Consider the following 230,686-nt stretch of genomic DNA (forward strand, 5'->3'; position numbering starts at 1 on the left):
TTGATCATTCGCGGATGTGAAGTACCAAAAAAATTTTGGCACTGACATTCATCGACACACTGTTGAGTTCTCAAAGAACACGCACACACCATCACTTCAACCAGGTTGAAAGCTCCGGGGCAAGGGTTACAATCTTAGCTTGTTCGCTCCAGGGAAGCAAGTTCCCGCTGAGCGTCATTGTCTCCGACTTCGTCCAACCGCGTTTCCCCGGCCTGTCGGTCGGGGTTGGTGTCCGTGTCGCTCTGACTTGGACAAAGTTACGCGAATGAAAACTGAGCGTCAAACGTGCAGGTCGCAGATGTTCGACAGGTTAAATCCGCTGGTAGCCCGCCCGGAGGCGGGCCACCAGCGGCCACAGGAGCCCCGCTAGACAACTGTGACCCCACACACGTCAGTTTGGAAGGATTCTCACGCCGGCGAAGTTGCGCTTTCCGCGCCGGACGACCAACCAGCTGCCGTGAAGCAGATCGGATGCGGTGGGCTCCCAGTCGTCGGCCGACACCTTCTGGTTGTTCACCGAAGCACCGCCCTCTTTCACGGCGCGTCGAGCAGCTCCCTTGCTCTCACACAAACCGCTCGTCACGAGCAGATCGATGATCGTGCGCGGCTCCCCCGGCGCCAATTCGCTGACCGATGCTTCTTTCAGCGCCGCGGCTAGCGTCGACTCGTCGAGTTCCGCCAGCTCCGCCTTGCCGAACAACGCCTGACTGGCGAGCTCGACAGCACGGGTGTTGTGTTCCCCGTGAACCAAGGTCGTCATCTCCGCGGCAAGTCGCTTCTGCGCTTCTCGCGCATGCGGCCGCTCCGCTGTTGCAGTCTCCAGCTCCGCGAGTTCGTCCGCAGTCAGGAAGGTGAACCAGCGCAGGTACTTGATCACGTCGGCGTCGCCAGTGTTCACGAAGTACTGGTACCAGGCGTACGGGCTGGTCATCTCGGGGTCGAGCCACAAACTTCCGCCACCGGTCGACTTTCCGAACTTTTTGCCATCGGCCGAGGTCACCAGCGGAACCGTCATTGCATGAACGCTCTCACCGTCGACACGACGGTTGAGTTCGACGCCGGCAATGATGTTGCCCCACTGATCGGACCCGCCGACCTGCAGAGTGCAGCCGAGGTCGCGTCGCAGGTGCAGGTAGTCGTTGGCCTGGAGCAGCATGTAGCTGAACTCGGTGTACGACATCCCGTCCGACTCGAGACGACGCTTCACGGTGTCACGCGCAAGCATGACGTTCACGGAGAAGTGTTTGCCGACATCACGCAGGAAGTCGATGGTCGACATCTTGCCGGTCCAGTTCATGTTGTTCTCGATGACCGCGCTCGTCGGCGAATCGTCGAAATCCACGAATCGTTCGAGCTGACCACGGATGCGACCTGCCCAGTCCGCGACGGTATCGGCGGAATTCATCGTCCGTTCCCCGACGTCACGGGGGTCTCCGATCAGGCCCGTTGCACCGCCGGCAAGAACGATCGGGCGGTTGCCGGCGCGCTGAAACCGCTTGAGCGCGAGGAGCGGAACCAGGTGACCTGCGTGCAGGCTCGGTCCGGTCGGGTCGAAGCCCGCATACAACGTGACCGGTCCGGCCTCGAGATCTTTACGCAAAGCGTCGAGATCGGTTGATTGGGCGATCAGCCCGCGCCAGGTCAGTTCGTCGAGAATATTCTCAGTCACGGACTCGATCATCCCATCTTCACGAAATGACCGGCGCTCGCGGGCTTCGGCGATACGCGGACACCGCTCGCGAGTCCGGAATCCACAGGCGCCACGGAACCTCCGCCGCGGTACTGACCCCCACCCGCGGTCCACTGACCCATTCCTTCGACTCCCCCAATTCGAGCCGAATCCGAGAGGCAGGGTTGAACACGTCTGTTCCGTTGTCCGCCAACGTGATTGCGACAGAAGCACCGAGATTACCCGGCCCTCTGGCCCATTGGTGAGATGGTCGATCCGGCGATCTCCGAGCAGACACCACATCGTGACCGGCCTCGATTTCGGCCGCTCGGAGCAGAACACCACCCGCGACACCATCCGGGCCGTACGAGATGTTCATACAAAAGTGCATTCCATAGCTGCGGTAGACGTAGAGACGCCCCGCCCGCCCGAACATCACGCTGTTCCGCGGCGTTCTCCCCCGATACGAATGTGCTGCCGGATCCGGCCAGGGCCCGTCCTTCTCCCCTCCGTACGCCTCGACCTCGACGATCCTCAGCGAGATGTCGTCGACGGTCAGGGTCGAGCCGAGAATTGTCAGGCCCGCTTCCAACGGGTTCTCCACATTTTCCAAGGTCTCGATGCTCACCCTTCGATTGTGCCCACGCCGTTGACTCATCGGTCGGCCGAGTCGCATAATTCAACAAGTGATGAATTATTGAAACGAGGCGAACCGTGACCACAACGCCGGCAATAGATATCCGCGGACTACGAGTCATTCGCGGCAAGCACGAAGTTCTTCACTCGCTTGACCTGCAGGTATCAGCAGGATCGATCACCGGACTGCTCGGCCCGTCCGGCTGCGGCAAGACAACCCTGATGCGCGCGATTGTCGGAACACAGATCGTCGAAAGTGGTGAGGTCAGAGTGCTGGGCGACCTCGCCGGTTCCGTTGCTCTTCGCCGCCGGGTCGGATATGTCACCCAATCCCCCAGCGTGTACGGCGACCTGACGGTCACTCGAAACGTCCAATACTTCGGCGCTCTGTACGGCAAGTCCGGCGCCGACGTCGCAGCGGCGGTCGACGCCGTCGGATTGAGCCGATACGCCGACCAGACCGCCGCCGATCTGTCTGGTGGTCAACGCGGGCGAGTCTCGCTGGCTTGCGCGTTGGTGGCGTCACCTGATGTGTTGATCCTCGACGAACCGACCGTCGGCCTCGATCCGGTGCTTCGCGTCGAATTGTGGGAACGATTCGCTGACCTTGCTCGCAGCGGAACCACCCTGTTGGTCTCGAGCCACGTCATGGATGAGGCCGACCACTGCGCTGAGCTGATCCTGATGCGAGACGGGCACCTCCTCGCTCAACTCACACCCGATGAATTGCGCGCCAAAACCAGATGTGAACGGCTCGAGGACGCCTTTCTCGAGCTGATTCGGACTTCACCCGTCGGAGGTGAAATATCATGAGCATCAGGATCTTCGGCGCTACGACCGTACGCATTCTGCTTCAGCTCCGCCAGGACCATCGCACGGTGGCCATGATCTTGTTGGTCCCGTCGTTGTTGATGATTTTGCTGTATTTCCTCTACCAAGACGTCCCGACGCCACCCGGCCAGGTTTCGCTCTTCCAACGAGTGGCGATCACGATGTTGGGAATCTTGCCGTTTGTCGTCATGTTCCTGGTCACATCCATCGCCATGCAGCGCGAACGCAGTTCAGGAACCCTCGAACGCCTGCTCACCACACCGATGGGCAAACTCGACCTTCTCGCCGGATACGGGGCGGCATTTTCGCTCTCCGCCGCCGCTCAGGCAGCCCTCGCGTGCGCGGTTGCTTTCGGATTCCTCGGACTCACCATCGCCGGCAGTCTTGCCTGGGTCATCGTCATTGCAGTTCTCGGCGCAATACTGGGCGTTGCGCTAGGCCTGTTGGCCAGCGCATTCGCGAAGACCGAGTTCCAAGCGGTGCAGTTCATGCCGGTAGTTGTGGTTCCACAGCTCTTCCTCTGCGGACTCCTGGTACCGCGCGACCAATTGCCGACCTGGCTCGAATGGATCAGCAACGTCCTCCCCTTGAGCTACGCCGTCGACGCACTTCAGCAAGTGTCAATGCGTGCCGACGCGACGGGTCAGATGTGGCGTGATCTCGCCGTCATGGCGGGCTTCGCCGCCGCCGCGCTATCGCTGGCCGCGGCCACACTCGATCGCCGCACTCCATGACCGACAAGGACACGAGTCCGGTACCGATTCGTTCGGGGCGACGACCGGGCAAGTCGGAGACTCGCGCGCAGATCCTCGATTCGGCGCGACGGGCGTTCTCCCAGAACGGTTTTCGACGAACAACCGTTCGGTCGATAGCTGCGGCCGCTGACGTCGATCCGGCTATGATTCATCATCATTTCGGAAGCAAGGAGCAGTTGTTCACCGCTGCGATCGCGCTACCGATCGATCCAGTCCAGGTATTGGGACCTGTTCACTCCTCTCCGACCGAAAATCTCGGCGAAAATCTACTCAGAGCAGTAATCGGGCTGTGGGAATCAGAACACCAGCCGGCGATTCTGGCGGCTTTTCGATCAGCCATTTCCGGCGACGGATCGCAGTTGATCCAGAGCTTTCTGCTCGATGTCGTATTGCGCGACATCATTCCGCGGGTGGACACACCACCTGGTACCGGCTTGATCAGAGCGGAATTGGTGGCCTCTCAGATGGCCGGACTGCTTGTCACGCGATATGTGCTCGGACTCGAACCGCTCGCATCATTGAGCGTTGACGCTTTGGTACCGCTGGTGGCTCCGAACCTCCAGCGGTACCTGACCGGTGAATTACCGATCTAGCCTTCAGCCCGCGCGAGCAACTTCTCGTGCTCGTCGTCCGCTACATCGCGTGCCTCGTCGATCAACAGAACGGGAATGCCGTTCTCGATCGGGTAGGCACGACGCAGGCGCGGGTTGTAGAGCAACTCGTCCCCGACCAGCAACAGCGGGCCTTTGTCCTGGGGGCAGGCCAAAATGCTGAGCAACGTCGAATCAATAGCCACGTGAGTCCTCTCGAACCGATCAAACAGAATGTCCTCAGGCTACCGTGCTCCGGTGCTCACCCTCGTCGGCATCAACTGCGCGGCAATTGCCTTGGTCAGCCGCTTGTACGACTGCGACTCGGAATCGAGGAACCAGGTCCGTGGCCCCGGCGCCGGCAATCCGGCCGCAGCCAACGCAGTGGAGCTCGGACGGTACGACGAACCCACCGGGATCTCGTCAACCACCTGCACGATATCCGGACGAGCGTCGAAAGCGATGCGCGAGAGGGCCTCTGCAAGCTCGGCAGAACGGAACTGCCGCCCCGGACGCCAAGTCACGGCAGCGACCGCCAGCTGATGCGGCGCGTCACCGACTCCGTATGCGACGGCAAGATCCACCCGCGCCACACTCGACAACGCGTCGACGATCGGCTGGGTGAACACGGGACCGCGGAGCGTGGAAATGACCGTGTTCTTGTGGTCGATCAGCCAGTAGTCGCCGTCGGCGTCCCGGCGGAAGAGATTTTCGGTGGGAATCCACGAATCGCCGGCTTGGAAGAGACCTCGCATGGCTCCGCCCGAGAGATCGGCGGTGAATCCCGCGCGCCCGAGCAGCAATCCGACCTCGTCTTCGGCGCACTCACGGACAAATCCGTTTCCGTTCTCGAGGAGCCGACCACTCAGCGGGTCGTATGCCGCCAACCGCACCTGCGCGCTACCCGGCAGCGGGCGCCCCTTGGAACCAACTTTGGAGCCTGCAACATTGGCAAGAATCACGTCGCCTTCGGTCGACGCATAGAACTCGAGTACCTGCGCGGGGTCGAACGCCTCCGTTGTCCGCTTCCACAGACCATGGGGCATGCCCGAACCGATGAACAGGCGGACCGGATGACTACCGTCGATGAGAAGAAGATCCTCGTCGAGTATCTCGCGCATCATCGACCACGTGTAACTCACGACCGTCACGCCGTAGCGGTGGATTTCCTCGACGAACCTCGCGGGGTTCAGTCCACGTGAGAGCGCAATGCGTGAGCCACCGGCCATGGCACCACCGATGGTCGCGAGCAGACTCGACGAATGATGGAGTGGTGCAAGGCAGTACACGGTGTCACCGCGATCGAGATCTGCCGCCGTGGCCGTGCCGAAGGCCGACAGTGCCCACCGGTAGTTGGTGATCTGCTTGGCCTCGAGCACACCGCCGGATTCCGCAAAGATGATGAAGGCGAGTTCGCGGGCGACACCGGGATCCGGTCGGTACCACCCGGGCAGATTGACCTTCGTCGGATCGATTTGTTCGAGATCGATCACGTCGTGTGACGGATCCACCTCGAGGCCACGGGCATCGCCGCCGCCGAGCACCAGTACCGGCCGACCGGTAACCACTGCAGCATCGACGTTTTCCGGATCGGTGATGATCCGATCGACCGACCCCAGCTTGACCGCCGCCGTGATGTCGGAGCCTGGCGGAAGCATGACCGCGACGGCACCAAGTCGCGACAGGGCCGCGATGGCCGCGAGTGCGCTGGGGCGGGTCTCCATCAGGACACCGACATGCGCTGCCGGACGCACTCCCACGGAGATCAATCCACGCACGACATTGTCGATACGCGCGTTGACCGCTTCATAGGTGTGCACGCGATTGTCGAAGAGGAAGCACTCGCCGTTCGGCGCCTTTCGACGCTGCTCCGCCAGCAACTGGCTCAGCGAGATCTTGGTGTGCGGCTGAATCTGGTTGAGTCGAGCCAGACGTGGCAACGCTCGTGCCGCTTCTCCCGACAATTCGAAAGTGCCGCGCAACGCACCGGCGGCAAGGTCACTGATTCCCTTGGTGACTCCTGCACCTACTTCAGCGACCGAGGCGACGGTGTGGATGATCCGATTGCTGATCGACACACCGGTCTGGTCTTCGAGGTCGGCGCCGTAGACCATGTTCGCGATACGGTCCGGGAGGGGTCCACCCGTCTCGGTCCACTGCACGAATTCACCGGTGGTCGGCCAGGTGTGATTGGCCGCGGTGGAACCGACAACCAAACCGAAATGACCTGCACGCAAGGTAGATTCGTAGACCTTCGCCCGCGGAGCGGCTTGACTGATGCCTCGAACCGCTTGCGGCTGGCCGATGTCGTCGACCTCGCCGACGAATGCCAGGATGGGGCAGGTGATCTCGGCGAGCGAGACCAATTGATCCTTGATGACGAACCCACCGGTCATCATTCGGTTGTGCACGATGAACTGCTTGAGCAGTTCGGCTACCGCGGGCCCCGACCACGCGACCCAACCCTCGGTCGCGAGGAAGCGTCGTTGCTGCTCCCGCGGAAGCAACGCCTCACGGTCGTGCAGTTGAAGCAGAAAGTCGACGCGCATCTTCAGCGTCTTCACGGGATCGAGCAACTGGAACCCGGTACGGGCCATCCACCCGGTGACCGCCAGGCGATTGAAGACGTGATCGGCGAGGAAATCTGCACCCTTGGTTGCCAATCCCGCCGGGATGCCGAAGGGTAGCGCGGCGAGTGTGTCGACCGGACTGCCGAAGGTGATGACGCTGGCGATGTTTCGACTACGCCGATACGCGGCAGCCTGATAGGCGAACATGCCACCCTGCGAATAACCGGAGATGTGAACATCTTTTCCGGTGTGACGGTGGATGTGATCGACGATGTCGCTGAGAGCGATGATGTGATCGGCGAGATTACGATCCCAACCGCCCTCTTCCGAGTCGGGCGAACCGAAATCGACGACCCAGGGATCAAGGCCCATCTCGTGCAGAATTCCCACAGCGCCCTGGTCACGGGTCACGTCGTACACGTTCGCCGACATCATCATCGGCGGGATCAGCAAGATCGGTGCGCCGACGGTTTCCGGGTCACTGTCCGGGAAGTAGCGCCGTAGCCGATACATCGCTGCGCGTTCGACGATCTCGAACGGCGAAGTGGTCGCATCCGTTTCCAGCCCACCCAACCGGACGACCTCGAGGCCGTTTTGTGCTGTCGCAACCACCCGACGAATCGGGCCCAGCACAGACTTGGAATTCAATCCCACCATTTCACTCCCAAGTTACTCACCATGTGACGTCAGTCTCATTTTTCCCGCGCGCGACAAGCCTACTGACGACGAATACGCGTACGCGGTCAGGGAGCAAATTCTGCTACCTGACCGCGTACGACCGAAGGACTACTGCCGAAAAGAGAGCGACAACACTCGTGACCGCGAGGTCACAGGGTCCATTCCCGCAGTGACTGCGCCACTGCTTTGACTCCGTCCAGCTGCTCGGCAACCCGCACCCCCGCGGTGCCGCCTCGCGCGTTGCGCGAAGCGATGGAACCCTCGACTGTCAGCACCTCACGAACAGCGGGTGTCAGCGCGCTGTCGACGCCGGCCAGTTCCTCGTCCGTGAGATCTTCGAGTCCGACGCCTCGCGCTTCGGCGACACGCACACACGCTCCAGCAGCCTCGTGTGCAACCCGGAACGGCACGCCCTGACGCACCATCCACTCCGCGATGTCGGTGGCCAACGTGAACCCTGCCGGAGCAAGTTCCGCCATGCGTTCGGTGTGGAACTCGAGCGTCTGCACCAGACCGGTGATGGCCGGGAGCAGCATCTCGAGCTGCGCAACCGAGTCGAAAACCGGTTCCTTGTCCTCTTGCAGATCGCGGTTGTACGCCAGCGGCTGAGCCTTGAGCGTCGCCAACAATCCGGTCAGGTTGCCGATCAAACGACCCGACTTACCGCGCGTCAGTTCCGAGACATCCGGATTCTTCTTCTGCGGCATGATCGACGATCCCGTCGACCACGCGTCGGCAAGCGTGATGTAGCCGAATTCCGGTGTGCTCCAGATGATGATCTCTTCCGCCATGCGTGAGAGATCGACACCGATCATCGCAAGCACGAACGCTGCCTCGGCCGCAAAATCACGCGAAGCGGTTGCGTCGATCGAGTTCTCGGCCGAGCTGTCGAACTTCAATTCCGCTGCAATGGCTTCGGGGTCGAGACCGAGCGAGGAACCGGCCAGTGCACCGGAACCGTACGGGGACACCGCAGCTCGCACGTCGAAGTCGCGAAGGCGCTGCACGTCCCGCAACAGTGGATGTGCGTGAGCGAGCAGGTGATGCGCCAACAGGACCGGCTGAGCCGCCTGCAGGTGCGTCTTGCCCGGCATCACGGCATCCGGATGCGCCCCGGCCTGAGTCGCCAAAGCATCGACCACGTCGAGAACTCCGGTGGAGATGCGGCGGACCGCATCCCGAAGCCACATGCGGAACAGCGTGGCCACCTGGTCGTTTCGTGAACGTCCAGCACGCAGGCGTCCACCGACCTCAGGCCCGACACGCTCGATCAGACCACGCTCGAGTGCGCCGTGTACGTCCTCGTCCGAATCACTGGGCCCGAAGGCGCCACTGGCGACATCTGCCGCCAGACGGTCGAGACCGTCGAGCATTGTCACGAGATCGGCTTCGCTGAGCAGACCGGCCTTGTTCAGCACACGCGCATGCGCCTGCGACGCCCGCACGTCGTACGGAGCGAGGACCCAGTCGAAGTGAGTCGACTTGCTCAGCGCCGCCATGGCAGCGGCCGGTCCGGACTCGAACCGCCCGCCCCACAGCGCACCTTCGTTGGTGCCGTGTTTTTGAGCGTCTCCGTCACCGCGAGCCGTCATGGCTCAGAGTCCCAGATCGCGCTTCGCGGCGACCTTCGACGACAGACCGTGGATCTCGACGAAGCCCTTCGATGCGGACTGGTCGAAGCTGTCGCCCTCGTCGTACGTCGCGAGGTTGAAGTCGTAGAGCGACTCCGGGCTGCGACGACCGTTGACGGTGATGGCTCCACCGTGCAGGAAGAGACGGATGTCGCCGGTAACGCGTTCCTGCGTCTTGTTGACGAACGTGTCCAGTGCGTCCTTGAGGGGCGAGAACCAGAGGCCGTCGTAGACCAGCTCGGACCAACGCTGCTCCATCTGACGCTTGTAGCGACCGAGTTCGCGTTCGAGGGTGACGTGCTCGAGTTCCTGGTGTGCGGTGATGAGAACCATCGCGCCGGGAGCTTCGTAGATCTCACGGCTCTTGATGCCCACGAGACGGTCCTCGACGACGTCGAGACGGCCGACGCCCTGAGCGCCTGCGCGCTTGTTCAGTTCCTGAATGGCTTCGAGAACCGACACCGGGCGGCCGTCGATGGCGACCGGGCGGCCCTTGTCGAAGCTGATGATGAGCTCGTCTGGTGCGTTCCAGTTGACCGTCGGGTCCTGGGTGTAGTCGTAGACGTCCTTCGTCGGCGCGTTCCACAGATCCTCGAGGAATCCGGTCTCGACGGCGCGGCCCCAGACGTTCTGGTCGATCGAGAACGGCGACTTCTTGGAGACGTTGATCGGGATGTTGTTCTCTTCGGCGAAGGCGATGGCCTTCTCGCGGGTCCAGGCGTAGTCGCGGACCGGTGCGATGACCTGCAGGTCGGGTGCGAGGGCGCCGAATCCGACCTCGAAGCGAACCTGGTCGTTGCCCTTACCGGTGCAACCGTGCGAGACGATGGTGCCGCCGTGCGAGCGTGCAGCTTCGACGATGTGCTTGACGATCAGCGGACGGCTGATGGCCGAGACGAGCGGGTAGCGGTCCATGTACAGGGCGTTGGCCGCGATGGTCGGCAGGCAGTATTCGTCCGCGAACTCGTCGCGGGCGTCGACGACAACGGATTCGACTGCGCCGCAGTCGATCGCGCGCTGACGCACGACCTCCATGTCCTCGCCACCCTGCCCCAGATCGATGGCGACGGCGACAACTTCAGCGCCCGTCTCCTTACCGATCCAACTGATGGCAACAGAAGTGTCCAGCCCGCCCGAGTAGGCGAGTACGACGCGATCGGCCATGGTTTTTGTGCTCCTTCGGTTGAAAATCTCTATCAAAGAATAAGGGGTCAGGCGAGCGATTCGATCATGGCCGCGAGTTCCGCTCCGGAAAGCGGTTCCCGGGCCACCACGAAGATGGTGTCATCTCCGGCGATCGTGCCCACGATGTCCGGCATCGAGGACCGATCCAGTGCGCTCGCGAGGTAGTGCGCGGCTCCCGGCGGTGTCCGGAGGATCGCCATGTTGCCGCTGAAATCGGTGGAGACCAACAACTCACCCAACAGCCGTGAGAGGCGGTCGGTACCGCCGGCCACACCGCGTACCGGGTTCCCGTCCTCCGGCACCACGTAAACACCGGCGCCGCCGTCGGCGGCACGCAGTTTCACCGCTCCCAGCTCTTCGAGGTCACGCGAGAGCGTCGCCTGCGTTGCTTCGATGCCCTCGGCACCGAGCAAGGCCGCCAGCTCCGTCTGACTTCGGACAGGGTGAGCCGCCAGCAGCGCGATGATGCGCGACTGGCGACCGGCCCGAGTGGGAGCGACGCTCACGCCGGGTCCAGTTGGGTTCGCTGTTCCAGCAGCCACACGAGCAATGCCTTCTGGGCGTGCAGACGGTTCTCCGCCTCGTCCCAGACAACACTCTGCGGCCCGTCGAGAACCTCGTCGGTGACTTCTTCGCCGCGATGCGCGGGCAGGCAGTGCAGGACGACGGCCTTCGGATCTGCCTTTGCGAGCAGCTCCTTGTTGATCTGGAACGGACGGAAAGGTCCGACCCGATCGAGTCCGTCGTTCTCCTGACCCATCGAGGTCCAGGTGTCGGTGACCAACGCGTCGGCGCCGACGACGCCGGCCTGTGGGTCCTGCGTCAGGGTGATGGTCGCGCCGGTTTCCTCGGCGCGTTTGCGTGCTGCTGCCACGACCCAGTCCGCCGGTTCGAAGCCGGCGGGGCTTGCGATGGTGACGTCTATGCCTGCGGTCACTCCGCCGAGCATCAGCGAGTGAGCCATGTTGTTGGCGCCGTCGCCCAGGTAGGTCAGCTTCAGCCCCTTGAGCTCACCCTTCTGTTCGATCAGCGTTTGCAGATCGGCCAGAACCTGACAGGGATGAAATTCGTCGGACAATGCATTGACGATGGGAATCGTTGCGCCCGTAGCCATTTGCTCCAGGCGCTTCTGGCCGAACGTGCGCCACACGACGGCGTCGACGTAGCGGGAGAGAACGCGTCCGGTGTCCGCCAAGGTCTCTTCACGACCGAGTTGAGTGCTGCGCCCGTCGACGACGACAGCGTGACCGCCCATCTGTGCGATGCCCATCTCGAACGAGAAACGTGTACGCGTCGAGTTCTTCTCGAAGATGACACCGACTCCGCGGGGACCCTCGAGCGGACGCCGAGCGAACGGGTCCTTCTTGAGAATCGCTGCGAGTTCGAGAACTTCGGCCTGCTGCGCAGGAGTCAGATCGTCGTCCCTGAGAAAGTGTTTCACCACGGTAGTCACTTCTCCCCCGGCTGGTCAGCCGATAGTGCACTGTCGAAGATGGCAGGTAGTGCTGCCACGAAGGTTTCGGCCTGCTCGTCCGTGAGGATGAGCGGCGGCGCCAACCGGATCACTCCGGGTTGCGCTGCATTCACAAGGTACCCGGCTTCGCGCGCTGCGTTTTCCACTGCCGGCGCGACGTCCTCGGTCAGCACGACACCCAGCAACAGTCCTGATCCCCGTACGTAGTCGACCAACGGATGGCCCAGATCTTCGATGCCCGCCGAGATCGATTTGCCCAAGCTGTCGGCGCGTGAGATCAGGTCTTCCGCTGCAATGGTTTTCAGCACGGCAAGCGCCGCCGCAGCGCACACCGGATTGCCACCGAACGTCGTACCGTGCTTGCCCGGTCCGAACAACTCTGCCGTTGCCCCGGTCGCGATGCAGGCGCCGATCGGCATTCCGCCGCCGAGTCCCTTCGCAAGAGTGATGACGTCCGGCACGATGCCGACTGCCTGATGTGCGTAGAACCAGCCGGTCCGGCCGATGCCGGTCTGCACTTCGTCGAGTACGAGCAGCGCACCACGTTCGGCGGTGATCCGCCGAGCCTCGACGAGGTATCCCTCGGGTGGCACCACGACGCCGCCCTCACCCATGATCGGTTCGAGGAACACAGCGGCGGTGTCGGAATCGACGGCCTGCTCGAGTGCCTCGACGTCGCCGTACGGCACGAACTCGACACCGGCGGGCATCGGTTCGAACGGCGCCCGCTTGGCCGGCTGACCCGTCAGAGCGAGTGCCCCCATCGTGCGACCGTGGAAGGAGCCTTCGGCTGCGATGATCTTCTTCCGGCCGGTGGCGCGAGCGAGCTTGAAGGCAGCCTCGTTCGCCTCGGTACCGGAGTTGCAGAAGAACGCGCGCCCGGTGACGTTGCCGAGATGAGCGAGCAGCTGCTCCGCCAACTCGACGACCGGCTCGCTGGCGTACAGGTTGGACACGTGGCCGAGTGTCGACAGCTGAGTAGTCACGGCTTCGACGACGGCCGGATGTCCGTGTCCGAGAATGTTGACGGCGATTCCGGCCAGGAAGTCGACGTACTGCTTGCCGTCGGCGTCGGTGAGTACGGCGCCGTCACCGCGGACGAGAGCAACCCGGGGTACGCCGTAATTGTTCATCAGCGAAGCGGACCACCGCTGCTGCAGATCGATCGTGCTCATGAGATAGCTCCCTGCTGGGGACCGGCGACCGAGGAACCCGGCACGACCATCGTGCCGATTCCTTCACCGGTGAAAAGTTCGAGTAGGACTGAATGTTCGAGCCGACCGTCGATCACGTGCGCCGACGGCACACCTCCGCGCACCGCGCGAAGGCAGGCCTCCATCTTGGGCACCATGCCGGCATCGAGACTCGGCAACAACTGAGCAAGGGCGTCGGTGTCGATCTCGGTGGCCAGCGAGGCTCGGTCCGGCCAATCGGTGTACAGGCCCTCGACGTCGGTGAGGACAACGAGCTTCTCGGCACCGATCGCCTCGGCCAGTGCGGCAGCAGCGGTATCGGCGTTGATGTTGTGGACGACACCGTCGGCGTCGGGTGCGATGGTCGAGACCACCGGAATACGTCCTGCTGCAATGAGATCGAGTACCGCGTCCGGGTTCACGGTAGTGACGTCTCCGACCAGGCCGATGTCGGTCTGCTCTCCCTCGACCGCAACAGTGCGTCGAGTAGCGGTGAACAAGTGCGCATCCTCACCGGAGATACCGACCGCGTAGGGACCGTGCGCGTTGATCAGCCCGACGAGTTCACGGCCCACCTGACCGAAGAGCACCATCCGGACGACGTCCATCACCTCGGGCGTCGTGACCCGGAAACCACCGCGGAACTCACCCTTCATGCCAAGGCGTGCCAGCATCGCGTTGATCTGCGGGCCGCCGCCGTGCACGACGACGGGGTGGATGCCGACAGTCCGCAGGAACGCCATGTCCGCGGCGAAGGCGGTCTTGAGTGTCTCGTCGATCATGGCGTTTCCGCCGTACTTGACCACGACCACCTTGTCTCGGAATCGCTGCAGCCACGGCAGCGCGTCGGCGAGGACATGCGCCTTCTGATGCTCGCTGATCACGGGATACGTCTCGGTCATGACGAGTACGCCGAGTTCTCTTCGACGTACGCGTGCGAGAGGTCCGTGGTGCGAATGCTCACGGACTCGTTGCCGATTCCCAGGTCGATGTCGAGTTCGATGTCGATCCCGCTCAGGTCCACCTCACGCGCTCCCGGAGCGCCGACGCCGTCGATGCAGACGGGACTCCCGTTGAAGGACACACTGATTCGATCGGGATCGAGCTCGATGGGAGCGATACCCACTGCGGCGAGAACGCGACCCCAATTGGGATCGGAACCGAAAAGCGCTGTCTTGACCAGGCTGTCGCGGGCGATGGTCCGGGCGCCGATCAACGCATCGGACTCGGACGCTGCGCCGCGAACCGTCACCTTGACCCGCTTGGTGACGCCCTCGGCGTCTGCCATCAACTGATCCGCGAGATCATCACACACGGCCAGCACTGCGGCGTTCAGTTCGTCCTGCGTCGGCGTGACACCGCTGGCGCCGGAGGCCAACAGGAGCACTGTGTCGTTGGTGGACGTGGCGCCGTCGACGTCGAGGCGATCGAAGCTCAGGTGGGTGGCGGCGCGCAGAGCGGTATCGAGCTGCTCGGCCGTTGCGACAGCATCGGTCGTGACGACGCACAGCATCGTGGCCAGCGCAGGCGCGAGCATGCCTGCGCCCTTGGCCATTCCGCCGACGTTCCATTTGTTCGCGTGGTGCAGCGACGCCTGCTTCGGCACGGTATCGGTGGTCATGATCGCGTATGCCGCGTCGGTGCCGCCGGAGATTCCGCCAGCGAGTTCGTGCACTACCTCGGTGACACCGGGGATCAGCTTGTCCATGGGCAAGCGGTCACCGATAAGTCCGGTCGAACAGACAGCGACCTCGATCGCGCCCGTCTCGGTGCCCCAATTACTCAGTGCCGAAGCAACTTCCTCGGCAGTCTTGTGTGCATCCTGGAATCCACCCGCGCCCGTGCAGGCGTTCGCGCCGCCCGAGTTGAGCACCACCGCGCGCAGCTTGCCCGTCGTCAGGACCTGCTGAGACCAGAGCACCGGAGCTGCCTTGACCTTGTTCAGGGTGAAGACGCCGGCAGCGGCCAGATCGGGTCCCTCGTTGAGCACCAATGCGAGGTCCGACTTGCCACTCTTCTTGATACCGGCAGCAATTCCGGCACCGCGGAATCCGGCAGGTGCGGTGACGCCCTGCGTGCGGAGCAGACGTCCCTCGGCGACGTGAACCACGTCTGCAACGGTCGCGTCAGGCTCGGTTGCGTTGTCGATCTGCTGCGGATTGTCGGTGCTCACGGAGCTACTCCCACGGTAGAGAGACCTGCGGTCTCGGGTAGGCCAAGGGCGAGATTCATCGATTGCACCGCGCCACCGGCGGTGCCCTTGGTGAGATTGTCGATTGCCGAGATGACAACGAGCTGACCGGCGTCGGCGTCGACGGTGACCCCGATCTGCACGGCGTTGGATCCGATCACAGCGCCGGTCTGCGGGAAGATGCCGGCAGGCAGCACATGAATGAACGGCTCGTCGTTGTATGCCTTTTCGTAGATTTCGCGTGCCTGCTCTTCGGTGGCCGTGGTGGCTGCCGTGCAGGTCGCGAGGATGCCGCGCGGCATGGGCGCGAGCACCGGAGTGAAGGAGACACTGATGTCCTTGCCGCCTGCGGCCGAGAGATTCTGAATGATCTCAGGGGTGTGGCGATGGACGCCGCCGACGCCGTACGCACGGACGGAGCCCATGACCTCGGAACCCAGCAGATCAGCCTTCGGTGCCCGGCCGGCGCCCGAAGTGCCACTGACCGCAACCACGTTCACGTGTGAGTCCACGATCCCCGCGGCAACGGCGGGGGCCAGTGCGAGGCTCGCTGCCGTCGGGTAGCAGCCCGGAACGGCGATGCGGGTTGCGCCTACCAATTTCTCACGGGCACCGGGCAATTCAGGAAGACCGTAGGGCCAGGTGCCGGCATGAGCGCTCTTGTAGTACTTCTCCCAGGCTGCGGAATCCTGCAGCCGGAAGTCCGCGCCGCAGTCGATGATGACCGTCGACTCGGGCAGCAACTTAGCGTACTGAGCCGAATTTCCGTGTGGGAGACCGAGGAAGACGACGTCGTGACCCGAGAGGATCTCGACAGTGGTCTCTTCGAGTACCCGCGAAGAGAGTGGAAGCAAGTGCGGATGATGCTCACCGAGCGTCGAACCGGCGTTGCCACCGGCGGTCAGCGAACCGATCACCAGACTGCCGTCGGCGTAGGACGGGTGCCCGAGGAGCAGACGCAGAACCTCACCACCGGCGTACCCACTGGCGCCGGCAACGGCGACTCTGATCGGCTTGCGTGCGTTCTCGGTCGTACCACCTTCAGTCATGTCACACAGTATGCATCATTGTGCATCGGAATGCATAATTACTTACCCATGGATCGTCGAATCTCCTCGAGCTTGGCCTTTGCGGCCTTCTGGCGCTCGTCCCACTGCTCGTCGACGGACTTTCCGGCAGGACTCTCGTGTGCCAATTCGGCCGAACCTATGGAAGTACCGAAGCGCCCCTCTATCTTCTCCCGAACACGGTCGAAAGTGGGGACTCCCCCTTCGGTGTAGTCGGGTTCGGGAATTCTCGGGTCGGTCGCAAGTACCGCCGGGACGTCGATGATCTCGTCGACCTCCACAACGGTGTCGGGCAGTTCGACTTCTTCGGCGTCCGTGATCGTGTTGTCGTCCTCTACACGGTGCGGCTCGAGGCTCGCGGCAGCGGTGTCCACCACGGAAAGAAGGACCGACAAGCTCGGACGACGCTCGACCACTGCGCGGACGACCGCGAGGAAGTCCTTGTCGTCGAGTGCACTGGCGGCCTCGACTACCTGGTGCACGGACCCATCGTGCTCGGACCCATCATGTTCGGGCCCATCATTTCGTGACACTGTCAGTCCCTTCTCGAAAACGCCGACGGACAATTCCGATCCTTCCACGACCGTCCGTCGAAGGGGTCAGCGTGACGCGAGATACGCGGCAAATGCTTCCTCGCTCGAATATTCGGGGACGTATCCGAACTGTTCCTTGAGCCGCCGATTGTCGAGAACCGGTCGGTACTGGAGAAATCCGACGCGCTCCGGACCGTGTTCCGTTACGCCCAATCGCCGTCCGACGCGTAGAACGCCTCGCAACAACCATGCAGGAAGCGTCACCGTGCTCTTGCCCATCCGGGAAGCCAACTCGTCGACGGTCAACGAGCCGTCGCCCGCGACATTGAAGATGCCCACTTGGTTTCCGGTCACGGCCTCCGCAAAAGCGCCCGCGACATCGGTGTGCCAGACGAAGACGAAGGGGCTGTCGCTCCCGGCAACCTTGAGCAGCTTGCGGCGATCGAACAACGCGGTGATCTGATTGTCGACGCTCTCACCCAAGATCGTGCCGATCCGGAAGACAACCTGTTCCAACTCCGGGTGTTCGACGCGATATTCGGCGAGCATCTCTTCGACCAGGCGTTTGTGGCGACTGTATGTGAATTCGTCGTTGCCTCGGACAGGTACGTCCTCGGTGATCCACGGTGGGCTGTCGGAGTGGTAGCCGTACGCCGCTCCGGACGAAGACACGACGATCCGTCCAACCCCGTGTTCGACGCAGGCCGCGAGCACGTTTCGTGTCCCGTCGACGTCGACGCGGTACTCCTGCTCTGCTGTCGTGTTCTTGCCGGGATTCACGATGGACGCAAGGTGGATCACGACGTTCGGTCGGTACTGACCGAACACCCGCCCCAATTCTGTGGGGTCGCAGACGTCCGCCCTGACGCGGCGGATGCGATCGTCCGGCGTGTCCTTGACCGTGAGGTCGACACAGACGACGGTGATGCCCTGCGCGATCAGTGCGTCGATGACAGCGGTACCCAGGAACCCGTTTCCGCCCGTGACGAGTGCGACGGTCATGCCGGTACCGCCTTTCGGGCGCGTCGCTTGGACCAGATCGTCGCCAGAGCCAACCCGGCGATGATGTCCCAGATCCCCCACCAGCCGGCCACGACGGCCATGCCACCGAGACCGTCGAAGAACGTGAACACCAGGCCAAGCCCCAGCCCCGCATTGCGGATGCCGACCTCGAAAGAGACGGCGCGACGGCTGTATTCGTTCAACCCGGTGACGGCGCCGCAGAAGTATCCCAGTGCGAGGGCAACCGTGTCGTGCAGGAAGACCGCGAGCAGTACCACCCCGATGTAGTCGACGAAGTACGACGCATTCCCCGACACCCCCGCGACGATGAAGATCAACAACGCCACCAACGAACCGTTTTTCACCCAAGGCTGCGCTTTCGCGGCGATCTCCGGAAACCTTCGTGCCGCCCAGATGCCGAGAACGAACGGCACACCGATGATCAGGGCGATTTGCGCGACCATCTCGAGCGCATTCAGGTTCACGGACTGCAACAGAGCGTCGGTCTCCGGGCGTCGGCTCCCCCAGAACGCAAGATTGAGCGGCATGAGGAAGATCGCGAGGACGTTCGACACCGCCGTCATGGACACCGAGAGTGCGACGTCGCCGCCCGCCCGGTGAGTCAGGACGTTCGAGATGTTCCCTGGCGGGCAGCACGCCACCAGGATCATGCCGAGTGCTACCGACGGAGCCGGCGAGAGAATCAGCGTCAGGAGAAAAGTCACTGCCGGCAACAGCAGGAACTGCGCAGCAATACCCACCGCCATCGCCTTGGGTTTGGTGAGGGCACGACGAAAGTCGTCGACCGAGGTGTCGAGGGCGATCCCCAGCATGATCGTGGCCAGCACCACGTTGAGGATCATCAACGATCCCGGGTTGAAGTTGAGCACCACGTCGTCGATCGGCATCACTGTCCTCCCTTCGTCAGAGCGGCATCAAGCAGTCCGATGTGTCGCTTGATCGCCGATCGGTAGGCGTCCTTGTTCACGTAGTAGGCCATTCGTCCCAACTTCAGGTACTTGTATCCCCCGGACAGATCGGGAGGAGGACCGGCCGCCGCCGCCGAGAATTCCCGCGCCGCGGCGGGGGCTTCGGTACGTGCGGTGATCAGTTTGGCCACCAACTCGGCCTGCTCGAAACGGCCCTGCCACCCGAGACCGGATGCTTCGACCATGCCGAGAACAAAGAGATTGTCGTGGCGGCGACTCGCGACGTTGAGGAACAGGTCCGGGGCAGCGCCCGACCAGTCCAAGTCCTCGCGCGCGATGAAGGGATAGTCGAGGTGATACCCCGTGGCGCAGAGAACGAGGTCGTAGTCGGCAGACGATCCGTCGACAAACCGCACCGTCTTCCCCTCGAACCGGTCGACGTCGGCGCGCACGTGCACATCACCGTGCCCGATGTGGTGCAGGATCAACGAGTTCACGACCGGATGCGATTCGTAGATCTTGTAGTCCGGTGCCGGAAATCCGAACCGCACCGGATCACCCGTGAACTGCTTGAGTACCAAGGTGTCGACGCGTTGTTTGATCCACGGCGGCAATGGCTTTCCCTGATTCAAGGTGTCCGAGGGTCGGCCGAACAGATACTTGGGGACGAAGTAGTAGCCTCGCCGAACGCTCAGGTCGACGCACTCGGCCTGGTGGACGGCATCGACGGCGATGTCGCATCCACTGTTGCCCGCCCCGATGACCAGTACCTTCTTCCCGCGGAAGATCTCGGCGCTGCGGTACTGGCTCGTGTGCATCAACGTGCCGGTGAAGTCGCCCCGGAAAGTCGGCATGTTCGGCTTCGACAGCGTTCCGTTCGCGATGATCACGCCTCGATACCGCGCGACTGTTGTCTCACCGCTGCGACTGCGCGTGGTGACCTGCCACAGCGAATCGACCGGCGAGACGTCGACGACGGTAGTGCCGAAGGCAAAGTGCCTGCGAAGATCGTGAGTATCGGCGTAGTCGCGGAAATAATCGGCAAGTTCCACGTGGCTCGGGTAGTCGGCCACCGAATCCGCCATCGGGAACTCGGCGAATGCGGTGGTGCCCTTCGAAGAGATGAGGTGCGCCGACTCGTAGACGGTGCTGTGCGGGTTGTCGATGTCCCAGAGCCCACCGACGTTGTCGTGGCTCTCGAAGCCGTCGAACGCTATCCCGGCCCGATCGAGGTTTCGCGCGCCGGCCAATCCAGACGGGCCCGCTCCGATCAGCGCGTACTTCTCCTCTGTGATCATCCGTCGAGCGTCGCAGATAGTCCGAATCTTGCAGAAATATGCCGGATAATGACGTTATGAGCGCACCAGATACCGGCAACGGTCGCGGGATAGATGAAATCGATCTGAGGATAATCAATGCGCTCCAGCTCGCACCGCGATCGAAGTGGCTTTCGTTGGCCGGACCACTCGAACTCGACGCCGCGACTCTCGCCCGTCGTTGGAATCGACTCTCCGAATCGTCGTTGGCCTGGGTCACGGTCACTCCAGGGCCACAGGTGCTGGGCAGCATCGTCACAGCGATCATCGAAATCGATTGCTCACCTGCTCTTCTCGACACCGTCGCGGCACGGCTGACTCGCTCGGCCCACGCCGTGACCATCGAAGCATCAACGGGCAGAGCAGATCTGCTCGTCACAGCCGGTACCGCGGATCTGGCGTCGATGTCGCGCTTCATCTCGGAAGACGTCGCAACGATCGACGGTGTACTGGCGACACGAACCTCGATCATCACACGCTGGTTCACCGAAGGTGGGCGATGGAGACTCAATGCGCTGGCACCGTCCGAGAAGGGTGTGCTGACCACCAGCGAAAACCGTCCTGCCGTGCGCGCTCGGCCGACCGGGATATCCGAACAGGATCGCAAGGTTCTGACGAAGCTCGCTTACGACGGGCGCACTCCCATGAAGGAGTTGGCCGACGCGATCGGTGTCAGTCCCGCTGCGTGCAAACGCCAGATCGACCGGCTCACGTCTTCGGGGTTGGTGGCGCTGCGGTGTGAATTCGCGCGGCCGCTGGCCGGCCTTCCCGTGCTCGCCACTTTGTGGTGCCGCGTCGAACCCGAGCTTCTCGATACGGCGGGACGAGTGCTGAGTCGGGCGTCGGAAGTTCGAAACTGCTTCGCTGTAGTCGGCCCCGACAACCTGGTGGTTCAGTTGTGGCTGCATTCTCCTGCAGAACTCGATGCATTCGAAACTCGTCTGCGCAAGGAGATTCCGGGTCTTTGCGTCACGGAACGATCCATCGTGCTGTATCTGCGCAAACTGCTCGGCCACGTGCTCGACCAGCAAGGGCGACGGTCGGACACCGTTGCGCCAGATGTGTGGCTTTCCGATTCACCTCAGTCGAAAAGCCGATAACACGACAGAGCCCACGACCACCTGGGATGGACGTGGGCTCTGTGATCAGTTGAGGAAATCAGCCGCGCATCTGCGCACCGACGGCCTTGGAAGCCGCCTCCACTGCCGCATCACGCGCGGCACTGGCCTCGTCCTCGGTCAGCGTCCGGTCGACACCACGGAATCGCAACGCGAACGCGAGCGACTTGCGGCCTTCACCGACCTGCTCGCCCTCGAAGACGTCGAAGAGGCGAATGTCTTCGAGAAGTTCGCCGCCGCCGGAACGCAGAGCTTCCTGCACCTTGGCTGCCGGAATATCGCGATCGACAACAACTGCCACGTCCTGGAGCACTGCGGGGAAGGGCGAAATGCGCGGAGCGGGCAGGTTCTCGACCAATGGCAAAGCGTCGAGATCGATTTCCAGTGCGCAGGTGCGCGCGGGCAGTCCCGCGCGCTCGAGAACAGCCGGATGCAGTTCGCCCGCATGACCGACTACGTTGCCGTCAACGACAACCTCGGCGCAACGGCCGGGATGCCACGGCAGGTACTGCGCCGCACGCAGTTCCACCTCGACGCCTGCTGCAGCTGCAATGACCCGCACTGCTGCAAAAGTGTCCGAAGCCTCGGCCTGACGGCCAGGGCCCCAGGGGCCGCTCGGCTCACGCAAACCACTCAACACTGCAGCGATGTGCACGGGCTGAGCCGGCAACGACGCGATCAGGTTCGCGATCTGCTCGTCCGTCGGACGACGATCCACCGGCAATGCATCCACCGGCTTGGTGTCGGGGCCCGGCAGGACGACCTGCGCGATGCCGTACAGCGACAGATCACGCTGACCGCGAGAAGCGTTGCGAGCCAGGATCTCCAGCAGACCCGGGAGCAGCGTGGTCGCCAACTCCGGACGATCGGCTTCGAGCGGGTTGAGGACCTTGCTGGTGTTGCGGCGCGGATCATCCGCGTCGAGGCCCCAGACGTCGAAGACGTTCGTCGGCAGGAAGACCGGAGGAAGGACCTCGACGTAACCGGCGTGAGCCACGGCCTTCGAGACCGTGCGCTTTCGCCGCTGCGACGGAGTCAACCCACGTCCGGCCGGAGCGGCGGGAAGCACAGACGGGATCTGCTCGAGACCTTCGAGGCGAAGAACTTCCTCGACGAGGTCCGCAGGCTGCACCAGGTCCGGACGCCACGACGGCGGCGTCGCGACCAACTGGCCGTGTCCTTCTTCGCTGACGCCGACCTCGACGTTGCAGCCAACCTGGGTGAGGCGGCGAGCTGCGGTGCCGTTGGGGTACGTGACTCCGGCGACACGGTCGGGCAGGTCGATATCCATGCGAATGGCAGCGCGAGGGGCAACATCGCCCACGTCGGTCAGGACCGGTTCGATCCGTCCGCCGGCAATCTCGACCAGCAGAGCGGCTGCGCGGTCGACGGCCGCGAGCGGAATTGCCGGATCGACGACGCGCTCGAAACGCTTGCTCGCCTCACTCGGCAGCTTGTGCCGGCGCGCCGTCTTGAAGACTGCGAGCGGATCCCAAGTAGCTCCTTCGAGGAGGATGTCCGTCGTTGCCGTTCCCACCTCGGTGGTTGCGCCGCCCATGACGGCAGCCAGCGAGATGACTCCGGAATCGTCGGCGATGACAACGTCTTCGGGATCGAGCGTGCGTTCGACGTCGTCGAGCGTCGTCAGCTTCTCCCCCGCCTTGGCGCGACGGACCACCAGGTCGCCCTGCACCGAGGTCGCATCGAACGCGTGCAGAGGCTGACCGAGTTCGAGCATCACGTAGTTGGTGACGTCGACGGCCGGCGAGATCGGGCGAACACCCGAGAGCAGAAGTCGACGCTGCAGCCACCACGGGCTCACTGCCTGCGGATCGATACCCGTGATCTTCCGCATCACGAAACGCGAAGCCTTGGACTCCGGTTCGAGGCGCACCGGCCAGGCTTCACCCTCAGCCGGGTGCGCGGGAACCGAAGCGGGATCGGCGTATTCGAGATCGAAGCCGCACGCGAGCTCTCGCGTGAGACCGCGGACCGAGAAGCAGTAGCCACGGTCCGGGGTGATGTTCAGTTCGATGATCGTGTCACCGAGACCGAGCAACTCGTTGCCGTCCGCGCCGGGTTCGGCGGTACCAGGCTCGAGCACCAAGATGCCCGAATGGTCTTTGCCGATACCGAGTTCCGAGACGGAGCAGATCATGCCGTCGGACACCTGGCCGTACGTCTTGCGAGTGGCGATTTCGAATCCGCCGGGCAGCACCGCGCCGGGCAACGCAACGACGACGAGGTCACCCTCGTTGAAATTGCGCGCGCCACAGACGATGCCGCGAGGCTCGGGTTCGCCGACCTCGACCTGGCAGAAGCGGATCGGCTTCTTGAACTCGGTCAGTTCGGTGATGGAGACGACCTTACCGACGACCAACGGGCCGTCGATCGCCTCGAGTGTGTCGAGTTCCTCGACTTCGAGTCCCACCCGGACGAACCCGGCGTCCAGCTCTTCCGGGGTCACCTCCCAGTTGGGAGTTGCCCGCTGCAGGATCTCGGTCAGCCAGGATTGCGCTACTCGCACGTCTGCTCAGCTCTCTCGTTTGTCGATAAGTCTTTGTGAAGGTTCCGCGGACCGGATCGGTCAGCCTGCGACACCGAAGGGCAGCGTGAAACGCACGTCACCTTCGACGATGTCGCGCATGTCCGGGATACCGTTGCGGAACTGCAGGGTCCGCTCGAGGCCCATGCCGAATGCGAAACCCGAGTACTCGTCGGGATCGATACCGCTGGCGCGCAGAACGTTCGGGTTGACCATGCCGCAGCCGCCCCACTCGACCCAGCCTGCGCCGCCCTTCTTGTTCGCGAACCAGACGTCGACCTCGGCCGACGGTTCCGTGAACGGGAAGTAATTGGGGCGCATACGGGTACGCGTCTCGGGGCCGAAAAGGGCACGAGCGAACGCGTCGAGAGTCCCGCGCAGGTTGGCCATGGTCAGGCCCTTGTCGACGGCCAGGCCCTCGACCTGCGAGAAGACAGGCGTGTGCGTCGCATCGAGTTCGTCGGTGCGGAACGTGCGGCCCGGGCACACCACGTAGATCGGTACCTCACGCGAGAGCATCGTGCGGACCTGCACCGGCGAGGTGTGGGTACGCAGCACCTGGCGAGAGTTCTCGGGTGCCAGGTGGAAGGTGTCCTGCATCGTGCGGGCAGGGTGATCCGGCAAGAAGTTGAGCGCGTCGAAGTTGAAGTGCTCGGTCTCCACCTCCGGACCCTCGGCAACTTCCCAACCCATCGCGACGAATACGTCGGCGACCTGCTCGGAAATCAGGCTGATCGGGTGACGCGCCCCGACGGGGTGGCGATCGGAGGGCAGAGTGACGTCGATTGCCTCGGCAACCAACACCGCGGCGTCACGCTCGGCGAGGAGGACCTCACGACGAGCGTCGTACGCGTTGTTGATCCGAGTGCGGAAGATGTTGACGCGCTTACCGGCGTCCGCCTTTTCCTTGCCCGGAAGGCTGCCGAGTCCCCGGCGAGCGAGGGCGATCGGGGACTTGTCCCCCAGGTGCTCCACCTTGACGTGCGCCAGCGCATCCAGGTCAGCGGCGTCCGCCAGCGCCTTCTCGGCGTTCTCAGCCGCAGCGGTCAACGCCTCTTCGGTGAGTACACTCGCGTCGACCTCCGGCGGTGTCGCGCCCTCATTTTTGGCCACGGCTGTGACGCTCCTGTCGCTTCTCGGTTTACTTCTCGTACTGCGTGCTTCTTGTACTGCTTACTTCTTGTACTGCGAGCGAGCATTCGAACTCGCTCGAGCATTGTCTCTGCTCTTGTATTGTCTCAGGCTTCCGCAAATGGGATTCCGTGAGGTCTTCGCGTGCGTTTTCAGCCGTGATCGGTGGCGCGATTTTGCACCCGCGCGCTTGCGTACAGGCAAATTGCCGCCGCTGTCGCGAGGTTCAAGCTTTCGGCGCGGCCATGGATCGGAATCCTGACCCGATGATCAGCCTGCGCGGCGATCGCCGGATCGAGACCGTGCGCTTCGTTACCGAACAGCCAGGCCGTCGGCTTGCTCAGCAACTCGTCGGCCTCGTCGAGATCGACCTCGCCGTCAGCTGCAGTCGCGAGAATCTGAATGCCGGCTGCGCGAATCTGATCGATCACCGACACTGTGTCTCGATCGCGGACGACTGGCAGGTGAAACAGGCTGCCCGCCGACGAACGAACGACCTTGCCGTTATGCGGATCGACGCTGTCGCCGGCGAGGATTGCCGCGTCGGCACCCACTGCGTCTGCGATGCGAATGACGGTGCCCGCGTTACCTGGTTCGTTGACCTCGACCGGCACTGCGAGCAGGCGGGTCTCCTGATGGACGGCTGCGCTCAGCGGTACATCCAGTAGATCGCTGACGGCAACGAGTCCGGGCGGCGTGACGGTATCGCTGAGAGCTTTGATGGCTCGATCGGTCACAAGAGCAACACGAACTCCAGCGGTCAGCGCCCGATCGATGACGTGCTGATAGCGCTCGGCTGCGTCCTCGGTGTAGAAGAGGTCGTGCACCGGGCGGGCCTCGCCATTCGAGAGTGCACCGTTCAACAGTTCGGTGACCGAGTTCTCGCCCTCGACGAGGAAACGTCCTGCTTTGCGTCGTTCTGCTGTGCGCAGGAGCTTGACAGCAGAAACGACCCGCGGAGTCCGCTCGGTGAGCGGGTCCACGGGCCGTTGCTGTGATGCGTGAATCAGGCTGCTTCTCCGGCAGGAGCGTTCACGTCAGCCGGCAGAGCGGCCTTCGCGAGTGCGACCAGGCCGGCAAAGGCCTCGGCATCGGAGACAGCGAGCTCGGCCAGGATCTTGCGGTCGACGTCGACCTCTGCCAGACGCAGGCCCTGGATGAGGCGGTTGTACGTGATGTCGTTTGCACGAGCTGCAGCGTTGATACGCGTGATCCACAGCTTGCGGAACTCGCCCTTGCGCGCACGACGGTCGCGGTACGCGTAGGTGAGCGAGTGGAGCTGCTGCTCCTTGGCCTTGGTGTACAGACGCGAACGCTGTCCACGGTAGCCGCTGGATGCAGCAAGAATTGAACGACGCTTCTTCTGGGCGTTGACCGCCCTCTTTACGCGTGCCACTTGAAAAATCCTGTCAATCTAGGGGCTGAAAGTACGGCCCCGGGTGGTCAGTAAGGGGGCGACTCAGATGCCGAGCATGCGCTTGATGCGCGGAGCGTCGTCAGGGCTGACAACAGCGACACCGTCGAGACGACGGGTAACCCTGCTGGACTTGTGCTCGAGAAGGTGGCGACGGCCGGCCTTCTGGCGCATGAGCTTTCCGCTGCCGGACACCTTGAATCGCTTCGAGGCGCCGCTGTGGCTCTTCATCTTGGGCATGGAGTCCTCAGTTCTTGTTACGTGGTGGATCTTGGGAAATCGACTAGCTGGCCGGAGCCTCAGGAGCGGCATCGCCGGTCGCCGGTGCTTCCGGAGCTGCTTCACTGGAAGCCGGTGCGGCCGGAGCCGGACGCGGAGCAGCCTGAGCCACTGGCGCCTGAGCGCTCTCCTGCGCCTTGACACGAGTCTTGGCGCCCTTGTGCGGTGCCAGGACCATCGTCATGTTTCGGCCGTCCTGCTTTGCCGAGGTTTCGACGAATCCGAGATCTGCGACGTCTGCTCCCAGACGCTGCAGAAGGCGGTAGCCGAGTTCGGGGCGTGACTGCTCACGTCCGCGGAACATGATCGTGACCTTGACCTTGGAACCGGCTTCGAGGAAGCGAACGACGTTGCGCTTCTTGGTCTCGTAGTCGTGGTCGTCGATCTTGGGTCGGAGCTTCTGCTCCTTGATGACCGTCAGCTGCTGGTTCTTACGTGACTCACGTGCCTTCTGTGCAGCCTCGTACTTGAACTTGCCGTAGTCCATGATCTTGCAGACCGGTGGACGGGCGTCAGGAGCTACCTCGACCAGGTCGAGGTCGGCCTCAAGGGCCAAGCGGAGTGCATCTTCAACACGCACGATGCCTACCTGTTCGCCGCCAGGTCCGACCAAACGAACCTCGGGAACGCGGATACGATCGTTGATGCGGGTCTCAGTGCTGATGGGGCCTCCTAGGTTGAACGGTGCGGTCTTCATGACCGCACGCAGCCCGTACCGCCCGCACCCCAACAAAAAAGCCCCGCTGTGATGATTGCTCATCCGCGGGGCCCGATGTCGACCGATCACATAAGATCCAGCTCACGCCGAAACCTATCTCCTCGACTGAGCGAGGAACCTGACGAAGAATGATCTCCGATAACAGGTGACCGGAACCACTGAACTGCAGTTTCACCTGCCGCGCAGAGGTGGGAGTCGGACTCCACTTGCTGCCCCCGAACAAGTCGGAGGCGGTCGTTGCAACAAGAGTAACAGGTCGCCACGGATGAAAGAAATCGGTGCCGCTCCCAGTACTGCCGGGAGAGGCCCGATTCAACACCGTCACGGCCTGATGGAATCCTTACATCCATGAGTGAGAACTTCGAGGCAGAACAGAACACCGACGGCGCGAACCCCGACGTCCGCGAACTCTCCGAAGTTCCCGCGGTCGAGGTCATCAGCCGCGCTGCAGTGATGCTGATGAGTTCGGCTGCCGAAAAACTCGGCCTCTCCGACGCCGATCCGTCTTCCAGCCCCTACCTGGACCTCGACGAAGCGCGTCGAGTCATCACGGCACTTGCCGGACTCGTGACTGCGTCGGTCGAATACCTCGGCCCTCATGCCGGACCCATCCGTGAAGGCCTCCAAGCCCTGCAGCGCGCATTCCGTGAGGCCTCCTCGCACCCGGACGAGCCAGGAAAGGGACCGGGCGAGAAGTTCACCGGTCCGGTCTACTGAATTGGCAACCGCCAACAAGACTCAACCGACGCCCGAGGACGTCGACGCATTCATTTCACGCGTCGACGACCGCAAACGCGCCGACGCCGTGGAGCTGATCTCCCTGCTGTCGGCCGCAACCGGCGAGCCTGCTGTCATGTGGGGCTCGAGCATCATCGGATTCGGGGCACGGCACTACCGATATGCGAGTGGCCACGAAGGTGACACCCCACTGATCGGGTTCTCCCCCAGGGCCACCGCGCTCACGTTGTACTTGTCGCTGAACTTCGACGACTACACCGACACGCTCGCTCGCCTCGGCAAGCACAAAATCGGCAAGGGCTGCCTGTACGTCAAACGGCTGAGCGACGTCGATATGACGACCCTGACCGAACTGATCACGGATTCCGTTGCCGCAGCCCGCAACATGATCGACTGAGTCACTCACCTACGGGGAGAAACAGGCCGAGCGTCTTCGGGCGGTTGCCCGAAGACGGTCGAATCGCGTGGTGTGAAGTGATCGTTCGTCAGCGTGGCCCGACGCATTCGATCGAGTCGAAACCACCGCACCGCGTCGCGCTGGCGACACCAGCCGATAAGAAACCACCGCCCACGGTCCTGCGCCAGAATGTGCGGCTCAACTGCCCGCACCGTCTCCGCACCGTCCCCATCCACGTAGTGCAACGACACGACGCGACTCTGCTCGAGACCCTGCTCGACGGCCTGCCGGTTCGCGCGCGAATCCGTCAGAGCCCCGCCGTCACCGCGAATCCACACGCGGCCACCGAGCTCCGCGACCTTGCGACGACTCTCCTCGTCCATCACATCGAGCAGTTTCGCCAGCGCTGCTCGCCCATCCGGCGCAAACGGAGCATCACCCATCGCCGTCAAGGCCAACGCGATCGAAACTGCTTGCGGAACAGTGAAATTCACCGGCGGTAGCGTAGCGCGACCTACGAGTCGGTAACCACCCCCGGGGCCTGAGCGCGCTTCGATCGCCGCACCCGACATCATCAGCGTCTCGATATCCCTCTTGATCGTCCGGGTGGTGACACCGAATTCCTCGGACAATCGGGAGCACGTAGTCCCTCGATCGCCCTGTCGCCGAAGTTCCTCGACGAGAGCATGCAATCTCGCAGCTCGATTCACGTTCACCAGTGTCTCAGATTCCGATACCAAACGGTGACATAATTGGTGACACTCTGTTGTCACCAACCCGGGTGCACTGTGAGTACATGAAAACTCACATCGTTCTTGTTCCCGGATTCTGGCTCGGTTCATGGGCTTGGGATGCAGTACTCCCACACCTCGAACGTTCCGACACCCGCGTGACCAGCCTGACGCTGCCCGGGCTCGACGCAGTAGACACAGATCGATCAGCGGTCACCTTCGACGCTCACGTCCGTGCAGTCGTCGACGCCGTATCGGACTCCGACGAGCGCACGGTCTTGGTCGTACACAGCGGCGCCGGCCCGGTGGGGTACGCCGTCACCGATCGCATCCCGGATCGCGTCGCTCGGATCGTCTACGTCGACTCGGGCCCCATGCCCGACGGCGCGGCGCTGCGACCGGATCTGGCCGCTGACGTCGTCGAGATACCGCTGCCGACGTGGGCAGAACTTGAAGCAGACGGCAGCAGCCTCGAAGGACTCGACGAGAAGGCTCTCGAGGCGTTTCGCGCCGACGCCGTCCCCGAACCGGCCGGGCCGGCGCGTGAGCCGATTGTCCTGACGAACGAAAAGCGCTACCAGGTGCCGTCAACCGTCGTTTGCAGCACGTTCCCGTCCGCGGTGATTGCCCAGATGGCCGACGGAGGTCATCCGATGGCCGCCGAACTGGCGAAACTCCCCGTGACGTACGTCGACCTCCCGACCGGCCATTGGCCGATGTGGTCGCGCCCCGAAGACGTCGCCCAGGTGATCCTCGAGGCCGCCGCTTCCTGATCGACAAAGCAGTGATGCCGGATCGGATTCCGACCCGGCATCACTGACCGACTTCTACTTGCTCACCTTCTACTAGCTCACGGAAGCAGCTTTCTTCCGTGGCGCCGCCTTCTTTGCGGCAACTGCCTTCGTTGCACGCTTCTTGGTGATCGGCTTGGCCTTGACCGGCGCGTGCTGTGCGGTGAGAACCTCACTGAGGAACTTGCCCGTGTAGCTCTCGGGGACCGCGGCAACGTCCTCCGGGGTACCTTGCGCCACAACGGTTCCGCCGCCGGATCCACCTTCGGGCCCCATGTCGACGACCCAGTCCGACGTCTTGATCACGTCGAGGTTGTGCTCGATCACGATCACGCTGTTGCCCTTGTCCACCAGACCGTTGATCACGATCAGGAGCTTGCGGATGTCCTCGAAATGCAGACCCGTGGTGGGCTCGTCGAGGATGTACACCGTGCGACCGGTGGACCGCTTCTGCAATTCGGCGGCGAGCTTGACGCGCTGCGCTTCACCACCGGACAGAGTCGGAGCCGGCTGACCCAGTCGGACATAGCCCAGGCCGACGTCGACCAGCGTCTTGAGGTACCGGTGAATTGAGGTGACCGGCTGGAAGAACTCGGCTGCTTCCTCGATAGGCATGTCGAGTACCTCGGCGATCGACTTGCCCTTGTAGTGGACCTCGAGCGTTTCGCGGTTGTACCGGGCGCCGTGGCATACCTCGCAGGGCACGTACACGTCCGGCAGGAAATTCATCTCGATCTTCAGCGTTCCGTCGCCGGAGCACGCCTCGCAGCGTCCGCCCTTGACGTTGAACGAGAATCGGCCGGGCTGGTAACCGCGGACTTTCGCTTCCGTGGTGGCCGCGAACAGGGTTCGGATCTTGTCGAACACGCCGGTGTACGTCGCCGCGTTCGATCGTGGAGTCCGGCCGATCGGAGACTGATCGACCTGCACGAGCTTGTCCAGCTGATCGAGACCGTTGATTCGTGTGTGACGCCCAGGTACCTGGCGTGCACCGTTGAGTTTGTTCGCCATGACGGTCGCGAGGATGTCGTTGACCAACGTCGACTTGCCCGAACCGGAGACACCGGTGACAGCAGTGAGAACACCCAGCGGGAAACTCACGTCGATGCCGTCGAGATTGTGCTCGCGAGCTCCGACGACCGTGACCTGGCGTTTGCGGTCCACCGGTCGACGAATGGCCGGAACCTCGATGAAGCTACGACCTGACAGGTAGGCGCCGGTCAGAGATTCTTCACACGTCAGCAGTTCTTCGTATGGCCCGCTGTGGACGACCTTGCCGCCGTGCTCGCCGGCGTACGGTCCGATGTCGACTACCCAGTCGGATGTACGGATCGTGTCTTCGTCGTGCTCGACGACGATCAGCGTGTTGCCGAGGTCGCGCAAGCGCGTCAGGGTTTCGATCAGTCGTCGATTGTCACGCTGATGCAGGCCGATGGACGGCTCGTCGAGTACATACAGCACGCCGACGAGTCCGGAACCGATCTGCGTTGCCAAGCGGATTCGCTGGGCCTCGCCACCGGACAACGTGCCAGCGGCACGCGAGAGGGAAAGGTATTCCAAGCCGACGTCGAGCAGGAACCCGAGTCGTGCCTGAACTTCCTTGAGGACCTGACCCGCAATCGCCTCTTCGCGCGAACCGAGAGTGAGGCTGTTCAAGAAGTCCGCGCAATCGGAGATCGACAGTTCACAGACCTCGGCGATGGACTTACTGCCGAAGTCTCCCGCCGCGATAGTTACCGACAGGATTTCCGGGCGCAGGCGAGCACCACCACACGCCGGGCACGGCGTGTCGCGCATGTACCCGTCGTACCGTTCCTTCATCTGATCCGATTCGGTCTGCTCGAGCCGGCGATGCAGGAACGGCATCACACCTTCGAACTCCGCGTAGTAAGAACGGGTACGGCCGTACCGATTCTTGTACCGGACGTGAACCTGCTCCTCGCTGCCTTCGAGGATTGCTTTACGGGCCTTCGCCGGCAACTTGTTCCACGGCGTCTTCATGTCGAAACCGAGGATGTCGCCGAGGCCGGAGAGCAACCGTCCGAAGTACTCCGAACTCTGGCCCATCGACCACGGCGCGATTGCTCCGTCTTCGAGACTCAGGTCGGGATCGGGAACCACCAGATCCGGGTCGACCTCCTTGCGGATACCGAGGCCGGTGCATTCCGGGCAGGCGCCGTAGGGCGAGTTGAAGGAGAACGAGCGCGGTTCGAGATCGTCGATCGCGAGTGCGTGGCCATTCGGGCAGGCCAGCTTCTCGGAGAAACGACGCTCACGATCAGGTGCATTTTCTTCACGGTCGACGAAGTCGAGGACCACGATGCCTTCAGCCAAGCGAAGTGCGGTCTCGACCGAGTCGGTCAGGCGCTGCTTCGAACTCGCCTTGACCTGCAATCGGTCGACCACTACTTCGATGTCGTGCTTTTCCTGCTTCTTGAGCTTCGGCGGATCCGCCAGCGAATGGACGACACCGTCGACGCGCACTCGCGAGTAGCCCTGGGTGTTGAGCTGATCGAAGAGATCGACGAACTCGCCCTTACGAGTACGGACCACTGGTGCGAGGACCTGGAACTTGATGCCCTCCTCCATCTCGAGCACCTGGTCGACGATCTGCTGGGGCGTCTGACGTGCGATCTTCTCACCACACACCGGGCAGTGCGCCGAACCTGCGCGGGCATAGAGAAGTCGGAGGTAGTCGTAGACCTCGGTAATGGTGCCCACCGTCGAACGGGGGTTGCGGTTGGTCGACTTCTGGTCGATCGACACCGCAGGAGACAATCCCTCGATGAAGTCCACATCCGGCTTGTCCATCTGACCGAGGAACTGACGCGCGTATGCCGAGAGCGACTCGACGTAGCGGCGCTGACCTTCGGCGAAGATCGTGTCGAACGCGAGGCTGGACTTGCCGGAGCCGGACAACCCGGTGAAGACGATCAGGCTGTCTCGCGGGAGGTCGAGATCGACTCCTCGCAGATTGTGCTCACGCGCACCCCGCACGATCAGGCGATCCGCCACACCAATTCCCTTCATTGTCAATCGTCCGGGGCCGTCCCCCCGGAGAAGTCTCGAGTGGCCTCGCAAACGCGAGTCCTCGAGCGATCGTCATCGTAGGCCGAGCCACCGACACGTTTTTCTCACCAGGCGAGCCCATCGCTCTACCTGCCCCTATTCGAAGGTAGCCTGCGTTTCATGACGAATCAGCCCATCGTGATCGACGACTCCTACACCGGTCAGCTCTCCCCCGATTCTGCCCCTCAGCGGCGCACGGTCGAAGGCGCCGTCATCACGAAGATGTCGGTCGGCCCCATGGACAACAACACTTACCTCGTCGTCTGTTCCACGACCAGGAAATCTCTCCTGATCGATGCGGCCAACGAAGCCGAGAAGATCATCGCGCTCATCGCACAGGAAGCACCTGTTTTCGATTCCATCGTCACCACCCACCAGCACGGCGATCACTGGTTGGCCCTCGAAGACGTTCACGCCGCAACCAAGGTGCCGACCGCCGCGCACCCCCTCGACGCAGAGGTCCTTCCCGTCACCCCGGACGTACTCCTCGAAGACGGCGACAAGGTGACCGTTGGCAACTTGAGCCTCGACGTCATTCACCTGTCCGGCCACACGCCCGGCTCCATCGCGCTGGCTCTCACCGAACCGAGCGGACAGGTTCACCTCTTCACCGGCGACTCACTCTTCCCCGGCGGAGTAGGCAAGACCGCCGACCCCGAGAAGTTCACTTCTCTGCTCGACGACGTGGAAAACAGGCTGTTCGGAAGGTACGACGACGCGACCGTCGTCTACCCCGGGCATGGCAAGGACACGACGCTCGGCGCCGAGCGCCCGCACCTGGCGGAGTGGCGCGAACGCGGTTGGTGACGTTTCACCTGTTCCGTACTGGACCCAGCTAACCGACTTGGCTGTCGACCTGTTCACCGTTGACTCGAAGTCGTGGAAGCCAGGTCGACAGAGTCCCTTCCGTGAAGTCGTCACGACTGAATATGTAGTAGTCACCGTTCGGATAGACCGGGACACGCCACTCCGCAAGCTCCTTCGCAGCAGCGTGTGCCTCCGCGTCGAAGGTGTAGCCCGGATGCTGCCAATCCAGAACGACGAAGTTGGGATCGTCGTTCCAATCGGTGACAAAACAGCGCAGCGCTTCGGCGTTGATCGCATCCACGCGAGCGGCCCACGCCCCTGGAGTCGCAGCTGGCGCCGCACCCGAATCGAAGTCCGCGGACGGCGTCGGCTCAGCGATATCTTCGTGGCAACCACTCCATGGTGGTTGATCGGTGTGCATTGTGTGACACCTTCGAACACGCCGTATGCGGATACGCGGTAACGGATACTTCAGAACGGTGTGTCCGGATCAGTGGAGAAGTCATCGTCGCAGTACAGCGCGCTTCGGCGACCAGGAATCCGGCGACCGGGCCAGGCGTGCCGGGATCGCCGAACCGGACCAATTCCTTGTGAGATCGCTAGGGTGGAAAACGAACCTACATCGGGAGGCTTGAAACATGCTGGTACGTCGAATTGCTCGTCCACTGCTTTCCACGATCTTCATCGCCGGGGGAATCGATGCTTTGCGCAACCCTGCTCAGCGAGCAGCCAAAGCGTCACCGCTGATCGACAAATCCGTCGAGACGCTGCCAGGAGCAGTGACGCAGAAGGTGCCTGCTGATCCGGAAACACTCGTCAAGATCAACGCCGCCGTCCAGATCGGCGGCGGTGCGCTGCTGGCCACCGGCAAGGCGCCGCGGCTCGCGTCGTTGGTGCTCGCGGGGAGCCTGGTACCGACCACGCTTGCCGGTCACGACTTCTGGAACGAAACCGATCCGTCACTGCGAGCGATGCAGCGCACAAACTTCATCAAGAACGTCAGTTTGCTCGGCGGACTGATGATCGCCTCCGTCGACACCGAGGGCAAGCCGTCGCTCGGCTGGCGCGGCCGTCGCGCCGCGAAGAAGGCCCAGGCGTCTATCGCCGCAGCACTTCCTTTGGTCGCATCGCAGACCGATCACACGAGCGATCGCGTCGAGCATGCTCTGTCGGTGGCGTCCGAACGCGGTTCCGAGCTTGCCGAAACCGCGAAGGCACACGGCACGGATTGGCTCGAACTTGCGAAGGAGCGCAGCTCCGAGTTTGCGGAGATCGCGAGCAAGCGAGCCGCGGAATTCGGAGAGGTCGCCAAGGAACGCGGCCCGGACATCCTCGAAGTCGCGCAGAAGCGCGGCTCCGAACTGGCCGAGACCGCACGCGAGCGCAGCGCCGAACTGGCAGAGCTGGCGAGCAAGCGCAGCTCTGAGTTCGCCGAACTCGCCCTCGAGAAGAGCAACGAGTGGGCCGAAACGGCGTCGGAGCAGACCGAGGTGCTGGGTAAGCGTGCCCGAAAGCGCGCCGAGAAGGCGCTCGAAAAGGCTCGCGCCAAGAAGGACGAATTGACGCACTGAGTGCACCGAAAACACGGTCAGGCCACCTTCGGGTGGCCTGACCTGTATCTATGCGGCAGTTCATCTGGGGGAACTAGACTGTCTTGGCGCTTTTGCAGCGCGTGAATTTCTCATCAAGCCTAGGAGATCCTTTGCCCGACGCGGACCCGTCACTGAACGAGCAAGAGCTCGAGCAGCAGTACGTGACGATGTTGTACTCCCGTCTCGACGATCTTCGAAAGTATGCCCAAACTCGCTTGAGCACGGTGCTCCTCGAGACCGGCGGAACCCCGCAAGCACGCAGTGAACGCGAATCCTTCAATGCCATGTACACCGAGGATCTCGCCAAGTACGACGCAGCCGAGAACGGAATGTGTTTCGGACGCATCGACTTCGACGACGAGCGACGCTACGTCGGCCGACTCGGAATTCTGGACACCGACAACGACTACGAAACGCTACTGCTCGACTGGCGAGCTCCGATGGCACGCCCGTTCTATCTGGCGACGCCCGCGGCACCTGAGGGCGTCAAGCGACGACGCCATATCCGCAGTCGGAGCCGAACAGTCACCGGAATCAACGACGAATACCTGGACCTCGACGCTGCCCGAGCCGCCGGCGTGGTGACCGAAGCCGGTGGCGTCGCCGGTGAGAGCGCACTCCTGGACGCTCTGAACGCAGCGCGTACGGGTCAGATGAACGACATCGTCGAGACCATTCAGAGTGAGCAGGATGCCATCATCCGCTCCGAGCACAAAAGCGTTCTGGTGGTCCAGGGCGGTCCGGGTACCGGCAAAACCGCAGTCGCCCTTCACCGTGCCGCCTTCTTGCTCTACACCTACCGCCAGCAACTGGCCAAAGCCGGTGTTCTCATCATCGGGCCGAACGCGACGTTCCTCGACTACATCAGCCAGGTCCTTCCTTCACTCGGTGAGACCGGAGTTCTACTCTCGACGATCGGGGACCTGTACCCCGGAGTGCGTGCGACTCGTACGGATTCCCTCGCCGCCGGTGAGATCAAGGGTTCCCTCGCGATCCTCGACGTACTCAAGAACGCCGTCCGGGATCGGCAGGAAGTTCCGTCGAAGCCGATAACCCTTCGATTCGACACGTACGACTTGAAACTGGATCGCAAGACTGTCACGAAGGCGCGCGGGCGCGCTCGGTCGTCGCGTCGCCCACACAACCTGGCGCGCCCGATCTTCGTGGCAGCAGTCATCGAGGCGTTGGCACTGCAGATGGCCGAACTCATCGGCGGAAACCTCGTCGACGGTGGGTCACTCCTCAGTCGGGACGACATCGCCGACATTCGCGACGAGATGCGTGAGGACCCTGACATCATGTCCGCCATCGGAAAGCTGTGGCCCGAATTGTCGCCGCAGCAAATCCTCGCGGAACTGTGGACGTCGCCGGCGAGGTTGGCCAAGGCAGCGCCGCAACTCGACGACGCCCAACGCGACGAGCTTCTGCAGAGCGTCGGACCGGGTTTCAGTGCGGCCGATGCTCCCCTGCTCGACGAACTGGCCGAGATTCTCGGCGTCGACGACGCCGCCGAACGCGAACGCGCACAACGTGAATGGCGCGCGCAGATCGCCGACGCCCAGGGCGCCCTCGACATCCTCACCGGGTCTGCACCACAGGATCTCGAAGACGAGATGGATCCCGAGATCTTGATGGCGTACGACTTGATCGACGCCAGCCAACTCGCCCAACGCCACGATCAGGGCCAGCGCCAGACCACGGCAGAACGCGCTGCCGGCGACCGAACCTGGACCTACGGTCACGTGATCGTCGACGAAGCCCAAGAGCTCTCCGAAATGGCGTGGCGAATGCTGATGCGACGCATACCGAATCGCTGGATGACGTTGGTCGGCGATACAGCTCAGACCGGTGATCCCGCGGGAACTTCGTCCTGGCAGAAGATTCTCGAGCCTTACGTCGCCAAGCGCTGGAAGCTCACCGAACTGACCGTCAACTACCGAACTCCCTCGGAGATCATGGATGTCGCGCACCGTGTGCTCGAAGAGATCGACCCGGAGCAATCCGTGCCCCGGTCGGTACGCGACAGCGGATTCGCGCCGTGGGCGCTCAAGACCACGGCCGAAGAATTGGAATCGACCGTGCGCCGTTGCATCGAGTCCGAGTCGCATCCCGGTATCACCGCAGTGATCGCCGGTTCCGAGGTCGTTGCCGATCTGGCGGGCATTGCGAGTGACACCGTAAGCGTCCTGTCCGTCAAGGACGTCAAGGGACTCGAGTTCGACACAGTGTTGATCGTCGAACCTGCCGACATTCTCGACGAGTCACCACGCGGAATGAACGACCTCTACGTCGCATTGACCCGCGCTACCCAGAGGCTCGGCATCATTCACGTCGAGTCGCTCCCCTCGGTTCTCGACGGCGTCGAAGCAGCAGAGTTGGCCTTCGATTCGTGAGCATCACGGAGTAGGTTCGTGCGTGACACCACGAATGGTGGTGTCACTCCAATTTGTGTCGACGACTGAAGGAATGACCCCTCGTGCTTGGCCTGCCCGCAAGTTCCGCCGCACCCATCCGCAAGATCGCTCGCGTGGTGATCGGCGTCGGGATGCTTGCGGCGGTGACAGCCGGTTGCTCAGAGGATGATTCGAGTTCGACGGCTACTGCAGGCAGCGACGACATCGCTGCTGTTGCTGCCGCACCGACCGAAAAACCGGTAGACGAGGCAGAAAGGCTGCGGGCGGCGCTTGCGTCTACCGGGGTCACGTCCGCCTTTTCCGACGACATGTTGCAGGCGCTCGGTGACGGCGTCTGCCAGCAGCTCGCGGCCGGAACGGATCGAGCGATGATCATCGCGAATCTGCGGGCGGTATCGCTGAACGGAGCAAGCGAACCAATGGTCACCTCCGGAAACGGCTCGGCCGCATCGACAACACCCCCCAGCGCCGATCAGCTGGCTGAAGTGTTCGTCGATGCGGCCGAGGCCGACTACTGCCGGTAGTTCAGCGAACGGTGTGCACGATCAGGACATCGGACGTCGCCTTGCGAGCGGCATCGGAAGGCACCGATCCGAGTAGACGCCCGGTCAACGTGTTCAATCCGCGATTTCCGACGACCAGCAAGTCGCCCTTCACCTCGTCGAGCAAAGCGAGAAGCGATTCGACGGGAGCGCCGACGACGGCGCGCTCGACAACATCCTTTGCCCCCTGGGCATGTGCGCGCTCACGAGCGGTGCGAAGGATCTCGTAGGTCGGAGCGGAACCGGTGACCTGGTAGGCCTCGTTACCCAACGCATCAGCGGCAGCGCTCACGTCCTTGGGATCAGCCGGGTAGTACGCACACGCGATGACGAGCTGAGCGTCCGAGCCACTGGCAATGGCGGCAGCTCTGTCGACTGCCTTCAGTGACGACTCGGAGCCATCGGTTCCTACGACAACGGTCCGGTAGGCACTCATTCATTCCTCCATGGTTACGGGACGGACGGTACGGCCGGCACCGGGCGCAACGCTGTTGCGCCCGCTCGACAACCGCTGCGCTGACATTAGCGGGATTGTGCCGCGGATAGTGTTATTTGCAGTACACGCCACAAGCCCACAGTGAATGTGATTCTTCGTCACAGACACATTTGTTCGGTGGTGACCACTCAGCGAAGTTTGCCAAAGCGGGGCCCGAACAGCGCCGCCGGAAATACTTCCTGCTCGACCAGGGCGGTACGCCACGGCGTCGCCAATTCCAGCAACCGCTTGGCACCCTCCTCACCCAGCGCATCCCACGGAGCCAAAGCGAGGTCGTCCGTCAGGTCTTCGACGACGTCACGCAAGTCCTGCCCGTCCTCGGTCAGCGCACCGGACGAACGATCCAGCAGTTCGCGGTCCTTCAAACTCTCGACGGCCTCGTCCCACTGTTCCTGCGACCATCCACGGCGAGTCTGCGCGAATTTGCGCTGAAACCCGATTCCCGTCGCGGTGTGCGTGATCAACGCGTCCAGGCCGTTCAATCCCGCGGTCTGAAGGGCCGCAATGTGGCCGTCACCGCGATACTCACGCAGCAGTGTCAGCGCGTGCCAGAAACGCAGGTGCGGTTCGGCCGGCCAGTCGAGCGACGCCCAACCCGCGTACAGAGGGCGGCCGTCCACTCCGGGGATGTTCTGAGCCGCGATCGACACGAGTTCGGCGGCCTCGGCCATGTCTGCCGATCCTGTCACGTCCGCACCGAACAGGCGGACGTACGCCGCGTCGACTGCCCGATACCGCGCGGCGACAACCTCTGTGGCCCTTGCCAATTCCCAGGCACGTGGGATGACACTGGCGATCAATTCAGGATTGAAGTTGAAGAAGGTGGCCGTGACGACAGTCGCGGGTGGAGCGCCGAGCGGAGCTGATCGCCCGGCAAAGTACACCATTCGGCCAGGCTCCAACCCGACGCCGACAAGTTCCTTCTCTGTCTCCGGGACGAAGTACGCCAAGGAATGGAGAAGTTCGAGAGTCCGCGCGGTCTTGCCTGCAGTCTGTGCATCCATACCTGAAACCGTAGCGGTCGAAAGCACGAACGCACGCGAGGCGACCTACTTGAGACCCGCGGCGTCCATTCCTCGAAGCTCCTTCTTCAAATCCGAGATTTCGTCTCGCAATCGCCCAGCCAACTCGAACTGAAGGTCACGTGCAGCGTTCATCATCTGATCGGTGAGTTCCTTGACCAGATCTGCCAATTCGGCCCGAGGCATCGATTTGGTGTCGCGCCCCTCGTACACACCCGCACTGACCGCACGACCGGCCTCACCCTGCGCACGCCGACCACGCGTCGCATTGCGACCCGAACCACCGACGTCCACGGACGCCGCAGTGTCCTCTGCCTCCTCGTACACCTGATCGAGAATGTCCGCGATCTTCTTGCGTAGAGGTTGTGGGTCGACGCCCATCTTCTCGTTGTAGGCGACCTGCTTCTCGCGTCGTCGCTCGGTTTCCTCGATGGCCTGCGCCATGGAAGCGGTGATCTTGTCCGCATACATGTGCACTTGACCGGATACATTTCGAGCCGCTCGGCCGATCGTCTGAATGAGGCTGGTGGAGCTACGTAGGAAACCTTCTTTGTCGGCATCGAGAATCGCGACCAGCGACACCTCGGGAAGGTCGAGTCCCTCACGCAGGAGGTTGATGCCGACCAGCACGTCGTACTCCCCCAGGCGGAGCTGACGGAGCAACTCGACTCGCCGGAGCGTATCGATATCCGAGTGCAGGTAGCGGACGCGAATACCGAGTTCGAGCAGGTAATCGGTCAGATCTTCCGACATCTTCTTGGTCAACGTCGTGACCAGCACACGCTCGTCACGTTCCGCTCGCTCGCGGATTTCGTGAACGAGATCGTCGATCTGTCCCTTGGTGGGTTTGACGATGACCTCGGGATCGATCAATCCGGTCGGGCGGATCACCTGCTCGACGAACTCACCGCCGGACTGACCCAACTCGTACTTACCTGGTGTCGCCGACAAGTAGACGGTCTGACCGATCCGCTGACTGAATTCTTCCCAAGTCAGAGGGCGGTTGTCTGTTGCCGACGGTAGCCGGAATCCGAACTCGACCAGGTTTCGCTTGCGCGACATATCGCCCTCGTACATGGCGCCGATCTGAGGAACCGTCACGTGCGACTCGTCGATGACCAGAAGGAAATCTTCCGGGAAGTAGTCGATCAAGGTTGCGGGGGCAGTTCCAGGGCCACGGCCGTCGATGTGGCGCGAGTAGTTCTCGATGCCGGAGCAGAATCCGACCTGTTTGATCATCTCGAGGTCGTATTGCGTACGCATGCGCAGACGCTGAGCCTCGAGGAGCTTGCCCTTGCCTTCGAGTTCGGCGAGTCGCTCTTCGAGTTCCGCCTCGATGTCCTTGGCGGCACGCTCCATGCGTTCAGGGCCGGCGACGTAGTGCGTCGCCGGGAAGATACGAACCGTGTCGACCTGGCGAACGATGTCACCAGTCAGTGGATGGAGGTAGTACAGTGCCTCGATCTCGTCACCGAAGAATTCGATGCGGACCGCCAGCTCTTCGTACGACGGAATGATCTCGACCGTGTCGCCGCGCACGCGGAACGAACCTCGCGTGAACGCCATGTCGTTGCGGTTGTACTGAACGTCGACGAGCAGACGCAGGAACGCATCCCGCGGTACCTCCACACCGACGTCCAGCTGAATCGAGCGATCGAGGTACGACTGCGGTGTACCGAGGCCGTAGATGCACGACACCGAGGCCACCACGACCACGTCCCGTCGTGACAGAAGGCTGGACGTCGCCGAGTGGCGCAGCCGCTCGACATCGTCGTTGACGGACGAATCCTTCTCGATGTAGGTGTCCGTCTGGGCGATGTACGCCTCGGGTTGGTAGTAGTCGTAGTACGAGACGAAGTACTCGACCGCGTTGTTGGGTAGCATTTCCCGAAGCTCGTTCGCGAGCTGAGCCGCCAAAGTCTTGTTCGGAGCCATCACCAGAGCTGGGCGCTGCAGCTTCTCGATCAACCACGCAGTCGTGGCCGACTTACCGGTACCGGTCGCACCGAGGAGGACTACGTCCTTCTCCCCCTCGTTGATCCGTTTCTCCAGCTCGGCGATAGCTGCCGGCTGATCGCCTGCCGGTTCGTACGGGCTGACGACCTCGAAGCGCGCGTCTGAGCGCTCGATGTCACCAACCGGCCGAAACTCGGAATGCGCGACCACGGGATGTTCGGAAGCAAACGCCATGAAACCAGGGTAAGCGCACCTACCGACACAATGCCCGCTCGTCCGCGTTCAGCCGAAAATGCAGTTCGGCGGTAGGTTCTTCGACCATGAGCGAGGAACGTCCCCACATTCACCGGCCGAAGGTCGAAACCTTCGACATCGCAGCTCGCACCAACGTCGATCCCAAGGGCTTCGTTCGCCCGGTCGAGCACTACCGCGAAGAACCGTGGGGGCTGTACATGGCGCGCCACGCCGACCATCCCCGGTTTCACTACCTGGAGTCCTGGATCATTCCCGAACTCGGAATTCGGGCGTCGATCCTGCACTTCACCCCGGAACACATCCGAGACTGGGATTTCTATGTCGACATCGGCGACTTCATCCGCGGCGACCAGGTCTGGACGTCCGAGGACCACTACCTCGACCTGATCGTGCAGACCGGACGCAGCGTCGAATTGCTCGACGTCGACGAATTGCTCGAGGCGAACACCGCCGGGATTCTCGACCCGAAGACGTCAGAGCGTGCGATGCTGAACGCGGCCCGCGCTATCGAGGGCATCGCCGCCCACGGTCACGATCTCGACGCCTGGCTCACCTCGGTGGGCATGCCGGTCACGTGGCGCTGAGTGGTTAGAGGGACCAGCCTGATTTCTCGGCCCACTCCCATGCCCGGTGGAAAGCGACGTCGAACCACGGCGTCTTGACTCCCAGGTAGGCATCGATCGCAGCGGCGTAGTCGTCGATGCCGGCGGCACTCTCGGCTGCCTTGACCTTGAGTTCGGCATATTCGGCACGCGCCGCTGCGTCGGCGCGAAGCCAGTCACGGAAGAGGATCGCGAACTGCTGACCCGGCCAACCATCCACCCGAATGTGGATGTTCGCGCGGCGCCCTGGATCGGCGCTTCCGTGAATTCGCTTCGCCCACACCGCCGGATCGGTCTCGCCACCGAGGTACGACGGTTTCGGGTCGTCGGCGACGATGTGCTCGATCCGGGGGAACCCGGCAGCGGCCAGATCTTCCGCGAGGTCGTCGGCAACGCCGAGGTGCTCGACAGTGATCTGAATGTCGATCACGTCCTTGGCATCGAGACCAGGCACTGCGGTCGATCCGATGTGATCGATACGGCGCGCACGGTCACCGGACGCCAACGACAACCGGCCGATGATTCGTTCGGCCTGCGCCGGCCACGACGGGTCGGCTGGAGTCAGCTCGGGCAGTGCGCGCACTACCGTGCCCTCGCGGAGGTTCTTCTCGAAGGGAACAAGTCGATTCGCCCACAAGTCGCGGACCACGTCGTCGAGTGAACCCGGCTCTCCGCTGTTGTCGAGCCACACGTCGGCAACAGCACGACGCTGATCGTCATTTGCCTGCGCTGCGATGCGCGCACGAGCGTCGGATTCAGGCATGCCGCGCGAGCCCACCAAGCGCCGAACTCGTTCCTCCTCGTCGACGTAAACGATGACGACCAGATTGAATGCCGGCGCCATCGAACCCTCGACCAACAGCGGAATATCTTGAACGAGCACTGCATCCGACGGCGCAGACGAAATCTGCTCCATCGTCCGCGCACCGATCAGTGGGTGGAGGATGCCGTTGAGAGTTCCGCGTGACGTGTCGTCGGCAAACGCCAACGACGCCAGCGCGGGTCGGTTGAGGCTGCCGTCCTCGGACAGAATCCCGTCGCCGAATGCATCGACCAGAGCGGCAAGTCCCGGAGTACCGGGCTCGACCACTTCTCGGGCGATCAGGTCGGCGTCGACGATGACGGCTCCCAGTTCGCTGAGGATTTTCGACACTGTCGACTTACCGGCTCCGATGCCTCCAGTGAGGCCAACTCTCAACACACTCGACAGTCTCTCATCTCCGCGCCCGAGAGATTCAGACACGCCTACTGATCGAACACGCCGGGGCGTTCGAGGCTCAAATACCACAATTTCGGTGACCGTGCGGTTATGTTCTAGCGAACGCACCTGTACCTGCACCTTCTCGAGAAAGTGGACGCCATGCGAGCAGATCGCGACCATCACGGTCAGCACCGCCTCGGAATGCCGAACGGCGTGCACTGCATAGAGTTTCCCGAAGTTGCTTTTGCCCTGGCAGAGCACCGTCGTACGTGGTTCACGATGCTCGTGAGCCAAGGCCGACACAGCTTCGCGTCGATGCGTAAGCGCACAGCCGAAGCGACCGCCACCTACTGGGTGCCTGCTCCCGCAAACTGAGTTCTCTTCACGAAGTACAAAATGACCGGCAACCCTTCGGTGCCGGTCATTTTTGTGTTCACTCACTGAATTGATTCTTCGCTCGCAAGTGACACCTGGCAGAGAAAAGAACCCCGCCCCTGCACGTGCAGGGGCGGGGTTCTTCACAGATCTCGCCTGATCAGATCAAGCGGTAATCCTTATGCGTTGCCCGACAGCTTCTCGCGAAGTGCGGCGAGCTGTGCATCGCTGGCAAGCGATCCGCCAGCGGACTCGGCCGGAGCGGAGCCGGCAGCAGCCGGAGCCTCGGCGTCGTCTGCAGCAGCCGTCTCCGAGGAGTAGCCGGCAGCAGCGGTGGCAGCCTCAGCGGCCTCGTCTGCAGCGGTCTTCTCCATCTGAGCGGTGTGCATCTTGTGGCGACGCTCAGCCTCGGCGTAGCGGTTCTCCCACTCTTCACGCTGCTTGTCGAAGCCCTCGAGCCATTCGTTGGTCTCGGGATCGAAGCCCTCGGGGAAGATGTAGTTGCCCTGCTCGTCGTACGAGTCGGCCATGCCGTACTTGGACGGATCGAACTCGGCGTTGTAATCCTCGTTGGCCTGCTTCAGCGACAGCGAGATACGACGACGCTCGAGGTCGATGTCGATGACCTTGACGAGTGCATCGTCGCCGACGCCGACAACCTGGTCCGGAACCTCGACGTGGCGCTCAGCGAGCTCCGAGATGTGAACGAGGCCTTCGATTCCCTCTTCGACGCGCACGAATGCACCGAACGGAACCAGCTTCGTGACCTTGCCGGGCACGATCTGGCCGATGGCGTGCGTGCGGGCGAACTGACGCCACGGATCTTCCTGCGTTGCCTTGAGCGACAGGGAGACGCGCTCGCGGTCCAGGTCGACGTCGAGAACCTCGACGGTGACCTCGGTGCCGACCTCGACAACCTCGGACGGGTGATCGATGTGCTTCCAAGACAGCTCGGAAACGTGAACCAGACCGTCTACGCCGCCCAGGTCCACGAATGCACCGAAGTTGACGATGGAGGACACGACGCCCTTGCGGACCTGGCCCTTCTGGAGCTGGTGCAGGAATTCGCTGCGAACCTCGGACTGAGTCTGCTCGAGCCATGCGCGGCGCGACAGGACCACGTTGTTGCGGTTCTTGTCGAGCTCGATGATCTTGGCCTCGATCTCCTTGCCGACGTACGGCTGGAGGTCGCGGACGCGACGCATTTCGACGAGCGAAGCGGGGAGGAAGCCACGAAGACCGATGTCAAGGATGAGGCCGCCCTTGACGACCTCGATGACGGTGCCCTTGACGGCCTCGTCCTTCTCCTTGAGCTCCTCGATGGTGCCCCAGGCACGCTCGTACTGAGCGCGCTTCTTCGACAGGATCAGTCGACCTTCTTTGTCCTCCTTGGTGAGGACGAGAGCCTCGACCGCATCTCCCACGGAGACGACCTCATTGGGGTCGACGTCGTGCTTGATGGAGAGCTCACGAGAAGGGATGACGCCTTCGGTCTTGTAACCGATGTCGAGCAGAACCTCGTCGCGGTCGACCTTGACGATGGTTCCTTCGACGATGTCGCCATCGTTGAAGTACTTGATCGTGGCATCGATGGCGGCGAGGAAGTCCTCGGCGGAGCCAATGTCGTTAATGGCAACCTGCGGCGAGGTGACGGTTGTGGAGGGCATATGTTGAATTGCTCCGGACGAGTTGTGGTCGGTTGATGGATTTTGTCGGACGAGATGCGCAACTGTGGCGTACAAATGTTGGAAGTACTTTGTGAAGTACTAGATCGAAGTACCCAGCTGCATCAATAACGAACAACCGAATACCGGATCACATTCCACACCGCGGAAGCGCACCGCGAGCTCCCTCGGTCCGACTGATTCCGAGACCTTGGTAAAGATCTCGTATAGACAATCGGTCGGATGACAGACACTCGCGTGAGTAAGACTACGCGTCGGCTATCTTGCCGGGCAAACCCGGGTACCCTGCGCCCGCATCACCCGTTCTACTGTGTTGTTCATGTCTGACGAGCGCCATGCCGCTGCCAATTCCATTCTCGGTACCAGCGGCGTCGGCCGAGTCCGTGTCGATTCGAGTTCCAGCGACCGCGCCAGCCGTGCGTGGTGGGACGCCGACGCCGACGATTACCACCGAACCCACGGCGAGTTTCTGGGCGTGAACAGCGCGGAAGGTGAATTCGTCTGGTGCCCCGAAGGGCTGCACGAGGGCGATCACCACTTGCTCGGCGACATAGTCGACAAAGACATATTGGAAGTGGGTTGCGGCTCGGCGCCGTGTGCCCGATGGCTCGCCGGACATGGTGCTCGGGCCGTCGGTCTCGACATCTCGATGGGGATGCTCGCCCGCGGGCAGGAAGCGATGAATGCCGGCGGACCGGCAGTCCCGTTGATTCAGGCAAGTGCGGAACTCCTGCCGTTTGCCGACGGGAGTTTCGACATCGTTTGTTCTGCGTTCGGCGCCGTCCCGTTCGTTGCCGATTCGCAACGAGTGATGAACGAAGTCGCCCGGGTTCTGCGTCCCGGCGGATCGTGGGTCTTTGCCGTCAACCATCCAATTCGATGGATCTTCCCCGACGATCCCGGGCCGAAGGGCTTGACCGCGACCCTCCCCTACTTCGACCGCACCCCGTATGTCGAGGTCGATGACAACGGAGTCCCCACCTACGTCGAGCATCACCGCACCATCGGCGACCGGGTTCGTGAGATCGTCGCGGCCGGACTTCAGGTGCGCGACATCATCGAGCCCGAATGGCCGGAGTGGTTGGACCGCGAATGGGGACAGTGGAGTCCCCTGCGCGGCCAACTCTTTCCGGGCACTGCAATTTTCAGCGCCGTCAAACCCTGACGGCTACAGCAGCTTCGACAGGAAAGCCTTGGTCCGGTCGTGCTGAGGATTGGCCAGGAGTTCCCGCGGCTCGCCTGCCTCGACCACAACTCCCCCGTCCATGAAGACCAACTGGTCGGCGACCTCGCGGGCGAAACCCATCTCGTGGGTGACGACCACCATCGTCATGCCTTCTTTGGCCAACTGCTTCATCACGGTGAGAACTTCACCGACCAGTTCGGGGTCGAGCGCGGACGTCGGCTCGTCGAACAGCATGAGCTTCGGGTCCATCGCGAGAGCGCGGGCGATGGCAACTCTTTGCTGCTGACCACCCGACAACTGGGCCGGGTAGGCGTTGGCTTTGGCGCTCAACCCGACCTGATCGAGGAGGTCCTTCGCTCGTTCGACAGCCTTCTTCTTACTGACGCGCTTCACCTGCGTCGGCGCTTCGATGATGTTCTCGAGAGCGGTGCGGTGCGGGAACAGATTGAAGTGCTGAAACACCATCCCGATGTCGCGGCGTTGTTTGGCCGCTGCTCGCGGGTGAAGTTCGTACAGTTTTCCGTTCTTCTCCGAGTAGCCCACCAGGTCGCCGTCGACGTACAGTCGGCCGGCGTTGACCTGCTCGAGGTGATTGATGCAGCGCAAGAACGTCGACTTGCCCGACCCGGACGGCCCGACGAGACACAGGACCTGACCGGGGTCGATTTCGAGCGAAATCCCTTTCAGGACCTCCAATGCGCCGAAGTTCTTACAAACTCGGTCTGCTTTCACCATGGGGGTCATTTGCGTTCTCCTCCGGGGGTATCCGGAAGCGTTTCCACTACCGTAGCTTTTCCTTGCGCGTCGGCCAGTGCCTGAAGTTGGCGTGTGGTCAGTGCTCGGGTTGCGCCCTTCGAATAGTGACGCTCGACGTAGTACTGCCCGATCATGAGCAGACTCGTGATTGCGAGGTACCACGTCGCCGCCACCATCAACAGGGGAATCGGCTCGAAGTTGGCGCCCGAGATATCGCGCGCTCGACCGTACAACTCGAAGCTGTAAGGGACCGCCGTCACGAGCGAGGTGGTCTTGAGCATGCTGATGACCTCGTTACCGGTCGGCGGAATGATGACGCGCATCGCCTGCGGTAGAACGGTTCGTCGCATCGTCTGACTCCACGTCATACCCAATGCAACAGATGCTTCGGTCTGGCCCTCGTTGACCGAACTCACGCCGGCGCGGACGATCTCGGCCATGTAGGCGGCCTCGTTCAATGCCAAACCGATCACGGCAAACAGAAACGCTGCCTGCAAGTCCTGGAGATTGATGTGCGCAAACTGATGTACGAAGGGAATACCGAGATCGATGCTCTTGTAAATCGACGGGAACAGGCCCCAGAAGACCAACTGCACGTAGACAGGTGTTCCTCGAAAGATCCACAGATAGCCCCAAGCCGCGGCGCGAAGCACCGGGTTGGGAGAGAGTCGCATGACTGCCAGAATCACACCGAGGACGATCGCGATCACCATTGCCAGCACCGTCAGCTGGATCGTTGTCCACGCACCAGCGGAGATGCGTTTGTCGAACAGATACTGACCGTAAGTCCCCCATGCAAAGGCCTCGTTGGTCGCCGCGCCGTAAACGAACAGTCCGAAGAGGACCACGACGACGACCGCGGCAATCCAACGACCAGGTCTGCGTAGTGGAATCGCCTTGATCGGCACCGGATCGCCGGTCTCAGTTGTTGTCATGTTCATCAGCTTTCCGCGCCGTTGATCTTGGATACTTCGATGACGCCGGCCTCGACACTCCAGGTCTGCGCGATCTGTTGATAGACACCGTTGTCGATCAGGTACTGCATTGCCTGCTGCAGGGCGGGACCGAGGGCGGAGCCCTTCACGATCGGCCAGCCGTAAGGCGCCGAATCGAAGGGTTCTCCCGCAGCTTCCATCCGGCCCTTGCTCCGTTTGATCGCATAGCCGGTCACTGGTGAATCAGCGGACAGCGCGTCGACTCGACCGAGAATGAGCGCGTTGGCCGCGTCGTCCTGGCTGTCGTACTTGATCTTGTCGATCGGGGGTTTGCCCTCGGCCACGCAGGCCTCGCTCTTGGCCGGCACCTCGTCGATGTCCTCGGTGGTCGTGGTCTGCACCGCCACCCGAAGCCCGCACGCATTGTTCGGATCGACTGGCTTGTCCGGCCGCTGGGCCCACTGGATACCCGCGCTGTAGTACGTGACAAAGTCGACCGTCTTCTCGCGCTCCTTGGAGTCGGTGAACGAAGACATGCCGAGGTCGTAGCTTCCCGACTGAATAGCGGGGATGATCTTGTCGAAGTCGGCTTGGTTGAAGACAGCTTCGACCCCGAGCACGGCGGCAACGGCATTCATCAGGTCGACGTCGAAACCGACGATGTTGCCGTCCGCGTCCTTGAATTCGTTTGGCGCGTAAGGAATGTTGACCCCGACCTGCAGTTTGCCCGAATCCGTGACCTTGGACGGCAGAAGTGCGGCGATCTCGGGCACCTTCTGGACATCAAGTGGCGGCCCTTCCGGAACGAGACCCTCGTTGTTGGTGACACATCCGCCGCACAATGCGACGATCAAGCCCACCAACAGGACTCGCACCACGTTGGCGCGGATACGCCCGCCACTGCTCGAGCCATAACTCACGCCACGTGGCCTTGGTGCCCGTGCGTTTTCATCGACCACGACTCTGCTCTCCACTCGTCGATCGCCGCACTTGCAACGTCCATCCGAAATTCAGTCGAACGGTAGGTTACGGCAGGAGTTCCACCGTCGCCGACTTCGCAAGATTCCGGCCTGTCGTACAAGAATCAGCGACGCAGAGTGTGTGCGTACACGACTTCGGAAAATTCGCTGGTCGATGCCAAACCGCCGAGGTCGGCGGTCGCGATGCCCGACGCGATGGTCGTACGAACCGCGTCTGAAATGCGGCGTGCCGCCGCAGACAACAACCGATCTCCGCGCGCATCACCGAGCCAGTCGAGCATCATCGCACTCGAGAGGAACAGTGCCGTCGGGTTCGCCCGGTTCTTCCCGGCGATGTCGGGTGCTGCACCGTGCGCAGCCTGAGCCATGACCTGCGTCTCGGAAGCGTTGATCGACGGCGCGGTTCCGAGTGAACCGGACAGCTCGCCCGCCAGATCCGACAAAATGTCGCCGAACATGTTTTCGGTCACCACGACGTCGAAGTCTCCGCCGCGTCGAACGAGGTGCGCCGCCATCGCGTCGACGTGCTCGTCGTCGACGACTACGTGTGGGTACTCCGCAGCGACGGTTCGGCAGGCGTCACGGAACAGGCCGGTGGTCAGTGTGAGGACGTTGGCTTTGTGGACGATCGTGACGTGATTGCGCCGTCGCGACGCCAACGCGAAGGCAGTGCGTGCGATCCGTTCACACGCAGCGCGGGTGAACACACCGACGGCCAGCGCGATGTCGGGCGTCGGCATGAACTCGCCGCTGCCGACTGCCATGTTCCGATCCGCGTACAACCCCTCGGTGTTCTCGCGGACGATCACCAGATCCATGTCGGGGACCATTGCCTTGACACCGGGGAACGCCGCTGCCGGCCGAATGTTCGCGAACAGCTCGAACTTCTTCCGGATGACGCCGCCGGGTGTGAGTTGTCCGCGAAACCTCTCCGGATAGGACGCACTGTCGTGGGGTCCGAGAATCCAACCCTGCAGCTGCCCCAACCCATCGATGGTCTCGTCGGGAATCGGCGTGCCGTGGCTGTCTATGGCCGTACTCCCGAGCGGAAGCTCGACCCACTCGACGGGCGGAGCATGAACCGCTGACAACGCCGCATCCACGATCTGCCGTGTCGCCGGGACGATTTCGTGGCCGATTCCGTCGCCGTGCATGAGCCCCAGCCGCATGGCCGAAGTACCGATTGCGCTCGCACCTGTCATCAGGCAATCATTGCTCACCATGGTCCAGTCGGTGGAATTGCTCCTCGATCCAGTGAGTGAGTCGGCAGTGCGAGCACAATGGCAGCTACTCGCCGACGCCGGTTTACCGAGTCAGGCCTCTCATCACAGCCCGTCCAACCGTCCGCACATCACGCTGTTCGTCGCCCGTGAGATCCCCGCGGAGATCGACGAACTGTTGAAGCGGCGCTTCTCGGCCCTGGACTTCGAGGTCCGACTCGGTGGCTACGTCGTGTTCGGCGGCAAGCAGATGGTCTTGGCGCGCTCGGTCATTCCTTCGCGCGCACTCCTTCACCTGCACCGAGAAATAGCCGAGTCAACAGTTGGCTCGACGGCACTTCCCGCCCACGTCGAGCCCGGCGCGTGGACGCCTCATGTAACGCTCGCCCGACGCGTCGAACCTGCACGTCTGGGTGAAGCCATCGCCCTGCTGGGCACCGACGTGATTCAAGGGCGCTGCGGCGCGATCAGGCGCTGGGACGGCGAACAGAAGACGGAATGGTTACTGACGCCGCCGCTGTGACAGAGCGGGTTGCACGTCGGGTCACCAGGATTCCCGCGATCACCGCGAGTGCACCAACCGGCTGATTCCAGCCAACGCTTTCGTTCAAGACTATTGCGCCGAGAGCGACGCCCACCACTGGACTGAGATAAGTGACGGTGGACGCCGCAGTCGGCCCCCACTCCTGAACGACATTGGTGTTCCAGATGAATGCGAGCCCGGTCCCCAGTGCGCCCAGAGCGATCATCGACAGGACAATTGCCGGCGTCAGGTGCATCGGTGTATTCGCGATGACCGGTGAGGCCAGAACCATCACGAAAGCTCCGATACTGATCTGTAATAGCGCGACTGTGCGGGTGTCGACGCCGAGAGGAAGCACGAAACGTCTGAGGTAGACAAACGAAATCCCGTACGATGCAGTCGCTCCCAGGCAAGCGACCTGAGAACTGACACTTCCGCCGACGCCGAGATTCCACGGCGCCAATACGATCAGCACCCCACCGAATCCGAGAAGCAACCCCAGCGATTTGTATCGCGTCAGCGTCTCCCCCGGCAGAAAGGCAAGGGAGACAGCCATAGTCATCAGTGGTGTGGTGGCGTTGTAGATGCTCGCGAGTCCCGAGGACATGTTTTGCTCCGCCCAACTGAACAGCAGCCACGGCACGATGCATTGTGTCGCTGCGAGAAAAGCCATGTGTTTCCAGACGCGAAAGTCCCTCGGTAGGCCGATCCGGCTGACCGCTGACACGAGAACCAGCGCGAGCGCACCGAAGACCAAGCGCCACAGAACTACCTGCGTGAAGGACAGACCTTCGAGCCCGATCTTCATGAAGAGGAAACTGGCTCCCCACACCACCGCAGCTGCGGTGTATTGAAAGGCCAGACTTGCCCTCAAAGGGTGAAGTCTCCGTGCGGACTGACGTCGTGACGAGTGTCGGGCGTTCGGCCGGCAAGAGCTAGTACGTTCAGGACCAGTAGGACCAAGACGCTGACGACGATGATTGCCATGTGTCCAGCCTGACGGAATGTCCCACGTGGCAGTAGTGGCAGAAAAGCCAGACTTGGACGATTTTCTGCCACTTTCCTGTTTTTCTGTCACACTCGAAAGATGCTCGCGAAAGTGGTGGTCCCACTGATGCCGATGACCGAGGCGTTCGAACTCGGCGTGGCATGTGAAGTCTTCGGCTTCGACCGATCCGACGACGGCCTCCCCACGTACGACTTCTCTCTGATCGCCGCAGTTCCGGGTCCGATCCGAACGCGGTTCGGGTACAACATCGATGTTCCGTACAACCTCGATTCTCTCGACGACGCCGATCTCATCGTCGTGTCCGCCGGCGGAACCTACGACGCCGGCGACGCGTACATGTGCTCACCGAGTCCCGACTCGAGTGTCGATCCCCTGTTGGTCAAACTCAACGAGGCCGTAGCCCGGGGCGCCAAGGTGGCGAGTCTGTGCACCGGAGCGTTTGTCCTCGGGGCGGCTGGACTACTGGACGGAAGGCGATGCACGACGCATTGGCGGCATGCAGAGAGGCTTGCCCAGACGTATCCGGAAGCCAAGGTCGATCCGGACGTGTTGTACGTGGACGAAGATCCGGTGTTCACCAGCGCAGGCACCGCGGCAGGAATTGACCTGTGCCTGCACATCGTCCGAAAAGAACAGGGTTCTCGCGTTGCCAATGGCATCGCGAGAAGGATGGTGGTGCCGCCCCATCGTGACGGTGGGCAAGCCCAGTACGTTGCCACTCCCCTCGCCTCGACGCCGAGTGCAACCCTTGCCCCGCTCCTCGACTGGATGACGGAGAACCTCGCCCTCGACCTCACTGTGGGCATGGTCGCAGCCCGCGCGAACATGTCCGCGCGCACGTTCGCGCGCCGTTTCCAAGCGGAAACGGGAACAACCCCCGCCCGCTGGCTCAGCGATCAGCGAGTACTGGCCGCCCAACATCTCCTCGAGAATTCCGACCTCTCCGTCGACGTCATCGCAGAACGCGTCGGATTCGGCGGCGGTGCCGTGCTTCGCCAGCACTTCATTCGTCTGCGTTGCACCACGCCGCAGGCCTACCGCCGGACGTTTCGGGCGACCGAGAACGCAAGCTGAAATCGGCTCAGGGAAGAATCAGCGGTTCCGGGGCGTTGCACACACCAACAGCCCGCACAATGGAAAGGACCCCTGTGGCCACCCAGACACTCACCCAGCAGAACTTCGACGAAACGATCAACGGCAGCGACGTCGTCCTCGTGGACTTCTGGGCCTCCTGGTGCGGCCCGTGCCGCCAGTTCGCACCGACGTTCGAAGCCTCTTCGGAGAAGCATGCCGACGTCGTTCACGCCAAGGTCGACACCGAGGCCGAGCAGGGAATCGCAGCGGCCGCCAACATCCGCTCCATCCCCACGATCATGGCCTTCCGCGAAGGCGTACTCGTGTTCAACCAGGCCGGCGCGCTTCCCGCCGCTCAGCTCGAGGAGCTCGTCACTCAGGTCAAGGCACTCGACATGGACGAGGTCCGCAAGCAGATCGCAGAGCAGACCGCATCTGCTGAATAGCGTGAAAAGGCTGGGCCGGAATCGAAGTCGATTCCGGCCCAGCCTTTTTCGTTGCTCCCTAGTGAGCCGCGCTGTCCCAGCTTCGACCGGTTCCCACCGAAACATCCAGAGGTACCGACAGCTCGATGGCTGTGGCCATCTTGTCCTTGACCAGCGCGGTGACCTCCTCCAACTCGGAGGCAACCACTTCGAGCACCAATTCGTCGTGCACCTGCAACAGCATGCGCGACTTCAATCCGGCGTCGGCGAGAGCCTTCTGCACGTTGATCATCGCCACCTTGATGATGTCGGCCGCAGTGCCCTGGATCGGCGCATTGAGGGCAGCACGTTCGGCAACCTCACGACGCTGACGGTTGTCGCTGTTGAGGTCCGGCAGGTAGCGACGACGACCGTAGAGCGTCGAGGTGTAGCCGTCCTTACGTGCCTGCTCGACCACCGCGTGGAGGTAATCCCGCACGCCGCCGAAACGAGCGAAGTACGCATCCATCTGCTGCTTCGCTTCTTCGGTCGAAATCTTCAGCTGCGACGCCAATCCGTAGGCACTGAGCCCGTAGGCCAGACCGTACGACATCGCCTTGACCCGGCGACGCAGTTCAGGAGTCACCTCTTCGATCGGTACACCGAATGCACGCGAGCCGACAAAACTGTGCAGGTCCTCACCGGTGTTGAATGCCTCGATCAGCCCCTCGTCGCCTGACACGTGCGCCATGATGCGCATTTCGATCTGGCTGTAGTCGGCAGTGAGCAGAACGTCGAACCCCTGCCCGACTACGAATCCGTCGCGAATCTCGCGCCCCGCGTCGTTTCGCACCGGGATGTTCTGCAAGTTCGGATCGGTCGACGACAGGCGTCCGGTCGCGGCAACCGTCTGATTGAACGTCGTGTGAATGCGTCCGTCTTCGGCTACGGCCTTGAGAAGACCGTCGACGGTCACCTTCATACGCGTCGCATCACGATGCGCGAGAAGGTGTTCGAGGAACGGGTGTCCTGTCTTGTCGAACAGACCCTGCAACGCCTCGGCGTCGGTGGTGTAGCCCGTCTTCGTCTTCTTCGTCTTGGGCATGTCGAGTTCTTCGAACAAGACCACCTGCAGTTGCTTCGGCGAACCCAGGTTGATCTGCTTGTCGATCACCTCGTAGGCGGAGTTTGCGGCGTCGGCGACCTGGGAGGCGAAACGGCTCTGAAGATCGTGCAGATGCGCGCTGTCGACGGCGATGCCGGTGGCCTCGATCTGAGCGAGCTCGATCGTCAACGGCAGTTCCATGTCGGAGAGGAGCGACTTGGACTCGATCGACTCCAACTCGGTGTCGAGTGCAGCTGCCAAGTCGAGAACGGCCTGAGCGCTGAGCATCGCGGTCTCGGCCGCTTCGGCATCGAGCTGCTCGGTGTCGTCGAGCAGTGAAAGCTGTTCCTGGCCGGATGTTTCGGCGCGCAGTTCACGCTTGAGGTAGCGGAGCGAGAGGTCGTCGAGATTGAAGCTGCGCTGGCCCGGCCGGACGAGGTACGCGGCCAGAGCAGTGTCGCTGGTCAGTCCCCCGAGCGTCCAACCACGCCCACGCAGAGCATGGATCGCCCACTTGGCTTCGTGCAGCGCCTTCGGCTGCGATGCGTCGGCGAGCCAATCACCGAGAGCTGCTTCGTCTTCCGGTGTTGCCGTCGACGCCGCGATGTATGCACATTCACCGTCGGAGGCCGCGATCGCGAGTGCAGTGACGTCGCCGGCGAACGGAGTTCTGGTTCCGAGCACCGTCACGCCGTGACGCTCACCGGTTCGTGCGTGGGCGTCGAGCCACGCGGCAACCGCACCCGGGGCGAGTGCGTCGCCGCTGACCTCGAACCCTTCCTCTGCTTCGGGCTCGGACGACGACAGGGTCGCGAACAGTCGATCGCGGAGAACCTTGAACTCGAGATCGTCGAACAACGCATGAATCTTCTCGCGGTCCCACGGGGCCAACACCAACTGCTCGGGCGTGTACGGCAAGGGAACGTCGCGAACCATTTCGGTGAGCTGACGATTGAGCAGGACGTTCGCGAGGTTCTCCCGCAGTGAGTCGCCCACCTTGCCGCGGACCTTGTCCACGTTGTCTACCAGTCCCTGCAGGTCGCCGTACTCACGGATCCACTTGGTGGCGGTCTTCTCGCCGACGCCGGGGATGCCGGGGAGGTTGTCACTCGGGTCGCCGCGCAGTGCAGCAAAATCGGGATACTGCGCCGGGCTGAGGCTGTACTTCTCCTCTACGGCCGTCGGCGTGAATCGGGTGAGCTCCGAGACACCCTTCTTCGGGTAGAGCACAGTGACGTTGTCGGTCACCAGTTGCAGCGAGTCACGGTCACCGGTCACGACGAGAACCCGGTATCCGAGTGCCTCCGCCTGCGTGGTCAAGGTGGCGATCACGTCGTCGGCTTCGAAACCTTCCTCGGCCATGACCGGGATGCCCAGCGCGCCGAGAACGTCCTTGGTGATGTCGATCTGGCCCTTGAATTCGTCCGGAGCCTTCGCGCGCTGCGCCTTGTATTCGGGGAACAGGTCGGCGCGAAACGTCTGACGCGACACGTCGAAGGCCGCGGCCAGGTGGGTGGGCTGCTCGTCACGAAGAAGGTTGATCAACATCGACGTGAAGCCGTACACCGCGTTGGTGGCCTGCCCACTGTGTGTCTTGAAGTTCTCTGCAGGCAGCGCGTAGAAGGCGCGAAACGCCAACGAATGCCCGTCGAGAAGCATCAGAAGAGGGCGATCGTCCGCCTTGCCGGTGGTGCCGGCTGGAGCGGTGGACGTGCTGGACCGAGTTGTGGTTGCGGGGCTCACGGTTCATCAGTCTAGGGATCGCGACCGACATCGACGCCTTCGCCGTTGTTTACGCAGGAACAGACACAAGAATCGGACAATTGATGCAGCCTTCGGTCTTCGATACGGAACCGAAACATCCCGGAAATCTCAGAACCCCATCTGAAGCGAACGGAGCCGTTAGAGTCCGGAAATCGCAGCAACGAAACAATCCCTGTGCTGCGCGGCACCTTTGTCCAGACGCGCTATTCCCGACCCGCTCGGAGGACGTACGTGGCCCCACCCGTAGTGAAACGGCAGACCCTCGCGACACTCAGCCGACTACTGGCCTTTGCATTACTGACGTTCTTCGCATTACTCAGCCTGGCCGGAATTGCTTCGGCTCAGGAACCGACCACTTCCCCTACACCGCCGACCCCGACCGCATCCGCAACACCGACAGCACCGGTTCCCGACAACGCTGTCCCCGTCAGCGGCAATCTCAACAACGGCGGCACACGCCTCGAGGGCGTCACCGTCCGTGCGCTCGATTCTTCCGGCACGGAAGTCGCCACCGGAGAATCGGCATCGAACGGCCGTTGGGAACTGGCCGTGGCACCGGGCACCTACACCTTCGAGATCGTTGCCGACACACTTCCCGACGGGGTCAGTGTGCAAGCCGCTGTCGAACGCGAGGTGGTGGCCGGCCGCGCGAACACCGTGATCTTCTCGTTCGGTGAGGTACGTACCGCCTCGAATGTCAGCTTCGGCGAGAAGCTGATCCGCACGACGGTCGACGGTCTGCGGTTCGGCCTCGTGATCGCGATCGCCGGTGTGGGTTTGAGCCTGATCTACGGCACCACTGGCCTGACCAACTTCGCTCACGGCGAGATGGTGACGTTGGGAGCCGTTGCTGCCTGGGTGATCAACACGTCCTTCGGCGTTCCGCTGATTCCCGCCACGATCCTCGCGATCTTCGTCGGCATCGGCATCGGCCTGCTGACCAACGGAACCGTCTGGAAACCACTGCGTAAGCGCAAGACCGGGTTGATCGCGCAATTGGTGGTCTCGATCGGTCTCGCGATTTCATTGCGCTACTTGATCCTGATCTTCTTCTCCGACCGCGCCGAACCGTTCGACGACTACCAGGGCCAGGTCGAGAAGAACTGGGGCCCGATCGCACTGACCGACGCCAACGCGATAGTCATGATCGTCAGTCTGGTCGTCCTGGTCGGCGTCGCACTGCTTCTGCAGAAGACTCGCATCGGAAAGGCCATGCGTGCCGTCTCCGACAATCGTGACCTCGCCGCTTCGTCCGGTATCAACGTCGAGCGCGTGATCATGTTCGTCTGGGGTCTCGGCGGCGGACTGGCCGCCCTCGGCGGTGTGCTGTTCGGTATCTCCGAACTCGGAGGACGCGTCCAGTGGGAAATGGGATTCAAACTGTTGCTGCTCATGTTCGCCGGAATCACCCTCGGTGGTCTGGGAACCGCGTACGGGGCGCTACTCGGCTGCGTCATCGTCGGACTTCTGGTCCAACTCTCGACGCTCATCATCAACCCAGACCTCAAATACATCGGCGGACTTCTCGTCTTGATCGTGATCCTCGTGGTTCGCCCCCAGGGCATCCTCGGATCCAGACAAAGGATCGGGTGACGAACATGGACATCATGGGAGCTTTCCAGGTTTCCTTCGCCCAGCTGATCGGGCCGTCGGCAATCTTCTACGCACTGTTGGCAATCGGGTTGAACCTGCACTTCGGCTACGCCGGACTGCTCAATTTCGGTCAGATCGGTTTTGCCCTTCTCGGCGGCTACGGCGTCGGCATCATGACCGTGACCTACGACCAGCCGCTCTGGCTCGGCATCCTCGTCGGACTCACCGCAGCCGGGCTCCTCGCGCTCGTGCTCGGTATCCCGACGCTGCGTCTGCGCGCCGACTATCTCGCCATCGTGACCATCGCCGCTTCGGAGATCTTGCGTCTGATCTTCCGCTCGACCGCGTCGGATTCGGTGACCGGTTCCACTAATGGCCTGTTCGGTTTCGCAGACCCGTTCACCGCACTGAGCCCTTTCGACTCGGCCAAGCAGTACTCATTTCTCGGCGTGAAGTTCTACGGAGACGACCTCTGGTCGATGGTCGTGGGGTGGACGCTGGTCTTGATCTTGTGCGGATTTGTCTACCTGTTGACGCACAGTCCGTGGGGGCGCGTCCTCAAGGCGGTTCGCGAAGACGAGGACGCAGCGCGATCGTTGGGCAAGAACGTCTTCGTGTACAAGATGCAGGCGCTGGTTCTCGGCGGCGTGATCGGTGGTCTGGCCGGGGTGTTCAACGCTTTGCAGACCAAGTCCATCAACCCGGACTTCTACTCGACCGCGCAGACGTTCTTCGCGTTCGGCGCACTGATTCTGGGCGGGGCGGCAACGGTATTCGGCCCGGTGGTCGGCGCAATGTTGTTCTGGTTCCTCCTCGCCATCCCTGATGCCTTGCTGCGTCAGGCGATCTCCGGCGAGAATCCGCTGCTCTCGCTGACCGAACAACAGGTCGGGGCCACCAGGTACGTCCTGCTCGGATTGATGATTGCTCTCCTGATGGTCTTCAGACCGCAGGGAATACTGGGTAACAAGCGGGAGGTGCAACTCAATGCTTGACGCCGATACCAGAGCACAGATCTTTGCCGACGTTCCTCACCTTCCCGGATCGGCGAAACCCGACCCGGTGTTGGTCGCTGACAACGTCTCGCGGACGTTCGGCGGTCTCAAGGCCGTCGACGTCGATCACCTCGAGATTCAACGAGGGTGCATCACGGGTCTGATCGGTCCAAACGGTGCCGGAAAAACGACGCTCTTCAACCTCCTTACCGGATTCGACCGGCCGGACACCGGTACGTGGTCGATGGACGGTCAATCGCTGGGCCGCATGTATCCCCACCAGGTAGCCAGGAAAGGAGTGGTACGGACGTTCCAGTTGACCAAGGCGCTCTCCAAACTCACCGTGCTGGACAACGTACGTCTTGGTGCCACCGGCCAACGTGGTGAACGCATTTTTGCATCTCTCGTCCCGTGGATCTGGAAAGGCCAGGAACGCGAGATCACCGAACGCGCCAACGAACTCCTCGCACGATTCAAACTCGACACCAAGGCAGACGACCTCGCCGGTTCACTCTCCGGTGGGCAGCGCAAACTGCTCGAAATGGCTCGCGCACTCATGACCTCGCCCTCGGTGGTGATGCTCGACGAACCGATGGCGGGGGTCAATCCTGCTCTGACGCAAAGCCTGCTCGGACACATCAAGTCATTGCGCGACGACGGAATGACCGTCGTGTTCGTCGAGCACGACATGGACGTGATCCGAGACATCAGCGATTGGGTGGTGGTCATGGCGCAGGGCAGCGTCATCGCCGAATCCACCCCGGACGAACTCTCGTCCAACACAGCCGTCGTCGACGCATATCTGGGCAGCCACCATGACCAGGCCCTCGAGTTCGACGACAACGGAAATCCGGTGGGCGAGACGGCCGTTCTGGCCGCCGCCCTGGCTGAAGCCGAGGTCGAAACCCTCGAGTCGGGCGGGGACCTGTCGGAACCCGACGTCGACAACCTTCCGGCCGATCTCGCCGCGACGCTGGAATCGAGTCCCGAGGAACCGCGCGGAAGGCACGAGAAGCCATGAGCGAGAACCACGCACGTTCACTCACGCCTGCAGAGTTCGCCGCGACGGCCGAGGAACATCAGCGACTGTCGGCAGGTGCCCTGCTCCGCGCCGACAGCCTCGTCGCGGGCTACATTCCCGGCGTCAACATCCTGCGTGAATGCAACTTCTTCCTGAAGGAAGGGGAAATCGTCGGGATCATCGGACCGAACGGCGCAGGCAAATCGACACTCCTGAAATCACTGTTCGGACTGATACCGGTACGCGAAGGGTCGGTCACCCTACGCGAGGACAACATCACGTCTGCGCCCGCTCACGTCCTCGTTCAGAAGGGAGTCGGGTACGTCCCTCAAACGCAGAACGTCTTTCAGACTCTGACCATCGAAGAAAACCTCGAAATGGGCATTTATCTGCGTCCCAAGGCATTCGCGGAACGATTCGCCTTCGTGAGTGAACTATTCCCTCTTCTGAGTGAACGACGAAAGGTGAAGGCCGGCGCACTCTCGGGTGGCGAACGCCAGATGGTCGCGATGGGCCGGGCCCTGATGATGGATCCGTCGGTGCTGCTGCTCGACGAACCGTCCGCGGGCCTGTCCCCCATGTTCCAGGACGAGGTGTTCATCCGCTGCAAGAAGATCAATGCTGCCGGTGTCTCGGTCATCATGGTCGAGCAGAACGCGCGCCGCTGCCTTCAGATCTGCGACCGCGGTTACGTACTCGATCAGGGTAAGAACGCGTACACCGACACCGGCGCCAATCTGATGAACGACCCCAAAGTGATCGAGCTGTACTTGGGAACGCTTGCCGGAAGCAAAGAGAAGTAGGACAGACACGAGAATGGGCCAGGGTCGCGAGACCCTGGCCCATTCTCCTTGGCTGCTTACTTGCCCACCACCACGAATCCTTCTGTGGTCAGGGTGTTCTCAGGGCCGAACTTGAGCTTTCCGTACGAACCGATGGACGGCTCCCCCGAATCGTTGAAGTCCAACTCACCGGTGATGCCGTCGTAGTCGATGTCGGTTCCCGCCTTCACCAACGGCAGGCACTCGACGTAGGACGTGCACTTGGTGCCGCCTTCGGTGACGCTGTTGATGTTGGCCGCGATGTCGGTACCGGCCGTCGACTTCGCCTGCTCGGCAGCGAGCGCTGAGATCACCACCGCGTCGTATGACTCTCCGGCGTAGTTGAAGTCGATCAGAGAGGGGTTCACAGCCTTCAGACGATCCTGGAAGGCAGCTCCGACGTCCGTCAGGGGCGTCGTTCCCTGCATGGTGTCGAGCAACGGCTTCGCCACGGATTCGCCGAGAGCGTTGCCCATGTTGCCGTCGACGCCGTACATCGCCATTCCGTCCGACGGGCCGATGCCCACTTCGTGCATGCGCGTGATGATCTTCGCCGACTCTTCGAAGCCCACCAGTGCCACTGCATCCGGATTGAAGTTCTTGACTTGATCGACTTCGGAGTTGAACGACTGCGCGTTCGGGTCGTAGATGATCTTCTCGATCTGATCGGAGGGGACACCCGAATCGATCAGATTCTTTTCGATGTTGTCCGCCAGACCCGTCCCGTACGGGTCGTTGAGGGCCATGATCGCTACGCGCTGACCACCGTCGTCCGAAATGAGCTGTGCGACGGCCTGAGCCTGCAGTACGTCCGTCGGAGCGGTGCGGAAGTACATGCCCTTGTCGGGGTAGCAGACGAATTGGTCCGAGGTGTTGGCAGGCGAGAACATCACGACGCCTGCGCTGGCGATCTTGTCGATCACCTTGAGCGAAACCGAAGACGACGCGGCGCCGACGATGACCTGAGTGCCTGCAGCCAATTCGCGGTCGACGGTGGTGTTGGCGGTGTCCGTTGTGGTGTCACCCGAATCGCCGGGAATCAGCTGGACCGGTTGGCCGAGAACGCCTCCGGCTGCATTGACGTCGTTGACTCCCAGCTGGGTGCCCGCGACCATCGGCGGCCCGAGGAACGACAAGCTGCCTGTATCGGGAAGAAGCGTGCCGATGCGCAGCGCTTCCGTGGACGGGGTGGCGCCGGCCTTGGCCTGCTCCGGGGTGCAATCAGTCGTGACGGATGTCGTCGCGGCAGAAGCGCCGGACGTAGAGCCACTCGAAGACGAGTCATCCGACTTGTCCGAGCTACAGCCTGCAAGTGCCAGTGATGCCGCGCCGAGAACTGCAGCAGTACGCACAAGTGTTCGTCTAGCCATCCCACGCTCCTAAGATCAGCCGGTGCTCGCGCCACCCGAACTGGCGCTCGCTGTGGGATCAGACGCTAGACCTTGGAACCGTTTCGCGATCCTTCAAGAAAGCCCTGTGACCTGACTGTTATCTGAAGGCGCACAGTGTTTACACGGCTGTAGCGCTGCGCGACGTTTCGACGGTCGACGCAGCCACTCAGTGCAGCCGGATAACCCGGACACTTTGCTCAAGCGTCCGGTTCACCGCCCAGAGTTTCCAGTACGACCTGTGCGACCGCCTTCATCGTGGAGCGCCGATCCATCGCGGCGCGCTGAATCCACTTGAACGCCTCAGGTTCGGTGAGCGCTTGGCGAACCATCAGAACACTCTTGGCTCGCTCGATCAGCTTGCGTGCTTCGAGCCGGTCGGAAAGATCAGCGACCTCACGCTCGAGCGCCGTCACCTCGCGGAAACGACTGACCGCCAATTCGACAGCGGGAACGAGGTCACTGATCGAGAACGGCTTGACCAAGTAAGCCATGGCGCCGGCATCGCGTGCGCGCTCGACCAACTCGCGCTGACTGAACGCTGTGAGAATGACAACAGGAGCGATCCGCTTGGCGGCAATCTCCGAAGCGGCGTCGATGCCGTCTCTCCTGGGCATCTTCACGTCCATGATGACCAGATCAGGCTTGAGCGACTCGGCCAACTCCACCGCGACCTGCCCGTCACCCGCCTCACCGACGACGTCATAGCCCTCTTCGCGGAGCATCTCGACCAGATCCATGCGGATCAACGCTTCGTCTTCAGCGACGACAACACGACGGGGTGCGAGCTGATTGCCTTGCGGCTGCGGCGAATTCATGGCCACCATCCTCCTCCATCGAACCGCCCCGACACGAGACGCGAACGATTAGAGGGTACCGGTGTTTGACATTGAAATCGCATCTTCTAATGTAGTCATCGCAACAAGCCCTCGTATCCCAATTGGCAGAGGAAACGGATTCAAAACCCGTCCAGTGTGAGTTCGAGTCTCACCGAGGGCACAACGAACCGCCTGGTAACAGGAGGTTCTTTGCATTTCTAGACTGTTCGCAACGCTACCGCGCTAACCGCCGGCGAAGTGCGCTGAGCCAGGTCACCCGCGTCAGGCAATTCGAATTATGGAGACACTGCAGAAAATCGCGAAGCTCAATGATCAGATTGAGGCGGTACCCAGCTTCAAAGGTGAGCTGCCAGGGTGGACCACCCATACGAGCACCATACTGTGCCTTATCCTCGGTGCCGAACACACGATCGTGCTTCAGTACAACAGGATTTCCTACTCCCCTGATTTTGCTCCAGCCTCATACTTCTATCCGCAACACGTTCAACTCCGGAGTGGAACGTGGTGCCTCTGAATCGCACCGGAGTTTCCGGAGACTTTGATGTACCCGAGTTTTCCGGAGTTCGTTTGTCTTACTTCAGGCATTGATGCACCCGAGAGGTCCACAAGGCCCCGACGCTATCCACCCGAGTTCCGCCGAAAAGTCCTCGACCTGTTGAAGTCAGGCCGCACCGTCGCCGAGGTCGCCGCAGGTCTCGATGTCACCGAGCAGACGACCTACAGCTGGCCCAATCAGGAGCTCATCGATACCGGACAGAAGCCGGGGCTGAGCTCGATCGAGAGCGCCGAACTCGCCGCCGCCCGTCGTCGTATCGCTGAGTTGGAGACCGAACTCGCCATCGCCAAACGCTCCACCGAGTTACTGAAGTCGGTAGTGCTCCCAAAAGGCGGTTCGAAGCGATCGAAGTGATGGCTAAGGAAGGACTACGCGTCCAGACCTCGTGTCGGATTCTGGAGGTGTCAGAGGACGGCTTCTACGAATAGCGCAATCGCCCACCCTCGGAAGGGTCATTTCGACATGCCTGGCTGACCCAGCTGATCACCGAGGTACACGTGGCATCAAACGGAACCTGCGGTGCCCGCCGGGTCCACGCCGAACTCACCCTTGGTCACGGTATTGCCGTGGGACACGGCTGCATCGAGATGTTGATGAGAGCTGCTGGTGTGAAGGGACTAGCGTGCGCGTCCCAAGCATCAGACTCCGACCGCGAACGATCTCGTGGACCGCAAGTTCACTCGCGACGAGTCGAATAAGCTGTGGGTCACGGATATCACGGAACTTCCCACGCGTGAAGGCAAGGTTTACTACGCCGTTGTCCTGGATACGTTTTCGGGGTGAGTCGTCGGGTGGTCTATCGACAGCTCGCAAACAGCGACATTGGTGCCAAACGCTCTGGGAATGGCCATATTGAATCGAGGCCCGACACCCGGCACACTCATTCACTCGGGCCACGGAGTGCAGTTTACGTCCTGGGCATTCACCCGCCGGGAGCAAGACTCGGTCCTGGCCCCGTCGATGGGATCGATCGGCGATTGCTATGACAACGCCGTGATCGAATCTTTCTGGGGCAGAATGCAAACCGAACTCTTGAATCGGAAGCGATGGAAAACGAGGATCGAACTGGCCAACGCCATGTTCGAGTACCTCGAGATCTTCCACAATCGCCAACGTCGGCACAGTGTGCTCGGGATGCTGACACCGATCGAGTTCGAGAACGTACACTTCACACGTCAACCCGCAGTCTGAAGTCAAATAGGACGACTCCACGAAACTCGGGGCACATCAAAGTCTCCGGAAACTCCGGTGCGAATCAATATGGGGCGGAAGTGACTCGACAGCCTCCAAGTCATCATCACCGATTAACTCTGCATCCCGAACGCCACGCCAGTCCCGACGCAATTCATACGGAACACTCTGCTCTGCAATGCTTTCCGATCTCGTCTCGCCTTCCAGCATTGCTGTCAACAAGTCTTCGAAGGGCTTCGTTCGGACACTTCCGCCGAGTCCGCAGTCTTGGCAAACCCAAGCCCACAAAGCCAACACATCCTTGATAGTCGCAAGCCACACGCTGCTGGGCGGCGCCGGCAGTGCATACCCAGCAACTCCTTCCTGTCCACCGATTGACTGAAACGGCAATGAACAACCGCAACGACGGATGAAGGCCAGTGCGAAGGCGACCGAGCGAAAATCGGCGACCGACAGCGGGCAGCCAAGCGACTACCTATGAGGCGTACAGGACATTTATGGCACTAGCTCGCAGACCGACCTCGCTACCACGACCCGCTCGACCGCGCCAGAGCTGCGATACGTCCAATCTGCCGGATCGAGAGTGAGGAGTTCGCTAAGTTCCGGGATCTAGACACTGCAGACTCGAAGATCTTTCTCCGGCGCACCCCCAATGCGCTCGCCGAGGCGTATCGAGGCCGTGAAGTTCGCCGTGCACAGTTTTCACCGCGGCCGCGGCATCCTCAGCAAACCTCACGGTCCCAATGAGCCAGACTGAACTCAGGTCCAAGGTGAGATTTCCGTTTGAGATCAGCTCGACATTTAAATCACCGAGCTGACCAACCATATCAAGAATGCAGCCGTCGACCGCGGAGCACACATCGGGGACATTCCCCGGCTAGGCGAACTATGGCGACAAGGTGTGTCACCCGCGCTAGCTAGATAAACGGGTCTCGACGAGACGCTGTGTGTCCGGGTCGTATACGAAGTCGACGATCGCACCGGAGGTGATGAGGGCGACCGCTTGGTCGATCACTTTTCGAGGCACGACAAACCACTCCGACGGATCATAATTGCGCCCCTTCTGGTCTACCTGCGTCAGACTGAGCCGCACCTCGGCAAAGACTCGATGCAGCAGGCTCTCCAGGAATGAGGCCCGCATGTTGTATACGCGATATGTTGCCACGACCTCGACCGGCGACATGAGATAGGTCGGCGACTCGTCCGCGTTTTTGATCCGCTTCTGGACCGAGCCGCGGGAGAACCCGATCTTGTGCAGATCGGCGATACCCGAAATCTGAGGGTCATCGCTCTGAGAACGAAGCACGTATATGTATCCGCTGACCTCATCATCTGTGAGGATCTCGGGCTCTCGCAGAGGCTTGACAATCTGCCCGTCTTCATCGCCGAGTCTGATCGCGAGCGACTGACGGTACATCCGCGATTCAGTGCCGTTATCAAAGATGCAGCGCAGCCGCTCACGCTTGTTCTCACGAACTGTCGACTTCTTGTACTCGGTCTCACCGACCTCGGCGATGAACAGCATCACCCCGTTTAGGACGAAAATAGCGCCAGGCTCGATACTCTTCATTCCCGGGTATGGCATCAGCTCGCTCGTCCCGCTGCGAAGCTCCGCGTGCTTCTGTTTGAACAGTGGCTCAAACTCCGCGAAGCCTCTAGCAGGCTTGCGTCTCGCAACGCCCTCGGTCTCAAAACGCTGGCGGCGGGCAGGAAGGCTAGATACATCCAGGATGCCGGTCTCGTCGCCCAGCGGGCCAAGGAGGTCGTCGTCGAGGAGATCGTCGATCGAGCTGGGCGCGGCAGGCATGTCGAGCAACCCAAATTCGTCCAGCGGCTTCAGGGCTTCGTTTTTCCTCTCGTCGGCAAGGATGCCGTCAAGGCGCGCTCCAAGCTTGCGCTCGGAGATCTCCCGAGTTGTCGAGCTGGGTAATCGACCGTGGGCTCGTCGGAACTCCACGACCTCTAGGAACGCCCGTTCAAGCCGATCGCTGGAGGTGAACTTCTGCGGCTTCCCCGGGAGGTCCAGCAGTCCGTCGACGTCAGAGTCGAGCAGTTGCTGAAACGCATCCGCGACTCCACTTTCCGTCGTTGCGTCATCATCCTCGGTCATCAGACGTTCTCGTTCTCACTCACTTGTGTTTCAGCAATGCGCTGCTGCTTGAGTCGTTGGAGGAAGAGCAGAGCCCCGGCGTAGCGTTTCTCGGTGGGATCTTCGGAACGCACGTTCGGTCGCCGTCCGTTGACCTTCACCCAGTTCTGAATCTTCGGAAACAGTGCAAGCGCCTCTTCTTCGCTGATATCAATCCGGGTGGCGGTGATCGCGTCGGAGATGATCTTCAGTACTGGTGATGTTACCGACTTCGACATCACCTCGAACGCCCGTTGGAAGGGATTTATCGTGTCGATCAGATTGATGTTCACGTCGTCGATGTTGACGAATGTATCGGCCATTTTGATGAACCTCTTATCGCCGACTTCGCGAACCTCGCCGTTCTTGATCACCGAATCCACCACGACCTGCTGCCGAATCTCCTCGACCTGCTCGTCATCGAGGTCAGGGTAGCGTTCGCGAATAATCTTCGGAATCAACACCTTGTTCGTCGTCTCCGGATTGACGCCGCCGGCCGCGGCCTTGGCGAACGTCTCGTCCTGCAAGATGTTGGCCTTTAGATCATTCAGGTCGGTTTCGACGATCTGTTTGACCCGCTCACTCGACGGCTCCCTGAATCCCTTGATCTTAATCGTCCCTGGCTCCGGGGAATCGTCGTTGCCGCGTTTGGCTTTAAAATTGAAGTTCGGCGCCAACACCTGCTCCATTAGCAACGACGCAGTGATCGCCTTAAGCATATTATTCACCGATACCGTCACCTCGCCTCGCTCGGCATCCGGTTCGGCTAAGAGGTTGGTGAACTGGGCATGCGTCTTGCCTGGACTATCGCGGGTGACACGGCCGGTTATCTGAATAATCTCGGTCAACGATGCCCGATAGCCGACGGTCAGGGCGTGCTCGGCGAACGGCCAGTCGAATCCTTCCTTGGCCATCCCCAGCGCAATAATAATGTCCACGGCACCGCGCTCTCTGGCCCCGACGGTCGACAAATAGTGCAGGGTATCGGAGCGCGCCTTTTGGTCGGAGTCGTCGACCAGGTCCGCCACCCGCAGCACTTGCCCAGTGTCCGTGCGACGAATGCGGATGATCCCGGTATCGGGCTCGGTATCGATCACGTCGCCGATGGTGTCGATGATGAACCCGACTTCCTCCATTTTGTCCTTGGTCGATTCTCCCGAGTTCACGTTCGGGATATGCACGATCGTCTTCTTGTCCAGATCCAGCACCTCGCCGATCGCATCGGTGTAGCGGCCATGATAAAAATGATGACCGATCCCGAGTGACTTCAGATACTGGTAGCCATTGAGCTGGTCGTAGTAGTTGAACGTCACCGGCGTGAACTGTGCCTCGTCCGCGGCCGAGAGTACCGGCACCGAGTCCCCGCGGAAGTATGACCCAGTCATAGCCACTATGTGAGCATCCGAGCCGGCCATCACCTCCTTCAGCAACGCACCCAACCGGCTGGCCTCCGTATCGGCCGACACATGGTGAAACTCGTCGATCGCCAGCACGGTTCCGTTGAACGCGTCGGGGGTAAGACGCTCAAACGCAAACCTCAGCGTCGCATGCGTGCATACCAAGATCGCATCGGCAGTGCGCAGGAAGTCGATAAAGGCATCGACCTTGCCCGCCGATGACCCCGGCGTGCACAGATTGCGCTCCGGCTTGACCTCCCAGTCCGCAAAGAAGCCATGCGAGGTTAGCTTCGCCGAGGAGAACGAGGCCCCGATCGAACGTTCAGGCACCGCGACGATCACCTTCTTGCGGCCCTGGTTATACAACTTATCGAGACCCACGAACATCAGCGCCCGGGACTTGCCCGACGCTGGCGGAGCCTTGATCAGTAAATGCTGCATGTCCCGCTTGGAGAACACCCGCTGCTGCATCTCCCGCATGCCCAATGCATCAGTGTTCACCGACGCCCCGGTCTGGGCGTAGGTCACATCGACGACGTTCACGGTGCTACTCACCTCTTACTCCCCTTCGCCGTCTCGGCCGCCCGCTCCTCGGCCGTCATCGCCTCATACATAGCGAAAAGGTCCGACAATCGCTCCTCATCTGTTTCGTAGCCGCGTTTGGAGTAGATCGAGTCCACCAACACGTCGACCCCCGCGTGCACAGCCCGCAGATCATCAGGCATCCTGTCAGGATCATAGAGTTCGGCCAACGTCTTCTCGCAGTGATACTCACGAACATCCAGAACCCGTATCGCCGCCACGGTCAACTGCTCTTTCATTGCCTCGGACAGCGACGGAATCGGGAAGTTGTTATAGACAATCGTGTTCGAGTATCGATAGTCGGTCTTCAGCTTGCCGCCGACAGCTCGCGCCCACACCATATGCATCCGCGATGTCAGCAAAGCGAACAACCACGGCTCCGAGCCATACACCGCAAAGGCCGCGTCAGAGACAACCGTGTCCGGCCCGAGATAACCCATCGGGATGTACTCACGCCGCTCCGACGACACCCTCGGAACGATTATCGAATCCGTGGGCTTGTAGCTGATTTGGACGAAACGATGGGGCACGGCTGCGTATGCAGCGGTACTCGAAGCCTTACTGCCCGCCCTCTCCAAAGATACGCGGTCAAGTCTCGCCATGATAGAAGGGATTGACCGAGCCGCTGGCGCAGCACTCTCACTAATCCATAGGCAGTACCGTTGCCCATCGTTAATAAGCTCCGAAGATCCCATATATCGCTTCACAAACTGATAGCTGCGAGGGTCCGCCTCGACCATTTGGTTAAGCTCAGGTTCCGATAGAATTAGGCCGCCTCCATCTCTCGGCATCGAGCCGAAAACCATTGCAGGACGAGGCAAACCAAGCGGAGAATTGCGACGCTCGATAAATACGTCAGGCCCATCAGCCAGATATCCGTTGACGTTCTTCGCAGCGATTCGAAGGTCGTCGGTGTATATGTACTTCGGTCCCGGACGTACGACGCGCAGGCCGATTACGGAAACAGTGACGCCTGCATTGCGTCTGGCGTTGTTTTCCCACTTGAATGAGGTGTAGGCGAAGCTGATCTCGATTCCTCTGTCGAAGATCATCGGGAACATAAGTCCGACATGTTCGCCTTGCGCAACTGAGTTGGTCGTGACAAAGGCGAGCTCGGCGGCTGTCCCTTCGATGTAACCCGCGCCTTTCACAAACCACAGTCCGATGTAGTCGAGGTTTTTCGAATAGAGACGATCACCGAAGACATGTTTGTAGTCGTCCTTCTGATCCTTTGTCTGAGTCTTCGCTCCAGCGTAGGGCGGATTACTGATCAGGTAGATCTCCGAGCGGCCGTCGTTGGGACAAACCGCTTTCCAGTCGATACGTGCAGCGTTGCCCGAGTGAATCTGACCGGTTTCTTTGAGCGGGATTAGCGGGATCTCGACCCCGAACTTCTCCTTGAATTCACGGTTCATCTGATGTTTGGCGATCCATAGTGAGAGGATCGCAACCTCGACTGCGAAGTCGTCGAGCTCGATGCCGTAGAAACTCTCGATGTTCACCTTTGATACCGCGTACAGGACCTGGTACTTGGGACTCAGTTCTGCAAGTCGTTCAAGGATCGCGTGTTCCAGTCGACGCAGTTCCTTATAGGCGATGACCAGAAAGTTACCCGAACCGCAGGCTGGGTCGAATACCTTGATCTCAGCGATCCGCTCAAGCAGTTTCTGCAGCTTGGTGACACTACTGAAACCACCGTCGAACTCTGCTTTGAGACCGTCGAGGACCAGTGGCTCGATCGTCTTGAGGATATTTGGCACCGACGTGTAATGCTGTCCAAGATCTGCCCGTTTTCCGGGGGTGACGATCGCCTGGAACATCGACCCGAAAATGTCAGGATTGATCTCACTCCAGTCCAGCGACCCCAGATTCAACAGCAGCCCGCGGGCATGCTTGGTGAACTCCGGCGCGACATGTTGCTCCGAGACCTCGAACAGCCGGCCGTTCACATACGGGAACGCCGACAGGTAGCTCGCTTTCTCCTCGGGCCCCTCGGTGTCAAGTGCGTTGAATAGGTCGGTCAGGAAATCGGCGACGTCGGAGCCGTCCGACTGAGTGTGCGACCCCACAGCCGTGGTGAACTGGCCGTCGCCGAAGATCCCCGTATCTTCGGCGAAGAAGCAAAACAGCAGCCGAGTAAAGAACACATTCAGCGCGTGCCGACCATGAGGACGGTCAATAAGGTTGGGGTTCGCCGTCAACAGCTCATCGAACAGCTTGCCCATCCGCTCGGCAGCCTTGACGTCGGCATGCGCCTCGGATGTGTACTGCGCCTTCTCCATCCCCGCCCAGGGAAGGAAGTAGGTGAAGTGCTTGCTGATGTCCTGTATCGGGATCATCAGGTTCTCGCCGGTCTTCATGTCCACCGCGACGAGCTCGTCGTAGTCGGTGACAATCACGAACCTCGGGTTATACCGAATCACAGATGGTGAGGTCCGCAGTTCCTCGATGTCGGCGAGGGGCTCTCGATCGGTCTCCCGGAAGTAAACGACGTTCTTCTGTGCCACCTCGTGGTCGGGATCGGAGGCGACGTTGAGCGACCCGTTACTGAGGCGCGTGACGTTACCCTTGGGCTTGCCGTAGGCAAGGAGCAAATCGAAGATGAAATCACGGTCGTACAACTCGCGCTTTCCGACCAGCGCAACCCGCTCTTCGATCGCCTTCAAATTGAGTCTCGCCATCGCACCTCGCTCGCTCGTCCGCCCTGACTGACTTCCATCCTAGTAAGCATCCTGAAATGCGATCGCCGCCAGTAGGCGTTCCCAGACCTGTACACGGGCGCTGACGGATCAACCTGCCCCACCTCGTGGGTATCACTTGGTGTGTCCCGTCACGTGACCTACCCCCGTCATGAGGGTGGTGCGAGCAAAGGATAGTTGAGATTCGATCAGCGAAAGGCAACCCAAGCGCGGAGTGTCGCCTGCACCCGTGTGGTAGATCTGGATTCCGCCGAAGATTGCCTCGGCCGTTTCTGCGGCGGCCACCCTTGCCGAGCACCAACCACCTCAGACCGATTCGACTAGAAGGCGAAGTACTCATGTTAAAGCAGATGATGATTGGACAGCCCGGATCCGGGCGAGGCCCGGTTACCAATGTCGACGGCATCATCGAGTTGGTGCGCGCTGGGGCTTCGAAGTTCGATTCCGCTATCGCATATGTAACCGACAGCGGTGTCGATGCGTTGATCGAGGCGATAGGCACAGGGAGGGTAGAGCTCGAGTGGACGCAGTTGGCTAAGCGGTTCTTGGTAAGCATCGATTGGTACCGCTCGGACCCTACCGCCTTACAGCGACTTGCTTCGCTGCCAAACTGTTCAGTCCGGGTCCACGACGGTGAACGGGTCGTTAACAGGAGTGGTTGCGTTCCGTTTGTTCCTTGGCATCCGAAATGGTTCTCAGTCCAAGGGAATGCCACGAGAGGCATTCTTGTCGGTTCGGGAAACCTGTCGCGGAACGGGATCAAGTACGGCCACGAAGCAGGGTGCCTGCAGATCATAAAGAATCCGTCGAGCAGAGCTGAAAAGAGTGCTGATGCGGCGATTCACGACGGACAGCGGTGGTTCGATAAAATGTGGAAGCAGGCCACGCCACTGGACGACATCGCTGTGAAGTATCACAACCTCTATGCCGCCCTACCTAAAGTACGCCTGCCTCGAAATGACGACATTTCTGCAGAATCCGAGCGGGTCGGAAAAAGTCGCGCACTTGACATGGACAAGCTTGCAGCACTGACATCTGGGACAAATTTGTGGATTGAAAGTGGTCGCCTCACTCAAAATCGCGGGCCTGGGCGAGAGGGCAACCAACTCATGATGTCAGCCTTTACCCGAGTATACTTCGGTTTCCGCGCGGCTGAGGTCCCCCAAAACACCGCGATCGGATCGGTCACGATCGAGAATTCGACCGATCGTCGAACCACCTCGAGCGCTCCCATCAGATTTAGCGACAACTCCATGGACGTAATCACTTTGCCGGTTCCAGAATCCCCCTGGCCGTCCTCTTACGGTGATCAAGTCCTTCACTTTGAGAAGATTAGCCGCGGAAAAGAACTGCACTTCGTCCTCACAGTGCACGCCGAGCCGAATGCAAGTACTTGGCTCAAAAAGTGGGAGAATCAAGACACAAGTTACACAATGACAAGCGGTCGAAGGTGGGGAGTCTTTGGATAAGCGGCAATTTCTGGGAATTTTCCGCCTGGGGTCGCGGGGTTTCGGTGCTCATGAGAATGACAGCACGAAGACTACGACCATGCCTACCACCTCCGGTGGCGTGGGACCGGGATCCCCGACCCGAGTTCGACTCGTCCTTCCCCTCTCCGCTGGAGCGACGACGTGCGGCACAAACGAATTTAGCCTCCATTAGCCCACGGGGTGATGCCGTGGTCCACCTCAGACCGCGGCAAGCAGGTTGACCATTAACTACCTGAAACAGATTGATGCCCAGTTATTGGCCTTGAGGAATCAGCACAGTTCACAGCCAGCGTCGCCGCGTTGCACAGCGCCGCAAACCCGTCCAGTGTGAGTTCGAGTCTCACCGAGGGCACCACCTGCCGCAGCTGGCCGCACCGCAAGGTTTCGGCATTCGGCTGTACCCCAGATCGACCGCCGTTAGATTCGATCCATGAACGGTCACCGGCTGATTGCTCTGCTCGGAGCCATATCTGTTTTCGCGCTGCTCCCCGGATGTCAGACTGACGACCAATCCGACACTGCCGGCGAATCCAACACTGCCGGCGAATCTTCCACCCAGACCGTCCTCGATGCTGCAACACAGACAGGCACCCTTCAGGTCGGCACTCCCCCGATCGATGCCCCACCAACCGAGATCTCCACGCTTGCTCCGTTCCCGAACGACAGGGAGATCCCTTCACCGAATCCGCGCGTCGACGTGACCGAGATCGACGTGACCGAGATCGACGTGACCGATCACGACGGTTTCACCCGAATCACCTACCGATTCGACGGAAATGGATCAGTGTTCTGGAAAACCGAATATGTCAGCGAAGCAATCCGAGCGGGTGACAGCACAGTCGTGGACGTCGGAAGTCGATCGATACTTCAAGTCGACCTGATGGGAGTCCAATCGGATTCGTCGCTCAACTCCGTATCTCACGAGGGCGAAAACATCACGCGCATAGACAGTGCAGCCAGGAACAGTGCGATCCTGCAGTCGTTTGTCGGCACGGTCGACATCCGTCCGGCATACACCGTATCGACATCCGATTCACCGTCCCAGTTGACGATCGACATCCCCAAGGCAGACAGCTGACTGTCGAATACCCAATTGCGCGCTCAGCTCAGCCATTCCAGCGCAGCGGTGCTCGACGCGGTAATTCGGTTATCGCGGGGCGGATGAATACTCCGTCTCGAAACCGAGGTCTCACAATCGATCCGAGGCGATTGCGGGGTCCGGTTCAACACGACTGTCATGATTCTCACTGCATGCCCGAACTTCCGCTGCTCGAACTGCTGCTGCCAGTGTTTGTTCCAGCAGGACTGCCACCGTCATGGGGCCGACGCCACCCGGCACCGGTGTGATCGCACCGGCATGTGGGAGCGCAGCGGCGTACTCCACATCTCCGACGTTGCCCTCGTTGTACCCCGCATCGATCACCACTGCCCCAGGCTTGATCCACGTCCCTTTGATCAGTTCCGGAACACCGACGGCCGCGATGACGACGTCTGCCGAGGCGACGTGTGCGGCCAGGTCGACGGTGCGCGAATGGCAGTATGTCACCGTTGCGCCTCGACGCAGGAGGAGCATTCCCATAGGCAATCCGAGTATCGGGCTTCGGCCGACCACGACGGCATGCTTTCCGGAGAGTTCGACGCCTGTGGCGTCGAGGAGGCGCAGGATGCCACTCGGTGTACATGATTCGAATCCCCCACCGGTCAACGCCATTGCCGCGAACGCTGCCGAGGTAACGCCGTCAACGTCTTTGTCGGCCGAGACGGCATCGAACGCGGCCCGTTCGTCGATGTGGCCTGGCACCGGGTGTTGCAACAGTATGCCGTCGATCGAAGGGTCCGCCGACAACGCTCTCAGCACGTCGACCAGTTCTTCGGTGGTTGTACTCACCGGGAGTTCGACCGTCCGCGACGTCATTCCGACGGCGACAGATCGTTTGGCCTTCATCTGTACATACGCCTTCGAGGCCGGGTCCGCTCCCACGATGACGGCGGCCAGGCAAGGAACGTGCCCCGCCTCATCACGAAACTGCCTGGTGCGCACTGACAGGTCCGCGAGCGCAGCATCGGCAATTGCGCGTCCGTCGATTATTCGAGCGGCCACGTTCTGGCTGGGCAGATTTTCGGTAGACAGATTTTCGGTGGGCCGATTCTCGATAGACATGGATCCCCTTCACACAAGATGTGTGAAGCACCCAGGCGGTCGATGCCTCGCGATGTGCACTCCCCGGTGGTAATTCCCACCCGCGCCAGTCGTGCGTGGTCAGCGTACCGCGCGTTTGTCTCACTGCCACGAAACGCATCCAGAACGCCGCTCTCAAAACGAGACAAATCGACATAACCTATCAATAGGTAACGATCTGACCTGCAGTTATTCCATCCTAAGCAATTAGATGGCACGATGGGGGCAACCGCACGGGCACCAAGCATTGGAGGCACCGATGGACAACGGCAAGATAAACCTGACCTATGACGGTCGGGTGTCACTGAGCTTCCAACTGGCAATTCCGCACGCACCGGACAAGGTCTGGAAAGTGATAACGGAACGCGAGTACCTCGACGCCTGGTTCCCGGCGGACGTCGATTTCAACCTCACTCCCGGCGCGGATCTGCTGTTCAAGGTGACCCCGGAACAAGTCGAGCGATTCGGACTGCCAGCAGATCACGTGACGCGCGGGACGGTCATCAGTGTCCACCCGCACCGAATTCTCGAATTCCTCTGGGACGCAGATACTCTGCATTGGGAACTGGCACCGGACGGCACCGGCGGTTGCTGGCTGACCCTCACCCACACGATGGAAGACGAAGAGTCCGCGTACGCCCACGCTGCCGGCTGGCACGCGGGCTTGGAAGTTGTTGCGGCCCAACTCGATGGACGCGAAGTCGACTGGTCTCCGTGGGACCGCGCCGACGAACTCTCACCGCAATATCGCAAGTCTGCTTGATTCTGGGCCCGAGTTCAGTCTCGGGCCCGCATCTCATTCCCCTTTGCGCGGGAAATGCCTGATCATTCCTTCTTGGACCACCGTCGCCAACAGCAGTCCTTCCACCGAGAAGTACCGTCCGGTTGCCAGACCGCGCGAACCTGCGGCGACCGGCGATTCGGTGGCGTACAGAACCCAGTCGGTGAACCGGAACGGGCGATGGAACCAGATCGAATGATTGACCGTCGCCGCGACGATACGATCATGACCCCAGGACAAACCATGAGTGGTCAGAATCGAATCGAGCACGGTGGTGTCGGACGAATATGCCAGCGTCGCAGCGTGAATGAGCGAATCGTCCGGCAGATCACCGTCGGGGCGCATCCATACCCGATTGTGGTTGAGTTTCTCGCCGGTGCCCTTGAGGATCCACGCCGGATCGTTGGCGTACCGCATGTCGATCGGCTTGAGCGCCGCACTGAAATGCGGCAGTTTCTCCTCGTACCCCACCAGATGATCGCCGATGGGAGGCAACGACTCCGGAAGTGGAACATCCGGGATCTCGACAGCATGGTCGAGCCCCTTGCCGGAGTCCTGGAACGCCGCGAGCATCACGAACAATTCGTTCTCACCCTGATAGGCAGTCACCTGACGGTTGGCGAACGCCCGCCCGTCGCGATGACGATCCACCCGATACTCGATGGGCGCCTTGACATCTCCGCCGCGAATGAAATGGGCATTCACCGCATGGATGGGGCGATCACCGTCGACGGTCCGCCCGGCGGCCATCAGTGCCTGAGACACCAACTGACCGCCGAACGTCCGCGAGCCTACCTGTTTCGGGTGGTATCCACGGAACGCGTCTTCACCGATCTGCTCCAGATCCAACAGACCGAGGAGAGTACCGAGGTCGGTGGACGCGTTCGCGTGGGTCACTCAGTGGTCCTCTTCGCCGATACGGTGGACGTGAATGAGGTTGGTGGAACCGACAGTTCCCGGAGGGGATCCGGCAACGATGACCACGAGGTCGCCCTTGACGTACCGCCCGAGGGAGAGCAACGCACTGTCCACCTGACGCACCATCTCGTCGGTGGTGGCCACCGCATCGACCAGGAACGTCTCAGTTCCCCACGTCAGCGTCAGCTGACTGCGCACCGCGGGCAGCGGTGTGAAGGCGAGCAACGGCAGCGGCGTGTGCAGACGAGCCAGTCGACGCACCGTGTCACCGGACTGAGTGAACGCAACCAAGGCCTTGGCGTCGAGACGTTCGCCGATGTCGCGTGCTGCGTACGAGATGACACCGCGCTTGGTGCGCGGGACGTGGGTCAACGGTGGGACACGGGTTGATTCGTTCTCGACGGCCTCGACGATGCGGGCCATGGTGCGAACGGTTTCCATGACGTACTTGCCCACCGAAGTCTCGCCCGAGAGCATGACTGCGTCGGCGCCGTCGAGAACGGCGTTGGCGACATCGGATGCCTCTGCGCGAGTGGGACGTGAGTTCTCGATCATCGACTCGAGCATCTGCGTCGCGACGATGACCGGCTTCGCGTTCTCACGAGCAATCTGGATTGCGCGCTTCTGAACGAGCGGGACCTGCTCGAGCGGCAACTCGACACCGAGGTCACCGCGGGCGACCATGACGGCATCGAACGCGAGCACGATGGCTTCGAGATTGTCGATGGCCTCGGGCTTCTCGAGCTTCGCGATGACGGGAACGCGGCGCCCGACTCGATCCATGATGGCGTGAACCAATTCGACGTCCGCCGGTGAGCGAACGAAGGAGAGTGCAATGAAGTCGACACCCAGCTTGAGAGCGAACTCGAGGTCGGCGATGTCCTTGCCCGACAGGGCTGGAACGGAGACGTTCATACCGGGCAGTGAGAGGCCCTTGTTGTTGCTGACCGGACCGCCTTCGGTGACCCGACAGACGACGTCGTTGCCGTCGATGGACGTGACGACCAGGCCGACCTTTCCGTCGTCGACCAGCAGTCGATCGCCGGCCTTGGCGTCGCGCGCCAATTCCTTGTACGTGGTCCCGACGCGATCGTGCGTTCCCTCGACGTCGTCGACGGTGATACGAACCTCTTCACCGTTGGCCCAGGTGGTCCGCTCGTCCTTGAATCGGCCGAGGCGAATCTTGGGCCCCTGAAGGTCGGCGAGAACACCGACGGCCTTTCCGGTGGCGTCCGACGCGGCGCGGACGCGAATGTAGTTTTCTTCGTGATCGGCATGCTCGCCGTGGCTGAAGTTGAGGCGCGCCACGTCCATGCCGCTCTCCACGAGCTCACGGATGCGGTCGCCAGAAGCTGTCGCAGGTCCAAGTGTGCATACAATTTTTGTCCGTCGGTTCACGGCTCGAGCCTAGTCGCTACCCCACCGCACTTCTATCCGGCATTTGCGACCTGCACTTTCTGTACTTACTCGATTCAGTTGGTCAGCTCACGAACAGCGGAAATGCCTTTGGATGAACCGGAGCCGGAAGCGCCGACTCGCCTGTGAGAAACACGTCGACGGCACGTGCGGCCGACCGTCCCTCGGCAATCGCCCAAACGACCAGCGACGCCCCGCGATGCGCGTCGCCGCAGACGAATACGCCGGGTGTCCGGGTCTGCCACCCGACATCACACTCGATTCTGCCGAGTGGATCGGTGCCGACATCAAGGTCGGTGAGCAGCGGGGCGGTTTCGACGCCGTCGAAACCCAGAGCGAGCAGGACCATCTCGCACACCAGATCCGTCGTGTCGCCGGTCTCCACCAGGGTCCGTTGTCCGTCCTTCGCTCGTGACACGGCTACCGGAACCATCCGGATTGCGCGGACCGCACCCCCACCGTCGTCGAGAAATTCCTGCGCCGCCCATCGGAATCGTTTGTCACTGCCCTCCTCGTCCGCCGGCGAGGTGCGCAGGACCCGCGGCCACAACGGCCATGGGTCGCGATCTCGATCGCGGCGTGCCGGAGGTGGGACGTGGCAATCCAATTCCGTCACCGAGAGCGCACCCTGGCGATGCACCGTGCCGAGGCAGTCGGCGGCCGTGTCGCCGCCACCGATGATCACGACGTTCTTACCTCGCGCCGAGATGCTCGACGCACCGTCACCCTCGCATTCGCGGTTGGCCGCACGCAGGTACGTCATCGCACGATGGATTCCGCGAAGACTACGACCCGGTACGTCGGTGTCTCTGGCACGATCAGCCCCGACCGCCAGGACTACCGCCTCGAATTCCGTCGAGAGGTCGTGCGCGCTCACGTTCACTCCGACGGCGCAGTCGGTGACGAACCTGGTCCCCTCGGCGGTCAGTTGGTCCAGCCGCCGGTTGATGAGGGCCTTGGGCAACTTGAATTCCGGAATTCCGTAGCGAAGCAGTCCCCCGATCCGATCGCTCCGCTCGAACACCGTGACACTGTGTCCGGCTCGTGTCAGTTGTTGAGCTGCGGCCAGTCCCGCCGGTCCCGAACCGACAACCGCAACACAGTTTCCGCTGTGAACTACCGGTGCCTGCGGCCCCAACCAACCCGACTCCCAGGCGTTGTCGACGATTGCCTGTTCGATGCGCTTGATGGTGACACCCCCCGACGTGTGCTCGCCGTCGAGTGCGAGAACGCACGCCGTTTCGCACGGTGCGGGGCACAGATGTCCGGTGAACTCGGGGAAATTGTTGGTGGAATGCAGATTCTCCGAGGCTTCGGACCACCGTCCACGCCGAACCAGGTCGTTCCATTCCGGAATGAGATTGCCGAGCGGACACCCCACATCGGCCGAATGGCAGTACGGCACAGCGCAGTCCATGCAACGCGAGGCCTGTGCAGATACGTCTCGATTTCGCACGACGGGATCCAGCGACTCGTCTACCGACGCCCAGTCGCCGACACGCACATCGGGCGGTCTGGTCGGTGCGTCGGATCGTTTCACGTTGAGGAACCCGCGTGGGTCAGGCATGAGCCGGCTCCACCAGTTGGTTCTCTTCCACGACCTTCTGATAATCGACAGGCAAGACTTTGGTGAATCTCGGACTCTGTCCACCCCAGTCGTCGAGTAGTTTCGCCGCCACCGGCGAACCGGTAGCGGCCAAATGCGCGCCGAGAATGTCGACCAGCTGACGACAGTCTTCCGCCGAGGGCTGCTCCAGAACGACCATGTCGCGGTTGACCTTTTCTGCCTTCACGTCGAGTACGAAGGCAAGTCCGCCGGACATTCCCGCAGCAAGGTTCCTACCGGTTGGGCCGATGATGACGATGCGACCCCCGGTCATGTACTCGCACGCATGGTCGCCGACGCCTTCCACCACAGCGACCGCACCCGAGTTGCGCACCGCGAATCGTTCCCCGACACGCCCCCGGGCATAGAGCGCACCGCTCGTAGCGCCGTACAGCAGCGTATTGCCGGCAATCACCTGCTCCTCGGCCACGAAGGGTGCGTCCTCACTCGGCCGAAGCGCGATTCGTCCACCCGAGAGCCCCTTTCCCACGTAATCGTTTGCATCGCCGACGACGACCAGCGAGATGCCCGGTGGCAGGAACGCACCGAGTGACTGGCCTGCCGTTCCACGGAGCATGACGTCGATGGTGCCTTGAGGTAGCCCGACGGCGCCGTAGCGTCTGGTCACCTCAGCGCCCAGCCTCGTTCCCACCGCTCGATCCGTATTGTGTACTGGCAGTTCGATATGCACGGGTCGAGCGTCCTCGAGGGAGTTCGCAGCCAACTTGATCAGGGTGCGTTCGAGTTCGCTCGAAGTAGGTACATACGGTTGGTAGGCCGCGCCGGCCGGCGCGGCCGGAACGTCGAAGAGTGGTGAGAGGTCCAACGTGCGACTCTTCCAATGTGCCACCGCCGGAGACATTTCCAATACGTCTGCGTGCCCCAGAGCATCGTCGATACTTCGAAACCCCAGTTCTGCCAACAGCCGTCGTACGTCGTCGGCGATGAAGCGAAAGAAGTTCTCGACGTACTCGGGTCGGCCGGTGAATCGCTCGCGCAGTTCGGGATTCTGCGTCGCTACTCCGACAGGGCAGGTGTCGAGGTGACATACCCGCATCATGACGCACCCGGCCGCGATGAGTGGCGCCGTGGAAAACCCGTACTCCTGCGCTCCCAGCAACGCGGCGACGACGACGTCCCGCGCCGTGCGCAAACCCCCGTCACACTGGACGACGATCCGATCGCGTAACCCGTTGAGCACCAGGGTCTGCTGAGTTTCGGCCAGCCCGATCTCCCACGGCGTACCCGCGTGGTGGATGGACGAGAGTGCCGCAGCACCCGTCCCGCCGTCGTGACCGGAGATCAGCACCACGTCGGCGTGCGCTTTGGCCACACCTGCCGCAACAGTCCCGACTCCGGCTGCGCTGACCAACTTCACGTGTATCCGCGCGCGATCGTTCGCGCATTTGAGGTCGTAGATCAATTGGGCGAGATCCTCGATCGAATAGATGTCGTGGTGCGGGGGCGGGGAAATGAGCCCGACTCCAGGTGTCGAGTACCGGGTTTCCGCGATCCACGGGTACACCTTGGACCCCGGAAGCTGCCCTCCTTCACCGGGCTTGGCACCTTGGGCCATCTTGATCTGAATGTCGGTGGCATTGACCAGGTAATCGCTGGTCACCCCGAAGCGCCCACTCGCGACCTGCTTGACTGCGCTTCGACGCTTGTCGTCACGCAACCGCTCCGGCGACTCTCCGCCCTCACCGGTGTTGGAACGCCCGCCGAGAGCATTCATCGCAACCGCCATCGTCTCGTGCGCCTCCGCAGAGAGGGAACCGTAGCTCATCGCACCGGTGTTGAATCGAGCGAGAATCAACTCGACGGGTTCGACCTGATCGAGCGGAATCGGCGGACGAACCTCACACCGAAATCGAATCAATCCCCGAAGTGTTCCGCCCTGCGCGCTCAGTCGATCGACTTCATCGCTGTAGCGACGAAACATCTCACTTCGCCCGGTCCGGGTCGCATGCTGAAGGAAGAACACGGATTCGGGTGTGAACACATGCAATTCACCATCGCGGCGATACCGGTATTGTCCGCTGTCGGTCAACTGACGATTGTCGAACTGACGATGCTGCACTGCGGACGACGAGAACGCAGCCGTGTGGCGCATCAGAACTTCGCGCGCGACTTCGGTGATACCGATCCCGCCGATCCGGCTTCGTGTGTTGCAGAAGTATTCGTCGACCAATTCTCGGCCCAAGCCCACTGCCTCGAATACCTGTGCGCCCGTGTAGGAGTGAACCGTAGCGATTCCCATCTTCGACATCACTTTGAGCACGCCGAAATTTGTTGCTCTCAGGTAGTTGTCCGACGCAGTCTTCGGATCTATCCCGGGAAGTTCGTCCTGCTCGCTGAGGGCTTGGACAGATTCGAGAGCAAGATACGGGTGGACAGCCGCCGCACCGTAGCCGATCAGCAGCGCGATGTGATGAACTTCGCGCGCGTCACCCGAGTCGACGACAAGGGAAACCTTGGTCCGCAGGCCATGACGAACCAGATCGTGGTGCACGGCTGATACTGCGAGCAATGACGGAATGGGAGCCTGCTCAGGGCCTGATCCACGGTCGGAGATCACCAGAATCTCGATACCGGCTGCGGCGGCTGTTCGGGCGGACTCACGAAGCCTCTCGACGCCTTCGGTGAGACTGCCCCTCGGATCGAAACCTCCCCGTAGGACAGCGCTTCTCGGAGTTCTTGCGCCGCATAGTTCGGCGACCTTCGCCATCTTCACCGGTCCGATCACCGGTTTATCGAGAACAATCCTTCGGCACGACAGCGCCGACGCTTCGAACAAGTTCTGCTCAGCGCCGAGGGTGACACCAAGCGTTGTGACGACTTCCTCGCGAATCGCGTCCAAAGGCGGGTTGGTCACCTGAGCAAAGAGCTGAATAAAGTAGTCGTACAACAGCTTCGGCCGATCCGAAAGAACGGCGAGAGGCGTGTCGACACCCATCGATCCCAACGGCTCCGATCCTGAGCTTGCCATCGGGACAAGAATGTCCCGCAGGTCCTCGGCGTGGTATCCGAAGAGCAACTGCCGTTGCAACAGCGGAGCCGGATCGCCTCGGGCAGGCGCAGTCTCGGGGATTTCCTCGAGGTCGACCAATCCCCCGTCGACCCAGTCCCGGTAGGGGGCTGTGCTCGCGAGTTCGGACTTGATCTCCGCATCGGAAACGATCCGATGGCGAGCGGTGTCCACGAGAAACATGCGTCCCGGTTCGAGGCGCCCCTTCTCCAACACCTCGGACGTGGGAGCGTCGAACACACCGCTCTCACTGGCCAACACGATACGGTCGTTCTTCATCCGCCACCATCGCCCTGGGCGAAGACCGTTGCGATCCAACACGGCCCCGACAACAATGCCGTCGCTGAACGTCACGGACGCCGGACCGTCCCACGGTTCCATCAGACAACCGTGAAATTGGTAGAAGGCCTTTATCTCGTCGGGCATCGAAGAATCGTTCTCCCAGGCTCCGGGAATCATCATCGCGATGGCGTGTTGCACACTGCGGCCCCCGAGCGTCAAAAGCTCCAGTACTTCGTCGAACGACGAAGAGTCGGATCCTCCCGGGGTGCAGATCGGAAACAGGCGATCGATGTCCCCACCTAAAAGTGTGCTCCGCAGCATCGGCTCGCGAGCGCGCATCCAATTCCTGTTTCCCACAATCGTATTGATCTCGCCGTTGTGGGCGATGCAGCGATACGGCTGAGCGAGTGGCCACGACGGAAATGTGTTCGTGGAGTATCGACTGTGCACTACTGCCAACGCAGTTCGCATTCGGTCGTCGCGTAGGTCGGTGAAGTAACCGGGTAACTGCGTCGGCGTCAGCATGCCCTTGTACACGATGGTTCGGGCGGACAACGAGGGGAAATACACTGCAGTGTCGGCACAGTGAATCCGCTCGGCTTGTCTCCTGAGGGCAAAGACTCGTCGGTCCAAGGCAATTCCGCCCACACTACGATCTCGTGACTCGGCGCACGTCACAAAACACTGACTGATGTACGGAGCGCACTGCGCGGCAACGGTTCCGACGCAGTCTCGGTCGACCGGCACCTCTCGCCACCCGATAATCTGCAGTCCTTCTGCCGCTGCGTACCGGTGTATCCGAACTACCGCGCGCCGACGTGCTTCCTGATCCACCGGGAGAAAGCAGTTTCCGGCCGCGTAGGTGTTCTCACCCATCGCGTTGGGTGGTGGAAGCTCGAACTCGGTCACCGCGTCGAAGAACTCCGTCGGCAGCTGAATCAGAATGCCCGCGCCGTCTCCGCTGTTGGATTCGCGCCCAACTGCGCCGCGATGGGAGAGATTGCCCAGGACCGCGAGCGCATCGTCGACAACGGAATGCAGGTGGCGTCCAGAGGTGTCTGCTACCACGGCTACACCACACGAATCGGTTTCCTGATCGGGGTCGTACAGGCCTCGAGGTTCAGGTATTCGAGAAAACGGCACTCGGCGACCTCCACGCGGACATGCAGCCGACGAGCGCTAGTTTATCAGCCCATAACCGCAGGTCGCGAGAGCAAAACGGTGACCCCCTGATAACGAGGCATCAGGGGGTCACACTTGCCGACGATCGTTTCGATCAGCTACGCAAAGGGCGGTTGTACTGATCGCGCACACTGCCGGTCAACATCATGATTCCGTCGATGAGCGGCCAGATGCCACCGATTCCACAGGTCAACCAAGTGACCGCGATCTGTGCGACAGCCATGCCGGGCTGGTTGAGATAAAAACGTCCTGCACCGAATCCGCCGAGCAGAATGCCCAGCAATCCGGCAGTCGTCTTCGACTTGTCCGAGTACGGTTCACCGGTCATCGGGTCACGTCCGTATGGTGCGGACGGGTCGACCAGGCCGTAGCCAGGCTGAGGATAACCCTGAGCTTGTGGATACCCCTGAGGCTGACCGTAACCCGGCTGTGAGTATCCCGGCTGGGGGTAGCCCTGCGGCGGAGCCGCGTAGGGATTCGGAGTCTGATCTGCCGGTGCACCGTAGACGGGACCGTCCGTCGGGGTTTGGGTCGGGCTCGAGTAGTCCGGCGCCGGATAGTCGGTCGCCGGATAGTTCTGGGCGGCGTAACTTTCCTGCGACGTGTACGGCGCTGTCGGCTGATTCGGGGTGGAATCAGAATCGGCAGCGGGAAACGCTGTGGTCGATTCGGTTCCGGTCGGCGGCGGGTAGATGGGGTGGTTTCCCCACCCCGGACCGTTTCCGACTCCCGAATACGTGTCCCAGCCTGGACCGGTGCCGGTGGTCTCCGTCGACGGCGTCTTTTCGGTGGGTGCCGAGGTTTCCGTCAACGACGCATCCGCCGTCGCGTCGTAGTCGAACGGCGACCCGAACTGCGGTGGAACCGGCGGCTGTGATCCAGACGAGTCCCCCGACTCGGAAGGTTCCGGATTCTTGTTCAAGTTAGGCAACGTACTTTCCTTCGATTCGACGACGGTACGTAATAGCTTTTGTTATCGGACTTCGAGAAGGTTCGACCTTCTCGAGGCCAGTCCCCCACACATGTTTCCTCGGTTCGCGCTCGCGACTCATCCTCGCAATGGCCGGCGAGCACCGTCCCGCGCATTGCCCGAAAGTATCACGATGCCGTCGACGAACGCCCAGATCCAGATTCCGATCGCAAATGGAATTCCGATGAGGAACGCCGACATGAACAGCGCGAAGAACATGCCGAGCAGTTGGCACAATCCGATGCCGACACTTCCGATATAGAGGCGCCCGACTCCACAGATTCCGAAGAAGCCCAGCAAGATCTGCAACAGTCCAGCGGTGGCCTTCGACTTGTCGGAATACGGTTCCCCGGTTACCGGGTGCCGACCGTACGGGGCGTAGGGATCTCCGAACCCGTACATCGATGGAGGCGGCAATGGCTGCTGATATCCGTACGGATTGGGCGCGCCGTAGACCGGTCCCTGATCCTCGGGGAATCCCCCCTGCGAATAGGGACCTGTCACGGCTTGTCTTTCTTCGACAGCTTCACCGCGTCCGACGACTCATCCGACGCTGCCGTGGAGGCGCTTGCCTCACTGGAAGCGGATTCAGCAGCATCGGATTCAGAATCTTCAGCGTCGGCGACTTTCGCGTCGGCCTTCGCCGAATCAGTTTCGGTAACTGGCGCCGCGACTCCTGCTTCGCCGGCAGCTACCGCAGCGACGTAGTCCTTCGACTTCAAATCAGCCGGATCCTCACGACCCTTCTTCGCCAGGAAGAAGTAAGCCAGTGCGGCGAAGAACACGATCCCCGAAGTGAATGTGTTGACGCGAATGCCGGCGATCTCGTAGGCGAAATCGTCGCGCATCAGTTCGACGACGAACCGGCCCAGGCAATAGCCCGCGACGTACAGAGCAAACAGACGTCCGTGGCCGATCTTGAATCGGCGGTCGACGAGGACCAGCAGGATCACGATCAGGACGTTCCACACAGCTTCGTAGAGGAACGTCGGGTGAACGACCCGAATGACTTCTCCGTTGGAGACACCTGCCAGTTGATCGAGCTGGCCGGAAGAGTTCACACGCTCGAAGATCTCGAGGCCCCATGGGACGGTGGTCTCGCGACCGTACAACTCCTGGTTGAAGTAGTTGCCGATACGACCGATGGCCTGCGCGAGCAAGATTCCGGGCGCAATCGCGTCTCCGAGGGCGGACACCGGAATACCGCGTCGACGGCAGCCGATCCACGCACCGATACCGCCGAGGAACACTGCTCCCCAGATTCCGAGGCCTCCCTGCCACACCTTGAGTGCGTCGAGTGGCTGACCGTTCTCGCCGAAATAGGCGGGCCAGTCGGTCAAAACGTGGTAGAGCCTGCCACCGATCAGACCGAAGGGAACGGCCCAGATCGCGATGTCGAGAACGGTCCCCTTCTCGCCGCCGCGGGCGACCCAACGACGATCTCCCCACACGATCGCGACGATGATGCCGAGGATGATGAAGAGCGCGTAGGCGCGAAGCGCCACCGGTCCGACGTACCAGACGCCTTGGGGCGGGCTGGGGATATAGGCCAGCAGGTCCACAGTTGAGGTCACGACGCCACGGTAGCCGAGCGGACGCCCTCGGCGAGTTCTTCGGTGAGCGAGCGAACGGCTCCCAGGCCGTTCTCGACCGCGGAGACCAGAGCCGAGCCGACGATGACGGCATCGGCGTATGCCGCGATTTCGGCAGCCTGTGCGCCGGAGCGAACTCCCAATCCGACGCCGACGGGAATGTCGGAATGCGCGCGGATCCGTGCGGTCAGTTCCGGAGCCATCGAAGACACAGCGTCGCGAGCGCCGGTGACACCCATTGTCGAGGCCGCGTAGATGAATCCACTACTCGCATCGAGTGTCATCGCGAGCCGTTCTTCCGTCGAGGACGGGGCGACAAGGAAGATCCGGTCGAGGTGGTGCTCCTCGGATGCTTCCATCCAGGCGCCGGCTTCTTCCGGAATGAGGTTGGGGGTGATGAGTCCGAGCCCGCCGGCGGAAGCGAGGTCTCGTGCGAACTTGTCGACGCCGTACTGCAGTACCGGGTTCCAGTACGTCATCACGACGGCCTTGCCGCCGACCGAACTGATCTGCTCGATCACGGTGAAGATGTCGCGAAGGCGAACGCCGTTGGTGAGTGCGGTTTCGGCTGCACGCTGGATGGTCGGACCGTCCATGACCGGATCGGAATACGCGACACCGACTTCGATGATGTCGCAGCCACCGTCGACCATCGCCTTGAACACGTCGATCGATTCGGGAACGGTCGGATAACCGGCAGGCAGGTAACCGACGAGGGCGGCACGCTTGTCAGCCTTGCAGGCGGCAAAGGTGGGTGCGAGGCGTGATGGTCGTTCGCTCACTTGTCCGAGCCTTCCGTGTTGTCGTTCTCGTCTGCTGCATCATCCGGAGCGGCTGCCTGACCTGAGGCGCCGTCGAAAAGACCGAACCAGCTTGCGGCGGTGTCCATGTCCTTGTCACCGCGACCGGAGAGATTGACGACTATGATCGCGCCCTCACCGAGTTCTTTGCCCAGTCGGAGTGCGCCGGCGACGGCGTGGGCCGATTCGATGGCCGGGATGATGCCCTCGCGGCGCGAGAGCAGCAGCAGCGCATCCATGGCTTCACTGTCGGTGACGGGTTCGTAGGTCGCACGCCCGATATCGCTCAGGTAAGCGTGCTCGGGTCCGACGCCCGGGTAATCCAAACCAGCAGAAATCGAGTGCGATTCGATGGTCTGACCGTCTTCGTCCTGAAGCAGGTAGGAGTAGGCACCCTGGAATGCACCCGGTGTGCCACCGGCGAACGTTGCTGCATGCCTTCCGGTTTCGACACCGTCGCCGGCCGCTTCGTAGCCGACCAGACGGACTGACAGATCGTCGATGAACGGGTGGAAGATACCGATCGCATTGGAGCCGCCGCCTACGCAAGCTGTTACCGCATCGGGCAGTCGGCCCGTCAACGCCTGCACCTGCGCGCGAGTTTCGAGGCCGACTACGCGCTGGAAATCGCGCACGATGGTCGGGAACGGGTGCGGGCCTGCCGCGGTACCGAAGCAGTAATAGGTGTTGTCCGCGTGGGAAACCCAGTCGCGCAAGGCTTCGTTGATCGCGTCCTTGAGCGTGCGCGAACCGGTCTCGACCGAAACGACCTCCGCGCCGAGAAGTCGCATGCGCGCGACGTTGAGTGCTTGCCGTTCGGTGTCGACAGCACCCATGTAGATGACGCACTCGAGACCGAGCAGTGCACAGGCGGTGGCCGATGCCACACCGTGCTGGCCCGCTCCGGTCTCGGCGATGATGCGGGTCTTGCCCATACGCTTTGCCAGCAGAACCTGACCGAGAACGTTGTTGATCTTGTGAGAACCGGTGTGGTTCAGATCTTCACGCTTGAGAAGGATGCGCGCACCGCCGGCGAACTCGCTCATTCGCGTTGCCTCGAAAATCGGCGACGGACGTCCGGTGTAATCGCGCTGCAAGCGATCGAGTTCGTTCAAGAACGTGTCGTCCGCGCGAGCCTTTTCGTACTCCGCAGTGACTTCCTCGATAACCGCCATGAGAGCTTCCGGCACATGCCGTCCGCCGTAGACGCCGAAATGGCCTCCGGCGTCGGGATCGTGGGAGCGCTCGGTGAGTCCCGCGCTGGCCGGCGGCAGATTGCCGCCCTTGAATATTGCACCGGAGCCTGGTTCCTGAGTACGTGAAGTCACCCCACCAGTCTGCCCCAACGGTGTCGCTGGTCACCGCCCGGGTGCATCAAAGCACGCCGGGCGGGTGAAGCGATTTATCGAGACGGTTTGGGGCAGGACGGGTGCGCACCTGCATTGACCAGATCTGCGACGGCCTTGCGAGGGTCGCCGCTGGTCACGAGGCCTTCACCGACGAGCACTGCGTCGGCGCCCGCCCCGGCGTACGCCAACAGATCGGCAGTTCCGCGAACACCGGACTCGGCAATCTTGATCGTCTCGGTCGGAAGACCGGGAGCGATGCGACCGAAGGTGTTCTTGTCCACCTCGAGAGTCTTGAGATTGCGGGCGTTCACACCGATCACCTTGGCGCCGGCTTCGAGCGCGCGGTTGGCTTCTTCCTCCGTGTGCACCTCGACGAGGGCAGTCATTCCCAGAGATTCGGTGCGATCGATCAACGAGGCGAGCGCCTGCTGCTCGAGTGCCGCGACGATCAGCAAGATGACGTCGGCGCCGTGAGCGCGAGCCTCGTGAATCTGGTACGGCCCCACGATGAAGTCCTTGCGGAGCACCGGAATGGTGACCGCTTTACGGACTGCGTCCAGGTCGGCCAACGAGCCGTGAAAACGGCGCTCTTCGGTGAGAACACTGATGATGCGTGCGCCACCGGCTTGGTACGCCGCGGCAAGCTCAGCGGGATCGGCAATGTCGGCCAACGCACCCTTTGACGGGCTCGCTCGCTTGACCTCGGCGATGACGCCGATGCTCGATTCCAGAAGTGCTGCTGCAGCATCGAGTGCAGGCGGTGCAGCGGCCGCAGCAGCCTTGACTGCAGCGAAGTCGAGTACGGCTTCGCGGGCGGCGACATCAGCGCGCACCCCGTCGAGAATCGAGTCGAGTACGGTCATCGTGGCCCGAATCCTTTCTGGGCAAGAGCCCGATGTGAGATACGTCATCAGGGTGGTCTCAGCCTAGTGGGACGAAATTTTGCTACTCCGTCGGGGTACCCACGCAGGTGAGGGTTCAGTCTTACTCAGTGGGACGACCCCGGTTTCGCGCCGTTGTCTCCCCCAACTCCGTCGTCCCCGTCAGTCGCTGTCGGGTCCTCTCCGGCGTCGAGCGCATCCCACAACATCCGTTGTGTCACAGGCTCGTCCGATGCGGGTTTGTCTCCCTGACCGAGCTTGGCTGCGGCCTCGCGGCGCGCGGCAGGGTTGTCGTATTTCGACGACAACCCGCCTCGCACTGGAGGTTTGCGCATCAGAAGTACCGCCGCGCCGAGCGCCGCCACCGCTCCGACCAACGCAAGCAAGGCAGGCAATACCGAAACAGTCGTCGAGAGATCTTCCGGGTGACCGGACAACTCGGCCAAGTCCACCGCTCGGTCCGCAGAGGCTCCGGACACCAACAACTGCACTGCCGGAACCGCTACCGCGATGGCGACGAGGGCAACCAACAGTCCGACTACCCGAAGTGCCCAACCTCGCACCGCAAACGACGCCGCGATCGCCGCCAGAAGCGCGAGCGCGAGCGGAGTCATCGCCGCCGCCCAGGTGCTGCCGTCGAGATCCGTCGTCCTCTCCAGCGTCTTGCCGTCGCTCGAGGTCAGATGAACCCACGTCATTCGTGAGCTGCCCCACAGAGCTGCTGCCGACAACGCCAGCAGAAGCGTTCTCGGCACGGCGGTGCCACGAGAAACGCTTGTAGGCTCCGCTGCACTCGACTCGTTCTCACTCACTGATCGTCACCTCCGATGGTGCGCAGGGTGTGCGCCGACGCAATCGCGCTCAGCACTGCCATCGCCTTGTTGCGGGCCTCGGTGTCCTCGTAGACCGGATCCGAGTCGGCGACGACGCCGGCGCCCGCCTGGACGTATCCGATCCCGTCCTTGATCAATGCCGTTCGGATCGCGATCGCGGTGTCGGCGTCGCCGGCGAAGTCGAGGTAGCCGACGATGCCGCCGTAGATACCGCGCCTGGTCGGTTCCAGTTCTTCGATCAGCTGCATCGCTCGGACCTTGGGTGCCCCCGAGAGGGTTCCAGCGGGGAAGCATGCGGTGACGGCGTCGAGAGCGTGCTTTCCCTCGGCCAGATGTCCGGTGACCGTCGATACGAGATGCATCACGTGGCTGTACCGCTCGATGTGCCGGTAGTCGTGCACCTTCACCGTGCCCGGGCGACAGACACGACCCAGATCGTTTCGCCCCAGATCGACGAGCATGAGGTGCTCGGAGTTTTCCTTCTCGTCGGCGAGGAGGTCCTTCTCGAGCAGGATGTCGTCCTCCTCTGTGGCACCGCGCCATCTGGTTCCAGCGATCGGGTGTGTTGTCGCGACGCCCTCGGCGACGGTGACCAGTGCTTCCGGGCTCGAACCGACGATCGAAAACGCCGTCTCTCCATCACCGTTCGGCACGTTGAGCAGATACATGTACGGGCTGGGGTTCGACGCTCGCAGCATCCGGTACACGTCGATCGGTGCTGCAGTGCAATCGATCTCGAATCGCTGCGAGAGAACTACCTGGAATGCCTCGCCCGCTTCGATGTCGCCGATCAACTTGTCGACATCGACACCGAAGCTCTCGGTGGTGCGCTGACGACGGTAGTTCGGAGTCGCTTTCGAAAATGTCGACACCGTCGATTTCGCCGGCGCCGCGAGAGCACGAGTCATCGCGTCCAACCTGGCGACTGCGTCGTCGTACGCCGTGTCGACGCGCTCGTCCGTGCCGTCCCAGTTGACGGCATTGGCGATGAGGGTGATCGCCCCTTCGTGGTGATCGACTGCGGCGATGTCGGCGGCAAGCAGCATGACCATTTCGGGGATCTGCAGGTCGTCGACCGCGGAGTCACCCAATCTCTCGAGGCGCCGCACCGCGTCGTAGCCGAGGAATCCGACCATTCCGCCGGTCAGCGGGGGCAGGTCGGGCAGCCGCTCCGAACGAAGCAGCTCGAGGGTGGCACCGAGCGCGTCGATCGGGTCGCCGCCGGCCGGAGCGCCGGCCGGAACGTTGCCGTACCAGGCCGCCTCTCCGTCCACGACGGTCAGTGCAGCCGGACTTCCGACGCCGATGAACGACCACCGCGACCACGAACGACCGTTCTCGGCCGACTCGAGCAAGAAGGTGCCGGGACGATTGCCGGCCAACTTCTCGTACGCCGAGAGCGGAGTTTCGGAGTCCGCCAACACTTTCCGAGTGACCGGAACGACCCGGTGCTCAGCTGCGAGGGCACGGAACTGCTCCCGGGTGGTGGTGGAATCGGACGCGTCACCGACGATCGCGGTGTCGGACGACCGTGCGGACATGGAGGTGGGCTCGCCGTGCATGCCTCCATCATCCCAGGCTCCCCCACACGGTCGTCGTGCGCGGGTAACCTCGGCCGAATGAAACCAGGCCAACTCGCTCCCGATTTCTCACTGCCCGACCAGGACGGGACTCCGCGCTCGCTGACGAGCCTGCTCGAGAACGGACCCCTGGTCCTCTTCTTCTACCCGGCAGCCTCGACGCCGGTGTGCACCGCCGAGGCGTGCCACTTCCGTGACCTCGGCAGCGAATTCGCCGCGGTGGGCGCTTCGCGAGCGGGCATCAGCACCGATACGGTCGAAGCTCAGTCCACCTTTGCCACCGCACAATCCTTCGACTACCCCCTACTCGCCGACACCGACGGCAAGGTAGCCGAACAGTTCGGCGTCAAGCGCGGACTCCTGGGCAAGTTGGCTCCGGTCAAACGCTCGACCTTCGTGATCGACACCGACCGCACCGTCCTCAAAGTCATCTCGAGTGAACTACGCGCCAACACCCACGGCGACCAGGCGCTCGAGTTCCTTCGCAATCGAAGCTGACCCACCTGGGCGACCTGATTCTCTGCGCGATTTGAAATCTCTAGGCGACCTGAATCGAGCGCTTCGCAAGCCCCATCCAGAATCCGTCGATCACCTGGGTGGGCACCTGTTCCGGATCGGATGACGCACCGAGCGTGACGAACAACGGGGCGAAGTGCTCGATGGTCGGATGCGCGTACGGCATCCCGGGAGCTTGAGCGCGGAAGTCGATCAAGGAATCGACGTCACCGGCAGCGAACCTCTCCCCTGCCCACGCGTCGAATTCCGCCGACCATCCCGGGGCCTGCGCCTCCGGTGACGGATCGCGCAGGAACGGTAGCCCGTGCGTGGTGAATCCGGATCCCACGATCAGTACACCTTGCTCACGGAGTGGCCGTAGGCGCTGTCCGAGATGGAGCAAACGCTCGGGATCGAGGGTGGGCAGCGAAATTTGCAGTACCGGGATGTCTGCGTCCGGGTACATCACCGTGAGCGGCACGTAGGCACCGTGATCCAGGCCTCGATTCGGCTGCTGAACCACGCGTTCGTTGTCCGGCATCAACGCGGCAACCTGGGCGGCGAGTTCCGGAGCGCCGGGAGAGTTGTACTTCGCGCGGTAGAACCTCTCGGGAAAACCACCGAAGTCGTAGATGAGCGGGGTGCCCGTGGTCGTCGATCCGATCGTCAGCGGTGCTGATTCCCAGTGCGCCGATACGACGAGGATTGCCGTCGGCCGCGGAAGGTCGCCGGCCCACGCCCCCAACTGGTCGACCCACAACGCGCTGTCCACCAGCGGCGGAGCACCGTGGCTGAGATACAGCGCAGGCATGGTTGTGGTGGACATACGGACTCCTCGGGATAGACATTCGTCGCAAGTTGAAGATTCAACCTAATATAGAACTCAACACTTGCGTCCCGCAACTATTCCCCGCAGGATTCTTCTGGACATGCGTCTGAGACGCTGTACACAAGCACGCTCCGTGCACGAAGAATGCTCGACCCGAAGGAGAAGTCACCGATGAGTGAACCGACCGCGCAGCCCGACGCGCAGTCTCAGACGAAGTGGCTCACAGCCGAGCAGCAAGAAGCATGGCTGACACTGATCGCTCTCGTGACACGGTTGCCTGCCGCACTCGACACTCAACTACAACGCGATTCGGCACTCACACACTTCGAATACTTCGTACTCGCGGCACTCTCGGACGCCCCCGACCACAAGCTCCAGTTGTCGGTACTGGCCCAGCGCGCGAACGCGTCCCTGTCCCGCCTCTCGCACGTGATCACGAAGATGGAGAAGGCCGGCTGGGTGAAACGGGAAGTCATTCGTGGCAGCCGCGGCTCCAACGCAGTGCTCACCGATGAGGGAATGGCAAAGGTGGTCGCGGCCGCACCGCCGCACGTCGCCTCAGTTCAAGGTCTCCTCTTCGAGGGCCTCGACGATCGCCAGGTCGCCCAGCTTTCGTCGTTGGGTACAGCAATGCTCACCCAACTGGACAAGGGAATCGCCGCCGGACTCGGCAAGGCCTGACCACATCCCCGAGACGAGCGACTGATGATCAAGACGGCAGCTTCGCGAGGTCGAGTGCAGCCAAGTGACTGAACAGCATGCTCGCTCCGATCGGGTTTCCACCGCCGGGGTACGTAGTCCCGCTGGCCGCTGCCATCGTGTTCCCCGCCGCGTACAACCCGGCAATCGCCGTACCGTCGGCTTTGAGCACCCTCCCGGTCGCGTCGGTCCGTAGACCACCTTTGGTCCCGAGGTCGGAGATGCCGAAAGCGGCAGCGTGAAACGGCCCTTGATCGATCGGTACGAGCGGCGAAGCCCCCTCGGAGAAGGCGCGGTCGTACGCAGTGTCTCCTCGACCGAAGTCCGTGTCGACGCCAGTCGCCGCAAACGCGTTGAATCGCTTCACGGTCTCCACCAGTTCCGCTGCGGGAACATCAATCTGGGCAGCGAGGTCTTCGAGTGTCTGTGCACTCTTCCACAACCCCGCAGCCACATACTGCTCCGTCTGGGCCATGGGTACGTTGGGTGCCTTCACCGGCGGCACTGCGCCTTCTCTGTTGTCGTAGATCATCCAGTACGGCGTGGTTACTTTCCCTGCCCGCATGTGTTCGATGACGGCGCGACCCAAGCGGTCGTACGGCGCTGATTCGTTGACGAATCGACGACCGTCGTCGTCCACGAAGATTCCGCCGGTGAACCACAGCGCAAACGCGGAGCGCCCATCTGGATGGGTGAGTCCCGGCGACCACCAGGCCTCGCCCATCAGGTCGGTGTCGGCACCCGCGGCGACCGCAGCCTGGTGCGCCTTCCCGAGGTTGCCGGGGCAGCCCATCGTGTCGAGAGCGGATCCGGGGACACCGAATTCGGCACGCATGGTCTCGTTCTGCTCGAATCCACCGGCGGCGAGGATCACTCCTCTGCGTGCCTGAATGGTTCGACGCCGACCATCTCGGTCGACGACGGCTCCGACCACCACCCCGTCCTCGACAACCAGTTCCTCGAGAGTGGTCTTCAGGTGCATGGTGGCGTTCGGGAGTTCCGCAAGAGCCAACAGGAATCGACCGATCAACGACTGGCCGCCGACGAGGTACTTCGGCAACTCCTCCCCCAGCCGTTCCGTCGCCAGCGGCGGACGAAGCGAATCACGAAGGGCACCCAGCTTGTTCGCGTTCATCGGCTTGGGAACAATGTGCCGTCCACTCGCTCGAGCCTTGGGCTCTTCACCGAAGTAGTCGGGCCACGGCAGTATCTGAAACTCGAAGTTCGAGTCCTCTTCGAGGTAGTCGATCAACCCGGCGCCACCTCGAACGTAGGCTTCCTGAACGTCGGCGGGCGTACGATCACCCACCACTGATCGGTAGTACTCCAGCGCATCCTCGATGGTGTCGTCGTCCCCGCCCCGACGAAGAACGGCGTTGCACGGGAACCACATTCCGCCGCCGCCCGAGTACGCCGTTGTTCCGCCGTACTTGTCGGTTGCTTCGATCGCAATGACGTCGAGGCCTTCGCGGGCTGCCGTGTACGCGCCGGTGAGTCCGCCGCCTGATCCCACAGCGAGTACGTCGCACGTCTCGTCCCACTTCGTCATCGTCAGCCTCTCTGATTCTGGGCACAGTTTCCGAACATGTTCTAGAAATCGTTCTAACACATGGACTTAGCGATCGCGGGGGTTCGAAATTCTGTCCCACCGAGCGGGAGCGAGACATGACGCCGAGCGGGAGCGAGAACGAGAACGAGCAGCGATAGCGCACACTTTGCTCGCACGGGTCCGATCCCGTAGTGTCTGGACACATGTCTGGTAAGACCAAGTTCGAGTCCACTCGTCGACGGCTCACACAGCAGCAAGCCGAAACCGTCGATCGATTGACCGCGGCAGCGATCACGGTCCTGCGCGACAAAGGGTTTGCGGATCTGACCGTGCGGATGGTGGCAGCGGAAGCCGGTGTCGCCGCGGCTACGGCGTACACCTATTTCTCGTCCAAGAGTCACCTTGTGGCAGAACTGTTCTGGCGCCGACTCGACGCGGTACCGCACGAGCCCTCCCCCGAGGCGGAACGAGAAGCGCAGGTCTGCTCGGTCCTTCGAAGCGTCGCACTCCTCGTTTCCGACGAACCGGAGCTGGCCGCGGCCGTGACCACGGCGATGATGGGCAACGATCCCGACGTCGAACACCTTCGGGGACGTATCGGCAAGAACATCCGCGAGCGGCTCATCGAGGCGCTGGGGCCGTCATACGATCCCGACGTACTCGAAGCACTCGAAATCTCCTGGTCCGGAGCGCTTGTCCGAGCCGGCATGGGTTACGAGTCCTATTCGCAGATCGCAGACCGGCTCGAAGTCACTGCCAGGCTGATCATGGCGGGCCGCGACAACCTTCACTAGATGGGGGTCATGGCACTCACCAGCCATGTGCCGTCGACTCGATCGAGTGTCACCTCGACTCGGCTCGACGTCGACGCTGGTGCCGGCCGCGCGATACTCGTCGTGATCTGATCGACGAACAGGAGCAATTCCGCTCGGTCTGCAGCAGCGGAGAGCACTCCGACATCGACTACTCGCGCTTTCGTGCTGATTCCCTGCTCCTTCGACTGTGGGGCAACTGTTTTCGATCCGAATTCGGTGAAACTGTCCTGAAACGATCCGCCGGCGCCTTCGGCCGCTCGTGCGAGATCGCCGTCGACGGTATCGCTGTTGTAGCTCAAGAGCTTCTCGACGAGCGTGGGCGCCACACCGATCACCTCGGCACGTGCGGTTTCAGCGTCCCCCGAACGGTGGTGACTCCAGATCGCAGTGCCGCCGACTCCCATCAAGACCAACGCTGCAAGCGCTATGACCATGCGCTTCACGGCACGAACTCCACACTCGACATCAGTACCCGCCCGTCGACGTCCTCGACACCGACGCGCAGACGGTAGGTGCGCGCCGAAGACTCTCCCGCTGAATTGCCGACCTGAGCAGATGCCGCGATCAGCACCACCCCCGATTTACCGGATTCCGATGCCAAGGCTGCGGTGTCGACACGCCCGTCGGAATCGACGGCAAAATCACGGATGGACGCGACGAACGCAGATTCGCCGGACTTCAGTTCGTCGGCAAAGGTTCCCGTACTCAGCGACTGCAGTGTCTCGAGGTCCTCGTCGACTGTGGCGGAGTGAACGTCGATCAGAGCGAGGGCTCCTGCGACCGCACCGTCGACGTAGTCTTGACGCTGGGACTCTCGCGCGCGGTCCGATCGAACTGCCAGAGCACCGAAGACGACAACGACGCTCAGAGCCGCGAGTGCAATCCAGACCAGGGCAGTGAGTACACCGCGCTTCCCTCCGACCGGATCCAGCACCTCACCTCTCAGCGATTCGTCGGCGTCAGCAACTGTTGCCACGGCTCACCCTCCCCCGGGCCGGAGTCAGCCGGAGCCAACTCCGTGTGTTGATAGTCGACTCCGTCAGGCCCGGTGTACAACTCGCCGGGCGCATTGGTCCCCGACGGCACGTACGCTTCGGGGCTCCGGCAGATCTCCGGGCTCGGTGCTCGTTTGCCCGGTACCTCCATGCAGGGAATGTTCCGTGATCCACGAACGGCGAAGACCGAGTTCTGTGGCACTTTGCAGTACAGATCAGCCGGGGTGTCCGGCACACTCGTCTGGGTCGGGTCCCGTCGCTGATCGGCCGGAAGGTAACCGGTCGAGCACGCCGCAGGGTCCTGCGCTTGGAGATGGAAGTTGACGTTCGCGGCGCCGTCCACCTGCCCGCGTTGGACGACGGTTTCCTGTGCCGCGACCAGTGGCGGCAAGATGACGAGCACCTGCTCCAACCCGGCGTTGTACGTCAAAGCCACCTGAGCGGTGCTGGTGAAATTGGCAAGCAGCACAGGCAAAGTGGGTTTGAGGCCTTGAAACAGCAGGTCGGCTTCAGTCGCGAAGCCCGGTCCGGTCTCGAGGATATTGCGCACGGACCCGTCGGCGACCTCCAACTGTCCACTGAGTTGAGCGACACTGGACGCCCACTGGCGAATCTGATCGCCCGTCACCACCTGTGTCTGCAGGAGCGGATCCAACTGCTGTACGAGCGTCGTGGCCGGGGTTGTGGCAGCAGACATCTGATCGACGAACGAAGTGGTCGAATCCAGCAGACGAGCCAGATCCTCTCCCCTGCCTCCGAAAGCTGCCGCGGACTCGTCGATCACCGATCGCAACTTGTCCTGCGGTACCGATGCGAGCATCGCCTGCGCCTGATCGAGGACCGGTCCGATCTCGGTCGGGATCGTGACAGCGTCGGGGCCGATCACGTCTCCGTCGGCCAGAAACGGTCCGTCCGCGGTTCTCGGTTGCATGTCGACGTATTGCTCGCCGATGGCCGACACACTTCGCACCGCTACTGCGAGCCCGCTGGAGGGAACGGGAACCGCACTCTCCAAAGATAATTCGGCGCGTACCACTCCCGGAGACAGACGCACCGATCTGACCTGACCGATGGTGTCGCCGCGATAGGTCACGTTCGCGTTCCGATACAGGCCACCGGCGTCCGGCAGTTCGACTGTCACCGAATAGCGCCCGATTCCGAGCATGGTCGGAACTCTCAGGTACGAGATAGCCGCTGCGCTCATGCCTATCACCGCCAGGATCGCGAAGATCGTCAATTGCCTTCGCACCAACTTCGTGAGAATCATCGTCCACCTCCCTGGGCGGGCTGCGCTGTGCCAAGTGGGCCGGGCTGCCCTGTGCCGAGTGGGGCGGTCAAAGGATCGACCAGTACTCCGTTCTCCACCGGAGTTTGCGGCGCCCCGAACGGCGTACCGAAGCCGAGACCCGACTGGAGGCGATTACTCGTGAGGTCGATCAGCGCCCACAAATTGGTGTAATCGCCGCGCATTCCGTCGTCGATGGTCGTCTGGGGGAAGGGGAAGGTACTCAGGTTGCCCAAATTGTTGATCAGGTCCGGTCCTGTTTCGACCACCTTCTGCAGCGTCAATTCCAAGGCGCTCAAATTGGCTTTCAAATCGTCGCGGGTCCGGTCGACCAGATCGGTCCCGACGTCCCCGAACCTGCCGACCGCATCGAGGGCGGTGGTCAGGTCGACGCGTTGGGCGCTGAGTTCCGCCAAGGCCGGATCAAGGGTCTCCAACGCCTCACCGAGAACGTCTCGCTGAGCCGTGATCTCGCCGGCGAAGACGTCGAGATTCTCCATGGTCGTGACCATCGCATCACGTTGGCGGTCGAGTGTTTCGGTCACGGTATCCATCTGACTCAGCAGGTCGCGCGCCGCATCCGTCCGTCCGCCGAGCGCCGTGTTCAGCTCCGTGGTGATGCTGTGAATCTGAGCGAGCCCGCCGCCGTTGAGGACCAATGACAGTGCCGTCAACGCTTCCTCGGTGGTGGGATAGACGCCGGCCGACGCGAGGGGGATCACCGATCCCTCCGACAACCGCCCTTCCGGCGCAACATCGGTAGGCGGCGCAAGCGCGACGTGTTTGGACCCGAGCAGGCTGGTTTGGCCGATCGTGGCAGTCGCATTGGCGGGCAGGGACACCGAACCGTCGAGTGCAACCGTCACCCGTGCGTGCCAGTTGTCGGTCTCGATCGCACTGATACTTCCGACCGTCACGTCGTTGACCATGACCGGAGAGTTGGGACTTATCGACGTGACGTCCGGCATCTCGATCACGACTGCGAAACTCCCCTCACCGCGCCCAGCCGCGCCTGGCAGCGAAACCGAATTCAGCCCGCTCCATTGGCAACCCGCCAGAACCAGCACGGTGCTCGCCCCCACACAGACTGTCACCCACCTCCGGGTAGTCATCGGGGTTCCGTCGACGGCATGAGCAGTCCGGCCAGGTCAGGCGCCGGGGGCATGATCGGAAAGCTCAAGGCGCCAGTCGGTTCCAGATCAGGCTCGCTGTACACCAGTTGGTCCGGAAGAGCCCCGAGCGCCCGGGTCGGATTGATGCTCAGGTCCGGGTAGTTCGCCTTGATCGTGTTGAGCAACGGGCCGAGGTATTCGATGCACAAATCCGCGCCCTTCTTCGAGGTGTCGTTGGCCAGGCCGGCGATTCCGCCGCAGATCAAGTCGATCGGGTTGCCGACGTTCTGGAATGCGGGCACACCCACCATCGCTCCTTGGGCCGGCCGGTAGACGTTGTAGTAGTTCGACAACGCTGTCGGAGCCAGATGCAGTACCTTCTCGAGACCTGCGCGCTTGTCGACCAATACCTGGGACACGTCGGCCAACTTCGCGATCTGCTCCGTCAAGCCGGTTCGGTTCTGTTCGACGAACCGCTGTACGTCGACGACGGCGGCGTCCAGATCGGCGAGAGCCGGAGCCAATTGCGTCCGGCTCTCGGCGAGCACACTCGAGACATTTGCCAGTCGTCCTTGGAACTGAACGATCTGTTCGTCGCTTGCGGCGAGTGCGGTCGTGAAGGTCTGCAGGCCGCGGATGGTGCCGAACAGATCGGCTCCGCCTTCGTCGAGTGTGCTCATAGCCTCCGAGAGTTCGGTCACCGAGCGCCCCAGCGCTTCCCCGTTGCCAGCCAGTGCGGATCCGGCACCGTCGAGGAAGTTGGCGGCGGGACCGCGATCGTCCCCGACGGGGCCCAAAGCGTCGGCAGCCCGGCCCAGCTGTTCCTTGATCTGGTCCCACTCGACCGGGACGGCCGTTCTGTCGAGTGGGATCTCCGCACCGTCATTCAGTGCGTCGGCGCCGTCCGTCACCGCCGGCGTCAACTGCACGAAGCGGGCCGAGACCAGCGACTGGGCAACGATCACCGCTTTCGCGTCCTCGGCGACGGGAACCTCGCGCGCCAATTTCAGTTCGACGCGCATTCGATCTCCCTGTGGGGCGATCGCGGTGACGCGGCCGACGTCGACTCCCACGACACGAACGTCGTCACCGACATACAGACCGGTCGTCGAGGTGAAGTAGGCCGTCACGTTGTAGTAGCGCAGATGTTGCACCGCAAGGTATCCCGACACGACGACGATCGCCGCACCGATGACGCTTCCACCAACGACGGCGATTCGGCGCCAGTTCACCGGTTTGCGAACTCGTAAGGCACCCATCATCGAACCTCCGGAATCGGTAGCGGCGCAGGTGGTAGCCCGAACATCGCGTTGATCAACGGTTGGGTGTATTGCGCCGGCACCAGGTTCTGGACGTAGGCGTAGTAGAAGGGGCCGCTGGCCACGGTGTCACCGAGCGTGCCCACGTACGTACCGAGACCGTCGATTCCCTGAGAAAGGTTGTCCTTGTTGTTCTGCAGAATTCCGACAACCGTGTCGAGTTTGCCGAGGACCGGCTGCAATTGCGCCTCGTTGTCGTGGACGAGTCCGCTCAGCTGGGTCGACAACGCCGAGATGTTCGTGATCACTTCCCCCAGCGCCGCCTGTCGCCGATCCAGTTCTCCCAACAAGGCGTTGCCGTCGACGAGTAGCGCGTTGACCTGTGGTCCACGCTCGGCCAGCGTCCCGGCGACGTCGTTTGCATCGGACAGCAAGGTGCGCAACATGTCGTCGCGTCTATTGACGCTGTCGGAGATCCGTGCGACACCGTCCAGCGCCGGCCTCAGGTTCGGCGCACTGTCGGACATCACCTGCCCCACTGCGTCGAGCGATTCGGAGAGTTGGTCGAGATCGATGTCCTCGACCGTCGTGGTGAGGTCACCGAGCACGTCGGGCAGCGAGTACGCCGATCTTGTTCGCTCGACCGGGATCTCGCCGCCGACCGCGATCCTTCCCGGACCGTCCAGATCGAGCGATACCGCTCGCTTGCCGAGCAACGACATCGTGGTGACGGCCGCCGATGTGCTTTCTCCCAAACCGATCGAGCCTTCCAGTGTGAAATCCACGCGCGCGAGTCCGTGCTCGACCTCGATCCGATCCACCGTTCCGATCTTCACTCCGGCGGCGTTGACTTCGTCTCCCGGCGCGAGACCGCTGGCGTCGGCGAACACCGCGCTGTACCCGACACCCGATTTCAGGAACTGCAGATTCTGATACTGGAGCGATGCCAATACGACGGCGGCCGTGACGACCAATCCCACGACCCCCACGCGTACGGCCTGGCTCTGTGCCATCTCTCTCATCGTGGTGCGCACCTTCCGGTCGTCTGATCCACCAGGTCGACAGTGAGCGGCGTACCGTCGGCACCGTCGACCTTCAGTGCGATTCCGCACAGATAGAAGTTGAAGAACGACCCGTACGAGCCGACTCGGATCAGCTGCTTGTAGTTCGAGGGCATGGACGCGAGAATCCGATCGAGCTCACTTTGTTGCTCGATCAGCGGATTCAGGCTTGCGTCCAGCTTCGACAGGTTTCCCGCGATGTCCGGGCGAACTCCGGCGAGGAGATCGGCGAAGGTGCCTGATGCGGCGTTCACACTCTCGACGGCAGTCCCGATCATCTCCCGGTCCCCCGCGAGCCCGCTGACCAGCTGTTGTAGGTGATCGAGAGTGTCACTGAACTGACCACCGCGGCTGCGCAATTCGCTGAGCACACCGTCGAGGTTGCCGATCACTCGACCGATCAGTTGGTCGCGGTCTGCGAGAGTGTTCGTAATCGATCCGGTGTGCGCCAGCACCGATGCCACAGTTCCGGACTGGCCTTGAAACACCTCGAGCAAGGACATCGACAACGCGTTGACCTGCTCCGGGTCCAGGGCTTGAAACAGCGGCTTGAAACCACCGAGTAGCGCATCGAGGTCGAGTGCCGGTGCGGTGCGATCGACAGGGATGCTCTCGCCCTCCGGTTGCGGTTCCGCGATCCCCGGATCGTCGAGCAATTCGAGGTATCGATTACCCACCAGATCCTGATATCGAACAGCGGCTCTGGTCGATACGGTCACGGTGTCACCCGTATCCACACTGAAACTCACGTGGGCACGGTGATTCCCACCGAATTCGACGGAGCCGACAGAACCGACCGGCACACCGGCGATGCGCACCTTGTCGCCGGCTCTGAGCCCGGAGGCGTTGACGAACTCCGCCGAGTACGACCTCGCCTCGCCACCTCGCATCTGGCCGAACACGAGGATCAGCCCGGCGTTGACGAGGATCATCACCAGAACAAAAATTCCGAACTTGACGGTGTACCCACGAACTTTCATCGGATCTCCGTCCCGAACAGGTAGCTCATCAGATCCGGAACCGTGTTCATCGGTTGCCCACCATTCGGCTGACGCTCGGGCGCAAACGGATTCACCCCGGTATCGGTCACCAGGTACGGCGCATTGATGTTCGGGTCGCGCAGTGGAAGGCCCATACACTGCGGGCCACCGGTTGCCGCGACCTTCGGGAGGTCGTCGGGATATCGGTACGGTTCGGTTCCGGCGATCAGACCGATCGACATCTTGATTCCTGGTTGTCCGTTGTAGGCGCCGTCGCCGATCTTCTTGCTCTCCTGAAGTCCGTGGAACATGCAGGGAATCACCGGGGAGTATTCCTCGAGCAGTGCGGTGGTCGGCCGCAGTAACGACAGAACGGTGTCGATACCGTCGGCGTTTTCTCCCAGTACGTCTTCTCCGGTGCGGGCGACCCCGATCACGTTGAGCAAGAGGAGATCAAGATTCTGCTGCTCGTCGAGAACAGTGGTTCCCGTAGTCGTGAGCGAGTCGAGGGTGTCCATCAAGTCGAGAACAGCGTCGCGGTAGGTCTGCGTGACGGCTGGCAGGTCAGTCAACACGTGATCGAGAGCCTCACGTGCAGTGTTGAATTCGAGCAAGGAGGAATCTGCTTGTTCGAGTGCGACCCCGAGCCGTTCGCCGCGTCCTTGCAGAGCAGTCGAGAGGGCACCCAATGTCGAATCGAGTTTGCCCGGGTCCACCGTCCGGAGCACGGCGGTGAGTTTCTCGAACACCGTGTTCAGCTCGACAGTAACCCGGGATGCGTCGATCGTCGCCCCGGCGGCAAGTCGCGCGCTGCTCGGCTGCTCCGGCGAGGACAGGCTGACGAACTTCGCGCCGAAGGCCGTGTTCGACGTGATCGCCACATCCACGTTTGACGGAATCGATTCGAGCGCTTCGGGATCGATCGACAACGACAGTTGTGCGGTGGCGTCGTCAGTCGGCGTGATGGACTCCACCGAGCCCACGGTCACCCCGGCCATCTTCACCCGCGCGCCCGGATCCATCACGAGCCCCACGCGCTCCGCGATCACCGTGATCGGGACGCGAGCGACAAACACCTGGTTGAAAGACGCGACCGACAAAGCGATGACCCCGACGATCGCCGCAGCCAAGCCCAGAGCAGCCAACTTGTAGCCGTATCTGTGCACGCAGTCCCCCTAACCGGACAGATTGAAGTTGCCGGAACCGCCGTAGAGCGCGAGTGAGACGAGCAGGGTCACCGCCACGACGCAGATCAGCGAGAGCCGAACCCCGCGGCCCACTGCAGTTCCCACGCCCGACGGTCCCCCGGACGCGTTGTATCCGTAGTACGTGTGGATCAGCATCACCAGTAGTGCCATCACGAGCACTTGAACGAAGGACCATGCGACGTCGACCGGATCGAGGAACGTCGTGAAGTAGTGGTCGTAAAGACCGGAGGACTGACCGAACAGCACGACCGTGGTGAATCGTCCGGCCAGAAAAGATCCTACGAGCGCCAATGAGTACAGCGGCAAGATCGCGATCATCCCTGCGGTGACGCGGGTGCTGACGACGTACGGGACCGAACTGATCGCCATCGATTCGAGGGCGTCGATTTCCTCACTGATGCGCATGGCACCGATCTGCGCGGTCGAACCTGCGCCGATCGTGGCCGACAGGCCGATTCCCGCGATGACCGGCGCAGCGATACGAACATTGATGAAGGCGGAGAAGAATCCGGTGAGCGCTTCGACTCCGATATTTCCCAGTGAGCTGAAACCTTGGATCGCAATGGTGCCGCCCGAGGCGAGAGTCAAAAATCCTACGACCGCAACCGTGCCGCCGATCACTGCCAAAGCTCCGGTGCCCATGCTGATCTCGGCTACCAGCCTCAACACTTCTTTCGGGTGTTTGCGAATTGCCCACGGGATGTGAGCGATGGCGCGCGCGAAGAAGACAGCTTGTCGCCCGACGTCGTCGATCGAGCGTGACGTTCGAGCCACCCGCGCCCGCGTGCGTCCGAACTTGCCGATTTGTGCCAGCGAATCCGACAGCGTCACCTCGATCACCCCGCCGTCAATCGGATGCCGACCGCGGTGACGATGGTGTTGACGACGAACAACGCCATGAATGCGTACACCACCGTTTCGTTGACGGCCTCCCCCACGCCTTTCGGCCCACCCCGTACCGACAGTCCGCGATAGCAGGCCACCAATCCCGCCAGCATCCCGAACAGTGCAGCTTTGACCATCGACAACGCCACCTCGGGCAGGCCGGTCAGCAACGTGATTCCCTCGACGAAGGCGCCAGGGTTCACGCCCTGGAGAAACACCGAGAAGGCGTAACCGCCGGCGATGCCGATGACGCAGACGAGTCCGTTGAGCAGCAAAGCCACCACGGTCGACGCGACCACCCGAGGAATCACCAGCCGAGTGATCGGATCGATCCCGAGCACCTCCATGGCGTCGATCTCTTCACGAATCGTTCTCGATCCCAGATCGGCGGCGATGGCAGTCGCGCCCGCACCTGCCACGATCAGCACCGTCACCACCGGACCGACCTGAGTCACGGCGCCGAGCGCGGCCCCGGCGCCGCTGAGGTCGGCGGCACCGATCTCACGGAGCAGGATGTTGAGCGTGAAACTCACCAGGACCGTGAACGGCACGGCCACCAATACGGTCGGCACGATCGACACCCGGGCGATCATCCAACTCTGCTCGAGAAACTCCTGCACCTGAAAGCGGGTGCGGAACAAGCCCACTGCGACATCGGCGCCCATCCGGTAGAACTGGCCGAGTTCGCGCATCGGGCCCGCAAGTGCAACTCTTCCGCTGTACACGTCAATGCCCCGAAGGACATGACGTGGAGTTGCCGTAGTCGACCTTGAATTCCTTGATCCCGTTGAGCCAACCGGACGAGAGCCTGCTCGGATCGCCGAGCTTGCTGATGTCGGGCATGTGATCGGCGATCTTGCCGAAGATCAGATCGACCTCCATTCTGGCCAGGTTGGCGCCGACGCAGTAGTGCGGCCCGGTTCCTCCGAACGCGAGGTGCGGGTTCGGGTCTCGGGTGATGTCGAAGACGTCGGGGTTCCCGAAGACGGTTTCGTCGAAGTTCGCCGAGCCGTAGAGCAGTACGACGCGCTGCCCCTTCGCAATCGCAGTGCCGGCAATCTGTGTGTCCACCACTGCTGTTCGTTGCATCGACGTCAGTGGCGAAGCCCAGCGGATGATCTCGTCCGCGGCGGTGCGCGGACGCTCGCGCTTGTACAGTTCCCACTGATCCGGATGCTCGAGAAATGCCATCATGCCGAGTGTCGTTGCGTTTCGCGTCGTTTCGTTGCCCGCGACAGCCAACATGATGACGAAGAAACCGAACTGTTCCGGGGTGAGTTTCTGCCCGTCGATGTCGGCATGCACCAAGCGCGAGATGATGTCGTCGAGCGGTTCCTCCCGTCTCGCCTCAGCCAGTTGATAGGCGTAGCCCAATATCTGCGCCGACGCCATCCGAGACTCGCCGGCGAGTGACTCGTCGTCGTATCCCGTCATCTGATTCGACCATTCGTACAGCTGACGGCGCCCGTCCTGCGGTACACCGATCAGCTCCGAGATCGCCTGCATGGGTAACTCGCTGGCGACCTGGCTGACAAAATCACCGCTACCTTCCGCCACGGCAGCCGACGCTATGTCTTCTGCCCGCGCTTCCAACCCGGCCCGCATCGCTTCCACCGACCGCGGAGTGAACAAGCGTGCCACCAACTTGCGCAGCTGTGTGTGCTCAGGGGCGTCCTTGTTGATGAGGACGTGTTTTGTCGCCTCCAACTCCTCCGCCGAGATGTTGTCTTCATGCCGCGGAATGCAGCCGTTGACGTTGCTCGAGAACTCCTCGCTGCGCAACGAGACGTCGCGGACGTCTGCGTGGCGGGAGACAACCCAACAACCACCGTCGTGAAATCCGCCGGTACCCGGTTCCTGGGCGTTCCACCAGACCGGAGCGCATCGTCGTAGTTCGGCGAACTCGGCAAGCGGGACGCGCTCGCCGTACAGATGTGGGTCGGTCACGTCGAACCCGTCGGGAAGGTCGATCTCAGGCATTGCAGATGCTCCTTTACGGATGGGTGCCGGGTGCCGGGTGTTGCGTGTGAGCGCTAGTCGATCCGGTGGACCGGGTCGCTGTTCTGTGAGAACTCCTTGGCCCAGCGGTAGTCCGGCTTGCCGCTCGGCGCTCGAACGACCTCGTCGGCGATCCAGAAGGAACGCGGAATCTTGTAGCCGGCGAGGTGACTGCGGGCGTGCTTCTCGATGGATTCGAAATCCGGTTCCACACCGTCGCGGATGCGAAGCACTGCCGCCACCCGATTGCCCCACCGCTCGTCCGGAACACCGATCACTGTCGCGTCGTAGATGTCGGGATGGGCCTTCACCACGGCTTCGACTTCTTCCACGAAGACCTTCTCGCCGCCGGTGTTGACCACCATGTTTCCCCGTCCGAGGAGGGTGACCGAGCCGTCGTCCTCGATCCGCGCCCGGTCTCCGGTCACCACTGCCCGTGCGCCGTTCACCTCGCGGAATATCTCGGCCGACTTCACCGGATCCTTGTAGTAGCCGAGTGGAACGTTTCCGAGTTTCGCCAGCCATCCTTCGGCGCCCGAGCCCGGCTCCAACACACGGTTGTCGTCGTCGACGACGACCGTGAATCTGTTGGCACCCACTTTGGGTCCGCCACGCTGCTCGAGCCCTTTGGTTGCGAATCCGATTCCGCCGAAGCCTGTTTCGGACGATCCAACCGAATCGGAGATCATCAGATTCGGAAAGACGTCGAAGAACGCATCTTTGACCGATCCGGAGAAGAGCGCAGCGCCAGAGGCGAGCACAGCCAGGCTCGACCCATCCGGTTGCAATTCGTGATGGGCTTCGACCAGTGGACGGCCCATGGCGTCGCCGGTGATGACCATGACCTGCGGCCGATACTCGGCGACGACTTTCCAGACCTGTGCCGCATCGAACTTCGGTTCGAAGATGACGGTGTTTCCGGAGAACAGAGCGTTGAACGTCGGCATCAGTGCCGAGGTGTGGATCAGCGGTGGAAGCATGCACCACCGCATCGGTTCGGCTGCCGCGGCGCCACCGCGCGACTGCTGGTACTCGTCGGCGATCGGCTCACCCGAATAGAAGTCGTAACCGCCGGCCAATACGCGCCAGATGTCTTCCTGCCGCCAGACGACGCCTTTCGGTCGTCCGGTTGTTCCGCCGGTGTAGAGAACGTAGACGTCATCGCCGGAACGCTCGGGAAATGCATGTTCACCTGTGCGAAGCGAGGATTGGTTGCCGAGCGCATCCTCGTACGCCACTGCCCCCGGAATCGACGGTTCGTTCCCGAGAGCGAGTTCGTCCGCCGCCTCGATCACGTACTTGACCCGCGGCGTGGCCACCAAGGCCTCGGCGACCCGCTCAGCGAAACCACGATGGAAAACCAACGCCGTGAGATCCGCGTTCTCGTACAGATAAACCAATTCGTCGCTCGTGTAGCGGTAGTTCACCGTGATGGGAACGCCGCGGATCTTGAAGGCCGCGAGGACAGCAACCATCGCCTCGATCGAGTTGTGCAGCTGAATACCGATGTGCGAACCGACACCCAACCCGACGGACTGGAAGTAATGCGCCAATCGGTTGGCCCGCTCGTCGAGCTCACGGTATGTCACCTCCTCGCCGGAAACGATCAGCGCGAGGCGATCGGGCATCACATCGACGGAATGCTCGAACAGGTCTGCAAACGTGTACGCCATAGGTTGAGTCCTTCGGGTTCGGCCGGTCAGACGACGAAGAGAGGCAAGGGGATTCCGCGATCTTCGAATACGAATGCCGCGCCGGTACTGACCTTCGTGATGGCGACTTCGACGCATTCCGGAGCGGGAGCTTCGGTGATGTCGACGGCCAGAAGAAGCCCCGCGGCATCTTCGGCCACCACTCTCACGGTGAAGTGCGGATTCACGCCGCGGACCAAAGCTTGGAGAGGATCGAGGTGCTCGCTGCCGAGCAAGGTCGGCCAACCGCCGTCGCGGTCGACAAGAGCTTCTCGCGAGATCCGCAGCTCCAGAGCACCGCCGTCCTGTCGAATCTCGCTCTCCACATACTGCTTCGGATTCAGCAAGGGATGCACGGACAGGACCAATGCCAACGATTCCAGCGTCGAAGGAAGCCCGAGCGCATCTCGAATACGCTGTGCCGCAACTCCCGCGATTCCGGTCAATTGCTTTCGCGTGATCTCGCGAGCCTTGTCTTCGTCGGCACGGCGGCGAACCGCTGCCAGAAAGCCCAACGCCAACAGATGATGCTGCACGCAGATCTCCTCTGCGATACGAACCAAGGCTGATCGCGAGAAGTCGGAAAACCTCAGGTCGGACAACAACGGACCCGAGTAGTCCGCCCTACCGTCCCCACCGTGATCGATCGGGCTCAGCTCGACCGTCACCGCGGCGGTGCTTCCGATCTGCTCGGTGTGCGCGGTCATCACGGGAGGCGTGTGCGACGGGTCGATGGACACGGTCCAGGCGCAGTGCGGATGTCGGTCGGCGGGCCTGCGCGGTGGTCGGTGAATCGGCCGGATCTGGGCGCGCGGGTTGGTCGCGATAGCCGTTGCATCGAAAGTCGGATCCTCGATGTCGTGACACATCGAGGTCACGAACTCATCGCCCAACGGCTCGACGTCCATGAGTGCTCCGCAATGGTCGAGCCAGAATTCACCGTGCAGCGGATCGTCGACCCGGTATCGGAAGTCCATGAACTGTGGAGGAGCGCCGATGTCGAGTTGTAATCCTTTGAAGATCGTCACGACGTCGTCGCCCTCGTATCCGAGAGCCTTCTGCATGCGGCGGGTGTACCAGGGGCTGGCCGACTCCCACTCCTCGACGGCCACCTGTGCCATACCCTCGCGTCCGAATTCGACGATCAGATGCGCCATGCCCGAGCGATCGATCAGCTGCCCGCACAGGAGCAACTCGGGCACCAGCACGGCAAGGTCGCGCTGCGAGAGTGCCTCGAAGGAATCGCGCACCGACATCGGACTCACCACAGCGAAACCGGCGCGGTGCCCACCGGATACCAGCCCGGTAGCGGGTCGCCCGAGATCGATCGCTGGATCCGGCCCTGCATCCCCTTCGAGAGAGCGTTGTTGCCGATCATCTCCATGAACAGTGCCGACACGTTCCCGAAGTCGAAGAAGTCACGCTGCCACGACCATTGGAAATCCCCGCCGTAGCGGAACCAACTACCACCGATACCGTAGACGGAGTAGTTGCTACCGTCCTCACGCTTGGCATCGGAAATCTGCTTCCACAAGCCGATCACGTTTCCGCTACGGTCGTCGATCACAAAGTCTTGATACGGATACTCCCAGCCTTCGAGGCCCTTCATCTCGAGACCGAGCGCGACTTCGCGAATCTCCTCGCGCCCCACCGCCATGAAATCCTGCTTGGGGCCGTAGTTCCACCCGTACGTGGCGTCCTCGGTATACATGTCCGCCAACGGTTTCCAATCGCCGGCGGCTTCGGCCTTTTTGTTCGCCTCGATCCAGCGTTGGACCATCTCGTCGAGCTCTGCGCGGTCGAAACCCGTCATCTGAACTTCCTCCCTCGAGCACATGAATTCGCTGCAATCAATCGACAATTCTCAGGGCGCCGGTCGGGCAGTACCTGACCGCCATCTCGGCTTCACCGCGGAGCGACTCGGGTGGGTCCGAGTCCAGAAGACTGACCTTCCCCCGCTTCGGGACGACAAAGATCTCCGGTGCCTCCAGCTCACACGCCGCATGGCCTTGGCACAGGTCGAGGTCGACTTCGACGTGCATGATCACCCCTCACGCCCGGGACGTGTTCGGCGCCGGTACCTCACCGCGCACGGCTGCTGCAACTGGACGACCATCTTGCTGTGGTCGTTTCGGTAGGATTCCGACGGCTGCGCCATCTCGAACTCGAAGTCCCGCAGCAGGATCGAGAAGATCGCTTTGAGCTGCATCTGGGCGAACGCAGCGCCGACGCAGCGATGCCGGCCGGCTCCGAACGGAATCCACGTCCAGCGGTTGACGATGTCCTCTTGATTCGGGTCGATGTACCTCCCGGGATCGAAGGTGTCCGGCCGGGGAAAGTCCTCGGCGATTCGATTGGAGATCGCGGGTGTCGCGGCGACAAGATGGCCCTCTCGGATCTCGAAGCCGCCCACTTCGAAATCTCCACGTGCCACCCGCAACAGGATGATCAACGGCGGATGCAGTCGAAGGGTTTCCTTGACCACAGCCTCGAGAACCGGAATCTGGCGCAGGGCATGAAAACTGATGTCGGCGCCGTCGGAGTACAGATTGTCGAGTTCGTCGACGACGTCCGTCATGGTGTCGGGATGCCGCAACATCTCGATCAGCGACCACGCTGCCGTGCCGGAAGTCGTATGGTGGCCGGCGAACATCATCGAGATGAAGATTCCGGTGATCTCGTCGGCACTGAACCGGAGGTCGCCGTTCTCGTCCTTGACCGAGACCAACACGTCCAACATGTCGCGGTCATCCTTGCCATGCGGAGGATTCGCGATGCGCCCGTTCATGATGTCCTGTACCAGAGCGACCAACGCCAACCGGGCCTCGTCGCGGCGGCGGAAACTCTCGATCGGCGCGTACGGATCCACGAAAGCCAATGCATCCGTTCCCTGTTCGAGCTCGTGATACAGCTTGGCGAAGCTATCATCCAGTTCGTCGCGGAACTTCTTGCCGATCAGGCACGCCGACGAGGTATAGATGGTCAGCTCGGCGAAGAAGTCGAGCAGATCGATCTCGCCTTCGTCTCCCCACTGCGCGACCATCGCCTCGACTTCGCGGCCGATCGTGGCGGCGTGCCCGCGCATCTGTTCGCCGCGCAGAGCCGAGTTGTGCAGCATCTCTTTACGCCGCTCCGGGCTGGCGTCGAAGACGACGCCTTCACCGAATATCGGCTTCATGAAGGGGTAAGCCGCTTGTTGGTCGAGATCCTCGTCGGTGGAGCGGAAGAAGAACTCGTTTGCCTCGGCTCCGGACAGCAAGATCACTGTGCGGTCGGCAAGTTGAAAGGCGCCGACGTCACCACATTCCTCACGCACCCGGCGCATGAGCGCTATCGGGTCGGTTCGCAGTTCCTCGAGATGCCCGTGCGGGAGATCCCCGCCGGACACCCGCGGCGGCTCTGGCAGTGTTCGCGACGTCTCTTGCACTCCGTGCGTCATGTCGTCTCCTGTGAGTTCGCAGTGGGAAGTTTGTCCAGTGGCGCCTCGGGCTGAACTTCGACGAGCACGATGTGTGCTCCTCGCGGCGCCGACACAACGGCGACGATGGCATTGGCGATGTCCGAGGCGCGCAGAAAGTAACCATGGCGGGCGAACCCCCACTTGCTCCACGATTCCCCGACCGGTCCGATGATCTCCGGCGTCGTGTCCATCCCCATGCCGGTCAGTGTCGGCCCGGGTCGCACGATCGACGCGCGAATGCCTGTTCCCTCGAGCTCCATTCGCATCTGACGCCCCATTGCCTCGAGCCCGGCCTTCGCTGCGTCGTACGCACCCATGAGTGGACGCTGGCGCTCGGCACAATCCGAGCCGATCAGTACGAAGTCACCGCGCTGTCGTTGCCTCATACCGGGGAGAACACGATGCGCCAATCGCTGCGCACCGACGAGGTGAACTTGGATCTGCCGTAGAAACGCCTCAGGATTCATCTCGTCCGCAGCCCCGAATTCGAGGTCTCCGGCACCGGAGACGACGATTTCCGCGGGGCCGTGGACTGCCTCTGCGGCCGAGACGAACCCGTCGACCGAATCACCGTCCGTGACGTCGAGGAAGTGGGCGAACGCTTCACCACCGTTGCTGCGGATCTTCTCGGCGATGGCTTCGCATTCGGCGACTCGACGCGCACCGAGTGCAACCGGATGCCCGAGTTCGGCCAGGGCATACGCGGTGGCTGTGCCGATTCCCGACGACGCACCACTGATCAGTGCCGGCCGGCGAACAGGATTGGGTTCGAAACGAGGCATCAGCGCACCTGCACTTTCACCGGCAGGGCCGCAAAGCCCCGGACATTTGTCGAATGAACACGCTCGATTCCGGACTCGACGACTTCGTAGTCGCTGACCCGACGCCCGAACTCCGCCAGGGCGATCTTGGCTTCGAGCTTGGCAAGGTGGGCACCGAGGCAGAAGTGCACGCCACCACCGAAACTCGCGAGTTTGCCCGACGAACTCCGGCCGATCTGGAAGCTGTCGGCATCGTCGAAGACGTCGGCGTCTCGGTTGGCCGATCCGATCAGGAGCAGGACCTTCTCCCCCGCCGGAATCGTGCGCCCGTGGTATTCGAGGTCGACAACCGAAGTCCGAGCCACGATCTGACTCGACGTGTCGTAGCGAAGAGTCTCTTCCACCCATTCCGAGGCTCGTTCGGGATCGTCGAGGACCGGTGCGATCTGCTCCCGGTGGTGCGAACCCCAGTACAGAGCGTTTCCGAGAAGCTTGGTCGTGGTCTCGTTTCCGGCCACGACCATCAGAAACATGAATCCGAGGATCTCCTGGTCCGAAAGCTTGTCTCCGTCGATCTCGGCGTCGAGCAAGGCCGAGGTCAGATCGTCCGTCCGCGATCGGCGACGCTGCGCGATCATCTCCTTGTAGTAGCCCATCAAACTGATCGAAGCCTCCACCGCAGGTTGCGGCACGTCGAGAACACCCGCCTCTCGATGCACCACCAGATCCGCCTTGCGCCGCAGTTCGGCTCGGTCGGGTTCGGGGACACCCATGAGTTCGGAGATGACGTCCATCGGCAGCTTTCCCGCCACCTCCGTAATCCAGTCGAACTCCCCCGCGCCCAGCGCGGGTATCAGATGTTGCTTCGTCAGTTCGAGTATCCGGCCGTCGAGCTCCGCAACACGCCGCGGTGTGAATCCGCGAGAAACCAACTGGCGCAACCGCATATGGCGGGGATCATCCATAGCGAGAAACGACATCACATAATGCGCGTGTGGACCGTAGGCTGCGGGGTCGAGTGATACTCCGTTTGCGCTCGACAGACGCTTGTTGTCCTTGAATCCGTCGACCACGTCCGCATATCGCGACAATGCCCAAAATCCCACGTCCGGATTGTGATACAGGGGTGATTCTTCGCGCAGACGCTTGTACGTCGGATACGGATCGTCGTGAAAGTGGTAGTCGTACGGATTGAAGACCACCGGATCGATCAAAGCTTCTGTCATGATTTCTCCAGGATCAGTAGAGCTGAGGCCTCGAGGCGTCCAGCGATTTGCGCGTAGGTTCCGTAGCCGATCCCTGCCCGCAGAAGCGCCCCGGCATAAAGCATTTCGAGCGCTTCCAACACTTCGGGTTCGCCATTCGGATCCAACGCCGAGGCGAGTCGTTGATGGATCTCGAGCCCGATCCGGCCGCGAAGATGTTCCACTTCAGGGTCGGATCCGAGCAGTGCATTGGTCACGGCGGCCGATACCTCCGGTTCGTCCGCGAGAAGCAGCGCGATATTTCGAAGTACAGACAGCACGTGCGCGGTGCGATCCAACCCTGAGCCATCAGGCGCCGACGAGTTCTGAAGTCTTCGCCAGAAAACCTCTGCGACGAGATGCTCCTTGGACGCGAAATACGTGTAGGCGGTCGCAGTTCCTACACCCGCTTCGGCCGCAACCGAACGGACAGTCAGCCCGGAAAACTCTTGTTTGCGTAGAACTTTCACTGTTGCTTCGGCAAGCCTGGCCACAGTTTCCGCCTGTTTGCCCGTGAGGCGCCTGCGAGTGGATTCGTAGACAATCGATCCCCCGCCACTTGAATCGCCCCGTTTGCTGGACACGTGTCTGGACGTTACTACAGCGTCCTGTCCAGGGCAACGAAATGGGGAAACTTGGAGAATTCACCACGAACAGGCAGCAGCGACGCGAAAAGTTCTACTACAGACCGATCTTCATCCCGGCACCAGCGTCCACGCGCAGTTGCTGGCCGGTGACGAATCGCGACTCGTCCGAGGACAGGTACACGACTGCATGCGAGATGTCCGCGGGTTCGACCCACGGGATCGGCATCGCCTGCATGAACGGGAACGTCACAGCCGCATCCTCGGCGGTCGGATTCTCGAGGTCGGGACGGAACGTCCGGTACATCGGCATGCTCTGCAACATGTCGGTGTTCACATTGGTCGGATGAATCGCGTTGACGCGAATGGAACTCGGCCCGAGGGTCAGCGCCAACGAACTGGTGTAGGCCTGAATCAGCTTCTTGGCCAGGCCGTATCCGTCGCCACCCGGACCCTGGAGCGCCTGTTGCCCGTTGAATCCGGTCTGCGGCACCAGACCGGCAACAGAGCCGATCGCGATGATCGAACCCCCTTCGCCGAGGTATTCCATCGACGCGTGCACTGTATTGATGACACCGAGAAAGTTCACATCGAAGGCGTCGACGAAACCGGCGGTCGACACGTGTTTGCCCAGCGGACAGATACCGGCGTTCGCCACGACGACATGCAATCCGCCCAACTGCCCTACCGCCTCGGCAAGTGCTGTTTCGAGTCCGGCGCGATCACGGACGTCGACACGCGCCGTCACCACCTGCTGCCCGGCCTCTTTCACCAGGCGAGCGGTTTCCTCCAGATCGGCTGGACTGGCGAGCGGGTATTCGTTGCTGGCGATGTCTGCGCACAGATCGAAGGCGATGATGTGCGCGCCCTCCTCCGCGAGACGGACGGCGTGACTGCGCCCCTGACCTCGAGCAGCGCCGGTCACCAACACCACTTTTCCGTCAACTCTGTTCATTTCGACCTCTCTCCTGTGGATGTGAAGACGTGGTTGTGAATGTGCGGTGAACCGTAGCGGCGCCGCACCGGACACGAGGCGCTTTTCGTCGAAGCAGATCCGAGACCCTCTCGAGACCGCTGGGCTCTCGAAATCTCTTATGCCCCAAAAACCATTGCCTCAACCACAAGTGTGAACTAGAGTCCAGACACATGTCCAGAAAGAGAGGGTTTGCGCTATGACGCTTCGACCCGCAGACAGTTCTGCACTTCTCGTCGACGGAAAACTGGTTCCCGGATCCGGCGGGACCTTCGAAGTTTTCAACCCGGCGACCGAGGAACTGATCGGCCGTGCGGCCGAAGGCACCGCCGCGGACATGGACGCGGCCATCGCCGCTGCGCGCCGTGCGTTCGACGACACCGAATGGGCACGCGATCACGGGTTTCGCGCTCGCTGCCTGCGCCAACTGTGCGATGCACTCCAGTCCCACATCGAGGAGTTGCGTGAGATCACCGTCGCCGAGGTCGGCGCACCGGTCATGCTGACGAGCGGTCCGCAACTCGAAGGCCCGATCGAAGATCTTCGCTACTGGGCCGATCTGATCGAAACCTATTCGTGGGAACAAGATCTCGGGCACGCGTCACCCATGGGGATTCCGACCCATCGCCGACTGCTCAAGGAAGCCGTCGGCGTCGTCGGCGCAATCACACCGTGGAACTTTCCGCACCAGATCAATTTCGCCAAGCTCGGTCCCGCCCTCGCAGCCGGCAACACCATCGTTCTCAAACCCGCGCCGGACACGCCCTGGTGCGCCGCGCTGGTCGCCAAGGTGATTGCAGAAGAAACCGAGATCCCGGCCGGCGTAGTCAACGTCGTGACGTCGACGGATCACTCCCTAGGCGCGCAGCTGTGCAGCGATCCGCGCGTCGATCTCGTGTCCTTCACCGGTTCCACCGCCACCGGACGCACAGTGATGGCCACGGCCGCGCAAACTCTCAAGAAGGTCTTCCTCGAACTCGGGGGTAAGTCCGCATTCATCGTCCTCGACGATGCGGACATCAAGGGTGCATGCTCGGTTGCCGCGTTCTCCGTCTGCGTTCATGCCGGTCAGGGATGCGCGCTCAGTACCAGACTTCTGGTGCCGCGCGCTCGGTACGACGATGCTCTGGCCGCGGCATCTGCCGCGATGGCGGGTATCCGAGCCGGCGACCCCAGCGCGCGCGGAACGGTGTGTGGCCCGGTCATCTCGGCGCGCCAGCGCGCCAGGGTGGAGAGCTACCTCGCCCTCGCGGTCGAAGAGGGCGGCACGATCGTGACGGGTGGGGGCCGTCCCGACGATCGCGAGAGGGGTTTCTTCGTCGAGCCCACTCTCATTGCGGGGCTGGACAACTCGTCTCGCGTAGCGCAGGAGGAGATTTTCGGGCCCGTCCTCGTGATCCTTCCGTACGACAACGACGACGACGCTATCCGGATTGCCAACGATTCCCCATACGGCCTGTCCGGGTCGGTGTGGGGCACCGATCCCGATCGCGTCGCGCACGTCGTTGCCGGTGTCAGAACCGGAACGCTGAGCGTCAACGGCGGCGTCTGGTATTCGGCCGACGCACCGTTCGGCGGCTACAAACAATCCGGGATCGGCCGCGAAATGGGCCTCGCCGGTTTCGAGGAATACCTCGAAACCAAGCTCGTCGCTTCACCTTCCTGACATTCCACACCCTCACCCCACACCCTCACCACAGAATGATCACCACGAAAGTAGGTCGACATGGGACGTTTCGACGGTCGCACCGCGATAGTCACCGGAGCAGCGCAGGGTATCGGAGAGGCGTATGCCCGCGCTCTGGCCGCGGAGGGGGCCAACGTGGTCGTGGCGGACCTCAATCGCGAACTCGGTGAAGCTGTCGCCAAGCAGATCACGGCGGACGGTGGAAGTGCCGTGTTCAAGGACGTCGACGTCGCCGACGGGGAGTCGACTGCGGCACTTGCCGACTTCACGATCGAGCAGTTCGGCAGCATCGAGCATCTGGTGAACAACGCTGCCATCTACGGCGGAATGAAGATCGATTCCCTGTTGACGGTGGACTGGGACTACTACCGAAAGTTCATGAGCGTCAACATGGACGGCGCATTGCACGTGTGCCGGGCGGTAGTACCTCACATGCGAGCGAAGGGCGGTTCGATCGTCAACCAGTCCTCCACAGCAGCCTGGCTGTACTCGAATTACTACGGACTCGCGAAAGCCGGTGTCAACAGCCTGACACAACAACTCGCGACCGAACTCGGCTGGTCGAACATCCGGATCAACGCCATCGCTCCCGGCCCTATCGACACGGAGGCGACTCGAACCGTCACCCCCGGCAACATCGTCAAGGACATGGTGAAACGAATCCCGTTGCAGCGCATGGGAACACCGGACGATCTCGTCGGCATGTGCCTGTTCCTCCTCTCCGACGACGCAGGCTGGGTGACCGGGCAGATCTTCAACGTCGACGGAGGCCAGGTGTACCGGTCATGACGCAATCGGCGCCGAAAGCCAGCGCTTCGAAAACCAGACTGGGATACATCGGCCTAGGCAACATGGGCGCGCCGATGGCGCAGCGCCTCCTGGACTGGCCGGGCGGACTGGTGGTGTGTGATGCCCGCGCAGAAGCGCTCGAACCGTTCACCGCTGCGGGCGCGAGCGCAGCATCGACGCCCGCCGACGTTGCAGCGCAGGCGAGCATCATCTCCGTCACGGTGCTCGACGACGCGCAGGTACGCGAGGTTGTGTGCGGGCCGCACGGGATTCTGTCGACCGCACAGCCAGGCACTGTCGTCGCGATTCACTCCACTATCTCGGACACCACGGCGGTGGAACTCGCTGACATCTGTCAACAGCGTGGTGTTCTGCTGGTCGACGCGCCGATCAGTGGCGGTGCCGGCGGCGCAGCGCAGGGCAGGCTGGCAGTGATGATCGGCGGCTCCGACGAGGCGTTCGAAGCCGTCCGCGAGCCCTTCGGATCCTGGGCCGAGCTGGTGGTTCACGCCGGTGACGTCGGCGCGGGAACGCGAATGAAGCTCGCACGCAACCTTCTTCACTTCGTCTCGTTCACCGCCACGACCGAGGCCGCGCGACTCGCCGAAGCAGCAGGACTCGATCTCCGCACGCTCGGAAAGGTCGTCAGGCACACCGATGCGATCACCGGTGGCGCGGGCGCGATCATGCTCCGCGACACCACCGCACCGGTCTCGGAGGACGACCCGTGGTTCTCGATACTGCGGCATGTTCGCAATCTCGGGGAGAAGGACTTGGCCTTGGCCATCGACCTCGGTGATCGGCTGAATCTCGACCTGCCGCTCGCGCACCTTGCGCTCGCCGGACTCGGTGCCGGTCTGGGCGTCGGGAATGACAGCGAAGTCAGGCCGGCCGAACCTTCAACGGCATCTACTACTCGGGAGCACGCATGACCGACATCACTCACATGACCGATGCCGGTGGAACCGACGAAAGCCGCATCTCCGAGGCCCGTGCTCGTGGCGTCGCGAAGATGAACGAGGTGTACGGCTGGGAGCTTCCCGCCGACGTTCCCGGCGACTTCTTCGCGGTCACCGCCGACCACCTCTTTGCCGACATCTGGACGCGACCGGGACTGTCGGTACGTGATCGACGACTACTCCTGATCGGTGCCATCACCGCCCAGGGGCAGAACGATGTGGCGAAGATCCAGATCAACGCTGCTCTCCACAACGAGGAGTTGACCGAGCAGCAGTTCGAAGAGGCCGCAATCTTCCTGTGCCACTACGTCGGCTGGCCGCTGGCCACCGGGCTCAACAATGCGCTGATCGCCGTGAAGGCCGACAGACGTAAAGCCGCGCGCGCCAAGGAGAAGGCCGCGGCCGATTCCGCGAAAACGGACACCGACTGACTTTCGGTCGAGATACTGCCATCAGGGCATCGATCACACCCACCGATTCCCCCACCAATCAACCAGAAGAGCGAAGGATCCGAATCCATGGCCGAGGCCAGCTCAATCCGTCCGCAGTCCTCCGCAAACATCGAGCAGTGGCACTTCGAGGCTGACGTCGTCGTCGCCGGCTACGGCATTGCCGGAGTGAGTGCTTCGATCGAGGCCGCGCGAGCGGGCGCCGACGTGTTGGTGCTCGAGCGCACGAGCGGCTGGGGCGGCGCTGCGGCGCTGGCAGGCGGATTCATCTATCTGGGCGGCGGGACCCCGTTGCAGCAGGCACTCGGGTTCGAGGACTCCCCCGCCAACATGAAATCGTTCATGATGGCCGCACTCGGTCCCGGCGCCGACGAGGAGAAGATCACCGACTACTGCGAAGGCAGCGTCGAGCACTACAACTGGCTCGTCGACAACGGTGTGCCGTTCAAGGAGAGTTTCTACGGCCAACCCGGCTGGGAAACACCCTTCGACGACGGACTCATGTATTCCGGCGGCGAGAACTCGGCACCGTTCAACACGATCGCGACACCGGCCCCTCGCGGGCACGTTCCACAGATGAGCGGCAAGCGCACCGGGGAGAAGGGCGGTGGTTTCATGTTGATGAAGCCACTGATCGAGACGGCCGAAAGCCTCGGCGTACGAGCAGAATACGACATGCGAGTCCAGCGCCTGGTCGTCGACGGAGATCGAGTGGTCGGCATCATCGCCAAGCAGTACGGCAAGGAAGTGGCAGTTCGAGCACGCACGGGTGTCGTTCTGGCGACGGGAAGCTTCGCCTACAACGAAGCGATGATCCAGTCGTACGCCCCACGGCTGATCGGGCGCCCCGGTGCGGCTATCGAAGAGCACGACGGAAAGTCCATCCAGATGGCGCAGGCTCTCGGGGCCGACCTCGCGCACATGGACGCCACCGAGGTCGCATTCTTCGGCGACCCCCAGTTGATGATCCGCGGCATTCTCGTCAACGGACGCGGCCAGCGCTACGTCAACGAGGACACGTACCCGGGAAGAATCGGCCAGGAGACGCTGCTGCGCAACGAGAATCAGGCCTACCTGATCATCGACGAAGCTTCCTACGAAGAGGGCTGCGCCGCCGACAGTTCCACACCGTTCTTCAGATTCCAGCCCAAGTGGGTGGCCGAGACCGTCGAGGAACTCGAATCCGACATGGGTCTGCCGGAAGGCACCCTCCAGTCGACCGTCGAGGTCTACAACCGCCACGCCGCCCGTGGTGAGGACCCGGTACTGGGAAAGAAGAAGGAGTGGGTCAAGCCGATCGGCTCACCCGTCGCTGCGCTCGATCTTCGCAATTTCACCGCCGGATTCACGCTCGGCGGCCTGCGCACGTCGATCAACTCGGAGGTCATCCACGTCTCCGGCGAACCGATCCCGGGTTTGTTTGCCGCTGGACGCTGCACCGCCGGCGTCTGCGCTGGAGGGTACGCCTCCGGAACGTCCCTCGGTGACGGCAGCTTCTACGGGCGACGCGCCGGAGTCAGCGCTGCCAAGGGCTGAGCGTCTCTTCTCAGATGTCAGCGTCCTCGCTGCGACGTTCGAGGAACAACGTGTCACGCCACCGCCCACCCAGTTGAGCGATACGCGAGCGAGTGCCGACGACTCGGAATCCGACGGCCTGGTGCAAGGCGACGCTTGCCCGGTTCTCCGGGAAAATCGACGACTGCACTGTCCATATCTCACTGGCGTCGGCGGCTTGCACCTGTCGGCGAAGCAGCAGCTTGCCCACGCCGCGCCCGCGAGCGCCGCTACCGATGTAGATGGAGTTCTCGGCGACCCCGCGGTAGCAATCACGCGAGGACACCGGGCTGAGGCTCGCCCAGCCTTCGACGCGGCCGTCGATCTCGGCCACCCATCGATGATCGGGTAACCATTGCGCGTCGAGCTTCTCGGCGGATGGCACCGAGGTGGTGAACGTCGCGGTTCCGGTGTCGATTCCTTCGCGGTAGATCGAGCGGACGGCATCCCAGTCGCCGGATTCCATGCGGCGCACCACCACGTCATCGGGAAGAACTCCCAGTGTGTCTTCGACCGGACCACGAGCAGCCACGACGGCGGCCGCTGCCATCAGATCGGAGTATGCCGTTCCGGCAACACTGACAACCGAAGTGCCTTCACGCACCGAAGCCTCGACAAAACCGACCTCGATCAAGGCCTCGAGGTGGGCACTCAACGCCGACGGCTCGAGTGATGCGGCGTGTGCAATCGTGTCGACGTCGATCGGACCGCCGGCAGCAAGTCGGAGCACTCGCAGCCGCGTCGGATCACCCAGGCACGCAAACCTGCGCGCAAGTACGTCGGTGTCGAGGGGAGCGAGTGTTTCTGAACTCATGAGGCGACTATAACGCCGCTGACCTGCAGTTCGGTCGGCTAGGTTCGGCAAGAGCGTCCCGGAGTGAGAAACAACTCAGCCACCGACCCCAGGGTTCGCCGGCTAACGCGCACCGATCGACGCGGCAATCATCGACCACGAGTTGTGAAGATCGTCCTGCCAGTAACCCCAAGAGTGAGTGCCAGTTGCCCGGAAATCATAGGTGGCCGGGATGCCCAAGGAGTCGAGCCGCTCGGCCAAACGCTGGGTGCACTGGTTCGTCCCGGCCTCGATGACTCCACCCACGATCACCTGGTTCGCCAGAACGCCGAGGTCGCCGTTGACCATCGGTCCGCCCAGATTCTCGTGTGGGCCGGGCAGGCCCGATCCATTGCTGATGTAGAGGTCGACCCCCCGCAATCTCTCGGCGTTGACCACAGGATCGTTGGCTACCCAGCCCGGACCGCCGGGAGGACCCCACATGTTGTCCACGTTGCCGCCGCGGAATCCGACCACGAATCTCACGTAGTCCTGACCGGGTTGAGTACTCGTCTCGGCACACCCGCTGAAAGCACCGACGGCACGGTAAACGGATGGCGCCGCCTCGGCCAGGCTCAGAACCGAGGTACCTGCCATCGACAATCCGGCAACGGCATTCGTACCCGTAGTCCCGAGCGTGGCATCGACGATCGGTGGCAACTCCTGGGTGAGAAATGTGGTCCACTTGTTCAGTCCGAGAACAGGATCGGGCTTCTCCCAGTCGGTGTAGTAGCTGTAGGCACCGCCGATCGGGTTGACGACGTTGACGTTCTTGTCGCCGAAGAAGTCGACGACGTCTGTCCGTGTCTGCCACGTCGCCGTGTCCTCGCCTCCGCCGGCGCCATTGAGTAGATAGAGGGTCGGCCGGGGCGCACTCGTGTCTGCCGGCCGAATCACCTCGAGCGGAATCACCTTGTCCATCGCAGCCGAGTAGACGTACATAGTCAGCTGACGGGCGTTGATCTCCTCGACGTGATCGAGAGCTGAACCGCCTGAAGGGGATGTCGGGGCCGGGTCAGCCGAGGCCAATGCTGCTTCGCCGAACAGTCCCGTCCACGCGACGAGTGCGACGACAAGCATTGCCCGAGTACGTCCGATTCTTCTCATTGCCGCTCCTCGTGCTCGATTGCGGTGCCCGGCAACAGCTCGGTGGCGCTCGCTTCGCGGGCGTGCGGCTTGGTGGCTTGAAGTTGTCATGCCCGTTCGGAGTATCCGGAAAACATCGAGAGCACCCGGGCGAGCTCCGGTCCGATGACCGCCATGGCCGGAGGTTCGATCATCTCGTTGTGTTCGCAGCGCACGGGCACCTCCACGATCCGGCCCGTCACGAGTGGGCTCCATTCCTGCGGCGACCTGTCGCGCGGAATTGTGTCGTCTTCTCCGGATGCCAGGAAGATCAGCAGATCTCCTTCGTAGACCTGGGGAACGAACTGGTGCGTGATTCTCTGTGAAGTCTCGTACCCTCGGGCAATCCGTTCGAGGTCCCGACCGTCGACTCCCGTCTCGGGCCCGAGCCTCCGGGCCAACACGGCCGCCGCCTCGTCGAAGGTCAGATCTCGGTCGGTCTGGGGTTCGAGGCCGAGTCCTCGCAGTAGGTCTCGGACGTCGAGTTCGGCTGACGCAGGGGCATCGCCGTTGTCGGGGTAGCTGTCCATCATCGCCAGTGTGGCGACGTCGCGGCCGGACGATTGCAATTCGACGGCCATGGCGTGCGCGATGACTCCGCCGAGGGACCAACCGAGCAAGTCGTACGGCCCGTCCGGCGAAACGGCCTCCACCTCTTCGACGTAGCGATGGGCTAACTGTTCGATCGACTGATAGTCACCGTCGTCGCTGAGAGCGGGGAGCTGAAGTCCGTACACGGGTCTGTCCTCGGGCAGATACCGCACCAAGCCGGCATACCCCCAGGACAGGCCGATACCGGGGTGCACACAGAACAGCGGTCGCCCAGTCCCTTCCGTCCGCAGTGGAACAACCACGGCGAGAAGCTCTTCCATACCGGCGTCGGCTGTCGGCATGTCGAGGCGTCGAGCGATTCCAGCGGGTGTCGGGTCGAGGAACATCCACTGAAGCGGGATTCTCCGTTGGAAACGAGAGTGCAGTGCGCTGACGATTCGGGTGGCCACCAGGGAGGACCCGCCCAGGTCGAAGAAGCTGTCGGTAGTGCTCACCCGGTCGACACCCAGAACCTCGACGAACGAGTCGACCACGGCACGCTCGGTGTCGGTGACCGGCTCGCGGAACTCGGCTGCAGCCGAACCGAATTCGGGTTCCGGTAAGGCCTTTCGGTCGAGCTTGCCCACCGGTGTCATCGGAATCCGCTCGAGAAGCACCACTGCCGACGGAACCATGTGCGAGGGTAGTCGGTCGGCTGCGTACGCCCGTATCTCGTCGGTGCCGGTGGCGTCGGCAGCTGACGCACGCACGTACGACACCAGGACCGTTTCACCCGACGGTCCCGTGTGGCCGACAGTCGCGGCGAAGTCCACCGACGGATGGCGTGAGAGAACTGCATCGATTTCCCCGAGTTCGATCCGAAAACCACGGACCTTGACCTGGAAGTCGCTGCGCCCGATGTATTCGAGCGTGTGATGCACTCCATCGCCGGAGCCAACGATTTTGGCACTGTCACCGCCGGATTCACGCCAACGCACGACATCTCCGGTGCGGTACATCCGGCGCCCCGGCGATCCGTACAAGCAAGCGACAAATCGTTCCGACGTGAGCGACGCCCGATTATGGTACCCACGTGCCATACCTGGGCCGATGATGTACAACTCCCCCGGCACGCCCACCGGGACGGGCTGCAAACGCTCGTCCAGCACCAGGAAGCCGAAACCCACTGCCGGCGAGCCGATGTTCACTCCCGCACCGGGTTTCATCGAATCGCTGACACTCGCCTGCACGGTGGTTTCAGTCGGGCCGTAGCCGTTGTGCAGCCTCCGACCCGGCGCCCATTGCGCGACGACCTCCGGCGGGCAGGCCTCGCCCACCAGATCGAGAACACGGAGCGCCTCGAAACCGTTGTCACCCAACGCCGCCAGCGCCGTCGGTGTAATGGTGGCATGAGTGACCTGCTCGCGCCGGAAAACATCGGCCAATTCGGCGCCACCGTACACAGCAGGCGGAACGATCACGACTTGCGCCGAGGCGCTGAATGCCATCGTCAACTCGAAGATGGAAGCGTCGAAACTCGGCGATGCCAACTGAGAGACATGAGAGTCGTGAGTGACCTCGAACCTCTCACGAGTTTCGGCCGTGAAGCTCGCCAAACCTCGATGAGTAATGTTCACTCCCTTGGGTTTCCCGGTAGATCCCGAGGTGTAGATCAGGTAGGCCGGATGATCGAGGTTCAGTTCACCGGTTCGATCGTCATCGGTGATCGGTTCCGGCGACAGCGCGGCTACCCGCCGGGCGAAGTGTGGGTCGTCGAGTTCCAGCCAGGGAACAACGTCGGGTAGGTGAGTTCGGCTGGTCTGAACAGTCAAACCGAGCGAGGCTCGGCAATCGGCGAGCATGTATTCGACGCGCTCGCGCGGATAGGCCGGATCGACAGGCACAAAAGCCGCTCCGGCTTTGGTCACCGACCAGATCGCCACCACCGATTCGATCGAGCGAGGCATTCCCAGTGCCACGAAGGTCTCCGGGCCCACACCGCGACCGCACAATTCCCGGGCAACACGATTCGACCACTCGTCCAGGTCGCGATAACTGAGCTGCCGGTTCTCGAGCGACAGGGCCACCGAGTCAGGATCGATCGCCACGGCGTCCGCCAACAACTCAGGCCACAATTTCGGAGGTACTTCGGGGAGCCCATGCGCCGGCGTCAACTCGCGACGTTCGAGATCGCCGAGTAGGTCGATGTCACCGATCGGTACCTGCGGATTCCGGGTCACGGCCTCGAGCACACGAACGAACATGTCGGCAAAACCGCCGACCGTACCGGGGTCGAAGAGATCAGTGGCAAAGTCGACGGCTCCGCTCATCCCTCCCGGTTCACCGCGATCGTCGTACTCCTCGGCCAGAAGGAATTCCAGGTCTACCTTCACTACCTCGAGTTCAGGGTCGATCCCACGGACTTCCAGTCCCGGTAGCTTCAGAATCGGTCGTTTGTTGTTCTGGAATTCCAGCGACACCGAGGAAATCGGTGCATAGGCGCTCGACCGTTTCGGCCCGACCGCGTCCACTACCCGCTCGAAGGGCACGTCGGAATGAGCGAACGCGGCGAGGTCGACTTCGCGGCAATGCTCAACCAACTCCCGGAACGATCGAGCCGGATCCACCTGTGTGCGCAGTGCGAGCGTGCCGACGAACATGCCGACCAGATCATCGAGGGCACGATCTCCCCGGCCGGCGATCGGCGTGCCGATCACGATGTCGTCGGTGCTGCCCAAACGTGCCAGCAAGAGCGCGAGCGCTGCATGCACAGTCATGAATGCAGTGGACTCGTGCTGCCGCGACACGTTCAGAATACGGCGGTGAAGATCACTGCTGATCGAGAAGTGAATCCGCGAGCCGTGAAAACTCTGTTGCGTCGGCCGGTCTCGATCGAGCGGAAGTTCCAAGAGGTCGGGAGCACCTGACAATGCACGTCGCCAGTAAGCCAACTGCTCACTGATCACCGACCCGGGGTCGTCGACTGAGCCCAGAATCTCCCGTTGCCAGAGCGCGAAGTCGGCGTACTGGACTGGAAGCGGCGTCCACTGGGGATCCCCGCCGTACGCGTGGGCCTCGTATGCAATCATCACGTCTCGGGTCAACGGAGACATCGAGAAGCCGTCAGCCGAGATGTGGTGCACCACTACGGCAAGCACGTGTTCGCGCTCATCGATGGTGAACAACGCTGCCCGCAGGGGAATTCGTGCGGCGACGTCGAAACCGGCCGAGACCATCCGGGCAAGCTCGTCACGGAGATGATGTTCGTCGGTCACCGATGTCTCGGTCAGTTGCGGCAGCTCGGCGCTCTCGGTGGGCAGGATGTGCTGGACCGGTCCGTCACCGTGGACCGGGAACATCGTTCGCAGCGATTCGTGGCGGGCGATGACATCGGACATCGCCGATCTCAAGGCCGGTTTGTCGAGTTCACCGCTCAACCGCACCACGAGCGGAATGTTGTATGCAGGAGAACTGGTGTCGAGTTGATTGACGAACCACATCCGCTGCTGAGCAAACGACAAGGGGATGTTGTCGGGTCGGGGGCGCGGTCCCAGTCGCTCCGACCCTTCGGCAACCGACTGGCCGATCACCGTAGCCAACTCGGCCACCGTCGGCGTCTCGAACAGATCCCGCACGCCTACGGTAGCTCCGAGCACCGCCCGTAGCCTCGCCGCGACCGAAGTGGCGCTCAGAGAATTTCCACCGAGCTCGAAGAAACTGATGTCGGTACCGACTCGTTCGAGGCCGAGCACCTCGCCGAACACGTCCGACACTGCCTGTTCGACCGGGCCGACCGGGGGACGGAAATCCCCTGTGGTCGTCTCGATTTCGGGTCTTGGCAACGCCGAACGGTCGACTTTTCCGACAGCGGTCAACGGAATGTTCTCCAGCACCGTGAGAACGGCAGGCACCATGTGCGAAGGCAAGCGCCGGGCCACGGCGCGACTCAGGATCCTGGTGTCCAGTCGACCCGCCGTGGGCACGACGTACGACACGAGTCGGGTGTCTCCGGTGGGGGCGGAATCGGCAACCGTAACGGCAAAACCGACGTTGGGCTCCGACATGAGCACACTGTCGATCTCACCGAGTTCGACACGGAAGCCTCGAACCTTGACCTGGAAGTCGCTTCGCCCGACGTACTCGACACACATGTCCGCCGTCCATCGCACGATGTCGCCGGTGCGGTACATCCGCGTTCCTGGGTCAGCCGGGTTGGCAACAAAGCGATCTGCCGTCAACCCCGCCCTTCGGTGATATCCCCGTGCCACGCCTGGTCCGGCCAGGTACAGCTCGCCGGGGACCCCGACGGGAACCGCTTGAAGTCGAGTGTCGAGCACCAGTTCGCTGACGCCCCTGACGGGTCCACCGATGGTGATTGGTTCTCCGGCGGTCATCGGCGGGCTGACGTTGGACATGATCGTTGCTTCGGTCGGTCCGTACGCGTTGTACAAGCGGCGGCCAGGTGCCCAGCGAGCGACGAGGTCGGGCGGGCACGCCTCGCCCCCGAATACGACTTCCGAAAGTTGTTCCAGCCCAGCCGGGTCCACCGATGCCAATGCCGCTGTGGTGACGAACGCGTGCGTGACGGCGTGCTCTGCCAGAAGTTGCGCCAGGTCCTCGCCCCCGTAGATCCCGGGTGGAGCGATAACCATCGTCGCCCCGGCTCCGAAAGCCTGCAGATATTCGAAGAGCGACCCGTCGAAACTCGGAGTGGAGAAGTGCAGCGTGTGTGATTGTGGAGTTGCGCCGTAGCGTTCGAGCTGGTCTCGGGCGAAGTTGTCGAGCCCTCGCTGCGTGACCACGACGCCCTTGGGCACGCCGGTCGACCCCGAGGTGTAGACCACGTAGGCAGCTGAATCCAACCCGATCGGACGGAGTCGGTCGTTGTCGGTCAACGGGCTCCCCGAGAATCCCTCGCACTTCTTAGTGAAATGCGGATCGTCGATAATCAGCCACTCCGCGATATCGGGCAATCGATCTCGGCCCGCGGTGGTGGTCAATCCGAAGCTGACCTTCGAATCGATCAGCATGTGATTGATCCGCTCGTCCGGATAGTCGGGATCGATCGGCACGAACGCAGCGCCTGTCTTGGCGACGGCAAGTATCGACACCACGGACGCGAGAGAACGTGGGACACCGACCGCTACATAGTCCTCGGTTCCCAGGCCGTGCGAGACGAGCATGCGAGCAATGCGATTGGAAAGGATGTCCAGCTCACCGTAGGTCATGCTGCCGTCCGCCGATTCCACGGCCGGTGCGTTCGGATCACGCTGGGCTGCCTCGTCGAAGATCTCCGGGAAGACGCGCGACGACCCGCCGGCCGTGCCACGGACTGGCACCAATTCAGTATGTTCGGAGGCTGCGAGCACCGACACCACAGCCAAGGGACGATTCGGCTGGGTACACGCTTCGAGTACGCGCCGCAGTCGTCCGGCGATCTCTTCGATGTCGGCGGCACCGAAAACCTCGGGTATGTACTCGAATTTCAGGCGGAGCCTGGTGTCGACCGATGCTACGAGGCTGAGCGGGTAGTGGGCAGCGTCCTTGGCTTCGACATCGGTGATCCGGACCCCCGCAATATCGGCATCGGACGAAAGCCCCTGACGGTCAACGGGATACGATTCGAAGACAGTCAACGTGTCGAATCCGATCTCCGGCCCCGCGCCTACGTGGATCTCGGAAAGCCCGAGACAGTGGTGATCCGACAGCTCTGCTTGCTCGGCCTGGATCCGCGCGAGGAGTGTGCCGATACTTTCACTCGGGCGCAGCGTGATTCGGACCGGAATTGTGTTGATGAACAGCCCGACCATGGTTTCGATCCCGGTCAGCTCGGGAGGTCGACCCGACACCGTCGCTCCGAACACCACATCGTCTCTCCCGGTCAGTGCAGCAAGGACGATCCCCCACGATGCCTGAACAATCGTGTTGATCGTCAGCCCGAGTTCACGCGCCATTCCGCGAAGTGAGGTTGTGAATTCCTCGTCCAGATCGAACACCCACTCGGCCGCCATGGTGGAGAGTCGACGCGATCGAACCGCTGGAGCCAACAGCGTCGGTCCTTCGACTCCGCTCAGCGTCCTCGCCCACACAGCTCGGGAAGCTTGCTGATCGCGGCGGCTCATCCAGGTCAGATAGTCGCGATACGCGCGCGCGTGAGGCAAGGCCGCCACTTGACCGTCGGCGGCATAGAGCGTCGCCAATTCCCGGATCAGCAGGGGCATGGACCAGCCGTCCAGAAGGATGTGATGATTGGTGAGCACGAGCGTGAACTTTTCGGGGGCGAGAGCGATCAGGGTGAATCGGATCAACGGCGCCCGTGCCATGTCGAACGGGCGCGCTCGGTCCTCGGCCAGCGCTCGATCAATTTCCTGATCTGGTGCACCCGTGAGGTCGATTTCCTGCCACGGCGCTGCCACGTTGCTTCGGACCACCTGGACGGCACGGCCGTCGGCGCTGTGAAGGAAGGCGGTACGCAGGTTCTCATGCCGGCCGAGCAGCGCGTCGGCGGCGCGGCGCAGGCGCTCCGAATCGACTGCGCCGGCTAGATCGAGAGCCACTTGTACGAGGTATGCGTCGACAGATCGTTCGGCCAATTCGGCGTGGAACAACAACCCCGCTTGCAGTGGAGAGAGTGGCCAGACATCGCTCAGGTCGGGACACCGACTTTCGAGGTCGTCGATCGCCTCCTGTCTAAGATCGACCAGATCGAAGTCCGAGGGTGTGAATCCGCCGCCGCCCGCCGCGAACTCTGCGAGCCCGGCCAGTGCGTCGAGCCACCACTGCCCCAGTTGCCGAACGTCGTCCGCACCCAGAATGTCCGGTGGGAACGTCCAGCCGGCAACGAGCTGCGGACCGTCCTCGGTATCGCTGTCGACCGTCATCACGTTGACCTCGAGGACGCTGGCGAGTGGGAGATCGACGGCCGCAACCGTCCGCAGGTCCTCGTCACGGATCGGTACCCATCCCACTGAAGCGTCGGCGTAGGTTCCACCGACGCGTCCGAGGTAGTTGAAGCTGATCTGAGGCACCGGAAGTTGCGAAAGAGTGTGTGCCGTTTCGCGGTTCAGATAGCGCAGCAACCCGAAGCCGATGCCGCGGTCCGGCACCGCCCGGAGTTGTTCCTTGACAGTCTTGGCAGCGACGCCGGCAGCCGGGCCGCCGGCGAAGGCGTCACCCGGATCCACTCCGCTCAGATCGATCCGCACCGGGAAGATCGTCGTGAACCATCCCACCGTGCGAGCAAGATCTGCCCCGGGAACCACCTGTTCCTCGCGTCCGTGCCCCTCGAGACTGATCAATGTCTCCGGATTGTCGATGCCGCGGTCCATGCGCCAGCGGACCATCGCAAGTGCCAAAGCCGTCAACAATCCGTCCTCGACGCTCCCGTGAATCGCCTGCGGAACTGTCGTCGACACGGCCTCGGTCAATCCCGTGGGAACTCGTACTTCGATGTCAATGGTGGCCGAGGCGGTGTCCCTCTTCGTCAGGGCGTGCACACCCAGAGTCGGATCGGGACCCTCGAGCACCTCTCGCCAATAGTCGATCTCAGCCACCCGATCGGGCTCGCACGCGGCGTCGACGAGGCCATGTGCCCATCGACGCATCGAGGTTCCGACCGGAGCAAGTGACGGGTCGACGCCTGACTGCACCTGCGCACAGGCAAGTGCAAGATCGGGGATCAGGATTCGCCAGGAAACACCGTCCGTCACCAGATGGTGCGCTACCAGTAGCAACCGTTTCCGGCTCTGCCGGTCCTTTTGAATCTGCCCGTCGGTGTCGAGCAGGACTGCCTGCACCATCACACCTGCCTCCGGGTCGAGCCGCCCCAGAGCTGCGTCGAGTTCTGTCGAGACCGTCTCCGCGGCAGAACCCCCGAGGCTCACGTGGCGTACGACGGTCTCCGCTCGCACCGTACCTACAGGCGCAACGTCCATCCGCCGAGCGGATTCAGGATGATGCGTCGCCCGGATGCCCGCGCGGAGGATGTCGTGGTGGTCCAGCACAGCCTGCATGGCCAGTGTCAGCGTGACCTCGTCGAGCGTGGCAGGAACCGAGAGCAGAACAGATTGGGAGTACCGGCGAAAATCTCCACCACGGTCAAGCATCCATTCGACGATCGGCGTCAATTCGATCTCACCGACGCCGCCGCCAGGTAATTCGTCGACGACGACACGGTTGCCAGCCGTTCCGGCCGTCTCGGACAGCGCCGCAACAGTTTTGCGTTCGAACACCTCGCGCGGTGTGATCAGAACTCCGGCAGACCTGGCGCGCGTCACCAACTGGATGGACATGATCGAGTCACCGCCGAGAGTGAAGAACGAATCGTCGACCCCCACCTCCTCGAGTCCCAGAACTTCGGCGAACAGACTCGCAAGGATGTTTTCCGTCGCGGACGCGGGGCCACGACTTACGGTTGCCTGTCGCCCGAAGTCAGGTTCAGGCAATGCATTCCGGTCGAGCTTTCCGTTCACCGTCAGCGGCAAACCCTCGAGAACCGTCACGACAGCGGGGACCATGTGGGGCGCCAACCTCTGTGAGACATACTCGAGCACCGCCGCCGGAGAGATAGTGGCACCGGACTCCGGCACCACGTAGCCCACCAACCGGTCTCTGCGGGCTACCACCGCCGACTGAGACACGCCCACTCCGGAGAGCAGTGCAGCCTCCACCTCGCCGAGTTCGATTCGGTACCCCTTCACCTGCACCTGCAGATCGTTTCGTCCGAGGTACTCCAGCTGCCCGCTGTCGTTCCAGCGCCCCAGGTCACCGGATCGATACATACGCGCACCACTGACCGCGAGGTCGGGAATGAACCGCGCGGACGTCAGACCGAACCGGCCGAGGTATCCGCGTGAAACCTGATCACCGGAGACATACAGTTCACCCACCACACCGGGCGGCACCGGGTGCAACCGCTGATCCAACACATACACACGCAATCCGGGTAACGCCCGACCAATCACCGAGGCCGATCGTTGACGCACCAGCACACGATCGAGCGGTAAATGGCTGACGTGCACAGTGGTCTCCGTGATGCCGTACATGTTGACCAGATCTGGTGACGAAGTCCCGCGACGGGCGTACCAGCGCGTCAACTGTCCGAAGTCGAGCGCTTCTCCGCCGAAGATCACGTAGCGCAATGACAGGGCCGCACCCCCGGTAAGCCGGTCGGCTTCCGCCAATTGATAGAAGGCAGTGGGAGTTTGATTGAGCACCGTGACACGTTCGTGCCGTAGCAATTCGAGGAATGCCTCTGGTGAACGGGCCGTGAAGTAGTCGACCAGTACCAGTCGGCCACCGTGTGCGAGTGCGCCCCACATTTCCCAGACCGAGAAGTCGAATGCCTCCGAATGGAACATCGTCCACACATCGCCGCTGCCGAAGCCGAAGAGCGCTCTGGTGTTTGCCAGCAACGTCACTACGCTGCGGTGAGAAACCTGCACCCCCTTCGGGCGCCCGGTGGACCCCGAGGTGTAGATCACGTAGGCCACCGATTCGGGTCGGAGCGGTAGCAGCCGATCTCGGTCGGTCACCGCAAGCGGAGAAAACCTGTGCAGCGCATCGAGAATCACCGGGTCGTCTACCGCAATCACTGGAATCTCGCTGTCTGCGATTGCGTCACTGTCTCGTATGTAGTCGCCGTCGGCCCGGGTGGTCAACACACACTTCGGCCGGGCGTCACGCAGCACGAAGTCCACCCGGTTTACCGGAGAAGTCGAGTCCACCGGTACGTATCCGCCACCCGCCTTCACCACCGCCAGCAATGCCACCATCAGGTCGATCGAGCGGGCCATCGCGACTGCCACCAAGGTTTCCGGCCCCACCCCCTGCGCCACCAACAGTCGAGCAAGGCGGTTTGCTCGCTCGTCGAGTTCGCGGTACGTAACCGACAATCCGCCGCAGCGCACCGCCACGGCATCACCGGACGTCAGCGCCGTGCGATCGAAGAGATCCGACAACGAATCCTCGTCTGTTCCGGCGCCGGAGGGCGTGGGCGCAACCAGCAACCCGCTGAAATCGCCGGCCAGAATCATGTCGATATCACCGACGACCACCGACTGGTTCTCGGTCACGGCGCCGATCACTCTTTCGAAGCGCGCCGCGATGCGCGCCACCGACATTCGATCGAAAATATCTGTTGCATAACGGAAACCGGCGCTGATACCAGCGGGCTCACCGTGCTCGTCGACGTGCTCCATCACACTCAGTTGCAGATCGAATTTCGCAACCGCGAGATCGACGTCGAGCGAGCGAACCGTCAGTTCCGGCAAGTCGAAGCGCAGTCCCGTATCGGTCTGGAATTCGAGGAGTACCTGAAACAGAGGTGAATGCTCGGTGGAACGGTCGGGCGAGAGGTAATCCACCAACCTCTCGAAGGGGATGTCTGCATGGTCCAGAGCACCGAGATCCGTTGACCGCACCGCGGCCAACACCTCGGCAAAGGTTGCTCCGGATGAGACAGGTGTGCGAAGGACGAGCGTGTTGACGAACATCCCGACCACATCGTCGAACACCGATGCACCGCGACCTGCGACCGGAGTCCCGATCACTACGTCGTCCGCTGTAGTGAGCCGTGCCAGCAATACCGCCAGAGCCGCATGCATCACCATGAACAGAGACGAACCGTTCTGGTGTGCGAGTTCGTTCAAAGCTCGATGGATCTCGGGCGAGAAGTCCATCGAAACCACCGCGCCCTCGGCAGACCGTTTCGAGGTTCGTGGTCTATCGAGAGGGAGCGGCAAGACGTCCGGAATACCCGACAGCTTCGCTGTCCAATAATCGAATTCGGCGGAGGGCGAAGTTTCCGGACCAACGTCTGCGTCGACGATCTCACGCTGCCAGAGGGTGTAGTCGGCGTACTGAATCGGCAGCGGCACCCAGTCCGGGCTCCGACCTTGCGTGCGCGCGGTATATGCACTCATCAGGTCGCGTGCCAGTGGTGCCATCGAGAAGCCGTCTGCGGCGATGTGGTGAACAACGATCGCGAGTACATGCTGCTCCGGTCCGGTTCGGAGTAACCTCACGTGCAGCGGGAACTCTTCGGACACATCGAATCCGATGTCGAAGAACGCGTGCAAGTCCGTGAAAAGCCCCTCGCCGGGAATCGGCACGGGATGGATTCGAGGAGCAGCGACCGCGGGTTCGGCGATCACCTGGTAGGGCCCGTCTGCGGACGCAGGAAAGATCGTTCGAAGAGATTCGTGCCGTTCCACCACATCACCCAGCGCGGCTTGGAGCGCACCCGAATCCAGGAACCCGTCCAGTTGTAGTGCGACGGGGATGTTGTAGAGCGGAGACGACGTGTCGAACTGGTTGACGAACCACATCCGCGATTGCGCGAACGACAGCGGAATACGTTCTGGCCGTGCCCTACTCGTGATGGGCACACGAGTAGCTTCCTCGAGTCCAGGCTCGCCCGGCGCGGAGTCGATTGGATCTATCGAGGCCGCCAGGTCCGCGACCACGGGGGCGTCGAACAGTGCATTGACCCCCATATTGGTGTGCAATGCGGCGTTGATGCGGGCGATGACTCGAGTGGCGCTGAGGGAATCCCCGCCGAGTTCGAAGAAACTGTCGTCGGCACCCACCTGGTCGAGACCGAGAACGTCGGCAACAGCACGGGCGATTCCGATTTCGGCAGGAGTGGCGGGAGTCCGAAACGCAGCGCTCGCAAAATCAGTGTCCGGGAGGGCTTTACGGTCCAACTTCCCATGCACCGTCACCGGAAACTCCCCCAACACCACCACCACCGACGGCACCATGAACCCCGGAAGAGACCTCCGCACCCCCTCCAACACCACCACCTCATCGACCACCACCCCAACCTCACCCACCACAAACCCCACCAAAAAATCCCCACCCACACCCGACCGCAACACCACCACCGCACCAGCCACCCCCACCTGAGCAGCCAACACCGCCTCCACCTCACCCAACTCCACCCGCTGCCCCCGCACCTTCACCTGAAAATCCGTGCGCCCCACAAACTCCAACACCCCACCACACCCCCACCGCACCACATCACCCGTCCGATACACCCGAGCACCCACCACCCCCGACACCGGATCCGCCACAAACCGACCCACCGTCAAATCCACACGACCCTCATACCCCCGAGCCACCTGCACCCCACCCACATACAACTCCCCCACCACACCCACCGGAACCGGCCGCAACCGCGAATCCAACACCAACACACGCGTATTCCACACCGGCCGACCAATCGGAACACCCACCCCCACAACACCCTCCACCACATGAAACGTCACATCCACCGACGCCTCCGTCGGCCCGTACAAATTCACCAACTCCGCACCACACACCCCCGCAAACCGCCCCGCCAACACCGACGACAACCCCTCACCCGACACAAACACCCGACGCAAACCCGAACACCCCACCCCCAACTCCCCCACGCTCAACTCCCCCACGAACACCTCCAACATCGACGGCACAAAATGCACCACCGACACCCCCCACCGCTCGATCACACCCACCAAATACACCGGATCACGATGCCCACCCGGATCCGCCACCACCAACCGCGCACCCACCATCAACGGCCAAAACAACTCCCACACCGACACATCGAACGACACCGGCGTCTTCTGCAACACCACATCCCCCACACCCAACGGAAACTCCCCCTGCATCCACAACAACCGATTCACCACCCCCGCATGCGACACCACCACCCCCTTCGGACGACCCGTCGACCCCGACGTGAACATCACATACACCGCATGCTCAGGCAACAACACCCCCAACCGATCCCCCACCCCCACCGGACCACCCGAAAACCCCGAAACATCAACACAACCCACATCAACAAACCCCACCCCCACCGGCAAACACCCACCATCACCAACCCGCGACAACACCACCACCGGATCCACCACACCCACCACAAACCCCACCCGCTCCACCGGCGCACCCACATCCACCGGAACGAACACCCCACCAGCCCGCACCACCGCAAACACCGCCACCAACAACTCCACCGACCGCGACAACGCCACACACACCCGCGACTCCGGACCCACCCCCAACGAAATCAACAACCGCGCAAAACGATTCACCCGAACATCGAACTCACCCCACGACAACACCACCCCACCACACACCAACCCCCCACCACCCACACCAGCAAACCGCCCATCCAACACATCCACCAACGTCAAACCCCCCACCACAACCCCCACACCATCCCAACCACCCACCACCAACCCACGCTCGGGCGCGCCCAAAATTTCCGTATCCCCTACTGGCACTGTTGGATCCGACACGACCGACCGGAGGAGGCGGACGAAACGCTCGCCGAACTCGGCGACTGTGGTGCGCTCGAAGATATCGGAGGCATAGGCGAAGGCGGCATCGAAACCCATGGGGACGCCGTCTTTGCCACGCTGCTCGGAGAGCGACAGTTGCAAGTCGAATTTGGCGACACCGACGTCGACTGGAACAACATCGACATCCAGTCCGGGTAGTTCGAGGTGGGGATCTGCGGTGTTCTGGAATTCCAACAGAACCTGGAAGAGCGGTGAGCGAGATGACGAACGCTCCGGCGCAACTGCATCGACGACTCGCTCGAACGGCACCTCGGCTTGTCCGAACGCTGCCAGATCGACTTCGCGAGTTCGTGTAAGGATCTCCTCGAAAGTCGCGGCGGTGTCAACGGTGATTCGCAGGACGACCGTGTTGACGAACATCCCGACCAGATCGTCGAGGACTTGCTCGGCGCGCCCTCCTACCGGAGTCCCGATCGCTATGTCCGGCGAGGCGCTCAGCCGTGCCAACAGAACCGCCAGCACTGCGTGCATCACCATGAACGGTGTCGTGTTGTGATTCCGAGCGAGTTCGAGGAGTTCACTGTGCACGTCTGCGGGCACCGAGAATCGGACCGATTCACCGCGCATGGATCGTTCCGCCGGTCTCGGTCGATCCAGCGGAAGGTCGATCACGTCAGGTAGACCGGCCAGGGTGGACGTCCAGTAGTCCAACTGCTTCGCCTCGAGCGTGTCCGGATCGTCGTTACTGCCGAGCAGTTCGATCAGCCATTGGCTGTAGTCGGCGTACTGCACATGCAAAGGCGACCAGTCCGGTGCCCGTTTCGCAGCCCGCGCCGCGTAGGCGCGGGTCAGGTCGCGGGCCAGCGGCTCGAGGGATGCTCCGTCCGCCGAAATATGGTGAACCACCAGCGCAAGGACATGATCGTCCGGCGTGACCCGAAAAAGGGAGCCGCGCAGGGGCACGTTCGCGCTCACGTCGAACCCCTCGCGAGCGAGACCGGCGATGCGCCTGTCCAAGGCTTCCTCGTCCACGGATACTTCCCACGCGATCTTCGACGTCACGCGTTCCGAAGGCACTACTACCTGATGGGGGCCGTCGACCGACGCCGGGTAGACGGTACGGAGCGATTCATGCCGATCGACAACATCTCCCACCGCGCGCTGCATCGCAGCGACATCCAAGGCACCTGACAGTCGGACCACCATCGGAATGTTGTAGGCCGGGGACGACGTGTCGAACTGATTGACGAACCACAGGCGTCGTTGTGCCACAGACACCGGAATCTTGTCCCTGTACGAATGTGCCTGCAGGATTGGACGCTTCGAACGCGTGCGATCAACGCGGGATGACGTCGCATCCCGCACGTGACGGGCCAATGATTCGATAGTCGGTGCTTCGAACAAAGTCCGCACCCCGAAATCGATTTCTTCAGCGGCATTTACGCGAGCGATCAGCTTCGTGGCAATCAGTGAGTTCCCGCCCAGATCGAAGAAGTCGTCACCCGCACCCACCGTCTCGACGCCTAGAACATCGGCAAAAATCTCGGCGAGCACTAGTTCCTCAGCGCCCTCGGGCGGTCGAAAGTCGTCCGACCGAGCATCGAGCCGAGGTGCAGGTAAGGCAGCGCGATCGACCTTTCCCGCCGGAGTTACCGGCAACTCGTCGAGTAGAACAAATGCCGCAGGAACCATGTACGACGGAACACGGCTCGCGACGTACCGCGTCAGCTCGGCCGTCGAGAGCGCACTTCCGCCGGCAGGCACGACGTACGTGGTGATCATCGCTGTCCCGGAGGGAGCCGCACGCGCCACGGTGACTGCATTCTCGACCTGCGGACACGACCGCACGACGCTGTCGATTTCCCCGAGTTCGATACGAAATCCGCGAACTTTCACCTGGAAGTCACTACGACCGACGTACTCGAGTCCACGGCCACGGCGCCACCGCACCAAATCCCCCGTTCGATACATCCGCTGCCCGGGGAGGCCGAAGGGGTCTGCCACGAATCGTTCTGCGGTCAACGCATACTTCCGGTGATATCCACGTGCGAGCGCGTCTCCCGAGATGTACAGTTCGCCCACAACACCGTCGGGGACGGGGTGCAATCGCTGATCGAGCACGATCTCCTCGAAGCCGCGGAGCGGACCGCCCACTGTGATGTTCTCCGACGACACCATCGGCTCGCCGATGTTCGACATGACGGTGGTCTCGGTCGGCCCGTACGCATTGCACAGCCGTCGGCCGGGAGCCCACCGCTGCACGAGATCCGGCGGACAGGCCTCACCACCGACCACCACGTCGCCGAAGTCCGAAAGGCCCTCGGGAGAAACTGTTCCGAGCGCCGCAGTAGTGACAAAACCATGCGTGACACGCTGGGATTCGAGGAAGTGAGACAGCTCGTCACCGCCGTAGATCGTGCTCGGTGCAATCACCATGGTCGCTCCGGCACCGAAAGCCAGCAGGTATTCGAAAATCGAGGCGTCGAAACTCGGTGTCGAGAAGTGCAACGTTCGCGCATCCTGGGTCGCACCGAACCGCGAACGCTGTTCGGCAGCAAGCGCTTCCAGTCCACGATGCGAGACCGTCACCCCCTTGGGGAGTCCGGTGGATCCGGACGTGTAGATCACGTATGCAGGACTGTCGGGCCGGATCGGGTGCACCCGATCGACATCGGAGATGGAGCGCACGGACAACCGTCCAAGTCGGCCACGGAACTCAGCGTCGTCGATTGCTATCCAGGAAATCGAATCCGGCAAACGATGAAGTTCGGAAACGACCGTGAGCCCCAGTACGGCGCCGGAATCGGTCAGCATGAAGCGAACACGTTCACCCGGATAGGTCGGATCCACCGGCACGAATGCCGCGCCGGCTTTGGTCACCGCCAACATCGCGACAACCGATTCGATCGAACGCGTCAAACCCAGCGCCACACTGTTTTCCGGACCGATGCCGCGGTCGATCAAGACTCGGGCCAACTTCGACGAACGCTCGTCGAGTTCTCGATACGTCAACTCGGCATCGAGATACGACAGGGCCACGCCGTCGGGGTGTGTGCGCGCCGCACCGTCGAACAAATCGGCCAGGGTGCGATGCGAAGCGCGCGGGTCACCGCGGACAGGCCGTATCGCGGATCGCTCGTCGTCGGACAAGATATCGATGTCGCCGACCATGATTGCCGGATCCGCTGTGACGGATTCCAGGACGCACGCGAGCCGCAAACCGAGGCCGCGTACCGTCTCGGCGTCGAATAGATCGGTGGCAAACGCGAGCCTCACCGAGATTCCGGACGGCGTACCCACCTCGTCGAAAGTCTCGACTGCAGACACTCCGAGATCGAAGCGGCCGATGTCGCGAGGGTGCTCGTCAGCGCCGGCGACGGACTCGAACATCACCTGTACAACCGGCGCATAGGCGGGTACATCCTCCACGTGCAATGGCTGAACCAACTGCTCGAGCCGTATCCCACTGTGCGGCAGCGCATTACTTCGGACCTCGACGACACTGCCCAAGAGTGCCGTGAACGGCGTCTCCAGATCGATGCGACTCCGGATGGCGACGATGCTCGCGTCGGATCCCGCGGGCGTACCGATCACAACATCCGAAGCACCGGACAACCGGCTCACCAGGAGAGCAAAGCTCGCATGTAAGACCGCACGAGTGTCCGTCCCGAGATCACTCGCCATCGCCGTGATCCGCGCGTGGGTGTCGGTGGCGATCAGGACCTCAACCTGTGCACTGTCCAGCGATTGCGTTGCAGGCCTGGGTCGATCGAAGGGAAGTTGCAAAAGTTCGGGCGCCCCGGCGAGCTCATGTCTCCAATACTCGAGGTGCCGGACTTCGCGTTGTCGTCGCTCGCCCTCTCGGGCCGTCGGGCCGTGAATGTCTGCGAGTTCGGCACCGGAATCAGACGCGATCAACTCTTCCAGCAAGCCGACAAAGTTCCGGTGGTGCTCGCGTAAACCCGCCTCCTCGTATCGGATCGGGTTTGCCCGGAAGTCGACACGCAGCCTGTCGCCGCTCGGATACACGTTGACCAGAAGGTCTTCCACCGGCCCGGAGGTGACGATGTGATACTCCCCAACCACCTCGCCCAACTGCACCTCCTGGCGAAACAGCATGACGTTGACCATGGGCCCGGCATATGAGTCTTCGCCTTCCAGACCGCTCGTCACGCCTGCGTCCCGACGGATGTCGTCGAGGCTGCAGCGCTGGTGCCGCAATGCACCCATGAGCTCATGTTGGACCTGGGCGAACAGTTCACCGACGGTGTCGACCGCTGCGACACGGATGAGCAGTGGCGTGACGTTCACCATCATGCCGCCCGAGTCCCGCAGCACCGCCGTAGTCCGTCCGGACATCGGAACATGAATCTGGACAGTCTCTTTCGCCGTCATCCGCGCGAGGTACAACGCGAGCGCAGCGATGACCGGTGCAGCGTGGTTCTCGGATTCGTAGAGAAGGGCACAACTTCGGTCCGACATCAGTGTGCTTTCGAGTCGGCTCTCGGTTTGCGCGGGCCCAGAAGCCTCCGCCAGGCTGGATCCGGCGAGGGTGGTATTGCGCTCAGCCCAGTACTCCCGGTCGGCGGCAAATCGATCCGACATTCTGTACCGCTCGTCGATGTCGTACAGCGTGCGCAGCGTCGCGGCACGACTCGGCTGCGAGTCCTTTCTCGCCGCCGAGGCCGAGTACCGATGCGCAATGCGGTTCATCATGGTCATGGCACCGAAACCGTCGAGCGCAACATGATGGATGCGGCTGTACCACAGATAGTGCGCGTCGCCCACGCGCAGCACAGCGGTCGCGACGATTCCGTCGACTGCCAGGTCGAGCTGCGTCCGGCAATCTCGGCGCATCCACCCGAGGGCATCCTCGATCGGATCGGGGGACCCACGGAGGTCGACAAGACGGACGGTGATCTCAGATGTCTCGTCCACGTACTGCATCGGTTGACCGTCGATCTCGATCACTTTGAGCAAAGGAGATTGAAACTCGTATGCCACCGCTCGCGTTTCGCGATCCAGCAGTTCGACGTCGAGTTCGCCGCGCAGCTCCACGTAGTGCGCTATCAGAATCGGGACTTCGGGATCGAATTGCTGAGCGAACCAGGTTGCCCGTTGGGCGGCCGAGAGCGGAAAGAGCGTCTCATCAGAAGGGTCGGTCCGACTTACCTCGAAGGGTTTCACAGCGCCCCGCCCCGCATGATCTCCGCGGCCGCCGAGTGCGTAGCCGCGTCCGAATCAACAGCGCGAAAGCAAGAGGCTGATCGCGCCTCTCAAGCAGTCGTACCCAGAATCGGCAAGCGCATGCACCGCCCCACCAGTCGATGTCACGTACGTATCGCTCATGTTTCGCGTGCCCGATATGTACTAAAAGTGTGAATGCGTCTCGTCACCTCGGTAATGTCCCACTCCGAGAAGACACATCCCCCGAGGGGAGCAGGCGCATGGACATCACCACCATTACCGACGTGATACGCCGACCACCGGATCGCCCAGGGGACGTGTGGCGTCCCGGCGACGCCTGGCTCGCGGGAGGAACGTGGCTGTTCTCAGCAGAACAACCCGACACGCGTCGACTGGTCGACCTCACCGCGCTCGGTTGGACACCACTGGAGGTCGGCCCGATTCATTTCGGTGTCGGAGCTACGTGCACCGTTGCCGAACTGTATGCGTTTGTCCCGCCGGACAATTGGCGTGCGAGTCCACTTATTCGCGTCAGCTGCGAGTACTTCCTCTCGTCTTTCAAGGTGTGGAATTCGGCAACCGTAGGCGGCAACATCTGTATGTCGCTTCCGGCCGGACCGATGATCACCCTGGCAGTTGCACTCGAGGCTTCGTTCACACTATGGGCTACCGACGGAACAGTGAGGACCGTCGACGCGTGCGACTTCGTGACCGGTGACCACCAGAATGTCCTGGAGCCGGGCGAAGTCCTTCGGAGCATCGAGTTCCCGGTGCACGCACTCACCAAACGGCACGCCCACCGCCGCTTCAGTCTCACGCACCTCGGCCGTTCGACGATCTTCATGATCGCGACGCAGACTCCTGGCGCCGACGACTTTCACCTCACCATCACCGCCGGCACCACCCATCCGATCCGGCTGACGTTCGACACCATGCCGGATGAGCACTCTCTGCGACGAGCCGTCGACTCCATTTCGGCCGACATTTGGTTCGACGATCCCAACGGAACCCCAGACCACCGCCTCCACCTCGCCCGCCACTACGCCGACGAGCTCCGAAACGAACTCACGGGGAGCCAGTCATGAGCTACACGGTGAACGACCGGCAGTTCCACGAGGAGCCGTTCCCGGGACAGTGTCTCCGGACGTTTCTTCGGCACCTCGGACACCACGGGGTGAAGAAGGGGTGCGACGGCGGGGACTGCGGGGCGTGCACAGTGTGGCTCGACGGAACACCGATACACAGCTGCATCACGCCCGCCTTTCGCGCCGACGGTCGCGCGGTAACCACGATCGAGGGACTCGGCACGCCCGAAGATCTCCATCCGATTCAGCAGCAGTTCCGGGATGCACCCGGCTTTCAGTGTGGGTTCTGCACCGCCGGGATGATCATGACCTCGGCGGCGCTCACCGACGCGCAGAAAGAAGACTTGCCGCGAGCGCTCAAGGGAAACCTGTGCCGCTGCACCGGTTACCGATCCATCGAAGACGCGGTCAACGGTGTCGGTGCTGTCGAAGTTGCCCTCCCGGGACAGGCCGTCGGAACCAGCGTCGGGGCGCCGGCGGCCACCGACCTGGTGACCGGCCGAGCCGAATACACTATGGACACCGCGATCGACGGCATGCTGCACCTGAAAGTGCTGCACTCGCCTCACGCACATGCCCGCATCACCTCCATCGACACCACCGAGGCGCTCGCCGTCCCCGGTGTCCATCGCGTCTACACCTGGAAAGACGTGCCGCGCAAGCTCTTCACCACGGCAATACATACCGACCACCTTGTCGATCCGGACGACACCTACATTCTCGACAACGTCGTGCGGTTCGTGGGTCAGCGTGTAGTGGCCGTCCTCGCCGACTCCGTCGTCGCTGCGGAAGAAGGCCGTCGGAAGGTGAAGGTCGATTACGAGATCCTGCCTTCCGTGTTCGATCCGGAAGAGGCCATGGCCGACGGCGCTCCAGCCCTGCACGGATCCGACGATCCCTTTGTTCGAGATCCCGAGCACAACATCCTGCTCGAACTTCACGGTCATGTGGGCGACGTCGAGGCAGGGTTCGCCGAGGCCGACGTCATCCACGAAGGCACCTACTTCTCGCCGCGGGTTCAGCACGCGCACCTCGAGACGCACGGTTCGATCTCCTGGATGGAAGACGGACGCCTTCACGTTCGCACAAGTTCGCAGTCCCCCTCCATCGCCAAGGTCAAACTCGCCCATCTCTTCGACCTCCGCCCGGATCAGCTACGCGTGTTCTGCAAACGCGTGGGCGGCGGGTTCGGAGGAAAACAGGAAGTGATCAGCGAGGATCTGGTGGCGCTCGCCACCCTCGACACCGGTCGTCCAGTCTGCCTCGAGTTCACCCGAGAAGAAGAGTTCACCACCGCGTCGCCGCGTCATCCGATGAAGCTCACGATCAAGCTCGGTGCCAAGTCGGACGGAACCCTCACAGCCTTTCAGTATCGCAACGTATCGAACACCGGTGCGTACGGAAACCACGGTGGAGAGACACTCTTTGCCGGCGGCGCGGCAGTATCGCTCTACCGCTGCGCCAACAAGAAGTTCGATGCGTATTCCGTGTACACCAATAACGTCCCGAGCGGCGCTCTGCGTGGGTACGGGATGACGCAACCGGCCTTTGCCGTGGAATCGGCCATGACCGAATTGGCCGTCGCGCTGAACATGGATCCGCTCGAACTGCGTCGACGCAATATCGTCCGACCGGGCGATTCGCTGATCGCACTCGAAGACGGCCCAGACGACGTGATCTTCACCGAAGACGGACTGGGGCAATGCATCGATCTGATCGACACCGCGTTGAAGCGGCAACAGGTTCCCTCGCCCGGAGACGATTGGCTGATCGGCACCGGTACCGCCAGTTCACTACATGAGACCGCGCCACCCACCGAGCACATTTCCGAGGCTTGGCTCACCCTCGGCGAAGACTGTGTATACGAACTTGCCATCGGCACAGTCGAATTCGGTGAGGGTACTTCTACGGCCCACGTGCAGATCGCCGCGAATCAGCTGGGCACAACTCCGTCGCGTGTACGAATCATTCAGTCGGACACCGACCGAACCGGTTTCGACACAGGCGCTTTCGCCAGCGCCGGCCTGTTTGTCGCTGGGAACGCGGTACTTCGCGCGTCGAATGCGCTCCGCGATCGCCTACTTGCCTTCACCGCGCACCACACCGGCGTGTCGATTGACCAGTGCTCGATGGACGACGACAAGATCGTCTGCGGTAGTACTCGATTAACACTGCAAGAGATACTCGAGGCCGCGCGCCCGCGCGGGATCCGATTCACCGAGGCGCGGAAGGCATACGGATCTCCGCGCAGCGTGGTGTCCAACACTCATGGCTTCCGGATTGCCGTCCATCGCATCACCGGCGAGATCCGCATTCTCTACAGCGTCCAAGCCACCGACGCTGGGGTGATCATCAATCCGGCGCAGGTGCGGGGACAGATCGAAGGTGGCGTCGCCCAGGGCATCGGCTTCGCACTCACCGAGAACTTCCACGTAGACGCAAACGGCGCGATGATGAACCCGAATCTACGTAACTACCGGATCCCGACATATGCAGATATCCCACGCACGGAGGTGATCCTCGTCGAGTCATCAGACTCCGTCGGTCCTCTCCGCTCCAAGGGCATGGCGGAGTGCTGCATCAATCCGGTTGCCCCTGCATTGGCGAACGCACTGCAGGATGCAACCGGGTCACGATTCCGGACGCTACCGCTCACCCCGGAACGCATCTACACAGGCCTGAACCGATGACCGCGCACACGTCGGCGGACAGCGCCGCGACGGTCATCATCGGCCAGCGAGTGCGTGCCGGACTGGAGAAAGAATTCGAGGTATGGCAGAAAGATCTCAACCGGGCGGCCGCAGATTATGCAGGCTTCCTCGGGGCAGAAATCGCTGCTCCGACGCCCACCCAACCTGATTGGGTGATCGTGTACCGATTCGACTCCATCGCTCATGTTCAAGCGTGGATCAACAGCGCGACGAGGCAGAACTACCTCGACAGCGGGCGTCAGTACTTCGACGGCCCGGCCACGCAGCAGGTAGTGAGCGGTGGGATCAGGCCTCCGGACCCACTGCTGACCGTCGTAGTGACGCACCGAGTCGGTGACGACAGCATCGACGAGTTCCTTGCCTGGCAGGATCGCCTTCGGGAGGTGGAGAGTGCTTTCGACGGATTCCGCGGCACCGAACTGTTTCGCCCCGTCGACGGTGTGCAGGATGAATGGACCCTGCTGTATCGCTTCGACAATGCTGCCCACCTCGATACGTGGCTGACTTCCCCTGAGCGACAACAACTCCTCGCCGAGGGCCGCAAGTTTCACGACTTCGAACTGCGAACCGTGGACAATTCGTTCGGCAGTTGGTTTGCCTTCGACGAGAACGGAAACGAGGCCCCTCCACCTTCGGAGACAAAAACCTCGATCGCGGTCTGGGTCGGTCTCTACCCGACTGTCGTCTTGCTTACTTTGGCGCTGTCACCGCTGAAGCTGCCACTCTGGCTCGGATTGTTGATCGGCAATCTGCTGTCGAGCTTCATCATGAGTTTCTTCACGATGCCGTACTACGTGAATCGACTCCTGCGCCGTTGGCTGCGTCCGCCTCCGGGGATTCCTGTCGCAAAAACCAACGCACAAGGGGTGGCAATCGTCGCCGCTGTGACCTTGTTCTGGGTTGTCGTCTTCTACCTCGTGACTACTCAGTTCTGGTCGCTGCCCTGAACGCTCCGGAACACGAAATGCCAGCGCATGTAACGGGGCATGATTCTTCCCCGGTGCATACGCTGGCATTTTCAGTTATGTCCGTTCACGCGGCCGTTGGTGGGCTGTTCCCGCCGATCGGCTGTTGATACGGGTCGATCGACATCGGTGGATAGAACACTGTTTTTCGGTCGGGCCCGATTTCCACCCGCCATTCGGTGTGGTGCATCGTCCGATGATGATGACCGCACAACAAGATCAGATTGTCGAGATCCGTTGGGCCACCATCACCCCAGTGAACAATATGATGGGCATCGCACCACCCCGACGTAGTTCCGCACCCCGGAAACGCACACCCGCCATCACGAACCGCCAACGCCCGCCGCTGCGGCACCGTCGCCGTTCTCGCTTCCTTACCGCAGTCGAGCGGAACACCATTCTCATCCAACAAAATTCGCGTGACCGTGCAATCGCAGGCCAACATCCGGGCAGTGTCGATACTGATCGGGCCCACCCAATCCGCCCACGCGAACCCCAGTTCCTGAGTCGACGGCAACATATCCTTCAAGGCTTTGAGGTCGGTCATGTCTTTCGCCGACGCAGTCACCGTGATGTGCGGTTTCACCCCGCCCTCGATCGGACCCAACCCCGCCCGCTCGTACCGCCGCAGTAGTTCGCAGAACCCGTCCGCCCGCCGTAGCGCCGGCGTACGGGTGTCCTTGACGCCGTCCTTCTCCGGCGTCGGCGCAGACAGGCTCGACAACAACGTGATCGGCGGGCCCCGTTCACAGCATCCAGATCACCCTTCACCGACACGCGCCCGTACAACCCTTTCGAGGCATAGAACTCGTTACGTTCGGAATCCTCGCCGACCGGAACCCCGTCCTCACGCTTGCCGTACTGCTTCTCGATCCGCCGGATCGCCGCCCGCACCGCATCACAATCGGCAATGTTCTTCGACGCCAGGCCAAGCAGGATCCCGCGAGCCTTGTCCACATCCGCCACGGTCATGTTCTTCGGCGGATGCTGACAAAACGACGCCACCTGCCGCGCCTTCAACGCATCCACGTCACCACGATGAAACGCATCCGCGACAACAGGTTCGAGCATCAACAACCGCGCCAACCCGACCAACAGACTGCACTCACCGATCTCCAAATTCGTCGAACCATGCAACCACAGCGCGATCGCCCGAAAACCCTTCCCGACCACAGTCTCACGGGAAAACATCTCCACGATCAGCAACACCATCCGCGACTGCAACTCGTGCCGGACACGCACCAGATCCAGAACCTCACTCTTGAGGCCCTCACCATCCAGCTGCCACGCTCCCCGACTGTCCATACCGAAAGTTTAATCGAACACACTTTCGATAACCAGAGACAAACCGGACAACTTCGAGAACAGGAAGGCTCGAGACACGTTGATATGAAACTACTTTCAGCAACTCTCAAAACCGGATCATCGGCCGCTGAGCGGCAGAACTCCCCCGCCGACGGGATAGGGCGGCAGCGTTCCCACAAGCGTCGGTGTCAATGTGGTCGCAGACGGATCGGCACGACCGAGAGTGAATTTCCGAACTTCGGCACCCGTTCCGTTGCTGCCGCTGACGAGGAGATCCGCGCCGGTAGTCGTGCTCGTCGTGGCCACTCCCACACCCGACTCTGGAGCGGTGAACGGGTCGAAAGCTGCAACCTCCCGAAATGCCACGTCCGTCGAATGGTGATCTGGACTCTCGAGGTACATCTCGGGTGCACCGTCGAGCCTGGATCCACTCGAGAAGACGCGGATTGATCCTTCTCCTCCGAGCATGCCTGCCACTATCGACTTTGCGCCGCCCTCGGCGCCGGCCACCCAACCCGTCGACAGAGACACCCCGTCGCGGTAGCCCTGATCGAATGCCAAGAACTGCGACGTCATTACAGGACCAGCCGTATGACCTGCGTGGTCATCGGAGCCGCCCTGCGCAGCCGCCGTCGGTTCGTACAGGTCGTAGCGGAACGTCTTGATCAACGGCTCCTCGCCCGCACCCGGTGCGGTCACGATGCTCGCTCGACCGGAGTGACTGTCAACCATTCCGGTTGCGAACGTGACTCCGCTACTCGATCCCGGGTACGGCGAGAACGAACCGAATTCTGCGGGTGCGGACCTCTTGTCCGCCGGAAGGTCGGTGGAGTAAATCTTGACCTGCGACTCCATCCCTGGGCCCGAGGCAACGATGATGTTGTCCGCCAGTGCGTTTCCGTCGATATCGACGCCGCCGATGTTCACTCCGCCACGAAAACCCACATCGAAGGGGGCAAATCTTGCCAACTCGTCGGTGAACGGCACGCCGCCGACTGCGTTGTACGCCACCACTTCCGGAGCCGAGCCTGCACCTGTTCCAGCGACCAGATCAAGCACCATGTCTCCGTTCACGTCCGCCATCGCAACACTCGGGGTGCCTTCGAACGACGGGAAGGGCGTCACAGCAGTGATCAGTTTGTCGCCGTTGGCATCGAATATCTGCACCTTGGCGGGCACGCCGGCCGAACCAGGTATCGCGACGGCATATGTCGATACCTCGGGAATCACGTTGACAGTCGCCATCAAACCGTTGTCCTCGTGATTGAGTCGGTGGCAGTGAATCACAAAGGTTCCGGTGTACTCGGTGAACTTCGTCCGCAACGTCACCGATGCTGGTTCCAGCGCATTCTCGTTCTCGTCCGTCACCGGCGCCGGCACGTTCACGTTGTCGATTCCCCAGGGCTGAACGCCCGTCGTGGTACCTGCGACGGGATCCACAACTTCCGTTACCTGGAAGTCGTTGACGTGAATATGCATCGGGTGTTCGTCGTTGTTGAGGTTCGTGATCTTCCATTCCTCAACGGAATTCAGTCGCGGTTGAATCAGCGGAATGTTGGGGAACGTGTTGTCGGCGAATTCGTAGGTGAAGGCCTTCGGATCGCTGTTGCTGGCCTTCTCGTTTCCGAACCCACCGGACACTGTGAGATTGCGGGTCACGTCGGGCGTCATCGCTGCGGTATCCACGAACGAGGTGTAGGTATCGAGCTTCTGTCCGAACTCGAAGGGAGTCGTCTTTCCTTCACCCTCGTCTGGCGTCGCACGGATCAACTGCTGAGTCGGGAACGTGAAGAATCCGTCCGCGTAACTGATCACCGACGGGTCGACGGTGACGGTTCCGAGTTCGGCGGGCGGATTGTCGGTACCGTTGTTGGTGTAGAGAATGCCTGGATTGCTCACCGGCTTCGCACCTTCGAGCGGTGGCATCTCCAGCACCAGATCGCCGGACTCCGGCATCGTCACTGCGATTGCGTATCGCGAGGCCGGCGGAATCACCAGCCTGGTTCCGTCCCCGTCCACGGGTGGCCTGACCTCGTCGAACGGGTTTCCGTCCTGCCCTACGATGGCGAACTTCGGATGGGCGCCGGTTGCGGTTTCCGTCAACGTGACCGGCATGTAGGCAAAGTCGCTGATGTTGGCAAGCACCCAGATCTCGGTCTGCCCCGGCCTCAGTTTCAGCGACGGCTGGAACTGACCGTTCACGGTGTACTGCACATCGCGTTGGTTGTCCGGCAGTGAAGGATCGGCCGGTACAGTCGTCGATTCACCCACGAAGCTCTGCAGATTGCCTGGAACGAATTGATTCTGTCCACGATGATTGGCCGGGGACAACGGTCCGGTGTACCAGTTGGTGAAATACTGCGCGCCCTCGGTGGTGTCCGAGAAATTCACCGGAGCAAGGCTCGGACGGTACGTCCCGTCGGCTAGTTCCGTACCGGCGGGTGGCGTCAACGTACTGACGAATTGGGGCCAGTTCGCGTCGTTGAGCTGTCGGCCCTTTCCTTTGCGGTCGAATACGAAGTTGTACTGCAATGCCATATCGCGAATCGGAACGTCGTTTGCCGTCACGACAGGCAGATTGCCGTCCGGCCGGCCGATTTCCAGTAGCCCGGCCAGGCCCATGTACGTCTGCTGGGCGGTGAGGGTGTGCCGGTGACTGTGATACCAGTACAGACCGTTCGGCATCGTCCCCGGAATCGCGTAGTCGTACACGTTTCCCTGGCCGGCTGGAATGTTGAGCAACACGTTGTCCGCATTGCCGTCCGGACTCACGTGCACTCCGTGCGTGTGCAGATTCAGCGGAGCCGACGTCAGCGCCGGCGGATAGATCGGCACGCCCCCGCCCGCAGGTGTGAATGCCGGATCGTAGAAGTCCTGGATCGTGAGATCCTGCAAATCGTTGTCGTAATGAATGATCAATCGCTCTCCGGGATTGACGCGGAGAGTCGGCGCCGGATAGACGTCACTCGCCGAGGTCGATCCGTCCGACGCCGTACCGCGGATGACCTCGTACCCGAAGAGCAGAAAATTCGACACGGGCGCCGAAGCGGTATCGAGCGGAATCACTCCCTGATGAGCGGACAAGCGCACCTCGAGAACACCATCTCGGCTACTCAGTTTCACCGGCTCCCGGTAGTCGACGGCGGTTCCGTCCGAGCCGTAGTTCGCGCCCACCTCGGGCGCCGATTCAGCGGACGTACACGCGGCCAACGCCATCGTCATGGACACCACTACTGCTGCGGCTAACGACTTTCCTCGCAGTGCGATCACTGGTTTCCCCGTTCCATGGTGGCGTGAGATACGTCCGATCAGCGCTCATCAGCCTATCGAGAAAACATCGGCTGAACAGTACATTCACGACAAATTGCCCACCTAGTGCCCGCTCGAGCGCTTCACCTTGCAAGCAGTCTCAGCAAACCGATCAGAAATCGAGAAGCACAGCCACGGGACCCGCAATTACGTTGAAACACATGAACACACCACAGAAGTCCACTTCCGACCACACGTCGTCAATCCACGCATCAGCAGGGAGCGCCCAGATGACCACCGCGCAATCCGTGATCCTCGACGTACCCGACCTCGTCGCAGCCGAAGCCTTCTACAACGCTCTCGGCGTCGGAGATCGAATCCAGCTACGCGAATCGAACGAACCGACAACAGGGTTTCGTGGGTACACCCTTTCGCTCGTCGTCTCCCAACCGAACATCGTCGACGCCTTCGTCGGCGCAGCACTCGCAGCAGGTGCCACCGCCTTGAAGCCTGTGAAGAAATCCCTCTGGGGATACGGCGGAGTCGTCCAGGCTCCAGACGGTTCGATCTGGAAGATCGCCACGTCGTCGAAGAAGAACGACGGGCCGGCCACCCGCACGATCGACAGCCTCGTGCTGCTGCTCGGCGCCGAAGACGTCAAGGCCAGCAAGCAGTTCTACCTCGACCGCGGACTCGAGGTGTCCAAGAGCTTCGGTCGCAAGTACGTCGAATTCACCAGTGCAGCAAACAATGTGACACTCGCACTGTATGGTCGCCGCGCTTTGGCAAAGGATGCCGGGGTTGCTCCGGAAGGCACCGGATCACACCGTCTGACCGTTGCCGGCGCGTCTGAAACCTTCACAGACCCAGACGGTTTCGCCTGGGAAGCCGCCTGCGCTTGACATCAAGCACAGATCACCGGGAAGGCGGCCGGTATCAGACTTCGGAGTTGGCCGCGTCATGCGCCGGGTACGCATGCACCAAGGCAGTAGCGAGTTTGGGCACCGCGTGAGTGAGCGAATGCTCGGCGCTGTGTGCAATCGCATGAGCTTCGGCAAGTGTTGCCCGGGGATCGATGTCGAGTTCTGCATCGGCATGCAGTCGGTGTCCGATCCACCGCATCTTCAGATCACGAACACCGAGGACTCCAGGTTCGTGCATCAATGCATGCTCTGCGTCGTCCACCAACTCAGGTTCGACGCCGTCCATCAACCTCCGGAAGACGTCTCGCGCTGCAGTCCTGAGCACCGCCACGATGGCAACGGTGATGACAAGGCCGATGATCGGATCTGCCAACGGGAAACCCAGCGCAACTCCCCCCGCCCCCAGAAGGACTGCGAGCGAAGTGAATCCGTCGGTCCGAGCATGCAATCCATCGGCCACCAGGGCCGCTGAACCGATTTGCCTGCCGACCCTGATCCGATACAACGCCACCAATTCGTTTCCGATGAAACCGATCAAACCTGCCGCCGCTACCCAACCGAGGTGCTCGATCTCGACCGGGTTGATCAATCGCCTCACCGCCTCGACACCGGCGATCACTGCCGACAGTGCGATCATGGCGAGCACGAACAGTCCGGCCAAATCCTCCGCACGCCCGAAACCATAGGTATAGCGCCTGGTCGCAGCGCGCCGACCGAGCGCGAAGGCAATCCAGAGTGGGACTGCCGTGAGCGCGTCGGAGAAGTTGTGAATGGTGTCCGCCAGCAGCGCCACCGAACCCGAGATCGCCACGATCGCGACCTGAGCAACTGCGGTGACTCCGAGCGCAACAAGACTGATCTTGACCGCCCGGATGCCGATTACGCTCGATTCCAATGCGTCGTCGACACTGTCGGCAGCGTCGTGACTGTGCGGCGAGAACACTTCGCGGACTGCCGATCGAAATCCCTTCGGCCCGTGGACATGGCGGTGGCCGTGGCCGTGGCCGTGGGACGTCTTGGGTTCGTGCGTCACGACGCACCTTCTTCTTGATCGGTCCGATCGACGTTCGCCGAGCGCTCCGGGTGTATCTCCCGAAGTTCACCTTCACTACGGTGATGCCCCGGCAATCCGGGTCCGGCATGCTCCGCATTGAAGACCGCGTCCGTAACCAGTTGGCGCACATGGTCGTTCTCCAGGCGATAGAACACCGTCGTACCATCGCGGCGCGTTCGTACCAACCTTGCCATGCGCAATTTCGCCAGGTGCTGCGACACCGAGGGCGCCGGCTTGCCGACGCGTTCCGCCAGTTCGTTCACCGAGCACTCGCGGTCTACCAATGCCCACAAAACCTGCACACGGGTTGCGTCGGCCAGCATGCGGAACACCTCGACGACGAGGTCGACTTGATCATCGGGAAGCTTACGGCGACAAACACCACTATCTGCGTTCATACGTAGATAGTAGATCATGCTGGACGCCGAAGATGACCTCTCGTCGATTCACCAGTTGTGCAAAGCTTGGCGGCAGAGCCCTTCGCCACTCGCAGACCGGGAGACAACGATGAGTACCGACGATTGGAACGCAGGAATCATTGCGGAATTTCGGGAGAACGAGGGCAAGGTAGGTGGCCCCTTCGAAGGTGCGCCCATGGTGTTGGTCCACCACACAGGACGCAAATCCGGACGCGATTTCGTGAGTCCCATGATGTATCTGGCAGACGAGCAGGATCCGAAGACCATCTACGTTTTTGCATCCAAGGCCGGTGCCCCGACCAATCCCGACTGGTACTACAACCTCGTTGCCACCGACCAGGCAGAGGTCGAGATCGGCACCGAAACATACCCGGTCTCCGTCAGCGAAGTAACCGGCGAGAAGCGTGACCGCATCTACGACGAGCAGGCCAGTCGATACCCGGGATTTGCCGAATACGCGGAGAAGACCGCTGGGATCCGCACAATCCCGGTGGTAGCCCTGACTCGCGCGTAAATCCTGGTAGCACCTCCCAGTCGTTTCCATTCGGAAACGGCTGGGATCGTTTGTACGGAATCAGGTCGCTGAAGAGGCTTTGACCTCACCCTTCGCATGCCGTCCGAGCAGCACGTATCCTACCCAGGATCCGACAACCACTGTCGCCGCGAGCGCCTGTACAAGGCCTTCGATACTCGCCGGATAGAACACGCCGGTGATGTAGTGCGAGATGAATCCGGTGGACGGCAACTCCGCGATCCCGGCCATCCGGCGGGCCCAGTTCTCGAGATTGGTCAGCGGGCAGTCGTATCCGACCGCTATCGAACCGACTCCCCAGACGACTGCAAGAAGGTGGAAACCGATGGTACGACGCCACTTCCACGCCACGAACCCACCCAGCACCACATAGAGGACAAACCCGAAGTGAACGAACACCGTTACTACTTCGATGAGCCGATACACCATCGTCGTCTCCGCTCGTGGCGCGGAAGTCCCGCAACAACCAGACTAATCCGATGTTAGTCCTCGTAGAGGTGATCTACCCGGTGTATGCAGCGGTCGTGCGAGCAGCGGCGGCTGCAGCCGCATCCGGGTCGTCGCCCGATGCGATCGCAGCTTCGGCCCACAGTTCACTGCTTCCCGCGATGAATGCCTTGGCCTCGTCGCTCGCCGACCACTCGGGTGTCTCGAGTGGCGTCGCGATCCCCAGTTCCACGTGTCGAGCCAGCCCGAGCAGTCCCATGTCCCACCCGACACCGACGGCACCTGGACCGTACTCGGCCCACCGATCCGGCTCCACGTCCGCGGCATGTTCGAAATCGAACAGAATTGCACGACGGCGCTCCTTGGTTCGGGAAAACTTCAGCTCAGTCGCTGCTGTAGATGTACCGCTACCTCTTCTCCAGCGGCGCTCTTGCCGATCGCCTTGCACAGCGCCACGCGCAGCGGAAGCCAGTGCGGTCCGTCGCCGGAGGGCATCAGCGTCGCCTCGAAGGGATGCTCACCATCGAGGGTTCCGAGCACCTTCACAGCGCGTCTGGTTCCCAGAATTTCCGCCGAGCCGGGCACGGTCAAGAACGTTGCGAACGCACCGTCTTTCTCGATGGGAGCGGTGAACGAGTAATCGAGCGGTTGTGGAGTCTTGTCAGTGGCCATCTCGCGTCACTGCTCAGCAGCGAGCAGGACGTCGGTGTCGAAACACGTGTGAGTGCCGGTGTGGCACGCGGCGCCCTCCTGATCAACGATCAGCAAGACGGAATCGCCGTCACAGTCGAGGCGCACCTCGTGCACGTACTGGGTGTGCCCCGACGTCTCACCCTTGACCCAGTACTGCTGCCGCGAGCGCGAATAGTACGTCCCCTTACGGGTTTCCAGTGTTCGCGCGAGCGCTTCGTCGTCCATCCACGCGACCATCAGCACATCACCGGTCGACTTCTCCTGCGCAACCGCGCTGAACAGTCCGGCGTCGTTTCGCTTCAGCTTCGCCGCGATTGCGGGATCAAGACTCATAGGACGTTTATACCTTCCACCTGTGACTTCCGTGGAATTCCCCTGCACGGCCGCCCTAGAATGGAAGTTCCTTCGCTTCTCGCTCTGGAAGAAGATCCGACATGAACCATCAGCATCATGACGGTCCGCACCCGGAGTACATCTGCCATCTCGCGAACCCGAGTACCGATCGCGTCCGAACCCGCCACGTCGTTCTCGGCATCGGCCCAGGTGCTACCAGCAAGAATGTACTCAGCTACGCACTGACGCTTGCCGCCAAGGAGGATTCAGCCCTCCACGTCGTTCACTGCATCACGTCAGAGGACCTACCTGTCGAAACCGACTCACCAGAATTCGAAACGCGTCTGCACGACGAGATGGTGTCGCAACGCGAGCAGACAACCTCGGCACTTGCCTCGCACGCCGACACCTGGACGTACGACTGCACCTATGGAGACCCGGCCGGTGTCATTCTCGCAACCGCGGACAAATACGACGCATTTACCATCGTGATCGGATCTCCGCGAAAAGGCGCTGCCTCCGCGGTGAGCCGACTGATGCACATCTCGGTCACTTCCCGACTGAACCGGCAGAACCGTTATCCCGTGATATCGGTTCCGACCGGAGTCAGCTCGGCAAGATAGCCGAACGCGGGACAAGCCCGCCTAGATGATCGAATAGTCCTCGAGCGGAAAGCGTTTCGCTTCGACGAACGCATTCCGTGTAGACGTGGGCCGCAGAATCGCAGCCTCGCCGTGCTGATTGAAGTAATAGCTTCGTGCAGTCTGGCAACTACCGCCGTAGAAGACGGAGTCCGCCAGGTTCTCGGTCATCCGGTCGAGAAACTCGGCGTTGGCAGTTTCGGTGACCTCGAATGTTTCCGCGCCGCGCCGTTTCACCTCGCCGAACAGTCGATCCATGTGCTGCATCTGGGATTCGATCGTCGTGAAGTAGGACAACCCGCTGTACGAGTACGGACTGGCGAGCGTGAGGAAATTGGGGAAATACGGAACCGCGACCCCTTCGTAGGCCTGGAAACGGTTGTCGCGCCACCACTTACCGAGGTTTCGTCCCTCGCGGCCGATAACCTCGATGGCTGGAAAATTCACATCCCAGAGGTTGAATCCCGTTGCCAGCACCAAGGTGTCGATCTCGGTCTTGCGACCGTCGGCGGTGACGATTCCGTCGGCAGCGATGTGGTCGATCGGCGTCGTTTCGAGATGCACGTTGTCCTTGGTGAACGTACGGAAGTAGCTGTTGGAAAATGTGGGACGCTTGCACCCGAAGTCGTAGTCCGGTGTGAGTTGTTTGCGAAGGCTGGCGGCGCTGACCTGGGACCGCAGAAACGCACGTGATGCGGCCGCCGCACCCTTGTTCAACAGTTTGACCTGCTTGTAGTGCAGGACCGCGCTGACCATGATCATTTCTAGGATCGACGAACTGACAGCGCGCGCGATTCGCTGGGTGAGCGGAATACGCGAGAACAGCTTCTGCACTGCATTCGGAATGGGGACGTCGATCTTGGGAACCACCCAGATCGGGGTGCGTTGGTAGACGGTCAACTCTGCGGCCTGACGCGCCACCTCGGGGATCAACTGCACAGCGGTGGCGCCGGTTCCGATGATTGCGGTCTTGGTGCCGGACAGATCGTAGGAATCGTCCCAGGCCGTGGTGTGGATGATCTTGCCGGCGAAGTCGCCGATACCGGAGATGTCGGGCCGATGCGGTTGCGAGAGGAAACCCGTCGCAGTCAGGAGGTACTTGGCAGTGATGTCCGGCGCGCCTTCGACGGATACGACCCAGTGCGAGGAATCCTCGTCCCAGCGGGCTCCATTGACCACGGCACCGAACGTCATGTGCTTCCGCAGATCGTACTTGTCCGCGACGTGATCGGCGTACTTCTTCAGTTCCGCGCCCGGCGCGAAGAGCCTGGACCAGTTCGGATTGGGCTCGAACGAATACGAGTAGGTGACCGACGCGATGTCGACAGCCAGACCGGGATAGCGGTTGACGTGCCAGGTTCCACCCAGATCGTCCTCGCGCTCGAGGATCGCCAGGTTGTTCAGGCCAAGCCGCTTGAGTTGAATGGCCGCACCCATTCCGCCGAAGCCCGCCCCCACTACTACTGCGTCGTACTGCACTGCCATCGGAGAATCCCTCTCGTGAACTGCACATCAGAAAAACTGCACATCAGAAACTGACACGTCATTCCGTTATTGAGAACGGTATCATTCCTGATGTGACGAAGGCCATGACCAGAGCGGAACGAAAAAAGGCGGAATTGCGCCGCGAGATCATCGACGCATCATTCGAGTGCTTCGCCCAGCGCGGCTATCACGCAACCGGAATTGCCGACATCGCAACAACTCTCGGAATCGGCCACGGGACCTTCTACCGGTACTTCGAGAACAAGCGCGACATCATCGATCACGTCATCGACGACCTCGTCGCAAAGATCATCAGCGCACTGGCCACCGAGAATGCTCCCGACGCCGCCAGCACACTGGACGAGTACCGCGCCCAAGTGGGACGGATCGCCGAGGCGCTCCCCCGCATCTTCTTCGACGACCCCCGCATCCCGCGGGTTCTGCTGTTCGAGACGACGGGCGTCGACGCCGATCTGACGGGCCGGATGCTCGATCTACTCGACCAGTCGGCATCGTTGACCGCGGCGTACCTGCACCACGGAGTCGAATGCGGCTATCTACGCGCCGACCTCGATGTCGACAACACTGCCCACGCCGTCAACGGCATGATGCTGGCAAGTGCGATTCAAGGATTGCGAGCCGGTTCGTCCGTCGACTGCACGGCGTTGAACCAAGCCATCAGCCGCCTCATGTTCGACGGAATCCGCGCCGAGAACGCCTAGCGAACGACGATTCCCTCGGCACGCATCGCATCCTTGACCTCCGGGATGCTCAGATCGCCGAAGTGGAAGACACTTGCTGCGAGAACTGCGTCTGCGCCCGCTTCGACTGCAGGGGCAAAGTGCTCGACCAGGCCGGCACCGCCACTGGCGATCACCGGTACGTGGACTGCCGCCCGGACAGCGCGGATCATCAGAAGGTCGAAGCCCGCTTTGGTGCCGTCGGCATCCATCGAGTTGAGCAGGATCTCCCCCACTCCCAACTCTGCACCACGCTCGGCCCACTCGACAGCGTCGATCCCGGTGCCGCGCTTGCCCCCGTGCGTCGTGACCTCCCACCCCGACGGTGTGTCCGGCTGCCCCTGGGGAACGGTGCGGGCATCGACCGAGAGGACGATGCACTGCGAGCCGAAACGCTCACTCAGTTCCTTCAGCAGTTCCGGGCGCGCAATCGCCGCGGTGTTGACGCTGACCTTGTCGGCACCGGCACGCAGCAGACGATCGACATCCGCGACCGTGCGCACTCCACCGCCGACGGTCAGAGGAATGAAAACCTGCTCGGCAGTGCGACTTACGACGTCGAGCATCGTGCCGCGATCCGACGTGGAGGCGGTCACGTCCAGGAAGGTCAGTTCGTCGGCGCCCTGAGCGTCGTACGCTGCCGCGAGTTCCACCGGATCTCCGGCGTCGCGAAGATTCTCGAAATTGACACCCTTGACCACTCGCCCGGCGTCGACGTCGAGGCACGGAATCACACGAACTGCGAGGGTCATGACTGTGGTCCTCCTGAGGACGAAGCGCGCGGATCACCGAGCGCGTTGAGGATATCGAGAATCTCACCGTGGATGCCCGGAGCGGCAGCGAGCACCGACTCCGATTCTACGGTCCACGGGCGGCCGGCCAGGTCGGTGACCACCCCGCCCGCACCGCGAACGAGCGCGACCCCGGCCGCGTTGTCCCACGCGTTGCGGCCGTAGACGATCGCACCGCCCAGGATGCCGGCCGCGGTGAAGGCCAGATCGACTCCGGTTGAACCGTGTATCCGGATCCGCGAGGACACCTTGCTGATCTCGGCGAGGAGGTCGAGACGGAAACTGCCGGGGATCCGCCCTCGACTGTTGACGTTGAGCGCACCCAAGCCGACGATCGACGACGCCAGATCGGTTGGCTCCAGCGGCGGTACGGCGATTCCATTGACCAACAACGGACCGCCGGCGCGAGTCGCGTACGTGTGACCGATCAATGGAAGCCATGTCAATCCGAGCACCGGAACACCGTCGTCGAGAAGCGCCAACAACGTTCCGGCAGTGGGCAATCCGGCCGAGTAGTTGAAAGTACCGTCAACGGGGTCGAGAACCCAGACGAGCCCGGAACCGACGTCGGGACCGCCGAATTCCTCGCCGTGCACCTCGATGCCGGTCTGCTCGAACAACTCCGCGGTCAACCGCTTCTCGAGCGCAAGATCGACCTCGGTGGCAAAATCACCCCAGCCCTTGCGGACCGCACTCGGGGCGCCGACACCGGAGACGAACTGATCGTGGACGCCGTCGAGAAGCCGACCCGCAATCGCGAGAAGTTCGTCGAGGTCACGCGTCGGAGTCATCTGGAAAATCTATCCGGAAACTGCTGCCAGTGCTTCGGGGAGAGTGAAGCGACCGGCATACAATGCCTTGCCCACGATCGCGCCCTCGACACCCTGATCAACCAGGCTGGAAATGGCGAGTAGATCCTCGATGGTCGACACACCACCGGAGGCGACGACGTGCGCGTCGGTGACCGCGCAGACCTGGCTGAGAAGTTCGAGATTGGGACCGGTGAGTGTGCCGTCCTTGGAGACGTCGGTGACGACGTAACGAGTGCAGCCGTCACGGTCCAGACGCGCGAGGGTCTCCCACAGATCGCCGCCGTCGGTGACCCAGCCGCGACCACGGGTGCGGTACTGACCGTCGACGAGACGAACATCGAGGCCGACAGCGATCTTGTCGCCGTACTTGGCCAATGCACGCGCACACCACTCGGGATCTTCGATAGCGGCAGTACCGAGATTCACGCGAGCACAGCCGGTGGCCAGTGCGGCTTCCAGGGAAGCGTCGTCGCGGATTCCACCGGACAGTTCCACCTTGACCGTCAGGTCGCCGATGACGCCGGCCAACAGTTCACTGTTGGACCCACGCCCGAAAGCAGCGTCGAGGTCGACAAGATGCACCCATTCGGCACCGTCGTTCTGCCACGCAAGAGCAGCGTCGCGGGGCGACCCGTAACCGGTCTCACTTCCCGCCTCTCCTTGCACGAGGCGAACAGCTTCACCGTTGACGACATCTACAGCAGGCAAAAGGACCAGGCTCACGTGCGGTAACCCTAGTAGGTCAGGACCTCGAACCGTCTTCCGGGTCACCGAACGCTTTTCGGGTCATCCGCTTGGATACGACGCCCATTGCCGCAATCGCAGCGACGACCCCCACGAGACCGATCACGAGGCCGACGCCCGGCGATGGTTTGAGAACAACGATGACGACGGTTGCGACCGCCAGCGCAGCCACAGCGGCGCCGAGCGAGAACAACGCCAGACGGGCGAGGGAGAAATCGTCACCGCGGTTCGGTCCGGATCCCCCGGTCACAAACTCTGCACCCAGTTGCTCAGCAACTCGGCGCCTGCGTCACCGGATTTCTCGGGGTGGAACTGCGTTGCCGACAACGCACCGTTCTCGACGGCAGCGAGAAACTTTCCGCCGTGATCGGCCCATGTCAGCTTCGGGGGTGCAATGTGCTCGGACGGCGCGAGCTCCCAACTCTGCACACCGTAGGAGTGGACGAAGTAGAAGCGGGTATCGGCGTCTATGCCCTTGAACAGGGTGCTGGACTCCGGCGCCTCCACGGTGTTCCAGCCCATGTGCGGCAAAACCTCTGCTTGCAGCCTCTCGACGGTGCCGGGCCATTCGCCACAGCCCTCCGCCTCGACACCGAATTCGACTCCCCGGTCGAACAGAATCTGCATGCCGACGCAGATGCCCAGCACCGGTCGGCCACCGGCCAGGCGTCTGCCGATGATTCGGTCACCCTGCACTGCACGCAGACCTTCCATGCAGGCCGCGAACGCGCCGACGCCGGGCACCACGAGACCGTCGGCCGCCAGTGCAACCTTCATGTCGTTGGTCACCTCCACCTGCGCCCCGGTGCGCGCCAGTGCGCGAGTAGCCGAATGCAGGTTGCCGGAGCCGTAATCGAGTACAGCAATCGTGGAAGCGCTCATGCCCCAACTCTATCGGGCAACCCTGCTGCCGATCACTTTGCCGCCCGCGGCCAGTGCCGGGAGCAGAGCGACAACGACCGCGGAGACCGCGAAGACCCACGCATAGCCGGCAGTCGTGGCCACGAATCCCAACGCCAGTGCACCGATTCCGGTGCCGGCGTCGTAGCCGATGTTCCAGATCGCGCTGGCGGATCCGAGTTGCCTCGGGCCGGCAGCCTGAAACGCCATGACCAAGGACTCGTTCTGCACCGCCCCGAACCCCAGCCCGAAAAGGACCGCCGCGCAGAACAAGACCGGCGTCGACCCGCCGTCGACGTTGATCGCGAACAGCACCAATCCGATCGTCGACGACGCCAATGCCGGCGCGAGTGTCCGACCACTGCCGAGACGATCGGCGATCAGTCCCGCCGAGTACCGGCCGACCAACATCGACCCACTGGCGGTCGCCAACACCACTCCAGCAACGGCCGCACGCTCCGAGATTGCGATCGGCAGTAGAGACGACAATCCGCCGAACGAGGCGGACACACACGCCAGAGCGAGCACCGGAACCAAGACGGCGAACACACTCAGTCGAACGGATTCCCCGGTCGGCTGGGCGAAGATCTTCGGCAACCCGGCAATGGCCACCAGCGCGAGCGCCGGGATCAGCGCACCGAGGACGAACACCGGTGTCGCCGACCACCGTTCCATGATCGCAAGCCCCAGCGGAAGCCCCGCCATTTGTGACGCTGCGATCGCGATTCCCTGAGCACCGGTGGCACGGCCCAGAATTCGTTTGGGCGCCAACTCCGCCACCAGTGCACTGCCGGCCACCGTCAGCATGCCGAAACCGATACCACGCACCGCGGAAACCGCCAGGACAGGGCCGGCGTCGGCCGAGATCAACAGCACCAACGACGGTGGGCCGAGGAGCAGACACCCGACCGCCAGCACGCGCCGGTAGCCCTGCGTCCGCAACAACCGAGGCACGAGCAGTTGCGTCAAGACCGTGGCCGCCATGAAGACACCGGTCACCGATCCGGCAAGCGCATCCGATCCGCCGGACTGCGCAACCAGCAACGGCACCACCGGCAACAGCAACGACCAGCCACCGAAAGCTGCTGCCGCCATGATCAGGACACCGATCATGCCCGGTGTGCGAAGCAACCCCGGCGATGGAGCAGGATCTTGCGTCTCAGATACAGTCACTTTTCGCGTCTCAGACACAGTCACTTTTCGCGTCACAGACGCAGTGCGCCCGCTACCGCCGCCAGAACCGCCAACGCCAGAAGGATTCCCGACGCAAGCTTGTTGACCTTGAACATCGAGTAGGCGCCGCCCACGGCAATACCCGCGCCGATGAACAGTAAGTAGGTGAAGAGGACGCTCACAGTGTGCCCTTCGTCGACGGCACGCCGCTCACGCGCGGATCCGGCTCGACCGCCTCACGCAGAGCTCGCGCAACGGCCTTGTACTCCGCCTCGGTGATGTGGTGCTGATCGCGGCCGTACAGAACCCGAACGTGCAGTGCGATACGTGCATTCAATGCGATCGACTCGAACACGTGGCGGTTGATCACCGCGTGATACGGAACGCCCGGGTACCCGCCGATGACGGAATGCACCATGTAGTCGGGCTCACCGGTGTGCACGCAGTACGGGCGACCGGAGACGTCGACCGACGCGTGCGCCAGCGTTTCGTCCATCGGGATGAAGGCGTCACCGAAACGACGGATGCCCTTCTTGTCGCCGAGAGCCTGGCCGAGTGCCTGGCCGAAAACGATCGCGGTGTCCTCGACGGTGTGGTGAGCGTCGATCTCGACGTCGCCCTTCGCCTTGACGTCGAGATCGAAGCTGGCGTGAGTACCCAAGGCATTGAGCATGTGGTCGAAGAACGGAACGCCGGTGGAGACGTCGACGATGCCGGTCCCGTCCAGATTCAGTTCGACGACGATGCTTGATTCCCGAGTTGTTCGTTCGATCCGCGCGATGCGATCGCTCATGCCGTCTCTCCTGAATTCGTGTCGACCAGCTGGGTGCCTGCGATTTCGTCACTGGCCTTGATGAACGCGTCGTTCTCGGCTTCGAGTCCCACGGTGGCCCGCAGATATCCGGGGATGCCGATGTCGCGGATGAGAACCCCGCGGTCGAGGTATTCCTTCCACGCCTGTGCACTGTCGGTGAACTGACCGAACAAGATGAAGTTCGCGTCACTGGGAATCACTCGGAAACCGGTGTCCGCCAGCGCCTTCGACACTCGATCGCGCTCGGCGGACAAGGCGTGCACACTGCCGAGGGTCTCGTCGGCGTGACGCAGGGCGGCACGTGCCGCCGCTTGCGTGACCACCGAGAGGTGATACGGCAAGCGCACCAACAACAGTGCGTCGATGAACGCGGGAGCGGCGGCGAGGTAGCCGAGTCGGCCACCGGCAAACGCGAAAGCCTTGCTCATGGTGCGGGTCACAACCAGCTTGGCCGGGAACTCGTCGATCAGCGTCATCGCGCTGGGGGCAGCGGAGAACTCCGCGTACGCCTCGTCGACGATCACGATGCCCGGCGCCACGTCGAGGATGCGTCGCAGTTCCGCAATGCCGACGCTGTGTCCGGTCGGGTTGTTGGGGCTGGTCACGAACACGACGTCGGGTCGGCGTTCCGCAATCACGGTGACGGCAGCATCCACGTCGAGTGCGAAGTCGTCCCGACGGAAGACCTCGACCCACTCGGTATCGGTACCGTCGGCGATGATCGGGTGCATCGAGTACGAAGGCACAAAACCCATCGCGCTACGTCCCGGACCTGCGAACGCCTGAAGAAGTTGCTGCAGAATCTCGTTCGATCCGTTTGCCGCCCACAGATTGTCGACGGTGACCGGTACACCTGTCTGCTTCGCCAGGTACGCCGCCAGATCCGTCCGCAACGCGACAGCGTCACGGTCGGGGTAGCGGTGCAGTTCCTTTGCGGCTTCGCGCACGGATTCGGCCACATCGTCGATGAGCGCCTGGGTCGGCGGATGCGGGTTCTCGTTCGTGTTGAGCTGAACCGGAACCGTCAACTGCGGTGCGCCGTACGCCGACTTTCCACGCAGGTTCTCGCGAATCGGAAGGGCGTCGACCGAAATCGACTCTCCAGGAGCACTACTCATCGCAGAGCCTCGAATCGCAGACGCACAGCCTCGCCGTGAGCCGGCAGGTCCTCCGCATTGGCCAGCGTGATGACGTGTCCGGCAACGTCTTTCAGTGCAGACTCGGAGTAGTCGATCACGTGGATTCCACGAAGGAACGTCTGCACACTCAGACCGGAGGAGTGGCGTGCACACCCGGCCGTCGGCAGAACGTGGTTGGAGCCGGCGCAGTAGTCGCCGAGACTGACCGGCGCCCACGGGCCGACGAACACGGCACCAGCGCTGGTGACCTGAGCTGCCACCCCCGTTGCATCCTCGGTCTGGATCTCGAGGTGCTCTGCCGCATACGCATTGACGACGCGCAGACCAGCGGAAACATCAGAAACGAGCACCGTGCCCGACTGGCTGCCGGTCAGTGCCGTGGTGACGCGCTCGCGATGCTTGGTGATCTCGAGCTGCGCAGCCAGAGCCTTGTCGACCGCGTCGGCCAAGTCGACGCTGGTCGTGACAAGAACGCTGGCGGCCATCACGTCGTGCTCGGCCTGGCTGATGAGGTCGGCGGCAACGTGGACCGGGTCAGCGGTGTGGTCGGCGAGGATCGCGATCTCGGTGGGGCCGGCCTCTGCGTCGATGCCGACCAGTCCGCGGCACAGACGCTTGGCGGCAGTGACGTAGATGTTGCCGGGACCGGTGATGAGGTCGACCGGGACAAGCTCGGTTCCATCGGTGTCGGTTCCGCCGTAGGTAAGGAGGGCGACGCCCTGTCCGCCGCCGACGGCCCACACCTCGTCGACGCCGAGCATGGCTGCTGCGGCAAGGATGGTCGGGTGCGGCAATCCGCCGAAGTCGGCTTGGGGCGGCGAGGCGACAACAAGTGATCCGACGCCGGCCGTCTGAGCCGGCACGACGTTCATGACAACGCTGGACGGGTACACGGCATTGCCGCCGGGCACGTACAGCCCGACGCGCTCGACCGGAACCCAACGCTCGGTGACCGTGCCACCCGGAACGACCTCGGTGACGGTGTCCTTGCGACGCTGGTCGGCGTGCACCTTGCGGGTGCGCTCGATCGCAACCTCGAGGGCTTCCTTGACTGCGGGGTCGAGTTCACGAAGTGCGCGCTCGAGCTCGGCCGCGGGTACACGAACCGAAGCCGGACGAACGCCGTCGAACTTCTCGCCGAATTCGAGGGCGGCTTCTGCCCCGCGATCACGGACGGCTTCGACCATCGGGCGAACCTGATGCAGTACCGCGTCCACATCCACTCCACCTCGGGGAAGCGCGGCGCGAAGTTCGGCCGTGGATGGGGTACGACCACGCAGGTCGGTGCGGGCAAGCATGAGAGTTCCTCTCGTACGCAAACGGGGTGCCTGTGCAAGCGGCAGCAAACCGGTCCGGCATCACAGGCCCTGAACAGCGCGCCTGAAACACAGAACTGATGTCAATTATCCAGGATAGGCGCACCCCGTTTTTCACCGGTCCACCTGCAACGCTCACTGCAGGTCCGGCGCCCGCCGCCGGGCAAGTTCGATCAGCTCGTCCCTTCGAGGTGTTGCCACCGAGATTTCACGGCCGTCATGCAGACGAAAGCGGACCCCGTCGCCGGGAGATGCGAGAATTACCCGCAAACCTGGGCCGGTCATTCGATAACCGATTCCGGAGCCCATCCCGATATGTACTGCAGTGGCAGACACAACTTCGTCCCACCGAAATACCTGACGCAGCCCCGGAGACAGCGCGATCGACACTCGTTCGACGTCTGTGGTGATGATCATGCGCACCTTCCACATGTACGCGGCCAACCCGAAGGACAGGACCGCGGACAACACGGCGCCGACGTAGCCCGCCGAGTCGCGATCCACGATTGCCGCGAACCCGCAGACAATTACCAGGACAATTCCGAGGACGACGCACAATGCGACCGCCGACCGCCGCAGTAGTGGGCTCAGGGGAATGGACTCGTGAAATTCGCGCACAGCACCCCCGCCTCGATCGCCGACAACCCCACCCCGAGGAATGACACCGGGAACACGACCATCCCATTACTCGCGCTTTTATAACAAACACGTCACGCACAGCTAGGGTCCAAAGTCGTGACAGACAGTGACGTGGCCACGACCGCACCTCCGGCCTTGCCGACCCCTCAGCGATCCAGCGGACCGAACCGAGCACGGATCGTTGCGATTGTCGCATCGATCCTCGGCATAGTTTTGTGCGGATCAGTGCCGTTCCTGCCGATCGAGCAGGACACCGCCGCCGTCAACTGGCCGCAGGCCGGGTCGACGACAAGCGTCGAGGCGCCATTGGTCTCGTACACACCGTTGCGCATGGAGGCATCGATTCCGTGCGCGTCGATCAGTGAGTTGGCCGCCACCGGCGGAACGCTCGTCTCGACTGCTCCCCCGGGTGCCGCCGATGCGCGCCGCTTCGGATTTGTTGCCACCGTCTCCCCCGAATCCTCCGACGCTCCCGCTCGGGTCGACGTTGTCCTACGCGATCGAGTGTTGCTCTCGACACCCGTCGCTGATCTGCCGAGTGGATGCGCACTCACGCTCGCCGCCGAGCCGACCCGAACCACCTTCAGTGCCACCGGTTCCGAACCGCGCGTCATCGAGGGCGACAGCCGGCCACAGGTAGTCGGCGTCTTCAGCGACCTCGATTCGGCGGCAGCCGGTTTGAACGTCTCGATCGAGGCGGACTCTCGCTTCACGTCGAGCCCGTCGGTGATCAAGACTCTCGCCATGATTCTCGGGGCACTCACGGCTCTCGTGTCCCTCTTCGCGCTGCACCGCCTCGACAACCGCGACGGCCGGGGCACACGCAAATTTCTGCCCGCCCGATGGTGGAAGTTCACCGTCCTCGACGGCGTCGTCGTCGGAACGCTGGTGCTGTGGCACTTCATCGGCGCTACCACCACCGACGACGGCTACCAGTTCACGATGGCAAGAGCCTCCGAGCAATCGGGCTACATGTCCAACTACTTCCGGTGGTTCGCGGTCCCCGAAACCCCGTTCGGAACGCCGTATTACAACATCCTCGGACTCCTGGCCCACGTCAGCACCGCAAGCCCCTGGGTCCGTCTGCCTGCTCTGTTGGCAGGCATCATCACCTGGCTCGTCATCAGCCGGGAGGTTGCGCCTCGGCTGGGCGCCGCCATTCGCGGAAATCGACTCGCCCTCTGGACCGGCGCGCTTGTCTTCCTCGCATTCTGGCTTCCGTTCAACAACGGACTGCGCCCCGAACCGATCGTTGCCCTCGGCGTGCTGCTGACCTGGTGCTCGATCGAACGCGCCGTCGCGACGAGACGACTTCTGCCGGTCGCAGTCGCGATCCTGATCGCCGGATTCACCTTGACTGCCGGCCCTTCCGGCCTCATCTGCTTTGCCGCACTCATCGCCGGAATACGCCCGATCATGCGCATCATCATCGAACGTGCGCGCACCACCGGTTACGTCGCGGCTGTCGGGCCACTGCTAGCTGCCGGACTCTCGATTCTCATCCCCGCGTTCGGCGATCAAAGTCTGGCCGCCGTCATCGAGATGCAACGCGTCCACTCGATCTCACCGAATCAGCCCTGGTTCGACGAGTACCTCCGCTATCAGTACCTCTTCAACATCTCCGTCGACGGTTCCCTGACTCGCAGATTCGGTGTGTTCGTCATGGTTCTGTGCCTTGGCGTCTGCACCGCGATGATGCTGCGCAAGGGGGGCCGGATTCCCGGTTTGGCCGCCGGCCCGTCACGCCGCGTCGTCGGGCTGACGATCGGCGCACTGCCACTGCTGATGTTCTCGCCGACCAAGTGGACGCACCACTTCGGAATCTTTGCCGGACTCACCGCCGTTCTGGCGATGATGACGGCCGTCGCCGTAGGAACAAAACTCCTGCGCTCGCCGCGCAATCGGGCCCTCTTCGCGGCGGCCGTCCTGTTCCTCCTCGCGGTGGCATTCACCGGCAGCAACAGCTACTACTACGTGTCCAGCTACAGCGTTCCGTGGTGGGACAAGCCTGTGTCCATCAGCGGACTCGGCGCGAGCACCGTCCTCCTCGGGCTGACGGTGCTGATGCTCGGCGTCGCCGCGTGGTACTTCTTCCGTGAGCCGTACACCGCGGGGAAGGAACCGTCCGCGAAGCACGCTCGACTGCTTGCCATCTCGCCACTGACGGTTGCCGCAGGTGCCATGGTCCTCTTCGAGGTGCTGTCCATGGCCAAGGGCGCGATCACCCAGTACCCGGCCTATTCGGTGGGCCGTGCAAACGTCGACGCCGTTCTCGGCCAACACTGCGGACTCGCCAACGACGTTCTGCTCGAGACCGATCCGAACGCCTCGATGCTGACGCCCCTCTCGGGCAGCGTCGCCACAGGACTGTCCGCCGGTGGGGCTACGGGATTCGATCCGAACGGCGTCGCCTCCGACCTTCGAGCAGACAAGGAAGCCACGGCTACCGGCGGCGCGAACACCGTCGACACCTCCGAGGACACCGCCGGCAACTCGGCCGGAACCGGCGGTGGCGCCGGACAGACCGGAGTCAACGGCAGTTCGGTCGCGTTGCCGTTCGGTCTCGACCCGGCGACAACACCCGTCATGGGTAGTTACGGTCAGCCCTCCCCCGGCACTCTGACCAGTGACTGGTACCAACTCCCCGACGTGGGCGAGAACGCCACGCGTGGCGACATCATCTCGATTGCCGCGGCTGGTCGTGTTCGGTCCGTCGACAAGGACGGAATCGTCACCTACGGCCAGAACGTCGAGGTCGAGTACGGCACAGCGCGTGGCGTCGACGATGCCGAAACAGACGCTGTCGAAACACTCGGAAAGATCGCGCCCCTCGACATCGGCCCGGCGCCGTCATGGCGGAACCTGCGTGTGCCGTTGGACCAGATTCCCGTCGAAGCCAACAGCATTCGACTGGTCGTCAGCGACTACGACAGCAAGCCCGACCAATGGGTGGCCGTCACCCCGCCGCGGGTTCCGAAGACCCAGAAGCTCAACGACGTCGTCGGTTCACAGGCGCCCGTCATGCTGGATTGGGCTGTCGGACTGGCATTCCCATGCCAACGCCCCTTCGATCATCGGGTCGGTATCGCCGAGGTCCCCGAGTATCGGATCCTTCCCGACCATTCCGGTGCGCTCGTGACCAGTGCCTGGCAGGACCACTACGGTGGTGGACCGTTGGGGTGGATCGATCTGCTCCTGACCGCGCAGACCATTCCGTCGTATCTCGACAACGACTGGGCTCGCGACTGGGGTTCGATCGAGAAGTACACACCGATCGATCCGAGTGCAGTACCTGCCCAGGTCGACGAAACGACCGTTCAGCGCTCCGGGACGTGGAACCCGGGATCGATGACCATGGTTTTCTGAGCGGAATTTCTGAGCGGCTGGGTCACTGAGTGACACGGTCCAGCCGCGGGCGGATCGGACGAAACGCCTGCGACTGGACACTTGTATGACTTAGTCTCCCAGGCATGGGAGCCCTGTCACGGTCTATCGCGCCTGCGCTGATGGCACTGACGTGCCTGTTCGGGGTGCTGGCCCTTCCCGCTCACGCCTCGGCTGAGGTACCGGATGACTTCCTCTGGGGCGTTGCCACCTCCGGGTTCCAATCGGAAGGTTCGTCGCCGGACAGCAACTGGTCTCGATACTCCGATTCCGGACGAACCCACGACAAGATCGGTGACTCGGTCGACTTCCGTCATCGCTACGCCGAGGACATCGACCGGGCGGCCGATCTGGGATCGAAGGTTTTCCGATTCGGCGTCGAGTGGGCGCGAGTTCAGCCCGCCGCCGGGAGCTGGAACGAGACCGAATTCGCCTACTACGACGACGTGGTAGCTCACATCCGCGCGCGGGGCATGACTCCGATGATCACACTCGACCACTGGGTGTATCCGGGATGGGTTGTCGATCAAGGCGGCTGGACAAATCCGAAGACGGAAGCCGATTGGCTGGTCAACGCAGAGAAGGTAGTCGAGCGGTACTCCGGAGTCGGGGCGCTCTGGATCACGATCAACGAGCCGACTGTGTACGTTCAGCGCGAATTGACCTACGGCGGAATCGCACTCACCCAGGCGCCGTCGATGTTCGACTCATTGGTCCGAGTCCACCGGGCGATCTACGACCGCATCCATGTTCTCGATCCCGGTGCCCGCGTAAGCAGTAATTTCTCCTTCATTCCCGGCGTGTCCGAGGCGATCGATTCGGTATTCACGGATCGAGTGCGCGACAAGCTCGACTTTCTCGGCATCGACTACTACTACGGTGTGGCCCTGAACAATCCGACTGCCGCGTACGCCGCACTCGACGAGTTCTACAACGTCACGCCGCAGCCCGAAGGCCTGTACGACGCATTGATGCGGTACTCGGGCAAGTATCCGGAACTCCCCCTCTACATCGTCGAGAACGGCATGCCCACCGACAACGGAGCGCCGCGCGCCGACGGATACACACGCGCGAATCACTTACGCGATCACATCTATTGGATGGAACGCGCCCGAGAAGACGGTGCCGACGTGATCGGCTACAACTACTGGTCCATCACCGACAACTACGAATGGGGTTCGTACCGACCTCGATTCGGCCTCTACACGGTCGATGTTCTCGGCGATCCCACTGCGGCGCGAATCCCGACCGACGGCGTCGACGCCTACCGCCGGATCATTCACGAGAACGGCGTCGGGGCCGACTACGTGCCCGTCATGGCCCCGGCTTTCTGCTCGCTCGTCGATCCTCCCCGCAGCTGTACGGCTACTCGATGACGGCCGTTTTCCGATGTTCCTCCACTCCTCGTCGTTAGGATGTCCCATGCGAACACTGCGAAATATCGCCGGAACTGCCGCTGCCACGGCTGCCCTGATCCTGGTTGCCGGAGGCGCTGCGACAGCAGCCCCCAACCCGGCCGATTCACCCCGCGAGGCGCAGGCGCGTGCCTACATCGACGCCCTCGTCTCCCATGACGTTTCCGATGTCCATTTCGCCCCGGATGCGACGCGCGTCGAAGCCGGACTCAAGACGGGTTTCTCCGGACCACAGATGTCCGCCGACCTCGAAAACGGTATTCAATACCGCGTTATCCAGGGCGTCCGAGACCTCGAGATGTCGGAAGCCGGGGACATCGTCTCGACCACCTACCTGCTGGACGCGGGAATCGGCGGCACTCGCCTCATGACCGTGGAGATTCGTGAAACCTTCGAAGTCCATGACGGTCTCATCCACGACGTCGTCGCCGACATCATCCCTGTGTCTGTGTCGTGACGCGCGCCCGATAGCTACTGGGCGGTGCACCCGAGACTCGGGTGCACATCGCCGCGAATGCAGCCGGCGTCGAGTATCCGAGTTCAGACGCAACGGCCGTCACACTGGCCCCGGCAGAAAGTTTCGGAAGCGCGTGAAGAATGCAGGCACGCTGCATCCACGACGACGCGCTCATCCCCGTTTCCGAGATCAGCAAGCGGTGCAGTGTCCGTTCACTGACGTGGAGTCGGTCAGCCCACCGCGTGGGCGAGTCATGGATCGACGGGGCTGCGAGATACTGCGCGCACAACGCCCGCAATCCCGGGTGCCGAGGCAGCGGGAGTTCCACAGGTAGGGGCGCAAGATCGCGAAGTTCGTGCAGGATCAGCTGAAATACCGCGGCGCTGCGTCCGTGTGCGGGGAAGTCGTCCTCCACATTCAGCTCGACATCCACGTCGACTGCAGCGACAAGTAACTCACGCAGGAGCGACGATACTGCGACGACTCGGCACCTGACCGGGAACCACGGCGCTGCGGACGGTTCGATGTAGAGGCTTCGCGTGCTGACGCCGTCCATTGTCACGGCATGAGCGACACCGGCGGGAATCATGACCGCATTGGACGGCAGAACCGTCCACTCACCGTCATCGGTTTCGACGTTCATCGCACCGTTCACAGCGAAGAGAAACTGGGCTCGTCGATGTTCGTGGGCGGCCAGCACGTGACCGGGTGGGTAGTCGGTTCCGATTGCGAGAACACCGCGGGGCGAGTGATCGACGTCGTTGATCGAGATGTTGCGCACCGGAGGAACCTACCGAGTCTGTGTCCGATTCACAATGGAACGTGGCGAACCTTCGAATGTGCGCCAACGGAGAAATCGCTACCGTTCATCAAGTGCTTCACTACTCCCTCATCCTGCTCGCTTTCGGCGCCTTGACCGGAGTCACCACCGTTCTGTTCGGATTCGGTGGCGGGTTCGTCACTGTCCCAGTCGTTTACGCTGCATCGACGCTGCGGCCGGACGTCATCGATCCGATGCATGTCGCCGTAGCATCCTCGGCGGCCGTGATGGTGGTCAATTCACTCGGTGCCACAGTCGCATTCAGGAAGTCAGGACGGCTTCGGACGGAGTACATCAGACCTCTGATCGGTCCCGTCGCACTCGGAGCCGGGCTCGGAGCGGTTGCGGCGGGCCACGTAGACGACGGCGTCGTCCGGATTCTGTTTGCGCTCTACCTGCTGGTGACAATCCTGGACAGTCTTCTGCGACAAGGGTTTCTGACACCATCTGAACCTCGCGAACATCTTGACCGTCACGGCGTCCGCGCTGTCGGGATAGGCATCGGTGCCGTCGCAAGTTTCCTCGGAGTCGGCGGGAGCGTCATGACGGTTCCGATGATGCGACGCCGCGGAGTTCCGATGGCCGACGCCGCCGCGAGCGCCAACCCGTTGAGCTTGCCTGTCGCCGTCGTCGCGACTGCGGTGTATGCGGTCTCATCAGGGCACAGTTCAGCCTCGGATCTGTCGGCGGGCAGAGTCGGCGCTGTCGACCTTCTGGCCGTCTGTGCACTACTCGCCGGTTCCCTACCGGCGATCGCGCTGAGCCGACGAATCGTCGGTGCCATACCGGACCGAGTCCATGCCGCCGCCTACATCGCTCTACTCGGCGTCGTCACGGCAGTGATGGTGATTGCTTAGCGAACGGCGTATCGCAGATAGATGACGCCGCCGTCGAAGGTTTTCTCCTCGAGCAGTTGCAGATCAAGCTGGCTTTCCGGGAGAGCTCGCAATCCGCCACCGATATTGACCGGACACAGGAACAGTCTGACTTCATCGACCAAACCCGCCGCGAAAGCACTAACCGCAACCGTCGGTCCACCGATCGAGATATCTTGTACCGCTTCACTCTCGAGCAAACGGATGGAGTCTTCATCGAAGCTCGGGACAATCCTGGTACGTGCGGTCGACACCTCGTTCAGCGTCGTGGAGTACACGATCTTGTCGATTCCACGCCAGATCTGAGCGAACTCGGCGGTCGCCGCCTCGATTCCGGCAAACTCGTCCGGAGCCGAAGGTCCTCCTGCCACCGAAGAACGCTCGAGATCCTCGGATGCCATTGTTTCCCAGGGAATCATCGTCTCGTACATCCGGCGCCCGAGCAGGTACGTGCCGACTCCCCTCTCTAGCTCGTTGACGAACGCGTGGACCTGCGCGTCGGGAACCGCCCAGTCGAAGTTCCCCTGCTCATCGGCCACATACCCGTCGATCGAGCAGATCGCCGAGTAGATCAGGCTCACCATCGGTCCACGTGCAGCACGTTGTCGACCGGTTCACGGGCGGCGGGTTTGAACGTCTCGCCGGTGAAGTACGCCGTCGGGATGAGCGCAGCCTGATGGAATCCGGCCGGAATGCCCAGCAGCTCGGCAACTTCCGCTTCACGCTGCAAATGCAATGTCGTCCACGCCGTACCGAGCCCACGTGCCCGCGCGGCCAGCGCGTAACTCCACGCAGCCGGGAGTAGCGAACCCCACAGGCCGGCTTGGTTCCCCTCCGGCAGCGTCTTGCCCGCCTTGATACACGGAATGAGAAGGACCGGCACCTCACCCATGTGCTCACCGAGCCACGCGACGCTGGTGCCCACGCGTTGTTGAATCGGCGCGCGATCGGGATCATCGGCGAAGAGTTTTGCCGCCGAACCGTGAGAGGCAAGGTACTCGTCGGTGACTTCCTTGTAGATCTGCCCGACTGCTGCACGCAGTGCCGGATCGGTCACCACCATCCACTGCCAGCCCTGGCGATTCGAACCGGAGGGCGCTTGCAGGGCGATCTGGAGGCATTCCTTCACCAGGTCCAACGGCACGGGACGGGTCAGATCCAGACGCTTTCGAACGGTCCGCGTTGTGGTCAGCAATTCGTCGGGTGTCAGGTCGAGTACGGGATACGACGTCATCTCCCGATCATTGCACTGTCGCGAGCAGTGAGCAGGACTGTCCGTCTACACTTTTCTGATCCCGTGCGTGCTCGTTGTCGGGAGTATTTCCCGATCAAAGGACTTTCGACATGAGTTGGCACGTCTGGTTGGCGTTCTTCGGAGCAAGTTGGGTGATCAGCCTGTCGCCGGGGGCCGGCGCCATTGCGTCGATGTCGTCGGGACTTGCCTACGGCTTGCGACGCGGATACTGGAACATCTTCGGGCTGCAGTTGGGATTGTTGCTGCAGATCGGAATTGTCGCGGCGGGGGTCGGTGCAATTCTCGCCAGTTCGACCGTGGCCTTTTCCTTGATCAAGTGGTTCGGTGTCGCATACCTCGTCTACCTGGGGATCAGGCAGTGGCGATCGGCGCCCACCGAGGTGGAGACCGACGAGGCAGCCGCGAGCAGCTCCGGTCCGATGATGATGCTTCGCGGATTTCTCGTGAACGCGAGCAATCCGAAGGCCGTCGTTTTCATGCTCGCAGTGCTCCCGCAGTTCCTGGACCCGTCGGCGCCGCTGCTGCCGCAGTATCTGATCATCGCCGCCACGATGTGCGCAGTCGACGTGATCGTGATGACCGGATACACCGGCCTGGCCGCCCGGGTGCTCACCTTGATGCGCTCCCCCAAACAGCAGCGAACCACCAATCGAGTGTTCGCCGGTCTGTTCTTCGGAGCCGCCGGCTTCCTCTCGAGCATCGGGCGTGCAGCGGCTTGATCGGTCACACGGCTCGAGAGATCACAGGCCCGCAATCAAGTTGACGACGGACGCCACGATCACCGAACCGAACAGGTACGACAGCAATGCGTGGCCGAGTGCCATCGCGCGCATGTCCGACGACTTCAAGTTGGTGTCGGAAATCGCGAAGCTCATCCCGACCGTGTACGCCACGTAGGCGAAATCGCTGTACCTCGGCGGTTCTTCCTGATTGAAATCGATTCCGCCGTCGGGGCCGGAGTAGTACAGCCGTGCATATCCGAGGGCGAAGAGCGTGTGGACCGCCAGCCACGAGATCACGACGCTGCCGACTGCAACCGATGCCGCCACTACTTGGTAGTGATGTCCGTCGGGTGCCGCCAGGAGCAGGAACGCGATACCGACCAGGCTCGCGACGGCGGCACCGAGAATCAGCAGGTGCGCGACGTTTCGGGCCGGCTCTTCGCGCGTTGCGTGGCTTGCGGTGAGCGTCGCGTCGAAGGGCCAGACCAGAATCCACGTCCACACCGTGAACACCATCGCCGCCACATCCCAGCCGATCAGAAACGCGAATCGGGGATAGCCGACCAACGCCGTGACGACACCGGCGGCCACACCGAGCAGCAGACCCGTCGACACTCTCAGCGCCGGCCCGGCACCCAGGGCGCTCCGTGGAACCGGGTTGATCGGAAGGTCGTGCGGTCGATCGTTCACGGGCTCAGTCAACCACTGTTAGAAGTGAGACGGTGGTTACGTGACACGGCGACTCAGGCGTTGCACGCACCGACTATCGGCTTGCCGTTGAATCTGTCCAGCACGTACTGCAATCCGACGCCGAAATCCGCTACGGCCGGCGCGAGGTGGTTGTTGCCGCTCCCCGGATTCACCGCAGGCAAGGTGTCGGTGAACAACGTCGCCTCGGCCCCGCGCGCGCACCAGTCCTGAACCAGGCGCCGGGTTTGCTCGTACGGGATGAAATCGTCGTTGAGCGCTCCGTTGACCAGAATCGGCGAGGCCGGGGTTCGCCGCCCGATGCGTTGTTCCTCGATCACCTGTTGGATCTCCGGTACCGATTCCACCACGTCGGCGAGTGGTCGTCCGTCTGTGGTCCACGACGCCGTCGACTGCTTCCCGTACTTGGTTCGGGAATCGATGAGGCATTGCCCGGCGACGTCGGCGAGCACGGACCGGCCGTAGTCGTTGAGTCGAGATTCGATCGGCTCTCGGGCGGCGGGATAGCGGTCGAGGACGCCGTTGATCGTGTAACCGATCGCGGCCATCAGGCCGGTACCGTCGATATGACGCAGAACGCTTGCCAAGTCTGCCGGGGGCGCGCTCGCGTAACTCCCGACCAGATTCAACTCAGGCGCGTATTCGGGTGCCAGTTCGGTTGCAGCGGCAGTGGCGCCGCCGCCCTGCGAGTGGCCCCACAGCGCTATCGGATCGTCCTCTCCTGCCCGCGCGAGGGCTCGGGCAGCGCGTGCACCGTCCAACATCGCATGGGCTTCCTCGGCGCGATTGACGTAGGTATGAACGCCGGGTGTTCCGAGTCCGATGTAGTCGGTGACGAATACACGAACGCCCTGGGTGAGGAAAGCGAAAGCAAAAGCTGACTCGTAGTTGACACCGACACTGTCCACACCGGCACCGTAGTTCGACGGATTCCCGGGTTCCGCCAGGCGGAGCTGACCGGCAGTGGGAAACATCCTCGACGGCGCGCACTGATCACCTTGGCCCTGCGTACCCGGACCGATCACCACCGTCGGGCGGGGGCCCGCTCCTGACCACGGGGCAGCCGGCTCCAGGTACGAGCCCGACACAGCAACCTTGGATCCGTGGGTGTCGGTACTCGAATACAGGATCCGGGTCCCCACACCAGGCACTCCGCCGACGGCACCGGCCAGAGCCAGCGGTTCCGTCCGAATCACCGAACCCGGATCACCGACGTCGCCCGGAATCGCATCGTAGAAATCGTTCACAGGTTCGGCGTTCGACATCGGTGTGAACAGCAGCGAGGTCGGCAACAGCGCCGATACCGCAACGGCCGTAACCTTCAGTGCCGCGAGGACAACCTTCCGGGTGCTCATGGAAATCCAACGTATAGGCCTCAGTCGACGCGCGGACCGGTTTCGATCTGCGGGACTTCAATCGATCGATACCAACTGTCACGCGAGCGGGCCATGCCGCTGGCCCCCCGATCCCCTGGTTTCACGGCCAGAACCTGATGAATCGTAAGCCTGTGCGGCTCCTCGAAACCCAGAGCACTGGCAGCGAGATACAGCAACCAGGTACGCACCCGGGGAGCACCGACCTGTAAGACCGATGCGTCCCAGTTCTCACGAAGGTTCTGCACCCATGCGCGCAGTGTCAGTGCGTAATGCTCGCGCAACGCTTCGCTGTCACGCGTCTCGAAACCCGAAAGTTCCAGCGCATCAATGGTTTTACTCAACGGAAGGATCTCACCGTCCGGGAAGATGTACCTGTCGATGAAGCTGGGACCGTCATCGACGTTGTCCGACAACGACTTCACCGCGGCGATGGCATGATTGAGCAGACGACCCTGCGGCACGAGCAGGTCGTAGAGTTTTGCCGTGTACACCGGCAAATTGACCAGGCCCACGTGCTCGGACATGCCGATGCTCGAAATCGCGTCGTAAGGGCCGTCGTCGACGTCGCGGTAGTCCTGCACCCGAATCTCGATGCGATCGGTCAAACCCGCGTCGGCAACTCGCCCCTTGGCGTATTCGACCTGCTCGTTGCTCAGCGAGACTCCGACGACGTCGACGCCGTAGTTCTGGGCGGCGTGTAATGCCATCGATCCCCAACCGCAGCCGACGTCGAGCAGTCGCATTCCCGGCTTCAGATCGAGCTTGCGGCAAATCAAGTCCAGCTTCGCGTACTGAGCAGCTTCGAGGGATTCGACACCTTCCGGCCAGTATCCGCACGAATAAACCATGCTCGGCCCGAGGAACAGTTCGTAGAAGCGATTCCCGACGTCGTAGTGATGGGAGACAGTCGCCGAATCGCGTGATCTACTGTGCCGCTTGCCTCGCTTACTACGCATCTCGATCGCCGGGGGTGACGGTGGTGGACCCACCGCTCCCAAGCCGGCGAAAGTACCGGCGGCGCGAACAATCGAGCGCAGCGGCAACGTCGACAAACGATTCTCACCGAGCCGCGTGACCAGTTCCGGAACGTCGAGGAGCGCGAAGATATCGCCGTCTACGTCCAGATCGCCGGAAACGTACGCCCTCGCCAGCCCTAATTCGTTGGGAGAGTAGAGGACCCGCCGTAGGGCACGCCGATTCCGGAAGTGAACCTGCGCAGCGGCGTCCGGTGGCCCTGCCTCCGAACCGTCCCAACATCGCACGCGAACCGGAAGCGGAACCCCGATCACTTCCTCGAACACCGTCAAAATCTTGGCCGCGGCACCAGTCACTGATCAACCCTCCGACAAAAGATGGTTAGCCGATGACAGAAAACTTACGCCCGATTCGCGAATCTTTCGCGCCATTTGTCCGAGTTTTGGACAGTGTTCATCGCGGTTTCAGTATTCATCGCCGAGTTCAGGGCTCCACCATTCCGGCGAGGAATTCCACCAGCAGTCTCTTCGTGACCTCACGTGGCAGCGATTCCACTGCCGCGAGGACGGCCGCCATGTCCAAGGGAGAATCGGAAGAGCCCCGAGGATCCAGCCCCGCCGACGTCAACGCTGCCGCGACGGCGTCACTGGGCAACGCAAGAACATCGGCGACGGTGACATCGCCACGTTCGAATGCTCCGGCCAACTCTGCCAGGGCCGGCGGCGCCTCGGCTGCCGCCGAGCCGCGAACGTCGTCGGCACCGAGGACGAGTGCGCTGGTCAACTCGCCGAGCACAGATTCCGTCACCGGGGTGACGGTGAGGTGGGTTGTTCGAGGCAACGTCGTCCCGTCAGGTTGCGTCGACGCCGGCTGCCCTTGAAGGACGAAGCCGCGAGCACCGACAGCGCTCACCCAGCGATGCGGATCCACTCGCCGTTCGAGCGGCACGGAATCGTCGGTAGCGACCGCGAACAGTGGTCCCACCGGCGAGCCCACGACGCGAAGACCCTCGATTGCCTCGACCGTGCCGATCAGTGCACGAGTGGCCCGCTGCGCCCGGGACACCAATTCGGCGTACCCGGATTGCCCGAGGACTTGCGAAATCGCCCAAGCACCGGCAAGAGCAGCAACGGATTTGGAACCGAGAAGCGTGGGATTGACCACCGGGTACCCCGGCCAGTCCGTGAGTCCGAAATACTGCTTGCGATGCAGATCTCGCCCTCGGTGCAGCAGGACCGAAACGCCTTTGGGTGAGTATCCGTACTTGTGGAAGTCGACGGACATGCTGGTGACCCCGGGCACCCGGAAATCCCAGGGTGGCAGATCACCCCACCACGGCAACGCAAGCCCACCGATGCAGGCGTCGACATGCAGTGGAATCGAATGTGCACGAGCAACTTCCGCGACATCGGCGATCGGGTCGAGCGCCGCGAACGGGTAGCTGGGCGCGGAGACGACGATCAAGACCGTGTCTTTCCGAACTGCCGTCGCAATATCTTGTGCGCCGACGCGCCCCGACGTGGGATCTACTGGTACCAGGATCAGTTCCAGTCCGAGCAGGTGAGCTGCCTTGTGGAAAGCGGCATGCGCGGTGGTCGGAAGAACCAGCGAACCCTCACCCGGCGGGAGCCCACGGAAGTCGCGAGCTGCCTTGACGGCCAACACACAACTCTCCGTTCCGCCGCTGGTGACATTGCCGACGACTACGCCTCCGGCGTCTGTATCTGCGGCTGGGTCTGAAGCTCCATGGAGGAACTCGCGTGCGAACGCAACCAACTCACGCTCCATCACCGCGGTGGACGGGAACACCGTCGGGTCGAGACCGTTGACCGGCTGAACCAATCGAGCTGCGTCCGCTGCCAACTCGTCGAGCGCTGCGAGGCCGCTGTCGTACACGTACGACAGAACCCGGCCTCCGTGCGTCGGAGCGTCCTGCTCGCGAAGCGAACGCAACCGACTCAAGACGTCGGCCGCCCTCTTCTCGAGGTTTGCGCTCTCGACGATCTTGCCCTGAAGTTCCTCGGCCCGAGTGGAACTCATCGTTCACCTTTCGTTCTCGTGAGTGGATTCTTGTTCGGTGCGGTAATTCCGCAATACGACCAGGCTGATCGCAACCAGGATCGCCGGCACGACCGAGAAGCCGAGGGCAATTCCGGTCAGCGCCGATTCCGGTTGCACGACAGTCTCGCCCGCAGTTTTCGAGACGAAGCCGGTCACCGCGAGTACACCCAAGAACACCGCGGGTCCCAGGGCAAGGCCTGCGGTTTCCGCGGCGGTCCAGATACCACTGAGCGAACCACCGCGTTGGCGCCCACCGATTCGCGCGTCGTCCTCGATGACGTCCGGAAGCATCGCCAGCGGGAACACCTGCATGCCGGCGTAGCCGACGCCGGCAAGCGCGACGGCACCGTAGATCCACGAACCCGCGTCGACAGCCGCAAGCGTCAACAACGCCGTGGCGACGACGAACAGAACCGAAGACACCACGTAACCGCGAAGCTTTCCGTACCGATGCGAGAACCGGTACCACAGCGGCATGACGACGAGAGCTGGTCCGACGAGTGCAACGAACAGACCGGTGAGCGCACCTTCGTTGCCCATCACATAGGTCGCCAGATATTGCGCACCCGCCAACATCACAGCGGTGGCAAGAGCTTGGAGCACGAAGACGCTGACCAGCAATCGGAACGCGCGGGTACGTCGTATCGCGTCGAACCCGTCCCGGTACTGCGTGAGCAACGAGCCGACCGGCGCGTCCGCGTGAGTCACCGTGTGGCGCGCGGCTCCGCGAACTGCCCAGATCATTGCCCCGCACATCAGCGCCGACACCCCGATCGCCATGACCAGATAACCGCGTGCTCCGCCCCCGCCAGCGTCGCGGAGCTCGGGTCCACCGGCGCCGATGACCAGAATTGTCAGGGCCAACACCGCAATTCGAACCGATACCAACCGAGTGCGCTCGTGGTAATCGCCGGTCAACTCGGTCGGCAACGCGATATACGGCACCTGAAAGAGGCTGTAGGCACTCGCCGCGAGCAGGAAGAAGACGAGCACCCACATCGCCCCGACTCCTGGGCCGGCCGACACCGGGGCCGAGAACGTGAGAATGAAGAGCAACGGCAGTCCCAGAGCGCCTGCGAGCATGAGTGGCACTCGCGTACCAGTTCGATGAGAGCTTCGGTCGCTGATCGACCCGATCAGCGGATCGATCAGGACGTCGGCGATTTTCGGGACAATGACCACAAGCGACGCGAGCGCCGCGGCAACGCCGAGCGTGTCGGTCAGGTAGTACGCCAGTACCAGACCTGGCAGAACACCGAATCCACCCGTACCGACACTTCCCGCTGCGTATCCGGCCACCACACCACGCGAAAGCCTGTCAGGCGATCTACCTTCACGAAGACGTACCAATTTGTCTGTAGTCACCGTCCACACACTAATGTCACGACTCCGTACCGCGAGGGCAAAAGAATCCCGATGACCAGAAGTCGCTCACTCGGACGGGCCTGGCATGCCAGACTGTGACCCGATTCGCACACGAAACGAAGGTCTGAAGACGATGGTTGACCCACTGCGAGAGATCTGGCCTCCATACGGAGTCACGATCACGTGTGGGCCCATCACCTTGCTCCCTGTGCGCGACGATCATTTCCCCGAACTCACTGCGCTGGTCCGAGCCGGCATTCACCCTGCCGAACAGATGCCGTTTCTCGTCCCCTGGACGGTGGGCACTCCCGACGAAGTGTCGCGAAGATTCATCCAATACCACTGGTCGGTCCGCGGAGCGATGACCATGACCGACTGGAAATTCGAAACAGCCATTGTCGTCGACGGAGAAATCGTCGGCTGCCAGGCGTTCGCCGCGACGGACTTTCCCAAAAGTCGTACCGGTGAAACCGGCTCGTGGATCGGACGCGGGTTCCAAGGCCGGGGTGTCGGCACTCTCGCCCGACAGGCAATCTGCGCATTCGCATTCGACTCTTTGGGCGCACGAAGCGTCGTGTCGTCGGCATTCACGGACAACCCCGCCTCGATCACGGTGTCCACCAAAGTCGGGTACCGCGCAGACGGCACAGTAGAGGAGTTGGCTGCCGACGGTCGCATGACCGTGCGTCGTCTCTTCACCCTCAGCCGCGAAGATTTTGTCGCACCGCCGTATCCCGTCGAAGTGACCGGCGTGCGCGCGTTCAAGACGATGCTCGGCATCGACTGAGCGAGCTCCCCGTGCACAGTGACAACCGAAAGAGCAGCGACAACCGAAAGACCAGCGACAACCGGTAGAACAGACACATGGAACCCTCCGACATGATGGCCGCAGTCACCTCGTCCATGCGCGACCGTACCGGGCGCACCCTCGAAGAATGGGTTGAGGCCGTACGGACGTCCGGGGTCGACCCGCTCGATCAGAACGAAGTGCGCAAGTGGCTGAAAGCAGAGCACGGTGTACCGCAGAACTCGCAGTGGGCAATTGCATTCGAGACTGCCGAACAGTCCGGATGGGTGGAGCCGACCGTCGAGCAATACATCGACCAGCAGTACAGCGGCCCGAAGGCAGCACTGCGGCCGATCTTCGATGCAGCCCGACGTCTGATCGAAGAACTCGGAACCGATGTTCGGGTCGAAGGCCGCGGAACCTACACACCCTTCGTTCGCGCTCGCCAATTCGCCGCCATCGCAGCGGCCACCAAGGCCCGAGTCGACCTCGGACTACGTTTTGTCGAGGCCCCCGAATCCGAACTTCTTGTGCCGGCCAAGGCTCCCGGGCAGTCGACCCACAAGATCGGGCCCACCAGCACCGCAGACGTGAACGACGAAGTCGGATCGCTGACAGCGATCGCGTATCAACAGAACGGCCGGTAGGTCACCCACTCACCGCCACGCAAACGCACCTGCAGGCTGCACGAAAGTCCCTGTCCTCCTTGTCGGAGAACAGGGACTTTCTTCACCGCGGGGGAAGGTCGCTGCGACGTGTCAGCTCAGGCCGAAGAGAGCGCCGATGATGGTCCGAGCAGCCTCGAAGAGCGCGTCGACGGACGGAACACCGATTTCAGAGCTGATGGAAAAAAGGGAACCCAACATACGATCCTCCGGAGATAGTTTCTGAATGGCTTACTGCCACAAGGGAAATGCTACCGATTCCACTTGCGGAACTGAAGCAAGGGGACCACGGGAGTGACAATTCCGGACCAAAGTCCCGGCCCGTTAGATCTACTGCACCCCAGTATGATTGCGATCCTTCGAATCCGAATCGACACCTTCGAGATAGCCGACGAGAACTTGGGCGACCTCCGCCAACACCTCAGTGCTCGACATTTCCGAGTGGGAGCAGTCGACCAGGTACGCCCGCAACGGCCCCACCAGTTCGGACCACCTTTCGACCAGGTGACGATGTTCAGGCAGATCATGCTGCGCCACAAACAGTTCCACTGACCCGAAATAGTGCCGCGGCGTGTGGTCCCGAACGATTCGCGACAGTTTTTCCACCCGACCCACTACGGATTCGAGTACCGTATCGGAAAGGAAATCCATACCGGTCTGCCTTCGGATCTCTGTCGCAACGTCTGTGAAAGTCAGTGCTGCAGTTTCAGTTTCAACCTCGGATAGCCCGATCTGCGCGAATAGTTCGGAAGGTTTCGGAGCCGCTTGTACCGATGGCATCATCTCCGGTAACAGCGCGTCGAGCATGACAACCGAACCGACCAGATCGCCGGCCTCCTCGAGTTGGCTCGCCATCTCGAGCGCGATCGTTCCGCCGGCAGACCAACCGAGTAGATGGTATTCACCCGACGGCTGCACCGTCCGTACGGCATCGACGTACCCCGACGCCAACTCCGCCACCGTGCCTGGCAATTCACCTGCTCCCGTTGCCTGGATGCCGTACACCCGTCGACCCCGCAGCTGACCGACGAGTCCGGCGTAGCACCAGGCAATTCCGCTGACCGGATGCACACAGAACAACGGCGGCCGTTGGTCATCGGGGTCGCCGCCGAGCATGACGACCGTGTCCAGCGGATCCGAACGAAGCGAATCACCCTCGAAGACATCGGCATGAACGAGATCCATCCGAGAGGCAAGCTCCGCCACAGTTCGGTCGGTGAAAATCCATTGAACCGGGAATTCCCTGTTCAGGCCCTCACGCAAGCGCGTAGCCACTCGAACTGCACCCATCGATGTCCCGCCGAGCTCGAAGAAGTCGTCGTAGCGGCCGACCGATATCGCGCCGGTCACGCCCTCGAATGCCTGTGCCACGTGACGTTCGGTATCCGAGATGGGTCGATCCACACTCGACCCTGGCTGCGGTGAAGGAGCAGGAAGTGCCGCTGCGTCTATCTTCCCCGAAGCGAGCAACGGTACCTCGCCCACTATCGTCACCGACGAAGGCAGCAGGTGCTTCGGCAGCAGGCCGAAGACGAACCCGCGAAGCTCCGATTCCGTCGCCGAACCGTTTTCCGCCAACGTCACATACGAACGGAGCTCAGCGGCTCCGTGCCCGTCGTCACAGACAACGGTTACCGAGAAGGCCACTGCTCCATGGCTTGACAGAGCCGCGTCGACCTCCGCCGGTTCCACGCGGACACCCCGCACCTTCACCTGCGCGTCGTTGCGACCCAGGTACTCGAGCGCTCGGTCGTGACGCCTACGACGCACGAGGTCACCCGTGCGATACATCCGAGTCCCCACCGCATGAGGATTGGCAACAAAGCGCTCGGACGTCAGAGCCGGGGAAGCGACGTACCCCCGTGCCACATTCTCACCGGCGAGGAACAGTTCTCCCGCAACGCCATCCGGAACCGGTCGGAGCCCCTGATCGAGAACAAATGCTGTCGTACCAGGGACTGGAGTGCCGACAGTGACGTCCGCGTCAGTGATCCGTGCGGAAATCGATGCCGCGATCGTTGATTCGGTCGGTCCGTATCCGTTGACGATGCGATGTCGGGGTGACCACGCCGACGCAAGGCGCGCAGAGAGCGGCTCCCCCATCGATTCGACGATCAACGGTTGCACTGCATCCGGATCGACTGTCGCCAGGACCGTCGGCGTCACGATCAGATGTGTTACGTCGGCGGCTATCAGCAGATTCGTGAGTTCTTCTCCCCCGTAGACGAAGTCGGGAGTCAGAATCAGCGTTCCACACCCTGCAGCCGCGAGAAGGATCTCGATCACCGACGCGTCGAAGGTCGACGACGCCAATTGCAGGACTCGGGGTCCACACTCGAGCTCGGCGATCTCGGCGTGTGCGGTGCAGACGTTCATGATTCCGCGGTGTGAAACCTCCACGCCCTTGGGTCTTCCCGTGGAACCCGACGTGTAGATGACGTAGGCGAGGTTGTCGGGGTGAGCCGGCGTTGCCGATACCTCGGCAGCGCCACCAGCAGTGCGGGATTCGTCCATCGCCACCCACTCGACGCACTCGGGCAAACTCTCGGATGCACCTCCCGCTGTCAAACCGACAACCGAACCGCATTCCTCGACCATCGTCTGCCGGCGCGCTGTCGGCAGCGCCGGATCGAGCGACAGCCACGCTGCGCCTGCACGCGCTACTGCCCACAACGCAACGATCCACAGATGCCCGCGCCCGAGCGCAACGGCCACCACGTCGTCGGGTCCGATTCCTCGGACCACCAACTCGCGTGTCCAGTGCGACGACTCCTCGTGCAGGTCGCGGTAAGTCCAGCGTCTGCCGTTCTCTTCCAGCGCGACGCCGTCGGGCGCCTGACGCAGAGCGCGTTCGAAAATGTCGGCAATCGTCAGAGGTTCGACGTGGCGAGGATTCGCAGCAGTCAGCGCCGAGCGTTCGAGTCCGGACAGCAGTTCGATCTCCCCGATCACAATCTCGGGTTCCGCGGTCACTGATTCGGCGATACGTCTCACCCGCTGCATGAACAGTTCCGCGGTCGACTCGCGGAACTTCTCCGTCGCATACAGCAATCGAATAGTCAGACTGTCACCGGTGTCGACCAGGTCCCACGTCAAGTCGTAACCGGTCGACGCCCCTGAATTGTCGATGTCGAAGACGGTAATGCCGTCGATCTGCGGCAACTCCAGCGCTCGCCGGTACGCCAGCATGACCGTGAACAGCGGATGCTCGTTCATCCTGCGCGGCGGATCGACCTTCGCAACGACGTCGTCGAACGAGACGTCCGCGTTCGCCATTGCTTCCAGATCGACACGGCGAACCTCGTCCAGAACAGCAGCGAAGCGATCGGTGGAGTTGATCCTCGTGCGCAATGCAACAGTACCCACCATCATTCCGGCGACGCTCAGCAGCGCCGGATCGTTCCGCAGACTCACAGCTGCTCCCACCACGACGTCGTCCGTGACGCACTCGCGAGCGAGCAGCACGGCAATCACGCTGTGGACGACCATGAATACCGTGACGCCATGCGAACGAGCCAACGCCGACAACGCGTCGTAGGTGGCGCCGTCGAGGACTTCCGTCACCATCTCCTCGGATCGTGAAGACACGGGACTCCGGGGGTTGTCGACGGGTAGAGCCAACACATCCTCGACGCCACAAAGTGCGTCTGACCAATAGTCGAGTTGCCGGTGAGCCATGCTGAGAGAATCCTCGGGGTCACCCAAGCTCTCTCTCGCCCAGAAACTGTAGTCGCCGTAGCTGATCTCCCCCGACGAGCGATCCCAGGGAAGACCTGCCGACCTGGCCTCGAAGGCTGCCACGAAATCGGTCAGGATCGGGCCCATCGACGCTCCGTCGATCGCGATGTGGTGAACAACGATGACCAGGACCGTCAGTCCTGCAGAGTCGACTCCTGCCTTTTCGGTGAACACACGCACACGGAACGGAACATCTCGTTCGAGATCGAACGGCACAGTCGCGAACGCCGAAGCGCTCGCACGGATATCGCCGACGTATTCCGCAGTGAGATCGAATGCAACAGAGTCCATTTCAAGTTGTTCCGGACCGAATTCACCCGGAACACAGACAGTTCGCAATACGGCATGGTGATCGACGACGTCGCCGAGCGCGCTGCTCAAGACCGAACGATCGACGTCGTATGCCAGGACCGCTGCAAACGTCAGGTTGTACGCAGTCGATTCCGGCTGAAGCTGATTGATCAGCCAGAGTCTTTGTTGCGAGGGCGCCAGCGGGGCCGGCTTGCCGGGATCACGTCGAGTCAGTTCGCGGCGTTTGCCATCGGACGCGCTCGCCGACAGCCACTGAGACATCGCTCGCGGCGACGGATTGTCGAAGACGGTGCGAACAGGCACATCTCGCGCGAAGATCGAGGCGAGTCGACCTGCCACCGCTGCCGCGGCCAACGAATCACCACCTGATTCGAACAGGTTGTGCAGAGCGCCGAAACTTCCGGACACGTGTTCCGACATGACAGCGGTGACGAGTTCCTCCGAAACCGTCACTGCTACATCGGGCGCCTGGCTCTCGAACACATGGCGCCGCAACGCATCTGCGTCCAGTTTTCCGTTCGTCGTGAGCGGGATCGACTCCAATACGACCACGCGGCCTGGCATCAGATACGCAGGCAACATCGCGGCCAACTCGATTGTCAGCTGATCCGCCTCCACACCATCGCCGACCGCACATGCAACCGCAATGTCGTCGACGAGGACAACCGCCGCAGCCTCGACGCCCGTGCACCGACGCAGAGCTGATTCGATTTCGGCGGGCTCGACGCGGATTCCTCGCACGCTCATCTGACGGTCGGAACGTCCGACGAATCCGAGCGTGTCATCCGTGCGGCGATGAACCAGATCACCGGTCCGATAACGGCGGTGCCCACCGGGTGCTGCGATGAACGACGTGGCGGTGCCGGCAGGATCTCCGGCATAGCCCATCGCAAGCCCGGGCCCGCTGACGTACAACTCACCGATCCCGGCCCACGGCACCGGACGCAGTCGCGTATCAAGCACCTCTGCACCGATTCCGGCGAGCGGGACTCCGATGGTGACCCGATGATCCACTTCGGCGACAGTGGTGACCACCGTGCATTCCGTCGGTCCGTACGCATTGAGCATTCGCGCGCGGCGACTCCACGCACGCGCGGTGGAAGGTGAGAGCACATCGCCACCGACTGCCACCACCTCGAGCGAATCGAACCGCTCCGGAGCCATCGTGTCGAGTACGGCTGGAGTGGACAACATGTGAGTGACGCCGCGTTCTGCGACGAATTCTTCGAGTGCCCTTCCGCCGAAAGCCTCCCGAGGAGCGACCGCCAAGGTAGCCCCGGCGCCGATCGCCAACATCATCTCGAGGATTGCTGCATCGAACGTCGGTTTGTAACCGTGCAGCACAACCGAGTCCGAAGTCACGCCGTACTTGCGGACAGCATCGTCGGTCAGCAGGCCCAGTCCTCGGTGGGTGACTGCAACGCCTTTCGGTTCACCGGTCGACCCGGACGTGTGAACAACGTACGCGACTGAATCCGGATACTGCCGACCGGGAACAGGGCTGCGATCGGAGAGGACGGTGCGCAGCTGCTTCAGACGTGCCGGCGGCAGGTCGGGGTCGATCGGTACGAATGCCGCGCCCGTCTTCGAGATCGCCAACATTCGGACCAGGTACGCGATAGTCCGTACCGCCGGAATCTCGTACACGGCACCCGGTCCAGCTCCCCGAGCCACCAGTTCCCAGGCTTGGGCATCCGAGGCAGAGTCGAGTTCGGCATACGTCACCGTGCGGTGTCCGTCGTCGAGAGCAATGTTGTTCGGGAATCGCGCCGCGGTGGCGGCGAAGATCTCGGTCAGCGTGCGGGACGAATCGACCTCGGCAGCAGTCCAACTGGGCGCCGCGCCCACCGCGAGATCCGAAACGAGTACTGGCACATCCTCGGCAATCGAGGTGAGCACTCTCGACAGCTGTCGGGTAACCGCGTCGGCGCTCGAAGGATCGAAAACGCTCGCGGCATAGATGAGCGCTCCGGTCAATGAACCGTCGACAGCGGGTGCGAGCGAGACATGCATGGGGAACTTCGTTGTCGCGGTCTCGATTTCGCGAGCCTCGATCGTGAGACCGGAAACCTCCACGGCAGGGATCGCGAAGTTCTGCAGACCCAGCGCAATCTGGGGAGTTCGTCCACCGAGCAGCTCACCAACCAATTCGGCAGGAACAGAGCTGTTTTCGAACGCTGCCACATCAGCATCGAAAGCTGCACCCAACAGAAGATCGATCGGCACGTCCCCGTCGATCCGAAGGCGAAGAGGCACCGTATCCACGAACATGCCGACCACGCCGTCGAGCTGAGGCGCCCGCCGTCCGTCGACAGCTGTGGCGATCACGACGTCGGGATTTCCACTCAGCTTGGCAAGCACCACCGACAACGCCGCATGAACCACCGCGAACAGCGAGACCTTCAATCGGTCGGCTCGCGCCTGCAGTGCCGAGGTGATGACGGCTGGTATCACGAAGTTCACTCGCTGCGCTAAGGTATCCGGCCCGCCATCGGAGTGATCCACCGTCAGCGGAGACACAGATGTCACACCGTCGAGCGTTCGGCGCCAGAACTGCTCGACGCCAGGGGAAACGTCACGTGCTGCCTCCCACGCGGCAAAATCCCCGTACTGGATCGGCAACGGAGACCATTGCGAATCCAGTCCAGCTCGTCGCTTGCCGTACGCGGTCAGCAGGTCGCCGACCACCGTTCGCATCGACACCCCGTCGACTGCGATGTGATGAAAGCTCACTGCCAGAACGTGCCTGACCGGTGACACCTGGAGCAGCATCCAGCGCACCGGCAGGTCTGCCGCTACATCGAAACCGCGCGAGCCGAACTCTCGCAGCAGCACCTCGACCTCGATGTCGGCGACCAGCCGAGTTTCCATTGTCACGGAGGTCGGAGGATCCACGACCTGAACCGGTGGAGTGCCCGGATACCGGGTTCTGAGGACATCATGACGACCGACAAGATCCGTCGCGGCCTGACGCAGCGCGGACACGTCGAGTTCACCGTCGATCTCGATGCAGATCGGCAGGTTGTACGCACCGCTCGCCGTGTTCCGCTGATTCAGTACCCACATCGCACGCTGGTTTCGTGACAGGGGTGCGGGCGTGGGATCGCGGCGCGGTTCCAGTCGGACAAGATCGGTCACCGAGTCGTTCTGCTCGAGCGAATCGAGCCGGGCTGCCAACGCCGCAACTGTTGGATGCTCGAATACGGTCCTGAGCGGAACAACCAGCCCCAGAGAACTACTCAGGAGCGAGGTAACCTCCGCGGCCGACAGCGAGTTGCCCCCGAGCGAGAAGAAGTCTGCGTCGCGGTCGTCCTCATTCCCACCGAGGACGGAACCAAAAGCTCCGGCTACAAGACGTTCGGTGGCGGTGGCCGGTCCCTCTGCACGGGAAGCATCCAGTGTCGGCGACGGGAGACGGGCGAAGTCGACCTTGCCGTTCCGCATCGGAAGCTCGCCCTCGATGTCGACGATGACATGCGGAACCATGTACGTCGGAAGGACTTCTGAGACGGCAGCGCGAAGTTGACCAGTGTCAACTCTTTCGGCACCTGAACTTCTCACGTAGGCGACCAACAGAGGACTTCCACCTTCGGCCGACCGAACCCCGACGACACAGAAGTCGACGTTCGCGACAGACTGAATGACTGCCTCGATCTCACCCGGTTCGATCCGGACACCGTTGACCTTCACCTGCACGTCGGTTCGCCCGAGATAATGCAGGCGATACGTATTTCCCTCGGATTTGGGGCTTTCCGGCTTCCACATCACCAGATCGCCCGTCCGGTACATCCGGGCGCCTGAACCGGTTGCCACGAATCGTTCCGCAGTTCGGGCCGGTTGGCCGGCGTAACCGCGAGCGAGCATTCGACCTGAGAGATACAGTTCGCCGACGACTCCCGGCGGCACCGGTTCGAGTCGATCATCGAGTACGACGGCGTCGACCCCGGCCAGTGGATACCCGATCGATCCGTCGTGAGTGTCACCCGACAGTTGTTCGATCGACAGTGGTTCGGTAGCAAGCGAATACATCGTCGACTCGGCAGGTCCGTATCCGTTGATGACTCGGCGTCCGGCTTGCCAGCGCTTCGCCAACGCGCCGCCGAGTCGCTCGCCCCCGAACATCACCGTGGAAAGGTCCGGCAGCGAAGGATCGCCGATCGAGGCGACGACAGTAGGTGTGGCGCACAGATGAGTAATTCGCTCGCGCCTCAGTGCTGATGCGAGTCCCGAGCCGAACAGTTCTTCGTTCTTCGCCAGAACGAGCGTGGCCCCGGACGCACTCGCGATGAGCACCTCGAGCAACGTCATGTCGAATCCTGGCGCTCCGCGATGGAATACGCGAGAACCTGGCCCAGCCGAGAATCGACCGGGCAGGTCTTCGGCGATCACACCGAGCCCGCCGTTGGTCACGACCACAGCCTTGGGGGTTCCGGTCGTTCCTGACGTGAAAACTACGTAGGCCGCCAGGTTCTCGGAATATTCGCGCACCGAGTCGGTGACTTTCTCACCACCAGCGTCTTCAGCACCAGCGTCTTCACCACCAGCGTTGCGGCCGCCGATCGCTCCGATGCCCAGTGTTTCGAGGACATCGCATACTCGCGCCTGCGGCTGTTCCGGGTCCGTCAATGCCGGAGCTGCACCGACCTTCGCGATTGCCCACAGTTGCACGATCGACGCAATCGACCGATCTGCAGTCCAAGCAGCGACCTGGTCGACTCCAACTCCCCGGGAGCGCAACTCGTCGGCTGCGACATCCGACTGGGCATCGAGTTCCCGGTAAGTCAGTGTGTTGCCCTCACCCTCGACCGCCACAGCGTCCGGGGAGGATTCGACGCCGAAGCGCAGCATGGAGGCAAGTGTCGTACCGGAAAGTCGAGATCGATCAGGCCGGTCGACCGCGCCGTGTGCGGGGACGAGAAGAGCTCGTTCCGCACTGTCCAACAGGTCGATTTGCCCTACGGCGACATTCGGGTCGACAGACACTTGATTCAGGAAGCGCTCGAACCGGCCCGCAAAGCTCGATACCGTCAGATCATCGAATAGATCAGCGTTGTAGACGAATTCGAGACCGAGTCCGCCCCCGACCCCCTCGTCCGTGACGTTGACCTGCAGATCGAAATTTGCGTGCCTGACTTCAGGAGCAATCTGTGTGATGTCCAGCCCTGGTATCGACCACGCGGCGGTCTCAGCAGTTCGGAACGAGAGCGCCACCTGGAACAACGGATGTCGCGAACGCGATCGCGGTGGGTCGATCAGATCGACCAGCGATTCGAAGGGCATCTCTGCGTGCGCGAACGCCGCTACGTCACGCTGACGAACCTGCTCGACCAACCGGCCGAACGAGTTCGACGGATCGACTTCGGTTCGAAGAACAATCGTGCCGGCAAACATGCCGACCAGCTCGTCGAGTTCAGGTGTGACGCGTCCGGACACAACAGTGCCGACAGCTACGTCATCGCTACCGTTGTACCTCGCCAACAGCGCCGCGAGAGCGGCGTGTACAACCATGAACATGGTCGCGTTGTTCGATCGTGCGAGTGTCTGAAGGCCCGTTCGTACCGAACCTGAGATCTCCACCCGACAGCTCGACGCACGGGCGAACGTCGAACGTGGACGATCGAGGGGAAGCGTCACCTGCTCGGGAAGTCCTTCGAGAGCCTGCATCCAGTAGCTGCGTACCGTCTCGGGAATCCCCGATTCCCTTTGCCATGCACTGTAATCGGAGTATTCGAGCGCGAGCGGCGACCACTGCGGAGCGTGCTGCGCCGAGCGGGCGATGTACGCCGCAGTGAAGTCGCGGACCAACAATTCGAGTGATCGAGCGTCGGCGGCAATGTGATGGACGACGACAGCCAGGATGTGCTCGACAGGTGAAACCTGGAGAAGTGCCGCACGTACGGGCGGATCAACGGTGACATCGAAGCCCGAACCCACCAGTTCTGCTACACAATTCTCGGCGTCGCCGCCGTCGAGTGCCTCGAGCTGAAAGGCCGGAAGCGCATCCTCGGCGTCGAGCACCGTCTGAACCGGGCCGCCGCCGACAACCGGGTACACGGTCCGCAGAGTGCGATGGCGATTGATCACGTCACGAATTGCCAGTTCGGCCGCAACCACGTCCAGCTCGCCTGCCAAGCGCAGCACGATCGGGATGTTGTATCCGGCGGAGTCTGTATCCAACTGATTCAGAATCCACATTCGATGCTGGGAAGCTGACAGGTGCACTTCCGTGTTGTCCGAACGAGGCCCCAAGGACACGTCAGACGCGTGCTCCGCGCCGGTTCGCCCTACACCTATCCGCGCAGCAGCGATGTCTGCGAGCTGATCGACGGATGGGTGCTCGAACACATCGCGGACGTCGAGGTTACAGCCCAGGGCGGAGTTCAGACGCGACGAAAGACGAGTGGCGATCAAGGAATTGGCGCCTTGATCGAAGAGGTTCCGGACCGGATCGACATGCGGAACTTCCATCAAATCGCTCAGAATAGCTGCGACTGTCTGCTCGAAGAAGTCTCGCGACTGCCGAGTCGGCTGCGTGAGAGACACCGGGGTCGGCAACGATGCTCGGTCGATTTTGCCGTTGATCGTGACCGGTAATGACGCGAGCGCCATCAAAGCCGACGGAACCATGTGCGCGGGCAGCAACGAACGAGCAGTCCGCAAGACGCCGTCGAGGTCGTGTCCGCTCCCCGGGGTGATGTAACCGACCAAAGTCGGCCCGCTGTCGAGTTCTCTCACCACTACCGCGGCCTGCTCCACCGACGTGTGAGCCAACAGCGCGGATTCGACCTCGCCCGGTTCGATGCGGTAACCGCGCAGTGCCATCTGACCGTCGGCGCGGCGAACATATTCGAGTCGGCCGGCTCGCCAACGGACCAGATCGCCGCTGCGGTACATCCGTGATCCATCGAATCCGGGTTCAGGCACGAATCGCGAAGACGTCATCGCGGGTCGACCCAAGTAGCCTTCGGCCACCTGCGGACCCGCAACATACAGTTCGCCGACAGATCCCGGAGGGACGGGCTTCAACGACGCGTCCAGTACGTAGCTGCGCAACCCTGGTAGTGGGGACCCGATCGGCGAGACAGTCTCGTCACCGGGGACAAGATCGAAACTGGTGACATGGACTGTGGTTTCGGTGATTCCGAACATGTTGACGCCCCGCACGTCCGGGTGCCGATCGAACCAAGCCTCCACGCGCCCGGCGTCGAGGCGATCACCGCCGAAAACAATCGTCCGGAGCGGAAGCAGCATTTCCTGCGTGACTTCCGCCAACGCATAGAAGGCGGCCGGGGTCTGATTGAGAACGGTCACTCGTTCCCGCACAATCAGATCCGCGAATCTTTCGGGTGAGCGCGCGACATCACCGTCCACGATCACGAGGGATCCGCCAGTGGTCAACGAACCCCACATCTCCCAGACCGAGAAGTCGAATGCGTACGAATGAAACATCGTCCACACATCTTCGGCGTTGAAGTCGAAGATCTCTCGGGTCGAGGCGAGCAGCGCCAACACGTTGTCCTGAGACACCACTACGCCTTTGGGAGCTCCAGTTGATCCGGAAGTGTAGATCACGTAGGCGGCGGACTCCGACTGTGCAACGGGCCAGTCGGCCGTAGCGTCAGTCGTCTCGTCCACGAAGATGACAAGTTGCTCGTACCCAACGAACCGCCCAGCAGATTCGTCCGTCGACAGAATCGCTTTCGGGCCTGCATCGGCAAGTACGTAGTGGATACGAGCGTCGGGATACTGCAAGTCGATCGGTACGTACGTCGCGCCCGCGCGAACGACAGCGATGATGGCTACGACGAGGTCGACCGATCGAGGCAGGGCGACCGCCACGCGATCACCGACTCGAATTCCTCGATCGATCAAGACAGCGGCAAGGCCCTCCGAACGAACTCGCACCTCTTCATAGGTGAAACGAGTATCGCCACTCGACACCGCGATTGCATTCGGATGCCGGGCTGCGACGGCCCCGAAGAGGTCAGGCAGCGACTGCGCGACAATCGACGGCGCCGGCACCCGAGCCGACAATTCTTCGCGTTCCGCAACACTGAGAACATCGATGTCACGCAGCATGATTGACGAGTTCTCGGTAATCGAGCCACACACTCGACGAAGCCGCTCGACCCAGCTCTGCACGGTGCCTGCATCGAACAAATCGTCGGCATATCGGAATGTACCGCGAATACCGCTCGCGTCTCCGTCAATCGTACGATCCTCGCGCACAGTCACTTCGAGGTCGAAGCGAGGGTGCACGGGAGGTAGCGGAGTGCCGTGCGCCGTCAGAGTTCCCATCGCGATCTCGGAGTCGGGCGCTACCGGATCGACAGCGAGAACAACTCGGAGGAAGGAATTCTTCTCACCTACGCCCCCACCGACCGCACGGTCGACCACCCAGTCGAACGGAACGTCGGCATTGGACAGGGCCGCCACATCAACCTCGCGCACCCGAGTCAAGAACTCACCGAACGTGTCTCCGCCGCGAAGGAGCGTTCGCAGCGCGACGGTCCCGACGAACATACCGACGACACCGTCGAACGAAGGATGCGTTCGTCCGGAGGTCGGGGTCCCGATGACCACATCGGACGCACCGGTGATCTTGCTCAGTGCGATCGCAAGGCAGGCGTGCAACACCATGAAGGTTGTGCAGTCGTGCGCGCGAGCGATCTCGTTCAGCGCCGCATGGATAGGTGAGGGCAACTCGAACGCCACGTCCCGCGCCGACGACGGTTGGTCCGGCCGGCGGGATCTGTCCACGGGAAGCGCCAGAGTCGGATCAACACCGGCGAGTGTGTCGGACCAGAATTCCAGCTGGCGTCCTGCCAAGCTCTGTGGATCCGCGGGATCACCGAGAATGGTTCTGTGCCAAGCGGAATAGTCGCGGTAGTCGAGAGCGGGCGAAGGCCAGATCGGCGACCGTCCGTCGGCGCGAGCGTCGTACGCCGCGACGAGGTCCGAGACGATCGTCGCGAACGAAAGGCCGTCCAGGGCGACGTGATGGGCAACCACGGTCATGCGGTGGTCGGCGTCGCTGCCGGAGGCGAGGATCAAGCGAAGAGGCGCATCGGTCGCCAGGTCGAAACCCGCCGCAACCAAATCCGCTGACGCAGCCTCGTAATCCTCGGACGCAACCTCGATCAGAGTCACCGGAGTCGCGGTCGCAACCTGGATCGGCCACGCATCGTGATTCTGGTCGAACGAGAAAACAGTACGCAAGACGAGATGGCGATCGGTCAGGTCACCTACCGCCGCCCTCATCGCCTCGATATCCAGAGCACCACTGAACGCGACCTCGAACGCAATGTTGTACGCCGACGACTGGGGATCCAGACGGTTGAGTAACCACAGGCGTTGTTGCGCCGGTGCGATTTCCACGACGAGGTCGTCCGAAATGCGTTGGGGTTCCACCATCCACTCCGCCCGCCCCGCGCGGATCACCCGGGCCAGGCGCGCCGGCGTCGGGGCACCGAACACGTCCCTGACACCAACCCGTCTTCCGAGAGCGGAACTCACTCGCGCGGCAACATACACGGCGTCGAGTGAACTACCGCCCCAGGCGAACAAGTCGGAGTGCGGTCCGAGAACTCCGACGCCGAGGACCTCGGCCATCACCGAGGCAATCAATTCCTCGTCGTACTCGATCGGACGGTTGACCGCCGCGCGCTGCTCGGCCGGCGCGGACGACGCCGGTTCGGGGAGCGCTGAACGGTCAGTCTTTCCATGGCTCGTGACGGGCAATACTGCCAAAATAGTCACCGAACTCGGCAGCATGGAACGAGGAAGTCGGGAAGCCAGATGATCGAGCACCATCGTCTGGCTCAACGGATGAGCTGCACCTTCGGCCACGGTCACATACGCCGCAAGCGACCCGGATCGCTCGACCACCGCTGCTTGCGCAACGCCGGGAGTCGACAGGAGCACAGCCTCGATCTCGCCCAGTTCGACGCGTACTCCACGGATCTTGACTTGTTGATCAGAGCGACCCAAGAACTCGAGTTGACCGGCATCGTTCCATCGCACGACATCCCCGGTGCGGTACATGCGCTCGCCGGCACCAGTGGCACCAAAGGGCGCAGCGACAAAACGCTCCGCGGTGAGCGTCGGAGAAAGGTACCCTCGCGCCAGTCCGTGTCCCATCACGTACAGCTCCCCCGCGGCGCCGACCGGAGTGGGCAGCAACGACGAATCCAACACCACAGCGGAAACGCCGTCGATCGGGCGCCCGATCGGAGTATCACCACCAGGCGCGAGCGGCTCGCTCATGAATGCCGCGACGGTTGCTTCACTGGGCCCGTACGAATTCACGATGTCGACGTGACTCGACCACGCATCCACGAGCGCTCCCGGCGGTCGCTCGCCGCCGACGTTCAGGACTCGAAGTTCCGGCAAAGCCCGAGGATCCATCGTCAACGGAACCGATGGCGTCGAGTTCAGGTGCGTGACACCTTCGAGCCGCAAATAGTCTTCGAGGTCCACTCCGCCGATCAATCCGGGAGGAACGATCACTGCGGTCGCGCCGCAGCCGTGTGCAAGCAGAATCTCGAGGATCGCCACGTCGAACGATGTGTTTGCAAGGAGCGCGACGCGGGAGGAACTATCGATGTTCAGACGCCGTGCGTGAGAACGCAGCAACGGCACAATGCCTCGGTGCGTGACCGCGACACCCTTCGGTCGCCCGGTAGAACCAGAGGTGTAGACCACGTAGGCGGTGTCGTCCAGAGACAGGTCGGCGATAGATGAACCCGCCCCCACGCGTCGATCCACCGGACCTTCGACGGTCTCGTCTTCCCTGGGGTTGACGACGCAGACCCAAGCCGGCACGTTCACGAGTTCGCCACCGACCACAACGGACACGTCGGCGTCGTCGAGAATGAAAGCGACACGCTCGGAGGGTGTTTGAGGATCCACGAAGAGAAGGGCAGCACCAGCCCGCACTACTGCATGAAATGCAACTACGGAATCGGTCGAGCGCCCGGTGAGGATCCCGACGACGTCGCCTCGTCCGACTCCGTTCTCCACGAGCAAGGCGCAGAGTGCATCCGCGCGAGCGCCGAGCTGGTCGTAAGTGACGTCCACACCTTGCTCGCGGATCGCGACGGCACTCCCCTGCCCTGCGCCGCCTCTGATGACCGAATCGAGCGTCGCGAATCCGTCCGTCCGCGGACCTAGCGCAGGGACCAGATCCTTCACTTCATCCGTCGAGAGGATGGGGAGGTCACCGAGCGCACGGGTAGCCGAGTCGAGGAACCCCTCGAGTAGCCGAACGAACTGACGATGATGCATCGCCAAGTCACGTTCGCTGTAGAGGTGCGGATTGGCTTCGAAGGAAAGGCGAACGTTCTCCCCCGCGATCGACGGATAAATGCTGAAGAACAGGTCTTCGGTGGGTCCGGATGTGAGGACGTGAAATTCGCCGACGACGTCACCGAGCCGAATCGCTTCGTGAAACATCATGACGTTCACGGCCGGGCCCGCCGCCTCACGGGATCCGCCCTGACCCTCCTGGAAGCCCATGTCCTCGTAGCGGAATCGCTGGTGGCGTAGCGCACCGGTCATTTGAACCGAGATCTGACGCACCAGTTCTCGTGGCGACAGATCCCGTTCGAGTTGCGCACGAACAGGCACGATGTTGGACAGCATCCCACCTGAACGTTTCGACGTCGCCGTGGTGCGGCCGGACACCGGCAAGCTGAGGACTACGTCATCGGAATCAGTCATGCGACCGAGATAGGACGCGAATGCACCGACGAGGACCGCCACCTCGGAGGTAGTCCACTCGGTCGCGGCATCCGAAAGCTGTTTTGCAAGAGTTGGATTCAGTGTCCGCACCATCATGCGCTGCGGCATGGACGTCAGGCCGGCGCCGTCGGCGAGGCGAACCGGGCGGGGCAGGCCTTCGGACATCTCCGTCCAGTACTGCTCGTCCGATCGATACCGCGACGAGGATCGGTAATCGACGTCGAGGTCATGCAGTGCACGTACCCCGAGACCACCGAAAGGAGTCAGCGTCTTGCCATGAACCAGATGCGAATAGCGCTCGGCCACCCGAGCGGTGAGTGTCATCGCCGCATGTCCGTCGAGCACGAGGTGATGGGCGTGCGAGTACCAGTAGTAGTGCTCATCTGCCAGGTGAAGCAAGGTCGCCGAGATCAGGCGGTCAGACATCACGTCAAGTGGCCGTGAGTATTCCGCTGTCATCCACTCGTTCGCGCGCTGAACCGGGTCGCCATCGCTGCGTAAGTCGAGGTATGCGAGATCGTCGACGATCGAATGATCGACGACCTGCGCCGGCTCGGCGTCGGTAGCGACGAGGCGAACGAACGGCGACTCCAATTCATGACATGCCGTATTCGTTGCCTCGATCAGCGCGTCGACGTCAACCGGTCCGCGTAGTTCCACGTACTGAGCCACCACGAACGGAGTTGACGGACTCAATTGCTGCGCGAACCACAGCGCGAGCTGAGCCCGAGACAACGGAAAAGCACTCAACCCGTCACCTCACATTTCACCAGCCTTGTTTTTCACGAACGTTCGGTGGCTGATCACGTGAATCCATGGGAGCGAACACCACGAACGGCCGAACCGAACCCTACTGTCTCGTCTAAGTTTTCACCACTGGGCCAACACTGCTAGACATGTCGACGCAGCTTTCACGCACTCAAACGTCAGGAGCTTCAGCGGATGAACAACGACACGGTGGGACCAAAGTCCGACGACGATTCCGGGGCTGAGCCGATGGGCTCGGACAACATCCCACCGAGCGGTCCGAAGCGCGAAACCAAGGGGGCGGCCGCATTTCTCCGAAGCCGTAGAACGGCAGTCGCGATCACCGCAACGACGCTGGTAGTGGGCGGTTTCGTGGCATGGCTCGGGTACACGGCATACGAGGCGAAAGACAACCTGGAGGCGGCTCGCGACCACGCACAGTCGGCGAAGAGCGCTCTCCTGGCCGGAGATACGGGAGTCGCAGAGTCTGCCGCGGCGGAAGCCGATCGCGCAGCATCGGCCGCATACGACAACACCCATTCACTCCCCTGGAACATCACCGCCGCAATTCCCGTCATCGGGTCGCCGTTCGAGTCGACGCGCCAGATGACCGAGGTCGTTCAGGGGCTTACGCGTGACGTTCTCGGCCCTGCCGTGACTACCGGAACTTCACTCGCACCAACGGAATTGGTGCAGCCCGGTGGGCGCTTGGCACTCGCACCGTTACGCGAAGCGGAACCGAAACTGGCCGAAACAGCTATCGCCGCGGAATTGCTGTCGTCGCAGGCACAGGAAGTTCCCGAATCGAAGTACCTGGGCCGAGTTAACGATGCCAGAGCAGAATTACAGTCGCAGACAAGCGAACTGGCTACCCTCCTGACGAACACCGCCACCGCGGCGCGCATCGCACCGGCGATGCTCGGCACCGACGGACCGCGCAACTACTTCATCGGTTTCCAGACCAATGCGGAAGCGCGAGGAACCGGCGGCCTGTTGGGTGGATACGGCATCGTCCGAGTCGACAACGGCGCCGCTCGGGTGGACACACTCTCCCCCAACTCCGAACTAACACTGGACAATCAACCGATAGACCTTGGTCCTGACTTCAACCAGCTGTACGGAAACAGTCGACCGACCACCGATTTTCGCAACAGCAACCTCAGCTCGCACTTTCCCTACGCAGCGCAGATCTGGCAGTCCCTGTGGTCACAGGAGTCCGGGGGTGAGCTGGTCGACGGCGCGATAGCGACCGATCCGATAGCACTGAGTTACCTCCTCGAGGCGGTGGGACCAGTAGAGATGCCGGACGGAGAGTCGGTCACCGCCGACAACGTCGTTGAGTTGACCGAGTCGACCGCGTACGCACGCTTTCCCTCCGACAACAAGGCACGAAAGCAGTATCTGCAGACAATCGCGGCCCGTGTCGTGGCGAAGATGACCGGGAACATCAAGTCGCCGAGCGCATTACTGGAGGCTCTGGGCAGAGGTGTCAGCGAGGGCAGAATCGCAGTGTGGAGCTCTCACCCCGACGAACAATCGGTTCTTGCCGACACCGTCCTCGGGCACACCATTCCCGATGATGCGGCTCCGTATGCCGGTGTGGTGATCAACAACCAAGCCGGCAACAAGCTCGACTACTACCTCACACGAGAAATCGACTACACAGCCCAGACGTGCACCGGCGACACTCGAAAGACAACGGTCACCGTTCGACTGACCAACAACGCGCCCGACGCCGACCTGACCGAATATGTCAGCGGGATCGTCGACAACCCCGGACGACTGCCCAATGGCACCAATGTGGCTGCAGTCACTCTGCTTGCGACAGCCGGCGCCAAACTCGATGCCGTCTCCGTGGGTGGACAGATTTCGTTTGCCGTCAACGGAACTGAACAGGGTCACCCGGCCTACATGACCAGGGCCGTCATTCCGCGAGGCCAGACGGTTGAGCTGAAGTTCGATCTGACCGAGCCCACAGCCGAGGGCGAAGCTCGCGTACCGGTCCAGCCGCTGGTCGACGACCCGAAGATTACCGTCGACGTGCCTACCTGCTGAGCTTGACCGGCAAACGTCGACGAGGCCCCTGGCATGTCGCCGTTTGTCGGGCTCGTGAACTTTCAGCAGATTTGAAACTTTGGCGAAGGCTAGCCTATGCTTCCTGACGCGCCTGGAACCGGCCGTCGGCTGCGATCCGTCGGAGTCTCACTCCTCGGCGCATCGACAACGGAAGGTTCCCCATGCGATACGCCCGTGTGCGCTCACTTCGCCGAACTGTGGCGCTGAGTGGATTGGTCATTGCCGCCCTGGTAATCGGCGGATGCAGTAACAACGACACCGCAACCGAATCGAGCAGCAGCGACTTCGAAACCGTCACCATCGAAAGTGCGCTCGGAAACGCCGTCATCACCGAAAAGCCCGAGCGAATCGTGACTCTCGGCATGGGGTCGGCGGAGACCGTAATCGCGCTCGGCACGATCCCCGTCGGCGTCGAAAAGTACGCATGGGGCAGCGACGACACCGGGTATCTGCCGTGGGTCCACGAAGCGGTCACGAAGCAAGGTGGCGAACTGCCAGAGCAGTTCACCGGCGGAACCGATCTCAACATCGAGGCGATCATCGCTCTCGAACCCGACCTGATCCTCGCCCCGTGGTCCGGCATCACACAGCAGCAGTTCGACTCACTCAACGCGTTCGCGCCGACCGTCGCCTACGCCGAGAGCCCCTGGACCATCACGTGGGAAGACCAGATCAACGTCATCGGCAAAGCCATGGGCGAATCCGAGAAGGCGACAGCCGAAATCGACAAGATCAAGTCGCAGTTCGCGGAATCGACTGCAGCACATCCGAACTACGCCGACGTCAGCTTCTCTTTCATCTACAACACGGGCCCAGGAACCCTCGGCGTCTTTTTCGCCGAAGAGCAGCGTGTGGCCATGGTCCGCGCACTTGGCCTGCAGGTGGATCCCGTCGTCTACACCTTGACGGAATCCGAAGGAACAGACTCCGCCGTCATCGGCCTCGAGAACGCAAACCTCCTCGACAAGTCCGACCTGCTCTTCACCTTCTACTCGGACCCGGCCAACCGGGCCGAGATCGAAGCGCAGCCCGCTTACCAGGCAATCCCCGCTGTGGCTCGGGGAACTGTCATCGCTCCGACCGAACAGCCCTTCGTCACCGGTTCCTCGATGATCAACCCTCTGACCGTGCCCTGGTCGCTCGAGCGCTACGTGCCGATGATCGACGAGGCAATCGCGAAGCTGAACAAGTGATGTAGATCAGCATCGTGCGATCGAGAAACCCGCGTCCTATTCGGACGCGGGTTTCTTGCCGTCGCGTTCAGCTTTGAATCGCATCCACTCACTGCTCAGCATGCGATTGTCGATGATCCACCCCATGTAATCTCGCATGTTGAGCACACGAATGTACGCGGGACCGTTGGGATTTGCGTACTGCAGGGCCTCGGTCGCAAGCTTGCGTTGATTCTCGAGATACACGTGCTCTGTTTCGAGGAATCCGCCCCACACGTCGGAATCCATGACGTAGTAGTGAGTCCGATCCCGAGGCTTGCGCGTGAGCTTGACGAACCCCCGTTCGATCAACCGACGAATGTAGATGGACACCGATCCGCGACTTGCTCCGAGTGCCTGCGCCAACTCTTCGGCGCTGACCCCTGGCGACTCGCTGATCAACAGATAGCCAGCAATACGTCCTTCGATGCGGGCCCCACCGCCGGACTGCCAGTACACGGAGAACTGATCGATGAACCAGGTGGAGAAATCGTCACCGCGAGCAGGGCTGGCATCGCCCATTCGTTGAGCCTCCGACGTCTCTGGGTACGAACAATTCGCCACTATTGTGCCAGCACCACCGTCACCGAGCCGAAATCACCAGCCCTGGAGTGGTTGCGATGAACTCGAGCTGTTCGATTGTCAAAGGCGACGCCGATGTGGAGCCAGCCGATGTCACGAACTGGGTCACCACTACTGTTTCGCCGGAGGGGTGAACAACCCGGACCGTGTCATCGCCCGAGCCATCGGGATCGACCAGGCGAGTCACGGTGGTGGAGCCTGGCAACGTCAGTGTGTCACCCGGTTCCGGCACAGCGGTACCAACTGATATTTCGACATCGCTGCTGCCGTCCGCTGTCGAGGCGACGATCCGCTCGCACACTCCTCCCTGTCCGTAATCATCTGGAACCAACGAACCGAGCGGGCGCTCCAAAGTGACGCCTGCCGCGCCGAGATCCTTCCAACGTGCATCGAGCAACTGATTCAGTCGGTCGATATCCATGCGCGACGCAGGTGGACCGGCATTCACAGAATCGGTGTAGCAGGATGCCATCGGCGGCGGCGTCGAGTCTGGAACCGGCGCAGTCACCGCAAGCCCCGGCGCGGTCGCTAACGCGATCAGTTCGTCCATCGTCAAGAGCGGGGAAGCATCCGACGAAGTTCCGGTCGACGTGTCGACGCTGGCAACAACCCGGGATCCATCACCGAGATACGCGACGACTCCGCGCTCGCCCCCGACTTCCGAACCGTCTTTGTCTTCGAAATCGGCTCTGTCCTCGAAATCGGCGATGTCGAGCACTGTTCCGTTTTCGAGATGCTCCCGCCGATCCACCAGACCCTCCAAGCACGGCGGCACCGGCTGATCCCATGCACGCACCTGAACCGAGATATCCGCAGTCCGCCCGACGCGAGTCAAGGTTCCCTTCGCCGACGTAGAACCGCTGAACTCGATCGGGTCGACCCCGTCAGGAAACGAGGCACCCCGGTAATTCTGGATCGGCGCAAACTCGAGCGATTTCGATGGACTCGCAAATGCAACGTCGACATCGGAAGGCAGCGATTCGAGTAGTGCGTCGCTCATGGCGGTGGCCTTCGGTCCCGAGAACCATGGATAGTCCGGGTCGTCATAGCCGGGCTCACCGGCAAAACCGTAGTTGATACGCACCGGCGGACCCGGCGATGCCACCGAATCGCAGCCGGGAATCGACGTGCCCGTGTCTTCGTTCGTCACCGCCGCGACAACAGTTCCCAAGGCGACGATCGAGACGATCACCAGCCCGTCACGCCAGGTCCATTGCTCGCGGCGACGGTTCGACTCGTGTGCGGTGCGCCCAGACATTTCTCGATCATTGCCTACGGCAACAACTACGTCGCTATCCGACATACCCGCTGAGGTCGTAGATCGTGGAATTTCCCACCGTTGTCGACGTGAAATTCGCTTCGACCCATTCCTGGATGACACTCGACGTGCTGTCCCCGCTTTGGCCCTCTCGCTGGCTTCCGCCCTGGCCACCGGCAATGTAGTAGTGAATTTTTCCGTCTGCCACGTACTGGATGAATTGATCCAATGTCGGGGCGGGATCGGAACTCCAACCGCCGATCGCCATCACCGCGGTATTGCTGGCCAACTCGTAGGTTGCTGCGCTTTGCGAGCCGTTGGTCGCGGCCGACCACGTGGTGCCCGCATTGACCAGCATTGCCGTCAACTCGGAAGTACTTTCGCTGCCGCTACTCAGTTCTTGCCCGTTCGACGCCGGATTTACAGTCGCGTCAGAAGAATTCGGCGGAACATCACCGTTTTGCAGCTCTGGGCCCCCACCCATACCTCCTCCCCCGCCCCTTCCGGAGTCGGACACGGCGCCGGTCGGTCCGGCCGTCGGGATGGATCCGCCGTGCGCTGTTGCGGCAGTGGCAATCGCGTAAGACGCAGAACCGGTTATCCCTGCCAACGATCCAAGAATCAATCCAGCGACAGCGAGCTTGCGGAATCGATCCTTGGCTCCCACGAGAACCAGGATCGCGCCGACGACAGTGCCCGCCAACAGAATCCACTTCAGCATCGGCAGCCAGTCGGCATTGCGGTGCAACAACACCCAACTCCAGATTCCTGCGGCCAGCATCGTCGCAGCCAAGCCGCAACGTCCGATCCAACGGGCACGGACCAACCACAGAGCGTATCCACCGGTCCCGATCATCCCCGCGACGGCGGGCGCCAGCGCAACTGTGTAATAGGGGTGGATCGTGCCGGACATGTAGCTGAAGATCAGGCCGGTAACGAGAAACCAGCCACCCCAAAGGATCAACGACGCACGGACAAGATCTGTGCGCGGTGCGCGCCCACAGGCGAGTAAGCCGAACACCAACGCAATCAAAGCCGCAGGAATAAGCCAGGAAATCTGGATACCCATCTCGCTGCCGAACAGCCGTTCGAGTCCGGCACTTCCCCCGAAGCTCGAACCTGCACTGCCACCGGCCATTCCGCCACCGCCACCGGTGCTCCCGAAAAGTCGACCCAATCCGTTGTATCCCACTACCAAGTCCATGACGCTGTTGTTGGTCGATCCGCCGATGTACGGGCGAGAATCAGCGGGCCACAGCCACACTGCCAACACCCACCACCCAGCCGATATGACAACGGACGCAGCACCGATCACCAGGTGGACCAGGCGAGTCCGCAAGCGCACCTGTCCGGCGATCAAATACGCGGCACCAAATGCAGGCAACACCATCAGCCCTTGCAGCATCTTGGTGAGAAAGGCAAACCCCAGCGCTACTCCTGCGAGCGCCACCCACATAGCGGCTCGACGACCTATCGCCGTGCACATGGCGCGAATAACGAAGTAGCCGGCGAGAGTCATGAGCAGAACCAACAGTGCATCAGGATTGTCGAACTTGAACATCAGGGCGGCAGCGGGCGTAGCTGCCAAAACAGCTCCCGCCACCAAACCCGCAGCGGGCGACGCCACTCGTTTGACGGCCGCATACACGAGCGCAACCGATCCGACGCCCATCAACGCCTGCGGAACTAGAAGACTGGCACTCGAGAATCCGAAGATTCGTCCGGACACACCCATGACCCACAATGAAGCGGGCGGTTTGTCGACCGTGATGAAATTCGAGGTATCGAGGGACCCGAAGAACCACGCTTTCCAATTCTGGGAGCCGGCCTGCGCCGCTGCAGCGTAGAAGGTGTTGGCGTAGCCACTCGCGGTCAGATTCCACAAATACAGGACTGCCGTTGCTGCCAACAGGATCGTCAGCGCCAATCCCGTACTGCGCGTGCGGAACCACGACGGCGAGGGCTCCGCGCGATGGGCAGTTGGTGCCGGCCGCTGACGCGGGGCCGGATGCAGAACGGCGGTCATCAGGAAGTCCCTTCACGAGTTACTGTCCTGCCAACGATCGCGTCTCCAACCCTGGCGGCACTGGGAGCCGCCTGGAAAGTTGCTGTGAATGGATCAGGTCAGGGAGCGCTCGAACAGCACGACGCTGAACCACCCGTTGTCGGCATCGTCTCCGAAGTCACGACGCCCTACCTCGGCGAAACCCGCGTCTCGGTAATAGCGGCGCAACCGCACGTTGGTTTCTACACAATCGAGCCGCAGGTACTGCGCGTTCTCCTGCGCGGACCGTCGATGGGCCCAGACGAGTAAGCGTTCGCCCAACGAGGTGCCCGAGAATTCTCGATCGATAACCAATCCGTGCACGTAGCCGGCAGGATCGTTCGAATCGGGCCAGACCACGGGGTCTGACCAGATCAACCGCAGGGCACCGACAATCCTCGACTGTTCCCGGTCTCGCGCAACAAAGAACTCCCCTCTCGAAATCTGCTCCCCGACCTGCTCGACAGACACTTCACGCGGGCGCCACTGGATGATTCCGCGTTCTGCCAACCAGTCTTCTGCCGCGTGCCGCAGCGCCAGAATCTCCGGCCCATCGGTCTCGACCGCTTGCACAACGTCGACAACCATATGACCTCCCCCATATCTGCAGCCGTTCACAACAACACGGCCTCCAGGCCCCAACCCGGGTGTATCTCCGAGTTGAAGCCTATCGGCGTGAAGTTGTGCGCCTGAACGGGTGTCACCACTCAGTCAGGTTTTGAATGTGGTGTTGGCCGGTCGCGGGTGCTGGCCGGGGTCGATCGAGGGCGGCGGGATGAACCACGGTTTGTTGTCGACCCCGATCCGGATCACCCACTTCCCGACGAACTCTGATTTGCGGTGCATCAACCGATGATGTGAACGGCACAGCAGGACCAGGTTGTTCATCACCGTCGGGCCGCCGTTCGCCCAGTGCCGGATATGGTGCGCATCCGTCCAGGCAGGCACACATGTGCAGCCGGGGAACGCGCAGCCCTTGTCCCGGGCGATCAACGCCACTCGCTGTTCGGCGGTGACCAACCTCTTTCCTGGTTTCGCATCCAAGGGCGCGCCGTGATCGTCGAGCAGGACGGTGGAGAGGAAGCAGTCGCAGCCGAGGAGTCTGGTCTGCGATACGGACAGTGGTCCGAGCCACGGCATGTGCCCGACATCAAGATCAGACAGAGACTCTTCACCATCGGAGGGCGCGGCGGCACAATCCCGATGCTCAGCCAGATCCCGAGCATTGATGTGCACATTCACATGCGGACGCTGACCACCATCGGTACCGGCCTTCGCGCAATCGAGATAACGCCGGATCAGTTCCGTGAACCCATCCGCAGTCCGCTTCGCCGCCGACCGAGAATCCGGCGTCCCATCCGGTGCCGGGGTCGGCATCGTCAGATTCGACAACGCCGACAACAACATTTCCCCGCTGAGGGCATCGAAATCCCCACGCACCACCACCCGACCGTTCAACGTCGAGGCAATCCGCAACTCATTGAGATCGACATCCTCGGCGGGCGGAATCTCATCCGATTCGAACAACCGCTCCAACGTCGCGATCACGTTCCGCACCTTCGTGGTCGTCGCCTCCACACCCGACGCAGCAGCCAACAACAAATCGATGCACTTCGGTAATGCCTCCTCCGGCATCCCCTTCGGCGGTGACTCACAGAACGCCACGATCAACACCGCATGCTCGAACGAGCAATCCCCGCCATCGAACCGAGCAGCCACCGCCGGAAACGGCCGCAAAGCCGCACCCAGCGCGGCGATCTTCTTCCCGTCCCGAACCTGCAGCATCGTGTTCGCCGCCAACCACGAACCGACACCGCGACTGGCAATCACCTGATCATCCGGGCGCAACGACAAACCGTCCACCACCGCCACACGCACCGCCTCGAGACGCAGAATCTCAGCACTCGCCTCGACAGCAGCAGCACGCAACTCAGAAGCAGACAACTGCCACAACCGTCCGCGCAACCCCACCGCAGAACCCGACACCACATCCGACAACAAGACACTCATTGAATCCCCCGATCCCCTCCCCAAATCATACTCGAACACCCGTTCGAGTCAAGAGTGGTAGACCTCGAGCGCCCGCGCTACCGATTCGTCACCCGCAGGTAGCAACGGCAGTCGCACATTGGGAGTCGGAATCTGTCCCAACGCATGCAATACGCCCTTGATCACAGTCGGGTTCGGTTCGGAAAACAGAGCTCCGGACAGCTTCGACAAACTCCGCCCGAGGTCACGGGCGCCGTCCACATCGCCACTGTCCCAAGCTTTTACCAAGCGGACGAACTCAGCGGTCGACACATGAGCGGACGCCAAGATGCCACCGGCCGCACCCAAGGCCAGAAGAGGCGCGAGAAACAGATCATCCCCCGCCAGTACGGCGAAGTCGCCTGGAAGATCCGCGAAGAGTTCGACGGCAGCTGCGTCGATACCGCCCGCGGCATACTTCACACCAACAACCCCGGGCAAAGTACCCACCTCCTGCATAGTGCCGCTGTCCAGATCGCACGCAGTTCGGTACGGCACGTGATAGACGATCAGCGGCACTGGGCTCGACGACTGCAGATGCGCGAAATGCGCCACCACACCGGCTTTCGACGGCCTCGTGAAGGAGGGAACCGGCACCAAGGCCGCCGAGACCTCAGGCCACCGAGCCAGCCTCCCGAGCGCCTGCGCACTGCCCGCCGTGTCGTTACTGCCCGCGCCGACGATCAACGTCGCACCTCTCGCACGGCACACATTCGCACAGATATCCAGAACGGTCACTCTCTCCTGCTCGGTGAGTGTTGCGGCTTCCGCTGTAGTCCCCAGCGCAACGAGTCCGACCGCACCCTCGGAGAGGACCTGGTGCGCAAGCTGTTCGAGTGCATCGGTTGCAATACGACCGTCGCTCTCGAAGGGCGTGATCAGTGGAACATGGATTCCGGCCAGGTCAACTCGAGTCGTAGTCATAGAACTCAGCCTCACCGAACAAACCTTGTAGGTCTAGTTCGCATTTCCATCGTCGAGCGTAAGCTGAGCTGATGCTCGATGTTCGTCGACTGAAGCTCTTGCGCGAACTAGCGCTGCGCGGAACCATCGTTGCCGTTGCCGAGGCGCTGTCGTTCAGCCCCTCCGCGGTGTCACAGCAGTTGGCCGTCCTCGAACATGAAGCCGGCGTGCCGCTGCTGGAACGAACAGGCCGTCGCGTCCGACTCACACCCGCCGGTGAGAACCTCGCACGTCATGCCGAAGCCATCCTGCAACGCCTGGAGCAGGCGTCAGGTGAATTGGTCGACGCACGTCGTGGACTGGCGGGGCCGCTGCGCATCGGAACGTTCCCGACCGCGGCACGGGCGATCCTCCCGGCGGCATTGATCGCCCTGTCTCGCGAGCATCCCGGGTTGGAACCGATGGTTTCGGAGATCGACCCGGCGGACGTCGCCGACGACCTACGAGCTGGGACTCTGGACTTGGCATTGATTCACGACTACGACTTCGTCCCTCGCCCCACCGAACCGGGCCTGACGACATTGCCGCTGTGCAGCGAAGCCGTGTACCTCGCATCGAGTGACATCGAGTCAGATCCCCACGACGCTGTCGCATCGCTGACCGACTGCGTAGAACGTCCCTGGATTACCGCAATTCCCGGAACTGCTTGTCATGCAATGACTATTCGCGCATGCCAGGCAGCTGGATTCACCCCGAAAGTGCGACACCACATCGACGAATTCGCCACCGTTCTCGCCCTCGTCGCTGCGGGACAGGGTGTTTCGCTGGTTCCTGAACTCGGAGCAATCCATCCGCCGCTAGGTGTGCGCCTGACGCCGATGCCCATTCGACGAAGGACCAAGATTGCACACCGAGCGGGCTCCGACGCTCACCCGGCAGTCGCAACCGTGACAAACGCGCTTCGCTCGGCCGTCCCACAACTGCTGGACGCCGAGCAATAGCGACACCTACATGTCGAGCCCGAGGTCGAGGACCGTCACCGAGTGCGTCAAGGCACCTACAGCGAGGTAGTCGACGCCGGTTCGGGCGTACTCTGCGGCAACGTCGATGGTGAGACCACCGGATGACTCGAGTTTGGTTTCTGGAGCAACAGCGTCTCGGCGCTGGACCGCGATCTGCGTCTGCCACAGCGGGAAGTTGTCCAGCAGAACAAGTTCCACATTCTCCGCCAGCACCTGATCGAGCTGAGTGAGGTTGTCGACCTCAACTTCGCACTCGATGTCCGGGGCGAGCTCACGGACCGCACGAAGTGCTGCGACCACCGAACCGGCAGCAGCAACATGGTTGTCCTTGATCAACGCCGCGTCGCCCAATCCCATACGGTGGTTGACGCCTCCGCCCACGTGGACTGCATATTTCTGCAGAGAACGCAGTCCGGGCAGCGTCTTTCGGCTGTCCCGCACTTTGGCATGAGTGCCGGCAATGGCGTCGACCCACTGTGATGTCGCCGTGGCGATTCCCGAGAGATGGCAGACGAGGTTGAGCATCGTGCGCTCTGCCGTGAGAAGTCCGCGGGTGGGCGCGACAACGGTGAGCACCGATTGACCTGGCGCAACCCGAGTTCCGTCGGCCACCCGATCAACGACCTCGTAGTTACCCGCGCCGATCACCTCGTCGAGAACAAGCAGTCCGACGTCGATGCCGGCGACAGTACCCGAGGAGCGTGAGACGACCGACGCCTTCGCGACCGCATCGGCGGGAACCGTTGCGGTAGAAGTGATGTCGGGTCCATAGCGCAGATCCTCGTCCAGAGCGAGCCTGACCAAGGTGAGCAGCTCGTCACGGTCGAGCGGCGAGGGCAGGATCTTCTGCTCGGTCATCAATGAACTCCTGTCAACAACATGTCGGGTATTTCGAGCGCTCCATCGGCACCCATCTTGATCCGAGTGCTGCGACGCTGATTCGGATCTGTTTCAGGATAGTCGGTGCGGGTATGGCAGCCACGGCTCTCGGTTCGCGCCACGGCCACGTCGACCAATGCAGTCGCGGTCAACGTGAGCGCCGCGTCTTCGAGGTCCGGAGCAGCCACCGCCACTGTCTGTTCGGCGTCGGCAAGCGCGGCTCGCGCAATCTGGAGACCGCCTCCGTCGCGAACCACCGACGCGTGTGCCGTCATGACGGACTGCACGGTCTCTCGCGGCAGGATCGGCATCGGCTTGCGCACCACGTTGACCACTTCGGCATGAACCTCGCGACGCTCGGCAGCTGCGATTCCTGCACGCTCCCCGACTACCAAACCCTCGAGAAGGCTGTTGGACGCAAGACGATTCGCGCCGTGCAATCCCGTGCGAGCCACTTCGCCTGCTGCGTAGAGACCAGGCACTCCCGTTCGTCCATGGACGTCGGTGGCGACTCCGCCGCACGAATAGTGCGCGGCCGGAGCGACCGGAATTAATTGGGTGCGTGGATCGATGCCCGCTTCGAGGCAGGACGCCGTGATGGTCGGGAATCTCGAATCGAAACCGTCGAGCTTGCGAGCGTCGAGATAGACGTGATCAGTGCCGAGAGCGCGTAGGCGTGCTGCGATTGCCCTCGAGACCACGTCACGCGGGGCGAGATCACCCAGCGGATGAACACCTGCGGTGACCGAATCACCGTTGGTGTCGACAAGAATCGCGCCCTCGCCGCGGACCGCCTCACTGATCAGGGGTCGGCGGCCTACCCCGCCCGGAGTGAAGAGCACCGTCGGATGGAACTGAACGAACTCCAGGTCCGCAATCGCCGCACCGGCTTCGAGTGCCAACGCGATTCCGTCGGCAGTCGCTCCGGGCGGATTTGTGCTGCAGGCATACAGCTGACCGAGTCCGCCGGTAGCGAGCAGCACCGCGGGCGCATGGATCACTCCGAGGCCTTCCGGCGAGGAGACGATGAGTCCGCACACCCCACGCCGGTTGGTCACCACCTGGACTGCCGCTGCACCGAACAGAACGGGGAGCCCGGCAGCATTGAGAGCCCGCTGCACTTCCGCGCCAGTGGCGTCGCCGCCGGCATGGATGATCCGACGCGTGCTGTGCCCACCCTCGCGGGTGCGCGACACCTCGCCGTCTCGCCCGCGATCGAAGACCGCTCCCAACGCGGCCAGCGCAGCAACAGCGTCGTGACCAGCTTCGACGATGGAATAGACGGCTTCCTCGTCGCACAAACCGACGCCGGCCTCACACGTATCCGAAACGTGCGACTCGACGGAATCGGTATTCAGATCGTCGACGACCGCGATGCCGCCCTGCGCGTACTGAGTCGCGGTGTCCGTCGGACCGCCCTTGCTGACCGTGAGTACTTTCAGTCCCCGCAGAGAAGCGGTGCGCGCAGCGGTGAGGCCCGCGACACCGCCTCCCACGACGACCAGGTCGGCATGAGCCTCCCAGGCGAAACGCCCGGCAGGGCTGGTCACTCGCCGCCGCCCGGATTACCGATCTCGATCATGCGCTGCACCGACTTCTGTGCACGCTTGGCCATCTCGAGATCGACGTGGACCTCGTCCTTGCCCTCGAGAAGGCAGCGAAGCAACGCGGCAGGCGTGATCATCTTCATGTACGGGCACGACGCGCGGTCGTTGACGGCCTGGAAATCGACGTCGGGCGCTGCCTTGCGCAACTGGTGCAGCATCCCGATCTCGGTCGCGACCAGAACCTGCTTGCTCTTGGTGACGCGGGCAGCGTCGAGCATTCCGCCGGTGGAGAGAATCTTGACCTTGTCCGCGGGGACCGCGCCTTCACCTGCTAGGTACAGAGCCGAAGTAGCGCAACCACATTCAGGGTGCACGAACAGCTCGGCGTCCGGGTGCGACTTGGACTTGGCCGTCAGCTCGTCACCGTTGATGCCGGCGTGCACGTGGCACTCGCCAGCCCAGATCTGCATGTTGGTACGGCCCGTCACGCGCTTGACGTGAGCTCCCAGGAACTGGTCCGGCAGGAACAGAACCTCGCGGTCGGGATCGATCGAGTTGACCACGTCGACCGCATTGGACGAGGTGCAGCAGATGTCGGTGAGACCCTTCACCTCTGCGGTTGTGTTCACGTACGACACCACCAGGGCGTTCGGGTTGTCGGCCTTCCACTCACGAAGCTGCTCGGCATTGATCGAGTCGGCCAGAGAGCAGCCGGCTCGCTCGTCCGGGATCAGCACAGTCTTGGACGGCGACAGGATCTTCGCGGTCTCGGCCATGAAGTGCACACCGCAGAAGACAATCGTGTCCTCGGGCGCCTCGGCAGCGATTCGCGACAGCGCCAGGGAGTCACCGACATGATCGGCGACGTCCTGAATCGCAGGCAGCTGGTAGTTGTGCGCAAGAATCGTCGCGCCGCGTTCGCGAGCCAGACGTTTGATCTCAGCGGCCCACTCGGGGGTCGCTTCGACTCCGTTGTATCCGCCGGGGCCGTCGTGAATCTGCGAGGCCGATCCCTCCCATAACGTCGTGGTCGTCATGGCGTTCTCCTTCACCGTGAACCCGGGCTCGTCACCCAGTTCAAATCCGGACGGGCTGGCCCGGATTTCCGTATTCGAGGTTTTCGACTTAGGATCGAAAACGTGCCCAATAGTAACACCACCCACGAAGTGCTTGCAGCGGTGTTCCAAGTTCGCACCTTCCCCGCAAGCATCGCCGCAGGTGACGGCGATCACTGCCCGCAAGGTCGTGAAGAGTTGGCCGTGCTGCTGTGGCAGCGTGCACTCAACCCACAGAAGGGCACGTGGTCCCTGCCCGGGGGCACTCTGCGCGACGACGAGGACCTGACGACCTCCGCTCGACGACTCCTCGCCGAGAAGGTCGACCTACGAAAGGTCGCCCACCTCGAACAGCTCTCCGTCTTCAGTGATCCACAGCGCGTGCCGGGTCCGCGCCGCATCGCGTCGACCTTCCTCGGACTCGTTCCCCTCAGCGCCGACCCACAACTGCCACCGGACACGGCCTGGCACCCCGTTTCGAAGTTGCCGGAGATGTCGTTCGACCACGGAACCGTCGTACGGCACGCGCGCAATCGACTTGCCGCGAAACTCTCGTACACCAACATCGCATTCGGGCTGGCCCCGGAAGAGTTCGCGATGTCGACACTGCGCGAAATCTACTGCGCTGCCCTCGGTTACCAGGTCGATGCCACCAATTTGCAACGCGTGCTGGGGCGTCGAGGCGTTCTGACTCCCACCGGCAACACCGCACCGTCCGGCAAGTCGGGTGGACGTCCACCCGCCCTGTACCGTTTCACCGACTCCACCTTGCGGGTCACCGACGAATTCGCCGCACTACGGCCGCCAAGCTGACACCGATCGCACTGTCAGGCAACAGCTTCGAGACTTCCGCGCTGCAACCACACCGAGGTCACGGCGCCGGCCGGATCGATGACCCGGTTGATTACACCGAACCGAGTCGTCACCCGATCGAGAATCCGATCGGCCTGCCAACGATCCGTCGGATCGGCGACAATCGCAAAGAAGCGATGGGCAGGTTTTCCCGCCATGACGCGAACCAATTCGGTGACCGTCCGCGCCGTGACTGCCACGCTCCAACCAGCGTCGAGAAACTCGGCGGCCGTGCGCGCACCGTGCTCGAATCCGATGTCCGTGACAAGTACAACTCCCCTGTTGGCGGCGCTCTCTGAAACACTCATTGCCGAACCTCCACTCGGAATCAATCTTCTTGACTCCTATGTAAGTCCGCAATCTTGTGCTTCCCTTGTGCTGGTTCTGTGAGAACTCTGGGGAATTGCGCGCCCCACCTCAGACAGCCCTGGAAAGGCCCGCCCAGAAGACCGTCGAGGCCGCGTTCACCACCTCGCCCACCGGCACGTCGCCCAACATTCCGCCCGCAGCAAGCGTCGCGACGCCGTGGAACGTCGCAAAGGCAACCAGCGCAATACTTTCCGGATCACCGGCGGCAATGTCACCTGCGGCCTGAGCTTCCGAAACGAGCCGGACGGTCAGGTCCATCGTCGCGTGCCCCGCGTTGACGACAGTTTCGGCGGCGCCCGGCGCATGCTTGTTGCTGTACATCAGAGAGAGCAGGCCCGGATGCTCCAGCGCAAAATCCACGTAGGCATTGGCGAGCGAGGAGAACCGGGCCCTCGCGGTCGGTGGAGCATCCGCGACTGCCCGCTCGAGCGCACCGGTCATCCGATGGAATCCACTTTCGGCCAATGCATCGAGCAAAGCCCGGCGATCACGAAAGTGCTTGCCCGGAGCCGCGTGGCTCACGCCCGCCTCACGCGCGAGTTGCCTCAGCGACAACTTGTCGACGCCATCTCGTTCGAGTGTTGCTTCGGCCGACGCCAGGAGTTCCTGTCGCAGGCTGCCGTGATGATACGGCTGTTCGTGGGCGGGCATGGTGGCACCATATCAAAATGTTGTCATTGACAACTATGGTGTCAGTGCCTACATTTGGGATCACCCGAACCGAAGGAGCCACCATGGCCATCGACGTAGCCGGAACCACCGTCCTCATCACCGGAGCCAGCGCTGGGCTCGGAGTGGAATTCGCTCATCGCTTTGCCGCTCGCGGCGCAAACCTGGTTCTGGTCGCCAGGCGGGCCGACCGCCTCGAGGCACTCGCCACCGAACTCCGTGGCGCCCACGGCATCATCGTGACAGTCCTGCCCGCCGACCTGGCCGCACCCGGCGTCGGTGCATCGCTGCACCAGGAGCTGACAAACCGTGGCATCACCGTCGACTCGCTGATCAACAACGCCGGATTCGGAACACACGGGGCATTCGTGGACGAAGATCTCGAGCGCGTCACGTCCGAGATTCAGCTCAACATCGCCACGCTGGTCGAGCTGACACACACATTCCTGCCCGACCTTCTCACCGGCCGCGGAGCACTGGTCAACGTCGCCAGCACAGCGTCGTTCCAGCCGACACCGGGCATGGCCGTCTACGGCGCGTCCAAGGCGTTTGTACTCAACTTCACCGAAGCACTCTGGGCCGAAGCTCGCGGCAGCGGATTGACTGTATTGGCGGTGTGCCCCGGTCCGACGCGCACCGAGTTCTTCGACGTAGTCGGCTCCGAAGACGCGGCGGTCGGGCGAATGCAGACGGCAACTCAGGTGGTGGACACCGCTTTCCGCGCACTGGATCGACGCTACGCGCCGCCGACCGTCGTATCGGGACTGCCGAACTGGGTGTCCTCGATCAGCACTCGCTTCGCAACCCGCCGGTTGGGCGCGCTGATTTCCGGGCGACTGTTGGGTGACGTGCGAATGAAAGCCGAAACCAAGCGCTCGTCGACCTCTGCGGCGTAGCGACGCAACAGTTACGGAAGTTTCGGCTGGCTTTCGACTTCGGCCTGTTCGGTGTCGGTGGCCGGATCCCCAGATTCCGGATCCCCGGATTCCGGGTGGTCCCCCACCCCGAGGTCGTCGTACGGATTGAGCACTGCAAGAACCAATGTCACGACGCACGCCGCGAGCGGCTGAAACAGAAGCACGAGCAAAGTTCCGACGTTCGGGGCCCGCGCGATGATCTCCCCGACCGCCGGATTGTCGGCCGTGGGGAAACGCAGTTTTGTCACGCCCGAACCCACGAGTGCCATCAGTCCGGTACCTGCCACTGAACCGACTATCAACCCGCCCAGGGCATAAGGACCTCGACTCAGGCGTGCCAACCAGGCCGCCACCGCCGACAGCACACCGACGATCAGTGCCAGCCAGATGAACACGGCGCTCGCGTCGAACTGATGAAGGCTCTCACCCGTCAACGCGACGCCGCGCCCCTCGGACACCACCAACAGGTGCTCGGCCGGAGCCAAGAACGCCCACAGCACACCGACGAGCACGCTCACGCCCGCAATGGTTGCGGCGATCACGATCGCGGTGCGCAGACGAATCTGCCGAAGAGAGATCACACAGAGTGACGCTACCTGCGGGCGACGTCGATCGAGTCGACGACACCGTGTCGGGAGCATTTCGCCCACCATCCGTCAGGGCTGACCTGAACGATCATGCGGCGCCCGCACTGCTCGCAGAAGCGAGGAGGCTCGAGCCCCATCGACGCCGCAGTCGGCGTCGGATCGTCGACGCCGTCGACGATCCGACGCCCGGTGAACGGGTTGTACCGCTCCTCGGTCACCGGAGTGCTCACAGAGTGTCGTTCAGTGCTTTGATCGGCATCTGCAGATCCACCAACAAATCCAGATCCTTCTCGGCGGGACGTCCGAGGGTCGTCAGATAGTTGCCGACGATCACGGCGTTGATTCCGCCGAGGATGCCCTGCTTGGCACCCAGGTCGCCGAGAGTGATCTCGCGTCCACCCGCGAAGCGCAAGATCGTGCGAGGTAGCGCGAGACGGAATGCCGCCACGGACTTGAGCGCCTCGCTGGCGGGCAGCACGTCCAGATCACCGAACGGGGTACCCGGACGCGGGTTGAGGAAGTTGAGCGGGACCTCGTCCGGCTCCAGTTCAGCCAGGTTGGCCGCGAATTCTGCGCGCTGCTCCAGGGATTCGCCCATGCCGAGGATTCCGCCGCAGCACACTTCCATGCCTGCTTCACGAACCATCCGAAGCGTGTTCCACCGCTCTTCCCACGAGTGCGTGGTCACGACGTTCGGGAAATGCGACTTCGAAGTTTCCAAGTTGTGGTTGTACCGGTGCACACCCATGGCGGCCAGTTGGTCGACCTGCTCCTGGGTGAGCATGCCAAGCGAGCAGGCGATCTGGATGTCGACCTCGTTGCGTATCGCCTCGATGCCTGCGGCAACCTGAGCGAGCAACCGGGCGTCGGGTCCGCGGACGGCGGCCACGATGCAGAACTCGGTAGCGCCCGACTTCGCAGTCTGCTTGGCAGCTTCCACCAAGCTCGGGATGTCCAACCACGCCGCGCGAACCGGCGACTGGAAGAGTCCGGACTGCGAGCAGAAATGGCAGTCCTCAGGGCAGCCGCCCGTCTTCAGGCTGATGATGCCCTCGACCTCGACCTCCGGTCCACACCACTTCATACGCACATCGTGGGCGAGAGCCAGCAGGTCTTCGAGCCTGTCGTCGTCGAGTCGGAGTACGTCGAGCACCTGGCTTTCGGTCAGGCCAACTCCTCTTTCGAGAACTTGCTCGCGCGCCTGGTCGAGGATGTCGACCGTCGCAGGGGCCGTGCTAATCGGGGGCGGGGTCACAGACGTCTCCTTCGAAACCAGCAAAATTGAACACCGTACAAGTTGAACGGTGTTCACGTTAGAGACGTGGTGGAATACTGTCAAAGGCGGGTCCGATCGACATCCGATCGCGAGCGGTCCACAGCGGGACGAAACGAGGGGAACAACAAGTGCAGTTGCGACGCGGCGACGTGCTGGACGGCGCCATGGCGATACTCGACGAGTTCGGACTTGCCGACCTCACGATGCGCAGGCTCGCAACCTCACTAGGCGTCCAACCCGGCGCCCTGTACTGGCACTTCCCGAACAAGCAGACCTTGCTCGGCGCGGTCGTCGACAAGATCCTCGAAGACCTCGACGCCCCCGTCGACGCGGACACGTGGCAAGAAGCGTATTCCGAACTGGCACACAGACTTCGGTCTGCCCTACTGGCGCACCGCGATGGCGCCGAGTTGGTCAGCGCCACCTTCGCTTCGCGGATGACGAACAGCAAGGTGCGCGAGCATTTCGTACAAGCCGGGCAAGAATCCGGTCTCTCACGCGAGCACGCCCAACTCGCGGCGTACGCCCTGCTGTATTACGTACTCGGCCATACCGTGGACGAGCAGTCCCGAGCGCAGATGGAAGAAATGGGGGCACTGACCAGAGCACCCATTTCCCCCGACTCCCCCGAGGTGATCGGCGGCGGTTCCGACGAGGACCTCCTCGACGGCGATCCGACAGTGCGCTTCCAGTTCGGCCTGGACCTGTTCATCGACGGCATTCGCACTCGCCTGAATTCGATCCCCGATTCAACGCCCATCGAATCGGCTCTACGACACTCCTGACAGTCGGAGTACTGCAGTAGTGCCGGCCGCGACAATCACCACGACCACCAACGGCGCCTTGAACCAGGCGCAGATGCCTCCGGCCACCACGCCGAGCATCCGCGCCGGCCCCGCAACGTCATGCCCGGTGAAGACCGTCGATGTCACAACCACTGCGAGCAGCAGCACCACGACAGCACGATCGAGGGTTTTCTCGGCGAAGCCGGAGAGCTTCACCCGAGCGCGGAGCAGAACGCCACTTGCCCGCAAAGCGTAAGAACCGCAAGCGAACACGACGATACCGATCCAGACCGACACGGTATTCATCGAACCTTCTCCCGGAACGGTATCGTCACCGCGATACTCAGCAGCGCTACGAGCGGCGCGGTACCGGGCGGCAGGAACGGCGACGTGGCCACCGCGACTGCTGCACCGATCAGGGCGGCAAGCAGCGTCACCTTCTCCTTCAGCGCAGGAAAGACAAGGGCCAGAATGACAACCGGAAACGCGGCATCCAATCCCAACGCGCCGGGGTCTCGGACGACGCTGCCGAGCAGCCCGCCCAGGAGAGCTCCGATCGGCCACGACACCGCGATCCCGATTCCACAGAACCAAAAAGCCGCACGCTTGCGCTCCACCGATTCCTGCGCCATGGCGACCGCGACGCTTTCGTCGTTGACCAGGTGCGCGCCGACCAACTTGCGCCAGCCCGAGCCCCTGCGCCAGCCTGAATCTTTGTAGCGATCCCTGCCGAGGAATGATCCTGCCGACATCCCATAGGCGAAGTTACGGGAGTTGATCAACAAGCCCGCCACAACAGCAGCGGTGGCACTGCCTCCGGCTGCGATGATTCCGATGAACAAGAACTCCGAAGACGCTCCCAGAACGAGTACAGCCAACGCCAAAAGCTGCCACAACGAGAATCCAGCCGATCCTGCCGTCACACCGTAGGACACACCGACGATGGCCACGGAGAGACAGATCAGCACGCTCACCCGAACCGTGTCTCGATCAACTGTTCGCCATAAAGAACGCATGTATTCTATGTTGAACGAAGTGACACCGTTCGTCAAGTAGAACGATCGATCGGAGAATCGAACGATGCCCAGTAATGAAACGGATACAGCGGAGACTCCTCAGAAACTGGTCGCCGTCGCACTCAAACGCGAACGTGCCCGAGCAGGCTTGAGCCTTTCGGAGGTCGCCAGGCGCGCCGATATCGCCAAGTCCACACTCTCCCAACTCGAATCCGGACTCGGAAATCCGAGCCTCGAAACTCTGTGGGCACTCGGAAACGCATTGGGCGTGCCGTTCTCACAACTCGTCGACTCTCAGGCACAGACCGTTCAGTTGATTCGAGCCGGAGAAGGTCCCGCGATTGCGTCGGCAAACGCGTCGTACATCGCGACACTCTTGGCGCCGAGCCCACCGAACGCACGACGCGATCTGTATCGGATAGTCGCCGAACCGGGCGAGCCGCGTATTTCGACTCCGCATGCACGCGGCACCACCGAACACGTCGTGATCGGCACCGGACGGGCGGAGGTCGGGCCCACTGCAAATCCGATCGAACTCGGACCGGGCGATTATCTTGCTTATCCCGGCGACGAGGAGCACATCTTTCGGGCGCTCGAGCCCGGGACGACAGCGATCTTGGTGTCGGAACACACCTGAGCCGCGATGAGTTTCGCCGCTGCGGGAAGTCTGTATCTGGGAGGTGATGTGGCCAGAGCCTCGATTGCCGAAGACAGTAACGACCGACAGCAGGAGGACCCATGTCCGGATCCAGCATCAGCAGCATTTTGCTCTCGAGCACCGACCCCGAACGCTTGCGCGACTGGTACGCCGAGGCGTTCGCCCCGAAGGTCGACCGGACTCCCGGCGAACCCGGCTACGACGTGCTCGACTTCAACGGTTTCTACGTGATGCTCGACAGACGCGACGACGTCGGCGAGACCAACCCCCAGCCGGGTCGCATGTTCCTCAACGTCGAAACCGACGACGCCCGGTCGATCGCACAGCGCATCGATGCGCTCGGCGGAAAATGGCACGCTCCACTCGAAGACCGCGGGGGCAGTTTGTTCGCCACTGCGATCGACCCCGACGGAAACTACGTTCAGATCATCGAGTTCAGCGAGGAAGCCAGGGCCGAGATGGAATCCGGAATGACGGATTCCCAAACCACCTAGTCCGGCAACCGCTGGGAACGGAGATAGTCATGCTTACAGACACGAAAGCATTCAGCGGATTTTCGGTGACAGACATCGACTCTGCAAAGAAGTTCTACGGCGAAACACTCGGGTTGAAGGTAACCGACGGAGACATGGGACTGATTCGCCTACATCTTGCCGGCGGAACCGAGATCCTCGTTTATCCGAAGCCGAATCACGAAGCGGCGACCTACACGATTCTCAACTTCGTCGTCGACGACATCGACACAACCGTCGACCAACTGACCGCACGTGGCGTGGAGTTTCTCAAATACGACGGATTCCCCCAGGATGCGCGAGGCATCATGCGTGGCAACGGCCCCGACATCGCCTGGTTCACCGATCCCGCCGGCAATGTTCTGTCGGTGATCAAGGAGTCCTGACGCGCTTAACCGCTGAACAGCTGCGACTGCCGCTGTTCAGCGGTGTCGGTGTTGGAGCGTTCTGCTGCCGCAGTTTCACGCTCGGCAGCCAGTTGCTCGGCGCTTTTTGCGTCGACAACGGGCTCCGACGCGCTGAGGTCGGAAAACAAGCCACTGCTCGATTCGTTCACATGCCACCCTTTTGCCTGGTCATCGTTGCCGCGCGCAGATAAACCTGCGTTAGAGATCGGTCGATGGCTACTCAATTACTGCCGCCCGTACGGCGCCGACAAGACGCCGATGACCCTCAGCAGTTCTTCACCCAGTGTTGCACGCCTGTGTTTTCCACGAGAAATTCGGTCCAGACGGGTTGTCATCGCCCGCACGGCGGAGCAATGTGAAAGATGAGCGCGGAGCAGGTCGGCAGCACTTTCGTCGGACACCTGGCCCCTCAATTCACCGCACAATTTTTGGAGGAATCATGTTGGGAATTGCTTTGGGCCTCGGCAGCGCCGCTGTCGGAATCGGCCTCGGACTGCTCGGCGCAGGAGCGGGAATTCTGCTGAGCGACAAGACCGTCAAAACCGCACGACGTGAACTCACCGCCTGACGAGGGCGAGCGCACTGAATTTTTGGGCACTCGGGTCGGTATTCGGGTGAACGCCGCGATGCGACACCCCGCGCAGTGGGTGTTCGCACGGGCCGCGCATCGACGTGGCGTGCATACCGGCGTAGATGTTCCGACGAGCGCGCAGGACGTGCTCGACCGGTTGACGGCACTCCGAATAAGTACGTGGAGTTACGGATTCGACCACAAGTCGGTCCGTCACCTGGGTCCGATGGCGCAAGACTTTGCGGCGATTTTCGGCTTGGGATCCAACGCCCGCCGGATCTCCGCCGTCGACGCGAACGGCGTCTGCATGGCGAGCATTCAAGCGTTGAACCGCAAAATCAGTGCCCTCGAGACAGAAGTCAGCGCGCTCGAGAAGGACGTGAACAGACTGAGACGGGAAACGGGAGACACGAGCACGACTCGGAATGCATTGGAAACAAACAACAATCACATATCCACACCGCTCGACGAATTCGGTGGATCCACCGGTCTGTAGTTTGTTCGGTGTGACCGCCCCTTATTCAGACTCCGACTCAGCGCCCAACGTGATTGCCGCGCTGTTCGACGTGACGTCCGATTCAGTCGGCGACGAACATGTCGAACAGGTACTTGCCGAATTCGGCTTTGGCGCAACCGAGGTCGCGGAGACCGCGGCCCTCATCCGGGCCAGTCGGTCGGAATTTCGGCGACTTCGCCGTCGCGAGAACGAATTGGCGGTTCTCTATTCGAGTGCACGTGAGCTCGCGCAGGTTCGCGACGTGGACACACTGCTGCAGAGGCTGGTCAACCGCGCACACGACATCATGGGCACCGACGTCACGTACCTGTCCGAGTTCGACGTGATCACTCGTGACCTGAATGTTCGAAAGACGGCCGGCGCGGTCTCGCCGGAACTCCAGCATCTGCAAGTTCCTGCCGGCGCGGGACTGGTCAGCGCGATTGCCGAATCTCGAGCAGCCCAATGGGTTCAGAACTACAGCGACTACACGCAGTCGCGCCATGACGAAGTGGTCGATGCCGCGATCGTCGCCGAGGGTCTGGTGGCGATTCTCGGCGTGCCGATGCTCTCCGACGGCCAGATCCTCGGAGTCCTGTTTGCCGCCGACCGCCGGGAACGGCGTTTTACCGCAGATCAGATCGCCCTGCTCTCTGCGCTGGCTGATCACGCCTCGGTAGTCCTGCAAACCGCGCGGGCGCTGGACCGCGCCGAGGAATCCGCCGCCGAGACCGGGCGAGCACTCGACGAGCTGCGCGAGCACGTGTCCGCGCGGGACAAATCGAACATCGTCCACCAGGATCTGATCCACGCCGTTCTCCGCGGCGGTGGCTACGCCCAGGTTGCACGAACCCTCAGCAGCGCACTCGAACGCAGCACCGTCGTCGTCGACAATGAGCTACGCCCTCTCGTGAAATCCTCTGGCGAGCAGATCACGACGGTGCCGTTGTCGCTACCTCGCGCCGTGTCCGATGCCATCGACCAGAGTCGCCGCAGTGGCCGATGCACGTTTGTCGCCGATAACAGCGAGACCGTGATCCAACTCGTCAGCGCCGTCACCGCCGGAGAATCGTTCCTCGGGGCCATCTTGCTGAATCGTTCGGACGCGCAGATCGGCCCCGTCGAACTCCGGACCGTGGAACGGGCAGCTCAGGTCACTGCCATCCTCGTGTTGCAACACTCGGCGGCGGCAGCAGCGGACCGGCGTGCACGTGACGAACTGGTCGCCGACTTGCTGAGCACTGCCCCCGAGCGCAGGCGCGATCTCGAACGTAGGACCCGAAACCTCGGCATCTCACTCGGCGAACTGGACACCGTCCTCGTGGTGTCGGTCGCTCCGGAACTCCGCACCGCCGCGCTCCGCGCAATCGGGCAGTCTCTGCCGGTAGCGGGGTTGGCGGCGCAGCATGCCGGATTGATCGCGGTGGTCTCGCGCTCGGGAAACCCGGCAGCCGCGGCGACGGTCATTCACCGTCAGATCACCGGTTCGGTAGGACCGCACGCAGTAGTCATTGCGCCGGCGACGGCGGAACGCCCCGAAGAGCTCCCGGCGCGCTTCACCTCGGCGCTGCGCACGGCCCGCCTACTCACGGCATTGGGCAAGACCGACGGCGCGGTCACGACGGCGTCATATCTGCCGTACACCGTTCTGTTCGGCGAAAATCCGGAATCACTTCATCAGTTCATCGACGAAGTAATCGGCCCGGTACTCGCGTACGACCGCGACAAGGACACCGATCTCACCGCGACCCTTCGTGCCCTGGTACGCAACGACGGGAGCCCGACCAAGGCTGCCCGCGCACTCAACTATCACCCCAACACCGTCGTTCAGCGTCTCGACCGCATCCGTACGCTCCTCGGTCAATCGTGGCGGGAAGACGAGAACTTTTTCCGGGTGTCCATGGCGACGAGGCTCGACGAACTTCGGGACGTGGGAACCGAAGAGGCCGGAAGCGGCATCACCGACAGCGCCGATGGTGCATGACACTACAATTTCGACCGATCGATGTGTCGTGAGCACGTGGCCTGGCAAGCATCGACCTCCCTACTGTGAAGCGGAGCACAGAACCACTTCAGGAGGACGACCCCCCGTGTCATCAACCAGCAGCCGATCAACCAACAGCCGCATCGCCGATTTCCGGTCCTACGACGTCGCCGCACGGCGCGCCGAGATCGTTCGCCAGACCGACCTGACCGAAGCAGACATCGCGGTCTACGACGCTGCCGACGGCCTCACCATCGATCAGGCCGATCGCATGGTCGAGAACGTCCTCGGCGTCATCGGCATCCCGGTCGGCGTGGCCACCAACTTCACGATCAACGGCACGGACTACCTGATCCCCCTCGCCACCGAGGAGCCGTCGGTAGTCGCAGCCGCGAGTAACGCTGCTCGCATCGCACGCGGACTCGGGGGCTTTCACGTCTCGAGCACGCAGCCGATCATGCAAGCCCAGATTCAACTCGTCGACGTCGTGGATCCGGCAGCTGCCCGCATCCGACTCCTCGAGGCACGTGAAGAAATCATTGCACTCGCCAACGAGCAGGACCCGAAGCTGGTCAGCGTCGGGGGTGGCGTGAAGGACATTTCGGTTCGCATCGTGTCCTCGGACAAGGCCGCCTACGTCGTCCTCCACCTTCATGTCGACGTACGAGATGCCATGGGCGCCAACGCAGTCAACACGATGGCAGAGGCAATCGCGGATCGAGTAGCCGAGATCGGCGGCGGGCACGTCGTTCTTCGCATTCTCACCAACAAGGCAGATCTGCGGCTGACGCGCGTTCGTGCCGTGTTCGACGCCGAATTGATCGGCGGTGCAGAGGTAGTGGACAACCTGATCCATGCCGCACGCTTGGCGGAGCTGGATCCCTACCGCGCCGCGACACACAACAAGGGCATCATGAACGGCATCAGCGCCGTGGTGTTGGCAACCGGAAACGACACGCGCGCAGTCGAAGCCGGGTGCCATTCCCATGCAGTCAACGCCGACGGGATCTACTCGTCGCTCTCGCATTTCGAGAAGAATGCCGACGGCAACATCGTCGGCACCCTCGAGCTACCCATGCCGGTCGGCCTCGTCGGCGGGGCCACCAAAGTGCACCCGGTAGCGCAGGCCGCAATCAAGATGCTCGGCGTCGAGAGCGCCGAGGAACTCGCCGGCATCATCCTGGCAGTCGGCCTGGCGCAGAACCTGGCTGCTGTCCGCGTTCTGGCCAGTGAGGGTGTCCAGCGCGGACACATGGGGCTGCACGCCCGCAACATCGCTGCCACCGCCGGAGCGCAGAAGAGCGAGATCGACGCCGTGGTGGCACGCCTGATCGCGGACAAGAGCATTCGCGTCGAGCATGCCGAGAAGGTTCTCGCCGAGATCCGCGGCGGAAACTGACGACAATGACCGAAACAGTTGCAGGATCACCGGTGTGGAAGCCGGCGCCTCATCGAGTGCCGGCGCCGGGGCTGCCGACCTCGGTCCGGATCTACGAAGTCGGGCCACGCGACGGACTTCAAGCGGAAACAGCGGTGATCCCGACCGAGACGAAAGCCCAGTTCATCGAACGCCTGGTCGCGGCCGGCTCCCGCACTGTCGAATTGACGAGTTTCGTCTCACCTCGATGGATCCCGCAACTTGCGGACGCGGAAGAATTGATGGGTCGGCTGCACCTGCCGGACTCGGTACGTACGGTCGTTCTTGTCCCGAACCGCAAGGGTCTCGAGCGGGCCGTCGCCGCCGGAGCAAGCGAGGTTGCAGTATTCGTCAGCGCCACAAAGGAATTCGCGAAACGCAACCTCAATTCCACGGTGGACGGCGCGATCGCCGCGGCTGCCGAGGTCACTACGGCCGCCCGAGCCCTGGGACTTCCCGTCCGCGGCTACATCTCCATGTGCTTCGGCGACCCCTGGGAAGGCTCCGTGCCCGTCGAGCGTGTCGCCGACATCGCAAAGACCCTGATCGACAGCGGTGTCACGTCACTCTCACTCGGCGACACCATCGGCGTCGGCACACCTGGCCATGTACTCGCTTTGCTCGGCGCCCTCCGAGAACGTGGCATCCCCACATCGCAGATCGCCATGCACTTTCACGACACCTACGGCCAGGCGCTGTCGAACGTCTATGCGTCGTTGACCGCTGGGGTATCCGAATTCGACAGTTCCGCAGGTGGTCTCGGACGGTGCCCATATGCCAAGGGCGCGACCGGAAATCTCGCCACCGAGGATCTGGTGTGGATGCTCCACGGCCTCGGGATCGACACCGGCATCGACCTGGATTCGCTCACCGACACAAGCAGCTGGATGGCCGAACAGGTCGGCCACTCGAGCCCGTCCCGAGTTGTCACCGCCCTCCGCGCAGCACGCACCTGACACCCGCAACGCAAGCCCCTCATCTCGCAAGCCCCTCCCTGTACGACCCCGCCATGCATGACACTGGAGAAGACTGATGTCACCACCGCAGCCGGCAACGACGCCGACCACCACGACCGAGCCGACCGAGCAGCAGACATACCTCGAAGTCTGGGGTGACACCGTCAACGGTCGACACCTCGCGATCTCCGTTGCAGTCGGCAGTGTCGTCGGCGCCTCGGCCCTTCTCGCGGCCCAGGCACTGTTCGAACGGGTCGTCAGCGAACCGTCGTTGGCCCAGGCGTACAGCCTTCTGGTCGGCATCGCGGCCTGCCTGCTCGCCGGCGTGGTCTGCGGAATCTTCATCAAGCCGAAGCGGATAGTCGCCTTGGCCGCCGCCGACGCGGAGTCGATCGACGGTGTCATCACGACGATGAGTGAACAGCGCCAGGGTCTGGGCACTCTCGCCGACATTCCGGAGCAGAGCCGACAGGAACTTCGCGAACTGGGTCTGTACGACCACTTCGCCGCTGCCGAGGCCGAGCACGCACGGGTCTCGAACACACCGAAGGACGGTGGGCGCGCATGAGTTCGGTTCTGACCAACGAAATTCTGATTGCCGTTCTCTTCGGCATCATCGGCGCGGTCGCATTCACGTTCATCGGATTGATCTCCGGCACGGACGAGACCGCCACGATCGCACCACTGACTCTGCTCGTGATTCTGCTCGGCGCTCCCCCGGCGGCGGTCTTCACGTTCTTCCTCTCCGGTGCGATCGCCAAACACATGACACACGCGGTGCCGACGATGCTGCTGGGCATTCCCGGCGACACGATGGCGATTCCACTCT

The 230,686-nt window shown here is 62.2% G+C and carries 187 protein-coding genes, 1 tRNA gene and 3 pseudogenes (1 of these 191 cut by a window edge); 64 read left to right on the plus strand and 127 right to left on the minus strand.

Annotation, left to right across the window (positions count from 1 at the left end; translation table 11 throughout):
- Nucleotides 1-391: 391 nt before the first annotated feature.
- Together tyrS and ABH939_RS12725 are read right to left on the minus strand one after the other, a co-directional pair.
- On the minus strand, nucleotides 392-1,669 hold the full coding sequence (tyrS, locus tag ABH939_RS12720; protein WP_404649675.1) for a tyrosine--tRNA ligase: 1,278 nt from the start codon (nucleotides 1,667-1,669) through the stop codon (nucleotides 392-394).
- Nucleotides 1,670-1,688: 19 nt separating this feature from the next.
- Nucleotides 1,689-2,297: a DNA-3-methyladenine glycosylase gene (locus ABH939_RS12725; protein ID WP_003944023.1), complete on the minus strand. Its 609-nt coding sequence runs from the start codon at nucleotides 2,295-2,297 to the stop codon at nucleotides 1,689-1,691.
- A gap of 86 nt (nucleotides 2,298-2,383) precedes the next feature.
- On the opposite strand from ABH939_RS12725, the gene ABH939_RS12730 reads away from it, so the two are divergent.
- The 3 genes from ABH939_RS12730 to ABH939_RS12740 are packed head-to-tail and all read left to right on the plus strand — an operon-like array spanning nucleotide 2,384 to nucleotide 4,484.
- Nucleotides 2,384-3,118, plus strand: coding sequence for an ABC transporter ATP-binding protein (locus ABH939_RS12730; RefSeq protein WP_042925860.1), 735 nt, complete (start codon nucleotides 2,384-2,386; stop codon nucleotides 3,116-3,118).
- Entirely contained in the window at nucleotides 3,115-3,870 is a 756-nt protein-coding gene (locus ABH939_RS12735) for an ABC transporter permease (protein WP_404649676.1), read from the plus strand. Before ABH939_RS12730 ends, ABH939_RS12735 begins: the two co-directional genes overlap by 4 nt.
- Nucleotides 3,867-4,484: a TetR family transcriptional regulator gene (locus tag ABH939_RS12740; RefSeq protein WP_003944108.1), complete on the plus strand. Its 618-nt coding sequence runs from the start codon at nucleotides 3,867-3,869 to the stop codon at nucleotides 4,482-4,484. Before ABH939_RS12735 ends, ABH939_RS12740 begins: the two co-directional genes overlap by 4 nt.
- On the opposite strand, the gene ABH939_RS12745 is transcribed toward ABH939_RS12740, so the two are convergent.
- From ABH939_RS12745 to ABH939_RS12810, 14 genes are all read right to left on the minus strand, one after another.
- Nucleotides 4,481-4,687, minus strand: coding sequence for a Trm112 family protein (locus ABH939_RS12745; RefSeq protein ID WP_003944045.1), 207 nt, complete (start codon nucleotides 4,685-4,687; stop codon nucleotides 4,481-4,483). The genes ABH939_RS12740 and ABH939_RS12745 overlap by 4 nt on opposite strands.
- Before the next feature lie 39 nt (nucleotides 4,688-4,726).
- Nucleotides 4,727-7,708: an acyl-CoA synthetase gene (locus tag ABH939_RS12750; RefSeq protein WP_054187399.1), complete on the minus strand. Its 2,982-nt coding sequence runs from the start codon at nucleotides 7,706-7,708 to the stop codon at nucleotides 4,727-4,729.
- Between the two features lie 170 nt (nucleotides 7,709-7,878).
- Entirely contained in the window at nucleotides 7,879-9,321 is a 1,443-nt protein-coding gene (argH, locus tag ABH939_RS12755; protein WP_063316067.1) for an argininosuccinate lyase, read from the minus strand.
- 3 nt (nucleotides 9,322-9,324) lie between these two features.
- On the minus strand, nucleotides 9,325-10,524 hold the full coding sequence (locus ABH939_RS12760; RefSeq protein WP_007736221.1) for an argininosuccinate synthase: 1,200 nt from the start codon (nucleotides 10,522-10,524) through the stop codon (nucleotides 9,325-9,327).
- A 47-nt stretch (nucleotides 10,525-10,571) separates the two neighbouring features.
- Nucleotides 10,572-11,051, minus strand: a complete 480-nt coding sequence (locus ABH939_RS12765) for an arginine repressor (protein WP_007736224.1) — start codon at nucleotides 11,049-11,051, stop codon at nucleotides 10,572-10,574.
- A complete protein-coding gene (gene argF, locus ABH939_RS12770) occupies nucleotides 11,048-11,998 on the minus strand; it encodes an ornithine carbamoyltransferase (RefSeq protein WP_021334039.1) in 951 nt (316 codons plus the stop codon). Before argF ends, ABH939_RS12765 begins: the two co-directional genes overlap by 4 nt.
- The gene (locus ABH939_RS12775; protein ID WP_007736227.1) at nucleotides 11,995-13,194 is read right to left on the minus strand and encodes an acetylornithine transaminase; all 1,200 of its coding nucleotides are present in this window, start codon (nucleotides 13,192-13,194) and stop codon (nucleotides 11,995-11,997) included. The genes argF and ABH939_RS12775 overlap by 4 nt, the downstream gene beginning before the upstream one ends.
- The gene (gene argB / locus ABH939_RS12780) at nucleotides 13,191-14,114 is read right to left on the minus strand and encodes an acetylglutamate kinase (protein ID WP_007736229.1); all 924 of its coding nucleotides are present in this window, start codon (nucleotides 14,112-14,114) and stop codon (nucleotides 13,191-13,193) included. Before argB ends, ABH939_RS12775 begins: the two co-directional genes overlap by 4 nt.
- Nucleotides 14,111-15,361: a bifunctional glutamate N-acetyltransferase/amino-acid acetyltransferase ArgJ gene (gene argJ / locus ABH939_RS12785; RefSeq protein WP_058037535.1), complete on the minus strand. Its 1,251-nt coding sequence runs from the start codon at nucleotides 15,359-15,361 to the stop codon at nucleotides 14,111-14,113. Before argJ ends, argB begins: the two co-directional genes overlap by 4 nt.
- 20 nt (nucleotides 15,362-15,381) lie before the next feature.
- Nucleotides 15,382-16,452 (minus strand): N-acetyl-gamma-glutamyl-phosphate reductase, encoded by a 1,071-nt coding sequence (gene argC / locus ABH939_RS12790; RefSeq protein WP_162114721.1) that lies wholly within the window; start codon nucleotides 16,450-16,452, stop codon nucleotides 15,382-15,384.
- Between the two features lie 38 nt (nucleotides 16,453-16,490).
- A complete protein-coding gene (locus ABH939_RS12795) occupies nucleotides 16,491-16,952 on the minus strand; it encodes a hypothetical protein (protein ID WP_404649677.1) in 462 nt (153 codons plus the stop codon).
- A 117-nt stretch (nucleotides 16,953-17,069) separates the two neighbouring features.
- Nucleotides 17,070-18,005: an SDR family oxidoreductase gene (locus tag ABH939_RS12800; RefSeq protein ID WP_058227020.1), complete on the minus strand. Its 936-nt coding sequence runs from the start codon at nucleotides 18,003-18,005 to the stop codon at nucleotides 17,070-17,072.
- Nucleotides 18,002-18,913 (minus strand): bile acid:sodium symporter family protein, encoded by a 912-nt coding sequence (locus ABH939_RS12805; protein WP_047270476.1) that lies wholly within the window; start codon nucleotides 18,911-18,913, stop codon nucleotides 18,002-18,004. The genes ABH939_RS12800 and ABH939_RS12805 overlap by 4 nt, the downstream gene beginning before the upstream one ends.
- Nucleotides 18,913-20,232, minus strand: a complete 1,320-nt coding sequence (locus ABH939_RS12810) for an NAD(P)/FAD-dependent oxidoreductase (protein ID WP_058227019.1) — start codon at nucleotides 20,230-20,232, stop codon at nucleotides 18,913-18,915. The genes ABH939_RS12805 and ABH939_RS12810 overlap by 1 nt, the downstream gene beginning before the upstream one ends.
- 56 nt (nucleotides 20,233-20,288) lie before the next feature.
- Between ABH939_RS12810 and ABH939_RS12815 the strand changes: the two genes are divergently transcribed.
- Complete coding sequence (locus ABH939_RS12815) at nucleotides 20,289-21,350, plus strand: Lrp/AsnC family transcriptional regulator (protein ID WP_404649678.1); 1,062 nt, start codon at nucleotides 20,289-20,291, stop codon at nucleotides 21,348-21,350.
- Between the two features lie 58 nt (nucleotides 21,351-21,408).
- On the opposite strand, the gene pheT is transcribed toward ABH939_RS12815, so the two are convergent.
- The 6 genes from pheT to infC all read right to left on the minus strand — a co-directional run bounded on the left by pheT (nucleotide 21,409) and on the right by infC (nucleotide 27,434).
- Nucleotides 21,409-23,895, minus strand: a complete 2,487-nt coding sequence (pheT, locus tag ABH939_RS12820) for a phenylalanine--tRNA ligase subunit beta (protein ID WP_047270468.1) — start codon at nucleotides 23,893-23,895, stop codon at nucleotides 21,409-21,411.
- 60 nt (nucleotides 23,896-23,955) lie between these two features.
- Nucleotides 23,956-25,026, minus strand: a complete 1,071-nt coding sequence (pheS, locus tag ABH939_RS12825; protein ID WP_003944109.1) for a phenylalanine--tRNA ligase subunit alpha — start codon at nucleotides 25,024-25,026, stop codon at nucleotides 23,956-23,958.
- A 170-nt stretch (nucleotides 25,027-25,196) separates the two neighbouring features.
- Entirely contained in the window at nucleotides 25,197-26,027 is an 831-nt protein-coding gene (locus tag ABH939_RS12830; protein WP_404649679.1) for a TrmH family RNA methyltransferase, read from the minus strand.
- A gap of 23 nt (nucleotides 26,028-26,050) precedes the next feature.
- A complete protein-coding gene (gene rplT, locus ABH939_RS12835) occupies nucleotides 26,051-26,440 on the minus strand; it encodes a 50S ribosomal protein L20 (RefSeq protein ID WP_003944011.1) in 390 nt (129 codons plus the stop codon).
- Between the two features lie 63 nt (nucleotides 26,441-26,503).
- Nucleotides 26,504-26,698, minus strand: coding sequence for a 50S ribosomal protein L35 (rpmI, locus tag ABH939_RS12840; RefSeq protein ID WP_003944043.1), 195 nt, complete (start codon nucleotides 26,696-26,698; stop codon nucleotides 26,504-26,506).
- A gap of 43 nt (nucleotides 26,699-26,741) precedes the next feature.
- Nucleotides 26,742-27,434, minus strand: coding sequence for a translation initiation factor IF-3 (infC, locus tag ABH939_RS12845; RefSeq protein WP_003944008.1), 693 nt, complete (start codon nucleotides 27,432-27,434; stop codon nucleotides 26,742-26,744).
- 369 nt (nucleotides 27,435-27,803) lie between these two features.
- On the opposite strand from infC, the gene ABH939_RS12850 reads away from it, so the two are divergent.
- Nucleotides 27,804-28,172 (plus strand): DUF1844 domain-containing protein, encoded by a 369-nt coding sequence (locus tag ABH939_RS12850; protein ID WP_007736262.1) that lies wholly within the window; start codon nucleotides 27,804-27,806, stop codon nucleotides 28,170-28,172.
- Nucleotide 28,173: 1 nt separating this feature from the next.
- Nucleotides 28,174-28,590 (plus strand): DUF1801 domain-containing protein, encoded by a 417-nt coding sequence (locus ABH939_RS12855; protein ID WP_007736263.1) that lies wholly within the window; start codon nucleotides 28,174-28,176, stop codon nucleotides 28,588-28,590.
- 5 nt (nucleotides 28,591-28,595) lie between these two features.
- On the opposite strand, the gene ABH939_RS12860 is transcribed toward ABH939_RS12855, so the two are convergent.
- Entirely contained in the window at nucleotides 28,596-29,306 is a 711-nt protein-coding gene (locus tag ABH939_RS12860; RefSeq protein ID WP_007736264.1) for a YafY family protein, read from the minus strand.
- Between the two features lie 80 nt (nucleotides 29,307-29,386).
- Here ABH939_RS12860 and ABH939_RS12865 point away from each other — a divergent pair, with 80 nt between their 5' ends.
- Complete coding sequence (locus ABH939_RS12865; RefSeq protein WP_404649680.1) at nucleotides 29,387-30,094, plus strand: alpha/beta fold hydrolase; 708 nt, start codon at nucleotides 29,387-29,389, stop codon at nucleotides 30,092-30,094.
- A 72-nt stretch (nucleotides 30,095-30,166) separates the two neighbouring features.
- On the opposite strand, the gene uvrA is transcribed toward ABH939_RS12865, so the two are convergent.
- Entirely contained in the window at nucleotides 30,167-33,127 is a 2,961-nt protein-coding gene (gene uvrA / locus ABH939_RS12870) for an excinuclease ABC subunit UvrA (protein WP_024487477.1), read from the minus strand.
- A 174-nt stretch (nucleotides 33,128-33,301) separates the two neighbouring features.
- Between uvrA and ABH939_RS12875 the strand changes: the two genes are divergently transcribed.
- Nucleotides 33,302-33,988: an MBL fold metallo-hydrolase gene (locus tag ABH939_RS12875; protein WP_404649681.1), complete on the plus strand. Its 687-nt coding sequence runs from the start codon at nucleotides 33,302-33,304 to the stop codon at nucleotides 33,986-33,988.
- Nucleotides 33,989-34,016: 28 nt separating this feature from the next.
- Here ABH939_RS12875 and ABH939_RS12880 read toward each other — a convergent pair whose 3' ends face one another.
- On the minus strand, nucleotides 34,017-34,409 hold the full coding sequence (locus tag ABH939_RS12880) for a DUF2716 domain-containing protein (protein ID WP_404649682.1): 393 nt from the start codon (nucleotides 34,407-34,409) through the stop codon (nucleotides 34,017-34,019).
- A gap of 217 nt (nucleotides 34,410-34,626) precedes the next feature.
- On the opposite strand from ABH939_RS12880, the gene ABH939_RS12885 reads away from it, so the two are divergent.
- The 3 genes from ABH939_RS12885 to ABH939_RS12895 all read left to right on the plus strand — a co-directional run bounded on the left by ABH939_RS12885 (nucleotide 34,627) and on the right by ABH939_RS12895 (nucleotide 38,518).
- Complete coding sequence (locus ABH939_RS12885; RefSeq protein WP_003944048.1) at nucleotides 34,627-35,559, plus strand: DoxX family protein; 933 nt, start codon at nucleotides 34,627-34,629, stop codon at nucleotides 35,557-35,559.
- Between the two features lie 131 nt (nucleotides 35,560-35,690).
- Nucleotides 35,691-37,973 carry an ATP-binding domain-containing protein gene (locus ABH939_RS12890; RefSeq protein WP_007728751.1) on the plus strand — a complete coding sequence of 761 codons (2,283 nt, stop codon included), beginning with the start codon at nucleotides 35,691-35,693 and terminating at the stop codon, nucleotides 37,971-37,973.
- Nucleotides 37,974-38,056: 83 nt separating this feature from the next.
- Nucleotides 38,057-38,518: a hypothetical protein gene (locus ABH939_RS12895; RefSeq protein ID WP_404649683.1), complete on the plus strand. Its 462-nt coding sequence runs from the start codon at nucleotides 38,057-38,059 to the stop codon at nucleotides 38,516-38,518.
- A gap of 1 nt (nucleotide 38,519) precedes the next feature.
- Here ABH939_RS12895 and ABH939_RS12900 read toward each other — a convergent pair whose 3' ends face one another.
- The 3 genes from ABH939_RS12900 to uvrB form a co-directional block, all read right to left on the minus strand.
- The gene (locus ABH939_RS12900; protein ID WP_003944055.1) at nucleotides 38,520-38,972 is read right to left on the minus strand and encodes a universal stress protein; all 453 of its coding nucleotides are present in this window, start codon (nucleotides 38,970-38,972) and stop codon (nucleotides 38,520-38,522) included.
- A 188-nt stretch (nucleotides 38,973-39,160) separates the two neighbouring features.
- The gene (locus tag ABH939_RS12905; protein ID WP_404649684.1) at nucleotides 39,161-40,036 is read right to left on the minus strand and encodes a hypothetical protein; all 876 of its coding nucleotides are present in this window, start codon (nucleotides 40,034-40,036) and stop codon (nucleotides 39,161-39,163) included.
- Nucleotides 40,037-40,081: 45 nt separating this feature from the next.
- On the minus strand, nucleotides 40,082-42,244 hold the full coding sequence (uvrB, locus tag ABH939_RS12910) for an excinuclease ABC subunit UvrB (protein ID WP_007728743.1): 2,163 nt from the start codon (nucleotides 42,242-42,244) through the stop codon (nucleotides 40,082-40,084).
- Nucleotides 42,245-42,330: 86 nt separating this feature from the next.
- Here uvrB and ABH939_RS12915 point away from each other — a divergent pair, with 86 nt between their 5' ends.
- On the plus strand, nucleotides 42,331-42,849 hold the full coding sequence (locus ABH939_RS12915) for a DUF402 domain-containing protein (RefSeq protein ID WP_003944071.1): 519 nt from the start codon (nucleotides 42,331-42,333) through the stop codon (nucleotides 42,847-42,849).
- A 4-nt stretch (nucleotides 42,850-42,853) separates the two neighbouring features.
- Here ABH939_RS12915 and coaE read toward each other — a convergent pair whose 3' ends face one another.
- Nucleotides 42,854-44,068 (minus strand): dephospho-CoA kinase, encoded by a 1,215-nt coding sequence (gene coaE, locus ABH939_RS12920; RefSeq protein ID WP_404649685.1) that lies wholly within the window; start codon nucleotides 44,066-44,068, stop codon nucleotides 42,854-42,856.
- 159 nt (nucleotides 44,069-44,227) lie between these two features.
- Between coaE and ABH939_RS12925 the strand changes: the two genes are divergently transcribed.
- The gene (locus tag ABH939_RS12925) at nucleotides 44,228-44,443 is read left to right on the plus strand and encodes a hypothetical protein (protein WP_003944056.1); all 216 of its coding nucleotides are present in this window, start codon (nucleotides 44,228-44,230) and stop codon (nucleotides 44,441-44,443) included.
- Between the two features lie 179 nt (nucleotides 44,444-44,622).
- Here ABH939_RS12925 and rpsA read toward each other — a convergent pair whose 3' ends face one another.
- Complete coding sequence (rpsA, locus tag ABH939_RS12930; RefSeq protein WP_003944095.1) at nucleotides 44,623-46,110, minus strand: 30S ribosomal protein S1; 1,488 nt, start codon at nucleotides 46,108-46,110, stop codon at nucleotides 44,623-44,625.
- Between the two features lie 337 nt (nucleotides 46,111-46,447).
- On the opposite strand from rpsA, the gene ABH939_RS12935 reads away from it, so the two are divergent.
- On the plus strand, nucleotides 46,448-47,293 hold the full coding sequence (locus ABH939_RS12935) for a class I SAM-dependent methyltransferase (protein ID WP_404649686.1): 846 nt from the start codon (nucleotides 46,448-46,450) through the stop codon (nucleotides 47,291-47,293).
- Nucleotides 47,294-47,296: 3 nt separating this feature from the next.
- On the opposite strand, the gene ABH939_RS12940 is transcribed toward ABH939_RS12935, so the two are convergent.
- The 4 genes from ABH939_RS12940 to ABH939_RS12955 form a co-directional block, all read right to left on the minus strand.
- Nucleotides 47,297-48,058 carry an amino acid ABC transporter ATP-binding protein gene (locus ABH939_RS12940; RefSeq protein ID WP_019748634.1) on the minus strand — a complete coding sequence of 254 codons (762 nt, stop codon included), beginning with the start codon at nucleotides 48,056-48,058 and terminating at the stop codon, nucleotides 47,297-47,299.
- Nucleotides 48,055-49,011, minus strand: coding sequence for an amino acid ABC transporter permease (locus tag ABH939_RS12945; protein WP_019748635.1), 957 nt, complete (start codon nucleotides 49,009-49,011; stop codon nucleotides 48,055-48,057). Before ABH939_RS12945 ends, ABH939_RS12940 begins: the two co-directional genes overlap by 4 nt.
- Nucleotides 49,011-49,883 (minus strand): ABC transporter substrate-binding protein, encoded by an 873-nt coding sequence (locus ABH939_RS12950; RefSeq protein ID WP_024487476.1) that lies wholly within the window; start codon nucleotides 49,881-49,883, stop codon nucleotides 49,011-49,013. Before ABH939_RS12950 ends, ABH939_RS12945 begins: the two co-directional genes overlap by 1 nt.
- A gap of 206 nt (nucleotides 49,884-50,089) precedes the next feature.
- Nucleotides 50,090-51,187 (minus strand): isocitrate/isopropylmalate dehydrogenase family protein, encoded by a 1,098-nt coding sequence (locus ABH939_RS12955; RefSeq protein WP_039972997.1) that lies wholly within the window; start codon nucleotides 51,185-51,187, stop codon nucleotides 50,090-50,092.
- Here ABH939_RS12955 and ABH939_RS12960 point away from each other — a divergent pair.
- Nucleotides 51,153-51,728 (plus strand): 2'-5' RNA ligase family protein, encoded by a 576-nt coding sequence (locus ABH939_RS12960; RefSeq protein ID WP_197486171.1) that lies wholly within the window; start codon nucleotides 51,153-51,155, stop codon nucleotides 51,726-51,728. The genes ABH939_RS12955 and ABH939_RS12960 overlap by 35 nt on opposite strands.
- Here the strand turns inward: ABH939_RS12960 and ABH939_RS12965 are convergent.
- Nucleotides 51,673-52,602, minus strand: a complete 930-nt coding sequence (locus ABH939_RS12965) for a DMT family transporter (protein WP_064074468.1) — start codon at nucleotides 52,600-52,602, stop codon at nucleotides 51,673-51,675. The two genes, ABH939_RS12960 and ABH939_RS12965, sit on opposite strands and share 56 nt — an antisense overlap.
- A gap of 213 nt (nucleotides 52,603-52,815) precedes the next feature.
- Between ABH939_RS12965 and ABH939_RS12970 the strand changes: the two genes are divergently transcribed.
- Nucleotides 52,816-53,811 carry a helix-turn-helix domain-containing protein gene (locus ABH939_RS12970; RefSeq protein ID WP_003944097.1) on the plus strand — a complete coding sequence of 332 codons (996 nt, stop codon included), beginning with the start codon at nucleotides 52,816-52,818 and terminating at the stop codon, nucleotides 53,809-53,811.
- Between the two features lie 74 nt (nucleotides 53,812-53,885).
- Nucleotides 53,886-54,257, plus strand: coding sequence for a thioredoxin (gene trxA / locus ABH939_RS12975; RefSeq protein ID WP_003944106.1), 372 nt, complete (start codon nucleotides 53,886-53,888; stop codon nucleotides 54,255-54,257).
- A 58-nt stretch (nucleotides 54,258-54,315) separates the two neighbouring features.
- On the opposite strand, the gene polA is transcribed toward trxA, so the two are convergent.
- On the minus strand, nucleotides 54,316-57,063 hold the full coding sequence (gene polA / locus ABH939_RS12980) for a DNA polymerase I (protein ID WP_007728727.1): 2,748 nt from the start codon (nucleotides 57,061-57,063) through the stop codon (nucleotides 54,316-54,318).
- 303 nt (nucleotides 57,064-57,366) lie between these two features.
- Between polA and ABH939_RS12985 the strand changes: the two genes are divergently transcribed.
- From ABH939_RS12985 to ABH939_RS13000, 4 genes are read left to right on the plus strand one after another with little or no spacing between them, the layout of a single operon-like run.
- Nucleotides 57,367-58,677, plus strand: coding sequence for a branched-chain amino acid ABC transporter permease (locus tag ABH939_RS12985; protein ID WP_404649752.1), 1,311 nt, complete (start codon nucleotides 57,367-57,369; stop codon nucleotides 58,675-58,677).
- Nucleotides 58,678-58,682: 5 nt separating this feature from the next.
- On the plus strand, nucleotides 58,683-59,672 hold the full coding sequence (locus ABH939_RS12990; protein WP_003944088.1) for a branched-chain amino acid ABC transporter permease: 990 nt from the start codon (nucleotides 58,683-58,685) through the stop codon (nucleotides 59,670-59,672).
- Nucleotides 59,665-60,693, plus strand: coding sequence for an ABC transporter ATP-binding protein (locus tag ABH939_RS12995; RefSeq protein ID WP_029255470.1), 1,029 nt, complete (start codon nucleotides 59,665-59,667; stop codon nucleotides 60,691-60,693). The genes ABH939_RS12990 and ABH939_RS12995 overlap by 8 nt, the downstream gene beginning before the upstream one ends.
- The gene (locus ABH939_RS13000; RefSeq protein ID WP_007728720.1) at nucleotides 60,690-61,496 is read left to right on the plus strand and encodes an ABC transporter ATP-binding protein; all 807 of its coding nucleotides are present in this window, start codon (nucleotides 60,690-60,692) and stop codon (nucleotides 61,494-61,496) included. Before ABH939_RS12995 ends, ABH939_RS13000 begins: the two co-directional genes overlap by 4 nt.
- Nucleotides 61,497-61,552: 56 nt before the next feature.
- Here ABH939_RS13000 and ABH939_RS13005 read toward each other — a convergent pair whose 3' ends face one another.
- Both ABH939_RS13005 and ABH939_RS13010 read right to left on the minus strand, forming a co-directional pair.
- Nucleotides 61,553-62,884 carry an ABC transporter substrate-binding protein gene (locus ABH939_RS13005; RefSeq protein ID WP_003944031.1) on the minus strand — a complete coding sequence of 444 codons (1,332 nt, stop codon included), beginning with the start codon at nucleotides 62,882-62,884 and terminating at the stop codon, nucleotides 61,553-61,555.
- A 218-nt stretch (nucleotides 62,885-63,102) separates the two neighbouring features.
- Entirely contained in the window at nucleotides 63,103-63,720 is a 618-nt protein-coding gene (locus ABH939_RS13010; protein ID WP_003944029.1) for an ANTAR domain-containing response regulator, read from the minus strand.
- A gap of 107 nt (nucleotides 63,721-63,827) precedes the next feature.
- On the opposite strand from ABH939_RS13010, the gene ABH939_RS13015 reads away from it, so the two are divergent.
- Nucleotides 63,828-63,901 (plus strand) — tRNA-Leu (locus ABH939_RS13015).
- A 423-nt stretch (nucleotides 63,902-64,324) separates the two neighbouring features.
- A pseudogene (locus ABH939_RS13020) lies at nucleotides 64,325-65,488 on the plus strand (IS3 family transposase).
- Nucleotides 65,489-66,401: 913 nt separating this feature from the next.
- Here the strand turns inward: ABH939_RS13020 and ABH939_RS13025 are convergent.
- From ABH939_RS13025 to ABH939_RS13040, 4 genes are all read right to left on the minus strand, one after another.
- Nucleotides 66,402-67,598: a GIY-YIG nuclease family protein gene (locus ABH939_RS13025; protein ID WP_404649687.1), complete on the minus strand. Its 1,197-nt coding sequence runs from the start codon at nucleotides 67,596-67,598 to the stop codon at nucleotides 66,402-66,404.
- Nucleotides 67,598-69,568 carry a DEAD/DEAH box helicase gene (locus ABH939_RS13030; RefSeq protein ID WP_404649688.1) on the minus strand — a complete coding sequence of 657 codons (1,971 nt, stop codon included), beginning with the start codon at nucleotides 69,566-69,568 and terminating at the stop codon, nucleotides 67,598-67,600. Before ABH939_RS13030 ends, ABH939_RS13025 begins: the two co-directional genes overlap by 1 nt.
- Complete coding sequence (locus tag ABH939_RS13035) at nucleotides 69,565-72,276, minus strand: DNA methyltransferase (protein ID WP_404649689.1); 2,712 nt, start codon at nucleotides 72,274-72,276, stop codon at nucleotides 69,565-69,567. Before ABH939_RS13035 ends, ABH939_RS13030 begins: the two co-directional genes overlap by 4 nt.
- A gap of 132 nt (nucleotides 72,277-72,408) precedes the next feature.
- Nucleotides 72,409-72,579, minus strand: coding sequence for a hypothetical protein (locus ABH939_RS13040; protein WP_404649690.1), 171 nt, complete (start codon nucleotides 72,577-72,579; stop codon nucleotides 72,409-72,411).
- A 53-nt stretch (nucleotides 72,580-72,632) separates the two neighbouring features.
- Between ABH939_RS13040 and ABH939_RS13045 the strand changes: the two genes are divergently transcribed.
- The gene (locus ABH939_RS13045) at nucleotides 72,633-73,763 is read left to right on the plus strand and encodes a hypothetical protein (protein WP_404649691.1); all 1,131 of its coding nucleotides are present in this window, start codon (nucleotides 72,633-72,635) and stop codon (nucleotides 73,761-73,763) included.
- Between the two features lie 451 nt (nucleotides 73,764-74,214).
- Nucleotides 74,215-74,862 carry a hypothetical protein gene (locus tag ABH939_RS13050; RefSeq protein ID WP_404649692.1) on the plus strand — a complete coding sequence of 216 codons (648 nt, stop codon included), beginning with the start codon at nucleotides 74,215-74,217 and terminating at the stop codon, nucleotides 74,860-74,862.
- A gap of 111 nt (nucleotides 74,863-74,973) precedes the next feature.
- Here the strand turns inward: ABH939_RS13050 and ABH939_RS13055 are convergent, their stop codons facing one another.
- Nucleotides 74,974-75,945, minus strand: a complete 972-nt coding sequence (locus tag ABH939_RS13055) for a bifunctional 5,10-methylenetetrahydrofolate dehydrogenase/5,10-methenyltetrahydrofolate cyclohydrolase (RefSeq protein WP_404649693.1) — start codon at nucleotides 75,943-75,945, stop codon at nucleotides 74,974-74,976.
- 277 nt (nucleotides 75,946-76,222) lie between these two features.
- Here ABH939_RS13055 and ABH939_RS13060 point away from each other — a divergent pair, with 277 nt between their 5' ends.
- Nucleotides 76,223-76,726 carry an SRPBCC domain-containing protein gene (locus ABH939_RS13060; protein WP_003944006.1) on the plus strand — a complete coding sequence of 168 codons (504 nt, stop codon included), beginning with the start codon at nucleotides 76,223-76,225 and terminating at the stop codon, nucleotides 76,724-76,726.
- 33 nt (nucleotides 76,727-76,759) lie between these two features.
- Here the strand turns inward: ABH939_RS13060 and ABH939_RS13065 are convergent, their stop codons facing one another.
- The 12 genes from ABH939_RS13065 to ABH939_RS13120 all read right to left on the minus strand — a co-directional run bounded on the left by ABH939_RS13065 (nucleotide 76,760) and on the right by ABH939_RS13120 (nucleotide 93,163).
- On the minus strand, nucleotides 76,760-77,641 hold the full coding sequence (locus ABH939_RS13065; protein ID WP_003944096.1) for an acyl-CoA thioesterase II: 882 nt from the start codon (nucleotides 77,639-77,641) through the stop codon (nucleotides 76,760-76,762).
- Entirely contained in the window at nucleotides 77,642-79,060 is a 1,419-nt protein-coding gene (pyk, locus tag ABH939_RS13070) for a pyruvate kinase (protein ID WP_003944038.1), read from the minus strand.
- Between the two features lie 82 nt (nucleotides 79,061-79,142).
- Nucleotides 79,143-80,645 carry a glutamate synthase subunit beta gene (locus tag ABH939_RS13075; protein ID WP_404649694.1) on the minus strand — a complete coding sequence of 501 codons (1,503 nt, stop codon included), beginning with the start codon at nucleotides 80,643-80,645 and terminating at the stop codon, nucleotides 79,143-79,145.
- On the minus strand, nucleotides 80,638-85,137 hold the full coding sequence (gene gltB, locus ABH939_RS13080) for a glutamate synthase large subunit (protein ID WP_404649695.1): 4,500 nt from the start codon (nucleotides 85,135-85,137) through the stop codon (nucleotides 80,638-80,640). The genes ABH939_RS13075 and gltB overlap by 8 nt, the downstream gene beginning before the upstream one ends.
- Nucleotides 85,138-85,270: 133 nt before the next feature.
- Nucleotides 85,271-86,098, minus strand: coding sequence for a TM2 domain-containing protein (locus ABH939_RS13085; RefSeq protein ID WP_047272252.1), 828 nt, complete (start codon nucleotides 86,096-86,098; stop codon nucleotides 85,271-85,273).
- A gap of 126 nt (nucleotides 86,099-86,224) precedes the next feature.
- On the minus strand, nucleotides 86,225-86,650 hold the full coding sequence (locus ABH939_RS13090) for a TM2 domain-containing protein (protein ID WP_030536756.1): 426 nt from the start codon (nucleotides 86,648-86,650) through the stop codon (nucleotides 86,225-86,227).
- On the minus strand, nucleotides 86,647-87,720 hold the full coding sequence (gene lgt / locus ABH939_RS13095) for a prolipoprotein diacylglyceryl transferase (RefSeq protein ID WP_180279703.1): 1,074 nt from the start codon (nucleotides 87,718-87,720) through the stop codon (nucleotides 86,647-86,649). The genes ABH939_RS13090 and lgt overlap by 4 nt, the downstream gene beginning before the upstream one ends.
- Entirely contained in the window at nucleotides 87,717-88,520 is an 804-nt protein-coding gene (gene trpA / locus ABH939_RS13100; RefSeq protein ID WP_003944010.1) for a tryptophan synthase subunit alpha, read from the minus strand. Before trpA ends, lgt begins: the two co-directional genes overlap by 4 nt.
- Complete coding sequence (gene trpB, locus ABH939_RS13105; RefSeq protein ID WP_404649696.1) at nucleotides 88,517-89,866, minus strand: tryptophan synthase subunit beta; 1,350 nt, start codon at nucleotides 89,864-89,866, stop codon at nucleotides 88,517-88,519. The genes trpA and trpB overlap by 4 nt, the downstream gene beginning before the upstream one ends.
- 74 nt (nucleotides 89,867-89,940) lie before the next feature.
- Nucleotides 89,941-90,750 carry an indole-3-glycerol phosphate synthase TrpC gene (trpC, locus tag ABH939_RS13110; protein WP_003944016.1) on the minus strand — a complete coding sequence of 270 codons (810 nt, stop codon included), beginning with the start codon at nucleotides 90,748-90,750 and terminating at the stop codon, nucleotides 89,941-89,943.
- A gap of 125 nt (nucleotides 90,751-90,875) precedes the next feature.
- Nucleotides 90,876-91,580 carry a TIGR02234 family membrane protein gene (locus ABH939_RS13115; protein ID WP_162114712.1) on the minus strand — a complete coding sequence of 235 codons (705 nt, stop codon included), beginning with the start codon at nucleotides 91,578-91,580 and terminating at the stop codon, nucleotides 90,876-90,878.
- On the minus strand, nucleotides 91,577-93,163 hold the full coding sequence (locus ABH939_RS13120) for an anthranilate synthase component I (protein ID WP_058227001.1): 1,587 nt from the start codon (nucleotides 93,161-93,163) through the stop codon (nucleotides 91,577-91,579). The genes ABH939_RS13115 and ABH939_RS13120 overlap by 4 nt, the downstream gene beginning before the upstream one ends.
- 57 nt (nucleotides 93,164-93,220) lie before the next feature.
- Between ABH939_RS13120 and ABH939_RS13125 the strand changes: the two genes are divergently transcribed.
- Complete coding sequence (locus ABH939_RS13125) at nucleotides 93,221-93,679, plus strand: peroxiredoxin (RefSeq protein WP_007728696.1); 459 nt, start codon at nucleotides 93,221-93,223, stop codon at nucleotides 93,677-93,679.
- A 40-nt stretch (nucleotides 93,680-93,719) separates the two neighbouring features.
- On the opposite strand, the gene ABH939_RS13130 is transcribed toward ABH939_RS13125, so the two are convergent.
- Entirely contained in the window at nucleotides 93,720-94,502 is a 783-nt protein-coding gene (locus ABH939_RS13130; protein ID WP_003944012.1) for a dioxygenase, read from the minus strand.
- Between the two features lie 174 nt (nucleotides 94,503-94,676).
- Between ABH939_RS13130 and ABH939_RS13135 the strand changes: the two genes are divergently transcribed.
- Complete coding sequence (locus ABH939_RS13135; protein ID WP_030536759.1) at nucleotides 94,677-95,186, plus strand: MarR family winged helix-turn-helix transcriptional regulator; 510 nt, start codon at nucleotides 94,677-94,679, stop codon at nucleotides 95,184-95,186.
- A 28-nt stretch (nucleotides 95,187-95,214) separates the two neighbouring features.
- Here the strand turns inward: ABH939_RS13135 and ABH939_RS13140 are convergent, their stop codons facing one another.
- Nucleotides 95,215-96,753, minus strand: a complete 1,539-nt coding sequence (locus ABH939_RS13140) for an FAD-binding protein (protein ID WP_064689623.1) — start codon at nucleotides 96,751-96,753, stop codon at nucleotides 95,215-95,217.
- A gap of 203 nt (nucleotides 96,754-96,956) precedes the next feature.
- Here ABH939_RS13140 and ABH939_RS13145 point away from each other — a divergent pair, with 203 nt between their 5' ends.
- Complete coding sequence (locus ABH939_RS13145; protein WP_003943994.1) at nucleotides 96,957-97,547, plus strand: TetR/AcrR family transcriptional regulator; 591 nt, start codon at nucleotides 96,957-96,959, stop codon at nucleotides 97,545-97,547.
- Here ABH939_RS13145 and ABH939_RS13150 read toward each other — a convergent pair.
- The 20 genes from ABH939_RS13150 to ABH939_RS13245 all read right to left on the minus strand — a co-directional run bounded on the left by ABH939_RS13150 (nucleotide 97,544) and on the right by ABH939_RS13245 (nucleotide 117,046).
- Nucleotides 97,544-98,002, minus strand: a complete 459-nt coding sequence (locus tag ABH939_RS13150; protein WP_225320405.1) for a hypothetical protein — start codon at nucleotides 98,000-98,002, stop codon at nucleotides 97,544-97,546. The genes ABH939_RS13145 and ABH939_RS13150 overlap by 4 nt on opposite strands.
- 5 nt (nucleotides 98,003-98,007) lie before the next feature.
- Nucleotides 98,008-98,544, minus strand: a complete 537-nt coding sequence (locus ABH939_RS13155) for a hypothetical protein (protein WP_225320042.1) — start codon at nucleotides 98,542-98,544, stop codon at nucleotides 98,008-98,010.
- Nucleotides 98,511-99,830 (minus strand): MCE family protein, encoded by a 1,320-nt coding sequence (locus ABH939_RS13160; protein ID WP_064689621.1) that lies wholly within the window; start codon nucleotides 99,828-99,830, stop codon nucleotides 98,511-98,513. Before ABH939_RS13160 ends, ABH939_RS13155 begins: the two co-directional genes overlap by 34 nt.
- Nucleotides 99,827-100,960 carry an MCE family protein gene (locus ABH939_RS13165; protein ID WP_172827027.1) on the minus strand — a complete coding sequence of 378 codons (1,134 nt, stop codon included), beginning with the start codon at nucleotides 100,958-100,960 and terminating at the stop codon, nucleotides 99,827-99,829. Before ABH939_RS13165 ends, ABH939_RS13160 begins: the two co-directional genes overlap by 4 nt.
- Nucleotides 100,957-102,219, minus strand: coding sequence for an MCE family protein (locus ABH939_RS13170; RefSeq protein ID WP_030536765.1), 1,263 nt, complete (start codon nucleotides 102,217-102,219; stop codon nucleotides 100,957-100,959). The genes ABH939_RS13165 and ABH939_RS13170 overlap by 4 nt, the downstream gene beginning before the upstream one ends.
- Complete coding sequence (locus tag ABH939_RS13175) at nucleotides 102,219-103,232, minus strand: MCE family protein (RefSeq protein ID WP_050794052.1); 1,014 nt, start codon at nucleotides 103,230-103,232, stop codon at nucleotides 102,219-102,221. The genes ABH939_RS13170 and ABH939_RS13175 overlap by 1 nt, the downstream gene beginning before the upstream one ends.
- 5 nt (nucleotides 103,233-103,237) lie before the next feature.
- Entirely contained in the window at nucleotides 103,238-104,260 is a 1,023-nt protein-coding gene (locus ABH939_RS13180) for an MCE family protein (RefSeq protein ID WP_404649697.1), read from the minus strand.
- Nucleotides 104,257-105,426, minus strand: coding sequence for an MCE family protein (locus ABH939_RS13185; RefSeq protein ID WP_054782099.1), 1,170 nt, complete (start codon nucleotides 105,424-105,426; stop codon nucleotides 104,257-104,259). The genes ABH939_RS13180 and ABH939_RS13185 overlap by 4 nt, the downstream gene beginning before the upstream one ends.
- 9 nt (nucleotides 105,427-105,435) lie before the next feature.
- Nucleotides 105,436-106,308 (minus strand): ABC transporter permease, encoded by an 873-nt coding sequence (locus ABH939_RS13190; RefSeq protein ID WP_003944051.1) that lies wholly within the window; start codon nucleotides 106,306-106,308, stop codon nucleotides 105,436-105,438.
- Complete coding sequence (locus ABH939_RS13195; RefSeq protein WP_030536769.1) at nucleotides 106,305-107,045, minus strand: ABC transporter permease; 741 nt, start codon at nucleotides 107,043-107,045, stop codon at nucleotides 106,305-106,307. The genes ABH939_RS13190 and ABH939_RS13195 overlap by 4 nt, the downstream gene beginning before the upstream one ends.
- Nucleotides 107,046-107,079: 34 nt before the next feature.
- Nucleotides 107,080-108,333, minus strand: coding sequence for a cytochrome P450 (locus tag ABH939_RS13200; protein ID WP_030536770.1), 1,254 nt, complete (start codon nucleotides 108,331-108,333; stop codon nucleotides 107,080-107,082).
- Nucleotides 108,334-108,386: 53 nt separating this feature from the next.
- A complete protein-coding gene (locus ABH939_RS13205) occupies nucleotides 108,387-110,024 on the minus strand; it encodes an acyl-CoA synthetase (protein ID WP_030536771.1) in 1,638 nt (545 codons plus the stop codon).
- A 26-nt stretch (nucleotides 110,025-110,050) separates the two neighbouring features.
- Nucleotides 110,051-111,298, minus strand: a complete 1,248-nt coding sequence (locus ABH939_RS13210) for a hypothetical protein (protein ID WP_081557939.1) — start codon at nucleotides 111,296-111,298, stop codon at nucleotides 110,051-110,053.
- A gap of 5 nt (nucleotides 111,299-111,303) precedes the next feature.
- Nucleotides 111,304-111,855, minus strand: coding sequence for a hypothetical protein (locus tag ABH939_RS13215; RefSeq protein WP_007728648.1), 552 nt, complete (start codon nucleotides 111,853-111,855; stop codon nucleotides 111,304-111,306).
- A 37-nt stretch (nucleotides 111,856-111,892) separates the two neighbouring features.
- Nucleotides 111,893-112,084: a ferredoxin gene (locus ABH939_RS13220; RefSeq protein ID WP_020907945.1), complete on the minus strand. Its 192-nt coding sequence runs from the start codon at nucleotides 112,082-112,084 to the stop codon at nucleotides 111,893-111,895.
- A 2-nt stretch (nucleotides 112,085-112,086) separates the two neighbouring features.
- Nucleotides 112,087-113,481, minus strand: a complete 1,395-nt coding sequence (locus ABH939_RS13225; protein WP_404649698.1) for a cytochrome P450 — start codon at nucleotides 113,479-113,481, stop codon at nucleotides 112,087-112,089.
- Entirely contained in the window at nucleotides 113,478-114,284 is an 807-nt protein-coding gene (locus ABH939_RS13230; RefSeq protein ID WP_003944110.1) for an SDR family oxidoreductase, read from the minus strand. Before ABH939_RS13230 ends, ABH939_RS13225 begins: the two co-directional genes overlap by 4 nt.
- On the minus strand, nucleotides 114,284-115,489 hold the full coding sequence (locus tag ABH939_RS13235; protein WP_003944019.1) for a cytochrome P450: 1,206 nt from the start codon (nucleotides 115,487-115,489) through the stop codon (nucleotides 114,284-114,286). Before ABH939_RS13235 ends, ABH939_RS13230 begins: the two co-directional genes overlap by 1 nt.
- Entirely contained in the window at nucleotides 115,486-116,052 is a 567-nt protein-coding gene (locus ABH939_RS13240) for a TetR/AcrR family transcriptional regulator (protein WP_024487471.1), read from the minus strand. The genes ABH939_RS13235 and ABH939_RS13240 overlap by 4 nt, the downstream gene beginning before the upstream one ends.
- 136 nt (nucleotides 116,053-116,188) lie before the next feature.
- A complete protein-coding gene (locus tag ABH939_RS13245) occupies nucleotides 116,189-117,046 on the minus strand; it encodes a mycofactocin-coupled SDR family oxidoreductase (RefSeq protein ID WP_058037533.1) in 858 nt (285 codons plus the stop codon).
- Nucleotides 117,047-117,263: 217 nt separating this feature from the next.
- Between ABH939_RS13245 and ABH939_RS13250 the strand changes: the two genes are divergently transcribed.
- The 5 genes from ABH939_RS13250 to ABH939_RS13270 all read left to right on the plus strand — a co-directional run bounded on the left by ABH939_RS13250 (nucleotide 117,264) and on the right by ABH939_RS13270 (nucleotide 122,484).
- A complete protein-coding gene (locus ABH939_RS13250; RefSeq protein WP_003944082.1) occupies nucleotides 117,264-118,730 on the plus strand; it encodes an aldehyde dehydrogenase in 1,467 nt (488 codons plus the stop codon).
- Between the two features lie 60 nt (nucleotides 118,731-118,790).
- Nucleotides 118,791-119,540 (plus strand): SDR family oxidoreductase, encoded by a 750-nt coding sequence (locus ABH939_RS13255; RefSeq protein ID WP_081557940.1) that lies wholly within the window; start codon nucleotides 118,791-118,793, stop codon nucleotides 119,538-119,540.
- Nucleotides 119,537-120,472, plus strand: a complete 936-nt coding sequence (locus ABH939_RS13260) for an NAD(P)-dependent oxidoreductase (RefSeq protein ID WP_064689614.1) — start codon at nucleotides 119,537-119,539, stop codon at nucleotides 120,470-120,472. Before ABH939_RS13255 ends, ABH939_RS13260 begins: the two co-directional genes overlap by 4 nt.
- On the plus strand, nucleotides 120,469-120,930 hold the full coding sequence (locus ABH939_RS13265; protein ID WP_082654858.1) for a carboxymuconolactone decarboxylase family protein: 462 nt from the start codon (nucleotides 120,469-120,471) through the stop codon (nucleotides 120,928-120,930). The genes ABH939_RS13260 and ABH939_RS13265 overlap by 4 nt, the downstream gene beginning before the upstream one ends.
- A gap of 87 nt (nucleotides 120,931-121,017) precedes the next feature.
- Nucleotides 121,018-122,484 carry an FAD-dependent oxidoreductase gene (locus ABH939_RS13270; protein ID WP_050656861.1) on the plus strand — a complete coding sequence of 489 codons (1,467 nt, stop codon included), beginning with the start codon at nucleotides 121,018-121,020 and terminating at the stop codon, nucleotides 122,482-122,484.
- Nucleotides 122,485-122,494: 10 nt separating this feature from the next.
- Here the strand turns inward: ABH939_RS13270 and ABH939_RS13275 are convergent, their stop codons facing one another.
- The 4 genes and pseudogenes from ABH939_RS13275 to ABH939_RS13290 all read right to left on the minus strand — a co-directional run.
- Nucleotides 122,495-123,316: a GNAT family N-acetyltransferase gene (locus tag ABH939_RS13275; protein WP_003944042.1), complete on the minus strand. Its 822-nt coding sequence runs from the start codon at nucleotides 123,314-123,316 to the stop codon at nucleotides 122,495-122,497.
- Nucleotides 123,317-123,418: 102 nt separating this feature from the next.
- Nucleotides 123,419-124,441, minus strand: coding sequence for an alpha/beta hydrolase family protein (locus ABH939_RS13280; RefSeq protein ID WP_003944025.1), 1,023 nt, complete (start codon nucleotides 124,439-124,441; stop codon nucleotides 123,419-123,421).
- An 86-nt stretch (nucleotides 124,442-124,527) separates the two neighbouring features.
- On the minus strand, nucleotides 124,528-139,644 hold the full coding sequence (locus ABH939_RS13285) for an amino acid adenylation domain-containing protein (protein WP_404649753.1): 15,117 nt from the start codon (nucleotides 139,642-139,644) through the stop codon (nucleotides 124,528-124,530).
- 9 nt (nucleotides 139,645-139,653) lie between these two features.
- Nucleotides 139,654-143,466: pseudogene (locus ABH939_RS13290) on the minus strand (amino acid adenylation domain-containing protein); the annotation flags it as partial.
- Nucleotides 143,467-143,726: 260 nt separating this feature from the next.
- Here ABH939_RS13290 and ABH939_RS13295 point away from each other — a divergent pair.
- The 3 genes from ABH939_RS13295 to ABH939_RS13305 are packed head-to-tail and all read left to right on the plus strand — an operon-like array spanning nucleotide 143,727 to nucleotide 148,209.
- Entirely contained in the window at nucleotides 143,727-144,551 is an 825-nt protein-coding gene (locus tag ABH939_RS13295) for an FAD binding domain-containing protein (protein WP_404649699.1), read from the plus strand.
- The gene (locus ABH939_RS13300; RefSeq protein ID WP_404649700.1) at nucleotides 144,548-147,241 is read left to right on the plus strand and encodes a molybdopterin-dependent oxidoreductase; all 2,694 of its coding nucleotides are present in this window, start codon (nucleotides 144,548-144,550) and stop codon (nucleotides 147,239-147,241) included. The genes ABH939_RS13295 and ABH939_RS13300 overlap by 4 nt, the downstream gene beginning before the upstream one ends.
- Complete coding sequence (locus ABH939_RS13305) at nucleotides 147,238-148,209, plus strand: antibiotic biosynthesis monooxygenase (RefSeq protein ID WP_075833364.1); 972 nt, start codon at nucleotides 147,238-147,240, stop codon at nucleotides 148,207-148,209. The genes ABH939_RS13300 and ABH939_RS13305 overlap by 4 nt, the downstream gene beginning before the upstream one ends.
- 85 nt (nucleotides 148,210-148,294) lie before the next feature.
- Here ABH939_RS13305 and ABH939_RS13310 read toward each other — a convergent pair.
- Nucleotides 148,295-149,532: pseudogene (locus ABH939_RS13310) on the minus strand (DUF222 domain-containing protein).
- 117 nt (nucleotides 149,533-149,649) lie between these two features.
- Nucleotides 149,650-152,754 (minus strand): multicopper oxidase family protein, encoded by a 3,105-nt coding sequence (locus ABH939_RS13315; RefSeq protein WP_404649754.1) that lies wholly within the window; start codon nucleotides 152,752-152,754, stop codon nucleotides 149,650-149,652.
- Between the two features lie 317 nt (nucleotides 152,755-153,071).
- On the opposite strand from ABH939_RS13315, the gene ABH939_RS13320 reads away from it, so the two are divergent.
- The gene (locus tag ABH939_RS13320) at nucleotides 153,072-153,683 is read left to right on the plus strand and encodes a glyoxalase (protein ID WP_404649701.1); all 612 of its coding nucleotides are present in this window, start codon (nucleotides 153,072-153,074) and stop codon (nucleotides 153,681-153,683) included.
- 34 nt (nucleotides 153,684-153,717) lie between these two features.
- Here ABH939_RS13320 and ABH939_RS13325 read toward each other — a convergent pair whose 3' ends face one another.
- Together ABH939_RS13325 and ABH939_RS13330 are read right to left on the minus strand one after the other, a co-directional pair.
- The gene (locus tag ABH939_RS13325; RefSeq protein WP_031331634.1) at nucleotides 153,718-154,737 is read right to left on the minus strand and encodes a cation diffusion facilitator family transporter; all 1,020 of its coding nucleotides are present in this window, start codon (nucleotides 154,735-154,737) and stop codon (nucleotides 153,718-153,720) included.
- Nucleotides 154,734-155,156 (minus strand): metalloregulator ArsR/SmtB family transcription factor, encoded by a 423-nt coding sequence (locus ABH939_RS13330; protein WP_003942406.1) that lies wholly within the window; start codon nucleotides 155,154-155,156, stop codon nucleotides 154,734-154,736. Before ABH939_RS13330 ends, ABH939_RS13325 begins: the two co-directional genes overlap by 4 nt.
- A 109-nt stretch (nucleotides 155,157-155,265) precedes the next feature.
- On the opposite strand from ABH939_RS13330, the gene ABH939_RS13335 reads away from it, so the two are divergent.
- A complete protein-coding gene (locus ABH939_RS13335; RefSeq protein ID WP_029255500.1) occupies nucleotides 155,266-155,691 on the plus strand; it encodes a nitroreductase/quinone reductase family protein in 426 nt (141 codons plus the stop codon).
- Between the two features lie 60 nt (nucleotides 155,692-155,751).
- Here the strand turns inward: ABH939_RS13335 and ABH939_RS13340 are convergent, their stop codons facing one another.
- From ABH939_RS13340 to hisI, 4 genes are all read right to left on the minus strand, one after another.
- Nucleotides 155,752-156,138, minus strand: a complete 387-nt coding sequence (locus tag ABH939_RS13340) for a DUF2784 domain-containing protein (protein WP_030537060.1) — start codon at nucleotides 156,136-156,138, stop codon at nucleotides 155,752-155,754.
- Between the two features lie 73 nt (nucleotides 156,139-156,211).
- Complete coding sequence (locus ABH939_RS13345; RefSeq protein WP_223304508.1) at nucleotides 156,212-156,472, minus strand: hypothetical protein; 261 nt, start codon at nucleotides 156,470-156,472, stop codon at nucleotides 156,212-156,214.
- A gap of 62 nt (nucleotides 156,473-156,534) precedes the next feature.
- The gene (locus ABH939_RS13350; protein WP_065352537.1) at nucleotides 156,535-156,828 is read right to left on the minus strand and encodes a DUF1905 domain-containing protein; all 294 of its coding nucleotides are present in this window, start codon (nucleotides 156,826-156,828) and stop codon (nucleotides 156,535-156,537) included.
- A gap of 6 nt (nucleotides 156,829-156,834) precedes the next feature.
- Nucleotides 156,835-157,182 (minus strand): phosphoribosyl-AMP cyclohydrolase, encoded by a 348-nt coding sequence (gene hisI / locus ABH939_RS13355; RefSeq protein ID WP_003942390.1) that lies wholly within the window; start codon nucleotides 157,180-157,182, stop codon nucleotides 156,835-156,837.
- A gap of 101 nt (nucleotides 157,183-157,283) precedes the next feature.
- On the opposite strand from hisI, the gene ABH939_RS13360 reads away from it, so the two are divergent.
- The gene (locus tag ABH939_RS13360; protein WP_054187191.1) at nucleotides 157,284-157,805 is read left to right on the plus strand and encodes a universal stress protein; all 522 of its coding nucleotides are present in this window, start codon (nucleotides 157,284-157,286) and stop codon (nucleotides 157,803-157,805) included.
- Nucleotides 157,806-157,826: 21 nt separating this feature from the next.
- Here the strand turns inward: ABH939_RS13360 and ABH939_RS13365 are convergent, their stop codons facing one another.
- Nucleotides 157,827-159,308 (minus strand): flavin-containing monooxygenase, encoded by a 1,482-nt coding sequence (locus ABH939_RS13365; protein ID WP_404649702.1) that lies wholly within the window; start codon nucleotides 159,306-159,308, stop codon nucleotides 157,827-157,829.
- Between the two features lie 104 nt (nucleotides 159,309-159,412).
- On the opposite strand from ABH939_RS13365, the gene ABH939_RS13370 reads away from it, so the two are divergent.
- A complete protein-coding gene (locus tag ABH939_RS13370; RefSeq protein WP_030537064.1) occupies nucleotides 159,413-160,030 on the plus strand; it encodes a TetR/AcrR family transcriptional regulator in 618 nt (205 codons plus the stop codon).
- Here the strand turns inward: ABH939_RS13370 and hisF are convergent.
- From hisF to ABH939_RS13425, 11 genes are all read right to left on the minus strand, one after another.
- Entirely contained in the window at nucleotides 160,027-160,800 is a 774-nt protein-coding gene (gene hisF / locus ABH939_RS13375) for an imidazole glycerol phosphate synthase subunit HisF (RefSeq protein ID WP_003942380.1), read from the minus strand. The two genes, ABH939_RS13370 and hisF, sit on opposite strands and share 4 nt — an antisense overlap.
- Nucleotides 160,797-161,630 carry an inositol monophosphatase family protein gene (locus ABH939_RS13380; protein ID WP_003942414.1) on the minus strand — a complete coding sequence of 278 codons (834 nt, stop codon included), beginning with the start codon at nucleotides 161,628-161,630 and terminating at the stop codon, nucleotides 160,797-160,799. The genes hisF and ABH939_RS13380 overlap by 4 nt, the downstream gene beginning before the upstream one ends.
- A gap of 9 nt (nucleotides 161,631-161,639) precedes the next feature.
- A complete protein-coding gene (gene priA, locus ABH939_RS13385) occupies nucleotides 161,640-162,374 on the minus strand; it encodes a bifunctional 1-(5-phosphoribosyl)-5-((5-phosphoribosylamino)methylideneamino)imidazole-4-carboxamide isomerase/phosphoribosylanthranilate isomerase PriA (protein WP_003942371.1) in 735 nt (244 codons plus the stop codon).
- A gap of 19 nt (nucleotides 162,375-162,393) precedes the next feature.
- Entirely contained in the window at nucleotides 162,394-162,645 is a 252-nt protein-coding gene (locus ABH939_RS13390) for a hypothetical protein (RefSeq protein WP_042449550.1), read from the minus strand.
- Nucleotides 162,642-163,277, minus strand: a complete 636-nt coding sequence (gene hisH, locus ABH939_RS13395) for an imidazole glycerol phosphate synthase subunit HisH (protein WP_003942389.1) — start codon at nucleotides 163,275-163,277, stop codon at nucleotides 162,642-162,644. Before hisH ends, ABH939_RS13390 begins: the two co-directional genes overlap by 4 nt.
- A 9-nt stretch (nucleotides 163,278-163,286) precedes the next feature.
- Entirely contained in the window at nucleotides 163,287-164,408 is a 1,122-nt protein-coding gene (locus ABH939_RS13400; RefSeq protein WP_042923080.1) for an MFS transporter, read from the minus strand.
- Between the two features lie 92 nt (nucleotides 164,409-164,500).
- Nucleotides 164,501-164,650, minus strand: coding sequence for a hypothetical protein (locus tag ABH939_RS13405; protein WP_007732248.1), 150 nt, complete (start codon nucleotides 164,648-164,650; stop codon nucleotides 164,501-164,503).
- Nucleotides 164,647-165,261, minus strand: a complete 615-nt coding sequence (gene hisB, locus ABH939_RS13410; protein ID WP_003942383.1) for an imidazoleglycerol-phosphate dehydratase HisB — start codon at nucleotides 165,259-165,261, stop codon at nucleotides 164,647-164,649. Before hisB ends, ABH939_RS13405 begins: the two co-directional genes overlap by 4 nt.
- The gene (locus tag ABH939_RS13415; protein WP_042449556.1) at nucleotides 165,258-166,400 is read right to left on the minus strand and encodes a histidinol-phosphate transaminase; all 1,143 of its coding nucleotides are present in this window, start codon (nucleotides 166,398-166,400) and stop codon (nucleotides 165,258-165,260) included. Before ABH939_RS13415 ends, hisB begins: the two co-directional genes overlap by 4 nt.
- Nucleotides 166,397-167,719, minus strand: coding sequence for a histidinol dehydrogenase (hisD, locus tag ABH939_RS13420; RefSeq protein WP_007732254.1), 1,323 nt, complete (start codon nucleotides 167,717-167,719; stop codon nucleotides 166,397-166,399). The genes ABH939_RS13415 and hisD overlap by 4 nt, the downstream gene beginning before the upstream one ends.
- A 153-nt stretch (nucleotides 167,720-167,872) precedes the next feature.
- Complete coding sequence (locus ABH939_RS13425; RefSeq protein ID WP_404649703.1) at nucleotides 167,873-168,355, minus strand: hypothetical protein; 483 nt, start codon at nucleotides 168,353-168,355, stop codon at nucleotides 167,873-167,875.
- Nucleotides 168,356-168,472: 117 nt separating this feature from the next.
- On the opposite strand from ABH939_RS13425, the gene ABH939_RS13430 reads away from it, so the two are divergent.
- The 3 genes from ABH939_RS13430 (at nucleotide 168,473) to ABH939_RS13440 (ending at nucleotide 173,632) form a co-directional block, all read left to right on the plus strand.
- Nucleotides 168,473-171,742, plus strand: coding sequence for an arabinosyltransferase domain-containing protein (locus tag ABH939_RS13430; protein WP_404649704.1), 3,270 nt, complete (start codon nucleotides 168,473-168,475; stop codon nucleotides 171,740-171,742).
- Nucleotides 171,743-171,882: 140 nt separating this feature from the next.
- Entirely contained in the window at nucleotides 171,883-173,136 is a 1,254-nt protein-coding gene (locus ABH939_RS13435; RefSeq protein ID WP_404649755.1) for a glycoside hydrolase family 1 protein, read from the plus strand.
- 46 nt (nucleotides 173,137-173,182) lie between these two features.
- A complete protein-coding gene (locus ABH939_RS13440; RefSeq protein WP_125051204.1) occupies nucleotides 173,183-173,632 on the plus strand; it encodes a hypothetical protein in 450 nt (149 codons plus the stop codon).
- Here the strand turns inward: ABH939_RS13440 and ABH939_RS13445 are convergent.
- Nucleotides 173,610-174,413 (minus strand): helix-turn-helix transcriptional regulator, encoded by an 804-nt coding sequence (locus tag ABH939_RS13445; protein WP_376136891.1) that lies wholly within the window; start codon nucleotides 174,411-174,413, stop codon nucleotides 173,610-173,612. The genes ABH939_RS13440 and ABH939_RS13445 overlap by 23 nt on opposite strands.
- Nucleotides 174,414-174,505: 92 nt before the next feature.
- Here ABH939_RS13445 and ABH939_RS13450 point away from each other — a divergent pair, with 92 nt between their 5' ends.
- Entirely contained in the window at nucleotides 174,506-175,309 is an 804-nt protein-coding gene (locus ABH939_RS13450) for a sulfite exporter TauE/SafE family protein (protein ID WP_404649705.1), read from the plus strand.
- Here the strand turns inward: ABH939_RS13450 and ABH939_RS13455 are convergent.
- Both ABH939_RS13455 and ABH939_RS13460 read right to left on the minus strand, forming a co-directional pair.
- Nucleotides 175,306-175,911: a dihydrofolate reductase family protein gene (locus ABH939_RS13455; protein ID WP_404649706.1), complete on the minus strand. Its 606-nt coding sequence runs from the start codon at nucleotides 175,909-175,911 to the stop codon at nucleotides 175,306-175,308. The two genes, ABH939_RS13450 and ABH939_RS13455, sit on opposite strands and share 4 nt — an antisense overlap.
- A complete protein-coding gene (locus ABH939_RS13460) occupies nucleotides 175,905-176,561 on the minus strand; it encodes a nitroreductase family protein (RefSeq protein ID WP_003942413.1) in 657 nt (218 codons plus the stop codon). The genes ABH939_RS13455 and ABH939_RS13460 overlap by 7 nt, the downstream gene beginning before the upstream one ends.
- Nucleotides 176,562-176,671: 110 nt before the next feature.
- On the opposite strand from ABH939_RS13460, the gene ABH939_RS13465 reads away from it, so the two are divergent.
- Nucleotides 176,672-177,301, plus strand: a complete 630-nt coding sequence (locus ABH939_RS13465; protein WP_037130153.1) for a LysE family transporter — start codon at nucleotides 176,672-176,674, stop codon at nucleotides 177,299-177,301.
- Nucleotides 177,302-177,322: 21 nt separating this feature from the next.
- Here ABH939_RS13465 and ABH939_RS13470 read toward each other — a convergent pair whose 3' ends face one another.
- The 5 genes from ABH939_RS13470 to ABH939_RS13490 form a co-directional block, all read right to left on the minus strand.
- Nucleotides 177,323-177,994 carry a DUF1345 domain-containing protein gene (locus ABH939_RS13470; RefSeq protein ID WP_030537075.1) on the minus strand — a complete coding sequence of 224 codons (672 nt, stop codon included), beginning with the start codon at nucleotides 177,992-177,994 and terminating at the stop codon, nucleotides 177,323-177,325.
- Between the two features lie 53 nt (nucleotides 177,995-178,047).
- The gene (locus tag ABH939_RS13475) at nucleotides 178,048-179,367 is read right to left on the minus strand and encodes a lipase family protein (protein ID WP_404649707.1); all 1,320 of its coding nucleotides are present in this window, start codon (nucleotides 179,365-179,367) and stop codon (nucleotides 178,048-178,050) included.
- A gap of 20 nt (nucleotides 179,368-179,387) precedes the next feature.
- Nucleotides 179,388-180,719 (minus strand): cyclopropane-fatty-acyl-phospholipid synthase family protein, encoded by a 1,332-nt coding sequence (locus ABH939_RS13480; RefSeq protein ID WP_054187182.1) that lies wholly within the window; start codon nucleotides 180,717-180,719, stop codon nucleotides 179,388-179,390.
- Nucleotides 180,720-180,846: 127 nt separating this feature from the next.
- A complete protein-coding gene (locus tag ABH939_RS13485; protein ID WP_404649708.1) occupies nucleotides 180,847-182,403 on the minus strand; it encodes a pyridoxal phosphate-dependent decarboxylase family protein in 1,557 nt (518 codons plus the stop codon).
- Nucleotides 182,404-182,406: 3 nt separating this feature from the next.
- Complete coding sequence (locus ABH939_RS13490; protein ID WP_404649709.1) at nucleotides 182,407-183,798, minus strand: MFS transporter; 1,392 nt, start codon at nucleotides 183,796-183,798, stop codon at nucleotides 182,407-182,409.
- Between the two features lie 124 nt (nucleotides 183,799-183,922).
- Here ABH939_RS13490 and ABH939_RS13495 point away from each other — a divergent pair, with 124 nt between their 5' ends.
- Together ABH939_RS13495 and ABH939_RS13500 are read left to right on the plus strand one after the other, a co-directional pair.
- Entirely contained in the window at nucleotides 183,923-184,576 is a 654-nt protein-coding gene (locus ABH939_RS13495; protein WP_175280132.1) for a GNAT family N-acetyltransferase, read from the plus strand.
- A 77-nt stretch (nucleotides 184,577-184,653) separates the two neighbouring features.
- Nucleotides 184,654-185,223, plus strand: a complete 570-nt coding sequence (locus ABH939_RS13500; RefSeq protein ID WP_404649710.1) for a DUF5655 domain-containing protein — start codon at nucleotides 184,654-184,656, stop codon at nucleotides 185,221-185,223.
- A 348-nt stretch (nucleotides 185,224-185,571) separates the two neighbouring features.
- Here the strand turns inward: ABH939_RS13500 and ABH939_RS13505 are convergent, their stop codons facing one another.
- Entirely contained in the window at nucleotides 185,572-201,783 is a 16,212-nt protein-coding gene (locus ABH939_RS13505; protein WP_404649711.1) for an amino acid adenylation domain-containing protein, read from the minus strand.
- A gap of 192 nt (nucleotides 201,784-201,975) precedes the next feature.
- On the opposite strand from ABH939_RS13505, the gene ABH939_RS13510 reads away from it, so the two are divergent.
- Nucleotides 201,976-203,835 (plus strand): DUF4012 domain-containing protein, encoded by a 1,860-nt coding sequence (locus ABH939_RS13510; RefSeq protein WP_404649712.1) that lies wholly within the window; start codon nucleotides 201,976-201,978, stop codon nucleotides 203,833-203,835.
- Nucleotides 203,836-204,017: 182 nt separating this feature from the next.
- On the plus strand, nucleotides 204,018-205,049 hold the full coding sequence (locus ABH939_RS13515; protein WP_007732282.1) for an iron-siderophore ABC transporter substrate-binding protein: 1,032 nt from the start codon (nucleotides 204,018-204,020) through the stop codon (nucleotides 205,047-205,049).
- Between the two features lie 36 nt (nucleotides 205,050-205,085).
- Here ABH939_RS13515 and ABH939_RS13520 read toward each other — a convergent pair whose 3' ends face one another.
- From ABH939_RS13520 to ABH939_RS13545, 6 genes are all read right to left on the minus strand, one after another.
- The gene (locus ABH939_RS13520; protein ID WP_209447512.1) at nucleotides 205,086-205,589 is read right to left on the minus strand and encodes a GbsR/MarR family transcriptional regulator; all 504 of its coding nucleotides are present in this window, start codon (nucleotides 205,587-205,589) and stop codon (nucleotides 205,086-205,088) included.
- Between the two features lie 61 nt (nucleotides 205,590-205,650).
- Nucleotides 205,651-206,907, minus strand: coding sequence for a hypothetical protein (locus ABH939_RS13525; protein WP_209447513.1), 1,257 nt, complete (start codon nucleotides 206,905-206,907; stop codon nucleotides 205,651-205,653).
- A 34-nt stretch (nucleotides 206,908-206,941) separates the two neighbouring features.
- Nucleotides 206,942-208,933: a glycosyltransferase family 39 protein gene (locus ABH939_RS13530; protein ID WP_209447514.1), complete on the minus strand. Its 1,992-nt coding sequence runs from the start codon at nucleotides 208,931-208,933 to the stop codon at nucleotides 206,942-206,944.
- Nucleotides 208,934-209,026: 93 nt separating this feature from the next.
- Nucleotides 209,027-209,539, minus strand: coding sequence for a GNAT family N-acetyltransferase (locus ABH939_RS13535; RefSeq protein WP_030537087.1), 513 nt, complete (start codon nucleotides 209,537-209,539; stop codon nucleotides 209,027-209,029).
- Between the two features lie 123 nt (nucleotides 209,540-209,662).
- Nucleotides 209,663-210,961, minus strand: a complete 1,299-nt coding sequence (locus tag ABH939_RS13540) for a DUF222 domain-containing protein (protein WP_404649713.1) — start codon at nucleotides 210,959-210,961, stop codon at nucleotides 209,663-209,665.
- A gap of 48 nt (nucleotides 210,962-211,009) precedes the next feature.
- Nucleotides 211,010-211,903, minus strand: a complete 894-nt coding sequence (locus ABH939_RS13545) for a dihydrodipicolinate synthase family protein (protein WP_054186699.1) — start codon at nucleotides 211,901-211,903, stop codon at nucleotides 211,010-211,012.
- A gap of 71 nt (nucleotides 211,904-211,974) precedes the next feature.
- Between ABH939_RS13545 and ABH939_RS13550 the strand changes: the two genes are divergently transcribed.
- Nucleotides 211,975-212,883 carry a LysR substrate-binding domain-containing protein gene (locus ABH939_RS13550; protein WP_209447516.1) on the plus strand — a complete coding sequence of 303 codons (909 nt, stop codon included), beginning with the start codon at nucleotides 211,975-211,977 and terminating at the stop codon, nucleotides 212,881-212,883.
- Nucleotides 212,884-212,889: 6 nt separating this feature from the next.
- Here ABH939_RS13550 and nadC read toward each other — a convergent pair whose 3' ends face one another.
- The 3 genes from nadC to nadA are packed head-to-tail and all read right to left on the minus strand — an operon-like array spanning nucleotide 212,890 to nucleotide 216,367.
- A complete protein-coding gene (nadC, locus tag ABH939_RS13555) occupies nucleotides 212,890-213,762 on the minus strand; it encodes a carboxylating nicotinate-nucleotide diphosphorylase (protein WP_054781898.1) in 873 nt (290 codons plus the stop codon).
- Nucleotides 213,762-215,333: an L-aspartate oxidase gene (locus ABH939_RS13560; RefSeq protein ID WP_118605693.1), complete on the minus strand. Its 1,572-nt coding sequence runs from the start codon at nucleotides 215,331-215,333 to the stop codon at nucleotides 213,762-213,764. The genes nadC and ABH939_RS13560 overlap by 1 nt, the downstream gene beginning before the upstream one ends.
- A complete protein-coding gene (nadA, locus tag ABH939_RS13565) occupies nucleotides 215,330-216,367 on the minus strand; it encodes a quinolinate synthase NadA (RefSeq protein ID WP_003941702.1) in 1,038 nt (345 codons plus the stop codon). Before nadA ends, ABH939_RS13560 begins: the two co-directional genes overlap by 4 nt.
- A gap of 102 nt (nucleotides 216,368-216,469) precedes the next feature.
- On the opposite strand from nadA, the gene ABH939_RS13570 reads away from it, so the two are divergent.
- Nucleotides 216,470-217,198: an NUDIX domain-containing protein gene (locus ABH939_RS13570; protein WP_007733069.1), complete on the plus strand. Its 729-nt coding sequence runs from the start codon at nucleotides 216,470-216,472 to the stop codon at nucleotides 217,196-217,198.
- Nucleotides 217,199-217,212: 14 nt separating this feature from the next.
- Here the strand turns inward: ABH939_RS13570 and ABH939_RS13575 are convergent, their stop codons facing one another.
- Both ABH939_RS13575 and ABH939_RS13580 read right to left on the minus strand, forming a co-directional pair.
- The gene (locus tag ABH939_RS13575) at nucleotides 217,213-217,545 is read right to left on the minus strand and encodes a short-chain dehydrogenase (protein ID WP_209447517.1); all 333 of its coding nucleotides are present in this window, start codon (nucleotides 217,543-217,545) and stop codon (nucleotides 217,213-217,215) included.
- 109 nt (nucleotides 217,546-217,654) lie between these two features.
- Complete coding sequence (locus ABH939_RS13580) at nucleotides 217,655-218,257, minus strand: TetR/AcrR family transcriptional regulator (protein ID WP_209447518.1); 603 nt, start codon at nucleotides 218,255-218,257, stop codon at nucleotides 217,655-217,657.
- Between the two features lie 83 nt (nucleotides 218,258-218,340).
- Here ABH939_RS13580 and ABH939_RS13585 point away from each other — a divergent pair, with 83 nt between their 5' ends.
- Nucleotides 218,341-219,171, plus strand: a complete 831-nt coding sequence (locus ABH939_RS13585; protein WP_065352566.1) for an SDR family oxidoreductase — start codon at nucleotides 218,341-218,343, stop codon at nucleotides 219,169-219,171.
- Between the two features lie 11 nt (nucleotides 219,172-219,182).
- Here ABH939_RS13585 and ABH939_RS13590 read toward each other — a convergent pair whose 3' ends face one another.
- Genes ABH939_RS13590 through bioB form a run of 3 tightly spaced genes read right to left on the minus strand, consistent with a single transcriptional unit; the run spans nucleotide 219,183 to nucleotide 221,019 of the window.
- The gene (locus tag ABH939_RS13590) at nucleotides 219,183-219,773 is read right to left on the minus strand and encodes a DUF2567 domain-containing protein (RefSeq protein WP_007733080.1); all 591 of its coding nucleotides are present in this window, start codon (nucleotides 219,771-219,773) and stop codon (nucleotides 219,183-219,185) included.
- Nucleotides 219,774-219,784: 11 nt separating this feature from the next.
- On the minus strand, nucleotides 219,785-220,009 hold the full coding sequence (locus tag ABH939_RS13595; RefSeq protein WP_003941741.1) for a hypothetical protein: 225 nt from the start codon (nucleotides 220,007-220,009) through the stop codon (nucleotides 219,785-219,787).
- On the minus strand, nucleotides 220,006-221,019 hold the full coding sequence (gene bioB, locus ABH939_RS13600) for a biotin synthase BioB (RefSeq protein WP_024487821.1): 1,014 nt from the start codon (nucleotides 221,017-221,019) through the stop codon (nucleotides 220,006-220,008). Before bioB ends, ABH939_RS13595 begins: the two co-directional genes overlap by 4 nt.
- 164 nt (nucleotides 221,020-221,183) lie before the next feature.
- Here bioB and ABH939_RS13605 point away from each other — a divergent pair, with 164 nt between their 5' ends.
- Nucleotides 221,184-221,840: a TetR/AcrR family transcriptional regulator C-terminal domain-containing protein gene (locus ABH939_RS13605; RefSeq protein ID WP_007733086.1), complete on the plus strand. Its 657-nt coding sequence runs from the start codon at nucleotides 221,184-221,186 to the stop codon at nucleotides 221,838-221,840.
- Here ABH939_RS13605 and ABH939_RS13610 read toward each other — a convergent pair.
- Entirely contained in the window at nucleotides 221,826-222,146 is a 321-nt protein-coding gene (locus ABH939_RS13610) for an AzlD domain-containing protein (RefSeq protein WP_209447520.1), read from the minus strand. The two genes, ABH939_RS13605 and ABH939_RS13610, sit on opposite strands and share 15 nt — an antisense overlap.
- Nucleotides 222,143-222,856, minus strand: coding sequence for an AzlC family ABC transporter permease (locus tag ABH939_RS13615; RefSeq protein WP_064444274.1), 714 nt, complete (start codon nucleotides 222,854-222,856; stop codon nucleotides 222,143-222,145). Before ABH939_RS13615 ends, ABH939_RS13610 begins: the two co-directional genes overlap by 4 nt.
- 64 nt (nucleotides 222,857-222,920) lie before the next feature.
- On the opposite strand from ABH939_RS13615, the gene ABH939_RS13620 reads away from it, so the two are divergent.
- The 3 genes from ABH939_RS13620 to ABH939_RS13630 all read left to right on the plus strand — a co-directional run bounded on the left by ABH939_RS13620 (nucleotide 222,921) and on the right by ABH939_RS13630 (nucleotide 224,412).
- Nucleotides 222,921-223,493 carry a helix-turn-helix domain-containing protein gene (locus ABH939_RS13620; RefSeq protein ID WP_030537098.1) on the plus strand — a complete coding sequence of 191 codons (573 nt, stop codon included), beginning with the start codon at nucleotides 222,921-222,923 and terminating at the stop codon, nucleotides 223,491-223,493.
- A gap of 101 nt (nucleotides 223,494-223,594) precedes the next feature.
- On the plus strand, nucleotides 223,595-224,008 hold the full coding sequence (locus ABH939_RS13625; protein ID WP_030537099.1) for a VOC family protein: 414 nt from the start codon (nucleotides 223,595-223,597) through the stop codon (nucleotides 224,006-224,008).
- Between the two features lie 29 nt (nucleotides 224,009-224,037).
- Nucleotides 224,038-224,412: a VOC family protein gene (locus tag ABH939_RS13630; protein ID WP_030537100.1), complete on the plus strand. Its 375-nt coding sequence runs from the start codon at nucleotides 224,038-224,040 to the stop codon at nucleotides 224,410-224,412.
- A 5-nt stretch (nucleotides 224,413-224,417) separates the two neighbouring features.
- Here ABH939_RS13630 and ABH939_RS13635 read toward each other — a convergent pair whose 3' ends face one another.
- Nucleotides 224,418-224,582, minus strand: a complete 165-nt coding sequence (locus tag ABH939_RS13635; RefSeq protein WP_003941708.1) for a hypothetical protein — start codon at nucleotides 224,580-224,582, stop codon at nucleotides 224,418-224,420.
- Between the two features lie 290 nt (nucleotides 224,583-224,872).
- Between ABH939_RS13635 and ABH939_RS13640 the strand changes: the two genes are divergently transcribed.
- The 7 genes from ABH939_RS13640 to ABH939_RS13670 form a co-directional block, all read left to right on the plus strand.
- The gene (locus tag ABH939_RS13640; protein WP_003941742.1) at nucleotides 224,873-225,001 is read left to right on the plus strand and encodes a hypothetical protein; all 129 of its coding nucleotides are present in this window, start codon (nucleotides 224,873-224,875) and stop codon (nucleotides 224,999-225,001) included.
- The gene (locus ABH939_RS13645) at nucleotides 224,985-225,500 is read left to right on the plus strand and encodes a tail fiber domain-containing protein (protein ID WP_030537101.1); all 516 of its coding nucleotides are present in this window, start codon (nucleotides 224,985-224,987) and stop codon (nucleotides 225,498-225,500) included. The genes ABH939_RS13640 and ABH939_RS13645 overlap by 17 nt, the downstream gene beginning before the upstream one ends.
- 10 nt (nucleotides 225,501-225,510) lie before the next feature.
- Entirely contained in the window at nucleotides 225,511-227,484 is a 1,974-nt protein-coding gene (locus ABH939_RS13650; RefSeq protein ID WP_256082665.1) for a GAF domain-containing protein, read from the plus strand.
- A gap of 106 nt (nucleotides 227,485-227,590) precedes the next feature.
- Entirely contained in the window at nucleotides 227,591-228,883 is a 1,293-nt protein-coding gene (locus ABH939_RS13655; protein ID WP_050655329.1) for a hydroxymethylglutaryl-CoA reductase, degradative, read from the plus strand.
- 5 nt (nucleotides 228,884-228,888) lie between these two features.
- Nucleotides 228,889-229,857, plus strand: a complete 969-nt coding sequence (locus ABH939_RS13660; RefSeq protein ID WP_082931393.1) for a hydroxymethylglutaryl-CoA lyase — start codon at nucleotides 228,889-228,891, stop codon at nucleotides 229,855-229,857.
- Nucleotides 229,858-229,933: 76 nt separating this feature from the next.
- On the plus strand, nucleotides 229,934-230,425 hold the full coding sequence (locus ABH939_RS13665; protein ID WP_003941716.1) for a hypothetical protein: 492 nt from the start codon (nucleotides 229,934-229,936) through the stop codon (nucleotides 230,423-230,425).
- A protein-coding gene (locus ABH939_RS13670; RefSeq protein WP_003941745.1) for a tripartite tricarboxylate transporter permease crosses the window boundary here: on the plus strand, nucleotides 230,422-230,686 show its 5' portion. Its footprint extends 1,118 nt past the window's final position; the window shows 265 of its 1,383 coding nt (coding positions 1-265); its start codon is at nucleotides 230,422-230,424; the stop codon falls past the right edge of the window. Before ABH939_RS13665 ends, ABH939_RS13670 begins: the two co-directional genes overlap by 4 nt.

The sequence above is a fragment of the Rhodococcus sp. 27YEA6 genome (assembly GCF_044908235.1).
GTDB classification, from domain to species: domain Bacteria; phylum Actinomycetota; class Actinomycetes; order Mycobacteriales; family Mycobacteriaceae; genus Rhodococcus_F; species Rhodococcus_F qingshengii.

Bases quoted from the DNA above. Each gene is read 5' to 3' on its own strand.
- ABH939_RS13585 (WP_065352566.1), top strand. From the start codon at position 218,341: ATGGCCATCGACGTAGCCGGAACCACCGTCCTCATCACCGGAGCCAGC.
- ABH939_RS12800 (WP_058227020.1), bottom strand. From the start codon at position 18,005: ATGACCGTCGCACTCGTCACGGGCGGAAACGGGTTCCTGGGTACCGCT.
- ABH939_RS13495 (WP_175280132.1), top strand. From the start codon at position 183,923: ATGGTTGACCCACTGCGAGAGATCTGGCCTCCATACGGAGTCACGATC.
- ABH939_RS12775 (WP_007736227.1), bottom strand. From the start codon at position 13,194: ATGAGCACGATCGATCTGCAGCAGCGGTGGTCCGCTTCGCTGATGAAC.
- ABH939_RS12880 (WP_404649682.1), bottom strand. From the start codon at position 34,409: ATGCACACCGATCAACCACCATGGAGTGGTTGCCACGAAGATATCGCT.
- ABH939_RS13250 (WP_003944082.1), top strand. From the start codon at position 117,264: ATGACGCTTCGACCCGCAGACAGTTCTGCACTTCTCGTCGACGGAAAA.
- ABH939_RS13350 (WP_065352537.1), bottom strand. From the start codon at position 156,828: ATGGCCACTGACAAGACTCCACAACCGCTCGATTACTCGTTCACCGCT.
- ABH939_RS13475 (WP_404649707.1), bottom strand. From the start codon at position 179,367: ATGAGCACCCGGAAGGTTGTCCTCGCGGCACTGAAGGTTACGGCCGTT.
- ABH939_RS13400 (WP_042923080.1), bottom strand. From the start codon at position 164,408: ATGATCGGTGTCCTGATCATGGCGGCAGCAGCTTTCGGTGGCTGGTCG.
- ABH939_RS12805 (WP_047270476.1), bottom strand. From the start codon at position 18,913: ATGCCGATCGACGACGTGGTGCTCAACTTCAACCCGGGATCGTTGATG.
- ABH939_RS13500 (WP_404649710.1), top strand. From the start codon at position 184,654: ATGGAACCCTCCGACATGATGGCCGCAGTCACCTCGTCCATGCGCGAC.
- ABH939_RS13130 (WP_003944012.1), bottom strand. From the start codon at position 94,502: ATGTCCACCACAACCATGCCTGCGCTGTATCTCAGCCACGGTGCTCCG.
- ABH939_RS13165 (WP_172827027.1), bottom strand. From the start codon at position 100,960: ATGACTACCCGGAGGTGGGTGACAGTCTGTGTGGGGGCGAGCACCGTG.
- ABH939_RS12735 (WP_404649676.1), top strand. From the start codon at position 3,115: ATGAGCATCAGGATCTTCGGCGCTACGACCGTACGCATTCTGCTTCAG.
- infC (WP_003944008.1), bottom strand. From the start codon at position 27,434: ATGAAGACCGCACCGTTCAACCTAGGAGGCCCCATCAGCACTGAGACC.
- ABH939_RS12850 (WP_007736262.1), top strand. From the start codon at position 27,804: ATGAGTGAGAACTTCGAGGCAGAACAGAACACCGACGGCGCGAACCCC.
- ABH939_RS12970 (WP_003944097.1), top strand. From the start codon at position 52,816: ATGCTCGCGAAAGTGGTGGTCCCACTGATGCCGATGACCGAGGCGTTC.
- ABH939_RS13265 (WP_082654858.1), top strand. From the start codon at position 120,469: ATGACCGACATCACTCACATGACCGATGCCGGTGGAACCGACGAAAGC.
- ABH939_RS13365 (WP_404649702.1), bottom strand. From the start codon at position 159,308: ATGGCAGTGCAGTACGACGCAGTAGTAGTGGGGGCGGGCTTCGGCGGA.
- ABH939_RS12960 (WP_197486171.1), top strand. From the start codon at position 51,153: ATGGCCGAAGTACCGATTGCGCTCGCACCTGTCATCAGGCAATCATTG.
- ABH939_RS13320 (WP_404649701.1), top strand. From the start codon at position 153,072: ATGACCACCGCGCAATCCGTGATCCTCGACGTACCCGACCTCGTCGCA.
- ABH939_RS13145 (WP_003943994.1), top strand. From the start codon at position 96,957: ATGTCTGGTAAGACCAAGTTCGAGTCCACTCGTCGACGGCTCACACAG.
- ABH939_RS12940 (WP_019748634.1), bottom strand. From the start codon at position 48,058: ATGACCCCCATGGTGAAAGCAGACCGAGTTTGTAAGAACTTCGGCGCA.
- nadA (WP_003941702.1), bottom strand. From the start codon at position 216,367: ATGACGACCACGACGTTATGGGAGGGATCGGCCTCGCAGATTCACGAC.
- ABH939_RS13515 (WP_007732282.1), top strand. From the start codon at position 204,018: ATGCGATACGCCCGTGTGCGCTCACTTCGCCGAACTGTGGCGCTGAGT.
- ABH939_RS13300 (WP_404649700.1), top strand. From the start codon at position 144,548: ATGAGCTACACGGTGAACGACCGGCAGTTCCACGAGGAGCCGTTCCCG.
- ABH939_RS13025 (WP_404649687.1), bottom strand. From the start codon at position 67,598: ATGACCGAGGATGATGACGCAACGACGGAAAGTGGAGTCGCGGATGCG.
- hisD (WP_007732254.1), bottom strand. From the start codon at position 167,719: ATGCTTGCCCGCACCGACCTGCGTGGTCGTACCCCATCCACGGCCGAA.
- ABH939_RS12750 (WP_054187399.1), bottom strand. From the start codon at position 7,708: ATGGTGGGATTGAATTCCAAGTCTGTGCTGGGCCCGATTCGTCGGGTG.
- trpC (WP_003944016.1), bottom strand. From the start codon at position 90,750: ATGACCGTACTCGACTCGATTCTCGACGGGGTGCGCGCTGATGTCGCC.
- ABH939_RS12900 (WP_003944055.1), bottom strand. From the start codon at position 38,972: ATGAGTGCCTACCGGACCGTTGTCGTAGGAACCGATGGCTCCGAGTCG.
- ABH939_RS13665 (WP_003941716.1), top strand. From the start codon at position 229,934: ATGTCACCACCGCAGCCGGCAACGACGCCGACCACCACGACCGAGCCG.
- ABH939_RS13435 (WP_404649755.1), top strand. From the start codon at position 171,883: ATGGCACTGACGTGCCTGTTCGGGGTGCTGGCCCTTCCCGCTCACGCC.
- ABH939_RS13660 (WP_082931393.1), top strand. From the start codon at position 228,889: ATGACCGAAACAGTTGCAGGATCACCGGTGTGGAAGCCGGCGCCTCAT.
- ABH939_RS13575 (WP_209447517.1), bottom strand. From the start codon at position 217,545: ATGAGTGTTTCAGAGAGCGCCGCCAACAGGGGAGTTGTACTTGTCACG.
- ABH939_RS13540 (WP_404649713.1), bottom strand. From the start codon at position 210,961: ATGAGTGTCTTGTTGTCGGATGTGGTGTCGGGTTCTGCGGTGGGGTTG.
- ABH939_RS12955 (WP_039972997.1), bottom strand. From the start codon at position 51,187: ATGACAGGTGCGAGCGCAATCGGTACTTCGGCCATGCGGCTGGGGCTC.
- ABH939_RS12815 (WP_404649678.1), top strand. From the start codon at position 20,289: ATGAGCGCACCAGATACCGGCAACGGTCGCGGGATAGATGAAATCGAT.
- uvrB (WP_007728743.1), bottom strand. From the start codon at position 42,244: ATGGCGTTTGCTTCCGAACATCCCGTGGTCGCGCATTCCGAGTTTCGG.
- ABH939_RS13215 (WP_007728648.1), bottom strand. From the start codon at position 111,855: ATGACGGGTTTCGACCGCGCAGAGCTCGACGAGATGGTCCAACGCTGG.
- ABH939_RS12935 (WP_404649686.1), top strand. From the start codon at position 46,448: ATGTCTGACGAGCGCCATGCCGCTGCCAATTCCATTCTCGGTACCAGC.
- ABH939_RS13485 (WP_404649708.1), bottom strand. From the start codon at position 182,403: ATGAGTTCCACTCGGGCCGAGGAACTTCAGGGCAAGATCGTCGAGAGC.
- ABH939_RS12945 (WP_019748635.1), bottom strand. From the start codon at position 49,011: ATGAACATGACAACAACTGAGACCGGCGATCCGGTGCCGATCAAGGCG.
- ABH939_RS13050 (WP_404649692.1), top strand. From the start codon at position 74,215: ATGAACGGTCACCGGCTGATTGCTCTGCTCGGAGCCATATCTGTTTTC.
- ABH939_RS13525 (WP_209447513.1), bottom strand. From the start codon at position 206,907: ATGTCTGGGCGCACCGCACACGAGTCGAACCGTCGCCGCGAGCAATGG.
- ABH939_RS13370 (WP_030537064.1), top strand. From the start codon at position 159,413: ATGACCAGAGCGGAACGAAAAAAGGCGGAATTGCGCCGCGAGATCATC.
- ABH939_RS13175 (WP_050794052.1), bottom strand. From the start codon at position 103,232: ATGGCACAGAGCCAGGCCGTACGCGTGGGGGTCGTGGGATTGGTCGTC.
- ABH939_RS13295 (WP_404649699.1), top strand. From the start codon at position 143,727: ATGGACATCACCACCATTACCGACGTGATACGCCGACCACCGGATCGC.
- ABH939_RS13545 (WP_054186699.1), bottom strand. From the start codon at position 211,903: ATGACTACGACTCGAGTTGACCTGGCCGGAATCCATGTTCCACTGATC.
- ABH939_RS13245 (WP_058037533.1), bottom strand. From the start codon at position 117,046: ATGAACAGAGTTGACGGAAAAGTGGTGTTGGTGACCGGCGCTGCTCGA.
- hisF (WP_003942380.1), bottom strand. From the start codon at position 160,800: ATGACCCTCGCAGTTCGTGTGATTCCGTGCCTCGACGTCGACGCCGGG.
- ABH939_RS13340 (WP_030537060.1), bottom strand. From the start codon at position 156,138: ATGGTGTATCGGCTCATCGAAGTAGTAACGGTGTTCGTTCACTTCGGG.
- ABH939_RS13380 (WP_003942414.1), bottom strand. From the start codon at position 161,630: ATGACTCCGACGCGTGACCTCGACGAACTTCTCGCGATTGCGGGTCGG.
- ABH939_RS13610 (WP_209447520.1), bottom strand. From the start codon at position 222,146: ATGAATACCGTGTCGGTCTGGATCGGTATCGTCGTGTTCGCTTGCGGT.
- hisB (WP_003942383.1), bottom strand. From the start codon at position 165,261: ATGAGCGATCGCATCGCGCGGATCGAACGAACAACTCGGGAATCAAGC.
- ABH939_RS12885 (WP_003944048.1), top strand. From the start codon at position 34,627: ATGCTGGTACGTCGAATTGCTCGTCCACTGCTTTCCACGATCTTCATC.
- ABH939_RS13440 (WP_125051204.1), top strand. From the start codon at position 173,183: ATGCGAACACTGCGAAATATCGCCGGAACTGCCGCTGCCACGGCTGCC.
- ABH939_RS13640 (WP_003941742.1), top strand. From the start codon at position 224,873: ATGTTGGGAATTGCTTTGGGCCTCGGCAGCGCCGCTGTCGGAATCGGC.
- ABH939_RS13260 (WP_064689614.1), top strand. From the start codon at position 119,537: ATGACGCAATCGGCGCCGAAAGCCAGCGCTTCGAAAACCAGACTGGGA.
- ABH939_RS12905 (WP_404649684.1), bottom strand. From the start codon at position 40,036: ATGGATGCACAGACTGCAGGCAAGACCGCGCGGACTCTCGAACTTCTC.
- ABH939_RS13035 (WP_404649689.1), bottom strand. From the start codon at position 72,276: ATGGCGAGACTCAATTTGAAGGCGATCGAAGAGCGGGTTGCGCTGGTC.
- ABH939_RS13510 (WP_404649712.1), top strand. From the start codon at position 201,976: ATGAACAACGACACGGTGGGACCAAAGTCCGACGACGATTCCGGGGCT.
- ABH939_RS13200 (WP_030536770.1), bottom strand. From the start codon at position 108,333: ATGCCTGAGATCGACCTTCCCGACGGGTTCGACGTGACCGACCCACAT.
- hisI (WP_003942390.1), bottom strand. From the start codon at position 157,182: ATGAGTCTTGATCCCGCAATCGCGGCGAAGCTGAAGCGAAACGACGCC.
- rpmI (WP_003944043.1), bottom strand. From the start codon at position 26,698: ATGCCCAAGATGAAGAGCCACAGCGGCGCCTCGAAGCGATTCAAGGTG.
- ABH939_RS12760 (WP_007736221.1), bottom strand. From the start codon at position 10,524: ATGGCCGATCGCGTCGTACTCGCCTACTCGGGCGGGCTGGACACTTCT.
- ABH939_RS12925 (WP_003944056.1), top strand. From the start codon at position 44,228: ATGCGAGCAGATCGCGACCATCACGGTCAGCACCGCCTCGGAATGCCG.
- ABH939_RS13195 (WP_030536769.1), bottom strand. From the start codon at position 107,045: ATGCGCGAACTCGGCCAGTTCTACCGGATGGGCGCCGATGTCGCAGTG.
- nadC (WP_054781898.1), bottom strand. From the start codon at position 213,762: ATGACCGAGCAGAAGATCCTGCCCTCGCCGCTCGACCGTGACGAGCTG.
- ABH939_RS13005 (WP_003944031.1), bottom strand. From the start codon at position 62,884: ATGGCTAGACGAACACTTGTGCGTACTGCTGCAGTTCTCGGCGCGGCA.
- ABH939_RS13045 (WP_404649691.1), top strand. From the start codon at position 72,633: ATGTTAAAGCAGATGATGATTGGACAGCCCGGATCCGGGCGAGGCCCG.
- ABH939_RS12915 (WP_003944071.1), top strand. From the start codon at position 42,331: ATGAGCGAGGAACGTCCCCACATTCACCGGCCGAAGGTCGAAACCTTC.
- ABH939_RS13075 (WP_404649694.1), bottom strand. From the start codon at position 80,645: ATGCCTGACCCACGCGGGTTCCTCAACGTGAAACGATCCGACGCACCG.
- ABH939_RS13230 (WP_003944110.1), bottom strand. From the start codon at position 114,284: ATGCCTCGTTTCGAACCCAATCCTGTTCGCCGGCCGGCACTGATCAGT.
- ABH939_RS12990 (WP_003944088.1), top strand. From the start codon at position 58,683: ATGGACATCATGGGAGCTTTCCAGGTTTCCTTCGCCCAGCTGATCGGG.
- ABH939_RS13625 (WP_030537099.1), top strand. From the start codon at position 223,595: ATGTCCGGATCCAGCATCAGCAGCATTTTGCTCTCGAGCACCGACCCC.
- ABH939_RS13235 (WP_003944019.1), bottom strand. From the start codon at position 115,489: ATGACAGAAGCTTTGATCGATCCGGTGGTCTTCAATCCGTACGACTAC.
- ABH939_RS13335 (WP_029255500.1), top strand. From the start codon at position 155,266: ATGAGTACCGACGATTGGAACGCAGGAATCATTGCGGAATTTCGGGAG.
- ABH939_RS13360 (WP_054187191.1), top strand. From the start codon at position 157,284: ATGAACCATCAGCATCATGACGGTCCGCACCCGGAGTACATCTGCCAT.
- ABH939_RS13140 (WP_064689623.1), bottom strand. From the start codon at position 96,753: ATGACGAAGTGGGACGAGACGTGCGACGTACTCGCTGTGGGATCAGGC.
- ABH939_RS13460 (WP_003942413.1), bottom strand. From the start codon at position 176,561: ATGACGTCGTATCCCGTACTCGACCTGACACCCGACGAATTGCTGACC.
- ABH939_RS13535 (WP_030537087.1), bottom strand. From the start codon at position 209,539: ATGGTTGTCGACGTTGTGCAAGCGGTCGAGACCGATGGGCCGGAGATT.
- ABH939_RS13415 (WP_042449556.1), bottom strand. From the start codon at position 166,400: ATGAGTAGTGCTCCTGGAGAGTCGATTTCGGTCGACGCCCTTCCGATT.
- ABH939_RS13225 (WP_404649698.1), bottom strand. From the start codon at position 113,481: ATGACGCACGGAGTGCAAGAGACGTCGCGAACACTGCCAGAGCCGCCG.
- ABH939_RS13135 (WP_030536759.1), top strand. From the start codon at position 94,677: ATGAGTGAACCGACCGCGCAGCCCGACGCGCAGTCTCAGACGAAGTGG.
- ABH939_RS12810 (WP_058227019.1), bottom strand. From the start codon at position 20,232: ATGATCACAGAGGAGAAGTACGCGCTGATCGGAGCGGGCCCGTCTGGA.
- ABH939_RS12865 (WP_404649680.1), top strand. From the start codon at position 29,387: ATGAAAACTCACATCGTTCTTGTTCCCGGATTCTGGCTCGGTTCATGG.
- ABH939_RS13060 (WP_003944006.1), top strand. From the start codon at position 76,223: ATGGACAACGGCAAGATAAACCTGACCTATGACGGTCGGGTGTCACTG.
- ABH939_RS13550 (WP_209447516.1), top strand. From the start codon at position 211,975: ATGCTCGATGTTCGTCGACTGAAGCTCTTGCGCGAACTAGCGCTGCGC.
- ABH939_RS13055 (WP_404649693.1), bottom strand. From the start codon at position 75,945: ATGTCTATCGAGAATCGGCCCACCGAAAATCTGTCTACCGAAAATCTG.
- argH (WP_063316067.1), bottom strand. From the start codon at position 9,321: ATGACGGCTCGCGGTGACGGAGACGCTCAAAAACACGGCACCAACGAA.
- ABH939_RS13255 (WP_081557940.1), top strand. From the start codon at position 118,791: ATGGGACGTTTCGACGGTCGCACCGCGATAGTCACCGGAGCAGCGCAG.
- ABH939_RS13220 (WP_020907945.1), bottom strand. From the start codon at position 112,084: ATGCACGTCGAAGTCGACCTCGACCTGTGCCAAGGCCATGCGGCGTGT.
- ABH939_RS13305 (WP_075833364.1), top strand. From the start codon at position 147,238: ATGACCGCGCACACGTCGGCGGACAGCGCCGCGACGGTCATCATCGGC.
- ABH939_RS12740 (WP_003944108.1), top strand. From the start codon at position 3,867: ATGACCGACAAGGACACGAGTCCGGTACCGATTCGTTCGGGGCGACGA.
- ABH939_RS13520 (WP_209447512.1), bottom strand. From the start codon at position 205,589: ATGGGCGATGCCAGCCCTGCTCGCGGTGACGATTTCTCCACCTGGTTC.
- ABH939_RS13455 (WP_404649706.1), bottom strand. From the start codon at position 175,911: ATGGTGAGCCTGATCTACTCGGCGATCTGCTCGATCGACGGGTATGTG.
- hisH (WP_003942389.1), bottom strand. From the start codon at position 163,277: ATGAGCGCTTCCACGATTGCTGTACTCGATTACGGCTCCGGCAACCTG.
- ABH939_RS13330 (WP_003942406.1), bottom strand. From the start codon at position 155,156: ATGAACGCAGATAGTGGTGTTTGTCGCCGTAAGCTTCCCGATGATCAA.
- ABH939_RS13120 (WP_058227001.1), bottom strand. From the start codon at position 93,163: ATGCACGGCGAGCCCACCTCCATGTCCGCACGGTCGTCCGACACCGCG.
- ABH939_RS13125 (WP_007728696.1), top strand. From the start codon at position 93,221: ATGAAACCAGGCCAACTCGCTCCCGATTTCTCACTGCCCGACCAGGAC.
- ABH939_RS13280 (WP_003944025.1), bottom strand. From the start codon at position 124,441: ATGAGAAGAATCGGACGTACTCGGGCAATGCTTGTCGTCGCACTCGTC.
- ABH939_RS13630 (WP_030537100.1), top strand. From the start codon at position 224,038: ATGCTTACAGACACGAAAGCATTCAGCGGATTTTCGGTGACAGACATC.
- ABH939_RS13000 (WP_007728720.1), top strand. From the start codon at position 60,690: ATGAGCGAGAACCACGCACGTTCACTCACGCCTGCAGAGTTCGCCGCG.
- ABH939_RS12995 (WP_029255470.1), top strand. From the start codon at position 59,665: ATGCTTGACGCCGATACCAGAGCACAGATCTTTGCCGACGTTCCTCAC.
- ABH939_RS13205 (WP_030536771.1), bottom strand. From the start codon at position 110,024: ATGGCGTACACGTTTGCAGACCTGTTCGAGCATTCCGTCGATGTGATG.
- ABH939_RS13315 (WP_404649754.1), bottom strand. From the start codon at position 152,754: ATGACGATGGCGTTGGCCGCGTGTACGTCCGCTGAATCGGCGCCCGAG.
- argC (WP_162114721.1), bottom strand. From the start codon at position 16,452: ATGACTGAAGGTGGTACGACCGAGAACGCACGCAAGCCGATCAGAGTC.
- ABH939_RS13465 (WP_037130153.1), top strand. From the start codon at position 176,672: ATGAGTTGGCACGTCTGGTTGGCGTTCTTCGGAGCAAGTTGGGTGATC.
- ABH939_RS13580 (WP_209447518.1), bottom strand. From the start codon at position 218,257: ATGCCCGCCCACGAACAGCCGTATCATCACGGCAGCCTGCGACAGGAA.
- ABH939_RS13210 (WP_081557939.1), bottom strand. From the start codon at position 111,298: ATGTCGGTGCGCGATTCCTTCGAGGCACTCTCGCAGCGCGACCTTGCC.
- ABH939_RS13170 (WP_030536765.1), bottom strand. From the start codon at position 102,219: ATGGGTGCCTTACGAGTTCGCAAACCGGTGAACTGGCGCCGAATCGCC.
- ABH939_RS13270 (WP_050656861.1), top strand. From the start codon at position 121,018: ATGGCCGAGGCCAGCTCAATCCGTCCGCAGTCCTCCGCAAACATCGAG.
- ABH939_RS13275 (WP_003944042.1), bottom strand. From the start codon at position 123,316: ATGAGTTCAGAAACACTCGCTCCCCTCGACACCGACGTACTTGCGCGC.
- ABH939_RS13160 (WP_064689621.1), bottom strand. From the start codon at position 99,830: ATGATTCTCACGAAGTTGGTGCGAAGGCAATTGACGATCTTCGCGATC.
- ABH939_RS12875 (WP_404649681.1), top strand. From the start codon at position 33,302: ATGACGAATCAGCCCATCGTGATCGACGACTCCTACACCGGTCAGCTC.
- rpsA (WP_003944095.1), bottom strand. From the start codon at position 46,110: ATGCCCTCCACAACCGTCACCTCGCCGCAGGTTGCCATTAACGACATT.
- ABH939_RS13530 (WP_209447514.1), bottom strand. From the start codon at position 208,933: ATGACCGCCGTTCTGCATCCGGCCCCGCGTCAGCGGCCGGCACCAACT.
- ABH939_RS13615 (WP_064444274.1), bottom strand. From the start codon at position 222,856: ATGCGTTCTTTATGGCGAACAGTTGATCGAGACACGGTTCGGGTGAGC.
- ABH939_RS13180 (WP_404649697.1), bottom strand. From the start codon at position 104,260: ATGAAAGTTCGTGGGTACACCGTCAAGTTCGGAATTTTTGTTCTGGTG.
- ABH939_RS13010 (WP_003944029.1), bottom strand. From the start codon at position 63,720: ATGAATTCGCCGCAGCCGCAAGGCAATCAGCTCGCACCCCGTCGTGTT.
- argB (WP_007736229.1), bottom strand. From the start codon at position 14,114: ATGACCGAGACGTATCCCGTGATCAGCGAGCATCAGAAGGCGCATGTC.
- ABH939_RS13620 (WP_030537098.1), top strand. From the start codon at position 222,921: ATGCCCAGTAATGAAACGGATACAGCGGAGACTCCTCAGAAACTGGTC.
- ABH939_RS13150 (WP_225320405.1), bottom strand. From the start codon at position 98,002: ATGGTCATAGCGCTTGCAGCGTTGGTCTTGATGGGAGTCGGCGGCACT.